Below are 224,040 nucleotides of genomic sequence, written 5' to 3'. Positions count from 1 at the left end.
TTGCGCAGGTAGAAGTCCTGAACCGGGTTGTGCGCCTTGGACAGCGTGAAGGTGCCGCGCGGGCTGTCGATCCTGGCGCCGCCCATGGCCTTGTACAGGTCGGCCTTGCGCGTCATGTCGCCCTTCACCGCGGTCGCGCCGGCCGCCAGCAGCTGCGCGGCATCGTAGCCCTGCACCGCGTACACGTCGGGCTGCAGCTTGTAGGTCTTGGCGTAGTCCAGGCGGAAATTCTTGTCGCGCGCGTTGCTCAGGCCGTCGGCGTAATGCAGCGTGGTCTCCAGGCCCTGCGCGGCGTTGCCCTGCGCCTCGAGCGTACCGTCGGTCAGGAAGCCCGAGCCATACAGCGGAATCTTGTCCTTCAGCCCGGCCGCGGCCCAGTCCTTGACGAACTTGACCGCGCCCCCGCCGGCAAAGAACACGAACACGGCATCGGGCTTGAGCGATGCCACTTCGGTGATCAGCGCCTGGAACTCGACATTGGGGAACGGCAGGCTCAGCTCCTTCACCACCTTGCCGCCCTTGGCCTCGAACGCTTCCTTGAAGCCCTTGACCGACTGCTCGCCGGCAGCGTATTTCCAGGTCAGCGTCACCACCTTCTTCAGGCCGCGTTCGCCCAGCACCTGGCCCATGGCATAGCCCGGCTGCCAGTTCGAGAACGAGGTGCGGAAGATGTTGGGCCCGCACAGCGGTCCGGTGGCCTCGTCGACGCCGGCGTTGGGAATGATCAGCAGCGTGTTGTTTTCCTTGGCCACCTTGACGATGCCCATCTGCACGCCGGAATGCACCGTGCCGACCACCACGTCGACCTGGTCGCGCTTGACCAGCTTGGTGGCATTCTCAGGCGCCTTGGCCGGATCGGACTCGTCGTCGACCTTGAAGTACTCGATCTCGCGCCCGCCCAGCTTGCCGCCCTGCTGCTGCACGTACATGCGGAAGCCGTTTTCGATGGCGTTGCCCAGCGCGGCGTAGGTGCCGGTGTACGGCAGCATGAAGCCGACCTTGATCTTGCCGCCGGCGGGGGCGCCGGTCGCGGGGGCCGCGGTCTGCGCGGACGCGCCGGCCATGGCAAAGACGGTGGCGACGGCAAGGCAGGCAGGCGCAAGCCTGCGCGATGGGAAGCGACGCATGGTGTCTCCTGGTGGTCAAGCCGGTTGGCTCGCTGGACCGTTGCCGGTCACCCCTGCCCTTGCCACGGGCCGCCGGCGCATCTGGCACCGGGAACCCCTGCGCAATCGGCGGGAAGCCGAATTATTTTAGGTTTGAAGTATATGCGTTTATATGCCGAACCGCGGCCAGCGTCAACGGATCTTTTTGGTCGCGATGGGGCGAATGTCCGCATCGCGCGAGTTTAAGCAAGGTGGTCTGGGGGGCATATCGATGGATACCCTCGATCTGCGCCATGGTGCCGTACTCGTCGTCCTCGCCCTGCACCGCCAGCACCGGGCATCGGATGCCGGACAGCAGCGGCCGCAGGTCCCAGGCGCGGAATTCAGGGTCGAGCCAGATATCGTTCCAGCCCCAGAACGCGGAATCGACATCCGCGTGGTGGCGCGCCAGCCGCTCGCGCAGGTCGGTTTCGAGATAGGCCTGGCGCGTCGCCGCGATGCTTTGCACCGACAGGTCTTCGACCACGATATGGGGCGCCAGCACGGTGATGCCCGCCACCGCACGCGCAAAGCTGGCAGCGTGGATCAGCGCGATCGAGCCGCCGTCGCTGTGGCCTAGCAGCCAGGGCGTGCCGTGCGCGCGGCCGGGTCCGATTTCGAGCGCATCGAACAGCGCGGGCAACGCCTCGCGCGCCTGCCGGTGCATGAAATCGGGGCGCCACTTCTGGTCGTGCGGCCGCGGCGTGGAGCGACCGTAGCCGTAGCGGGAAAACACCAGCCCGCGGTAATCGCCGGCCTCGCAGAAGTCCAGCGGAAAGTCGCGCCACATGCTGACCGAGCCCAGGCCCTCGTGCAGGAACACCACCAGCGGGCGCTGCGCGCGCTGCGGGCGCAGCCACTGGTATTCGATCTGGATGCGGCGGTTGTCGAACGGAATCTCGACCAGGCTGCTGGGCATGGACATCTTGTCTGGTTGCATCGGTTAAGGAAGTTCAGCCGCGCGCGGCCTGCTCGCGCTGGCGCAGGCGGAAGCGCTGGATCTTGCCGGTCGCGGTCTTGGGCAGTTCCGGCACGCATTCGATCTGGCGCGGGTACTTGTACGGCGCCAGGCGCGACTTGATGAAGGCCTGCAGTTCCGCCGCCATGCCGTCGTGCCACTGCTGGCCGGGCCGCAGTACCACGAACGCCTTGGGCTTGACCAGTTCGTCGGCGTCCGTCACGCCGATCACCGCTGCTTCCAGCACGGCCGGATGCTGTGCCAGCGCTGCCTCGACCTCGAACGGCGAGACGTAGATGCCGCCGACCTTGAGCATGTCGTCGCTGCGGCCGGCGTAGGTGTAGTAGCCGTCCGCATCGCGCAGATACTTGTCGCCGCTGCGGGTCCAGGCGCCGACAAAGGTCTCGCGGCTCTTGTCGCGGTTGCACCAGTACATCAGCGCGGCGCTCGGGCCCTTGATGTAGAGCTCGCCGATCTCGCCGGCGGCGCACGGCTGGCACTGCTCGTCGAGCAGCCTGATTTCGTAGCCGGGGACCGGCACGCCGGTGGTGCCGTAGCGCACCGCGCCCGGCCGGTTCGACAGGAAGATATGCAGCATCTCGGTGGAGCCGATGCCGTCGAGGATGTCGCAGCCGAAATGCGCCAGGAAGCGTTCGCCGATATCGCGCGGCAGCGCCTCGCCGGCCGAGGTGCATACGCGCAAGGCCACCTGCACTCGCGCCGGCAGCTCGGGCGCGGCCAGCATGCCGGCGAACAGTGTCGGCACGCCGCAGAACAGCGTCGGCTTGTGCTCGCACAGCCGTTTGAACACGGCCGCGGGCGTGGGCCGCTCGGCCATCAGCACGGTGGTGGCGCCGACCGACAGCGGGAAGGTCAGCGCGTTGCCCAGCCCGTAGGCAAAGAACAGCTTGGCCGCGGAGAACACCACGTCGGCCTCGCGAATGCCCAGCACCTGCCGTGCATAGAGGTCGGCGGTATGGAACAGGTTGGCGTGGGTATGCACGGTGCCCTTGGGCCGGCCGGTCGAGCCGGACGAGTAGAGCCAGAACGCCATGTCGTCGGGCCCGGTGCTCGCAGTCGTTGCCGGTGTGCGCATGCGCGCCAGCATCGCGCCGACGCTGCACGACGGTGCGGCGCCGGCGTGCGGTGCGGCCTGGATCACGGTCGGCGACAGCCCGCTCTTGTCGATCGCGGCCTGCATCACCTGCAGCAGCGGCTCGGACACCACCACCGCGCGTGCGCTGCAGTGTTCGAGCATGTAGGCGTAGTCGTCGGCCGTCAGCAGGGTATTGACCGCCACCGGCACCACGCCGGCCAGCAGGCAGCCGAGGAACACCACCGGAAAATCGACCGTATCCAGCGCGCACAGCAACAGGCGCTCTTCCTGGCGCAAGCCGGCCGCGCGCAGCGCGCCGGCGAAGCGGCGGGCCCGCTCGTCGAGCTCGGCGTAGGTCAGCGCGGTGGTGTCGTCGCGATAAGCGGTCTTGGCCCCGCGGCCGGCCGCGAGGTTGCGCGACAGCAGATCGTCGGCGGCGTTATAGCGTGACGGCAGCGCCGCAATGGCACCAGTGGTGCCAGTGGTGCCGGCCGCGGCCGCGGCCGCGGCAAGGGTGGGGGGCGTCATGTCTGCACTCCTCGGGGTCGCGCGCCGCGGCCCGCTACTGCCCCGCGGGCGCGCGCCGGCACCAGGCCAGTCGCTGTTATGGGGACCGGCCGGAATGGAGCCGGAATCCGCTTGTTGATGCATTTTATTTCACATCAACTATTATGCAACCAAGGGAATGCACTATAGGACAGGGGTCGCGGTCGCAGCCGCCTCCGGCACCACTTGGTGCGGCCCCGCTGAACGTATAATGCGCCCCTGCTTTTGCCAGAGCCTTCATTGGCCGCCTCCAACCCCGACCGACACCATGCGCCGCGATTCCGCACCGCTGCCCGCCGCCAGCGCCGCCGAGGCCGACACCCCTGCCGCGCCCGCTGCCAACGCCGAACGCGACCCCTACCTGACCCGGCTGGGCGAGCGCATCCGCTCGCTGCGCGCCTCGCGCGGCATGTCGCGCAAGGACCTGGCGCGCGGCGCGGCCGTGTCCGAACGCTATCTGGCCAATCTGGAAACCGGCACCGGCAATGCCTCGGTGCTGCTGCTGCGGCAGGTGGCGCGCGCGCTCGATGTGCCATTGCCGGTGGTGCTGGCCGAGGTGGACACCCTCAACGGCCAGCAGGCGTCCGAATTCGCGCAGATGGTCCAGTGGCTGGCGCAATTGCCAGCCGGCGACCTTGCGCGGGTACGCGAAGCCTGCCGCCATGCGCTGGCGCCGGAACAGTCCGGCGATGCGCGCCACCGCCGCATCGCGCTGATCGGCCTGCGCGGCGCCGGCAAGTCGACGCTCGGGCGCGCGCTCGCCGCGGTGCGCGACGTGCCCTTCGTCGAACTGAATACCGTGATCGAGCAGGAAGCAGGCGCCAGCCTGTCCGAGATCCACTCCCTGTACGGGCAGGCCGCCTATCGCCGCTACGAAATGCGCGCGCTGGAGCGGACCCTGCGCGAACACGACCGCATGGTGCTGGCCACCCCCGGCAGCCTGGTGTCGGAGCCGGCCACCTTCAACCTGCTGCTGGCGCAGTGCTACACCATCTGGGTGCGCACCTCGCCCGAAGAGCACATGGCGCGCGTGGTGGCCCAGGGCGACATGCGGCCGATGGAAGGCAACCGCGAGGCCATGGCCGACCTGCGCCGTATCCTCGAAGCGCGCGCGCCGCTGTATGACCGGGCCGACCTGTCGATCGACACCAGCGGCCAGGACGCCGCCGCCTCGCTGCAGCAACTGCGAGCCCGGCTGGAGGCCGCGGGCGCCTGAGCTGCCCCGGCGCAGGCCGACAAAGACGTTGCACCACCCGTCTCCATGCACTATATTTCATCAAAAGCCGCAAGGCACGATAGTGCACTCTGGAGACAGCCATGTCCACGCCGGCAATCGCCCCGCAGCACCCCGGCTCGGCCGACGCGCCCGCGCCGGTCACGTTCGAGCGCCACCCCGACCAGTACCGCCACTGGAAGCTGAACTTCAACGGCCCCATCGCCACGCTGGCGATGGACGTCGACGAGGAAGGCGGCCTGCGTCCGGGCTATGCGCTCAAGCTCAATTCATACGACCTCGGCGTCGACATCGAACTGCACGACGCGCTGCAGCGCATCCGCTTCGAGCACCCCGAGGTGCGCACCGTGGTGCTCACCAGCGCACGCGAGCGCATCTTCTGCTCGGGCGCCAATATCTTCATGCTGGGGCAGTCGTCGCACGCGTGGAAGGTCAACTTCTGCAAGTTCACCAACGAGACCCGCAATGCCATCGAGGACGCCAGCCGGCACTCGGGATTGAAGTTCATCGCCGCCTGCAACGGCACTACCGCCGGCGGCGGCTATGAACTGGCGCTGGCATGCGACGAGATCGTGCTGGTCGACGACCGTTCGTCCGCGGTAAGCCTGCCCGAGGTGCCGCTGCTGGGGGTGCTGCCCGGCACCGGCGGGCTTACGCGCGTAACCGACAAGCGCCATGTGCGCCGCGACCACGCCGACATCTTCTGCACCACCACCGAAGGCGTGCGCGGCCAGCGCGCCAGGGACTGGAAGCTGGTCGACGAGGTGGTCAAGCCGGCGCGCTTCGCCGAATACGTGGCCGAGCGCGCCGCGGCGCTGGCAGCGACCAGCGACCGTCCGCAAGGCCACCACGGCATCACCCTGACGCCGCTGTCGCGCACCATCGAGCCGGACGGCTATCGCTACGAGACCGTGCGCGTGCACGTCGACACCGCCGCGCGCAAGGCCACGCTGACCGTGTTCGGCCCCGACAAGCACCAGCCCGCCGACCTGGCCGGCGTGGTCGCGGCGGGCGCGCAATGGTGGCCGCTGAAGATGGCGCGCGAACTCGACGACGCCATCCTGACGTTGCGCACCAACCACCTCGACCTCGGCATCTGGGTCCTGAAGACCGATGGCGACCCCGCCGCGGTGATGGCGGCCGATGCCCTGCTGCAGGCGCACGCCGGCCACTGGTTCGTGCGCGAGACGCTGGGCATGCTGCGCCGCACGCTGGCGCGGCTGGATGTGTCGTCGCGCAGCCTGATCGCGCTGATCGAACCCGATTCCTGCTTTGCCGGCACGCTGCTGGAACTGGCGCTGGCCGCCGACCGCAGCTACATGCTGCACCTGCCCGACGCCCCCGACGACGCGCCGCGCGTGTTCGTCTCGCCGCTCAACTTCGGCCACTACCCCATGCCCAACGGCCACACCCGGCTGGCCGCGCGCTTCTACGGCGACGAGGCCGCGCTGGGCCCGGTGCGCGACCACATCGGCGCGCCGCTGGACGCGCTCAGCGCCGATTCGCTCGGCCTGATCACCGCGGCGCCGGACGATATCGACTGGGAAGACGAGATCCGCATCGCGCTGGAGGAACGCGCCAGCCTGTCGCCGGATGCGCTGACCGGGCTGGAAGCCAACCTGCGCTTCGGCGGCGCCGAGACCATGGAGACCCGCATCTTCGGGCGGCTCACCGCCTGGCAGAACTGGATCTTCCAGCGCCCCAACGCCGTCGGCGAGCACGGCGCGCTGAAGGTCTTCGGCAGCGGCAACAAGGCCCGCTTCGACTGGGATCGCGTCTAGCGCGCCCGCAAGACACAGGAGACCAGGACGTGAGCATCGACTACAGCCAGAAGATCCCCAACAACGTCAACCTGTCCGACGACCGCGCGCTGCAGCGCGCGCTGGAACACTGGCAACCCGCCTTCCTCGACTGGTGGCGCGACATGGGGCCCGATGGCTCGCACGACTTCGAGGTGTACCTGCGCACCGCGGTGTCGGTCGATCAATCGGGCTGGGCGCATTTCGATCACGTCAGGATGCCGGACTACCGCTGGGGCATCTTCCTGCAGCCGGCCGATCCCGAGCGTCGCATCCACTTCGGCGAGCACAAGGGCGAGGCCGCGTGGCAGGAGGTGCCGGGCGAGCACCGTGCCAACCTGCGCCGCATCATCGTGACCCAGGGCGACACCGAACCCGCCTCGGTCGAGCAGCAGCGCCATCTCGGGCTGACCGCGCCGAGCCTGTACGATCTGCGCAACCTGTTCCAGGTCAACGTCGAAGAAGGCCGCCACCTGTGGGCGATGGTGTACCTGCTGCACCGCTATTTCGGCCGCGACGGTCGCGAGGAAGCCGAGGCGCTGCTGGAGCGCCGCTCCGGCGACCAGGACAACCCGCGCATCCTCGGCGCCTTCAACGAACGCACGCCGGACTGGCTGTCGTTCTTCATGTTCACCTATTTCACCGACCGCGACGGCAAGTTCCAGCTGTGCGCGCTGGCCGAGTCCGGCTTCGATCCGCTGGCGCGCACCACGCGCTTCATGCTGACCGAGGAAGCGCACCACATGTTCGTGGGCGAATCGGGCGTATCGCGCGTGATCCAGCGCACCTGCGAGGTCATGCGCGAGCGCGGCATCGACGACCCGGCCGAGGTGCGCGCCGCCGGCGTGATCGACCTGCCGACCATCCAGCGCTACCTGAACTTCCACTACAGCGTCACCATCGACCTGTTCGGCGCCGACCAGTCGTCGAACGCCGCCACCTTCTACAGCGCGGGGCTGAAGGGACGCTTCGAGGAGGGCAAGCGCGCCGACGACCATGTGCTCAAGGGCGAGGTCTACCGCGTGCTGGAGGTGCGCGACGGCCGCCTTGGCGAGCGCGAGGTGCCGATGCTCAACGCCCTCAATGAAGTGCTGCGCGACGACTACATCAAGGACGGCATGGGCGGCGTGGCGCGCTGGAACAAGGTCATCGAAAAGGCCGGCATCCCGTTCCGCCTGAGCGTGCCGCACAAGGCCTTCAATCGCAAGATCGGCACGCTGGCCAACGTCCATGTCTCGCCCGACGGCAGGCTGATATCGGAAGCCGAATGGAAGGCCAGCGAGCGCGACTGGCTGGCGACCGACGAAGACCGCGCCTTCGTCGCCTCGCTGATGGGCCGCGTCACCGAGCCCGGCAAGTACGCCAACTGGATCGCGCCGCCGGCGGTGGGCATCAATCGCCAGCCGATGGATTTCGAATACGTGCGCTTCAACTGAAACCAGATACGCCATGGGCGCCCCCGACATCATCAAGCAGCATCTGATCGATCCGGAAATCTGCATTCGCTGCAACACCTGCGAAGACACCTGCCCGATCGACGCCATCACCCATGACGACCGCAACTACGTGGTCCGGGCCGACGTTTGCAACGGCTGCAACGCCTGCCTGTCGCCCTGCCCGACCGGCGCCATCGACAACTGGCGCACCATGCTGCGCGGCCAGGCCTATTCGATCGACGCACAGCTGCTGTGGGACGAGTTGCCGGCCGAGTTGCCGTTGCCGGAGCTGGACAGCGCGGACCAGGCCGCGCCGGCCACCGCCGGCAGCGGCACCACCACGGCCGACGACGCCGCGATCCAGGCGGTCGAGACCAGCCGCCATACCTCGCCGCGCGCACCGTGGTCGGCCGCCCATCCCTATGTGAACCTGCACGGCGTGCGCGTCCCGGTGACCGCCACCGTGGCCGGCAATTACCGGCTCACCGCCGCGGATGCCTCGAGCGACATCCACCATATCGTGCTGGATCTCGGCACCCACTTTTTCCCGATCCTGGAGGGCCAGTCGATCGGCATCGTGCCACCCGGAACCGATGCCGCCGGCAAGCCGCACTACATCCGCATGTATTCGGTCGCCAGCCCGCGCGACGGCGAGCGCCCGGGCTATAACAACCTCGCGCTGACGGTGAAGCGGGTCGAGCAGGACCACGACGGCAAGGCGGTGCGCGGCGTGGCGTCGAACTACCTGTGCGACCTGGCCAAGGGCGACACGGTGCAGGTGGTGGGCCCGTTCGGCTCGACCTTCCTGATGCCCAACCACGCCGAGGCCAGCGTGATGATGATCTGCACCGGCACCGGGTCGGCACCGATGCGCGCCATGACCGAGCGCATGCGCCGCAACCTGGCGCAATTCAGCGGGCGCCGCCTGCTGTTCTTCGGCGCGCGCAATGCCGCCGAACTGCCCTACTTCGGCCCGCTGCTGAAGCTGCCCAGGGACTTCCTCGACATCCACTTCGCCTTCTCGCGCGACCCGGCCACGCCGCGCCGCTATGTCCAGGACGCGATCCGCGAAGCCGCCGACAGCGTTGCCGCGCTGCTTGGCGACGCCAACGGCCATGTCTATATCTGCGGCCTGAAAGGCATGGAGGAAGGCGTGCTGGCGGCATTTGAAACGGTCTGCGCCGGCGCCGGTCTTAACTGGAAGGCGCTGGAAACCACCATGAAGGCCGAAGGACGGCTGCATATCGAAACCTATTAGCCGCGACCCGGGCAACCGCCCGCGCGGCGCCACGGGTCGGATCTTTTTGGGCAGCCCCTTCCCTTCTGAAATTCATCGCCTATAATCTTTCTGAAGAAACAGGAGCATAGGCGATGCAATCGAGGCGGATTCCCGAAACCGATCCCGCCGGCGGCCCCGACCCCGGCACCACGCTGACCAAGGCGGTCATGCGCGCCGCGGGCTTCCTGGGCATCAGCCAGGCCATGGTGGCAAGCGTGCTGGGCATCAGCACCGCCTCGGTCTCGCGCATGGCGTCGGGCGGCTATGTGCTCGACGCGCACCGCAAGGAGTGGGAGTTCGGCGTCTTGTTCGTGCGCCTGTTCCGCTCGCTCGACGCCATCCTGGGCCACGGCGACCAGGCCCGCCTGTGGCTGACCAACGACAACCTCGCGCTGGGCGGCAAGCCGCTTGAACTGATCCGCACAACCGAAGGTCTGGTCCGTGTCGTTCACTATCTGGACGCCACCCGCGGTCGCATCTGAGCGCCGGCAGTTCGCGCTCACGCTGTGGCGGGCGGTGGAAGCCCAGCATGTGGTCTCCACCATGCCGCTGGTCGACAGCCTGGAGGAACAGGCGGTGCTGGAAGCGGTGCTCGACGCCGGCAAGCCGGCCGTGCCCCTGGAGGCACGCCATCTGCACTATCTGCTGTTCACCCCGTTCCGCTACCCGCCCTCCCCGTGGGGCTCGCGCTTCCGCGCCAGCCAGGACCCGGGCGTGTTCTATGGCGCCAACGAGATCCGCACCGCCTGCGCCGAGCTCGGCTACTGGCGCTGGCGCTTTCTCAACGACAGCCCGGCGCTACCCCGCATCGACGCACGCGCGCAGACGCTGTTCGAAGTGCGGGTCGAGACCTCCGGGGTGGCGCTCGACCAGCCGCCGTTCGACCGCGACCGCGCCGCCTGGACCGATCCGGACAACCACGAACCCTGCCAGGCGTTCGGCCGCATCGTGCGCGAAGCCGGCCTCGGCATGATCCGCTACACCTCGGTGCGCGATCCGCAGCACGGGCCCTGCGGCGCGGTGCTGACGCCGCGCGCGTTCTCGCACCCGACACCGCTCGCCACCACCACGTGGATGCTGACCGTGCGCCGCGACCGCGTGATCTGGCAGCGCGACGACCTGCAGCAGCGCGACAGCTTCGAGTTCGAGGCCGCGCTGTGGCAGCGCACAAGCGATACCCCCGAGGCGCGCTGAACCTCTGCCCCGCCGCGGCGATCTAATCGTTATGGCATGTGGCAATGCGCATCGCCCACGGTTTTGTTAAACAGGTGTTGCATTGCGCAACCAGATGCCATATAATCTTTTCTTCGACGGACGCGGGGTGGAGCAGTTGGCAGCTCGTCGGGCTCATAACCCGAAGGTCGCAGGTTCAAGTCCTGCCCCCGCAACCAACCGCACAGATGCTTATCTGTGACGCCGTCGACGCAGACAAACCCGCCTTCGGCGGGTTTTTTGTTTGGTGCCGCCAACCCGCGTCGCGCGGGTGCCGCTGCGGCATGCCGACCGATGGTGCACCACCGCTCCTACGGCCCGCCGGTGCTCTCGGCGGGGGTGATACACTTTCGCCATTCTCCCGGACGCCCCTCATGAAATTCTGCTCGAACTGTGGCCATGCGGTCGTGTTGCGCGTGCCTGACGGCGACAACCGCCCGCGCAGCGTTTGCGACAACTGCGGCACCATCCACTACGTCAATCCCCGCAACGTGGTCGGCACCATCCCGGTCTGGGAAGACAAGATCCTGCTGTGCAAGCGCGCGATCGAGCCCCGCTACGGCTTCTGGACCCTGCCTGCGGGCTTCATGGAGATCGGCGAGACCACCGCCCAGGCGGCCTCGCGCGAAACCCTGGAAGAAGCCGGCGCGCGCGTGCAGGTGGGCGAGCTGTTCTCGATCCTGAACGTGCCGCATGTGCACCAGGTGCACCTGTTCTACCTCGCCACGCTCGACGACCTCGACATCGCGCCCGGCGAGGAAAGCCTGGAAGTGAAGCTGGTGGCTGAGGCCGATGTGCCCTGGGATGAACTGGCCTTCCCCACCGTGATCCATACCCTGCGCTGCTTCTTTGCCGACCGCACCGCCGGCCGGCTGCAGGACGGCAGCTTCCGGCTGCACAGCCTGGACATCGACAAGCCCATGCGCCCGCTGACCAGCCGGGCCACGGTCACGCCCTGAGCGGCAGGCCTGCCGCGCACCGCCCTCCGGCGCAGTCCGCATGATTGCCTGGCTGGACCCCCAAGATCCGTTTCCCCCGGTCGAGCACGCGCTCGGGCCGGATTCCGAGGCCCCCGGCCTGCTTGCCGCCAGCCGCGAGCTGTCGCCGCAGCGGCTGCTGCTGGCGTATCGCCAGGGCATCTTCCCGTGGTATTCGAGCGGCCAGCCGGTGCTGTGGTGGAGCACCGATCCGCGCATGGTGCTGGCGCCGCCGGCATTGCGCGTCTCGGCCAACCTGCGCAAGACGCTGCGGCGCGTGCTGCGCGATGCCGACTGGGAAATCCGCGTCGACCACGATTTCCTGGCCGTGATGCGCGCCTGCGCGAGCACGCCGCGCGAGGGCCAGGACGGCACCTGGATCACCGATGCCATCGTCGCCGCGTACGGCACCCTGCACCGCAACGGCCTGGCGCACTCGGTCGAGAGCTGGTACCGCGGCGAGCGCGTCGGCGGCCTGTATGGCGTGGCGCTGGGGCGGATGTTCTTTGGCGAATCGATGTTTGCGCACCGCACCGACGCGTCCAAGATCGCGCTGGCGGCGCTGTGCGCGTTCCTCGGCAACCACGGCGTGGCGATGATAGACTGCCAGCAGGAAACCGACCACCTGGCTTCGCTGGGTGCGCGCCCCATCCCCCGCGCCGAATTCGTGGCACATGTGCGCGCGGCAACGGCACAGCCGGCGATCAGTCCGTGGCGGTTCGACAAATCGGTGCTGGAGCGCTGGGCCGGGACACCCGCCGCGCCGGCAGCCTGAATCCCTGGCACGGGTGCCGACGCTGACGCTGCGGACCACCGTGCAAACCGCGCCGTCCCGCCCCGGAGCACCCTGAGTCATGAGCAAGCTGAAGGAACTACCGCTGTCCGCGCTGCAGTTCTATGCCACGGCGCCCTACGCTTGCAGCTATCTCGACGGGCGCATGGCGCGCTCCCAGGTGGCCACGCCGGCGCACCTGATCAATGCCGACGTCTATTCGCGCCTGGTGCGCGCGGGCTTCCGCCGCAGCGGCATCTTCACCTACCGGCCCTATTGCGACGATTGCCACGCCTGCACGCCGTGCCGCGTGCTGGTCGATCAGTTCACCCCGGACCGCTCGCAGCGCCGCGCATGGAACCGCCACCAGCACCTGCAGGCGCTGGTGGCGCCGCTGACCTACGTCGAAGAGCACTATTCGCTGTACCTGCTGTACCAGTCGATGCGCCATGCCGGCGGCGGCATGGACCAGGACAGCCGCGACCAGTACGAGCAGTTCCTGCTGCAGAGCCGCGTCAACTCGCGCCTGGTCGAGTTCCGCGATCCCCCCGGCTCGCCCGAGGCCGGCCGGCTGCGCATGGTCAGCATGATCGACGTGCTCGACGACGGGCTGTCGTCGGTCTACACCTTCTACGATCCGCTCGAACGCAACGCCAGCTACGGCACCTACAACATCCTGTGGCAGATCCGCCAGACCCATGCGCTGGGCCTGCCGCACCTGTACCTGGGCTACTGGATCGCCGACAGCCGCAAGATGGCCTACAAGGCGCGCTTCCGGCCGCTGCAGGTGCTGACCGGCAACCACTGGCACGCGTTCGAGGACGTCGCCGCCGAAGCCCCGGAAGCCGCTGCGCCGGTGCCGCCCGCGACGCAGCCATAGCCCGGCTCGGCCGCGGGCCACCGCCACGGCCGCCCTCGCGGACGGGCCAGCCGCTACAATGCCGCCCTGGTCCCGACTTCCGCGCCGCCCCGGCGGCCGCCTGCCCACGTGCTCAACGCGCTCTACCCCCTGTTTCGCCCCGCCCTGTTCTCGATGGATGCCGAGGACGCCCACCATTTCACGCTGAACAACCTGCTGCGCGCCCACCGCATGGGCCTGGGCGGCTGCATCGGCAATCGCATCGCCGACGACCCGCGCACGGTCATGGGGGTGCGCTTTCCCAACCCGGTCGGCCTGGCCGCCGGGCTGGACAAGGACGGCGCCTATATCGACGGCCTCGCCGCGCTCGGCTTCGGCTTTATCGAGGTGGGCACGGTCACGCCGCGCGCGCAGCCGGGCAACCCGCGCCCGCGCATGTTCCGGCTGCCGCAGGCGGATGCGCTGATCAACCGCATGGGCTTCAACAACGGCGGCGTCGATGCCTTCGTCGCCAATGTGCAGGCGTCGCGCTGGAAGGCCGAGGGCGGCGTGCTGGGGCTGAATATCGGCAAGAACGCCGATACCCCGATCGAGCGCGCCAACGACGACTACCTGTACTGCCTGGAGCGCGTCTATCCGCACGCCAGCTATGTGACGGTCAACATCTCGTCGCCCAACACCAAGAACCTGCGCCAGCTGCAGGGCGCGAGCGAGCTCGACAGCCTGCTGTCGACGCTGAAGGCCGCGCAGCAGCGCCTGGCCGACCAGCACAAGCGCTATGTGCCGCTGGCGCTGAAGATTGCGCCGGATCTCGACGCCGACCAGATCGGCAATATCGGCGACGCGCTGGTGCGCCACCAGATCGATGGCGTGATCGCCACCAACACCACCATCTCGCGCGAGGCGGTCAAGGGCCTGCCGCATGCCGACGAAGCCGGCGGCCTGTCGGGGCGCCCGGTGTTCGAAGCCTCGACCCGCGTGGTGCGCGCGCTGCACGGCGTGGTCGGCGACGCGGTGCCGATCATCGGCGTGGGCGGCATCTTCGGCGGCGCCGACGCGCGCGCCAAGACCGACGCCGGGGCCAGCCTGGTGCAGGTCTACAGCGGCCTGATCTACCGCGGCCCGGCGCTGGTACGCGAGTGCGCCGCCGCGCTGCGCGGCTGAGCCCGACGGGGCCGGCCCAAGGCCCCGATCCTACCCGGGCGATGCGCCACCCGCACCGCCCGGGTCGAGGAAAGCCTCGACACCCTGGTGGCGCGCAATTGCATGAAGATGCGGCCGCCGCAATCAGGGTAATCCACAAGCAAAACCCGGTTCCCGCGCAATAAAATGCGCCTCGATGGCGGATAGCGGGCGTCTGGCAGCATCGGATGCCCCACTTCCGCATGATGACTATCCATTTCGTGCGCGGGAAGTGGTATCCTCGCAGGCTTATCGCTGTCGCATCCGACGCGTCCGCGCACGCTCCCTCCCGCCGCAGGAAGTCGCCGCGCCCGCCCGGACCGGCACCGTGCGCCAGCCGGCGCGCGGGCCAGGACGGCTGACCGAACCATCCGCGGCCGTATCCAATCCAGAACCGAGTTTCGGGGGAGCACACATAATGAAATCCACCAAGGGTCTCGCAGCATCCAAGTCCATCCTGGGCGGCGCCGTGGCGCTGGCACTGCTGTACGGCGGCGCCGTGCAGGCCCAGACCGTCAAGGTGCTGTCGATCGTCGACCATCCCGCGCTGGACGCCATCCGCGACGGCGTGCGCGCAGAGCTGAAGGCGGCCGGCTATGACGCCGACAAGAGCCTGAAGTGGGAATACCAGAGCGCCCAGGGCAACACCGGCACCGCCGCGCAGATCGCGCGCAAGTTCGTCGGCGACAACCCCAACGCCATCGTCGCCATCGCCACGCCGTCGGCGCAGGCCGTGGTGGCCGCCACCAAGACCGTGCCGGTGGTGTACTCGGGCGTGACCGATCCGGTCGCGGCGCAGCTGGTCAAGAGCTGGTCGGCGTCGGGCACCAACGTCACCGGCGTGTCGGACAAGCTGCCGCTGGACAAGCAGGTAGCCCTGATCAAGCGCGTGGTGCCCAAGGCCAAGACCGTGGGCATGGTCTACAACCCGGGTGAAGCCAACTCGGTGGTGGTGGTCAAGGAACTGAGCGCGCTGCTGGCCAAGGAAGGCCTGACGCTCAAGGAAGCCGCCGCGCCGCGCACCGTCGACATCGGCCCGGCCGCCAAGAGCCTGATCGGCAAGGTCGACGTGATCTACACCAACACCGACAACAACGTGGTGTCGGCGTACGAGGCCCTGGTCAAGGTCGCCAACGAATCGAAGATCCCGCTGGTGGCGGCCGATACCGACAGCGTCAAGCGCGGCGCCGTGGCGGCACTTGGCGTCAACTACGGCGACCTGGGCCACCAGACCGGCAAGGTGGTGGTGCGCATCCTGAAGGGCGAGAAGCCGGGCGCGATCGCCTCGCAGACCAGCGACAACCTGGAACTGTTCGTCAACACCGGCGCGGCCGCCAAGCAAGGCGTCACGCTGTCGCCGGAGCTGGTCAAGGAAGCAAAGACCGTCATCAAGTAAGCCCAGCCACGCCCTGCCATGCCGCCGCCGCGAGGCGGCGGATGCGCTGGCCCGGCCTACCCGGCCCGGCCGGAACAGACCAGGGCGAGGCGGCCGGCGGCCCCACCGGGCGTGCCGGGCGCACCGCCCCGAAACCGGCGCCAAGACAGACGCCGGACCCCGCAACAGGATTCCCCCATGTCCCTCTTTTCCCTTCTGGGCGCCCTGGAGATCGGCCTGATCTTCAGCCTGGTGGCGCTCGGGGTGCTGATTTCCTTCCGCATCCTCAATTTTCCCGACCTGACCGTCGACGGCAGCTTCCCGCTGGGCGGCGCCGTGGCCGCGACGTTGATCGCCGCGGGCCAGGACCCGTTCCTGGCGACCGTGGTCGCCATCGCGGCCGGCGCGCTGGCCGGCTGGATCACCGGCTGGCTCAACGTGCGGCTCAAGATCATGGACCTGCTCGCCAGTATCCTGATGATGATCGCGCTGTACTCGGTCAACCTGCGCATCATGGGCCGCCCCAACGTGCCGCTGATCACCGAGCCGACGCTGTTCACCGTGCTGCAGCCGGAGTGGCTGCCCGACTACGTGCTGCGCCCGCTGGTGCTGTTCGTGGTGGTGGTGGTGGCCAAGGTTGGCCTGGACTGGTTCTTCAGCTCGCAGCTGGGCCTGGCGATGCGCGCCACCGGCGCCAACCCGCGCATGGCCCGCGCCCAGGGCATCCCCACCGGCCGCGCCACGCTGGCCGGCATGGCGCTGTCCAACGCGCTGGTGGCGCTGGCCGGCGCGCTGTTCGCGCAGACCCAGGGCGGCTCCGATATCTCGATGGGCATCGGCACCATCGTGATCGGGCTGGCCGCGGTGATCATCGGCGAAACCATCCTGCCGGCACGCCGGCTGATCTGGACCACGCTGGCGGTGGTGCTGGGCGCCATCCTGTACCGCTTCTTCATCGCGCTGGCGCTGAACAGCGACTTCATCGGCCTCAAGGCGCAGGACCTGAACCTGGTCACCGCCGCGCTGGTGACGATCGCGCTGGTGCTGCCGGCGACGCGCAAGAAGCTCTTTGCCCGCAAGAACGGAGGTGCCTGAGATGCTGCGCGCACAAGACCTGAAGCTCACCTTCAACCCGGGCACCCCGATCGAGACCCGCGCACTGCGTGGCCTCAGCCTGGAAATCCCGAGCGGCCAGTTTGTCGCCGTGATCGGCTCCAACGGCGCCGGCAAGTCGACCTTCCTGAATGCGATCAGCGGCGACCAGATGGTCGACTCGGGCCGCATTACCATCGATGACACCGACGTTACGCGCAAGCCTGCGTGGGACCGCGCCCACCTGGTGGCACGCGTGTTCCAGGACCCCATGGCGGGCACCTGCGAAGCGCTGACGATCGAGGAGAACATGGCGCTGGCGATGGCCCGTGGCAGCCGCCGCGGCTTCCGCCCGGCGCTGAACCGCGCCTCGCGCGAGCTGTTCCGCGAGAAGCTGCGCCTGCTCAACCTGGGCCTGGAAAACCGCCTGACCGACCGCATCGGCCTGCTCTCCGGCGGCCAGCGCCAGGCGGTCAGCCTGCTGATGGCCTCGCTGCAGCCGTCGCGCATCCTGCTGCTGGACGAGCACACCGCCGCGCTGGACCCGAAGACCGCCGCGTTCGTGCTGGAGCTGACCGCGCGCATCGTCGAGGAAAGCAAGCTGACGACGATGATGGTGACGCACAGCATGCGCCAGGCGCTCGACTACGGCCAGCGCACGGTGATGCTGCACCAGGGGCAAGTGGTGCTGGATGTCTCGGGCGACAAGCGCAAGGGGCTGGATGTGCCGGACCTGCTGAAGATGTTCGAGCAGACGCGGCATGAGCAGCTGGATGACGATGCGTTGTTGCTGGGGTGACAGCGCGGGCAAGAAAAAATGCGGGGAGCTTCGGCTCCCCGTTTTTTGTTTAGCGCCGATCAGCGGGCGACGGCAACGGGGCGCGCCATGACGCCCAACTGTGCCGACTGTGCGCTCCCGCTCCCGCTTGCATGCCGGCGATAGCCGATGCCGCACCAAGCCTGAAACTCGGCCGGCCCGGATTCGCGACGCCGAGGATAGCGATTGAGTGAGGGGATAAATTGTTCGGCGAGTATGGAGTCGATGACTGATCACGATGCGTTCGCAGCACTGCAAGCCGAGAACGCCCGCCTGATCGGGCTGATGCGATGACGGTATTCGGTGCGAACTGGCCCAATATCGTCGCCGTGCCGATCCGCACCAAGGTCAATGCCTCGGTGCAGATCTTCCATGTGCAGACGGAGCCGCTGTCGCGGCTGTCGCTGGAATTCGTGGAGACGCTGACGGGGACGATGAAGCGTTAGGCCGCGGCGGCGATTGAAGAAGCGGCCGCGGCGAAGCGTGAAGGCCTCAGACCGTCGCCGCCTTGTCCAGCCACCGCGCCAGCTGGTCCGTCACCGCGCTGCTCGAGAACGAGCAGCTGTCCTGCGCAAACACCGCGGACATCTCCAGCCTGCGCAGCAGTTCTTCCATCGCCTGCCCGTAGACAGGCGGCAGCGCCAGCGCGCTGCCGGCATCGCGCCAGGCGCGCACGAGTTCCTGCGCGGGCATCGACCCCGCGACATGCTGGTCCAGCGCGGCGCGCATGCGCGCCAGCGTTTCCGTGTTGGCTGCGCTCATGAACGCGCCCTCCTTTCCTTGTAGAGTTCGCGGAATGTGCGGCCCGACGGCGCCGGCATGTCGCGGGTTTCGGTCCAGCCCTTGCCCGCCAGCGGCAAGCTGGCAATCAGTCCGTTGCTGCCGCCCATGCGGCCCAGCAGCCAGGCACCGATGCGGGCAGTCAGCGCATAGAGTTCGGGCCGCTTGGCCACGTAGCCCCAGGCCTTCAGCGCAAAGCGCTCCTGCCATGGCCGCAGGCCACGTTCCATCTGCTTTTCGCGCAGCTTGCGCAGCAGGTCCGACAACGGAATCGATGCCGGGCAGACGCGATTGCATTCGCCGCACATGGTGGCCGCCTGCGGCAGGTCTAACGTATTGGCCAGACCGACGTAGCTGGGCGTCAGCACGCTGCCCATCGGGCCGGGATAGACCCAGCCATAGGCATGGCCGCCGATCTTCTGGTACACCGGGCAGTGGTTCATGCAGGCGCCGCAGCGGATGCAGCGCAGCATCTCCTGGAAGTCGCCGCCGATCAGTCCGCTGCGGCCGCCATCGACCAGCACGAAATACATATGCTCGGGACCGTCGCGCTCGCCCTCGGCACGCGGCCCGGTCAGCAGCGAAAAGTAGTTGGAAATCGCCTGGCCGGTGGCCGAGCGCGGCAGCAGCCGCATCACCGTCGCCAAGTCTTCCAGCGTCGGCAGCACCTTCTCGATGCCGGTCACCGCCACGTGCACGCGCGGCATCACCGTGCACATGCCTTCATTGCCCTCGTTGGTGACTACCGCCACCGAGCCGGTCTCGGCGATGATGAAGTTGCCGCCGGTGACGCCCATGTCGGCGCTGAGGAATTCCGGGCGCAGCACTTCGCGTGCCTCGCGCGTCATCTCCGGAATCTCGGTCAGCCGCGGCTTGTGGTGGACTTTGGCGAACAGGTCCGCGATCTCGTCCTTGTCCTTGTGTACCACCGGCGCAATGATGTGCGAGGGCGGCTCCGAGTCGTTGATCTGCAGGATGTACTCGCCGAGATCGGTCTCGATGCTCTGCACGCCCATCTCGCCCAGCACCTGGTTCAGGCGCATTTCCTCGGTCACCATCGACTTGCTCTTGATGACCTTCTTCACGCCATGCTTGCGCGCGATCTCGGCGACCAGCCGCGCGGCGTCGGCGGTGGTCTCGGCAAACAGCACGGTGGCGCCGCGGCGGGTCGCGTTCTCTTCAAACGTGGCAAGCCAGACGTCGAGGTTTTCCAGCGCGCGGTTGCGACGCTCTTTCAGGGCCTCGCGCGTGGCGTCGAAATCGATGTCGCGGATCGCCTCGGCGCGCGCCGTGACAAACTTGGTCGAGAGCTTCTTCAGGTTCTGCTGCAGGCGCTGGTCGGCCAGTTTCTGCCCGGCGCGCGCCTTGAATTCCATGCTGTGGACTTGCATCGTGGCGAATTCCTGAGGTGTCTGCGCGGTCAGGCGTCGCCTGCCAGCACCTGCGCGATATGCAGCACGCGGGTGCGGCTGTCGCCGGTGCGGCGCAGGCGGCCTTCGATATTGAGGATGCAGCCCAGGTCGCCCAGCACCACCGCATCGGCGCCGGTGGCCTGGATGTTGGTGCACTTCTCGTCGACGATGGCCGTGGAGATATTGCCGTACTTGATCGAGAAGGTGCCGCCGAAACCGCAGCAGGCCTCGCAGTCCTTCATCTCGGTCAGTTGCACGCCTGGCAGGCGCGACAGCAAGGCGCGCGGCTGCTGCTTGACGCCCAGTTCGCGCAGGCCGGAACACGAATCGTGGTAAGTGATCTGGCCCGAGAACGTCGACGGCAGGGTCTCGACCCGGGCCACGTTGGCGAGGAAGTCGGTCAGCTCGTACACACGTTCGCGCAGGCGCTCGTAGCGGCCGTTCAGTTCGGGATCGTCGCGCAGCAGGTCGGCGTAGTGATGCCGGATCATGCCGCCGCAACTGCCGGACGGCACCACGATGTAGTCGAACATCTCGAACTCGCGCAGGAATTTCTCGGCCAGGTCGCGCGACACCGCACGCTCCCCCGAGTTGTAGGCCGGCTGGCCGCAGCAGGTCTGCGCCTCGGGCACCATGACCTCGCAGCCGGCGGCTTCCAGCAGCTTGAGCACCGAAAAACCGATCTCCGGGCGCATCAGGTCCACCAGGCAGGTGTGGAACAGACCGACTCGCATTGTTGACTTCTCCCAGACCCTGAAACCCCGCAATTATGCGCGCTTGGCGCCGCGGGTGGCGCATAAAGCGTTCATCGGCCTCGTGAATGCGGTGCCATGCACGGCACTTCACGCAGCGACATCACCGGCGGTTTCTTACCGTAATGTCATTTCACCTATTGAAATTTTCACGATGCGAGATAGAATCAGGCAGACGTTTAAAAATGCCGCAAGGCAACATTGCTACTTTTCCCAACCATGTCCGACGCAGACAAGTCACCCGGCAAGACGTCCATCCAGGTCATCGAGCGCATGATGACCCTGCTGGACGCCCTCGCCCAGCATGCCGACCCGGTCAGCCTGAAAGAGCTGTCGCTGGCCACCGGCCTGCATCCTTCCACCGCGCACCGCATCCTCAACGATATGGTGGCCTGCCGCTTTGTCGACCGCTCCGACCCCGGCAGCTACCGGCTCGGCATGCGGCTGCTGGAGCTGGGCAACCTGGTCAAGGCGCGCCTGTCGGTGCGCGACGCGGCACTGGCACCGATGCGCGCGCTGCACCGCGTCACCGGCCAGACCGTCAACCTGTCGGTGCGCCAGGGCGACGAGATCGTCTATATCGAGCGCGCCTACAGCGAGCGCTCGGGCATGCAGGTGGTACGCGCCATCGGCGGCCGCGCCCCGCTGCACCTGACCTCGGTGGGCAAGCTGTTCCTGGCCGCCGACGAGTCGGCGCGCGTGCGCAACTACGCCACCCGCACCGGGCTGGCTGGCCACACCCGCACCTCGATCACCGACCTGGCCAAACTCGAACGCGAACTCAACTGGGTCCGCACCAACGGCTATGCCCGCGACAACGAGGAGCTGGAACTCGGCGTGCGCTGCATCGCCGCCGGCATCTATGACGACTCGCGCCGGCTGGTGGCGGGCCTGTCGCTGTCGGCGCCGGCGGACCGGCTGCAGGACAGCTGGCTGCAGAACCTGAAGGACACCGCGCTGCAGATCTCGCGCGGCATGGGCTACGTGACCGAAGCCGCGGCCTGACGCCACCTGCCGCATTGCCGCCAACGCGCGGGCTGCCAGCGAGGCAGTCCGCGCGTTTTGCTTTTGATACCCCAGATTTTCCGCCCTAACGTTTACCCTATGTTTTCAGATAACCAGCAAACCTTATAATCGACTGCCATGCGAACCCGCACCGTCACCCTTACCGAACAGGTCACGCGCCAGTTGCGCGCCGATATCGAAAGCGGCGCCTACCCCGTCGGCAGCCGCCTGCCGACCGGCCGGCAGCTGGCCGAGCAATACGGCGTCAGCGCCGCCGTGATCCGTGAAGTCACCGAGCACCTGCGTTCGCAGGGCTTTGTCGAATCGCGCCAGGGGGTTGGCTGCACGGTGCGTTCGCGCACCGGCGCCTCCGGCTTCCAGCTGCCGCGCGAGCCCCAGCTCGACGCCGGCGAACTGGCCGACCTGTACGACCTGCGCATCGACCTGGAAGGCGCCGCCGCGGCGCTGGCCGCGGTGCGCCGCACCGATGACGACGTGGCCGCGCTGGCGGCACTGCTGCAGCGCCTGCAGGACCGGCTCTACGACCCGCAGCCGGCTGCCGATCTCGACGCGGCCTTCCATATCGGCATCGCCGCTGCCACCCACAATCCGTACTACCGCCAGCTGCTGCAATACCTGAACCTGCAGCTGCACCAGGCCGTCGCCACCGCGCGTGCCAATACGCTGCGCCAGCCGGGCCTGGCCGAGACCGTGCATGCCGAACACGAGGCCATCGTCGCGGCCATCCGCCGCGGCGACGCCGGCGCGGCGCGCGCGGCGGCGGTGGACCACCTGCAAAGCGCCGCACGCCGCCTCGGGCTTGCGCTACGCGCGCGCGACGACGCAGCGACGGCAGCGAGCGCCGCCAGCCGCGCATCCCTTTCCTGAGACCACACCACCATCATGCAAAACGGATCCTTCGCCCAGCGGCTTACCGAAGCCCTCGGCCCCGACACCGCGCTGACCCACCCCGACGATATCGCGCCGTGGCTGTCCGACTGGCGCGGCATCTACCGTGGCCAGGCCCAGGCGGTGCTGCGGCCCCGTAGCGTCGACGAAGTGTCGCGCGCGCTGGCGCTATGCCAGCAGGCCGCGGTGCCGGTGGTGCCGCGCGGCGGCAATACCGGCCTGTGCGGCGGCGCCACGCCCGACGCGCGCGCGCAGAACGTGGTGCTGAGCCTGGACCGCATGAACGCGGTGCGTTCGCTCGACACCATCGCCAATACCATGGTGGCCGAGGCTGGCTGCATCTTGGGCAACCTGCGCCGCGCGGCCCAGGACGCCAACCGCTTGCTGCCGCTGTCGCTGGCCGCCGAAGACTCGTGCCAGATCGGCGGCAACCTGGCCACCAATGCCGGCGGCGTCAACGTGGTGCGCTATGGCATGACGCGCGAACTGGTGCTGGGGGTCGAAGCGGTGCTGCCCAACGGCGAGGTCTTCCACGGGCTGCGCACGCTGCGCAAGGACAATACCGGCTATGACCTGAAGCAGCTGCTGATCGGCTCCGAAGGCACGCTCGGCGTGATCACCGCGGCGGCGTTGCGCCTGTTCCCGCGCACCGATACGCGCAGCGTGGTGCTGGCGGCAGTGGCCTCGCCCGCGCAGTCGCTGGCGCTCTATGAACTGCTGTTCGAGCAATGCGGCGCACGCCTGCAGGCCTTCGAGTTCTTTACCGGCGCTTGCCTGGACCTGGTGCTCGCCCATGCCGAAGGCGTGCAGGAGCCGTTTGCGCAGCGCTACCCGGCCTACGTGCTGGTGGAACTGGCCGATACCACCGACGAGGCCGCGCTGAACGCGCTGCTGGAACGCGTCATCGGCGAGGCCCTGGAGCGCGAGCTGTGCCTCGATGCCGCAGTCTCCGCTTCGCTCGCGCAGCTGCAGGCGCTATGGAAGCTGCGCGAGGAGATCTCCGAAGCGCAGCGCGCCGACGGTCCGCACCTCAAGCACGACGTGTCGCTGCCGATCGAGCAGATCCCGGCCTTCATGGCATCGATGGAAGCCCGGCTGCGCGCGCTCGATGCCGCGATCCGGCCCTTCGTGTTCGGACACTTCGGCGACGGCAACCTGCACTACAACCTGTCGCGTCCCGCCGGCGCCGCCAGGGACTGGGCGGCCACGCAGGGCGATGCCGTGACCGATGCGGTGCTGGACGAGGTGATGCGCTACGGCGGCAGCATCAGCGCCGAGCATGGCATCGGCCAGCTCAAGCGCCATGCCTTCCTGGCAGTGAAGGATCCGCTGGAATTGCGGCTGATGCGGGAGATCAAGTCGGTGTTCGATCCGGCCGGGATCATGAACCCCGGCAAGCTGCTCTGAGCGCTGCCGCACCAAAGCAAAACGCGCCGCATTGCGGCGCGTTTTTTTTCCGGCCAGGCGTGCGCGCTCAGATGCCGCGCGATTGCTGCGAGGCCAGCACCGCGTGGGCGCTGCCCGGACCCTGCGTCAGGTTCGGCGACGACGGGAAACCGCGCTGCGGCGAGGACGGCGAATGCTCGAGCCAGTCCTTGACGCGGTTCGCATCGGCAAAGCGCGACAGCTTGCCGGCCGAATCCAGGAACACCATCACCACATTGCGTCCGTGCACGCGTGCCTGCATCACCAGGCACTGGCCGGCCTCGGAGATAAAGCCGGTCTTCTGCAGGCCGATCTCCCAGTTGCCGCCGCGCACCAGGCGGTTGGTGCTGACGTAATGCTGGGTGCGGCCGAGCACGTTGACTTCATGCTCGGTCTGGGTCGAGTACTCGCGGATGGTCGGGTTGCGGTAGGCGGCGTTGACCATGCGCACCAGGTCGGTCGCGCTCGACACGTTGCTGCTCGACAGGCCGCTGGAATCGACGAAATGGCTGTCGTTCATGCCGAGCTCGCGCGCCTTGCGGTTCATGGCCTGCACAAAGGCCGGCAGGCCGCCCGGGTAGTGGCGGCCCAGCGCCGAAGCGGCACGGTTCTCGGACGACATCAGCGCCAGCAGCAGCAGTTCCTGGCGCGTCAGCTGCGTGCCGAAGCGCAGGCGCGAGCTGCTGTGCTTCTCGGTGTCGCGGTCTTCCTCGGTGATGGTCAGCACCTCGTCCATCGGCAGGCGCGACTCCATCACCACCAGCGCGGTCATCAGCTTGGTGATCGATGCAATCGGCAGCACGGCGCCGGCATTCTTCTGGAACAGCACCTCGTTGGAGTTCTGGTCCATCACCAGGGCGACGCTGGAGCGCAAAGCCAGCGCATCGTCGGTGTCGCGCAGGCCCATGGCCTCGCCCAGCGACGGCTTGGACGGCGTAAACGCAGCCCGCACCGGGGCCGCGCGCTGCGCTACCACGACGTGGCGCTTGCCCTTCTTCAGCACCACCACCTTGCGCGCGGAGCCTGCTTCGCTCTTCGCGACCCTGGCGTTGCGGGCGCTCTTGGCAACAGGCTTCGAAGCGGTCTTTTTCTCCGTTTTAGCGGATTTTTCCTGCTTTTTGCTTGTTTTTTGCGTGGATGAGGCCTTGGTGGCCGCTTCGGCCACAGGCACCGCGACCATCGACACCGACACCAGTACCGCGGCGGCGACGGCGGACAAAGGTGTGGAGCCGAAGAATCTGGAGAAAATGGAATCAGACCGGAACATGATTCGTTCAGCGCATAGGAATGGCGCTAGTGTAGGAAAGAAAGAAATTGTTAGCAAGATTAAAGACTTACGGACGCTCCTTAAAGTTCGATTCACATACATTTCCACATTGTGGAAAAAGTACGTGATGCGTCACGTCCGCCTTCGAACTCTCATGCGCTCGACCCAAGCGCACTCCGGCTCACCCTTGCTACCCCTTTGCAGCGACGAAGCCAATACGGAAAGTCTCTTGAGATATCGGCGCCCATCGTTACATGTTGAAACAAATTTCACTATGAGAGAAAACGCGCAAACCCGCTGACCGGCTCACGTTCCGTGGTGAGGCGGTTTGCGACAGCCTCCGGATCGGCAAAACCCAGCGACATGCCGCACACCACCATTTCCTCCGGTGGCAGCCGCAAGTGGCTGGCGATGATCTTGTGGAACTGCGTGAACGCCGCCTGCGGGCAGGTATCGAGCCCGCGTGCCCGGGCGGCGACCATGATGCTTTGCAGGAACATGCCGTAGTCGAGCCAGCTGCCCTGCTCCATGATGCGGTCGATGGTAAAGATGATGCCGACCGGCGCATCGAAGAAACGGAAGTTGCGCGCATGCTGTTCGTGCATGCGCGCCTTGTCCTCGCGGCTGATCTCGAGCAGCCCGTACAGGTCCCAGCCCACCTTGCGCCGCCGCGACAGATAAGGGTCGGCCCATTCGCGCGGATAGTACGGGTACTCCTCCCGATACTTGCTGTCGCGCTCGGGATCTTCATAGGCGGTGAGCACATCGGCGCACAGCTTGGCCTTGGCCTCGCCCGACAGCACATAGACGCGCCACGGCTGCGTGTTGGTACCGGACGGCGCGCGGCTGGCCACCGCCAGGATCTCTTCCACGGTGCTGCGCGGCACGGGCGTATCGAGAAAGGCCCGCACCGAACGCCGCGTCAGGATCGCTCGATCCACGCAGTCCACGGCATCCTGCGAGCCGAGTGGCTTCTCGTGGGACATCTTGTTCATCTCCTGTTGCCCCGTCCTATTCCCGCGCGCCCGTCACCGCGCCCGCCGCCGCCAACGGCAGCAGCGCTTCGCGCAACGCGACCGGCAGCGGTACCGGCCGGCGCGTAGCGCGATCGACATAGACGTGGATGAAATGCCCTTGCGCGGCAGCGACTTCGTTGTCGCCGCTGAACAGGCCGACCTCATAGCGCACGCTCGACGTGCCCAGCCTGGCTACGCGTAAACCCGCTACCACGGTCTCGGGAAAGCTGAGCGACGAGAAGTAGTTGCACTGCGTCTCGATCACCAGCCCGATGGTGTCGCCCGACGTAACATCGAGCACGCCTTGCCGGATCAGGTAGGTATTCACCACGGTGTCAAAATAACTGTAGTAGACAACGTTGTTAACGTGGCCATAGACATCGTTGTCCATCCAACGCGTGGTGATCGGCTGGAAGTACGGATAGGCACTGCGCGATTCGGCTTGCGGTTTCATGGGGCGAGAGAGGGACAGAAGCGAGGCAGTACGAAATGCGAATATTCTGAACCAGCGGCCTACGCGATACGAACGCGCGGCCGCTAGCGACGGATGACAAGCGCGACACCCAGCGCGGCCAGCACCATGCCAGCGGCAGCCAGCGGCGGGAAGCGCTCGCCGAACAAGAGCCAGGCCATCACCGCCGTGGTAGGCGGGGTCAGGTACATCAGGCTGGACACCCGGGTGGCCGCACCCTGGCGGATCAGCAGGAACAGCAGCGAGATCGCGCCGATCGACAACGCCACCACCGACCACGCCAGCGCGCCGAGCATGGCGGCAGTCCACTGCACCTCCCGCGTCTCGAACAGGAACATGAACGGCACGCAGGCAAGCGCCGCCGCGGCGAACTGGATCACCGAACCCATACGCAGGTCGAACACCGGGCAGAAATGCCGCTGGTAGACCGTGCCCACGGTGATGCTGAACAACGCACCGCCTGCCAGGGCGAGGCTGGCCGGCGTCAAGCCGCTGGTACCGAGCTTGTTGGCCACCACCAGCGCCACGCCGGCAATGCCCAGCAGCAGGCCCAGCCACTGGCGTGCGCCGATGCGCTCGCCCATGCGCGTGGCGATCAGCGCGGTCAGGATCGGCTGCATGCCGACGATCAGCGCCGATACGCCTGCCGGCATGCCTAGCTTGATCGCGGCCCAGACGCCGCCAAGGTAGCCCGCCTGCAGCAGCAGGCCGGCCACCGCGATATGCCCGACCGCGCGCCAGTCGGTTGCGGTCGATCCCGTCACGCGCGGCAGCGGCACGCGCGCCAGCAGCACGAACGGCACCATCAACACCAGCACGCCGGCAAAGCGCAGGAACAGGAAGGTCATCGGCTCCGCATACGGCATGCCGTATTTGGCGACGATAAAGCCGGTGCTCCAGATCAGCACGAACAGCCACGGCATCGATGCCACCCACAGCGTGGCACGCGGGTTGGCCGCACCGCTGCGGCCCGACTCGATCGCCTCGCTCATGATGCAAGCCGCTCGGCAAGTTGCGCGTACCGGGCGTGATATTGCGCGGCGAGCCGCACCGTCTGCGCATGGACGGCAACGGTGTCTTCGATCTGGTTGCCGTAGCCGCCCGCCATGGTCACCGCTACCGGCAGCCGGCGTGCTTGCGCGGCGTCGAACACCAGGCGGTCACGCCGTGCCAGGCCAGCCATGGTCAGCTTCAACCGCCCGAGCCGGTCGCCCTCGTGCGGGTCCGCGCCCGCCAGGTAAATCAGCAGGTCGGGCTGGAAGCGGCGGAACAGCGTGTCCAGCGCTGTCTGCAACGCCTGCGCGTAGACCTCGTCGTCACAGCCATCCGGCAGGCCGACGTCGAGGTCGCTTGCTTCCTTGCGGAACGGATAGTTCTTCTCGCCATGCAGCGATAGCGTGAATACCGATGAGTCGCCGTGCAGGATCGATGCGGTGCCGTTGCCCTGATGCACGTCAAGGTCGATCACTGCCACGCGGCGCACCGCGCCGTCGCGCTGCAGCACGCGTGCAGCGATCGCGGCATCGTTGAAGACGCAGAAGCCGCCGCCCTTGTCCGCATACGCGTGGTGCGTGCCGCCCGCCAGGTTCACGGCTATGCCTTCACGCAGCGCACTGCGGCAGGCCTCGATGGTGGCGCCCGCCGACCGGCGCGAGCGTTCCACCATCGCTTCGGACCACGGAAAGCCGATCTCGCGCTGGCGCGCCGGGTCGAGCGTGCCGGCCGAGGCCGCCTCTACGTATTCCGCGGTGTGTGCAAGCAGCAGCGCATCGTCGCCGGCACGCGGCGCCTCGGACAGGCGCAGCCCCGGCACCTGGGCCGACACCGCGTCGCGCAGCATGCTGTACTTGCGCATGGGGAAGCGATGTCCTGGCGGCAGCGGCAGCACGAAGTGGTCGGCGTAGAAAGCGAGCATGGAATGAGGCCTGGGCGATCCTGTTCACATCTTGTTGGTGTTTCGGCCTCGGCCGGCCGTACCGGCGCGGGCAGCCTGGCATGGTAGCACCCCTGTCCGGGCATTGCCGGGGGGCCGAGATGGCTACCACGCCACTTGCCGCAAGCACGGCGGAACCGGATTTTGTGCAATGCACAAAATCTCCTTGACATTGATTTGGCTGTCCCTAAAATACGACTTGTTGCGGCGCACAAACGAACAAACAAACGGATTGACGCCCTGACCCACCCACACGCCTGGGCTGGCCGAAACGGCGAAACACCGTCACGGCCCTGACATCTAGGCGGCTTAATTTGCTTGACCTTGAAGTTCACCACTGGAGACCAGCAATGATCCTCACCCCGGAACAAGTCGCAGCAGCACAAAAGGCTAATCTCGAAACGCTGTTCGGCCTGACCACCAAGGCGTTTGAAGGCGTCGAAAAGCTCGTCGAACTGAACCTGCAGGTCGTCAAGACCAGCTTCGCCGAAGGCGTGGACAACGCCAAGAAGGCGCTGTCGGCCAAGGACGCGCAGGAACTGCTGGCGATCCAGGCCGCGGCCGTGCAGCCGGTCGCAGAAAAGACCCTGGCCTACACCCGTCACCTGTACGAAATCGCTTCGGAAACCCAGAGCGAATTCGCCAAGGTGGCCGAGGCCCAGCTGGCCGAAGGCTCGAAGAACGTCCAGGCTCTGGTCGAGAACTTCGCCAAGAACGCCCCGGCCGGTTCGGAATCGACCGTGGCCATCGTGAAGTCGGCAATCTCCGCTGCCAACAACGCCTACGAGTCGGTGCAGAAGGCGACCAAGCAAGCGGTCGAAATCGCTGAAACCAACTTCCAGGCCGCCGCCACGGCTGCCACCAAGGCTGCCCAGCAAGCCAGCGCCACGGCCCGCACGGCCACGGCGAAGAAGGCCGCTGCTGCCTGATAGCCTGCTTTGAAGATGGACCGACCCCGGCCGGTCCGTTGGCAAAGCCCATCGACGCCCCGCGCAGGCGGTGGGCTTTGCCAACGATGAAGGGAGTGCCATGACCGACCGGCCCGGCGCTGCCTTGTCTGCCGATGTCTCCTCGGTACCGCGGTCTCCTTGTCCAAAGGTATCGTTAAACCCGACCTCTACAGGTCGGGTTTTTTTTGATCTCTCCCCAGCCAGCCTTTCCCCCTTTTCCCCTCTCGCTGCAAGCCGCCACGCATTGGCGTTGACAAGTTAAGGCGGTTAATTGCGAAACCGCACTAAACAAAGCCCGCCATCACGGCGGGCCTTGTCATCGCAGCGGACAGCGCCTCAGCGCTTGCGCGGCGGCGGCACGTCGGTACAAGTGCCTTCGTAGATCTCGGCCGCCATGCCGATCGACTCGCCCAGCGTCGGGTGCGGATGGATGGTCTTGCCGATATCCACCGCGTCGGCGCCCATCTCGATCGCCAGACACACTTCGCTGATCAGGTCGCCGGCATGCGTGCCGACGATGCCGCCGCCGATCACGCGGTGCGTTTCCTCGTCGAAGATCAGCTTGGTGAAGCCCTCGTCGCGGCCGTTGGCGATGGCGCGGCCCGAAGCGGCCCACGGGAACACGCCCTTGCTGTACTTGATGCCCTGCGCCTTGCACTCGTCCTCGGTCAGGCCGGCCCAGGCCACTTCCGGATCGGTAAAGGCCACCGACGGGATTTGCTTGGCGTCGAAGTAAGCCTTCTCGCCATGCGCGGCTTCGGCCGCCACGTGCGCTTCGTGCACGGCCTTGTGCGCCAGCATCGGCTGGCCGACGATATCGCCGATCGCGTAGATGTGCGGCACGTTGGTGCGCATCTGCTTGTCGACATCGATAAAGCCGCGCTCGGTCACGGCAACGCCGGCCTTCTCGGCGCTGATGCGCTTGCCGTTGGGCGAGCGGCCCACCGACACCAGCACCAGGTCATAGCGCTGCGGCTCGGCCGGTGCGGCTTCGCCCTCGAAGCTGACGTAGATGCCGTCCGGCTTGGCTTCCACCGCGACCGTCTTGGTGTTCAGCATCACCTTGCCGAAGCGGTCCTTGTTTTTCTTTTCCCAGACCTTGACCAGGTCGCGGTCGGCGCCGTTCATCAGGCCGGGCAGCATTTCGACGACATCGATGTCGGCGCCCAGCGTGCTGTACACCGTGGCCATTTCCAGGCCGATGATGCCGCCGCCGATGACCAGCATCTTGTTGGGCACTTCCGGCAATTCCAGCGCGCCGGTCGAGTCGACGATGCGCGGGTCTTCCGGGATGAAGGGCAGCTTCACCGCCTGGCTGCCGGCGGCGATGATGGCCTTCTCGAAGCGGATCACGGTCTTCTTGCCGGTGCTGCGCTTGCCCTCGCCCTCGGTCAGTTCGACTTCCAGGTGGTGCGGGTCGAGGAAGTTGCCGATACCGCGCACCACCTGAACCTTGCGCGCCTTGGCCATGCCGGCCAGGCCACCGGTCAGCTTGCCCACCACCTGGTTCTTGTAGTGGCGCAGGCCATCCAGGTCGATCTTGGCTTCGCCGAACAGGATGCCGTGGGCGGCCAGCGCCTTGGCCTCGTCGATCACCGCGGCGTTGTGCAGCAGCGCCTTGGACGGGATGCAGCCCACGTTCAGGCAGACCCCGCCGAGCGTGCTGTAGCGTTCCACCAGCACGGTGTTCATGCCCAGGTCGGCGGCGCGGAAGGCGGCCGAGTAGCCGCCAGGGCCGGCACCCAGCACCAGCATCTCGCACTGGATATCGGCACCGCCGGCATGGCTGGCGGCCGCCGGGGCGGGCGCTGCGGCGGGCGCGGGCGCAGGGGCCTGCGCGGGTGCCGGGGCCGGGGCTTGCGCCGGCGCGGCGGCTGCTCCAGCCTGGGCCTCGATGGTGCAGATCACCGCGCCCTGGCCCACCTTGTCGCCGACCTTGACCTTGACGTCGACCACCTTGCCGGCGGCCGACGACGGCACATCCATGCTGGCCTTGTCGGACTCCAGCACGATCAGGGACTGCTCCACCTCGACCGTGTCGCCGGCCTTGACCAGCACCTCGATCACTTCAACCGCGTCGAAATCGCCGATATCCGGCACCTTGACTTCGATCACACTCATATTTGCTCCTCTATGCGCGCCCGCCTCTCGGCTTCAGGGCGCGCCGTCGTTGTTGGTTGCTGCGTCGCCGGCCGCCGGCTCGCCGCCCGCGGCATCGTCGGCGAGTGCCGCCGCGGCGTCTTCCTGGTGCAGCCGCACCGTGTGCATCTCGATCGGTCCCGACGAGCTCTTGTCGAACTCCACGCCGGCATCGACGCCGATGCGCGCGATCTCGCCCGCGCCGAGGTCCGGCCGGTCATAGACCGCATGCATCGCGCCCAGCGCGTAGTTGCGGCCCGAGCCGATGCCCCAGAAGCGGTCGAACGAGAACACCTCGCGGTACGAGTAGACGCCGAAGATGCCCGCCGGATTGGCGATCAGGCATACGATCTGCGACGACTCGTAGGGATCGTCATCGTCTTCCTTGGTGTTGACGAAGTAGTCCGTCTTCAGCTTCTCGTGCACCTTCAGGAAGGTGCGGAACACGTCGTCGCGCGAGCCCAGCCTGCATTCCTCGCCCAGGCCCGCCAGCAGCGTGCGCATGACCGGGAAGTGCGCGGTCGTCCCGGCCAGCGCGATAAAGCCGTCGCCGACCGGAAAGACCTTCTGGTTGCGCTCATACGCGCGCGACAGCCGCGTATCGCCGAAGGTGACCAGCGCGTCCGCCGCGATCGCCACCTCGACGCCCTTCTTGACGACAACACAGGTAGTCATGGCTCGCTCCTATCGTCAGGCTTGGGCGCACACCGGCAATGCCGGTGTGCGCTGCCGAGTTAGAGCAGGATACGGCGGAAGTCCGCCAGCAATTGCGCAAAGTACGTGTTGAAGCGCGCGGCCTCGGCACCGTCGATGACGCGGTGGTCCCACGACAGCGACAGCGGCAGCGTCAGGCGCGGCACGAACTGCTTGCCGTCCCACACCGGTTTCTGGAACGACTTGCACACGCCCATGATGGCCACTTCCGGCGCATTGATGATCGGCGTGAAGTACGTACCGCCCAGGCCGCCCAGCGACGAGATCGAGAAGCAGCCGCCCTGCATCTGGTCCGGCTTGAGCTTGCCGTCGCGCGCCAGCTTGGCCAGCTCGCTCATTTCCTGGCTGATCTCCAGCACGCCCTTCTTGTCGGCGTCCTTGATCACCGGCACGACCAGGCCGTTCGGGGTGTCGGCGGCAAAACCGATGTTGAAGTATTTCTTCAGCACCAGGTTGTCGCCATCGAGCGAGGCATTGAAGTTCGGGAACTTCTTCAGCGCCGCGACCGTGGCCTTGATCATGAAGGCCAGCATGGTCACCTTGATGCCGGACTTCTCGTTTTCCTTGTTCAGCTGCACGCGGAAGGCTTCCAGCTCGGTGATGTCCGCTTCGTCATGGTTGGTGACGTGCGGGATCATGACCCAGTTGCGGTGCAGGTTGGCGCCGGAAATCTTCTTGATGCGCGACAGGGCCTTGCTTTCGACCTCGCCGAAGCGGGTGAAATCGACCTTCGGCCACGGCAGCAGGCCAAGCTCGCCACCGCCGCCGCCAGCCGGGGCGGCCTGGGCCGGCGCGGCGGCCTGGCCGGTCATCACGCCCTTGACGTAGCTCTGCACGTCCTGCTGGGTGATGCGGCCCTTGGGGCCGGTGCCGGCCACGCGCGACACGTCGACGCCCAGCTCGCGCGCGAACTTGCGCACCGAGGGGCTGGCATGGGCGGCCTTGCCGCTTACGCCAGCGACGGCCGGCACGGCGGCAGGCGCTGCTGCCGGAGCGGGGGCAGCCGCGGGCGCGGGCGCCGGGGCGGGCGCGCTCGCTGCGGCCGGGGCCGCCGCGGCAGCCTGAGCCGGTGCGGCGGCCGCGCCGGCGGCGCCTTCCAGGATCAGCAGCAGCGTGCCTTCGGACACATTGTCGCCAACCTTGACCTTGACTTCCCTGACCACGCCGCCCTGCGGCGACGGCACGTCCATGGTGGCCTTGTCGGATTCCAGCGTCACCAGCGCGTCTTCGGCGTTGATGGTGTCGCCCGGCTTGACGTGGACTTCGATGACCGGCACGGCATCGTAGTCGCCGATATCGGGCACCTTGACCTCGACGGTGCCGCCACCGCTGGCGGCAGGCGCAGCCGCGGGAGCAGGTGCCGGCGCGGGAGCGGGCGCAGGTGCCGCGGCGGCAGGCGCCGGAGCGGGCGCGGCGGCGGACGGTGCCGCGGAGGCCTCGTTCGCCGCTTCGAGCATCACCAGCACCGAGCCTTCGGACACGTTGTCGCCCACCTTGATGCGGACGTCCTTGACCACGCCGGCCTGCGGCGAGGGCACGTCCATGGTGGCCTTGTCCGATTCCAGCGTCACCAGCGCGTCTTCCGCGTTGATGCTGTCGCCGGGTTTCACATGCACTTCGATGACGGGGACGGCGTCATAGTCGCCGATATCCGGCACCTTGATTTCAATTGCTTGACTCATTCAGTGTCTCCTGAGCAGGCCGGCACGCGCGACATCCGCAAGCGGCGAGATTACCTTCGCCGCCCGCTTCTGTCACGCCGCCATGCCGCAAGGCGCCATCGGGACTGTGCCGGGGCGCCCGCGGCACGGCGTTGCCGTACTGCGGGGGTGGGTGCAGGCTGCCGGATCAGACCGACATCGGGTTGGGCTTGTTCGGGTCGAGGTTGTACTTCTTGATGGCCTCGGCGACCTTGTCGCGGCCGATCGCGCCTTCGTCGGCCAGCGCCTTGAGCGCGGCCAGCGTGACCCAGTAGCGGTCCACTTCGAAGAAGTGGCGCAGCTTCTCGCGCGTGTCCGAGCGGCCGAAGCCGTCGGTGCCCAGCACCACGTAGCGGCGCGGCACGTACGGACGGATCTGCTCGGCGAAGGTGCGCACGTAGTCGGTCGAGGCAATCACCGGGCCGCGCGCCGACTTCAGCTTCTGCGTGACAAAGGCTTCGCGCTGGGTCTCGGCCGGATGCAGCAGGTTGTAGCGCTCGGCGGCCTGGCCGTCGCGCGCCAGCTCGGTGAAGCTCGGGCAGCCCCACAGGTCGGATTCGACGCCCCAGTCCTTCTTCAGCAGCTCGGCGGCGGCGATCACCTCGCGGAAAATCGTGCCCGAGCCCAGCAGCTGCACGCGCGGCGCGTTGCTGTTCTCGACGCCCTTGCGGAACTGGTACATGCCCTTGACGATGTCCTGCTCTACGCCAGCCGGCATTTCCGGGTGCTCATAGTTCTCGTTCATCACCGTCAGGTAGTAGTAGACGTCTTCCTGCTCGGCGTACATGCGGCGCAGGCCGTCCTGCATGATCACCGCCAGCTCGTACTGGAAGGTCGGGTCGTACGAGATGCAGTTCGGGATGACGGCGTGGAACACGTGCGAATGGCCGTCTTCATGCTGCAGCCCTTCGCCGTTCAGCGTGGTGCGGCCGGCGGTGCCGCCCAGCAGGAAGCCGCGCGAGCGCATGTCGGCGGCGGCCCAGCACAGGTCGCCGATACGCTGGATGCCGAACATCGAGTAGTAGATGTAGAACGGGATCATCTGCACGCCGTGGGTCGAGTACGACGTCGCGGCAGCGATCCAGTCGCACATGGCGCCGGCTTCGTTGATGCCTTCCTGCAGCACCTGGCCAGTCTGCGATTCCTTGTAGAACATCAGCTGGTCATGGTCTTCCGGCACGTATTTCTGGCCTTCCTGGTTCCAGATGCCGACCTGGCGGAACAGGCCTTCCATGCCGAAGGTGCGCGACTCGTCCGGGACGATGGGCACCACGTGCTTGCCGATCTGCTTGTCCTTCAGCAGCGTGTTCAGGATCCGCACGAAGGCCATGGTGGTGGACACTTCGCGGCCTTCGCCGGTGGCCTTGAGCAGCGCTTCGAACGCCTTCAGCTCGGGCACCTGCAGCGCTTCGGCCTTCTGGCGGCGCGCCGGCAGGTAGCCGCCCAGGTTCATGCGCGCCTGGCGCATGTATTCCAGTTCCTTCGAGCCTTCCTCGAAGGTGATGTACGGCACTTCTTCCAGCTTGTCGTCGGCGACCGGGATGTTGAACTGGTCGCGGAACTTGCGGATCGCGTCGACCGGCATCTTCTTCTGCTGGTGCGCGACGTTCATGGCCTGGCCGGCGTCGCCCATGCCATAGCCCTTGATGGTCTTGGCCAGGATCAGCGTGGGCTGGCCCTTGTGCTCGCTGGCGGCCTTGTAGGCGGCGTAGATCTTGTGCGGGTCGTGGCCGCCGCGGTTCAGGCGCCAGATGTCCTCGTCGGACCAGTCGGCGACCATCGCCTTGAGCTCGGGCGTGTTGAAGAAGTGCTCGCGCACGTAGGCGCCGTCCTTGGCCTTCATGGTCTGGTACTCGCCGTCCACGCATTCCATCATGCGCTTCATCAGCAGGCCCTTGGTGTCGCGCGCCAGCAGCGCGTCCCACTTGCTGCCCCACACCACCTTGATCACGTTCCAGCCGGCGCCGCGGAACTCGGACTCCAGTTCCTGGATGATCTTGCCGTTGCCGCGCACCGGGCCGTCCAGGCGCTGCAGATTGCAGTTGATGACGAACACCAGGTTGTCGAGCTTTTCGCGGCCGGCCATGCCGATCGCGCCCAGCGATTCCGGCTCGTCGGTCTCGCCGTCGCCCAGGAAGGCCCAGACCTTGCGGTCGCCGGCCTTGGCCAGGCCGCGGCTGTCCAGGTACTTCATGAAGCGGGCCTGGTAGATGGCCATGATCGGGCCCAGGCCCATCGACACCGTCGGGAACTGCCAGAAGTCCGGCATCAGCCACGGGTGCGGGTACGACGAGATGCCCTTGCCGTCGACTTCCTGGCGGAAGTTATCGAGTTGGTCGGGCGTCAGGCGACCGAGCAGGAAGGCGCGCGAGTACACGCCCGGCGCCGAGTGGCCCTGCACGAAGACCAGGTCGCCGCCGCTCTGCTCCGACGGCGCGCGCCAGAAGTGGTTGTAGCCGACGTCGTACAGCGTGGCCGCCGAGGCAAACGACGAGATATGGCCGCCGACATTGGTGTGCTTGTTGGCGCGCAGCACCATCGCCATGGCGTTCCAGCGGGTGTACGAGCGGATCCGGTGCTCGATGTCCTGGTCGCCGGGGATGCGGGCCTGCTGCTCGACCGGGATGGTGTTGATGTATTGCGTCTCGGCGTGGAACGGCTGGGTCACGCCGTTCACGCGTGCGTATTCGATCTGCTTGTCGATCAGGAAGGCGGCACGCGCCGGGCCTTCCGCGGCCAGCACGCCCTGCAGGGCGTCGAGCCATTCATGGGTTTCCTGGGGATCGGCGTCGTTGGCGCTCGAGGCGCCGAGGATCTGCTCTGGTACGGCGGACATGACTGTCTCCTGGGTGAATTCTTGGCTTCCGCGTCCGCGCTGGCAGCGCCGGACACGACTCAACGTATGACTCGCACCGACTTGCGGAGATCGGCGCCATTGCCGCCTTGCATCGGGGCCGCCGCCGGGAAACCTGTTCCGGTTTCTCCGCGCGGCAGGCGCATGGCTACCGCCCGCATTCTTGGGTCGGACCGATTCTATGGAAGCCCAATGGCGAGCACAAGGGAAATTTTCAAATTGCGATATCGTTTTTTATAATGTGGAATTATGCGGCAGCGCACCAAGAATCACAGCCCAAGCCGCATGCCCCGTGCCTCCATCCTGCCAGCGCCGGCACGCGGCGCCGGGATTTCATTGGCGCTTTCCCCAAGCGACGCACCGCAATAATCTCGGTACACTGGCCGGTCAGCCGTCAATCCCTCCCATGCCGTTTTTCAACCGCCTCGACCGTCTTTTCCGCAGCCTGCGTGCAGCCATGCTTCCCTCCGATGCGTCGGGTACAGCCAAGGCCGCCGGCGGCGAGTCCGCGCATGTCCCGCATGCGCCTTCTCCGGCGGCCGGCCTGGGGCCGATCGAAGCGCTGGGACCGGACGACGGCGTCCCGGTGGCGCCGCCGCGCGGCCTGTGGTGGCTGCGCTGGCGCAACCTGGTCGCCACCAGCTGGTTCATGTTTATCCCGCTGGTTGCCATTGTGCTCTTCACCGTGGCCATGGGCGTGATCCTGTGGTCGCTGCACGAGACCGAACGCCAGCAGCAGCGCGACGCGCTGTACCGCGACGCGGCGTGGGCGCAGCAGCGCGTGCGCCTGTCGCTGCTGAGCAACCAGGACCAGCTGGCCTCGCTCGCGCGCGACATCGCCGCCGCGCAGCTGGAGCAAGGTGCCTACCGCACCGCGGCGCAGGAAATCCTGCGCGAGAACCCCGAGATCGTCTTCATCAACTGGCTCGACGCCACCAAGCGCGGGCGCTGGTCGCTGCCGTCGACTTCCGAATTCGCCAGCCGTCTGCGCGAGAACCAGGACCAGCCGCTCGAGCCCGAAGTGCTCGACACCTTCGACGCCGCGCGCGAGACCCAGCGCGTGGTCTACTCGCGCCCGCTGGTCAACGAGCGCGGCGACAGCTTCATGCTGATGGAAGTGCCGATCGTGCGCGACAACGAGTTCCTCGGCACGCTGGGCGCGCTGTATTCGATCAACGGCATCCTGACCCACCTGCTGCCGCCCGAGCTGACCGAGCGCTACCGCTTCTCGCTGATCGACAAGAACAACCAGACCCGAGCCAGCACCTCGCTGCGGCCGGTGCCGGGCAACGCGCTGTCGTACGAGGTGCTGCTCGACCCGCCGGGCCATTCGCTGTCGCTGCGCGCCGACGCCTACCCGCCGGCATCGAACCTGCCCAACAACATGCTGCTGTGGCTGGTGGTGGGGTTGTCCTGCTTCCTGCTGTGGAGCCTGTGGAGCATGTGGCGGCACACCAGCCGCCGCTCCGAGGCGCAGCGTGCGCTGCTGGCCGAGACCTCGTTCCGGCGCGCGATGGAAAACTCGATGCTGATCGGGCTGCGCGCGCTCGACCTGAACGGCCGCATCACCTACGTCAATCCGGCCTTCTGCCGCATGACCGGCTGGCAGGAGAACGACCTGGTCGGGCGCCTGCCGCCCTTCCCCTACTGGCCGCCCAACGACCAGCAGGAGATGCAGAAGCAGATCGACCTGACGCTGCAGGGCAAGTCGCCCGCCGGCGGCTACGAGATGCGCGTGATGCGCCGCGACGGCAGCAGCTTCTACGCCCGCATGTACGTGTCGCCGCTGGTCGACAGCCGCGGCCGCCATACCGGCTGGATGAGCTCGATGACGGACATCACCGAGCCCAAGCGCGCGCGCGAGGAACTGGCCGCCGCGCACGACCGCTTCACCACCGTGCTGGAAAGCCTTGACGCCGCGGTGTCGGTGCTGGCCACCGACAAGGCCGAGCTGCTGTTCGCCAACCGCTACTACCGCCAGCTGTTCGGCTGGGAGGCCGAGGGCCACGTCAAGCTTGCCGGCGACGAGCTCGACAAGGACCAGGTCTCCAGCGACAACACCGACTATGTCGATGCCTATGCCGGCCTGCCGGCATCGGAGCTGATGCCGTACGCGTCGGATGCGCGCGAGGTGTTCGTGCCCGACATGCAGAAATGGTTCGAAGTGCGCCGCCGCTATATCCAGTGGGTCGACGGCCACCTGGCGCAGATGCAGATCGCCACCGACATCACCGTGCGCAAGGCCGCCGAGGAAATGGCGCGCCAGCATGAAGAGCGCCTGCAGTTCACCAGCCGCCTGACCACCATGGGCGAGATGGCATCGTCGCTGGCGCACGAGCTGAACCAGCCGCTGGCGGCGATCAACAACTACTGCATGGGCGCAGTGGCGCGGCTGCATTCGGGGCGCAGCACGCCCGAGGACCTGATCCCGGTGCTGGAGAAGACCTCGGCGCAGGCGGTCCGGGCCGGCACCATCATCAGCCGCATCCGCGGCTTCGTGAAGCGCAGCCAGCCGCAGCGGCGCGAGGCCGCGCTGCACGACATCGTCGCCGACGCCGTGGGCCTGGCCGACCTGGAAGCCACGCGCCGCCGCGTCACCATCCTGACCCGGCTGCCGGCGCCGCCGCTGACGGTCTATGTCGATCCGGTGCTGATCGAACAGGTGCTGGTGAACCTGCTCAAGAACGCGGTCGAGGCCATGGCCGGGCTGCCGGCGATGCGCGCCGGCGGCGTGGTGCGGCTGCACGCGCGGGTCGAGCCAGGCGAGATCGGCGACAACGTCCATATCGACGTGATCGACCAGGGCCCGGGCGTCGACGAGGCCACCAAGGAGCGGCTGTTCGAGCCGTTCTTCAGCACCAAGTCCGACGGCATGGGCATGGGGCTGAACATCTGCCGCTCGATCATCGAGTCGCACCAGGGCCGGCTGTGGGTCGAGAACAATGTCGACGGCATCGGTTGTACATTCAAGATCATGCTGCCGCTGCAGGCGGCGCCGGCCGAAGCCGTGGCCGAATAAGCAGAGCCCGCGCGCGCGGGCCACGCGCACCCTTGCGCATCATCGGATGCCTGGCGCCGGCGGCGCCGCTTCCCCTCCGACGTGGGGGGCCTGTCTCGCCACAGGGGGCCGCTGCCGGTTACACTTCGCAGCAATGAATTGTTGTCCCGAGGAGACTACATGACCGCAACGCCAAACCCCACGCCCCACCGCGGCGAGACCGTGTTCATCGTCGACGACGATGAAGCCATGCGCGACTCGCTGACCTGGCTGCTGGAGGGCAATGGCTATCAGGTGCGCAGCTTTACCAGCGCCGAGCAGTTCCTCGCCGCCTACGACGCCAGCCAGGTGTCCTGCCTGATCCTGGACGTGCGCATGCCCGGCATGAGCGGGCCCGAGCTGCAGGAGCGCATGCTGGCCGAGCAGATCGACATTCCGATCGTCTTCATCACCGGCCACGGCGACGTGCCGATGGCGGTATCGACGATGAAGCGCGGCGCCATCGACTTTATCGAAAAGCCCTTCGACGAGTCCGAGCTGCGCGCGCTGGTCGAGCGCATGCTGCAGAAGGCCCGCACCGACCACTCGACCGCGCGTGAGCAGCGCGCCGCCAAGGATCTGCTGGGCAAGCTGACCACGCGCGAGCAGCAGGTGCTGGAGCGCATCGTGGCCGGCCGCCTGAACAAGCAGATCGCCGACGACCTGGGCATTTCCATCAAGACCGTGGAGGCGCACCGCGCCAACATTATGGAAAAGCTCAACGTCAACACCGTCGCCGACCTGCTGCGCCTGGCGCTGTCGCGCAACAGCTGAGCGGCTGGCGCCCGCCCCCTTGCACGGTGCGGCCGTGGGCCGCACCTGCGCCCCGCTGCGCCACTTCCCCACGCCACTTCCCCACGCCCTGCCGCCCACCGCTCAGCGCCCGAGGTAATCCTCGTCGCGGAAGGTCACCACCCACTGTGGCCGATAGACCACAAGCACTGCGACCAGCATGCCGGTGAGGAAGGCCTCGCCGAAGGCGAGGATCACGGCCCCGAGCAAGGTGTCGGCAAGGCTCAGTGGCTGTCCCGGCATGGCCAGGTAGCGCCAGGCCGCCTGCGCCGTCCCGGCCCCAAGCGCGGCCAGGCCGGCGGTGAAATACCCGTGCCCCAGGATGAATACGAACGGATGGCGCGGCAGCAGGCGCCGCATCGCCGCCTGCAGGCCCGCCGAGAGCAGCGCCGGCAGCAGCGCCAGCCACACGTAGCGCACCCATAGCGCGGCCCAGTCGAACTGGCTCCAGCCGTGCCCGGCCAGGTACTCCAGCCCCAGCAGCGAGACCACGTCCGCGGCGAACAGCGACAGCAGCGCCAGCGGCAGCCCGAACAGCGTCACCATCAGCGTGGCGCCGAGCAGCTGGATCACCATGCCGCCTGCCAGCGTCGCGCGCACCGTCCACAGCAGCGCGACCAGCAGCATCGCGCCCAGCCAGGCATTCTGCAGCGCATCGCGGCGCAGCAGCCGCCAGGGCCGGCGCGTCAGCGCCCACAGCAGCCCGCACACGGACAGCAGCACCAGCAGCGGATCGGATAGCGTCGAGGCAAGCGCGGTAGGCATGCGGCCGATGCTACCAGTACCTGGCCAGCGCGATGGCTGCCGGCGGTCAAGCTCCGTGCGACAGGGCCCGCGCAACCCTTATAATTCCGCCTTTGGCCCTGCCGCGCGCCTGCGCTGGCCGGCGCCGTCACCTTCTCGCCATCACCCCGTCCTGCCTCCCATGCCTGCCCAACTGATCGACGGCAACGCCCTTGCCAAGCAAATCCGCTCCGAAGCCGCCCAGCGCGCCGCCCGCCTGACCGAACGCGGCCACCAGCCCGGCCTGGCCGTGGTGCTGGTGGGCGAAGACCCGGCCAGCCAGGTCTATGTGCGCAACAAGGTCAAGGCCTGCGAGGACAACGGCTTCCATTCGTCGCTGGACCGCTATCCGGCCGACCTGTCCGAGGCCGACCTGCTGGCCCGCATCGACGCCCTCAACCGCGATCCCCGCATCCACGGCATCCTGGTGCAGCTGCCGCTGCCGAAGCACATTGACAGCCACAAGGTGCTCGAAGCGATCGCCCCGGAAAAGGACGTCGACGGCTTCCACGTGGCCAACGCTGGCGCGCTGATGACCGGCGCCCCGCTGTTCCGCCCGTGCACGCCCTACGGCTGCATGAAGATGCTGGAATCGATCCAGTACCCGCTGCGCGGCGCACGCGCCGTGGTGGTGGGCGCCTCCAATATCGTCGGCAAGCCGATGGCGATGCTGCTGCTGCAGGCCGGCGCCACCGTCACCATCTGCAACAGCAAGACCCGCGATATCGGCGCCCACACCCGTGACGCCGACGTGGTGGTGGCCGCGGTCGGCAAGCGCAACCTGATCACGGCCGACATGGTCAAGCCCGGCGCGGTGGTGATCGATGTCGGCATGAACCGCGATGACCACGGCAAGCTGTGCGGCGATGTCGACTTCGCCGGCGTGCGCGAAGTCGCCGGCTACATCACGCCGGTACCGGGCGGGGTCGGGCCCATGACCATCACCATGCTGCTGATCAACACGCTGGAAGCCGCCGAGCGCGCCGCGGGCTGACCTCCCGCGCTTGCCGCCGGCGCCCGATGCGCCACCCGGGGCACTGGAAAATCCACCGCCCCGGCCCCATCTGCGGGAATATCGCCTGACCAAGACCAGCCAACCGAGCAGCCAACCGAGACCACGCCATGGACCACGCCGCCAACGCTACCAATCCGCTGCTGGACTTTTCCGACCTGCCCCGCTTTGCCGAGATCCGGCCGGAGCACATCAGCCCCGCCCTCGACGTGCTGCTGGAACGCGCGCAACAGGCCGTCGCCCGCGCCCAGGATCCCGCCACGCCCGCCGACTGGGCCAACGCCGTGCAGGCGCTGGAAGCCGCCACCGAGCCGCTGGGCCGCGCCTGGGGCGTGGTCAGCCACCTCAGCGCCGTCGCCGATACGCCCGAGCTGCGCCAGGCGCATGCCGAGAACCTGCCGCGCATGACCGAGTTCTGGTCGTCGCTCGGCCAGAGCCTGGCGCTGTACGACAAATACAAGGCACTGGCGGCCAGCCCCGAGTTCGCCGGCATGAGCGCGGCGCGCCACCAGCTGATCGAGAACGAGCTGCGCGGCTTCCGCCTGGGCGGCGCCGAACTGCCCGAAGACAGGAAGCCCCGCTTTGCCGAGATCCAGGAGCAGCAGGCCCAGCTGTCCAAGGCCTTCTCCGACCACGTGCTCGATGCCACCAACGCCTACGCGCTGATCATCGACGACGAGGCGCGCCTGTCCGGCCTGCCCGACGATGCCCGTGAAGCCGCCCGCCATGCCGCGGAAAAGGATGGCAAGGCCGGCTGGAAGTTCACGCTGCACTTCCCCTCCTACTTCCCCGTGCTGCAGTACGCGGACGACCGCGCGCTGCGCCAGACCCTGTACGAGGCCAACGTCACGCGCGCGTCCGAGCTCGGGCCGCAGCACGGGCAGGGCCAGGCCGACTGGGACAACACCGCCAATATGCGCGAGCAGCTGGCCCTGCGCCGCGAAGAGGCGCAGATGCTGGGCTACCAGTGCTATGGCGAAGTCTCGCTGGTGCCGAAGATGGCCGAATCTCCGGCCGAGGTGCTCAAGTTCCTCGACGAGCTGGCGGTCAAGGCGCGCCCCTATGCCGAACAGGACTGGGCCGAGCTGAAGGCCTTCGCCGCGGCCGAGCTGGGCCTGCCGGAACTGGCGCCATGGGACGTGGCCTATGCCTCGGAGAAGCTGCGCCAGCAGCGCTATGCGTTCTCCGAACACGAGGTCAAGCAGTATTTCCCGGAAGCCAAGGTGCTGGAGGGCCTGTTCGGCGTGGTGCAGAAGCTGTTCTCGGTGAGCATCCAGCCCGAGCAGGCGCAGACCTGGCACCCCGACGCGCGCTTCTTCCGCGTCAGCACCCCCGATGGCACGCTGCTGGCCCAGTTCTACATCGACCTGTACGCGCGCGAAGGCAAGCGCGGCGGCGCGTGGATGGACGACGCCCGCGGGCGCAAGGTGCTCGAGCATGGCGGCGTGCAGACCCCGGTGGCCTACCTGACCTGCAACTTCTCGGCTCCGGTCGGCGACAAGCCCGCGCTGTTCACACACGATGAGGTCATCACCCTGTTCCACGAGTTCGGCCACGGCCTGCACCACATGCTGACGCAGGTGGGCGAACTCGGCGTGTCGGGCATCAACGGCGTGGAGTGGGACGCGGTGGAACTGCCGTCGCAGTTCATGGAGAACTTCTGCTGGGAGTACGAAGTGCTGACCGGCATGACGCAGCATGTCGACACCGGCGAGCCGCTGCCGCGTGCGCTGTTCGACCGCATGCTGGCGGCCAAGAACTTCCAGAACGGCATGATGACGCTGCGCCAGATCGTGTTCTCGTCGTTCGACATGCACCTGCATACCGATTTCGATCCGGCCGGTGCCACCTCGGTGCTGGAGCTGTCGCGCCAGATCAATGACCGCGTGCACGTGGTGCCGCAGCATCCGCTGTCGCGCTGGCCTAACACCTTCAGCCATATCTTCGCCGGCGGCTATGCGGCGGGCTATTACAGCTACAAGTGGGCCGAGGTGCTGTCGGCCGATGTCTACGCGGCGTTCGAAGAGGCCGCGCAGCTGTCGGGCACGGTCCTCGACAGCGAAACCGGCGCGCGCTACCAGCGCGAGATCCTGTCGGTGGGCGGCAGCCGGCCGGCGATGGCCTCGTTCGTGGCGTTCCGCGGCCGCGCGCCGCAGATCGACGCGCTGCTGCGCCACGGCGGGATGGCCGCATGAGCGCGCTGGGACTGCCGGGCCAGGGCCCGCTGCGCATTGCCAGCTGGAACGTCAATTCGCTGAAGGTGCGCCTGCCGCAGGTGCTGCAGTGGCTGGCCGAGCAGGACCAGGCCGGCGCGCCGATCGACGCGCTGTGCCTGCAGGAACTGAAGCTGCCCGACGACAAGTACCCGCTGGCCGAACTGGAAAATGCCGGCTTCCACAGCGTCTACACCGGCCAGAAAACGTACAACGGCGTCGCCATCCTGGCGCGCGACGCGAGCATGCCCGGCCCCGTCGACGTGGTGCGCAACATCCCCGGTTTCGAGGACGCGCAGCAGCGCGTGATCGCCGCGACGTATGGCGACCTGCGCCTGGTCTGCGCCTATTTCCCCAACGGGCAGGCGCCCGACTCGGACAAGTTCGCCTACAAGCTGCAATGGCTCGAAGCGATGACCGCGTGGCTGCGCGAGGAAATGACGCGCCACCCGCGGCTGGCGCTGCTGGGCGACTTCAATATCGCGCCGGAAGACCGCGACGTGCACGATCCGGCCAAGTGGGAAGGCCAGAACCTGGTCTCGCCGCCCGAGCGTGCCGCCTTTGCCGCGCTGCTCGAACTTGGCCTGGCCGATGCGTTCCGCAAGTTCGAGCAACCGGAGAAGGCATTCTCGTGGTGGGACTACCGCATGCTGGCGTTCCGGCGCAATGCCGGCCTGCGCATCGACCATATCCTGCTGTCGCCGGCGCTGACCGAGCAGTGCAGCGCGTGCGTGATCGACCGTGTGCCGCGCACCTGGGAGCAGCCATCCGACCACACCCCGGTGGTGGCGACGCTGCATTGCGGCTGACCCTGCGCGGCGTGCGCGCCTGCCGGCCGCGCTGGGGCATGGCGCCGATTCAGGCAAGCCCGGGCAAGCCCCGCTCGCCGCGCCCGGCCGTGCCCGCTACACTGCGGGCATGAGCCCTCCCAGCCAGGCCATGTTTCGCCATCGCAATCTCCCCCACCTGCTGCTGCAAGCGCGCGAAGCGTTGCTGGCCGGCTTCCGGCCGATCCTGCGGCAGTTCGGCGTGACCGAGCAGCAATGGCGCGTGCTGCGCACGCTCAACGAGCGCGGGGCGATGGAGCCCAACCAGCTCGCCGAGGCATGCCTGATCCTGAGCCCCAGCCTGACGCGCATGCTGGCGGGCATGGAAGACGCCGGGCTGGTGGCACGCACGCGCTCGGCCACCGACCAGCGCCGCCAGCTGGTCAACCTGACCAATGCCGCGCGCGACGTCATCGCGCAGATGGAACCACTGATCGACGCCCGCTACCAGCAGCTCGCGCAGCAGCTGGGGGCCGAGCGCCTGGCCGAGGTCTATCGCGCGCTCGACGCCATGCTGGCGAGCCTGGGCCCGCAGCAGGCCACACCTCAATCCACTGCGCCAGCCCCAGCCGCCTTGCCGCCCTCCGAACGCGGTGGCGAAGCCCGCTAGCCAGCGCCGTTTTCCGCCGATGCCCGCGCCCACCACCGCATCCCTGCTGCCACGCCTGTTCCCCTGGAGCCAGCGCGTCGACCCGACCACGCTGCGCGCCGACCTGGTGGCGGGACTGCTCGGCGCCGTGCTGGTGTTGCCGCAGGGGGTGGCGTTCGCCACGCTCGCCGGCCTGCCGCCGCAGTACGGCATCTACAGCGCGGTGGTGCCGTGCATCGTGGCGGCTCTGTTCGGTTCGAGCTGGCACGTCATGTCAGGACCGACCAACGCCAACTCGCTGGCACTGTTCGCGATGCTGAGCCCGCTCGCGTTCGCGGGCAGCCCGGCCTATATCGGCCTGGCGCTGGCGGTGACCATCGTGGTCGGCGTGATGCAACTCGCGGTGGGCACGCTGCGGCTGGGCTCGCTGGCCAACTTTATTTCGCCGTCGGTGCTGCTCGGCTTTACTTGCGGCGCGGCGACGCTGATCGGCCTGTACGCGCTGAAGGACCTGTTCGGCCTGTCGGTGCCGACCGGCACCAGCGCCTTCGGCGTGCTGCGCCATCTGTTCGAGCATGCCGACGCCATCAACTGGGACGCGGCCATGGTCGGCGCGGTCACGCTGGCGGTGACGCTGCTGTGCAAGCGGCTGTGGCGGCGCCTGCCGTTCATGCTGCTGGGCCTGCTGGCCGGCTATGGCGTGGCGCTGTGGCTGAACCAGTCTGGCGGCCACCACGTCAACGTCGTGGGGCCGATTCCGTCGGCGCTGCCGCACTTCCAGGTGCCGGACGTCGACTGGCGCAAGCTGCCCGACCTGCTGGGCATCGCCGCGGCGCTGACCATCGTCGCGCTGGGCCAGTCGATCTCGATCGCCAAGGCGGTGGCGTTGCGCTCGGGCCAGCATGTCGATGCCAACCGCGAGTTCATCGGCCAGGGCCTGTCGAATATCGCGGGCGGCTTCTTCTCCGGCTATATCTCGTGCGGCTCGCTCAACCGCTCGGTGCCCAACTTCGAGGCCGGCGCGCGCACGCCGCTGGCGAGCGTGTTCTCGGCGCTGTGGCTGGTGGCGCTGGTCGCGGTCAGCGCGCCGCTGCTGGCGCAGATCCCGATGGCGGCGATCGCGGCGATGCTGCTGCTGGTGGCGTGGGGCCTGCTCGACATCGCGCGGCTGCGCCGCATCTTCACGCTAAGCCGCACCGAATTCGCGATCGCCATCGGCACCTTTGCCGCCACGCTGGTGATCCGGCTGGAAATGGCGGTGCTGCTCGGCACCGTGCTGTCGCTGGTGGCTTACCTGTACCGCACCTCGCGGCCCGCGGTGCGCAGCCTGGTGCCGGATGCCGACGATCCCGGCCGGCGCTTCACGCCGCTGGACGAGCTGCGCCGTCCGCAGCCGGAATGTCCGCAGCTCAAGCTGCTGCGCATGGAGGGTGCGATCTACTTCGGCGCGGTGCAATACGTGACCGACCGCCTGCACTGGCTGCGCACCGTCAATCCCGGCCAGACCCACCTGCTGGCGATGACCAAGAGCATGAATTTCATCGACCTCGCCGGGGCGGAAATGTGGGAATACGAGCTGAGCGAGCGCCGCGCGCTCGGCGGCGACCTGTACTTCCACCGGCCGCGCACGCAGGTGCTGCAGACCTGGGCGCAGACCGGCTTTACCGTCAAGCTCGGCGCCGACCATGTGTTCCCGACCAAGCGGCAGGCGCTGCACACCATCATCGGACAACTGTCGCCGGAAGTCTGCGCCCGCTGCACCGTGCGCATCTTCGAGGAATGCGCGTCGCGGCCTGGCGCCACGGCAGCGACGGCCGCGTCCGCGCAGCCATGAGCGCAGCGCCCGCACAGGCGCGCTTCGCCACGGTCACGGCGGAAAAAACGGAAGAAACTGGGGATTGCCTGCGCCGTCGGTGCCGGCTGGCAAGCAAGGCCGGACGGCCTATGCTCTGAACCCTGATGCCAGATGGGCGCCCGCGGCTTGCCTGGGGCGGGCCGGGGCATCCATCTGCATCAGATCGGCGCCACGTGGGCGCGCTTGACGACGATAGGCTGCGGCGCGCCCTGCTCGATCAGCACCACGGCGGCGCGTTCGATGGTTTCGCGGCCGGCGCGGAATGCTTCTTCAAGTGACAGCACCTGGTCGGCGCTGAAACCTTCCCACAGTGCTTCGCGTGTCACCACGCAAGTCACCTTCTCGCCATTGACAAGTGCCTGGAACAACAAGCCTTCGTTATTGATGTCGTAGCGCTCTTGCTCTTGGAATTTGATATCCATCGGTGCAGCCCTCCATATGCAAGTGGAGAAACATCCTAACATGGCTCCGGCAAAATCGTATGGGTAGAACCCTATGCGATAGGGTTCATTCGGAAGACCACCGCGACCGCCGTTCGGTTCCGTCGCACACCCCCTTCGCACGCAGGGCTCGTGCGCGTAGCTTGCCATGGCAATTGCGTCAGGCAATTGACAGCGCCGGAAATCATGCTAGAATCTCGTTCTTCGTTGGGGCGTTAGCTCAGTTGGTAGAGCAGCGGACTCTTAATCCGTAGGTCGAGTGTTCGAGTCACTCACGCCCCACCAGCGAATACAAAAAAGGCCGGAAGCAGCAATGCTTCCGGCCTTTTGCTTTTGGCAACGGCCTTTTGCCCTGGGCGGCCCGGACCGCACCGATCCGTTGCGGCAGAGGCCACTGCCCCCGCCGCAACGGCACTGTGTCACGCGCCAACGCTGGCCCGCTCGAACAGCGTGCGCGCCAGCGCGCGATGGCGCAGCAGCACCGCGGGCAGGTCGGCCGTCAGCAGCTCGCCGTCGCGCACTACTTCCCTGCCATTGATCACGCTGGCCGCGACATTGGCCGGCGTGCAGAACACCAGCGCCGCCACCGGGTCATGGCCGGCGCCGGCAAACCCGACCGACGCCAGGTCGAAGGCGACGAAGTCCGCCGACATGCCCGGCGCCAGCGCGCCGATATCGTCGCGGTTGAGCACGCGCGCGCCACCCAGCGTGGCGATTTCCAGTGCCTCGCGCGCGCTCATCGCGGCCGGACCGTAGCCGACCCGCTGCAGCAGCATCGCCTGGCGCGCCTCGCCAAGCATATGCGCGCCGTCGTTCGACGCGCTGCCGTCCACGCCCAGCCCCACCGGCACGCCCGCATCGCGCATGGCACGCACCGGCGCAATGCCCGATGCCAGCCGCATGTTCGAGCACGGGCAATGCGCCACCCCAGTGCCGGTGCGGGCGAACAGCGCGATGCCCTCGTCGTCCAGCTTGACGCAGTGCGCGTGCCAGACATCGTGGCCGACCCAGCCCAGGTCCTCGGCATACTGCGCCGGCGTCAGGCCGAATTTCTCGCGCGAATAGGCAATGTCGTTGTCGTTCTCGGCCAGGTGCGTATGCAGCGACACGCCGTAGTGGCGCGCCATCACCGCCGATTCGCGCATCAGGTCGCGCGACACCGAGAACGGCGAGCACGGTGCCAGCACCACGCGCAGCATCGCGTGGCGCGCGCTGTCGTGGTACTGCTCCACCAGCCGCTGGCTGTCGCGCAGGATGGCGGCCTCCTCTTCCACCACCACGTCCGGCGGCAGGCCGCCCTTGCTGCGGCCCACGCTCATCGAGCCGCGCGCGGCATGGAAGCGCATGCCCATCTCCTGCGCCGCGGCGATCGAGTCGTCCAGGCGCGAGCCATTGGGAAACAGGTAGAGGTGGTCGCTGGTGGTGGTGCAGCCCGACAGCATCAGCTCGGCCATCGCGGTCTTGGTCGACACCGCGATCATTTCCGGCGTCAGGTGCGACCACAGCATGTACAGGTTGGTCAGCCACGAGAACAGCTCGGCATCCTGCGCCGCCGGCACCGCGCGCGTCAGGCTCTGGTACATGTGGTGGTGCGTGTTGACCAGCCCGGGCGTGACCACGCGGCCGCGCATATCCAGTACCTGCGCGCTGCCGTCGTCCACCATGCGCCGGTATTGCGGCGGCAGCTCCGCGGTGGGGCCGACCCATTGCACCGTGGGGCCTTCGGCGACCAGCGCACCGTCGCGGATCTCGCGGCGCTGGGCGTCCATGGTCACCAGGACGTCGGCATTGAGGGCGATCAGGGTCATGGCGGAATTCCTTCTGTGAGCGGATGGGATTGAGGGCAGATACGATCGCCGCCAGTCTACGGCGGCGCGTTGCCTCTTCCCAAGCACAGAATTCCGAGCAGCCTGTCCACAAAAAGTGGACATCTGCCAGAAGCCCGGCTCAGCGGGCCTGCGCGAACAGCGTCGCCAGCGCGTCGCCGATGCGCTCGGCCATCAGCGCCGCCGCGGCGTTGAGTGGGCCGCCGGCGCGCGCCACCAGTGTCAGCGTCTGGCCCTGCAGGTGGCGGTCGCGCAAGGGCACGTACACCAGCGCCTGGCGCGCACGCTCCTCCATCACGTCGAGCGGGTTCAGCAGGGCAATGCCGGTCCCCAGCAGCACCAGCTGGCGGATCAGCACGGTCGAGGTCGACTCCGCCACCGGCGACACCTCGATCGCATTGCGCGCAAAGGCCGCATCGAGGATGGCGCGGATCGACAACGACGGCGCCGGCAGGATCAGCGGATAGCCGACACATTCGCTTAGCAGCACCGATGGCCGCGCCGCCAGCGCATGGCCGGGCGGCACCACCGCACCGATCTGCCAGTCGCTGCTGGCCAGCGCACGAAAGGCCGGCAGTTCCGGCAGGTCATAGCCCAGGCCCAGGTCGGCATCGCCCTGCTCCACCGCCGCCACGATATCAGCCACCGGCAGGTCATTGACGCGCACCACGATGCCCGGATAGCGCTGGCGGAAGTCATGCACCAGCGACGGCATCAGCGAGCCCGCCAGGCCTGCCGTCACCGCCAGCGTGACCTCGCCCCGGCGCGCGCCCTTGAAGTCCTCGATGCGCTCGCGCAGCGCGTCGTGCTCGCGCAGCGTCTGGCGGACATGGGCCAGCACCATCTCGCCCAGCGGCGTCAGCCGCAGGCGCTTGTTGATGCGCTCGAACAACGGCGCGCCCAGTTCGGCCTCCAGATCCAGGATCTGCCGGTTGACCGCGGTCGGCGCCACATGCAGGTGCTCGGCCGCCTTGCGGATGGAACCGCGGCGAACGACCTCGTCGAGATAGCGTAGGACTCTGGCGTGCATGGATCTGGCAAACAGGTGGATGCGATGCCGGCGCGGAGGCGCATGATGGCGGCCTGGCATTGTAGCGGTCAGGCTTCGCAAAAAATGCCGCAAAGGCTATTGCGCCGCATCCGATACCTTGCTACAATCTTTTTCTTCGTTGGGGCGTTAGCTCAGTTGGTAGAGCAGCGGACTCTTAATCCGTAGGTCGAGTGTTCGAGTCACTCACGCCCCACCAGCGAATTCAGAAAAGCCGGAAGCCTTGCTTCCGGCTTTTTGCTTTGGCGCTGCCTTAACGCTTGCCTCTCCATCCCGGCCACGCGCGCGATCGGCAACACGGCCCGATTCTTGATACGCGGGTTCTCACCAATTCCCCTGCAGGCGCTTTCCCGGTTGAATCGCTCCGGCGCCATTGTGGAACATAGTTCCGTATCGCGGAACTATCGCAAAGGCGCCGGCCGTACCGCATCCCGGCACGGCCCGGTCATGCCAGCCCGGAAAAACCTGACCGCGCGGACGCCGGATCCGTAGCCGATCCGCGGACACGCCTGCAGCCCGGCTGGCGAATCAGTGAAAGAAGAATGGAGGCCCTCCTTGAAAGCAGTCCTTAACGCCGGCGCAGCCGCATGCATCGCGGCCCTCGGCCTGGCCCACGCCGGCCTGGCGCACGCCCAGTCCTACCCTGCCAAGCCGATCCGCCTGATCGTGCCGTTCGCGGCCGGCGGCACCACCGATATCGTGGCGCGCGCGGTGTCCGACGGCCTGGGCCGTGAACTGGGCCAGCCGGTGGTGGTGGAGAACCGCGGCGGCGGCGGCGGCGCCATCGGTGCCGACGCGCTCGCCAAGTCCGCGCCGGACGGCTACACGCTGGGCATCGCCACGGTCAGCACCATGGCGACCAACCCGGCCACCAACCCGAAGAACCCGTACGATCCGCTCAAGGACTTCGCGCCGATCACCAACCTGGTCAACGTGCCCAACGTGCTGACGGTGAATCCGAAGGTCCCGGCCAAGACCCTGAAGGAATTCGTGGCGATGCTGAAGGCCAACCCGGGCAAATACAGCTATGCCTCGGCCGGCAAGGGCAGCATCTCGCACCTGGACGGGGAACTGTTCAAGGACATCACCCAGACCGACATGGTCCACATCCCGTACCGCGGATCGGGCCCGGCGCTGAACGACACGCTGGCGGGCCAGGTCAACGCGCAATTCGACAACCTGCCGTCGTCGATGCCGCATATCCAGGCCGGCAAGCTGCGCGCGCTGGCGGTGGCAGCGCCCAAGCGCGTCGAGGGCCTGCCCGACGTGCCGACGTTTGCCGAAGCCGGCATGAAGGACATGAACAACATGGCCTGGTACGGCCTGGTGGCCCCGGCCGGCACGCCGGCGGCGATCATCACGCGCGTGCATGACGCGGCGGTCAAGGCGCTGCAAGACCCCAACGTCAAGCGCCGCCTGGCTGACAGCGGGGCCTACACCGATGGCAACACCCCGGCGCAGTACGCCGCCCAGATCAAGCGCGAACTGGACCTGCGCAAAAAGATCGCGCGCGACCAGAACATCACGCTGGAATAAGCCGGCCTGGCGGCATCAGCCGCCTCCGGACCGTGAAAACCGGCTGCCGCGGCAGCCGGTTTTTTTATGGACGGCGCCCGAAAAGGCGCCGCGCACTACTCAGAGTCTTCCTATTTCCGCCGCATTTGATCCCGCACAGCACGCCAGCTCCGCCGGTAACGTTCAATACGTGTAGAAGAAACTTTCACTTTGCGGACACGCGCCGACTCGGTACATTTACCGGGTGCTCCGCAACACCGCGCCGGCATTCGACCGGCCAACGTCCGGCCCCAAAACCGGTTTCGCGCAGGCGCTGCGCGACCGTCATTCGCGAGGATAGCAAGATGCTGAAGAAGACCCTGATCGTTGCAGCCCTGGCCGCGCTCGGCGCGACCCAGGCGTATGCGCAGAAAAACTACACCGAAGGCGGCGATCTCTACAGCGGCAGCCACACCAAGAAGGCCGGGCCGAACCAGAGTGCGGCCAAGTCCGGCAAGTTCGACCCGTACACCGACGGCGCCAAACAATCGACCAAGTCGGAGCTGAACAGCTCCGGCAAGAAGTTCGATCCGAACACCGATGGCGCCAAGGCCGGCAAGTACGACCCGTACACCGACGGCGCCAAGGCGGGCAAGACCGATCCCTACACCGACGGCGCCAAGGCGCCCGCCAGCCAGGGCACCAAGGCGCAGTAACCCGCCTTCGTCCAGGCAGACAAACAGCCCGCACGTGCGGGCTGTTTTGTTTCAGGGGTGGCCCGGGCTCAGGCGGCCAGCGCCGGTGCCGGCCGCACCGGCTGCATGGTGCCGCGGTCGCGGAACGCGGCATGCCAGGACAGCGCCTCTTCCACCAGGTGCGGGGTCTGGCCGCCATGGGCGCAGGCACGGCGGAAGTAATCGCCCAGCAGGTCGCGGTATTGCGGATCGGCGCAGTTGGCGATGACGGTGCGGGCGCGTTCGCGCGGCGCCAGGCCGCGCAGATCGGCCAGGCCGTGCTCGGTGACGATGATGTCGACATCGTGCTCGGTATGGTCGACGTGCGCCACCATCGGCACGATGCTGGAGATATCGCCACCCTTGGCCACCGACTTGGTCACGAACACCGACAGGTGCGCATTGCGGGCAAAGTCACCCGAGCCGCCGATGCCGTTCATCATGTGCGTGCCGCCCACATGGGTCGAGTTGACGTTGCCGTAGATATCGCACTCGAGCGCCGTGTTGATGGTGATCAGCCCCAGCCGGCGCAGGATCTCCGGATGGTTGCTGATTTCCTGCGGCCGCAGCAGCAGGCGCGAGCGGTAACGGTCCAGGTTCGACAGGAAGCGCTGGTACACCGCGCGCGTCAGCGTCACCGACGAGGCCGAGGCAAAGGCCAGGCGCCCCGCATCCAGCAGCTCGATGGTGCTGTCCTGCAGCACTTCGGAATACATCTGCAGCTCGCGAAACGGCGACTCGACCATCCCGTGCAGCACCGCGTTGGCAATGGTGCCGATGCCGGCCTGCAGCGGCTGCAGCGACGGCGACAGCCGCCCGGCGCGCACTTCGCGCAGCAGGAATTCATTGAGATGACCGGCGATCTGGCTGGTGCCGGCATCCGGCGGCAGCGCGTTGGACGGGCTGTCGTCCTTGGCGGTGATGACAATGGCCGCGATCTTCTCGGGATCGATCGGGATATACGGCAGGCCGATGCGCTGCGCGGGCGCGATCAGCGGGATCGGCTGGCGGTACGGACGCTGCACCGGGAAATAGATGTCGTGCAGTCCTTCCAGCTCCAGCGGCATGTTCAGGTTGATCTCGACGATCACCTTGCGCGCCAGCATGGCGAAACTGGCCGAGTTGCCCACCGAGGTGCTGGGGATGATGCCGCCCTGCTCGGTGATTGCCACCGCTTCCACCACCGCGACGTCCACCGGCGCAATCTGGCCCGAGCGCAGCTGCTCGACGGTCTCGGACAGATGCTGGTCGATGAACATGACTTCGCCCGCATTGATCTTGCGGCGCAGCGTGGGATCGGACTGGAACGGCAGGCGGCGCGCGATCACGTCGGCCTCCGCCAGCACCCGGTCGATGTCGTTGCCGAGCGAGGCGCCGGTCATCAGCGTGATGCGCAGCGGCTCGGTGGCGGCGCGACGGGCGAGCGCGAACGGCACTTCCTTGCAGTCGCCCGCGCGCGTGAATCCGCTCATGCCTACCGTCATGCCGTCGCGGATCAGCGCGGCGGCTTCGTCGGCCGAGACCACCTTGTCATGCAGCCTGGCCAGGCGAATGCGTTCCTTGTACATCCTTGATCTCCGTTCTGACGGCCGGCCCGTGCCTGCGCCGTTTGCCCCGTGCTGGCCTGGCGGCTGGTTGCGGGGTCTCCGGCAGGCAGTGTAGCCAGCCCCGCCTATTCCAGCGATGATTTAAAGTCATTCATTCAAGTCGCTTTTTTCATAATCCTGCAAATGACGCGCAGCAGTCGGCACTAGTGCGCGGTACCGGCTCAGGACATTCCCGCAGTTGTCACAAATCCGGCAAAAGTTTCTGTTAGTCTCGCCGTTCGGTCGACCCAGCCCGCCCCAGAGGCTGCGGCGGCCGTGCCGCCCGGGCCGGCCATGCTCCGGCCCCTTGCACCCCTGCGGGTGCCTGTGCATTGCGGTGGCGGCAAAACACAACAGGAGACGCCATTCATGCAGCCAAGACCCCTCGAACCCAGCGAGCCGGTTGTCCTTGCCCTGATTGACGCAGTCACCGCCTGGCAAGGTGCGTTGGACCAGACCCTGCGCGCCTCGGGCCTTAGCTATTCCCAGTGGCTGCTGCTGCGGGCCATCCGCCAGGGTGCCTTCAAGCGCGGCTTGCCGCTGACCGGTCCGATGCCGCTCGAAGCCGCACAATCGGAGACCATGCTCGACGAACTGCGCCGCGACGGCTGGATCGAATACACAGCGACGGTGGCACCCCGCATCGCCGAAGGCGCCACGGCGCGGGTGCAACGTACCGCGCAGGCGCTGAGCGCGCTGCACAGCGTCTCGGTCGCGGCCTTTAATTCGCAGGAGCGTGCCGCGCTGGGCAGCCTGCTGGACCGGATGAAATCCACGCTGGACGGCCACACTTCACGCCAGGTCAGGGCCGCCTCCGAGGCCCCCCGGCAGGAACGGCACAGCCAGCATAGCCAGCCGCTGCCCTGCCCGGGCCTGCCGCCGGTCGCGCACCGTCCGTCTTCCTGCCCCAGCCTCGCCACGCGCTTCTGAGCGCTGCCCGGGTCCCGCGGCTCGCCGCCGGGACCCGTCCGTGCCCCTCCCTCGCCATCGCCAGTACCCGCCACTTTGTTGCGCCGGGTACTCGGATTTTTCCTAAAGTATGAGCATGCCCCGGCACATGCCCCGGCGGCCCATCGACACCGCGAGGAGGGGAACATGCCGCAGGAGAACGAAGACAAGGTCGCGCACCTGCTGGACCAACTGGCCAACTTCGCGCGCGGGCGGCTGCCGGCGGCGATGTTCAGCGTGGTCGAGCCCTTCCTGCTGCATTACTACGACCAGGCCGATGCCGAAGACCTGTTGCGGCGCGAAGTGGCCGACCTGTACGGCGCCGTGATGGCGCACTGGCAGACGGCGCAGAAGTTCACCCCCGGCAGCGCCCGCATCCGCGTCTACAACCCCAACCTGGAAGAGCACGGCTGGCACTCCGACCACACCGTGGTCGAGATCGTCAACGACGACATGCCGTTCCTGGTCGACTCCGTGACCATGGAGATCAACCGCCAGGGCCTGGCGCTGCATTCGGCCATCCATCCGGTGTTCCGGGTCTGGCGCGGCGGCACCGGCATCGAGCGGATCGCCCCTGCCGGGGCCGGCGAGGGTGGCGACAATTCGCGCCTGGAGTCCTTCATCCATTTCGAGATCGACCGCACCGGCGAGGCATCGCGCCTCGACGCCTTGCGCAACGGCATCTCGCAAGTGCTGGTCGACGTGCGCGCCGCGGTGGAAGACTGGCCGAAGATGTGCGACATCACGCGCGCCACCATCGGCGTGATGGCGCAGGCACCGGACGCGGCTTCAGCGGAGAGCGTTGAGGCGCGCGCCTTCCTGGAATGGATGATGGACGACCATTTCTCGTTCCTGGGACAGCGGGACTACCAGCTGGTGGCGCGCGACGGACGCTACTTCCTGCGCGGCGTGGCGGGCTCGGGCGCCGGCATCCTGCGCGAAAGCCTGCGCGAACCCGATGCCGAAGACCTGACCCCGCTGCCCGCGGCGGCCACCGCGATCATCGAAGGCAGCTCGCCGATCTTCCTGACCAAGGCCAATTCGCGCGCCACCGTGCACCGGCCCGGCTATCTCGACTACGTCGGCGTCAAGCTGCTCGACGAAAACGGACAGCTGTTCGGCGAGCGGCGCTTCGTCGGCCTCTACACCTCGACCGCCTACATGGCGCCGATCGCCGACATCCCGCTGGTGCGGCGCAAGTGCGCCAACATCCTGGCACGCGCCGGCTTCCTCGCCAAGGGCCACCTGTACAAGTCGCTGGTCACGATCCTGGAGCAATATCCGCGCGACGAACTGTTCCAGGCGACCGAGGACGAGTTGTTCGACATCACCACCGGCATCCTGCGGCTGCAGGAACACCAGCGCACGCGGCTGTTCGTGCGGCGCGACCGCTTCGATCGCTTTGTCTCGTGCCTGGTGTTCGTGCCGCGCGACAAGTACAACACCGACCTGCGCCAGAAAATCCAGAAGCTGCTGACCGCGGCCTTCCACGGCACCAGCTGCGAGTTCACGCCGCTGCTGTCGGAATCGCCGCTGGCGCGCATCCAGCTGACCGTGCGCGGCGAGCCCGGCACCATGCCCAAGGTCGACACACAGGAGCTGGAAGCGCGCATCGTGCATGCCAGCCGCCGCTGGCAGGACGACCTCGCCGAAGCGCTGCACGAAAGCCATGGCGAAGAGCAAGGCAACAGGCTGCTGCAGCGCTATGGCGGCTCGTTTCCCGCCGGCTATCGCGAAGACTATCCGGCGCGCACCGCGGTGCGCGATATCGAGCTGATGGAGCACGCGGTGCGCGGCAACGGCATGGCGATGAACCTGTACCGCCCGATCGAGGCCGCGCCGGGTGCGTTCCGTTTCAAGGTGTACCGCGCCGGCGAACCGATCGCGCTGTCGCTGAGCCTGCCGATGCTGGAGCACCTGGGCGTGCGCGTCGATGAAGAGCGCCCTTACCTGATCGAGCCCGACAGCGGCGCGCCGCTATGGGTGCACGACTTCGGGCTCGAAATCGCCGATGGCAGCAGCGCCGCGGAGTTCGACATCGCGCGCGTCAAGGCGCTGTTCGAGGATGCCTTTGCGCGCGCATGGCACGGCGAGATCGAGAACGACGACCTCAACCGCCTGGTGCTGCGCGCCGAACTCGCCGCGCGCGACGTCACCATCCTGCGCGCCTACGCGCGCTACCTGCGGCAGGTGGGCTCCACCTTCAGCGATGCCTATATCGAACGCGCGCTGACCGGCAACGCCGCCATTGCCGCAATGCTGGTGGCGCTGTTCGTGGCGCGCTTCGACACCTTCAGCCAGGTCGCCGCCGACACCGCGCGCCAGGCGCGCTGCGACAAGCTGCTGGCCGATATCGGCACGGCGCTGGACAAGGTACCCAACCTCGATGAAGACCGTATCCTGCGGCTCTTCCTCGGCGTGATCAACGCCACCGTGCGCACCAACTATTTCCACCGTGGCGAGGACGGCCAGCCGCGCCCCTACCTGTCGTTCAAGTTCAATCCCGCGCTGGTGCCAGGCTTGCCGGAGCCGCGCCCGATGTTCGAGATCTGGGTCTACTCGCCGCGAGTGGAGGGGGTGCACCTGCGCGGCGGGCGCGTGGCCCGCGGCGGCCTGCGCTGGTCGGACCGGCGCGAGGACTTCCGCACCGAAGTGCTGGGCCTGATGAAGGCGCAGATGGTCAAGAACACGGTGATCGTGCCGGTCGGCTCCAAGGGCGGCTTCGTGGTCAAGCGCCCGCCGCCGCCCACCGACCGCGACGCCTTCCTGCGCGAAGGCATCGCCTGCTACCAGACCTTCCTGCGCGGCCTGCTGGACCTGACCGACAACCTCGTCGGCGGCGAGCTGGTGCCGCCACCCGACGTGGTGCGCCACGACGACAACGACCCCTACCTGGTGGTGGCCGCGGACAAGGGCACGGCCACGTTCTCGGACTTCGCCAATGCGATCTCGGGCGAGTACGGGTTCTGGCTGGGCGATGCCTTCGCCTCCGGCGGCTCGGTCGGCTATGACCACAAGAAGATGGGGATCACCGCTCGCGGCGCCTGGGAATCGGTCAAGCGGCATTTCCGCGAGATGGGCGTCGACATCCAGTCCACGGAATTCACCGTCGCCGGCATCGGCGACATGTCGGGCGACGTGTTCGGCAACGGCATGCTGCTGTCGCCGCATATCCGCCTGGTGGCCGCGTTCGACCACCGCCACGTCTTCCTCGACCCCGATCCGGACCCGGCGCGCAGCCTGCAGGAACGCGCGCGGCTGTTCGGGCTGCCGCGCTCGAGCTGGGCCGACTACGACGCCACGCTGATTTCCGCGGGCGGCGGCATCTATCCGCGCACGGCCAAGACCATCCCGCTGTCGCCGCAGGTGCAGGCGGTGCTCGGCATCACCGCGAGCGCGCTGTCGCCAGCCGAACTGATCCACGCCATCCTGATGGCGCCGGTGGACCTGCTCTACAACGGCGGCATCGGCACCTACGTCAAGTCGAGCCAGGAGACGCACCTGCAGGCGGGCGATCGCACCAACGATTCGGTGCGCGTCAATGGCAGCGAACTGCGCTGCAAGGTGGTCGGCGAAGGCGGCAACCTCGGCTTTACGCAACTGGGCCGCATCGAGTTCGCGCGCAAGGGCGGCCGCATCAATACCGATGCCATCGACAACTCTGCCGGCGTCGACTGCTCCGACCACGAGGTCAACATCAAGATCCTGCTGGGACTGGTGGTCGCCGACGGCGAGATGACCGAAAAGCAGCGCAACAAGCTGCTGGCCGAGATGACCGACGAAGTCGGCCTGCTGGTGCTGCAGGACAACTACTACCAGACCCAGGCGCTATCGGTCGCCGGCCGCAGCAGCGGCGCGCTGCTCGACGGCGAGGCGCGCCTGGTGCGCTGGCTGGAACGCGCCGGGCGGCTGAACCGCGCGCTCGAATTCCTGCCGTCGGACGAGGACATTGCCGAGCGCAAGCTGGCCGGCGAAGGCCTGACCTCGCCCGAGCGCGCCGTGCTGCTCGCCTACAGCAAGATGTGGCTGTACGACGAACTGCTGGGCTCGGACGTGCCGGAAGACGTCCTGGTTGCCGGCCTGCTCGCGGATTACTTCCCGGTGCCGCTGCGCCAGCGCTACGGCGACGCCATGCAGCGCCATCCGTTGCGGCGCGAGATCCTGTCCACACACCTGACCAATATGCTGGTCAACCGCATCGGCGCCACCTTCGTGCACCGGATCATGGAAGAAACCGATGCGCGACCCGCCGATATCGTGCGCGCCTGCCTGATCGCGCGCGACGTGTTCGGCCTGACCGCGCTGTGGCAGGAGATCGACGCGCTCGACAATCGCGTCGCCGACGCCGAACAGGCGCGCATGTTCGGGTCGGTGGCGCTGCTGCTGGAGCGCGCTTGCCTGTGGTTCATCCGCTATCTGCGCAGCGGCAGCAGCGCCACCGAAGACCTGGCGCGTTTTGCGCAGGCGGCACAGTGGCTGGCGCCCCGCTTGCCGCAACTATTGCCGCAGGCCGATGCCACGGCGTTGACCGAGCATACGCGTGCGCTGATCGAGGCGGGGGTGGGCGAGACGCTGGCCGCGCGCGTGGCCGGCAGCGAGATCTCCGCCGCGGCGCTCGACATCGCCGAAGTGGCCGCGGCGTGCGAGCGCAGCCTGGAGCTGGTGGCCGGGGTCTACTTCGCGCTGGACAGCCACCTGAGCTTCAGCTGGCTGCGCGACCGCGCGCTGGCGCTGCCATCGGACACCCACTGGGACTTGCTGGCACGCACTACCACGCTCGATGATCTGGGACGGCTCAAGCGCGCGCTGACGGTCAGCGTGCTGTCTCAAGCGGGAGATCAGGCCTCGCCGGAAGCGATGATCGACGCCTGGCGCGCCAGCCGCCATGGCGCGCTCGAACGCTTTACGCGCATGCTGGCGGACCAGCGCGCCTCCGGCGCGGCGGGACTGTCGATGCTGTCGGTCGCGGTGCGCGAGATCGGCATGCTGGAGCGAAGCTAGCCGCCCCGGCTGCCTGCCGGCTTACTCGTCGGTGTCAGGGTCAGGATCAGCGCCGAGGTCCGCATCGGCGTCGGCGCTGCGCGGGCGCAGCTCGAGCCCGAGCAGGATCAGCAGCTCGAACGCATCGGACAGCAAGTGCTTCTGCCGCGGCAACAGGCTGGCGTACGGCATGTCGTAGATCGACTGATGCGCCGCGCGCTCGCCCTTCAGGCCACGGTCGCGCGCGATGTCCGACAGCAGCGCGGCAAAGCCGGACAGGTCCTGCGCCGCCAGCGCCGAGTTCAACACCTTCGCGATAACTTCGGGCGAAGCGTTGGCCCAGCCCATGCGCTCGGCATTGGAAGCGGGGTCGTTGGGAAGGTCGGCAAAGTCCATGTTGTGTTTAACGGTCCTGCCTAAACTAGCTTAAGCCGCCAACGATGTGAATTTGACCCCACACAGGTGGGGTGACATGGCCTGCCACCGGTGCCGGTCAGCGCGATGCGGGCTTGGCGCGGCCCTGGGCCGGTGCCTTCCGCGCTACCTTCGCCGGCGCCTTCGGCCCTGCTTCGGCGCGCCGCTTCGCCGGTGCCTGTTGCGCGGCGCCGGCGGGTACCTGGCGATAGGTCGTGCTGCCATCCTTGGCCGTGCGCGCCACGACATGGTTGCGCGCGCCACACTGCGGGCAGCGGAACACCAGTCCCTGCCCTTCATCGCGGATCTGCACCTCGTCCGGCTCCCAGCTGGCGCCACAAGCCTGGTTCCCACAAACAAACATGAATTCTCCTGGAGGATCGTGCCGATCGACTGTCGGCACGGACGCGATTATCAGGCCTGTCGCGCGCCAGCGGGTCGATTTGTCGCCGATTGCGCCGGTCGGCCGGGATGGCCCCGCGCTTCAACCATTGCGCTGCACCCATTGCTGTGCCCACGCAATCGCCGCTGCCCGCGCCTCGTCCGGCGTGGCATGGGTGATCGGCGGCGCCCCGCCTTCCAGCACCACCGCGCCCGATTCCCAGATATCGCACAGCGCCTTGAACCGCCCCATGCCGAGCGCATGGCAGAACACGTGGATGACGAAGCCGCGGTACTCGACCACGTCAGTGGCGGCATCGGTCAGCACCTGGTCCGCGGTGACATCGGCAGGCAGCAGTGGCGCATCGGACTGACGCGGTTCGCGCTGACCAGCGGCCGTGCGCGCCGACTGCGCCCACCGCGCCAACGCGCCCCCGGCCGCGGCGCCAAGCAGCACGCCAAGGCCGAACCAGCAGGCTTTGCTTCCGCTTCCAGCCATGGCATCTCCTGTAGCGACCCGGCGGTCGCGGCAAGACAGCGTCGTGAGGACTGTCACCGGTTTCAGGTTATACCAGGCAGCGCCAACGCACCGCCGCCCCATCGCCCGAAATTGAGAATCGGGAGGATGACCGAACGGCATGCCGCAGCTATACTGTACATTCATACAGTATCAGGACACTGCCATGCCCTTGTACCAGTCCGATTCCATTCTGCTCGAAGCCCATTACTTCGGCGACGACACCGAATCCGTACGCCTGCGCTGCGGCAGCGTCTGCGTCAACGCCGGCGCCATCGTGGTCGACGGCATCGAGCCGCGCCAGCTGCAATCGCTGCGCTGGACGCCGGACTTCCTGTCGTTCGAGTCGCAAGGCATGCGCCACCGCTACCCGGTGAGCCGCCCGGCGCTGGTCGGTCCCGCGCAGGCGCGCTTCGCCCTGCTCTAAGCTACGCCCTCCGATTCCACCGATGCGCCGCGCGCCATGCCCCCATGCCAGACCTGAGCCCGACCGCCCGCCAGCTGATCCACGCACTCGACCTGCGGCCGCATCCGGAAGGCGGCTACTACCGAGAAACCTATCGCAGCGAGGAGCGCGTCGCATGCCAGGACGGACGCACGCGCGAGGCCTGCACCGCCATCCACTACATGCTTTGCGGCAACGACTATTCGGCCTGGCATCGCATCCGCTCCGACGAACTGTGGCACTACCACGCCGGCTCCCCGCTGGACGTGCACCGCATCGTCGACGGCACCATCGTCACGCAGCGCCTGGGCGACCCGCTGCGGCATCCCGGCGCCGCGTTCCAGGCGCTGGTGCCGGGTGGCCAGTGGTTTGCCGCCGAACGCGCGGACGCTGGCGACCCCGAGGACTTTGCGCTGGTCGGCTGCACCGTCGCGCCGGCCTTCCAGTTCAGCGAATTCGAACTGGCCAGCGCGGCGACGCTTGCCGGACTCGTGCGCGGACATGACATGCGGTGGCAGCAACTGCTCCGATAGCGCCGCACAAAAAAACAGCCCGCCGCGGCGGGGTGCGGGCGGGCTGGTGAGTACAGCCCATCCAGTCTATGTGCACCTGCGTCGGCGCCATGCCCCGAGCATCCCGGTATCCGGGCGCTTTTTCTGATTTCCGGCCCGAGGGGTCACATGGCTAATGCCGCTACCGACAACTGCGCCGCAAAAGACACCGGCGCTGTCAGACGGTCACCGATACCGTCCGCGGGAAGCAGCGTGGAGACTAGGGCATCTTCCACCACGGAGGTGCGCCATGCCGGCCAAGAACATCCACGTCGTACCGCTCGACAACGGCTGGGCCATTGAATCCGAAGACGGCGCGGGCGGGCGCCAACTTTACGCGACGCAGGAAGACGCGATCGCCGCGGGCACCGAGAAAGCCCGGCAACTCCATGCAGAACTGCTCGTCCACGGCCGTGACGGCCGCATCCGGATGCGCAACAGCTTTGGCAACGACCCTCGCGATATCCAGGGCTGAACAGTTCACAGCGCGTCAGCCGCCGCTGGCGCGCTGCCCTTCCACACGCGCGCGCGTCGCGTAATAAGCAAGCACCAGCGATGCAGTCAGCGCCAGGCCGGCGACTGCCAAGGCGATGCATGTGGTGCCGACGATCCCGTTGCCCTTGTCGCTCATTGCTGCCTCCGTCGCGATGAAGTCCACTGTGCCACCACTATAGGTGCAACGGGCTGAATCGAAAAACGGCCATGGCTGCGCTCACGCGGAGACCACACTCGTTGCAGGCGCGAAGTAGCACGCGTTTGCCACCGGGACACGGAAATAAAAAAACCCGCTTGGCGATTTACCAAGCGGGTTTTTTTGTCTGGTCGGGGCGAGAGGATTTGAACCTCCGACCACCTGCACCCCATGCAGGTACGCTACCAGGCTGCGCTACGCCCCGAAGCAAAAGATTATAACAGAAGCATTTCTCGTATGACTAGCTCCTGACGTGGAAATTATCCGTCCTTCGCGATCTCGCGCAGCTGCGCCAGCAGGTGCTGCACGTCGACAAGGGCAGTGCGCAGGCCGGCGATGTCGACCGACAATGCCGGCGCTTTTTCCCCGCCGGCTTCCATCGATTCCTGCGTTGCCGGGGCCGCGCTGTGATGACGCCCTTCGTCGAGGCGGTTGCGCGCGCCGTTGATGGTAAAGCCCTGCTCGTAAAGCAGCTCGCGGATGCGGCGGATCAGCAGGACTTCATGATGCTGGTAGTAGCGGCGGTTGCCGCGGCGCTTGACCGGCTTGAGCTGCGTGAACTCCTGTTCCCAGTAGCGCAGCACATGCGGCTTGACGGCGCAAAGCTCGCTCACCTCACCGATGGTGAAGTAGCGCTTGGCCGGGATCGGCGGCAACGCGATGCGGTCGCTGGGTTTGTCCGACATGCAGTGTGTAGACGAGCGTCAGGCCATGCCGGCCAGGTGGTTGGCGCGCGTCACGCGCGCGCCCAGAAGAATACCGATGCCGGCCTCGGGAAGCAATCCGCCGTTCGGGTGACGGGTCAGCCGGCGATGCCGGCGCGTTCTTCGACCAGGCCCTTGAGCTTCTGGCTGGCGTGGAACGTCACCACGCGGCGCGCGGTGATAGGGATGACTTCGCCGGTCTTGGGATTGCGGCCGGGCCGCTGCGGCTTGTCGCGCAACTGGAAGTTGCCGAAACCGGAAAGCTTGACGCTGTCGCCCTGCTCCAGCGCTTCGCGGATGACATCGAAGAAGGCCTCGACCATGTCCTTCGACTCACGCTTGTTCAGGCCCACCTGGTCGAACAGCATCTCGGCAAGCTCGGCCTTGGTCAGCGTGGGAACTTCGGTCGCGCGGGCGTCCGGCATTGCCTCGTCAAGGGAGGATGCCTGCCGGTCGCTCATCTCACCCAGTGCTGCAGCGGTCATGGAATTCGCGTCTCGATCATTCATGTCGATCGCTCGAGTGTCTGTCTGGCGATCCGCCCGGGGCAAGCCCGGGCGCCCTTTTTTATGGTGCTCCGTCGGTGCTGCCGACGAATCAGCCGCGCAACCGCGCCTGGAAGGCTTCGGCCACCGCGTCGACCATGCAGCGCACCGCGCTGTCGACGGTTTCGTCCTGTAGGGTCGACCCAGTATCTTGCAAGGTCACCCGGAACGCAAGGCTTTTCTCGTCCGCGCCAATGGCCGTGGAAGCGCCCTTGGGACGGAACTCGTCGAACAGCGCCAGGCCCTGGCAGAAGCGGCCGTAACCCTGTTTTTCCAGGGCCGCGCGCATGGTGTCGAGCAGGTCCTGCACGCGTACCGATTGCTTCACGACCACGGCCAGGTCACGCACGGCCGCGGGGAACTTGGAGATCTCGGTGTACGCTGGCAGGCCGGTAGCGCGCAGCGCGTCGAGCCGCAGCTCGAACAGCACCGGCGCATGCGCCAGCTCATATTCCTGCAGCCAGCGCGGATGCAGTTCGCCGACCACGCCCACCGGCTCGCCGTCGAGCAGCACGCGCGCGGCGCGGCCCGGATGCAGCGCGGGATGCGAGACCGGCTCGAAGCGCGGCACGCGCGGATGGAACAGCGCCTCGACATCGCCCTTCACATCGAAGAAGTCGACATTGCGCGTGGCGACGCCCCACTGCTCTTCGAACGCCGGGCCGTAGGCGATGCCCGCAGCCATCATCGGCTGGTCATAGCCGGCCACGGTCAGCCCGCCGTCCTTGACGCCGGCGTCGCGATGGAACACACGGCCCACCTCGAACAGGCGCACGCGCGCGGCCTTGCGATTGAGGTTGTAGCGCACCTTGTCGACCAGCCCGCCGATCAGCGTCGAGCGCATCACCGCCAGCTGGCTGGCGATCGGGTTGAGCAGGCGGATCGGCTGATCGTTGGCGGCGAAGTCGCGCTCCCACTTCTCTTCGACGAAGGCGAAGTTGATCACTTCCTGGTAGTCGCGCGCCGCCACGGCGTGGCGCACCACGTGGGTCGAGCGGCTGGCTTCGTTGGTCGGGCGCATTTCGCTTTCGGCGACCGGCGGGCGCGCCGGGATGCGCTCGAAGCCGTAGATGCGCGCGACTTCCTCGATCAGGTCTTCTTCGATCTCGATGTCGAAGCGGTAGCTCGGCGGCGTGACCTCGAACACCTCGCCTTCGGCGCCCTGCGCACGCGTGAACGGCAGCTGCAGACGCTGGAACACATCGGCGATGGCCGCCGGCGACAGCTCGATGCCGAGCACGCGCTCGGCGCGCGCCACGCGCAGGCTGACCGGTTTGCGCACCGGCAGGTTGACCACGTGGTCGTCCACCGGGCCGGCCTGGCCGCCGCAGATCGCGAGGATCAGCGCGGTGATGCGCTCGATATGCTCGACCGTGGTGGCGTAGTCAACGCCGCGCTCGAAACGATGTCCGGCGTCGGTCGAGAAGTTGTAGCGGCGGCTGCGGCCCTGGATCGCAGCCGGCCACCAGAATGCGGCCTCGAGGTAGATGTCGGTGGTGTCGAGCGTGACCGCGGTGCTGTCGCCGCCCATGATGCCGGCCAGGCTCTCGATCTCCTTGTCGTCGGCGATCACGCCGACCTGCTCGTCGACCTCGATGGTGTTGCCGTTCAGCAGCTTGATCTGCTCGCCCTTGCGGCCCCAGCGCACGTCCAGGCCACCATGGATCTTGTGCAGGTCGAACACGTGCGACGGACGGCCCAGCTCCAGCATCACGTAGTTGGAGATATCGACCAGCGCCGACACGCTGCGCTGGCCCGAGCGCTCCAGCCGCTGCACCATCCACAGCGGCGTGGCGGCACGCGCGTTGACGCCGCGGATGATGCGCCCGGAAAAGCGGCCGCACAGGTCGGGGGCCGATACCTTGACCGGCAGCTTGTCCTGGATCGTCACCGGCACCGGCTGCATGTCGGGCAGGTTCAGCGCGGCGCCGGTCAGCGCCGACACCTCGCGCGCCACGCCGTGGATCGACAGGCAGTCGGCCTTGTTCGGCGTCAGCTTGATGACGAAGACCTGGTCGTCCAGGTCCAGGTACTGGCGAATGCACTGGCCGACCGGTGCGTCTTCCGGCAGCACCATCAGGCCGCCGTGGTCTTCCGACAGCTTCAGTTCGCGCGCCGAGCACAGCATGCCGTAGCTGTCGACACCACGCAGCTTGCCGACCTTGATCTCGAACGGCTTGCCGCCGTCCTCTGCCGGCGGCAGCGCGGCCCCGACCAGTGCGCACGGCACCTTGATGCCGGGCTTGACGTTGGGCGCGCCGCACACGATCTGCAGGGTTCCACCGGTGCCGGCATCGACCTGGCACACGTTGAGGCGGTCGGCGTTGGGATGGCGCTCGGTCGACAGCACGTGCGCAACCACCACCTTGTCGAACGGCGGCGCGACCGGGCCCACCTCTTCCACTTCCAGGCCGGCCATGGTCAGGCTGTGCGACAGTGCGTCGGTGGAGATCTTTTCAGGGTTGGCGAAGGTGCGAAGCCAGGATTCCGAGAATTGCATGGCGCTTCTGATCCGGTAAGTATTCGGTGTAGTCGGTGACGAGTTTTGACGATGCGCCGCTCAGGCGAACTGGCGCAGGAAGCGCACATCGCCCTCGAAGAACAGGCGCAGGTCGTTGATGCCATAGCGCAGCATGGTCAGGCGCTCGAGGCCGGAGCCGAACGCGAAACCGATATAGCGCTCGGGATCGAGGCCCATGTTGCGCAGCACGTTCGGATGCACCTGGCCCGAACCGGAGATTTCCAGCCACTTGCCATTGCCGAAGGCCATGTCGATTTCCGCCGACGGCTCGGTGAACGGGAAGTACGACGGACGGAAGCGCACCTGGATGTCATCGCGCTCGAAGAACTTGCGCAGGAAATCGGTGTACACGCCCTTCAGGTCGGCAAAGCTGACGTCCTCGCCGATCCACAGGCCTTCGACCTGGTTGAACATCGGCGAGTGCGTGGCGTCGCTGTCGACGCGGTAGGTACGGCCCGGGCAGATCACCTTGATCGGCGGCATCGCCTTGCCCGCGTACTTTTCCACGTGCATCTTGGCGTAGCGCACCTGCATCGGGCTGGTGTGCGTGCGCAGCAGCAGGAGCTTGTCGTCGCTGTCGCGGCCGTCGACGTAGAACGTGTCCTGCATCGAACGCGCCGGATGGTTGTCCGGGTTGTTCAGCGCGGTGAAGTTCATCCAGTCGGTTTCGATCTCGGGGCCGTCGGCCACGTCGAAGCCGATCGAGCCGAAGATCTGCTCGACGCGCTCCCAGGTGCGCATCACCGGATGCAGGCTGCCGCGCGCCACCGCGCGGCCCGGCAGCGTGACGTCGATGGCCTCGGCGGCCAGGCGCGCGTTCATCAGCGCATCGGCCAGCGCCTGGCGGCGCGCCTGCAGCGCGGCTTCCACCTGCTGCTTGACCTGGTTGATGCGCGCGCCCTCGCTCTTGCGGGTCTCCGGGTCGAGCTTGCCGAGGCCCTTGAGCAGTTCGGTCAGCGCGCCGGTCTTGCCCAGGAAGCGGGCCTTTTCGTTTTCCAGCGTGGCGTTGTCATTGGCGGCGGCGAAAGCGGCCTGGGCGTCAGCGACGATTTGGTCCAGATCCTGAGACATGGCGGCGGTCGTGGAGTGTTCTGGCGTCGGCGGAACCCTGTCGCGAAACAAGGCCGGCCCGACGTGGGTTGGCACTTCGTGCGGTATGCGTTTCCGGATGCAGTCTCGTCAAGCAACGCAAAACGGCATCCGGAACCGCAAATAAAAACGGGGCTCGATGAGGAGCCCCGTTTCAGCAGACCTTGCGGTCAGCGGTCGACCTTGCGGTCGGTGCTTGCCCGGCAGCGCTTGCGCGCTACCGGAGCCGGCATCAGGCAACGGTGGCTTTCACCTGGTTGACGATGGCGGCAAAGGCAGGCTTGTCGTGAATAGCCATGTCCGACAGCACCTTGCGGTCCAGTTCAATCGAGGCCTTCTTCAGACCGTTCATGAACACGCTGTAGGTCATGCCATGCTCACGCGTCGCGGCATTGATACGCGCAATCCACAGAGCGCGGAACACGCGCTTCTTGTTGCGGCGATCGCGGTACGCGTACTGGCCAGCACGCATGACCGCCTGCTTGGCGATGCGATAGACATTATTGCGACGGCCGCGGTAACCCTTGGCAGCGTCGATAACCTTCTTGTGACGGGCCCGTGCAGTGACCCCACGCTTTACTCGAGGCATGTAATTCTCCTTTCGTTGTCGTCAGGGGTTATGCGTAAGGCATCATCGCGCGCACCGACTTCAGATTCGTCTCATGGACGTCCTGAGTACCGCGCAGTTGACGCTTGTTCTTGGTGGTCTTCTTGGTCAGGATGTGACGCTTGAAGGCCTGGCCACGCTTGAACGAACCGTTCGGACGGGCAGTAAAGCGCTTGGAAGCGCTTTTCTTCGTCTTCATCTTCGGCATGAAAAACTCCAGCTCATATGACATGCATGCAGGTGGACGGCTTACGCCGACGCTTGCAAGACCCGCATCCACTTGTTGTTGCACGATGGTCCTTGCGGACCCCGCGCGACTTCCGCACGAAGCAGCGCCGGGATGACTGGCATCCCGGCCGCCGCACCGCGCAGGAATTACTTCTTCTTCTTGGGGGCGAGCACCATCACCATCTGGCGCCCTTCCATCTTCGGCATCTGCTCGACCTGGCCGATCTCTTCCAGGTCCGCCTTCAGGCGTTCGAGCATGCGCGCGCCGATTTCCTGGTGGGCCATCTCGCGACCACGGAACCGCAGCGTGATCTTGGTCTTGTCGCCATCTTCCAGGAAGCGCTTCAGGTTGCGCAGCTTGACGTTGTAGTCGCCATCATCCGTACCCGGCCGGAACTTGACTTCCTTGACCTGGATGATCTTCTGCTTCAGCTTGGCCTCGTGGGCGCGCTTGGCTTCCTCGTACTTGAACTTCCCGTAATCCATGATCCGGGCGACGGGCGGAGTCGCGTTGGGGGCGATCTCCACCAGGTCCAAGTCCTTGTCCTCAGCCAGCCGCAGAGCGTCCATGAACTTGACGATGCCGAGCTGCTCGTTATCAACCCCTACCAGGCGCAGTTCAGGCGCGCTGATTTCCCGGTTGATGCGATGACCTTTGTCCGTAGCGATGTTGCGTTACCTCAAGAAGACAAAAAAACAAGCCGTGCTCACCACCCTCAGGCTTTGCTGGCGACGTCGTGTTGCAGACGCTCAGCAAACGCGGAGACAGGCATCACACCCAGATCCACGTTGCCACGGGCACGCACGGCCACTTGATTGGCATCCCGCTCCTTGTCACCCACTACCAGCAGGTAGGGGACCTTTTGAAGCGAATGCTCGCGGATTTTATACGTAATTTTCTCGTTACGCAAATCGGCCTTGGCCCTAAACCCTTGTTTTTGCAGCAATTGCACGACGCTTTCGGCGTATTCTGCCTGCGAATCCGCAATATTCATCACCACCACCTGGTCCGGGGCCAGCCAGGCCGGCAGCGCACCGGCGTGGTTTTCCAGCAGGATGCCCAGGAAGCGCTCGAACGAGCCCAGGATGGCGCGATGGAGCATCACCGGGCGCTTGCGCGAGTTGTCCTCGGAGACGTACTCGGCATCCAGGCGCTCGGGCAGTACCAGGTCCAGTTGCAGCGTGCCGCACTGCCACGAGCGGCCGATCGCGTCCTTGATGTGGTATTCCACCTTCGGGCCGTAGAAGGCGCCCTCGCCGGGCAGCTCCTCCCAATCCACGCCGCAGGCGCGCAGCGCCAGGCGCAGGCCTTCCTCGGCATGGTCCCAGATCTCGTCCGAGCCGGCGCGCTGGTCCGGGCGCAGCGACAGCTTGACCTTCACATCCTTGAAGCCGAAGTCGTCATAGACCGAGAACGCCAGTTCGTTGAAGGCCTTGGCCTCGGCGACGATCTGCTCTTCCGTGCAGAAGATATGCGCATCGTCCTGCACAAAGCCGCGCACGCGCATCAGCCCGTGCAGCGCGCCGGACGGCTCGTTGCGATGGCAGGCACCGAACTCGGCCAGGCGCAGCGGCAGGTCGCGGTACGAGCGCAGGCCGTGGTTGAAGATCTGCACATGGCCCGGGCAATTCATCGGCTTGATCGCGTAGTCGCGCTTCTCCGACTCCGTGACGAACATGTTCTCCTTGTAGTTCTGCCAGTGGCCTGACTTCTCCCACAGCGAACGATCCATCACCTGGGGCGTGCGCACCTCGTCATAGCCGGCTTCCGTCAGGCGGCCGCGCATGTACTGCTCGACGGCCTGCCACACCTGCCAGCCCTTGGGGTGCCAGAACACCATGCCGGGCGCCTCTTCCTGCAGGTGGAACAGGTCCAGCGTCTTGCCCAGCTTGCGGTGGTCGCGCTTCTCGGCCTCTTCCAGCATGTGCAGGTAGGCTTCCTGGTCTTCCTTCTTCGCCCATGCCGTGCCGTAGATGCGCTGGAGCATCTCGTTATTGGCATCGCCGCGCCAGTAGGCGCCGGCCACCTTCATCAGCTTGAAGACCTTGAGCTTGCCCGTCGACGGCACGTGCGGCCCGCGGCACAGGTCGACGAAATTGCCTTCGCGGTACAGGCCGATTTCCTGGTCGGCCGGAATCGAGCCGATGATCTCGGCCTTGTACTTCTCGCCCATCGACTCGAACAGCGCCACCGCCTCATCGCGGTTCCACACTTCGCGCGTGACTTTTTCGTCCTTGCGGGCCAACTCCGTCATCTTCTTCTCGATGGCGGCGAGGTCTTCCGGCGTGAAGGGGCGCTTGTAGGCGAAGTCGTAGTAGAAGCCGTTCTCGATCACCGGCCCGATCGTCACCTGCGCGTCCGGGTACAGCTCCTTGACGGCATAGGCCAGCAAGTGCGCCGTGGAGTGGCGGATCACATCGACGCCGTCGGCATCCTTGTCCGTGACGATGGCCAGTTCCGCATCGCGCCCGATCCTGTAGCTGGTGTCGACCAGTTGGCCATCCACCTTGCCGGCCAGCGCGGCCTTGGCCAGGCCGGCGCCGATGCTCTGCGCCACTTCGGCAACCGTCACCGGGCCGGGAAACTCGCGGCGGGACCCGTCCGGCAGCGTGATTGCGATCATTTCGACTCTCCAGGTTCCGCCGGCGGCGCCTTGCACCTCGCCTGAGCGGATCAAACTGCATCTTGTGGCACCGGCCCGCATGCCTGCGCGCTGGCGATCTGTTCTTGGCTGCCCCGCCCTGCCGCGCGGGAAGGCGGCAGCTTATCAGGGCTGCTGGCAAGCGACGGACGAAAAAAAACGCGGCCAAGGCCGCGTTTCTCTTTGTCAAACCCGATCCAACCGGGCCGAAGGCGCACCTCGACTACTGTCGCTTGCCAGCGGTAGTAGTTCGCGGTGTCATAACCATGATGCGCTTCCGTTCCGTATGGGGTTGAATCGGACTTGCTTTACTTCTTTCTACTGCAATTCGTTGGTAGGCTCGATTGGACTCGAACCAACGACCCCCACCATGTCAAGGTGGTGCTCTAACCAGCTGAGCTACGAGCCTAGCGAAGCCGCAAGTATAGCATCACTTTCTTTTCGCCTGCAACACCCCCTGGACTTCCTCGATCAGCAGCAGCGCCCGCTGCAGCTGCGTGGCCTCGGAGACCTCGGCGGTGAACTGCATGCGCGCCACGCCCTTGCTGGACAGCGTCTTGACCCCGGTGACGTTGATCTTCTCGCGCGACAGCACTTCGGAGATGTCGCGCAGCAAGCCTTGCCGGTCGATGGCCTCGACCTGGATATCGACCGGATAGACCGCGGCGTGGCTTTTCTTGCCCCACTCGGTCTGGATCACCCGCTCCGGCGCGCGCGCCGACAGTTGCTGGAAGGTATGGCAGTTGCGGCGATGGATCGACACCCCGCGCCCGCGCGTGACAAAGCCGACGATCTCGTCGGGCGGCGCCGGCTTGCAGCAGCGCGACATCTGCGTCATCAGCGAATCGACGCCCACCACCAGCACGCCGCTCTTGGCGCCGCGCGCCACGCTGGTGGCGCGGCTCTTCTTGGTGACGGCGTCTTCCTCGCTCAGCGGCGCCTGGACCTCACCCTCGGGGTGGCGCAGCGCGTGCTCCACATGGCGCAGGCTGAACTCGTCCTTGGCCACCGCGGCGAACAGTTCGTCGGGGGTCTTGAAGCCCAGCCGCGTCGCCAGGTCTTCCAGCTTGACCGCGGTCTTGCCTTCGCGCTGCAGCGTCTTGTCGATCAGCGCGCGGCCCTGAGCGATGGTTTCCTGCGAGTCCAACGCGTTGAACCACGCGCGCACCTTGGCGCGCGCGCGGCTGCTGGCGAGGTAGCCGAGGTCGGCATTCAGCCAGTCGCGCGACGGCCCGCCCTGCTTGACCGCGATGATCTCGACGGTCTGGCCGTTCTTGAGCGGCGTGTTCAGCGGCACCATGGTGCCGTCCACGCGCGCGCCGCGGCAGCGGTGGCCGAGGTCGCTGTGCAGGTAGTAGGCGAAATCCACCGCGGTCGCGCCCTGCGGCAGCGCCACCACGCGCGCCTGCGGCGTCAGCACGTAGATGTGGTCGTCGATCGCGGCGTGCTTGATCTGTTCCCACGATTCGTCGTGCGCCACGCTGTGGTCGGCATCGTCCTTCCACGCCAGCAGCTGGCGCAGCCAGGCGATCTTTTCGTCGTAGCGCTCGCTGGCGGAGAACTGCCCGGCATAGCCGCGGCTGCCCGCCTCCTTGTAGCGCCAGTGCGCCGCCACGCCGTATTCGGCGAAGTGGTGCATCTCGTGGGTGCGGATCTGCACCTCGAAGGCGCGCCCGTCGTCGCCGATCACCACCGTGTGCAGCGACTTGTAGCCGTTGGCCTTGGGCCGCGAGATGTAGTCGTCGAACTCGCGCGGGATCGGCTGCCAGATATGGTGGACGATGCCGAGCACCGTGTAGCAGTCCTTGATATCGTCGACGATCACGCGGAAGGCGCGCACATCGTACAGGTCGGCAAAATCAAGCTCCTTGCCGCGCATCTTCTTCCAGATGCTGTAGATGTGCTTGGGCCGGCCGCTTACCTCGGCGCGGATGCCGGCGGTGGCCAGTTCGGACTGCAGCCGCGCGATCGCGCCGGCGATATAGCCTTCGCGCTCGATGCGCTTTTCATCCAGCAGCCTGGCGATGCGCTTGTAGGTATCGGGCTGCTCGAAGCGGAACGCCAGGTCTTCCAGTTCCCACTTCATCTGCCAGATGCCCAGGCGGTTGGCCAGCGGCGCGTAGATGTCGAGCGTTTCGCGCGCCACGCCGGGCAGCGGCGACTGCTTGGTTTCAGCCAGCCAGCGCAGCGTCTGCAGCCGCGAGGCCAGCCGCACCAGCACCACGCGGATGTCCTGCGCAAACGCCAGCAACATCTTGCGCAGCGCCTCGACCTGCTCGTGGCGCGCCTGGGCTTCGTTCTTCGACGGCGCGGCCGACTCCACCTCAGGGCGATTGCCGGCGATGGCGCCGATGCGCAGCAGCTGCCGCACGCCGTTGACCAGCCGCGCCACTTCCTCGCCGAAGCGCGGCTCGATCTCGGCCTCGGTCTCGGGCACGAATGCCGCCAGCCCGAACAGGCACGCTGCCGCGCGCGCGGAATCGTCCACGCGCAGGCCGTCGAGGATGCGCAGCATCCCCTGCGCGTGCGACTGCACGTTCTCGCCGGTGGGCAGCGCCACGCCGGCGCCGTGCTCGCGCACGTACGCCAGTGCGCGCTCGACCAGCTCGGTATCCGGAATGCCCGCGACCCGGCCAGCCAGGTCGGTCGACGTCACCATGTCACAGCGCCTGCATCAGTTGAGCGCAGCGGTCACCACCACTTCGATCAGGTAATCGGGATTGGCCAGGCGGGCTTCGACGGTGGCGCGCGGCGGCGTGTTGCCTTGCGGCACCCAGGCATCCCAGACCTCGTTCATCTCGCCGATCAAATCGATGTTGGTCAGGAAGATCTGGCACGACAGGATGCGGGTCTTGTCGCTGCCGGCCTCGGCCAGCAGGCGGTCGATATGGCCCAGCACCTCGCGCGTCTGGCCGCGGATGTCGGCCTTGGGATCGACCTCGGGCACCTGGCCAGCCAGGTACACCACGCCGTTGTAGACCGCGTATTCGGACAAGCGCTTGCCGACGTGGGCGCGCTTCAGTTCAGGAAGACTCATGGCAATGCGTAACTCGATAAAAACAGCCGGATGGCAACCTGGCCGCAACAGGGCGCGCTCAGGCGCCGGTAAAGAACTGGCGCACGATCGCGATCTGCGCCGGATCGACAAAGGTGGGGGCGTGACCCACATCGGGCACTTCCACCGAACTCACATGCCTGCCGCGCGCCACCATCTCGGCCACGGTCTCGCGCAGCAGCAGGTCGGACTGCGCGCCGCGCACCACCAGCACCGGGGCCTCGATGGCTTCGAAGCTGCGCCACAGCGCGGCTTCGCCGGCGGCGATGGCCTCGGGCGTGGATTTGCGGAACGGCACCGCCAGCTGCGGATCGTAATGCAAGCCCCATTCCAGGCCGTCGGCGCCCTGCACCGGCTTCAGGATGGCGGCGTTGAGCTCGCGCCACTGCTCGGCGCTGTGGCGCCCGAACGAGGCGCTGATGGTCTGCAGGTACGCCAGCCCTTCCTCGAAGGTCTTGAAGCGCACCGGCAGGCCCAGGTAGGCACCGATGCGCTCGACCGCCGAGGGAGCGATGCGGGGACCGACGTCATTGAGCAGCAGCTTGCGCACCGGCGACTTCGGCAGGCCGGCAAGGCCCATGCCGATCAGGCCGCCCATCGAGGTGCCGAACCAGTCCACCTGCTCGACGTTGAGCCGCGCGATCAGCGTGACCATGTCGGACACGTACTGCGGCACGATGTAGCTGTCCGGATTGGCCAGCCATTCCGAGCGGCCGCGTCCGGCCACGTCTGGGCATACCACGCGATAGTCACCGCACAGCGCGCTGGCGACGGCGTCGAAGTCGCGCCCGGTGCGCGTCAGGCCGTGCGCGCACACCAGCACGCGCGGATTGGCGGGGTCGCCCCACTCGTGGTAGGCCATGCGGTGCAGGCCCGCGGGACTGATGCACTGGACGAAACCGAGACGCGGACTGGCAGACATCTGGACTCCCTGGCAAACCGGACGCAAGGCGCCAGCAGGCGCCGCGGCCGGAAGTTGAGCAAAGCTGGATTGTACGCCGCAGCGGGTACAATGCCACAGCACAGTGTCCGCGCCCCGCGCGCGGGGCGCGCACCGCCACGGCGCGCGCCGCCCATCCGGCGGCTGTCCTGTCGTGGCGTTCCCTTTCTCTCGACGGAGGCTTACATGCTCAACGGCAAGACCGCCCTGGTGACTGGCTCGACCAGCGGCATCGGGCTCGGCATCGCAAAGGCGCTGGCGGCGCAGGGCGCCCACATCATCGTCAACGGCTTTGGTGACGCGGACGCCGCAAAGAGCGAGATCGCGCAGGCCGGCCAGGGGATCCGCGTCGGCTATCACGGCGCCGACATGAGCAAGGCGGCCGAGATCGAAGACATGATGCGCTACGCCCAGGCCGACTTCGGCGGCGCCGACATCCTGGTCAACAATGCTGGCATCCAGCACGTCGCGGCCATCGAGGACTTCCCGCCCGAGCGCTGGGACGCGATCATCGCCATCAACCTTACCTCGGCCTTCCATACCACGCGCCTGGCGCTGCCGGGCATGAAGCAGAAGAACTGGGGGCGCATCATCAATGTCGCCTCGACCCACGGTCTGGTGGCATCGGCGCAGAAATCGGCCTATGTGGCGGCCAAGCACGGCATCGTCGGCTTCACCAAGGTCACAGCGCTGGAAACCGCGCAGACCGGCGTGACCGCCAACGCGATCTGCCCGGGCTGGGTGCTGACGCCGCTGGTGCAGAAGCAGGTCGAAGCCCGCGCGCAGAAGGAAGGCATCCCGGTCGAGCAGGCCAAGCGCGAGCTGGTGCTGGAGAAGCAGCCCTCGGGTCAGTTCGTGACGCCCGACGAGCTGGGCGCGCTGGCCGTGTTCCTGTCGTCCGAAGCCGCCCGCCAGGTGCGCGGCGCGATCTGGAACATGGATGGCGGTTGGGTGGCGCAGTAAGGTGCCGCATCCGGGCGCCACAAAGGAGCAAGAAGCCATGATGCAACGACGACGTTTCCTCGGGACCCTGGGCGCGCTCGCGCTCGGCACGCTCGCCGTGGGCGTGCTTGGACCCGCGGCGGATGCGTTCGCGCAGGCGAAGCCGCTGGCCATCGACGTCTACAAGAGCCCGCTGTGCGGCTGCTGCGAGGAATGGGTCAAGCACCTGCGCGCCAACGGCTTCACCGTGACGGTGCACGACGTCGAGGATACCGGCGAATACCGCAAGCGCTTCGGCATGCCGGAGCGCTTCGGCTCCTGCCACACCGGCCATATCGCCGGCTATGCGATCGAGGGCCACGTGCCCGCCGCCGATATCCGCAAACTGCTGGCCGCCAAACCCAGGGCGGTCGGGCTGGCGGTGCCGGGCATGCCGGTCGGCTCGCCGGGCATGGAACAGGGACCGCGCAAGGATCCCTTCGACGTGCTGCTGGTCAAGGCCGACGGCGCCGCCTCGGTGTTCAGCCGCCACAACAAGCCGGCGGCCTGACGTGCCGCCGCGCCGGATGCGCCGCGGCGCATCCGGCCATGCCCTACTCCCCTGCCAGGCGCCGCAGCGCCGACTCGACCTCCCGCCACACCGCCTCGGTCTCGCCCTCGGTGCATTCGCCGTGCTGGCGCTTGACCGCGCCCAGCCGGTTCAGCACCAGGTGCTGGTCCGGCACCACGCCCGCGTTGGCCAGGCACGCCTGCACGCAAGCCAGCGGGCACCCGTCCAGCGCCAGGATCGGCCGGCCCGATCGCGCCACCCGCGTCAGCGCCGGCACGCCGCCGCCCACCCCGCTGATGCACGACATCTCCGCGCGGCCGCCGCGGTCCAGCCGCACCGCGCAGGCATTGGCCAGCTGCGCCACGCTGGAGCAGCCGGAGCAGGCGTAGACCAGTGGCAGGGATCGGGTGGGGGAAGCGGGCATCGCGCACCTTCCATCAAATCGGTTCATCGCAGGGGGCAACGCCCCTACGGAAAGCGGCCAGCTTAGTGGCAAGGCCAGTAGCCCGGCCATTCGCCGAAAGAGCTAGCAGCCTCGTTCACACGACATAGGTCGAAGCACCATCCGCCCCCTGTGACGGACTGAAGCCTGACTCAAATCAAGTCTTGCGTTTCCGGCGGCGCTGGTTTATACCCGTTCAGGTATATTGCCTGGATGCCAGCCAAGGAAAAACCACTCTTCTGGATCGGGAGCAGCAAGAAGGACCTGACGGCGCTTCCGCTCGACGTGCGGAGGTTTTTCGGCCATGCCCTGCATTTTGCCCAGCGTGGAGAGCGACATGATGCGGCGAAGACTCTAAAAGGTTTTGGCAGCGCCGGGGTGCTCGAAATACTCGAGGACGACAATGCCGGCACGTACCGCGCCGTCTATACCGCGAAATTTGCTGAAGCGGTGTTCGTCCTTCACTGCTTCCAGAAGAAGAGCAAACGCGGCATTGCCACGCCGAAGGCAGACATCGAAATCATTGGCGCCAGGCTGAAGGTCGCCGAAGCGCTGGCATGGGAGTTACGACATGGCAAAACGCAGGATTGACGGCATCGAGGTCGAGGCCAGCTCCGGCAACGTGTTTGCCGACCTGGGCGTCCCGGAGGCCGACAAGCTCCGGATCAAGTCCGGACTGGCCATCGAGATCACGCGAGCCGTACGCAGCCTTGGCCTGACACAGGAAGAAGCGGCCCACCGCATGGGCATCCCGCAACCGAAGGTCTCCGGACTGCTTCGCGGCGACTTCGCCAACCTGTCGGAGCGCAAGCTGATGGACTGCCTGAACCGGCTTGGGTACGACATCGAAATCACGGTCAGCCCCGCGCCGGAGCCGATCGGCCACCTCACGCTCAAAGTAGCCTGAAAACAAGAACCCCCTGCAAGCGCATAGCTTGCAGGGGGTTGCTGATGTCGGCGTGCGCCCGAACCTGCTTACAGCAGCGGCGCCCCCGTCTTCGCCTGGATTTCCTCGCGGCTGACGCCCGGCGCGGTCTCCACCAGCTTGAGGCCGTCCGCGGTCACGTCGATCACGCCCAGGTCGGTGATGATGCGGTTGACCACGCCCACGCCGGTCAGCGGCAGGTTGCACTGCTTCAGGATCTTGAGGTCCTCGGTGCCGTCCTTTTTCTTGGCGGTGTGTTCCATCAGCACCACCACGCGGCCGACGCCTGCGACCAGGTCCATCGCGCCGCCCATGCCCTTGACCATCTTGCCGGGGATCATCCAGTTGGCCAGGTCGCCCTTCTCGCTGACCTGCATCGCGCCCAGGATGGCCAGGTTGATGTGGCCGCCGCGGATCATCGCGAACGAGTCGGCCGACGAGAAGATCGACGAGCCCGGCAGCGTGGTCACGGTCTGCTTGCCGGCATTGATCATGTCGGCGTCGACCTCGGCTTCGGTCGGGAACGGGCCGATGCCGAGCAGGCCGTTCTCGGATTGCAGCCACACTTCCATGCCTTCCGGCACCCAGTTGGCGACCAGAGTCGGCAGCCCGATGCCCAGGTTGACGTAGAAACCGTCCTGCAGCTCGGCCGCGGCGCGCGCGGCCATTTCGTCACGTGTCCATGCCATGATGGGTCTCCTTAGCTGGCCGCGCGCACGGTGCGCTGCTCGATGCGTTTCTCGGGGTTGGCGTTGAGCACCAGGCGCTGCACGAAGATGCCGGCCAGGTGGATCTCGTCCGGATCAAGCTCGCCGGTCTCGACGATCTGCTCGACCTCGGCCACGGTGACCTTGCCCGCCATGGCGCACATCGGGTTGAAGTTGCGCGCGGTGCGGCGGAACACCAGGTTGCCGGCCTTGTCGGCCTTCCAGGCCTTGACCAGCGCGACGTCGGCGGTCAGCGAACGCTCCATCACGTACTTTTCGCCGTCGAATTCGCGGATTTCCTTGCCTTCCGCGACGATGGTGCCGACACCGGTCTTGGTGAAGAAGGCCGGGATGCCCGAGCCGCCGGCGCGCAGTTTTTCGGCCAGCGTGCCCTGCGGGGTGAATTCCAGCTCCAGTTCGCCGGCCAGGTACTGGCGCTCGAACTCCTTGTTCTCGCCCACGTAGGACGAAATCATCTTCTTGATCTGGCGCGTGGCCAGCAGCAGGCCCAGGCCGAAGCCGTCGACGCCGGCGTTGTTGGAGATGCAGGTCAGCTGCTTGGCGCCGCTGTCGCGCAGCGCGCCGATCAGCGCCTCGGGGATGCCGCACAGGCCGAAACCGCCCACGGCGATCGTCTGGCCGTCGCGGACGACGCCTGCAAGCGCTTCTGCGGCGCTGGCGTAGACCTTGTTCATGCTTCGCTCCTTCCTCGGTAGTCCCTGTCGATCTCCCCGCCGGCGGGTAGTGCGGCGGGCGACGCAAGGAAATTGTAACGGTACAATCGGCAACGGGCGGTCGGCCGTCGCCGTAACGCGTCCGACCGACAGCATACGCAAGCACAGCCGGCTACGCCATTACGTAAAAATACATAAGCAGATGCCCGCCATCGACTACCAGACCGCCTTCCAGCTCGCCCCCGTGGGCCTGGTGCTGTCACGCGAGCGCGTGATCGAGGATTGCAACGAAGAGGTCTGCCGCATCTTCGGCACCACGCGCGAGGCCCTGCTGGGCCAGTCGTTCCAGGTGCTCTACCCCACCGCCGACGAGTTCGAGCGCACCGGCGCGCGCATCGCGCCGATCATGGGCAAGCGGGGCATGTATTCGGACGAGCGCATCATGAAGCGCGCCGGCGGGGAGCTGTTCTGGTGCCACGTCACCGGCCGCGCGCTGGACCGGGCGCAGCCGCTCGGCGCCGGCATCTGGACCTTCGAGGACTTGTCGCAAAAGCGCCAGGTCACCGCCGAACTGACCGCGCGCGAACGCGAGATCGCGGCGCAGCTGGTGGAAGGCAAGACCAGCAAGCAGATCGGCAAGCTGCTGGCGATCAGCCCGCGCACGGTCGATATCTATCGGGCGCGGCTGATGAAGAAGTATGGGGCGAGTACGTCGGTGGATCTGGTGCAGCGGCTGGTGGCTCACTGACACTGAAAAACAATCACCCTTCGATGATCGCCCGAATCTCCGCCGGCACCGGCACCGATTTCTCCGCCGCATAATCGCACCACACCACCTTGGCGCCCCCCTCGGCCCACACCACCTCCGGCAGGTCGGTGCGCCGGATTTCCATGCGCGTCTCGAAGCTGGTGCGCCCCAGCTGTCCCGCATACACGCGGCATTCGATCTGGCCCGGATAGCGCAGCTGCTTCAGGAAGGTCATATGCGCGTTGATGATGACCGGCCCCTGCCCGTTCGCATCCTTGCCGCCGCGGCCCAGCGACGCGAACCACTCGATGCGCGCCTGCTCCAGGTACTGGAAATAGACGGTGTTGTTGACATGGCCCATCGCATCCATGTCGCCCCACCGGATCGGCATGACCACCGTGTAGACGTGTTTCATCGAAGCCTCCAATGCAACAGGCCCGCCGACACTGGCGGGCCTGCTTCATGACTTAGCGCTTGGCAATCGCGCCTTCCGCCTTGGTGACAAGGTCGGCGCCGATCTGCTTCTTCCACTTGTCGTAGACCTTGGCGGTCGCCTTGCGGAAGGCGTCGTGCTCGGCCGGCGTCAGGTGCGTGACCTTGACGCCGTGGGCTTCCATCTCCTTCCACGCGGGCGCACCGGCCTCGGCCAGGCCCTTGCGGGCCAGCGCGATTTCCTGCTTGCCGGCGTCGATGGCGGCCTGCTTGACGATCTCGCGGTCGGCCGGGGTCCAGCTTTCCCAGATCTGCTTGTTGACCACGAAGATCAGCGGGTCAGCCACGTAGCCCCAGGTGGTCACGAACTTCTGGCCCACTGTGTACAGCTTGGCAGCGGCGAACACCGATTGCGGGTTCTCCTGCCCGTCGACCGCGCCCGAGGCCATCGCCGGCTGCGCGTCGGCCCAGCTCATCTGGGTCGGGTTGGCGCCGAGCGCGTTGAAGGTCTCGATATACAGCGGCGAGCCGACCACGCGCAGCTTCAGGCCCTTGAGGTCTTCCGGCTTGCGCAGCTCGCGCTTGGAGTTCGACACCTCGCGGAAGCCGTTCTCGCCCCAGGCCAGCGGCACCACGCCGGCCTTCTCCAGCGTGGCGAAGATCGACTTGCCGACCTCGCCCTGCGTCAGCGCGTCCAGTGCCTTGTAGTCGGGCATCAGGAACGGCAGCGAGAACAGGTTCAGTTCCTTGACCTGCGGCGACCAGTTGATGGTCGAGCCCACCGCCATGTCGATCACGCCCTGGCGGATCGCCGAGAACTCGCGGGTCTGGTCGCCGGCCACCAGCGAGGTGCCCGGGTACAGCTTGATGTTGATGCGGCCGTTGGTGCGCTGCTTGACCAGGTCGACCCAGATCTCGCCGCCCTTGCCCCACGGGAAGGCCGGGCCGAGCACCAGCGACATCTTGTACTCGGACTTGTAGGTCTGGGCCATCGCACCGGCGGGCGCGAAGGCGGAAGCGGCCAGGGCGGCGGCCGTGGCGAGCATCAGGGCACGACGTTTCATTTCATCTCCTCAGGGGAAAAGCGTCAGGTTCTTGTTGGTGAATGCAAAATCAAGACAACAGCGATCAATAGCCAAGGTACTCCGGCAACCACGTCGCCAGCGGCGGATAGGCCAGCACCATCAGCATGGCGACAAACATCGCCAGCAGCATCCAGATCACCCAGGGCACGGTTTCCTCCATGCGCACGCGCGCGATCCGGCACGACACCATCAGGTTCACGGCCAGCGGCGGCGTGAACTGGCCCAGCGCCACCTTCAGCGTCAGCACCACGCCGAACCACACCGGGTTCCACTGGAAGGCATTGGCGATCGGCAGCAGCAGCGGCACGAAGATCAGGAAGATCGAGATGCCGTCGAGGAACATGCCCACCGTCATCAGCAGCAGCACGATCAGCGCCAGCACGCCGTACTCGCCCAGCCCGGAGGTGGCGATCGCCTGCGCCAGCGGGTCGATCACGCCGAGCGTCGACAGCGCATAGGCGAAGATGCCGGCCAGCGCCACCACCAGCAGGATCACCGCCGAGGTTTCGGCCGCCTCCTGGAAGATCGTGAACAGGTCGCGCATGCCGATGCTGCGGTACACCACCATGCCGACGAAGAGACCATAGACCACCGCCACCACGGCGGCCTCGGTCGGCGTGAACCAGCCGGCGCGCATGCCGCCCAGGATCAGGAACGGCGCCACCAGGCCCCACGCGGCCTCGCGCAGGCTCTTCCAGAACGGCGGGCGCGGCAGCGCGGCTTCGGCGGCGCCCATGTTGTGCTTGCGCGCCAGCCACACCGCCGGCACGATCAGCGCGATGCCCGCGAGCACGCCCGGGATCATGCCGGCCGCGAACAGCGCCGGCACCGATGCGCCCGGCACCAGCACGCTGTAGATGATGAACGCCACCGACGGCGGGATCAGGATGTCGGTCGCGGCCGCCGCGCCGACCACCGCGGCGCTGTACGAGCCGGGATAGCCCGCGCGCGACATCGCCGCGATCATCACGCCGCCGACCGCGGCCGCGTTGGCCGGGCCCGAACCGGAAATGCCGCCGAGGAACATCGCCACCAGGATCGCCACCAGCGGCAGCATGCCCGGACCGCGGCCGACGACGGCGATGGCAAAGGTCACCAGCCGCTGGGCCACGCCGGAGCGGTCGAAGATCGAGCCCACCAGCACGAACATCGGGATCGCCAGCAGCGGATACTTGGCCAGCCCCGCATAGAAGTTCTGCGGCACGGCCAGCAGGCCGAACATCTGCGTGTCGAGATTGGACAGGCCGATCGCGACCAGGCCGCCCAGGCCCAGCGACACGCCGATGGGCACGCCCAGCAGCATCAGGCCGATGAAGACCACGAACAGGATGATGGCAACCAGCGTCATTTCGCACGCTCCGTCGCCGACCGGCTCTGTTCATGCAGTGCCTTGAGCGCGCGCACGTTGCGCGCCATCAGCGCCAGCGCGCGCAGCGCAATGCCCGCCGACAGCACCGGCAGCCAGATCGAGTACCACCAGCTTGGCACGCCGATGCCGGGCGAGGTCTCGCCGAAGGTATATTCGTCCCAGGTGATGCGCGCACCCAGCACCGCCAGCGCGATAAACATCACCGCCACCGCCAGCGCCGACAGGACCGCCAGCCTGCGCTGCCGTGCCGCGCTGCCGCGCTCGAAGAAGAACTCGATGCGGATATTGCGGTCGCGCGCCACCGCCGCGCTGCCGGCCACCAGCGCCAGCACGATCATCAGGAACACCGAGAATTCCTCGGTCCAGGCGAACGACTCGTCGGTGAAATAGCGGACCACCACGTTGGCGAAGGTGATGCCGACCAGCAGCACCATCACGATCACGCCAATCCAGTCCTCGATGCGGGGCGATACCCGGAATTCAGCGTCCTGCGCTTCGTCGGCGGCCTGCGGGATCACCGCGGAATCGACGACGTGTTGCGGCACGGCGTTGCGCCGTGCCTCTGGTTGTTGCTCCATCTCCCCGGCCTCCGGTCCAGGGCCGCTCGGGCCATGCGGCCACCGCGGCGTTCTCGCTTTGTATGTAAAGACTTAATCTGCAGACATGGCGGATTATGCCAAGACTGGCCTGCCACGCACGAAATTTCTGAAGTTTGACGCGTACTGACGACGGCGCGCCCAAGGGGACCGGATAAGCCCAGGGTTGGCGCTCGGGCATCTCGCGGCGCTTTTGGCGCGTGGGCGGGATGCGGGGGACTGCGCCCCCGGTGTCAGCGCGCGGGCGCTCAGACCATGCCGTCGTCGGCGGTGATGACGGCGCCGTTGATGAACTGCGACTGGTCCGAGGCCAGCAGCAGCAACAGGCCGTCGAGGTCTTCCGGCTTGCCCAGGCGCTTGCGCGGCAGCATCTGGATCAGCTTCTGCCCGGCGTCGGAATCCCAATGGTGGTGGTTGATATCGGTGTCGATATAGCCCGGGCAGATGGCGTTGGAATTAATGCCATGGCGGGCCCATTCCAGCGCCATGGCCTTGGTCATGTGCACCACCGCCGCCTTGCTCATGCAATAGACGCCGATCTGCGACAGCACCTTCAGCCCGGCCACCGATGCGATATTGACGATGCGCGCCTGCGGCAGCGGGCTGCCGTTGCGCTCGGCGCCCTTGGCGCGCGCGATCATGCGCTTGGCGACTTCCTGCGCGACGAAAAACGCGCCGCGGGTGTTGGTGTCGAAGACGAAGTCAAAGTCTTCCGGGGCCACGTCGGTCAGCTTCTGCGTGGTTGACACGCCGGAGTTGTTGACCAGGATATCGATGGCGCCGGCTTCGGTCTCGGCGTGCGCCACCGCGGCGCGGATGCTGTCCGGGTCGGTCACGTCCAGGCGCACCACGTGCGCGCTGCCGCCCTCGGCCTCGATCGCGGCGCGCAGTTCCTTGAGCCGCTCGGTGCGGCGCGAGGCCAGCACCACCTTGGCGCCGGCGGCGGCCAGCACCGTGGCGAACCGCGAGCCCAGCCCGCTCGAGGCGCCGGTCACCAGCGCCACCTTGCCTTCCAGATTGATCGACAAACCCATGATTACCTCTTGTGCGGGAGCCCCTCAGCCCTCATCAGGAGCAGAAGGCAGCATATCAAAAAAAAGAACGACCGTTCCAAAAAAATCCTTGCCTGTGGGTGGCGAGTCCCGGACAATGCCGGAGATTCTAAGAACTTGGCCCGCAAAGGGAAAGAGGGAAAACGCGCGATCCGGCCACCTTCGGACGCCGTTCCAGCGCTGTCTGATCGCCGTTCGATGGCGAAATGGCGCCGATTCACCGCCGCGTCCGCGCGGCTCCCCCTGGCAGCCCCGCGCCGCGCCCGGGCCCGGTTCTCAGCACAACGATCACCGCATTTCCCACAATTGCCAGCTAGCAGCAAAGAAACAGAGGGTTAGAGACAAATGGATCAGCAACAGCTCCTGGAGCAGTTCGGCCCGCGCGAAGCCATGGAATACGACGTGGTCATCGTCGGCGGCGGCCCCGCCGGCCTGGCCACGGCCATCCGCCTGAAGCAACTCGCGCAGGAGAAAGGCGCCGACGTCAACGTGTGCGTGCTGGAAAAGGGCTCCGAGCCCGGCGCCCACATCCTGTCGGGCGCCATCATGGACCCGCGCGCCCTGAACGAGCTGATCCCGAACTGGAAGGAGCTGGGCGCGCCGCTGAACCAGGCCGTGACCGAGGACAAGTTCCTGTTCCTGAACGAGACCGGCTCCAAGGGCACGCCGCCGGCGCTGCTGCCCGAGTGCTTCCACAACGAAGGCAACTACATCGTCAGCCTGTCGAACGTGGTGCGCTGGCTGGGCCAGCAGGCCGAGGCGCTGGGCGTCGAGATCTTCCCTGGCTTCCCGGCCGCCGAGGTGCTGTACAACGAAGACGGCTCGGTCAAGGGCGTGGCCACCGGCAACATGGGCATCAACAAGGAAGGCGAGCCCACCGACAACTTCCAGCTCGGCATGGAGCTGCATGCCAGGTACACGATCTTCGCCGAAGGCGCGCGCGGCCACCTGGGCAGGCAGCTGATCGCCAAGTTCGGCCTCGACGCCGGCAAGGACCCGCAGAGCTACGGCATCGGCCTGAAGGAGCTGTGGGAAATCGACCCGGCCAGGCACAAGCCCGGCCTGGTGGTGCACACCGCTGGCTGGCCACTGGACCCGGCCACCTACGGCGGCTCGTTCCTGTACCACATGGAAGACAACAAGGTCGCGGTCGGCTTTGTGGTCGGGCTGGACTACACCAACCCGTGGCTATCGCCGTTCGAGGAATTCCAGCGCTTCAAGACCCATCCGGAAATCCGCCAGTACTTCGAAGGCGGCAAGCGCCTGTCGTACGGTGCGCGCGCCATCACCGCGGGCGGCCTGCTGTCGCTGCCCAAGACCGTGTTCCCGGGCGGCGCGCTGGTCGGCTGCGATGCCGGCTACCTGAACGCCTCGCGCATCAAGGGCAGCCATGCCGCGATCAAGACCGGCATGCTCGCCGCCGAGGCCGCCTACGACGCGCTGCAGGCCGGCCGCCAGCACGACGAGCTGAGCGCCTACCCGGCCGCGTTCGAGCAGAGCTGGCTGTACAAGGAACTGCTGCAGGCCAAGAACTTCAAGCAGTGGTTCAAGAAGGGCCGCACCACCGCGACGCTGATGACCGGCATCGAGCAATGGCTGCTGCCCAAGCTGGGCATCCGCAACCCGCCCTGGACCATCCACCGCGCCAAGCCGGACCACGTGTACCTGAAGCCGGCGGCCGAATGCCAGAAGATCGAGTATCCGAAGCCGGACGGCAAGCTGACCTTCGACCGCCTCAGCTCGGTGTTCATCAGCAACACCAACCATGAGGAAAACCAGCCGGCGCACCTGACGCTGAAGGACGCCAGCGTGCCGGTCGACATCAACCTGAACAAGTACGCGGGCCCCGAGTCGCGCTACTGCCCGGCGGGCGTGTATGAGTTCGTGCAGGACGAAACCTCGGGCAAGGAGCGCCTGCAGATCAACGCGCAGAACTGCGTGCACTGCAAGACCTGCGATATCAAGGACCCGACCCAGAACATCGTCTGGGTGACGCCGGAAGGTGGCGGCGGTCCGAACTACGTCGGCATGTAAGCCGGCCGCGCAAGCGCGCTGGCAATCGAAAACGGCACCGTATTTTCCGGTGCCGTTTTTCTTTTTATGCGACCGCGGAGGCGTTAGCGTGCCTGCCGCCCCGCTGCCATCGCCTGGTCGACTACCTCCGCCTGCAGCGCCTCGCTCGGATTGTCGAAGGCCTGCCTGCGCAGCGTGTCCAGTTGCTGCCGCCGATCCTGCTCCGACAGCCCCGAAAACGCCTCGATCTGCGCGCGGCGCGCGGCGTAGTCGTGGTAGCGCTGCTGCCATGACTGCTCGGCCTGCGCCTGCTGCTGGTAGCGCTGCGCCACCTCGGGGCCGTAGGCCTGTGCCAGCGCGGCACCGATGTCCTGTGTGGTGCGCCCAGCCGCCTGCAGGTCGGAGATGGTCTGGCTGATGGCCTGCGGGCGCGCGCTGGCTTCACGCGCGGCACGCAAGGGCTCTGGCAGCTTGGCGTCGAGCTCGGCCAGCCGCTGCCGCCGCTGCGCGTCGTCCAGGCCCGCCTGCGACACGACCTCCAGCCGGGCCAGCATGGCCTCGTCATAGGCCTGCTCGTCGCCGAACCAGGCCTGCGCCACCTCGGGCAGCCAGCGCTGGCGCGCCGCGTTGCGCTGCGCCAGCAGCGCGCGCAGCTGCTGCACCTGCTGTGCATCCAGCTTGCCGTCCGCATCCGCGAGCGGCTTGTGCGCGGCCTCGGGCTGGATCTCGGCCAGGCAGGCCACATAGCGGCGCCACAGCTGCCACGCCTGCCCGGCCGCGGGCTGGTGCACATGGCGGCGGATATCGTCATGCACCAGCGCATCGAGCGCATCGATGCCGCCGGCGTCGTGGCGCGCGCTCAGGAAATAATCGAAATAGGTGCGCAGCGCGCGCGTCAGCCGCAGCGTGCCCGCGCCATCGGCCTCGGGGCCTGCGGGCATCTCCACGCCGGCGAGCGATGGCCAGGTGGCGGCGCCAGCGGGCGCCGCATCTGCCGATGGCGCAAGCGGACCCGCGGCGATTGCCACCGCCGCCTGCCGCGGCACCGGTACCTGAGCCGGCGGCATGGTCAGCCAGTACACTGCAGCGGCCGCGGCGCCGGCCGGCAGCAAGGCCAGCCATAACCGCGGCGCACGCTCAGAGCTGGTCATTGCGCAGCCGATTGGCGTGGTTCAGGATGATCGCGCGCGGATCGGCATCCTGGTACAGGCCGGCCATCTGGTTGACCTCGTCGAGATGGTTCCAGTAGTAGCCGGTGGCCAGCACCCTGCCCCACTTGCTGCTGCACACCGAGACCAGGCCGTCATTGGCACCGGCGCCCTTCAGCGCCATCAGCCCCGCCGAGGTCGACATCATGACCGTGGACGGGTCCAGCAGGTTGGAACGCAGCAGGCTGAGCGGGCCGCCCTGCCCGGTCCAGGAATACGCGGCCTGGGTATGGGTGACGAGGTTGCCCGCGGCGTCGCGCGCCTGGCGCTGCTCGGACACGGCGCCGGGGCTGTCGCAGTCCGCGCCCAGTGCGGATTGCGTGCCCGGCATCAGCGTGGCATCGAGCCGCGCATTCTGCTCGGCGGCACCGCGCGTGGTCAGGCTCTTGAGCGAGGCCAGCGCATCCTGGTCCAGCGCCTGCCCGTTGCTGATGCCGTTGAACCAGCCGACCGTGTCGAACACGCCCTGGATGATGCTGACCAGTACCGGGCCAGCGATGGGGATGGCGCCAATGCCGTTGATCAGGTCGAGCACGGTATCGGCCACTTCGCTGCCGCGGTGCGGGCTGCCGATGGTGGTCACCGACGCCACGTCCTGCGGCGACATCGCCGCCAGCATGCGCGAGGTGGGCCCGCCCTGGCTATGTCCGATCAGGTTGACCTTGTCGGCGCCGCTCTCCAGCTTGACCGCGCGCACATAGGCCTGCAGCGCCAGCGCACGCTCGGCATCGCTGTTGAACGACGGCACCGTCGCCACATAGACCTGCGCGCCATGGGAACGCAGCACTTCGGGGATGCCATACCAGTAGTCGAGCACGCCGGCCATTTTCGCCGCACCGGTCAGGCCGTGGACCAGCACGATCGGGTAGCGCGTCTTCGCGTAGTCGCCATTGACGGTGACCGCGGCGACGGGTGTCGGCTGCGCCAGCATGGCTGCGGCGGCCAGCGCCGCGGCGGTGCCTGCCAGCCTGCGCCGGGATTTGCGGGACTGCTGCTGCGTGCGCGCTACGGGCGTGCGTTGCCCGCACGCGTGGTGTTCGCCGTGCTCCATCTGGTCTCCTCGGTGGTGGGTCTTTTTATGCTGGAAGCAGTAAAGGCGGCCCGATCCGTGGAGACAATCAAAACATTAGCGGATTCCCTCTAAACGGCTGCTACCGCGGCGGGTTGCACCGGCATGCGGGTGCTCGAAAGCAGCTGTTCGTAGATGTAGCACTGCAGCAGCGTCAGTTCGCGCTCGGCCAGCACGTCGAAGGCCACGCCGAAGGCGGGAAAGTCGGCATCGTCGCCGGCGGCCCCGGCTGGCGCCATGCGGACCCAGCCATCGATCACCACCTCGCTGTCCAGCGACGCTGTACGCAGGTTGAAGCGCAGGCGCACCCGGCTGCCTGGCGCCGGGGCCGGCGCCGTGGTCTGCACCAATGCGCCACCGGTGCTGAGGTCGGACAACAGCGACAGGCGCGCCACACCGCGGTCGATGCCGTCGTCATCGGCCGGTTCGGTCAGGTAAGCGGCCAGGCGGGTCGGTACGCGCGCCGCCTTGCGCACCGGCGTCGCGTGCTGCTGCACTGGCGCGGACAGCACCAGGTAGCGGAACGGGCTGCGGCACACGGCGGTGATGGTCGAGGTAAAGCTGTGGATGGCCTGCCCGGAGAAGCCGCGCAGCACTACGCCATCGCCGGCCTGCAATGGCAGGTCGCGCCCTCCCAGCTGCGGCCAGGTGATAAAGAGGCCCTGCTCGATAAAGCCGATCAGTCGGCTCGCGGCCGGGCGCGCGGCCTCGCCGTCGAGCTTGACATGCAGCAGCGTGCCGACCTGCAGGCCGAGCGGCCCGCTGGCGGGGCGCAGTTCGTCGGCGGCCTCGTCGCCGGCATCGTCGCGGCAGACCGTGCCGTGGTGGAACACCAGCGCCAGGTCGCGCGCATCGGGAATGATGTTGCCGCTGCCGAGCACCAGGTTGCCTTCGCCATCGAGCAATGACCAGGGCAGCGGGTGGCCGACGGGGAGATCGTTAGGGGTGAGCTGGATCATGGCGGTTTGCAGTTGGCCCCGGCGTGGGCGTGCTGGGAAGCGACGAGCCCTGGGCGGAACTGACGCACGGACTCCGCCACCTGTATTGGGCTTCTATCGGCGCCAGCGCGGCGAAATTTAGTCCGGGGCGATGGAGGTCGAGGTCGCATGTGTAGCATCGGCTACCTCCGGCAAGCTTGACGCGCCGCAAAGTTGCGGCCAGAATCCGAAAAAGCTGTCAGACAGCCTGACACATTGAGCGCCATGACTACCCTCCTGCCCCGCCCGGCTTCGCTTGCCACCCGTATCGCGCAGACCCTGCATGACGACATCCTTGCCGGCCGCTACGGCGCGGGCGCGCGCCTGCCGGCCGAGTCCGCGCTGGCCGATGCCTTCGGCGTCAGCCGCCCGATCGTGCGCGAGGCCATTGCCCAGCTGAAGGCCGACGGCGTGCTGGTGACGCGCAAGGGCTCTGGCGCCTATGTCTCCGAGACCCCGGGCGGCCAGGCCTGGCGGGTGGCCGGCGCGCCCGATGGCGGCCCCACGCTGGCACAGCTGTTCGAGCTGCGCCGGGTGGTGGAAACCGCCTGCGCGGAAATGGCGGCGCAGCGGCGCACCGCGGCCGACGTCGAGGCCATCCGGGCCGCACTGGCGGCGATGCAGGCGCAGGCCGACGGGCGCGGCGACATGGCCAGCGCCGCCGCGGCCGACATGGCGTTCCACCACGCCATTGCCGAAGCCGCGCACAACCCCTGCTTTACCGGCCTGACGGATTTCGTCGGCCAGCAGATGCTGGCCGCGCGCCAGCGCGCGTGGGAGAACACCGCGCGGCTGAGCAGCGCCACTGGCGCGCCGCGCGCGGCTGACCATGAGCATGCCGCGCTGGCCAAAGCCATTGCCGCCGGCGACGCCACGGCCGCGCGCAAAGCCGCGCAGCAGCACCTGGCGGCCGCCGCCGCGCGCCTGGGCCTGCCCGCCTGAAGCCAAATATATCGAGACCCCTGAAGCAAGGAACAACCATGGACACAGTGGATTGCGTCGTGATCGGCGCCGGCGTGGTGGGACTGGCGGTCGCGCGCGCGCTGGCGCTGCAAGGCCGCGAAGTGATCATCCTGGAAGCCGAGAACGCCTTCGGCACCATCACCAGCGCGCGCAACAGCGAGGTCATCCATGCCGGCATCTACTATCCGGCCGGCTCGCTCAAGGCGCAGCTGTGCGTGCGCGGCAAGGCCATGCTGTACGACTATTGCGCCAGCCGCCACGTGCCGCACCAGCGCTGCGGCAAGCTGATCGTCGCCACCAGCGCGGCCCAGGTGGCGACGCTCGAAGGCATCCGTGCCAGGGCGGCCGCCAATGGCGTGGACGACCTGCGCCTGATCGATCGTAGCGAGGCGCAGGCGCTGGAGCCGCAGCTGCAGTGCCATGCGGCGCTGCTGTCGCCATCGACCGGCATCGTCGACAGCCATGGCCTGATGACGGCGCTGCTGGGCGATGCGGAAAACGCGGGCGCGATGCTGGCGGTACAGTCGCCGGTGCTGGGCGGCGCGGTCACGCCGGACGGCATCCGGGTGGAGGTCGGCGCGGAAGGCGGCAGCGCCACCACGCTGCTGGCGCGCACGGTGGTGAATTCAGCCGGGCTGACGGCACCGGAACTGGCACGCCGCATCGACGGCATGCCCGAATCCCACATCCCCCCGCAGTACTACGCCAAGGGCTGCTATTTCACGCTGGCCGGCCGCGCGCCGTTCTCACGGCTGATCTACCCCGTGCCCGAGGCGGCAGGACTTGGCGTGCACCTGACCATCGACCTGGGCGGCCAGGCGCGCTTCGGCCCCAATGTTCGCTGGATCGACGAGATCGAATACGGCGTCGACGCGGCGGACGCCGACGCGTTCTATGACGAGGTGCGCCGCTACTGGCCGGGCCTGGCCGACGGCGCGCTGCAGCCTGGCTATGCCGGCATCCGCCCCAAGATCAGCGGCCCGCATGAAGCCGCGGCGGACTTCCGCATCGACGGCCCCGCCGTGCACGGCGTGCCGGGGCTGGTTCACCTGTTCGGCATCGAATCGCCGGGGCTGACCTCGTCGCTGGCGATTGCCGAGCGGGTCTGCGCGGCGCTGGACTGAAGCGCGCCGTCCCCTTCCGCGCGAAAGCTCATCACGGCGCAGAAGGCCCCCGCCGCCGCGGCCACGGCGGCGAGTCCGAAGGTATGCGCCGGCGCCAGCGCGTTCCAGGTCCAGCCCATCGCCAGCCCGCCCAGCGTGCCGCCCACGCCGTAGGAGATGCCGGTGTACAGCGCCTGCCCGCGCCCCTGCAGCGGTCCGGCAAACCACGCCTGCAGTCGCTTCAGGCTGGCGCTGTGGTGGGCGGCGAAGGTGGCTGCGTGCAGCACCTGCACCAGCGCCATCAGCCACGCGAACTGCGCCAGGTAGCCGGTCAGCCCGAAGCGCAGCGCGGCCAGCACGAAGGTGCCCGCCAGGATGGTGCGCAGCGCGTAGCGCGCGAACAGCACGCCCTGGTAGTAGAAGAAGACAATCTCGGCGACCACGCCGATGGTCCACATCACGCCGATCGCGAACTTGCTGTAGCCCAGCGTCTCCAGCCACAGCGAGTAGAACACGTAGAGCGCCGCGTGCGCGAACATCATCAGGAAGGCCGACGCCAGGAACCAGGCCACGTCCGGGCGGCGCAGCAGCGGCAAGGCGCGCGGTGGCGTCGTGCGCGGGCCCTCGTCGGCGGCGTCGCGCATGGTCAGCACCACCCCGGCCAGGATTGCCAGCAGCGCGCTCGCCACCCACGGGAACGCGCGCATGCCGACCGCCTCGAACAGCGCCCCGCCGGCCAGCACCGCGCCGATAAAGCCGAGTGAGCCGAACATGCGGATGCGGCCGTAGCTGTGGTCGAAGGCGCCGTAACGGCGCAGCGTGGAAATGGTCAGCGCATCGCCCAGCGGCGACATCGCGCTGGTCAGGAGGCTCAGCGTCAGCATCATCGCCATCATGCCGCCGTAGCTGCCGACGCCAGGCAGCAGCAGGAACGCCAGCAGCGAAGTGAACGCGCTGACGCGCAGGATGCGCACGCGCGTGTGCATCATGTCGGAGAGCCAGCCCCACAGGTAGGGCCCGGCGATGCGGCTGACCTGGAAGCTTGCCATCAGCACGCCGATCTGCACCGGGTCGAAGCCGCGGTCGGCGAAGTACAGGCTGACGTAGGGCGAGATCAGGCCGACGTAGCCGTAATAGCCCAGGTAAAAGAGCCCGAAGCGGGCATGGTCGGGGCCGTCGGCCCCGCTTTGGCCGCCCGCACGCTGCGGCGTCAAGTCAGCGGGTCTGGCCGGCCTGCGCGGGGATGCGCGGCGTTTCGACGCGAACGTCGCCGCACTGCGCGCGGTGGCGCAGCGCGTGGTCGACCAGCACCAGCGCCAGCATGGCCTCGGCGATCGGCGTGGCGCGGATGCCCACGCATGGGTCGTGGCGGCCGAAGGTCTCGACGGTGGCGGCGTTGCCGGCCTTGTCGATCGATTCGCGCGGGGTGCGGATCGAAGAGGTCGGCTTGATCGCCAGCGACACGGTGATGTCCTGCCCGGTGGAGATGCCGCCCAGCACGCCGCCGGCGTTGTTGGTGCGGAAGCCCGCGGCGGTCAGCTCGTCGCCATGCACGCTGCCGCGCTGCGCGACGCTGTCGAAGCCGGCGCCGATCTCGACGCCCTTGACCGCGTTGATGCCCATCATGGCGTGCGCGATATCGGCATCGAGCTTGTCGAACAGCGGCTCGCCCAGCCCCACGGGCACGTGGCTGGCCACCACCTCGATGCGCGCGCCGACCGAGTCGCCGTCGCGGCGCAGCGCGTCCATATACGTTTCCAGCTCAGGGATGATGTCGGCGTTGGCGGCGAAGAACGGGTTCTCCGGCACGTGCGACCAGTCGGTGAACGGCACCGCGATTTCGCCCAGCTGCGACATATAGCCCCGGATCTCGGTGCCGTACTGCTCGCGCAGCCATTTCTTGGCCACCGCGCCCGCCGCCACCACCGGCGCGGTCAGGCGCGCCGACGAGCGGCCGCCGCCGCGATGGTCGCGGATGCCGTACTTCTGCCAGTAGGTGTAGTCGGCATGGCCCGGGCGGAAGGTCTCGACGATATTGCCGTAGTCCTTGCTGCGCTGGTCGGTGTTGCGGATCAGCAGGCAGATCGGGGTGCCGGTGGTCTTGCCCTCGAACACGCCGGACAGGATCTCGACCTGGTCCGGTTCCTTGCGCTGGGTGACGTGGCGTGAGGTGCCGGGCTTGCGGCGGTCCAGGTCGCCCTGGATGTCGGCCTCGGTCAGCGCCAGGCCCGGCGGGCAGCCGTCCACCACCGCGCCGATGGCGGGCCCGTGCGATTCGCCGAAGGTGGTGACAGTGAAAAGCAGGCCAAGGGTGTTGCCGGACATGATGGAAACCGCACAGGAATTGGGGACGGCCTCCATTGTAAGGCCAATGGCGATGCCCGGGCGGCCCCTGGCGGTGCGGAAACGCTCAGGCGGCCACGCCCTGCGGCACCGGCGCGGCGGCCAGTTCCGGATAGAACTCGGCGCGCATCCGCGCCATATAGGCCACCAGGTTGGCATGCCCCTCGGCCGCGGTGCGGATGGGGGTGTCGAATACGGGGCACAGCAGGCTGCCGGCAAAGGCAAAGAGCGTCGCATCCGCCCCGCACGGCCGGTCGCCCATCAGGTAGCGCTTGTCGCCCAGGATGTCGGCGATCGAGGCCACGCCCTTGCTGGCCAGCGCCACCAGCTCTTCCTCGCTATGCCGGCCCAGGCCCTGCCCCCACAGCGTCTTGCGCACCTTGTAGCGCACCAGCCGCTCGGCCAGGCCGCGTACCGGCGCCGGCACGCTGCGGAAGAACTGGGCCGGGCCCTTGTCGAAATTGGCCTGGTCCAGCCAGCGCACCCGCGCCACCGCCCAGTAGAGATGGTCCTCCATCAGCTTCTCGGCGGCCCAGGCAATGCCGCGCTCGGCCGGGCTCAGGCCCTCGTCGAAATCGATGTGGTAGGTCTTCTCGATATGCCAGCGGATCATGGTGGAATCGGCCACGATCCGGCCCATGTCGTCCAGGTACGGCAGCTTGCCCTTGGGCGCGCGCCGCAGGCTGCCGGGGCGCGCGTGGTATGGCAGGCCGGCCAGCTTGAGCAGCATCTCGGCCTTGGTAACGAAGGGGCTGGCATCGGGCAGCCCGAAGGCGGGGCCGAAGGTGTAGAGCGTGATCATCGTCGGTCGGGTTCCGCGTGGGAGCACATGGGTTCAGCGCCAGTCGCCGCGCAGGGCCTGCACCATCTGCTGCAGCCCTTCCGGGGTGGCCGACTCCGGCGGCACCGGCTCGCCCACCACCAGCTCGAGCCGATTCAAAATGCCGCGCCGGAACGGCCGCGACATCGCCGGCGCTCCCTTGCGCGAGAAGAAGCTGCCCCACAGTCCGCGCAGCGCCATCGGCACCACCGGCACCGGGGTGCGTCGGATGATCTGCTGCACGCCCTGCTTGAACGGATTGATGTCGCCGGTGGCGGTGATCTTGCCTTCGGGGAAGATGCAGACCAGGTCGCCGTCTTCCAGCGCCCGCGCCACGGTGTCGTAGGCACGCCGCAGCATCTCGGGGTCCTGGTGCGCCGGCGCGATCGGGATCGCCCGTGCCTGGCGGAAGAACCACGACAGCAGCGGCACCTTGAAGATGTTGTGGTCCATCAGGAAGCGCACCGGGCGCGGGCTGCATGCCATCAGCACCACCGCATCGGCAAAGCTGACGTGGTTGCACACCAGCACCGCCGGACCGTCCGCGGGGATGCGCTCGGCGTTGATGCGGCGCAGGCGATAGAGGGTATGGACCAGGATCCACGCGATAAAGCGCAGCAGGAATTCCGGCACCAGCGAGTAGATATAGACCGCCACCACCGCATTGAGCAGCCCGACCACCAGGAACAGCTGCGGGATGGTGTAGCCCGCCTGGGTCAGCGCCACGCCCAGCAGCGAGGCCGCGATCATGAAGAAGCTGTTCAGGATGTTGTTGGCGGCGATGATGCGGGCGCGGTGCGTGGGCGCGCTGCGGCTCTGGATCAGCGCGTACAGCGGCACGCTGTAGAAGCCGCCGAACATCGCCAGCAAAAACAGGTCGGCCAGCACGCGCCAGTGGTGCGGCGCGGCCAGGAAGGCGCCGACGCCGCTCAGCGCGGCCGGCGCCTGCCCCTGGCTGGCAAAGTACAGGTCGACCGCGAACACGGTCATGCCGATCGAGCCGAACGGCACCAGGCCGATCTCGACATGGCGTCCCGACAGGCGCTCGCACAGCAGCGAACCGGTGCCGATGCCCAGCGAGAACACCGCCAGCAGCAGCGTCACCACGTTCTGGTCGCCGCCCAGCACATCCTTGGCGTAGCTGAAGAACGAGGTCAGGAAGGTCGCGCCGAGGAACCACAGCCATGAAATGCCGAGCAGGCTCAGGAACACGGTGCGGTTGCCGCGCGCCAGCACCAGGTTGCGCCAGGTCTCGGAAAACGGGTTCCAGTTGATGCGCAGGTCCGGCTGCGGCGCCGGCGACGCCGGGATGCGGCCAGCCACCAGCCGCCCGGCCACGGCGATGATCACGCAGGCCGCGCCCACGTACAGCGGCCCGACCATGGCGCCGCCCTGTTGCAGCCCGGCCAGCTCGCCGCCGATCAGCGTGCCGATCAGGATCGCGACGAAGGTGCCCATCTCGACCAGCCCGTTGCCGCCGACCAGTTCGCTCTCGTCCAGGTGCTGCGGCAGGTAGGCAAACTTGACCGGCCCGAACAGCGTGGAATGCAGCCCCATCAGGAAGGTGCCGGCGTACAGCAGCGGCGCGCTGTGCCAGGCAAAGCCGGCCAGGCCCAGCACCATGATGGCGATTTCCAGCGACTTGACCAGCCGGATCAGCCGCGACTTCTCCAGCTTGTCGGCGATCTGCCCGCTGGTGGCCGAGAACAGCACGAACGGCGCGATAAAGATGGCCGAGATCAGGAACGCCGCGCTGCGCGCGTCGACGCCCTCGAACAGCGCCGTGTGGTAGGTCACCAGCGAGGTGAAGGCGACCTTGAACACGTTGTCGTTCATCGCCCCCAGGAACTGGGTCCAGAAGAACGGCGCGAAACGGCGCAGGCCGAGTAGTCGGAACTGGCTGTGTTGGCTCATGAATGGGCCGGTCGGTCGGGCGACCGCCAACGGAGTGGGAACGCCGGCTAGTGTGCCGCAGCCGCGGCCTGTCCGCCACCTTGCCGCGGTCCGGCGGCGCCGACCGAGGGCATTTTCACCGGCGGGGTCAGCCGGCGCGGCCCGGCGCCATCACTCGGCGCGCTCCTCCGGCCAGTCGCGGATATACGCCTTGAGCATCTTGTTCTCGAAGCTCTGGTCCTCGACCACGGCCTTGGCGACGTCGTAGAACGAGATCACGCCCATCAGCGTACGGTTGTCGAGCACGGGCAGGTAGCGGGTGTGACGCTCCAGCATCATCCGGCGAACCTCGTTGACGTCGGTTTCCATGGTGCAGGTCAGCGGCGCATCGTCCATCACCTTGCGGATGCTGCTGGTACCGACGTTGCCATTGTTGCGAGCCAGCGTCTCGATGATCTCGCGGAAGGTCAGCATGCCGACCAGGTCGCCGTACTCCATCACCACCAGCGAGCCGATATCGTGCTCGGCCATGGTGTGCACGGCGACCAGCAAGGAGGTGTCAGGCGTCACGGTGTAGAGCGTATTGCCCTTGATCTGGAGGATGTCGCTGACTTTCATGGTGGTCTCCGCTGCCTGCGCTCACACTGAGCTGAAACTGAGGGTATCGCGCCGGCCGTGGCACCGGGGGCGATACCGGTCGCATTGTTATCTGTCTATGGGTGTGCGGGCACCGTGTGCCCGTTGGCCGATGCTAGCCCAAACCCGCCGCCAAAGTAAAGCGGGAGGCCGGTTTGCGGTCCGCCGGCGCGCGTGGGCCGGCGCACGATGCTACGATGCTGGCCGGAGACAACTCAAGGCCGACCGACCATGTCCGGAACCCGCTTCGACACGCTGGCGCTGCACGCCGGCGCCGCGCCCGACCCCGCCACCGGGGCCCGCGCCACCCCCATCCACCTGACCACGTCCTTCGTGTTCCGCGACAGCGAGCACGCCGCGTCGCTGTTCAACATGGAACGCGCGGGGCACGTCTACTCGCGCATTTCCAACCCCACCGTGGCGGTGCTCGAGGAACGCATCGCCGCGCTCGAGAACGGCGCCGGCGCCATCGCCACGGCCTCGGGCCAGGCCGCGCTGCACCTGGCGGTAGCCACGCTGATGGGCGCGGGCTCGCATATCGTGGCTTCGTCGGCGCTGTACGGCGGCTCGCACAACCTGCTGCACTACACGCTGCGCCGCTTCGGCATCGAGACCACCTTCGTCAAGGCGCGCGACATCGACGCCTGGCGCGCTGCCATCCGCCCCGAGACCCGGCTGCTGTTCGGCGAGACGCTGGGCAACCCCGGGCTGGACGTGCTCGACATCCCGACCCTGGCGCAACTGGGCCAGGACCACGGCATCCCGCTGCTGGTGGATTCCACCTTCACCACGCCCTACCTGCTGCGCCCGTTCGATCATGGGGCCGGCCTGCTCTACCACTCGGCGACGAAGTTCCTGGGCGGCCACGGCACCACCATCGGCGGCGTGCTGGCCGAGGGCGGCACCTTCGATTTCGAGGCTTCGGGGCGCTTTCCGGAGCTGTCCGAGCCCTACGAGGGCTTCCACAACATGGTGTTCACCGAGGAAAGCACGGTCGCGCCGTTCCTGCTGCGCGCGCGCCGCGAGGGCCTGCGCGATTTCGGCGCCTGCATGAACCCGATGGCGGCATGGCAGCTGCTGCAGGGCGTGGAGACGCTGCCGCTGCGCATGAGCCGCCATGTCGACAACACCCGCAAGGTGGTGCAGTTCCTGGTCTCGCACCCGATGGTGGAGTCGGTGTCTTACCCGGAACTGGAATCCCACCCCGACTACGAACTGGCCAAGCGCCTGCTGCCACGCGGTTGCGGCGCGGTGTTCAGCTTCAACCTGAAGGGCAACCGCCTGGCCGGCCAGCGCTTTATCGAAAGCCTGTCGCTGTTCTCGCACCTGGCCAATGTCGGCGACGCGCGCTCGCTGGTGATCCACCCCGCGTCGACCACGCACTTCCGCATGGACGCGGCCGCGCTGCAGTCGGCCGGCATCACCGAGGGCACGATCCGGCTGTCGATCGGGCTGGAAGACCCGGATGACCTGATCGACGACCTCAAGCGCGGGCTGAAAGCGGCCGAGAAGGCGATGAGCGGCAAGGGAGGGCAAGCCTGATGGAACTGAACCTTGCCGGCCAGCCGGCCTACGCCTATACCGGCGGCAAACCGTTCGATCCCGCCCTGCCCTGCGCGGTCTTCGTCCACGGCGCGCAGAACGACCACAGTGTCTGGGCGCTGCAGACGCGCTGGTTCGCCAACCATGGCTTCTCGGTGCTGGCGGTGGACCTGCCCGGCCACAACCGCAGCCAGGGCGCGCCGCTGGCCACGGTCGAGGCCATGGCGGACTGGGTCATGGCGCTGGTGGCCGCCGCCGGCGTTGCGGCGCCGGCCTTCGTGTTCGGCCACAGCATGGGCTCGCTGATCGCGCTGGAATGCGCGGCGCGCCATCCGCAGGCGGTGCGCGGCATCGGCCTGCTGGCCACGGCGTATCCGATGAAGGTCTCGGACGCGCTGCTGGACGCCTCGCTCAACCGCGAGGGCGATGCCATCGCCATGGTCAACACCTGGTCGCATTCAAGCCTCGCCAACAAGCCGTCGTCGCCGGGCCCCGGCGCGTGGATGCATGGCGGGAGCCAGCGGCTGATGGAACGGGTGTCGCGCAACAACCCGCAGGCGCATGTCTTCCACAATGATTTCTCGGCCTGCAACGCGTATGCCCACGGCGAGGAGGCTGCCGCGGCGGCGACCTGCCCGGCGCTGTTCATCACCGGCAGCAAGGACATGATGACCTCGCCCAAGGCGGCCCAGGCACTGGCCGGCAAGATGCGCAGCGCGAGCGTGGTGACGGTGCCGTGCGGCCATGCGCTGATGGGCGAGCGTCCGGATGAAGTGCTGGATGCGCTGGCGGCGTTTGCGCGCAAGGTGGTGGCGGCGGGCTGACGCTGGTCCCGACGGCCGGCCACGCCGGCGGCCGTCCCCCCTGCATCGCGGCGCGGAAGGTCTACACTGCAGCAAACAAGACCTGCCGGAGACAGCCATGGCCCACGCCCGCGCACGCGAGTTCGAGAATTTCGCGGCCTTCTATCCCTACTACCTGAGCGAACATCAGAACCGTACCTGCAGGCGGCTGCATTTTGCCGGGTCGACGGTGGCGCTGCTGTGCCTGGTGGCGCTGGTCGTGACCGGCAACCTCTGGTGGCTGCTCGCCGCGGTGGTGGCGGGCTATGCGTTTGCCTGGGTCGGGCACTTTGGCTTCGAGAAGAATCGGCCGGCTACGTTTCGGCATCCTATCTATAGCCTGATGGGGGATTGGGTGATGTATTTTGATATCTGGCGGGGGAGGATTCCGTTTTGAAAGGGGGGACGGGGCTTGGCGCTTATTTGGGATGGTGGTTGGGGGTGACATGCTGTCGGCCCGTTGAAGCGTCGCGGGGGCTGTCGGTGACATGCTGTCGGCTTTTGGGCCGCCTGGTTCCGCCCTGCTGGGCGGGTCACTTTTTGGCCGAGCGCCAAAAAGTAACCAAAAAACGCGTTGATTGCCCTGCGGGCGGCATGTCTTATCGTAGTGTGCCTGGGGGTTTTCGTACGGGGCTGGGCTTCCTCGCATAGCGGGACTGCCTGCCGCAGGGGTGCACCACGGTAGCAGGGGCGTTGAAGTGTTGGTTGAACGAGCCCAGAGCGCGGAGTGGTCCCTGCTGCCGGCCTTACCGCAGGAACGCCTACGGCTGCGCTGCGCGCCGGCCCTCTCGCGCGGCGTGGGCCCTGGGCACGGAACGCGTCGCTGCGCTCGCTTGGCGCTGCCGGTCTGTGGCCCGGGCTGAGAATCGTACAGCGCCTGCGACTGCGTTCGCGCAACCGCCAAATGACCGTCACCACAATTGAGCCTGCGCAGCAGCCGCAGGCGTCCCCGCGATACGGCCGGCAGCAGGCTGCCTACACCCTCATTGGGATTGTCCAATAGTGGGTGATCGAAGGCACCGCCCCTGACTCACATAGCGTAGCAGGGCCGAACGGGCAACCACGCCCAAACGGAAAGCACCGCCGCTCGAGCCACCAACGCCGTGAAATTGATTGCCAGCCGCATAGGCGACGCGCTTTTTGGTTACTTTTTGGCGCTCGGCCAAAAAGTGACCCGCCCAGCAGGGCGGAACCAGGCGGCCCAAAAGCCGACACCATGTCACCAACAGCGACCACCCTAAATAACGCCAACGTCGAACGAGAAACAGATCCCCAGCTACGCCAGCGAAACAGCCCACGCCCGTCAAGAACGAGTCCCGCCCAATCAAGCCCCAGCCAGCAAACCAGCTAATCAAAAATCAAACCTGCCCATGCCACCCCGGCGGCACCACCTCCAGCGCACGCCGCGGGCGCTGCCCGTCGCCATCGCCGGCCGTCGGCGGCAAATCCACCGGCTGCTGCCGGAACACCGCCTCCAGCGTCTGGTCCAGCTGCGGATTGTCCAGGATCGACTTGAGCGCATCCGCCCCGCGCAGATGCTGCGCCAGCGCCGTGCGCGGCAGCCGCGGCAGGTTCAGCACCAGCCGGTCGTGCAGCGTGCGCAGCGTCACCTGCGACGGGTCGCACAGCAGCGCCCAGTGGGCCTGGCCACGCTCCTGCTGCAGGCGGCCGACCAGGTGCATGGCCTTGAGCTTGTCCAGCAGGCTGGACAGGTAGTCCGCCTCGACTCGCAGCTTGCGGCTCAGGTCCAGTTCGCCGACGCTGCGCGGCACTTCGTCGCGGGCGCGGTAGAGCAGCAGCAGCACGCCCAGCGCGTCGAAGAACTCGCTGCCGGCAAAGCTGCGGCGGCGCCAGTAGCCCTGCCGGATCACCGGCAGGTTGGCGGCGATGGTGGCGCCCAGCAGGGTCACCAGCCAGCTCAGGTAGATCCATAGCAGGAACAGCGGCAGCGCGGCGAAGGTGCCGTAGACCGCGGTGTAGGCCGGGATCTCGGTGATGAAATAGCCGAAGCCGCGCTTGGCGAACTCGAACGCCACCGCCGCGACCAGCCCTGCCACGATGGCATCGCGCCACTCGACATAGGCGTTGGGCACCGCCGTGTACAGGAAGGCAAAGGCCAGCGCCGACAGCAGCACCGGCGCCGCGCCCACCAGCAGCCCCAGCCCCACCGGCATGGTGCCGACATAGCCGGCCGAGATCGAGATCAGATAGGAACTGATCGACAGGCTCGCGCCGATCAGCACCGGGCCGAAGGTCAGCACCGCCCAGAACACCAGCACCCGCTGCGCCAGCGGGCGGCGCTGCTTGACTCGCCAGATCGCGTTGAGCGCGTCTTCCACGGTCAGCATGGTCAGCACCGAGGTCACCATCAGCCCGCCCAGGCCCATCGCGGTCAGCCCGCGCGCGCTCTTGGCGAACATGCCGAGATAGCGCTGGATCGATTCGCTGACGTTGCCCGGGATCAGGTTCTGGAACAGGAACGCCTCGATGGCGTTGCGGAAGTCGCGGAACACCGGGAACGCGGCCAGCAGCGCGAAGGCCACGGTCAGCACCGGCACCACCGCCAGCACGGTGGTGAAGGTCAGGCTGGCCGAGACCTGCGGCAGCCGGTCTTCGGCGGCGCGGCGCAGCGCATAGCGCGCCAGGGCACGCACCTTTTGCAGGTTCCATTCCCGGCGCAGGCGGGCGACGCGGGCTCCAATCATGCGCAAGCAACCTCCTGGATCTGGTGTGTCGGATCGTCTGTCGAATTCAAGGATGGCCCCGTTGCGCGTGCGGCGCGTGGCCTTCGGGAGATGGCGCGGGGGGCGCATCTATAATACGCGCATTGTTGCCGGCATCCTCGCGCATCACCCCTTCGCTGTCCCTTCACCGCCGGCCGTCCCGCTCCATGACCGAGATCCTCGTCCTGTACTACAGCCGCTACGGCAGCACCCGCAAGCTTGCCGAACTGATCGCCACCGGCATCGACAGCGTCCCCGGCGCCCAGGCCCGCCTGCGCACGGTGCCGCCGGTTTCCACCGTGTGCGAGGCCACCGCGCCGGACATCCCCGCCGACGGCCCGCCCTATGCCGAGCTGCGCGACCTGGAGGAATGCGCCGGGCTGGCGCTGGGCAGCCCCACCCGCTTCGGCAACATGGCCGCGCCGGTGAAATACTTCCTCGACGGCACCGTGGCCCAGTGGCTGTCGGGCGCGCTCGCCGGCAAGCCCGCCTGCGTGTTCACCGCCACTGGCAGCCTGCATGGCGGGCAGGAGACCACGCTGGTGTCGATGATGCTGCCGCTGCTGCACCATGGCATGCTGATCCTGGGCCTGCCCTATTCCGAAAAGGGCCTGATGACGACGGCCTCGGGCGGCACACCTTATGGCCCCAGCCACCATGCCCACGGCGACAACCGCGGCCCTGTCACCGAAGACGAATCGGCGCTGGCCCTGGCCATGGGCCGCCGGCTGGCGCAGACCGCGCTGCGCCTGGCCGGAGCGCAGGCATGACCCCCGCCGCGGACAACGACCAGGCCCTGCACAGCCCGTGGCTGTACCGGCTCAGCGTGGGCAGCCTGCTGGCGCTGCTGGCGCTGTGCATTGCCTGGGAATGGTTCCTGGCGCCGCTGCGGCCGGGCGGCTCGTGGCTGATCCTGAAGTTCCTGCCGCTGCTGCTGCCGCTGCGCGGCGTGCTCACGCGCAACCGCTACACCATGCAGTGGTCGTCGATGCTGATCCTGCTGTTCTTCACCGAGGGCATCGTGCGCGCCACCAGCGACCGCGCGCCCTCGTCCACGCTGGCGTGGGTCGAGGTGGCGCTGACGCTGGTGTTCTTCACCAGCACCATCCTCTACCTGCGGCCGTACAAGCGCCGCGCCCGCGCCGCCGCCAAGGCCGCGGCGCGCAAGTCCTGAATCGCGTCCACCCATCGCCATGACCTCGCCTCAAGACTCCTTCCTGGCACTGTGCCGCGCCGCGCTGGGCCCGCAGCACGTGCTGACCGACGCGGCCGACCAGGCGCCCTACCTGACCGACTGGCGCAAGCGCTATCGCGGCGAGGCGCTGGCAGTGCTGCGCCCCGGCACCACCGCGGAAGTCGCCGAGGTGGTCCATGCCTGCCATGCGCACCGGATCGCCGTGGTGCCGCAGGGCGGCAACACCGGCCTGTGCGGCGGCGCCACGCCGGTGGCGGGCGCGCCGCAGGTGGTGATCTCGCTGCAGCGGCTCAACCGCATCCGCCAGGTCGATCCGCTCAACAACACCATCACGGTCGAGGCCGGCGTGGTGCTGCAGCAGCTGCAGGAGGTGGCGCGCGAGCACGGCCGGCTGTTTCCGCTAAGCCTGGCGGCCGAGGGCAGCTGCACCATCGGCGGCAACCTGTCGACCAATGCCGGCGGCACCGCGGTGCTGCGCTACGGCAACACGCGCGAACTGTGCCTGGGACTGGAAGTGGTGACGCCCTCCGGCGAAACCTGGCACGGGCTGCGCGGCCTGCGCAAGGACAACACCGGCTATGACCTGCGCGACCTGTTTATCGGCGCCGAAGGCACGCTCGGCATCATCACCGCCGCGGTAATGAAGCTGTTCCCGCTGCCGCGCGCGTCGGTCACGGCGCTGGCCGCGGTGCAGAGCCCGCGCGCCGCGCTGGCGCTGCTGGCCATCGCCCAGTCGCACGCCGGCGCCATGCTGACCGGCTTCGAGCTGATGTCGGCGCTCAGCATGACGCTGGTGACGCGGCACTTCCCGCAGCTGCGCTATCCGTTCGCCGACATGCATCCGCAGCTGGTGCTGCTGGAGCTGTCCGACAGCGAAAGCGAAGCCCATGCGCGCGGTATCTTCGAGACCATGATGTCGGCCGCGTTCGACGCCGGCGTGGTCGCCGACGCGGTGGTGGCGGAGTCGGTGCAGCAGTCGCGCGACTTCTGGAACCTGCGCGAGCATATTCCGCTGGCGCAGGTGGAAGACGGCAAGAACATCAAGCACGATATCGCCGTGCCGGTCTCGCGCGTCGCGGACTTTATCGAGTGCACCGACGCGCTGCTGCAGAACGCCTTTCCCGGCGCGCGCATGGTCACCTTCGGCCATCTCGGCGACGGCAACCTGCACTACAACGTGGCGCCGCCGGAGGGCGTCGATCACGATGACTTCCTGGCGCACCAGGACCAGGTCAACCGCATCGTGCACGACAGCGTGCGCTCGCATAACGGCTCGATCTCGGCCGAGCACGGCCTGGGCCAGCTCAAGCGCGAGGAGAACCGGCATTACAAGAGCGAGGTCGAGCTCGCCATGATGCGGGCGATCAAGGGCGCGCTCGATCCGCTCGGGCTGATGAACCCCGGCAAGGTGGTGTGAGCGCGCCTGCGCTCAGCGGCGCAGCTCGGTGTGGCGCAGTTCGGTCTGGCGCAGTTCGGTCTGGATATAGGCCGCCACGTGCTCGAGCAGCTCGTCGAGATGCCCGCGCAGCACGGCAAAGCCCGCATGCTGCCCCAGCGTGGCCTCATCCATGTACAGCGCCCGGTTGATCTCGATCTGCAGGCTGTGGCGCCGCTGCGCCGGATCGGCATAGGCGCGGATCAGTTGCGCGCCCTTGTACGGCCAGTTGATGGCCACATGGTAGCCCAGGCTGCGCAGGCACTCTGACACCAGCTCAAGGAACGCCGCCGAGCAAGTCGCGCCGTCGCCGTTGCTGACGACGAAATCGGGCCGTGCCGCGCCGTTGTCGACGTTCATCGCATTGCCGCGCGACTTCATCGAATGGCAGTCGAGATGCCACACCGCGCCGCAGCGCGCATGGTGCTGCGCCAGCAGTCCGGACAGTGCCGCGTGGTACGGGTCGTAGTAGGTCTTGAGCAGGTATTCCGCCATATGCGGCGACAGGGTCGCGGCATAGACCGGCACGCCGGGCAGCGCCAGCCGGCGCAGCACGCCCATGCCGCGGCCGGACTTGTCGCTGGGGCGCACGTCATAAGGCATGGCGCCGTCGATCAGGTCGGGATCGATATCGTCGCGGGCGCGGTTGACGTCGACCAGCCAGCGCGGGAAGTCCGCGCACAGCAAGGTGCCGCCCACCCGCGGCGCATGCGCGAAAAGCTGGTCGACATAGGCGTCCCAGCCCGTCAGCAAGGCTTCGGGCGGCGCCGCCAGCGGCAGGGTCTCGGCATGCAGCAGGCCGCTGTGCGGGGAATCCACCACCAGCGGCAGCGCCGCCCCGGCCGGTTCAGTCAGCGAATACGGAAGCGTCATGGTCAGAATTTGTGCTGGATGCCGACGCCCACCGTGGTCACGGTGTCGCCGGACTTGTGCGAGTTGGGATCCTCGCGGTCGAAGAAGACATAGGGCATGGTGCGCTTGCTCAGGCTGTAGCCGTAGCCGGCCTGCACCTTGCTGAGCCGGCCCTGCGGGTCGCGCTGCACCGCGCGCTGCATGTAGTTGACGGTGAGCTTGTGCGCGCCGTACGGCACCGAGAAGCCGACCAGCCAGTACGGCACGTCGGTACGCGTAGTCGCGGTGCCGGCGTAGCGGTCGCGCCCGACGATGCCGTAGAGGTTGACCACGGAGAAGTCGTACGAAGCCACCGCCTGCACCTTGTCGCGGAAATCGTTGGCCACCAGGCCGCCGCTCTTGGCATCGCGCGAATAGCCCAGGCCTGCGGAGAACTTGCCGGCGGCGTAGTTCAGGCCCAGGTCGAACTGGCGGAAATCGTCCTCCGCCTGCACCGGCGGCCGGGTATTGGGCGTGGTCGAATCCGGCCCCGCCAGGTTCATGCGCGCCCGCAGCGAGAAGCCACCGAAGCTCGGCGTCATATACCCCAGCGCATTCGACACGCGGTTGCGCGCATTCAGCACCTTGGTGCCGATCGCTGTGGCGCCCGCATCGTGGATGGCGAAGTCGACGTTCTGCGTCACCTGCGAATAGATCGGCGAACCCACGATCGTCGCCGAATCCAGCCGGCCCAGCGCGATCGCGCCAAAGCCGCCCTGCAGGCCGACGAAGGCATGGCGGAACTGCGGGTTGGTGGCGACGCCGTCGTCGGCGCCGAAACCCTGCTCCAGGCCGAACGCCGCGCGCAGGCCGCCGCCCAGCTCTTCGCTGCCGCGCAGGCCCCAGCGCGAGGCGTTGTCCGCCATCTGCGTGCCCCGGCCCTTGGGCCCCTTCTGGTATTCGATGTCGGTGTCGATGCGGCCATACAGCGTCACCGTTGCGTCGGCCGCGGCCGACAGCAGCGCCAGCGCGCTGCCGAGGCAGGCGCGTGCGAGTGCGCGCCGGGTGTGGATACCGTTCATGCTGTTGCTCCCCTGTCGTGGTCTGTCATGCAAGAAATCCCCCCTCTGTGGTCCAACTGCCGCGTGTTGCGCCCGCGCAGCGCGCACGCACCCGCCCATCCCGCGCGGGCGGGATGGAACCATTCGATCGGGAACGTAAGCGGGCCGCGCCGGGCGGCGGCTATCTAGTCATTCAGGTGACAGGCGGACAGGCGTCCGCCGATATCGCGCAGCAGCGGCACCTGCGTCGTGCAGCGCGCGCTCGCGTGCGGGCAGCGCGGATGGAAGGCGCAGCCACCGGGCGGCGCCAGCGGGCTGGGCAGTTCGCCGCGGATGGGCTGGTGCGCGGGCGGACTGGCGCCCAGGCGCGGCGCGTCGGCCAGCAACGCGCGCGTATAGGGATGGTTGGGCGCGGCGAACACCTCGCGCGCGGGGCCGCTTTCGACGATGCGGCCCAGGTACATGATCACCACGCGATCCGACATATGCTCCACCACCGCCAGGTTGTGGCTGATGAAGACATAGGTCAGCGCGTGCTCGCGCCGCAGCTGCATGAACAGGTTGATGATCTGCGCCTGCACCGAGACATCGAGCGCCGACACGGCCTCGTCGCAGATCAGCAGGCGCGGACGCAGCGCCAGCGCGCGCGCGATCGCCACGCGCTGGCGCTGTCCGCCGGAGAACTCGTGCGGATAGCGCTCGGCATAGCCGCGATCGAGCCCCACCTGCTGCAGCAGCTCGCCGGCGGCGGCGGCGGCGCGCGAGCGCTTGACCAGGCCGTGGTAGACCGCGCCTTCGGTAATGGCCTGGCCGATGCGAAGGCGCGGGTTCAGCGACGCATAGGGATTCTGGAACACCATCTGCACCGCGCGGTGATAAGCGGCCGAAGCGAGATCGGCGCGCTGGCCTTGCCATGCGATCTCGCCGCCGGTCCGCGGCAGCAGGCCGGCCAGCATGCGCCCCAGCGTGGACTTGCCGCAGCCGGACTCGCCCACCACGCCGAGCACCTCGCCCTGGCGCACCTGCAGCGAGACATCGTTGACGGCATGCACCGCCTGCGCCGGCTTGCCGGCCATGCGCGCGAGCAGGCCGGGCTTGAGCAGAAAGCGTTTCTGCAGGTTGTGCGCTTCGAGCATGACCGTCATGCCGCCTCCAGGGGATAAAAGCAGCGCAGCGTGCGGCCGCGCACAGTGGTTTCGACAGGGACCTGGGCGCACGCCGGGCGCGCGCGCGGGCAGCGCGGCGCGAAGGCGCAGCCCGGCGGCAGCGCCGCCAGTGCCGGTGCCGCGCCCGGGATCGCGCGCAGGGTGGCGCCGCGCATCGCCGGCGTCGGCAGCGAATCGAGCAGGCCGCGCGTGTACGGATGCAGCGGCCGTTTGATCAGTTCGTCGACCGGCCCCTGCTCCACCACGCGGCCCGCGTACATCACGCAGACACGGTCGACCAGGTCCTTGACCACGGCAAGGTCGTGGCTGATCCAGATCGCCGCGGCGCCGGTCGCGCGCACCAGCTGCTTCATCTCGTAGAGGATCTGCGCCTGGATGGTGACGTCGAGCGCGGTGGTGGGCTCGTCGGCGATGATCAGGTCGGGCCGGTTGATCAGCGCGTTGGCGATCGCCACGCGCTGGCGCATGCCGCCGGACAATTCGTGCGGATAGGCGCGCATGCGCTCCCGCGGCGCCGGGATGCCGACCCGCGCCAGCGCATCGACCGCCTGCGCATGGGCCTGCGCGCGGGTACGGCGGTGATGCACCAGCACGGTCTCGGCGAGCTGGTCGCCCACGCGCATCACCGGATTGAGCGACATCATCGGGTCCTGGAACACCATCGCGATGCGGTCGCCGCGCAGGGCCTGCCACTGGCGCGGCGAGCACGCCAGCAGCTCCTGCCCCTTGAAGCGGACCGAGCCGCCGGTGACGCGACCGGGCGGGTCCAGCAGGTTCATCAGCGAGAACGCCGTCACCGACTTGCCCGAGCCGGACTCGCCCACGATGCCCAGGATCTCGCCCGGCTCCAGCGTGAACGACACGCCGTCGACCGCCTTCACCGTCCCGTGCGCGAACGCGAAGCTGGTGCTCAGGCCGGAAACTTCCAGTAGTGCCATGCCGGGCTCCTTATGCTTCCAGCCGCGGGTTGAGCACGCGGCGCAGGCGGTCGCCCACCAGGTTGATCGAGCCGATCAGCAGCACCAGCGCCACGCCCGGAAACACGCTGATCCAGTACTTGTTCGACAGCATGTATTCGAAGCCGTTGGCGATCAGCATGCCCAGCGACGGCTGCGTGCGCGGCAGGCCGATGCCGAGGAAGCTCATGGTGGCCTCGAGCGTGATCGCATGCGCGATCTGCAGCGTGCCGGTCACCACCAGCGGCGCCATGCAGTTGGGCAGGATATGGCGGAACATCACGCGCAGCGCCGGCAGCCCCTGGCCCAGCGCGGCCTCGACATATTCCTTGCGTCGCTCCACCTGCGCCGCGCCGCGCACGGTGCGGGCAAAATAGGCCCATTGCACGATCACCAGCGCCAGCAGGGTCTTGTCGACGCCCTGCCCCAGCACCGCCAGCAGGATCAGCGCCACCAGCACCGCCGGCAGGCTCAGCTGCAGGTCGACCACGCGCATGATGGCGGCATCGACCACGCCGCCGAAGTAGGCCGCGGCCAGCCCGACTGCGCTGCCCACCATCAGCGCCACCACCGCGCTGATCACGCCCACGCCCACGCTGATGCGGATGCCGTAGAAGATGGCGCTGAGCAGGTCGCGCCCGGCGCCGTCGGTGCCGAGCCAGTAGTGCGCCTGGCCTTCATAGCCCGTGCTGCCAGGCCGCAGCTCGGAATCGATCACCGACACCGTGGCAAGGTCATAGGGGTTCTGCGGGCTGAGCGCATGGGCCAGCACGGCCACCAGCAGCAGCACCAGCAGCAAGGCCAGCGCGGCGGCGCAGACGCGGTTGGCGCAGAAGCGCCGCAGCAGCGAAGGGCGTGCCGGCGGCGCGGCGGCTGGCGCCGGCGGGGCCGCGGCCGGCGCCGGGAGCGCGGGAACGGCATCATCGTTTTCGGATAGAGGCAGGGACATCGGTTCAGTCTCGGTCTTCGGTTTCAGTCTTCGATAGCGGGGGAACGAACGCGGCGGGAGCTAGGCGGCCTTGTGCCGCAGGCGCGGGTCGAGCACCACGTACAGCAGGTCGACCACCAGGTTCAGCACCACGAACAGCAGCAACGTCACCAGCAGGTACGCCACCACCACCGGGCGATCCAGCGCCAGCACGGAATCGATGATCAGCTTGCCCATGCCGGGCCACGAGAACACCGACTCGGTCACCACCGAGAAGGCGATCAGGTGGCCGAACTCCAGCCCGACCACGGTCACGATCGGGATCAGCACATTGGGCACCACGTGGCGCAGAACCAGCCGCGCCCCGCCCACGCCCTTGGCGCGGGCAAATTTGATGTACTCCTGCCCCGCCACCTCGCGCGTGCCGGCCTCGGTCAGCCGCGCCACCAGCGAGATCTTGAACAGCGACAGGGTCAACGCCGGCAGCAGCAGGAAGCGGATGCCCTCCCAGCTGGTCACCGACAGCGGCATGCCCAGCACCGTGCTGACCGGCCCGCGCCCGCCCGACGGCAGCCAGCCCAGGTTCACCGAGAACACCAGGATGCCGATCATGCCGATCCAGAAAGTGGGCATGATCACGCCGCCGAGCGAGGCCGCCATCAGCATCCGCGCCAGCCGGCTGTGCGGCTTCAGGCCGGCGTAGACGCCCATCGGGATGCCGATGCCGAGCGACAGCAGCAGCGCCGTCACCGCCAGTTCCAGCGTGGCCGGCACGCGGCTGACGATCAACTCGATCGCGGGCCGGTTGTAGACGAACGAGTCGCCGAGGTCGCCGTGCAGCGCGCCCTTGAGGAAGCGCAGGTACTGCTGCGGCACGGGCAGGTCCAGGCCGAGCGCGTGGCGCGCCTCGGTGATCTCCTGCTCGGTGGCGGTGGGGCTGACCAGCAGGTGCACCGGGTCGCCGATCAGGTTGACCGCGCAGAACGTCAGCACCGACATGATCCAGAGCACCGCGATGCTCTGCAGCAGCCGTTTGAGTAGGGTTTCAAGCATGGTAGGAAGCCGGTGGTAGGCGGATACGGAGTGGCACGTCAGCGTTGCGGCACGGCCGGCGGTGCCGGGCGGATATTGCCGGCATAGGTGAAGCCGTCGCTGCGCGGCTGCACCACAAGCCCGTCGCGATAGGCCCAGGCGGCGCGCAGGTGATGCAGCGGGACGATACCGGCGTCGGACGCCAGGCGCTCCGCCGCGCCCTGCTGCGCCAGTTCGCGCGGGGCCGGCGCCATGGTGCGCATGGCCTGCGCGATCAGTTCGTCGACGGCGGCGTTGGCATAGCCGCTGCGGTTGTTGGCGCCCAGGCCGGCGGCCTTGTCCTGCGCATGCGCCACCGCCACCAGCGGCTCGAGCGAATCGCCGCTGACCGCGCCGATGCCGAGCAGGAAGGCGCTGAACTCCGGCTTGCCGCCGGCGCCGCCCGAGGTGGCGCGGGTGATATAGACCGAATACGGCAGCGTGCGCACCTCGGTGCGGATGCCGGCGCGGGTCAGCATCTGCCCGACCGCCTCGCAGGTCTTGGCGTCGTTCAGGTAGCGGTCGTTGGGGCAATGCAGCGTCAGGCGGAAGCCCTGCGGATAGCCGGCCTGCGCCAGCAGCCAGCGCGCCCGCTCCACGTCGGCGCGCGGCGCCGGCACCGCCGGGGCGAAGCCGAAGAAGCCCTGCGGCACCATCTGACCGGCCGGCACGGAATCGCCCTTGGTCACGCGCGCCGCGATCAGGTCGCGGTCGATCGCCAGGCTGATCGCCTGCCGCACCCGCACGTCGCGCAACGGGTTGGCCGCCAGCGGCTGACCCGCGTGGTCCTGCACATAGGGCGAGACCGCGCGAGCCTGGTCCAGTTGCAGGTAGTTCAGCATGTACGAGGTGGCGGCGACGGTGCGGATGCGGCCGTTGGTGCGCGCAAAGGCCTCGGCAATGCTGGCCGACGAGGCGTCGATCACGTCCACCAGACCGGACAGCAGCGCCGAGGCCCGCGCCGGCTCCTTCGGGATGAACTGGAATACCACCCGCTGCCACGGCTGCGGCCCGCCCCAGTAGCCCGGATTGCGCGACAGCGTCAGCTGCTGGCCATGCTCCCACGCCACCAGCCGGTACGGGCCGGTGCCGATGGCGGCGCCGCCGTGCGCGAAATCGGCCTCGCGCACGCCGGGGCCGAGCGAGCGCGGCAGCATCGCCACCATGCCAAGGTTCTGCGGCAGCACCGGGTTGGGCGAACGGGTGCGCACGCGCAACGTCAGCGGCCCGGTGACCTCGACCGCCGCCACCGACTTCAGGTAGGTGCGGAAGGTGCGCGCGCCCGGCAGCTTCATCGCGCGCTCGATCGAGTAGCGCGCATCGTCGGCGGTAAATGGTTCGCCATTGCTGAAGCGCACGTCGGGACGCAGCTGGAACTCCCAGGTGCGGTCGTCCAGCTGGCGCCAGCCAGTGGCCAGCTGCGGCACCGGGCGCAGCGCGTTGTCCAGGCCGACCAGGGTTTCGTAGACATGGCCCCACAGGTTGCGTCCGGCGGCGTCGAGCACATGGGGATCGGCAGCGCTGATCTCGGCCTTGTAGCCGATGCGCAGGTCGGCGGCCCGCGCGGTGTTCGCGCCAGCGATCAGCGCCGTGGCGGCCAGTGCGACGGCGGCAAGGCGCGCCCGCAAGGAAACGGCTGGGTTGGGCATGGTGGGGTGGTTCGCTTCCCGATACATTGTTTCATTCAGTGATACCGTGTATCGAAGGATAAGACATCAACATGGGTCCCGATAAGCAGGGTTTACCCCCGAGCCGTGCATCGGGCCCAAAAAAAACGGCGCCGAAGCGCCGTTTGGGACGGGAAGTGCGCGGGACGTGGCCGCGCGGTACCGGGTTCAGCCGCCCGCGTAGCCGAGTGCCCGCGACAGGTTGGCGGCCTCCGCCACCACCATCGCCACATGGCTGTCCAGCGCCTGCTGCGTGGTGCGACTGGCCGGGCTGGCAATGCTCAGCGACGCCACCGCGGCGCCGCTGTGGTCGCGCAGCGGCGCCGCGGCAGAGACGGCGTCGGCATCGCGCTCGCCCACCGAGACCGCATAGCCGGCGGCACGGATCGCCGCCAGTTCGTCGCGCAGCGCCTGCGGCTCGATGATGGTTTTCGCGGTGAAGCGCTCCAGCGGTTGCGCCAGCACCGCCTCTGCCACCTCGGGTGCGGCGAATGCCAGCAGCAGCTTGCCGGAGGCCCCCACATGCAGCGGCCGCCGGTTGCCGATCTCGGTATGCACGCGCACCGATTGCGTCGACTCGTGCCGCGCCACGCAGACCGACTCGAGCCCGTCGCGCACGCGCACGATCACGTTTTCGCCGCAGGCCGCGCCGATCGCCGCCAGCCGCGGGCCCACCAGCTTGACCAGGTCGAACTGTTCGCGCGCGGCATTGCCGACCAGCAGCGCGTTGTAGCTGAGCTTGTAGACCGCCGCCGGCGACTCGCGTGCGATCAGGCCGCGGTGCTCGAGCGTGGTCAGCAAGCGGAACGCGCGCGCCTTGGTCAGTCCGGCGCGCCGTGCCAGTTCGGTCACGCCCAGCGATGGGTGCTCAGCCACCAGCATCAGCAGGCCCAGGGCCTCATCCACCGCTTCAACGATGTAGGTCATCGATCCTTTTGGTTCAGACTCAGAAATATCCAGCGCAGATTGTAGCGGTCGCCGCAATCGTTCGCGCGCCAAGTGCGTCGCGCCAGGCTTGGATGGCCGCGTCCCCGCCCGCACCGAATACACCCTTCGGCAGTTCCGAATACAAGGCAGCGGGCAAGCTACGCAATACTCTCGGGATCGCCGTGCCAGCATTGCGCCCGCACCGCCCCCGCTGGCACCACCTGACGCACCGAAGGAGAACAGATGAGCATCAACGGCAAGGCCTACATCGTCGGGGCCTACGAGCACCCGACCCGCAAGGCACCTGACAAGACCGTGGCGCAACTGCATGCCGAGAGCGCCAAGGGCGCGCTGCAGGACGCCGGCCTGACGCTGGCCGACGTCGACGGCTATTTCTGCGCCGGCGACGCGCCCGGGCTGGGCGCGGTCAACATGGTCGACTACCTCGGCCTGAAGGTGCGCCATGTCGATTCCACCGATACCGGCGGTTCGGCCTACCTGGTCCATGTCTCGCACGCCGCGCAGGCGATCGCCGCCGGCAAGTGCAACGTCGCGCTGATCACGCTGGCGGGCCGCCCGCGCTCGGAAGGCTCCACCGGCACGCAGGCGCGCAACTGGGGCGCCAACCTGCCCGACCTGCCGTTCGAAAGCCCGTTCAGCCCGGTCACCGTCAACCTGTACGCGATGGCGGCGATGCGCCATATGCACGAGTACGGCACCACCGCCGAGCAGCTGGCCTGGGTCAAGGTGGCGGCGTCGCACCACGCGCAGCACAACCCCCACGCCATGCTGCGCGACGTGGTCACGGTCGAAGACGTGCTGAATTCGCCGATGATCTCGGATCCGCTGCACAAGCTGGACTGCTGCGTGGTCTCGGACGGCGGCGGCGCACTGGTGGTGGCGCGACCGGAGATCGCCGCCACGCTGCGGCGGCCCAGGGTGAAGATCCGCGGCGCCGGCGAATACATCAAGGGCCAGCTCGGCGGCGAAGTCGACCTGACCTGGTCGGGCGCGCGCTTCTCGGGCGCCACTGCGTTTGCCGAAGCCGGCGTGACCCCGGCCGACATCAAGTACGCGTCGATCTACGACAGCTTCACCATCACCGTGCTGATGCAGCTGGAAGACCTGGGCTTCTGCAAGAAGGGCGAAGGCGGCAGGTTCGTCGCCGACGGCAACCTGATCTCCGGCGTCGGCAAGCTGCCGTTCAATACCGATGGCGGCGGCCTGTGCAACAACCATCCGGCCAACCGCGGCGGCATCACCAAGGTGATCGAGGCCGTGCGCCAGCTGCGCGGCGAGGCCCACCCCGCGGTGCAGGTCGCCAATTGCGACCTCGCGCTGGCGCAGGGCACCGGCGGCTACCTGGGCTCGCGCCACGGCAGCGCCACCCTGATCCTCGAACGTGAATAAAGCGCGGGAGCACTGACATGACGACCCCCCACATCCCCGCCGTCTACAAGGCGCCCGACGAACAACCCGACAACCTGCCGTTCTGGCAGGCCGCGCGCGAAGGCCAACTGCTGGTCAAGGTCTGCGACGACTGCGGCAAGCCCCACTGGTATCCGCGCGTGCTGTGCCCGTTCTGCATGGGCACCACCTCGTGGAAGCCGGCCAGCGGCCGCGGCACCATCTACACCTACAGCGTGACGCGCCGCGCCGGCCCCAACCCGTTCTGCATCGCCTACGTCAAGCTGGACGAAGGCGTGACCATGATGACCCATATCGTCGACTGCGATCTCGACACGGTGCGGATCGGCCAGAAGGTGCAGGTCAAATTCTCGCCCAGCGACGGCGGCGCGCCGGTGCCGACCTTCACGCTCGCCTGAGCCGGCGTGGTCGGTAGCGGGCATTGCGCCCGCCGCCTGCCACAGCCCGCTTGCTGCGAATTTCTACTGCCGCCCCGCGGCCATGCTGCCGAAGCGGCCGCTGCTGAAGTCGCGGAACGCCTCGGCGATCTCCGCCTCGGTGTTCATCACGAACGGGCCGTGGCCGACGATGGGCTCGTCGATCGGCTCGCCGCTGAGCAGCAGCACCATGGCATCGGTGCCGGCCTCGATGCTGACCGCATCGCCGGCGCCATCCAGCACCACCATCTCGGCATCGCGCACGGTGGCCTCGGCGTTGACCGTGACCTTGCCGCGCAGCACCACCAGCGCGGTATGCCAGCCCTCGGGCAGCGCCAGGCGCGGACTGGCGCCCTGGTTCAGGCGCATGTCCCACACGTGCATCGGCGTAAAGGTGCGCGCCGGGCCGCGCTTGCCTTCGTACTCGCCGGCGATCACGCGTACCGTGCCGGCGCCGTCCGGCATCGGCACCGCCGGGATATCGCGGTCGACGATGGCCTGGTAGCCCGGCGCGGCCATCTTGTCGCGCGCTGGCAGGTTGACCCACAGCTGCACCATCTCCAGCGCGCCGCCGCTTTGCGTAAACGCGGGCGAGTGGAACTCTTCATGCAGGATGCCGGCGCCCGCCGTCATCCATTGCACGTCGCCCGGACCGATGACCCCGCCCTGCCCGGTCGAGTCGCGATGCGCGACCTCGCCCTTGTAGACGATGGTCACGGTCTCGAAGCCGCGGTGCGGATGCTGGCCCACGCCGCGCGGACGCTGCGTCGGCGTGAAATCGGCCGGGCCGGCGTAGTCCAAAAGCAGGAACGGGCTCAGCTGTTTGCCGTGGCTGGTGTACGAGAACATCGAGCGCACCGGGAAACCATCCCCGACCCAGTGCGGACGCGGTGCGCTGTAGACACCCAGAATGCGCTTCATGTCGATCTCCGAGAGTGCCGGCCAGGCGGGGCCGGCAATGATCCATGAAGCGATGATAGGTGCCGCGGCCGGTGCGCGGTAGACGGCCCGATTGCGATGCAGCGTCCTGCCGCTGGAACGATGCCGCCAGCAATCAGAAGCGGTAGCGCACGTATCCCATGCTGAAGTTGGTGCCTGGATTCGGGTCCTTGATCCCGCCGTTGGACAGGTGCTGGAAGCGGTAGCCGATGGTCAGCCGCTGCGCCTTGCCGAAGGCGACGCCCACGCCGATCATGTCGGAAAACTGGAAGGCCGAGCCCATGCGATGGCCGCCGGCGATTTCGGTGTGGCTCAGCACGCGCAGGCCTACCGAGGCCTCGACGAACGGCGTGACATGGTCACCCGCATAGCTGAGACGGAAGATCGGCGACACGCCGAACTCCATCAACTGGCTCGACGGCCGCGACGACAGCGCACGCCAGTTGGCAACATTGACCTCCCCGTCCAGCGCCAGCGCCAGCCGGCTCGACAGCTGCCACTGCACGATCTCGTCCCAGCGCGCCGACACTTCGTATTTCTCCACGCCGTGCCGGTTGTCGCGCCCATAGCCCGCCTGCATCGAGAATCCCGCCGCGCCGGCGGCGGACGGCAGCGCCAGCAGGGCGGCCGTAATCGACACCAGAGCCGCGCGCGGCAGCCCCCCTGACAATGTGTTTTTCTTCACTGACATCCGTATCTGTCGGGCAGCGCCTGCGAGATCGACGCGCCACCGCTTTGCTTTGATCACGGCTCGACACGATAGCAGCGCTTCGACGTTGCAGAAGCCCGTTCCAGGCAAACACAGTGTTCCAAAGCCGGAACAATGTTTCGGGGCGTGCTACGAAGGGGAGGCATGGCCGCCCGGCTGCAGCGTCATTCAGACAAAAAAACCCCGGCAAGACCGAGATCTTCCGGGGTGCCATGGATGGCCCGCACAGGCGCGGCGGGCCGCGCCGGCTGTCAGTCCTTCAGTTCCACCAGCAGGTCCTTCGCCGCCACCCGATCGCCCGCCTTCACATGCACCGCCGCGATCTCGCAATCGCGGTCCGCTGCGATATGGGTCTCCATCTTCATCGCCTCCAGCGCCAGCAGCGTGGTGCCCGCGGCCACGCGCTGGCCGGGCTGCACCGCCACCGTCACGATCGAGCCCGGCATCGGCGCGGCAACATGCAGCGGGTTGTCCGGCTCGGCCACCGCCCGGCCCTGGCGCGCGGCCGCGGCCTGCGCGGTGCTGCGCTGTTCGACCAGCGTGGTGCGCGACTGCCCGTTCAGCTCGAACTGGACCTTGATCTTGCCTTCGTCGGCATCGGGATGGGTGCCCTGCAGCGACACCAGCAGGGTCTTGCCGGGCTCGATGTCGATCGCCACCTCTTCCTGCGGCTGCAGGCCGTACAGGTAGGCCGGCGTGGGCACCACCGAGGTATCGCTGTACTGGCGCACATGCGCGTGGTACTCGGCGGCCTGCTTGGGATACATCAGGTACGAGGCCAGCTGGCGGTCGTCGAGCGGCTGCTCGCACGCCGCCGCGCCCGCGGCGCGGGCCGCGTCGAGGTCGACCGGTGCGATCTGGTCGCCGGGCCGGTACGGCGCCGGCGGCTCGCCGCGCAGCACCTTGCGCGACAGCGCCGCCGGGAAGCCGTCGGGCGGGAAGCCCAGCTCGCCCCGGAACAGCGACACCACCGATTCCGGGAAGGCGATCTCCTTGCCCGGGTCGCACACGTCCGCCGCGCTCAGGTCGTTGGCCACCATCATCAGCGCCAGGTCGCCAACCACCTTGGAGGTCGGCGTGACCTTGACGATGTCGCCGAACATCTGGTTGACCTCGGCGTAGGCGCGCGAGACCTCGGTCCAGCGGTGCTCGATGCCAAGCGAGCGCGCCTGCTCGCGCAGGTTGGTGTACTGCCCGCCCGGCATCTCGTGGCGGTACACGTCGGCGGTGCCGGCGCGGATCTCGGATTCGAACGGCGCGTAGTAGCGGCGCACCCCTTCCCAATACATCGATGCCTCGTGCAGGCGCTCCAGGTTCAGGCCCGGATCGCGCTCGCTGCCGGCCAGTGCCGCGGCGATGCTCGACAGGTTGGGTTGCGAGGTCAGCCCGCTCATCGCGTCGAGCGCGCCGTCGACCGCGTCGCAGCCGGCCTCGATCGCGGCCAGCGCCGACGCGGCCGAGATGCCGCTGGTGTCGTGCGTATGGAAGTGCACCGGCAGCCCGGTCTCTTCCTTGAGCGCCCTGACCAGCGCCGCGGCCGCCTGCGGCCGGCAGATGCCGGCCATGTCCTTGATGCCCAGCACATGCACGCCGGCCTGCTGCAGCTCGCGCGCGATGCCGACGTAGTACTTCAGGTCGTACTTGGAGCGCTTGGGGTCGAACAGGTCACCGGTATAGCAGATCGCGCCCTCGCACAGCGCGCCGCTTTCACCGACGGCATCGATCGCCACGCGCATATTGCGCACCCAGTTGAGCGAATCGAATACGCGGAACACGTCCACGCCGGCGCTGGCCGCCTGGCGCACGAAGAAGCGCACCACGTTGTCGGCATAGTTGGTGTAGCCGACCGCGTTGGAGCCGCGCAGCAGCATCTGGAACAGCACGTTGGGCACGCGCTCGCGCAACTGCTCCAGGCGCTGCCACGGGTCTTCCTTGAGAAAGCGCAGCGCCACGTCGAAGGTGGCGCCGCCCCAGCACTCCAGCGAGAACAGCTGCGACAGCTCGCGCGCATAGAACGGCGCGATCGGCAGCATGTCGGCGCTGCGCATGCGCGTGGCGAACAGCGACTGGTGCGCGTCGCGCATGGTGGTGTCGGTCAGCAGCACCGGCTTCTGCTCCAGCATCCAGCGCGAGAACTTCTCCGCGCCCAGTTCGCGCAGCCGGTCGCGCGTGCCGTACGGCAGCGCGGCGCTGGTGTCGATCGCCGGCAGCACCGGCGCGGGCAGCGGCAGCGACGGCAGCGCGCGGCCGCTCATCTCGGGATGGCCGTTGACGCTGACTTCGCCCAGGTAGCGCAGCAGCTTGGTGGCGCGGTCCTGGCGTTTGGCAAAAGCCAGAAGCTCCGGAGTCTTGTCGATAAAGCGCGTGGTGACGTCGCCCGAACGGAACGCGGGATGGTTGATGACGTTCTCGAGGAACTGCAGGTTGGACGCGACGCCGCGGATGCGGAACTCGCGCAGCGCACGATCCATGCGCCGCATCGATTCCGGCGCGGTCGGCGCCCAGGTGGTGACCTTGACCAGCAGCGAATCGTAGTACGGCGTGATCACCGCGCCGCCATAGGCGGTGCCCGCATCGAGGCGCACGCCGAAGCCCGCCGCGCTGCGATATGCGGTGAGGCGGCCGTAGTCCGGCAGGAAACCGTTTTCCGGGTCCTCGGTGGTGATCCGGCACTGCAGCGCATGGCCGTTAAGGGCGATGTCCTGCTGCACCGGCACGCCCGCGGCGCGCACCACGATCCTGCCGTCGGCATCGCGCGTGTTCTCGGTCATGCCGATATGACCGCCCTCGGTGATGCGGATCTGCGCCTTGACGATATCGATGCCGGTGACCATCTCGGTGACGGTGTGCTCGACCTGGATGCGCGGATTGACTTCGATGAAGTAGAACTGGCCGGAGTCGGCATCCATCAGGAACTCGACCGTGCCGGCGTGGGTATAGCCGACCGCGCGCATCAGCCGCAGCGCCGACTCGCACAGCGCGCCGCGCCCGGCAGCGTCGAGATACGGCGCCGGCGCGCGCTCGACCACCTTCTGGTTGCGCCGCTGCACGGTGCAGTCGCGCTCGTACAGGTGCACCAGGTTGCCATGCGTGTCGCCCAGCACCTGCACTTCGACGTGGCGCGCATTGCGCACCAGCTTCTCGACATAGACCTCGTCGTTGCCGAATGCCGCGAGCGCCTCGCGCCGCGCCGCGGCCAGCGCGCCCTCCAGGTCCTGCTCGCTTTCGAGCACGCGCATGCCGCGCCCCCCGCCGCCCCAGCTCGCCTTCAGCATCAGCGGATAGCCGATGCCGGCGGCCAGGCGCTTGCACGCCTCCAGGTCATGCGGCAATGGATCGGTGGCCGGCATTACCGGCACGCCCGCGGCGATCGCCGCGTTGCGCGCCGCGACCTTGTTGCCGAGCTTGCGCATCACCTCCGGCAACGGGCCGATCCAGCGGATGCCGGCATCGATCACGGCCTGCGCGAACTCCGGGTTCTCCGACAGGAAGCCATAGCCCGGATGGATCGCGTCGACCCCGGCCTGCCGCGCAATGCGCAGGATGTCGTCGATATCGAGATAAGCCGCCAGCGGCTTCTTGCCCTCGCCGACCAGATAGCTCTCGTCGGCCTTGAAGCGATGCAGCGCGAGGCGGTCTTCCTTCGAATAGATCGCCACCGTGCGGACGTTCATCTCGGCGGCCGCGCGCATCACGCGGATGGCGATCTCGGAGCGGTTGGCAATCAGCAGGGATTGGATCGGGCGGTAGTCCATGGCGGCAAGAAAATAGCCCTCCGTGCGCGGTGGCCACGGAAAGTCGGGTGATGGGGAATGGCGGATCACAGGCGGCAACCAGCATGCGCCTGCATCCTGGTGGGCGCAAGAAACGAGCCACCGACGCTCTTGTTGATTTACAAAAGGATTTTCAGCGCCGCCACGCCGGCCTGGAATTCAAAACTGAAATTCCCACGCCGTTTTCATGCGAATTCCAGCTATCGCCCCGCGCTGGCCTTGTCCACCTGCAGGGCGAATTCGATGCACTCCGCGCTCGGCCCCGTCCACTGGCCAAACCCGATCCAGCCATGCCCCCTCAGCGTGACCTCGTCGCGGCGCAAAATGAATGGCTCGGCGCCATCCATGCTGACGTGGGTGCCGTTCGAGCTCCTGTCGATCAGTACATAGCGGCCGGCGCGCGGCTCGGCCATGGCCTGGAACCGCGACGCCAGGCGGTCCGACACCACGATGGTCATGCCGGCGTCACGCCCGATGGTGACCGGCGCCGAGACCGCGTTCATCTCGACCACGGTGTCCCGGTAGCGCAAGGTGAGGAAAGCGGCATGCGACAGCGGCTCCTTGAACCCCGCGATCAGGGTCAGGTCGGTGGCCTGCTGCCAGATCGCCTCGTACAACTCGACCGGCTGCGCCCTGCCGCGCACGTGGATCGGGTACAGGTAGCGCGTCATCTGGCGCAGCGGCGCGGGCAGGTCCGCCACCGCGTCCTTGCTGGTGATGATCTGGCCGCGCGCGGCGAGCCCGGACAGCCGCGCGGCCAGGTTCACGGCATCGCCGAAGACATCGCCGGACGCGTCGAACAGGATCGGGCCATGGTGGAAGCCGATGTGGGACGACATGGTGAAGCCGGCCACGGGCGGCAGTTCCGCAACGGCCCGCTGTATGTCCAATGCCGCCTGCAACGCCTGCTCTGCGCAGGGGAACAGCACCATGACCTCGTCGCCGATGGTCTTGATGAGCCGGCCTTGCGCGGCCTCGGAACAGGATTTCATCGCAGCGATGCAACGGGCGACCGCGGCAAGGGCGGCGGCGTTGCCCGCGCGCTCATAGAGCCGCGTACTGCCGCTGACATCCGCGAACAGTACCGAACCCTCCGACGCCTGGTGCAGCAGTTCCCGGTCCATGTGCATCCTGATCCGTCCCGCCATCGCGGTGAGGCGACCCGGCCAGCTGCCGGCGCCACGCCTCCGCATGCAGGGAATTCTGGCACCGGCAAAGCCGATGCTCAATATGAATCTGGAGCACGCCGGACGAGGAAGTAAAGGAGAATCGGCGCACGCATCGGGGGAGCGGCGCAAGGCCACGCGAACGGATTGCCGATGGGGTGGGATGCGCCCTGCGGGGCGCCAGAAAAAACAAAACCCCGGAAGACCGCGATCTTCCGGGGTTCCGCCGCCAAGGACGGTTGTCATTGGCGGAGACGGAGGGATTCGAACCCTCGATCCAGGTTTTGGCCCGGATGCTCCCTTAGCAGGGGAGTGCCTTCGACCTCTCGGCCACGTCTCCCAAACTTGCGTTGTGTGAGGGAGCCACACAACGAAGCGCGTATTCTAGCGATGCCGCCGGGGTTGGTCAATGAAAAATCGATGACTCAACACAAATTTTGCGGCCTCGCCAGAAAAGCTTACGAACGGATCACGCCTGTTCCAGTTCGAAGGCCTTGTGCAGCGCGCGCACGGCCAGCTCCATGTACTTCTCGTCGATCAGCACCGAGATCTTGATTTCCGAGGTGGAGATCATCTGGATGTTGATGCCCTCTTCCGACAGCGTGCGGAACATCTTGCTGGCGATGCCGACGTGCGAGCGCATGCCCACGCCCACCACCGACACCTTCGACACCTTGGGGTCGCCCGACACGCTGCCGGCGCCGATGTGCGCCTTCACGCCATCGTTCAGGATGGCCAGCGCGCGCTGGTACTCGCCACGCGGCACGGTGAAGGTGAAGTCGGTCTTGCCGTCGACGGACTGGTTCTGGATGATCATGTCGACGTCGATGTTGGCGTCGGCGACCGGGCCCAGGATCTGGTAGGCGATGCCGGGCTTGTCGGGCACGCCCAGGACGGTGATCTTGGCTTCGTCGCGGGCAAAGGCGATGCCGGAGATGACAGCGGCTTCCATGGTGGAGTCTTCTTCCTCAAAAGTGATCAGCGTGCCCGAGTGCATTTCCTGCTCGAGCGGCATAAGCGGGTCGGTCAGCGACGACAGCACGCGGGTCTTGACGCGGTACTTGCCGGCAAACTCCACCGAGCGGATCTGCAGCACCTTGGAGCCCAGGCTGGCCATTTCCAGCATTTCCTCGAAGGTGATCTGGTCCAGGCGGCGGGCGTCCTCGACCACGCGCGGATCGGTGGTGTAGACGCCGTCGACGTCGGTGTAGATCAGGCACTCATCGGCCTCGATCGCGGCGGCGATGGCCACGGCCGAGGTGTCCGAGCCGCCGCGGCCGAGCGTGGTGATGTTGCCGTCGTCGTCGATGCCCTGGAAGCCGGTGATCACGACCACGCGGCCGGCGTCGAGGTCGGCCAGGATGCGCTCGTCGTCGATCGATTCGATGCGGGCCTTGGTGTAGGACGAATCGGTCTTCACCGGAACCTGCCAGCCGGTGTAGCTGACGGCGTCGATGTCCTCGCCGTGCAGGGCGATCGCCAGCAGCGCCACGCTGGCCTGTTCGCCGGTGGAGGCGAGCATGTCCAGTTCACGCGGAGCGGGCTGGGGCGAAATTTCCTTGGCGAGTCCCAGCAGGCGATTGGTCTCGCCCGACATGGCCGAAGGCACCACGACTACGCGGTGACCGGCGCGGTGCCACTTGGCCACGCGCTTGGCGACATTCTTGATGCGTTCCGTGGAACCCATCGAAGTGCCGCCGTATTTGTGAACGATGAGAGCCATCTTCTTGTCGACGCCAGCGATTGTGCAAAGCCCTTGAAAATACACGAAGCGGGCCGGTCAGGCAAGGCGCACGGGGACTATCTGCGCCAGGCCGGATGTGATGCCGACGGCTGGCGAACGCCATCGAACCACCGTTCGGCAAGGTCAGCGCGGTGGCATTGCCAGCGTCGGCGCCTGCGGATGCCACGCCACGCGCCAGCGCGGCGCCGGCGCTGCGTCGGGCCAGCGTCGATGCATGCCCAGCCCGGCGGCCAGCACCAGCGTGTCGCCGGCCCACAGCAGCGGCAGCCAGGCCCTGCGCCAGGCCGGGATGCCGGCCTCCTGGCAGGCCTGCTTCAGCGCCCGGGCGGGGCCGCCGGGGCGCAGCACGATACGTTCGCCGCCGCTGCGCGCGGCCAGGCGCAAGGGCTGGCGCAGCACCGCTTCGGGCACGCCGAAGGTGTCGTCGCGAAAGAAATGGAGTTCGCCGCGCCAGGCGGGCACGACGATGCGGGCCTCGCCGCGCCAGTCCAGCAGTACGGGCTCTGGCACCTGCGCCGGCGGCGGCACGCAGGCCAGCACGCGCTCACGGAAACGGCGCAGCACCAGGCCCTCATGCGCGATGGCGGGCTCGCCGCCGGCGTGCGCGACCAGTTGCCCGCGCATCGCCGCCAGCCGCGCGGTGGACGGGGCGCGCACGCCGAGGTCGCGCAGCCACAGGCGCAGCACCGCATCGGCCTGCGCGCCCGGCAACGCGCGCAGGCCCGGCAGGTCGAGTTCAGACAGCGTGTCGGCGTCGCGGCCAGACCGCACCAGCGTGGCCAGCGTGGCGGCAGCCATCTGGTCGATCAGCGCGCCGGCCTGCGCAAAATGCGCGGCGGCCTGCACCACGTTGACCGCCAGCGCCGGAAACGCCGCCTGCAGCGCCGGCAGTTGCTGGCGCAAGGCGTTGCGCGTGTAGCGGCCGTCGGCATTGGACGGGTCGTCGATCCACTGCAGCGCGTTGGCGGCACAGTATTGCTCGATGCCGGCGCGCGGCACGTCCAGCCACGGACGCAGCAGCATCACGCCGCTGTGCGGATCCAGCGGGCGCATTGCCGGCATTCCGGCCATGCCGGCCACGCCGGCGCCGCGGAACAGCCGCAGCAGCACGGTCTCGACCTGGTCGTCCTGGTGGTGGGCAAACAGCAGCAGGCGCGCGCCGCTGTCGGCGCACATCGCCGCCAGCGCGGCATAGCGCGCGCGCCGCGCGGCGGCTTCCACGCCCTCGCCCGCCGCCGGCCGCACCGACACGCTCCGCACGAAATAGCCGACCTGCCACTGCGCGCACAGCGCGGCGCAGAAGCGGTCCCAGTCGTCGGCCTCGGCCTGCAGGCCGTGATGGACATGCAGCGCCACCACGCGCGCGCCATCGCCCGCCTGCGCCACCGCCGCGCGCGCGGCATGCAGCAGTGCGACCGAGTCGCGCCCGCCCGACAGCGCCACCGCGACCGTCGACGGCGCCGCGGTGGCACCGCCAGAAACAACAAAGGCCGCACCGGCCTGCAGGGCCTGTGCGACCTTGTCGGTCAGCCGGGCGGACGGGTCAGTCCTGGGCGCCGGTTTCCTTGAACTTGCCATAGGCCAGCAGGCGCTCGTAGCGGCGTGCCTGCAATTCCTTCACGCTGATGCCCTGGAACTGGCGCAGCGACTCGGCCAGCGAGCGCTTGAGCATCGCCGCCATGCCCTTGTAGTCGCGGTGCGCGCCGCCCAGCGGCTCGCTCACGATCTTGTCGATCAGGCCCAGCGCCTTCAGGCGGTGCGCCGTCAGGCCCAGCGCCTCGGCGGCTTCAGGAGCCTTCTCGGCGGTCTTCCACAGGATCGAGGCGCAGCCTTCCGGCGAGATCACGGCGTAGGTGGCGAACTGCAGCATCTGCACCACGTCGCCCACGGCAATCGCCAGCGCGCCGCCCGAACCGCCTTCGCCGATGATGGTGGCGATCAGCGGCACCTTCAGGCCTGCCATCACGTACAGGTTATGGCCGATGGCCTCGGACTGGCCGCGCTCTTCGGCGTCGATGCCGGGGAATGCGCCCGGGGTGTCGACGAAGGTGAAGATCGGCAGCCCGAACTTGTCTGCCAGCTCCATCAGGCGCTTGGCCTTGCGGTAGCCCTCGGGCTTGGGCATGCCGAAATTGCGCATGGCGCGCTCTTTCGTGTCACGGCCCTTCTGGTGCCCGATCACCATGCACGACTGGCCATTGAAGCGCGCCAGGCCGCCGATGATCGACAGGTCGTCGGCGAAGGTGCGGTCGCCGTGCAGTTCGTGGAAATCGGTGAAGATCTCGCGCACGTAGTCCAGCGTATAGGGACGCTGGGGGTGGCGGGCGATTTGCGCAACCTGCCACGGGGTCAGGTTGGCATAGATGTCCTTGGTCAGCTGCTGGCTCTTGCCGGCCAGCCGCGAAATCTCTTCGGAAATATCGACAGCCGAATCGTCCTGCACGAAGCGCAGTTCTTCGATCTTTGCCTCGAGTTCGGCAATGGGCTGCTCAAAATCCAGGAAGGTGGTTTTCATAAAATCACACGTACCTGTCTGTGAAGGGGCGCATTCTACCGGAAATTGGCCGCTATCTTAGCGCCTGCCGGATAGCCTGCAATGCACCTGGAGTTAATTTTTATTGCCGCAATGGCTAATACGTCACTGGCAAGGGGTCGAGGCTGCGCCACATATACCAGGTCGCCACGGTGCGCCACGGCTCCCAGTTGGCCGCCACCTCGCGCGCCTCGCTGCGCGTCACCGGCTCGCCGCTGAAATAGTTGGTGGAGATGGCGTTGATCAGGCCGACGTCGTCGAGCGGCAGCACATTGGGCCGCATCAGGTTGAACATCAGGAACATCTCGGCGGTCCAGCGGCCGATGCCGCGGATCTGCGTCAACTCGGCGATGACGGCCTCGTCGTCCATCTGCGCCCACTGCGCGACATGCACCGTGCCGGCCTTGAAGTGCCCGGCCAGGTCGATCAGGTATTCCGCCTTGCGCTTGGACACGCCGCAGCCCGCCAGCTTCTCGGGGCCCGCGCGCAGGAACTGCGCCGGCGCCAGCCGCGGGCACACCGCGTGCAGGCGCTCCCACACCGACTGCGCGGCCTTGACCGAGATCTGCTGGCCCACCACCGCGCGCGCCAGCGTGACGAACGGGTCGCCGCGCGAGACCAGGTGCGCGGGACCGTAGGTCGGGATCATCTTGCGCAGGATGCGGTCGCGCTTCATCAGGTCCGCGCACGCCTCGTCCCAGTATGCAGGGCGCACGGCATCGGCGACGGTCTCGACCGGCAGCGGCACCGCCTGGGCTTCCGGCAGCACGACCTTGGCGTTGCGCGCGGCCTTTGCCGCGGAGCGCGTGGCGTCCTTGCTGGTGTCCTTGCCATCCGGCAGCGGCGCCTCCCTGGCGCCGGCCTTGCCCGGGCGCGGGCCGGCCGCCTTCGCCCGGCCCGCGGTGGCGGGCGGCGTGGCGGCAGCGGGCTTGCGCGCGGCAGCGTTCAAGCACGCCTCCACTCGGTGGCACCGCCCGGCTTGTCTTCCAGCACGATGCCCCCTTCCAGCAGCTGCGCGCGGATGCGGTCCGCCTCGGCGAAGTTGCGCTCGGCCTTGGCGGCCTTGCGCGCCGCAATCAGCGTTTCGATCTCGTCCGGCGACGGGCCGTCGGCGGACTTGCCGCCCTGCAGGAAGGTGTGCGGATCGCGCTCGAGCAGCCCCAGCGTGCCGGCCAGCCCCTTGAGCTGGCGCGCGGCCGCGGTGGAGCCGGTGCGGTTGATCTCGCTGGCCAGGTCGAACAGCACCGACATCGCGATCGGCGTGTTGAAGTCGTCGCCCATGGCCTCGGCAAAGCGCTTCGCGTGCGGCTCGTCCCAGTCCACCGCGCAGCCGCCCGGCTGGCTGTCCTTGAGCGCCGTGTACAGGCGCGTCAGCGCGTGGCGCGCATCGTCCAGGTGCGCGTCGCTGTAGTTCAGCGGGCTGCGGTAGTGCGCGCGCAGGATGAAGAAGCGCACGACCTCGGCGTCGTACGCCTTCAGCACCTCGCGGATGGTGAAAAAATTGCCAAGCGACTTGGACATTTTCTCGTCGTTGATGCGCACGAAGCCGTTGTGCATCCACAGGTTGACGAAGGGCTTGCCGCTGGCGCCTTCGGACTGCGCGATCTCGTTCTCGTGGTGCGGGAACTGCAGGTCTGCCCCGCCGCCATGGATGTCGAAATGCTCGCCCAGCAGCGCGCAGCTCATCGCAGAGCATTCAATATGCCAGCCCGGGCGGCCGGCGCCCCACTTCGAATCCCACTTGCTCTCGGGCGGCTCGCTGGCCTTGGCGGATTTCCACAGCACGAAGTCGAGCGGGTCCTGCTTGGCATCGTTGGCGCTGACACGCTCGCCGGCGCGCAGGTCTTCCAGCGACTTGCCGGACAGCTTGCCGTAGCCGTCGAACTTGCGCACCGAGTAGTTCACGTCGCCGTCGCTGGCCTGGTAGGCCAGGCCCTTCGCCTCGAGCTTGCCGATCATGTCGAGCATCTGCGGCACGTAGTCGGTGGCGCGCGGCTCGTAGTCGGGACGGATCACGCCCAGCGCGGCGGCATCCTCGTGCATGTACTGGATGAAGCGCGTGGTCAGCTCGCCGATGGTCTCGCCGTTCTCGACCGCGCGGCGGATGATCTTGTCGTCGATATCGGTGATGTTCTGCACATACGTCACCTCGTATCCGGCGGCGCGCAGCCACCGGTGCACCATGTCGAACACCACCATCACGCGCGCGTGGCCGACGTGACAATAGTCGTACACGGTCATGCCGCACACATACATGCGGACCTTGCCGGGTTCGATTGGCACGAATGGCTGCTTCTCACGCGCGAGCGTGTTGTAGATGTTGAGGGGCTGCATGAAACGAAGTGAGTGGTGAGAGGAGTCTGCCGGTTCCACACGGCAGGCAGCGCGAACGCCGCTGCTGGCGCAATGCCGTCGCGCCCCATATCTTACCGGAAGGCGGTGCGCGAGTCGGACCCGCGGCCCGGCCGGCCGGCGCGCATGCACGTGCGCACGCACGTCGTGCATGAACACCGCACGCCTGGCCGCCGCGGCATCGCCTTCGTGCCGCACTTGCCGCTTTGCTAGAATGCCGCGGAGTATAACGGACCCGTCCTCAATGAGCCTGCCGCTGCCCTCCCCGTTTTCTGCCGTCTCCGCTACGCGCACGCGCCGGCGCGGATCCCGCACCGTCCTGCCGCTGCTGGCCCTGGCCGCGGCGCTGGCAGGCCCTGCGTCCGCGCAGAACGGCCCGCTCTCGCTGGCGGTGCCGACCTCGCCGGTCGGCGGCATCCAGTCGACCGACCCTGGCATGGGCGAGGCCCAGCAAGCCGCCAACGCGCGCCGCTACGAGGACGCCATCAAGGGCTTCGACCGCGTGCTGGCCACCAACCCGCGCAATGCGCAGGCACGCTTCCAGCGCGCCTGGGCACTGGCCCAGGCGGGCCGCGAAGACGAGGCGATCCAGGCCTTCAGCGAGATGGCGCAGGACTTTCCCGAACTGCCCGAGCCGCACAACAACCTGGCGCTGCTCTATGCCAAGCGCGGCGACCTGAAGCGCGCCGAAGCCGAATTGCTGCTGGCCACCGAGGTCAAGCCCGCCTTCGCGGTCGGCTACACCAATCTGGGCGACGTCTACCGCCGCCTGGCCGAGCAGGCCTACACCGAAGCGCTGCGCCGCAATCCCGGCGATGCCCGCGCCAGTGCGGGCCTGCGCCAGCTGGCGCCGGCTTCCGCCGTGGCAGCGCCACCGAAGCCGGCCGCACCCGCGGCCACCGGCCGCAAGGCGGCGCCGGGCGGGCGCCAGTCGCCGGCCAGCGCCCCCGCGGCCAACTGACAGCATTCATCCGCAGGCCCGGCGCGGCATGCCCGGGCCGTGTCCATCCCGACTTACCGGAGTTCCCTTCATGATCCGTTCCCGTCGCATCGTCATTGCCGGCCTGGCCGCAGGCGCCCTCGCGCTGTCTTCGTTCAGCGCGCTGGCCCAGCAGAAGGCCGCCGAGCGCGTCCAGTTCGTCACCAGCGCCGGCAAGTTCACGGTCGAGCTTTATCCCGAGGCCGCGCCCAAGACCGTCGCGAACTTCCTGGAATATGTGAAGAGCGGCTTCTACAGTGGCACCATCTTCCACCGCGTGATCAACGGCTTCATGGTGCAGGGCGGCGGCTTCGACCGCGACATGAAGGAAAAGCCCACGCGCGCGCCGATCCCGCTGGAAGCCCGCAGCGGCCTGAAGAACAAGGCCGGCACGGTTGCCATGGCGCGCACCAGCAACCCGGATTCGGCCACCGCGCAGTTCTTCGTCAATGTGGTGGATAATCCGAATCTCGACTACCCGCAGCCGGACGGCAATGGCTATGCCGTCTTCGGCAAGGTGGTGGAAGGCATGGACACGATCGACAAGATCAAGGCCGTGCCGACCACGGCCTACGGCCCGATGCGCAACGTGCCGGCCGCGCCGATCGTGATCGAGTCGGCCACCGTCGTCAAATAATTACCGAACAGAGGAAACCGCCATGTCCAAGGTACAGCTGCAGACCAACAAGGGTGTCATCACCCTGGAACTCGACGCCGAGAAGGCCCCGAAAACGGTTGAGAACTTCCTGTCGTATGTCCGCAAGGGCCACTACGACAACACCATCTTCCACCGCGTGATCAAGAACTTCATGATCCAGGGCGGCGGCTTCGAGCCCGGCATGAAGCAGAAGGACACCGACGCCCCGATCGAGAACGAAGCCGGCAACGGCCTGAAGAACGACCGCTACACCGTGGCCATGGCGCGCACCAATGCGCCGCACTCGGCCACCGCGCAGTTCTTCATCAACGTGGTCGACAACGACTTCCTCAACTTCTCGTCGCCCACCCCGCAGGGCTTCGGCTATGCCGTGTTCGGCAAGGTCGTCGACGGCACCGACGTGGTCGAGCAGATCAAGGGTGTGCGCACCGGCAGCTCGGGCTTCCACCAGGACGTGCCGCTGGAAGACGTCGTGATCGAGAAGGCCGTCGTCGTCGAGTAAGCCGATGCCTGCCGATTGCGGTACCGTGCGCGCGCGCGTGCCGGCCTGCGTGCCGGCCTTCTTCTCCCGACACCACGCATGACCGCAATCTCCCACACGCCGGTGGCCGGTCCCCTCGAGGTACAGGCGCCGGCGTGGTTCATTTCAGACCTGCATCTGACGCCCGGCATGCCGCGCACGCTGGCAGCCTTCGAGCGCACGCTCGAGCGCGCCGCCGCGCAGGCGCGCGCGCTGTTCATCCTGGGCGACTTCTTTGAATTCTGGGTCGGCGACGAAGAAACCGAGGCGCCGTTCGCGCAACGCGTGGCGCTGGCGCTACGCGCGCTGGCCGCGCACGGCGTCGCGGTGTACCTGATGCACGGCAACCGCGACTTCCTGCTGGGCCGGCGCTTCGCCGGCGCCGCCGGCGCCACGCTGCTGCCCGACCCCACCGTGATCCACTGCGCCGGCCAGCGCGTGGTGCTGAGCCACGGCGACATGCTGTGCATCGACGACGCACGCTACAACCGGTTTCGCCACTGGACCCGCAAGCGCTGGGTGCAGCGCGTGTTCCTGGCGCTGCCGCTGCGCGCGCGCCTGGCGGTGGCCCGCAAGCTGCGCGCCGACAGCGAAGGCAACCGCGCCAGGCAACGTGAGGCTGGTGTCGCGGCACCGGCGGTCTATGGCGATGTGGCGCCCGCGGCGGCGGCGCAATTGCTCGGCGCCGCCGGCGCATCGCTGCTGGTCCATGGCCACACCCATCGCCCCGCACGCCATGAAGACGGCGCAGGCGTGCGCTGGGTGCTGACCGACTGGGACCTGGATGGCGCGCATCCGCGCGCGGCGGTGCTGCAGCTGGACCGAGACGGCTTCCGTCTGCTGCCGCAGACCGACTGACCGGCGCCGCGGGCGAGCGGCGCCGCCCATGCCTGCACGCCGTTACTTCATCAGCTTGCGCAGTTCGCTGGCATCGAACGGGTCGTTCGGGGTGTTCTCCAGGTGTTCGCCAAGCCGGTCGAGCGCGGCCAGCACGGCCTCGATGCGGTCATGCTGGACCGCGGCATTGTCGATCAGGCTCTTGAGCGCCAGCGACACCGGGTCGTCCGCGTTGGGCGTGATGCCGTAGGCCGAAAACTCCTGCCTCGCGCCCTGCTGCACCGACGGCGCATCCGGCAGGATGATGCGGGCCGGAATGCCCACCGCGGTCGCCCCTGGCGGCACCGGCTTGAGCACCACCGCATTGGAGCCCACGCGCGCGCCGTCGCCCACCACGAATCCGCCCAGCACCTTGGCGCCCGCGCTGACCACCACGCCGACACCGAGGGTCGGATGCCGCTTCTGGCCCTTGTACAGCGACGTGCCGCCCAGCGTCACGCCCTGGTAGATGGTGCAGTCGTCGCCGATCTGCGCGGTCTCGCCGATGACCACGCCCATGCCGTGGTCGATGAACACGCGCCGGCCCAGCGTCGCCGCCGGATGGATCTCGATGCCGGTGAAAAAGCGCGACCAGTGCGAAATCCAGCGGCCCAGCCAGTGCCAGCCCGCGCGCCAGCACGCATGCGCCAGCCGGTGCAGCAGCACCGCGTGCAGGCCCGGATAGCAGGTCAGGACTTCCAGGCGGCTGCGCGCGGCGGGATCGCGCAGCATGATCGTGTCGATATCTTCCTTCAGGCGAGAGAACATCTTGGTCGTGTCGTGGTGCCGCGCCGTGCGCCACGACACGCGGGCCAGGGCCCGGGGCGGGGTCGCCGGCGCGGTCGGGGGCCGGTGAAGAGGATCAGGAGTGTAAGGGATTTGCCGGCCCGCCTTGCGGCGCCGGCGTTTGGCCCCTGATCCGCCAGGGACATTGCTGCGATGCTGCGATCAACATCGACCGGGCCTGCGCCCACCCGCGGCGGCAGGACGCCCGGCCACGCCGCCTCGGCATGCACCGGCCTGGTCCCACATCGCATCGCTACGGGTTGCTGCCACAGTCCTTTGCTCCTGTCACCGGTCGGCCTGCGGGCCGGACTGGTTCTGCGCGGCAATCAGCATGTGCTTGGCGATGCCGCGCAGGATGTTCACTTCCTCGCGCTCGAGGCCGCTGCGCGCCAGCAGGCGGCGCAGCCGGGTCATCAGCTTGCGCGGATTGGACGGATCGAGAAATCCGATCGCCTCCAGCCCGGTCTGCAGGTGGCCGAACATGGCCTCGACCTGTTCCGCCGTGGCCGGCTCGCCAGCATAGCCGATATTGGCGCCCGCGTCCGGGGCCGCCTCCAGCAGCGCCAGCCGCATCTCGTAGGCGACCAGCTGCACCGCCTGCGCCAGGTTCAGCGAGGCATAGGCGGGATTGGCGGGGATATGGGTCACGGCGTTGCAGCGCTCCACCACCTCGTTGGGCAGGCCATAACGCTCGTTGCCGAACACGAACGCCACGTCGCCGCTGCCGGACAGGGTCTGGCGCGCCCGCGCGGCGGCGGCGCGCGGCAGCAGCCGCGGCGGTCCGAACTCGCGCTGGCGCGCGGTCATGGCGACGGTCAACGCGGCCCCGGCCAGGGCCGCATCGACGTGGTCGACGATCACGGCGGCGGCCAGCACGTCGTCGGCGCCGCTGGCCATGGCCACGGCATCGGGATGCCGCAGCACCTCGGGCTCGCGCGGCGAGACCAGCACCAGGCTGCCGAAGCCCATGGTCTTGATCGCCCGCGCCACCGAGCCGACGTTGCCGGGATGGCTGGTTTCGACCAGCACGAAGCGCACGCGGCCGAAGGCATCCCCGCCTGACGTGGGGGTGGCGGGCTGGCTCGTATCAATTGCCGGGTTCATATACAATTCGGGGTTCTTCTTTGGCGCGGCGCCAGGTTTATGCATGCGCGCGAGACGTTCGCGACACATTTATTTGCGAAGCGTCCTGCAGCAAGGCCGGCGACGCCCCACGTTCTTCTACAATCCGTTGTGTTGTCAGCTGCCCATGAGCGGGGAGCGGCGCTTTGGCGCCCCGCCGCGCGGTCGTGGCCGGCCTGGAGAGATTCATGCATCCGATGCTCAATATCGCCATCAAGGCGGCCCGCAAGGCGGGATCCATCATCAACCGCGCGTCGCTCGACGTCGATCTGGTGCGCGTCTCGCGCAAGCAACACAACGATTTCGTTACCGAGGTCGACCGCGCCGCCGAAGCCGCGATCATCGAGATCCTGCGCACGGCCTACCCGGAACACGGCATTCTAGCGGAAGAATCCGGCCAGTCCTGGACCGAAGAAGAAGCCACCCATGAGTACACCTGGGTCATCGACCCGCTCGACGGCACCACCAACTTCATCCACGGCTTCCCGCAATACGCGGTTTCGATCGCCCAGCTGCACCGCGGCACGCCGGTGCAGGCGGTGGTCTACGACCCGACCCGCGACGAGCTGTTCACCGCCTCCAAGGGTGCCGGCGCCTTCCTCAACAACCGCCGCATCCGCGTCACCCGCCGCGACAAGCTGGCCGACTGCCTGATCGGCACCGGCTTCCCCTTCCGCGACCTGGAAGGCGTGGAGGAATACCTCGAGATCTTCGCGCTGATGACGCGCAGCTGCGCCGGCCTGCGCCGCCCGGGCGCCGCCGCGCTGGACCTGGCCTACGTCGCCTGCGGCCGCCTCGACGGCTTCTTCGAGCGCGGCCTGCAGCCGTGGGACATGGCCGCCGGCATGCTGCTGATCACCGAGTCGGGCGGCCTGGTAGGCAACTACGCCGGCGAGCCGCGCCAGCTGGAACAAGGCGAAGTGCTGGCCGGCAACCCCAAGGCCTTTGCCCAGATGGTGCGCCTGCTGTCGCCGTACTCGCTGGACAACGCCAAGCCCACCGCCGCCTGACCCCTGCAGATGGCCTGAGCGGCCATGCAAGCACGCCCGCCGCACCCCGGCGGGCGTTTGTTTTTTTGGGGCCGCACGCCGGTGCGCCCCGCGTGCGGCTTCGTCTCATACCCCGGCGAGCCATGATCCTGGTCAAGGCCGCGCCGCCCTGCGCTCACCAGAATGAATCCATGCGCCACGCCATGTGCGCGCGGATCCAGCCACAGGAGAGCCAGCATGTTTCCCGAGTACCGCGAACAGATCACCGCCCTCAAAACGCAGGACGCCCGCTTTGCGCGGCTGTTCCACCGCCACAATACGCTCGACCAGGAAATCCATAACATGGAGGCGGGCCTGGTGCCGGCGTCCACCTTCGAGATCGAGCGGCTGAAAAAGGAGAAGCTGCTGCTCAAGGACCAGCTCTACCAGATCCTGCGCCGCACCACCGCCTGACCGGAGGCGCGCAGATGACCGATCGCGACACCCTCCCCACCCGCATCCCCACCCGTACCCCCACCACCACACGGCCGCGCGCCACCGCCAGGGGCGATGTGCTGCCCACCCGTTCGGCGCTGTCGGCGCAGCGCAATGAAGTCGACAGCGCCGTCGAAGCCGCGGTGCAACTCGCGGCAAGCGGCATGCAGGACATCCTCGCCAGCCAGGCCGGCGATGGCGCCGGCATGCTGGGCGCCGTCCGCACCCTGCTCGACGGCCTGGCGCCGGACGAGGCCGCGCAACTGCGCAGCCTCATTCTCGAGGGCGACCCCGCCGCCTGGCAGGCCGGCCGCCAGCGCCACCCGGACGATGAGCTGTCCGCCGGCTGGCGCGAAGGCGCGTACCCGTACCAGAACCTGATGTCGCGGCGCGGTTACGAGAAGCAGAAGTACCGCCTGCAGGTCGAACTGCTCAAGTTCCAGGCCTGGGTGCGCGAGACCGGCCAGCGCGTGGTGATCCTGTTCGAAGGCCGCGACGCCGCCGGCAAGGGCGGCACCATCAAACGCTTCATGGAACACATGAACCCGCGCGGCGCCCGTGTGGTGGCCCTGGAAAAGCCCACCGAGGCCGAGCGCGGGCAATGGTATTTCCAGCGCTACGTGCAGCACCTGCCGTCTGCCGGCGAGATCGTGCTGTTCGACCGTTCCTGGTACAACCGCGCCGGCGTCGAACACGTGATGGGCTTCTGCTCGACCCGCGAATACCAGGACTTCCTGCAGCAGGCGCCCGACTTCGAGCGGCACCTGGTGCGCAGCGGCATCCACCTGTTCAAGTTCTGGTTCTCGGTCAGCCAGAAGGAGCAGCTCCGACGCTTTCGCGAGCGCGAGATCCATCCGCTCAAGCAATGGAAGCTCAGCCCGGTCGACGTTGCCTCGCTCGACAAATGGGACGACTACACCCGTGCCAAGGAAGCCATGTTCGCGCATACCGATACCGCCGATGCGCCATGGACGGTGATCCGCTCCGATTGCAAGAAGCGCGCGCGGCTCAATGCGCTGCGCTACATCCTGTCGCGCTTCCCCTATGCCAACCGCGACACCACCGCCATCGGCCAGCCGGATCCGCTGATCGTCGGGCGCGCGCTGGCCAACTGAGCGCGGCAAGACCGGGCTCCGCCCTCGTGTGCCCGGCTCGCGCCATTCGCTTCACACAACAACTGAAAAAGGACCCCATGTTCAAGCACATCCTGCTCCCCGTCGACGGCTCGGAGCTGTCGCACCAGGCCGTCTCCGCCGGCATCCAGTTCGCCCGCGCCGCCGGGGCACGGCTCACGCCCTACATGTGCGTGGAGAGCTATCCCTATGTGCTGACCAGCGACAGCTCGCACGAAAAGCGGGACGCCTACCAGCAGCGCGTCGAAGCCGAGGCGCGCCAGGAACTGGCCAAGGTCGAGTCCGCGGCCGCGCTGGCCGGCGTGCCGTGCAGCGGCCACGTCTCCAGCGCTTCGGCGCCGTACCAGGGCATCATCCATGCCGCCCGGGACCTGGGCTGCGATGTCATCTTCATGGCCTCGCACGGCCGCCGCGGACTCAGCGGCCTGCTGCTCGGCAGCGAAACGCAGAAAGTGCTGACCCATAGCAACATCCCGGTGCTGGTGTTCCGCTGATCCTGCACCCGCGCAGCGCGGCTGCGCCGCTTCGGCGGCAGCACCGTGCTGTACCATATCGCCCATATTCGAAAACGCCCCTTCGTGCCGCGGCCACAGGCCGCCGGAGCAGCGCCCGGCCCGCCCCCGCGGGGGCGCTTTTCTTGGCACGCAAGGTGCGTTCGGCGCGGATCGGGCGGCACGACGCAGGCCCACCGCCAGACAGGCTAAATGGCAATGGGATTGCAGAAGAAAACCGACCCTGAACAGGCACAGGCAGACGCCGCAGGCAGCCGCCACACGCCCATGATGCAGCAATATTTGCGCATCAAGGCGGACCACCCCGACACCCTGCTGTTCTACCGCATGGGTGACTTCTATGAACTTTTCCATGACGATGCCGAGAAGGCCGCGCGCCTGCTCGACATCACGCTGACCGCGCGCGGCGCGTCGAATGGCGTGCCGATCCGCATGGCCGGTATCCCCTTCCATTCGGCCGACCAGTATCTGGCACGGTTGGTAAAGCTGGGCGAGTCGGTGGCGATCTGCGAGCAGATCGGCGACCCCGCCACCAGCAAGGGGCCGGTGGAGCGCAAGGTGGTGCGCATCGTCACCCCCGGCACGCTGACCGATGCCGCGCTGCTGCCCGACAAGGCCGATACCTTCCTGATGGCCGTGCACCAGCAGACCACGCGCCGCGGCGTCAGCAAGACCGGCCTGGCGTGGCTGAACCTGGCCAGCGGCGAGCTGCGCCTGATGGAATGCGAAGCGGCGCTGCTGGGCCGCGAGCTGGAGCGCATTCGCCCGGCCGAGCTTTTGTATGCGGATGGCATTGACCTGCCCGCACTGGCTTGCGCACGAACCCGCCTGCCGGAATGGCATTTCGACCAGGACGCCGGCACGCGCCGGCTGCGCGAGCAGTTGGGCGTGGCCAGCCTGGAACCGTTCGGCTGCGCCGGTCTGGGGGCCGCGCTGGGCGCGGCGGGCGCGCTGCTGAACTACGCCGCCACCACCCAAGGGCAGTCGCTGCGCCATGTGCAGGGCGTGAAGGTCGAGCGCGAATCGGAGTACGTCGGCCTGGATTCCGCCACCCGGCGTAACCTGGAACTGACCGAAACGCTGCGCGGCGGCGAGTCGCCGACGCTGTTCTCTCTGCTGGACACCTGCTGCACCGCCATGGGCAGCCGCGCGCTGCGCCACTGGCTGCACCACCCGCTGCGCGACCCGGCCGTGCCGCAGGCGCGCCAGCAGGCCATCGGCGTGCTGATCGACCAGGGCACCGACGCGCTGCGCGGGGCGCTGCGCCGGCTGGCCGACGTCGAGCGCATCACCTCGCGGCTGGCGCTGCTCAATGCGCGCCCGCGCGACCTGTCGTCGCTGCGCGACACGCTGCGCGCGCTGCCCGAGGTGCAGGCCTGCCTGCGCGACGACCAGGGCAGCATGCTGCTGGCGCAGACCCTGCAGGACCTGGCCGTGCCGCAGGACTGCCTGGACCTGCTGGTGCGCGCCGTGGCCGAAGAGCCCGCCACCGTGGTGCGCGACGGCGGCGTGATCGCGCGCGGCTTCGATGCCGAGCTCGACGAGCTGCGCGATATTTCCGAAAATTGCGGCCAGTTCCTGATCGACCTGGAAGCGCGCGAGCGCGCCCGCACCGGCATTGCCAACCTGCGCGTCGAGTTCAACCGCGTGCATGGCTTCTATATCGAGGTCACCAACGGCCAGGCCGACAAGGTGCCCGACGACTACCGGCGCCGCCAGACCCTGAAGAACGCCGAGCGCTACATCACGCCCGAACTCAAGGCCTTCGAGGACAAGGCCCTGTCGGCGCAGGACCGCGCCCTGGCGCGCGAAAAGCAGCTCTACGAGGGCCTGCTGCAGGCACTGCTGCCGCATATCGCCGAGCTGCAGCGCGTGGCCGCCGCGCTGGCGCGGCTGGACGTGCTGGCGGCCCTGGCCGAGCGCGCGCAGACGCTGGACTGGTCGGCGCCGGAGCGCGTCGCCGAAAACGTGGTCGATATCGTGCAGGGCCGGCACCCGGTGGTCGAAGGCCAGCTCGCGGCGGAGTCGGTGGCGTTCATCGCCAACGACTGCCAGCTCAACGAGGCGCGCAAGCTGTTGCTGATCACCGGCCCCAACATGGGCGGTAAATCGACCTTCATGCGCCAGACCGCGCTGATCGTGCTGCTGGCCTGCGTCGGCGCATATGTGCCGGCGCGGCGGGCGGCGATCGGACCGATCGACCGCATCTTTACCCGCATCGGTGCCGCCGACGACCTGGCCGGCGGGCGCTCGACCTTCATGGTCGAAATGACCGAAGCCGCTGGCATCCTGCATCACGCCACCCCGGCATCGCTGGTGCTGATGGACGAGATCGGCCGCGGCACCTCGACCTTCGACGGCCTGGCGCTGGCCTGGGCGATCGCGCGCCACCTGCTGTCGCACAACCGCAGCCATACCCTGTTCGCCACGCATTACTTCGAACTGACGCAGCTGCCGCAGGAGTTTCCGCAGGCGGCCAACGTGCACCTGTCGGCGGTCGAGCATGGTGACGGCATCGTGTTCCTGCACGCGGTGCAGGACGGCCCGGCCAGCCAGAGCTACGGCCTGCAGGTGGCGCAACTGGCGGGCGTGCCGCAGCCGGTAATCCGCGCCGCGCGCAAGCACCTGGCCTGGCTGGAGCAGCAATCCGCCGACGCTACGCCTACGCCGCAGCTCGACCTGTTCGCCGCGCCGCCGACGCCGGACGGCGACGACGCCTGGGATGACGACGCTGCCGCCACGGCCGCCTCCGCCCCCGCGCTGGCGCCCGAGCAGGCAGCCGTGATCGACGCGCTGGCCGATATGGATCCGGACACGCTGACGCCGCGCGCGGCGCTTGAGGCGCTATACCGGCTCAAGGCGCTGGCGGGCGAGGCGGTCGATACGGCATGAAGGCGCTGCCCCGGGGCCTGCCGAGCCTGCTGCTGCCATGGCTGTGCCTGGCCGCCATGGCGGCGGCCGCGCCGCACGCGCTGGCGGCGCGGGCGCCGGCCAAGCCGCAGGTGGTGCGAGTTGCGCTGATCGCCGACCTGCCGCAATGGCCCGCCGCGGAAGCCAGCCTGGCGACGCTGCTCGACCACTTCGCCGAGCGCAAGCTGAACCTTGTGATCCACGCCGGCGGCATCAAGGGCGATACGGAGTCATGCAGCGACGCCGTGCTCGGCAGCCGCCAGCAGCTGCTGAGCCAGTCGCCGCTGCCGCTGATCTACGTGCCGGGCGAAACCGACTGGTCCGAATGCAGGCTGCCGGTCAATGGCAGCTTCGACCCGGTCGAGCGGCTGAGCCGGCTGCGCGAACTGTTCTTTCCGGAAGACGCCACGCTCGGACGGCAGACGCGGCCGCTGGTGCGGCAATCGGACCAGGCGCTGTTCCGCAGCTTTCGCGAGAACATGCGCATCAGTGTCGGCGACGTGCTGATCGTCGGCCTGAACGTGCCGGGCGACAACAACCACTACCGCGACGAAGGCGGCCGCAACAGCGAATTCGAGGACCGGCGCGAAGCCAACCGGCAGTGGCTGGCGCGGGCGTTCTCGGTGGCGCGCCAGCGCGACCTTAACGGCATCGTCGTGGTCGCCCATGCCGATCCGCATTTCGCCAACGGCTGGGAGAAGAAAGGACGGCCCACGCTGCTCGACGGCTTCATGCGCCATCGCACGCGCGATGGCTACCTGGAATTCAAGCGGCAGCTGCGCGACCTGAGCGCGCGCTTCAACGGCCACGTGTTGCTGGTGCACGCCGCCGGCAGCGGCGCCGACAGCGGCTTCGGCATCGACAAGCCGCTTCGCGACGCGGCCGGCAAGGTGATGCAGAACTTCACGCGCGTGTCGCTGCCGGCCAGCTCGATTTCGCAATGGGCCGAGTTGGTGATCACGCCCGCCGCGGCGTCGCCGTTCGCGGTGGTGCTGAAGGACGCCCCGGCACCGAACTGACGCGCGCGCCAAAGCAAAGAAGCCGGCAACGGCCGGCTTCCTGGTGACAGCACTGCAAGCGAAAGCTCAGTGCAGCGTGCGCGGGGTATCGTCGTCCTCGTCTTCGTCCACCACTTCAACGCCCGAGGCGCCGTGGGCGTGGCCATGCTCGACTTCCTCGGCGGTGGCTTCGCGCACTTCCGAAACCTTCAGCCAGAAGCGCAGCGCCATGCCGGCCAGCGGGTGGTTGCCGTCCAGCACGACCTTGTCCTCGGCCACGTCGGTCACGGTGTAGATGACGGAGTCTTCTTCGTCGCCGTCCTCGGGCATGCCTTCGAACTGCATGCCGACTTCGAGCGGCTCGGGGAAGCGGTTGCGCGGCTCGACCTTCACCAGGTCGGCATCGTAGTCGCCGAACGCGTCTTCCGGCTCCAGCTGCAACTGGGTCTCGAAGCCGGTGTCATGGCCGTCGAGCGCTTCCTCGATCTTGGGGAACGTGCCATCATAGCCGCCGTGCAAATAGACCATGGCTTCATCTGACTCCTCGATCAGATTGCCTTGCGCGTCCGATAGCTTGTACATCACGGACACCACCGTGTTCTTAGCGATTTTCAATTCTTGACTCCATGAACGATTCCGCATTATACGCGCAGGCCCTGCCCCCTGGCCCCGTCGATCCAGACACTCCGCTCGACCTGCTTGGTGGCATGACGCCTGCTGCATTCATGCGGGATGTCTGGCATCGCAAGCCCTTGCTCATTCGACAGGCGGTGCCGGGAATTGTGCCGCCGGTGTCGCGCGATGCGCTTTTCGATCTCGCCGATCGCGACGATGTCGAATCGCGCCTGGTGACGCACTTCCGCAACCGCTGGAAGCTCGCGCATGGTCCATTTGCGCGCGAAAACCTGCCCGGCGTCAAGACCCGCCAGTGGACGCTGCTGGTGCAGGGCGTCAACCTGCACGATGCCGCCGCGGCGGAACTGATGGGCCGCTTCCGCTTCGTGCCCGATGCGCGCCTCGACGACGTGATGATCAGCTACGCCACCGATGGCGGCGGCGTGGGCCCGCACTTCGACTCGTATGACGTGTTCCTGCTGCAAGTCTCGGGCCGACGCCGCTGGCGCATTTCGTCACAGACCAGCCTCGAGCTGATCCCCGAGATGCCGCTGAAGATTCTTGCCGACTTCAGCGCGGAACAGGAATGGGTACTGGAACCGGGCGACATGCTGTACCTGCCGCCGCAATATGCGCACGATGGTATTGCCGAAGGCGAATGCATGACCTGCTCGATCGGTTTCCGCGCACCCGCCTATCGCGAATTGGCCGGACACTTCCTGGCATGGCTGTCGGAAACGGTGGAAGACAACGAGGATCTCGGCGGCCGTTATGCCGATGCCGGCGAGCGCGCCGCGGCCCGTCCCGCGCAATTGCCGGCGGGCATGGCCAAGGCGGTGGCGGAACGGCTCAAGGCACTCCAATGGAACAGCCAGATGGTGTCGGAATTCCTTGGCAGCCATCTGTCCGAGCCCAAACCTGGCGTTGAATTTGCAGAGATCGCTGACATGCCGTTGCGCCGTTATGCGACACTGGCGTCCCGGCATGGGGTGGTGCTGGCGCCGGCATCGATTGCGCTTTACGACCGGGCCAATTTCTTCCTGAACGGAGAAGCCTATGAGCCGCCGGCCGAATTGATGCCGTGGCTGAAGAAGTTGGCCGATAATCGGCAGCTTAGTGCGCAGGAGGTCGAGAACTGTGCCGATCTGCCCGATTTGATGGAAACCTTCCATCACTGGACCCTGGAAGGATGGTTGCAATTGGGGCCGCGGCTGTAATAATGCGTAACATTGCGAATCAGCAAATTTCGGCGCTACACAAGCCGGGAAAACGCGGATATAATCGTTGGCTGGCTAGTACTGTGGACCACTGCATATGTCGGCACCCGGGAGGGCCTAATTTTGCAGTTCAAGAGCGATAATTACCGGTAATTATTCATCGCCTGTTTTTCGTTATTACAAGTTAAAGGACGAACAATGAAGAAGTCTCTCCTGATCGCATCGCTGCTGGCCGCTGTTGCTCTCGCTGCTTGCGGCAAGAAGGAAGAAGCTGCCGCCCCGGCCGCTGACACGGCTGCTCCGGCTGCTACCGCTCCTGCTGCTGAAGCTTCGGCTCCGGCTGCTGAAGCCCCGGTCGCTCCGGCTGCTGACGCTTCGGCCCCGGCTGCTGACGCCTCGGCTCCGGCTGCTGACGCTTCGGCTCCGGCCGCCAAGCAGTAATCGGTTTCTGACCGATAAAAAAACCGGCCTTCGGGCCGGTTTTTGTTTTTGGGGCGCGCCCTCGCGCGGTCCCTGCAGCCACGGACCTCAGGCCCGCACCGCCTGCCACGCCAGGCCTTCGTCCTGGTCCGCCACCAGCACTTCGCTCGGCCTGGCGCCCAGCGCCGCCGCCAGCGCACCGGTGGCCAGTTCACGCGTGTTGTTCTGCTTGCTCAGGTGGGCCGCCACCACGCGGTTCAGGCCGTCATGGGCCACCTGCGCCAGGATGCTGGCCGCGACTTCATTGGCCAGGTGGCCGAAGTCGCCGCCGATGCGCCGCTTGAGCGAGGCCGGATAGACCGAATTGCGCAGCAGCTCGCGGTCATGGTTGCATTCGAGCACCAGCGCATCGACGCCCGCCAGGCGCGCGGTCACGTAAGGCGTTTCCATGCCCGCATCGGTTAGCACACCAAGCCGTGCCTGCCCGTCCGACAGCACGAACTGCACCGGCTCGCGCGCGTCGTGCGGCACGGTGTAGGGCAGCACCTGCAGGCCGCCGATGGCGAAGCCATGGTCGGCACAGCAGACCCGCACGTCGGCCACGTCGGCGCCGCGCAGGTGCGAGGTGGCCAGCCAGGTGCCGTGGCTGGCATAGACCGTCAGGCGATGGCGCGCGGCAAAGGCATAGGCCGAACCGACATGGTCGCCATGCTCATGCGTGACCAGCACGGCGTCGAGCTGGTCCGGCGTGACGCCCAGGCGCTCCAGGCGCCGGGCGGTCTCGCGGATGCCGAAGCCGCAATCCAGCAGCACGCGGGTGGTGGTGGTGTCTTCGCGGGATTCGATCAGCAGCGAGTTGCCCTCGCTGCCGCTGCCGAGGAAGGCGAAGCGCATCATGGCCGCGCCCTCCCCGCCAGGCACCGGCCGGGACGGCCGGCTGGCAAGCCAGCACTCATGCGCCGGCTCAGTGCAGTTGCTCGTCGAGCAGCGACAGGATGCGCTTGCCGACTTCGCCGTTCTCCGGCTGGCCAGCATCGTTGAGCACCGTCACCAGCGTGCCGCTGCCCGTGCCCTTGAGCGAGACGCGGTACTTCTTGGCGGTCTTGGGATCGTCCGGCTTGGTGAACAGCTTGGAGAAGAAGCCGCGGTTGTCGACCGTGTTGCGCGGGTCGACATAGCGCACGTAATACAGCCCTTGCGCGCGATCGCGATCTTCGACGGTGAAGTTGACGCGGTCCAGCGACAGCCCCACCGAGCGCCAGGCACGGTCGAATGGCTCGGGCAGTTGCAGCGCCGGGGCGCCATTGACCTGGGCCAGGTACGACTTGTTCGGCGTGGCACCGTCGGCGCCGGCAGCGGCACCCGCGGCGGCCGTGGTGCTGGCGGCAGCGCCCGCCGCCGCGGCGGTATTGCCGGCCGGCGTCGGGCTCTTGGCCATGCGGTCGGCCTGCTCCTTCTGCACGCCCAGGCGCTGGGCCAGGCGCGACAGGAACTCGGCTTCCAGCTCGGGATCGGCCGGGCGCGGGGTCCACACCGTGCTCGACTTGTCGATGCCGGTCAGCTGTTCCTGAGCGCCACGGTGGCTGATGAAGACTTCCAGCGTGCCGTTCTGCGCGCGCTCGACGCGGGTGCGGAACTTGTCGCGCTCGGAGGTGGAGTACAGGCCGTCGAACACCTTGCCGATGGTATTGCGGATGATGTCCTGCGGGATCTTGGCGCGGTTCTCGGCCCAGTCGGTTTCCATGATGCCGGTCTCGGGCGAGTCCTGCACCAGCAGGAAACCGCTTTCCTGCCAGAAGCCGCGCAGTTGCTGCCACAGCTGGTCGCCGCGCATGCCGTTGCTGATCACCAGCCAGCGCTGGTTGCCGTCGCGCTCCATGCGGATGCCCTGCGCCGACGGCAGCACGTTCTCGGTCGGCGATTGCTCGCGCACCTTGGTGGCCTGGCTGTACGTCGACAGCGTCGAGGTGCCGTTGGCATCGGGTACCGAATAGCGCCGGTCGCCTTCCAGCTTGGTCAGGTCGGGCGGCACGTCGAGCGTGGGCGTGCGCTTCGAGGCCGACGACTTGTAGTCGATCTTGTCGGGCTGCATGGCCTCGTTGAGGCTGCTGCAGCCGGTCAGCACACCGGCAGCAAGCACGGGCACAACCAGGGCGGCGCGGCGGACTTGCGTCGCGCCGCGGCGGTTAAGCTTCAGTTTCATTGACACGCAATCCTAGTAGATAAGGCGGACAGCAGGACGCCGCGGAAAATCAGGCCAGCAGGCCGGCGGCGGCCAGTGCCTTGCGTACGTAGTCGTGGTTGCTCTCGGACAGCGGGGTCAGCGGCAGGCGGATACCGCCTGCCATCTTGCCCATCTGCTGGAGCGCCCACTTCACCGGGATCGGATTGGCTTCGATGAACATGGCCTGGTTCAGCCCGATCAGTTCCATATGCAGGCGGCGCGCGGTCACGACGTCGCCCTTCAGTGCCGCCGCGCACATCTCGTGCATCTTGCGCGGCGCCACGTTCGCGGTCACCGAGATATTGCCGTGGCCGCCCAGCAGGATCAGCGCCACCGCGGTGGGATCGTCGCCGCTGTAGATGGCGAAGCCTTCCGGTGCGCCCTTGATCAGCTGCGCGGCACGGTCGATGTTGCCGGTCGCTTCCTTGACGCCGACGATGCCCGGCACCTGCGCCAGGCGCAGGATGGTCTCGTTGTTCATGTCCGCGACCGTGCGGCCGGGGACGTTGTACAGCAGCACCGGCAGGTCCACCGCCTCGGCGATGGTGCGGAAATGCCGGTACATGCCTTCCTGGGTCGGCTTGTTGTAGTACGGCACGACCTGCAGCGAGGCATCGGCCCCCACCTTCTTGGCGAAGGCGGTCAGCTCGATGGCTTCCTTGGTGGAATTGCCGCCGGTCCCCGCGATGATCGGGATGCGCTTGCCGGCCTGTTCGACGGCAACGCGGATCAGTTCGCAGTGCTCCTCGACGGTCACCGTCGGGGACTCGCCGGTGGTGCCCACGATCACGATGGCGTCGGTGCCTTCGGCAACGTGCCAGTCGACCAGTGCGCGCAGGGCCGGGAAGTCCAGGCTGCCGTCCTCTTGCATCGGGGTGACGATGGCAACGATGCTGCCGGTAATCTGTGTCATAACGTTAGGGAATTCGGGATGCGAATAACGGGATTGTACCGGAACCGCAGGCCGCTTCGACCGCTGCCCGGACAGGGGTTGATACCAACTGTTTCAACGCGTGCGGCGCCGTTTGCGCCGACAGCGCGACGCGCCGCTCAGGGATCGAGCCGGTAGCGTGGCGGCGCGGCCGCACCGGCCGCCGGCGCCGCCTCGCGCACCGCACATAGGCGCTGGACGAAGGCTGTTTTCGGCACTTCGACCACGCCATCCTCGTACGCCACCACGCGCAACCCATGCGCGTGCGCGACCTCGAGCAGCTCGCCCGGGCGCAGCAGGAAATCCGAGCGCGACGGCTTGCCCACGGTCTCGTTGCCGGCGGCGAAGGTTTCGTAGATCCAGTACCCGCCCGGCGCCAGCGCAGCCGCCAGGTGCGGCCACAGCGGCCGGTGCAGGTAGTTGGTGACGACAATGGCGTCGAACGGCGCCTCCTCGGACAGCGGCCAGCCGCCCTGCTCCAGGTCGGCCACGCGCCCGGTCACGCCCGCAGGCAGGCCGGCGATGGCGTCGGCATCGCGGTCGACCGCCAGCACCCGGTGGCCGCGCGCGGCCAGCCAGGCGCCATGGCGGCCGCCGCCGCAGGCCAGGTCCAGCACCCGCGCGCCCGGGCGCAGCAGATGGGCCCAGCGCGTGACCCAGGCGGAGGGCGCGGCAATGCCGGCGTGCGACAGCGTCATGGCAGCCCCCGTCAATTGAGCAGCAGCACGATCGGGCGCAGCAGCAGCTCGATCAGGGACATCAGCACATTGACCACCGGCGTCATCCAGATGGTGGTGATCACCCCCGCGGCCACCAGCGCCAGCACCACGAAAATGCCATAGGGCTCGATGCGCGACACCGCGCGCGCAATGCCTTGCGGCAGCAGCGCGGTCAGCACCCGGCCGCCATCCAGCGGCGGCACCGGGAACAGGTTGAAGGCCGCCACCACCAGGTTGACGCGCACGCCGGCAAGTGCCATCTCGCCGAAAAACGGCTCGCGCACGCCGCCCCAGGTCAGGCCGATCGCCAGCAGCACCCAGACGAAGGCCTGCACCACGTTGCTGGCCGGGCCCGCCAGCGCCACCCACATGCCATGCCAGCGCGGGTTGCGCAGGCGCTCGAACACCACCGGCACCGGCTTGGCGTAGCCGAACACGAACTGGCCGCTGGTCATGATGTACAGCAGCAGCGGCACGGCAATGGTGCCGATCGGGTCGATATGGCGAATCGGGTTCAGGCTGACGCGCCCGAGGGCATAGGCGGTGCTGTCGCCGAACAGCTTGGCCACGTAGCCGTGCGAAGCCTCATGCAGCGTGATGGCGAACAGCACCGGCAGGGCATAGACCGCGAAGGTCTGGATAAGGGAGGAATCCATGAGCGCTATTGTAGCGGCCCGCCGGCGCCCGGGCGCACGCTGATGCACCCGCCCGAAGGCGCGGCGGCGCCGCGGGTCAGAGGCCGAAGCGGGCGATGTCGCCGCGGCCGGCGCGGACCAGTTCGGGCTCGCCGCCGGTCAGGTCGATCACCGTGGTCGGCTGCGCGGGGGCCGGCCCGCCGTCCACGACCAGGTCGAGCTGTTTTTCCAGCCGCGCCCGGATCTGTGCCGGATCGTTGAGCGGTGCTTCGTCGCCCGGCAGCTGCAGCGTCGCCGAGATCAGCGGCTCGCCGGTTTCGCCCAGCAGCGCCAGCGGGATGGCATGCTCGGGCACGCGCACGCCGATAGTCTTGCGCGCCGGGTGCGACAGCCGCCGTGGCACCTCTTTGGTCGCCTCCAGGATGAACACGTACGGGCCCGGCGTGGCGCCCTTGAGCCAGCGGTACTGGCGGTTGTCGACGCGGGCAAAGTTGCCGAGCTCGGACAGGTCGCGGCACATCAGCGTCAGGTGGTGGCGGTCGTCGATGCCGCGCAGCCGGCGCAGGCGCTCGACCGCGGCCTTGTCGTCGAGCCGGCACGCCAGCGCATAGCTGGAGTCGGTCGGCAGCGCCACCAGCCCGCCCTTCTGCAGGATCTGGGCGGCCTGCTTGAGCAGGCGCGACTGCGGGTTGAGCGGATGGATCTCGAAGTACTGGGACATGGGCCAGGGAGCGGAGTCGGATGGAATGGAGCGGCATCCGGGGGCTGGCCCCGGCCAGGCGGGGCGCCTACCAGTCGTGCCAGACCGGCGTGACCGTGGACGGCAGCGGCGGCAGCGTGCCGAGTTCCACCCGGCCCTCGCCGGGCCCGTGGAAGTCCGTCCCGCGCGAAGCGAGCAAGCCGTAGCGCCGCGCCACCTCGGCGTAGCGGCGGTACTGGTCGGGCGTATGGCTGCCGGTCACCACCTCGACCGCGCCGCCGCCCAGTGCCGTGAATTCATCGAACAGCGCGTCGTGCTGGGTGTCGGTGTAGTGGTAGCGGCCCGGGTGCGCCATCACCGCGATGCCGCCGGCGGTGCGGATCCAGCCCACCGCTTCGGCCAGGCTGGCCCAGCGGTGGCCGACATAGCCGGGACGGCCCTCGGACAGGTACTCGCTGAAGACATCGCCGATGCTGGCGCAGCGGCCCTGGTCGACCAGCCAGCGCGCGAAATGCGTGCGCGAGATCAGGTCCGGGTTGCCCACGTACTGCAGGGCCCCTTCATAGGCACCGTCGATGCCCACCCTGGCCAGCGCATCGGCGATATCGCGCGCGCGGCGTGCGCGACCCGAGCGGGTCTCGGTCAGGCCATCGATCAGTTCCGGGCAGAACGGGTCGATCTGCAGGCCGACGATATGCACGGTCTGCCCGGCCCAGGTCACCGAGATCTCGACGCCCGGCACATAGCGCATGCCGAATTCCTCGGCGGCGGCGCGTGCCTCGGCCTGCCCGCCCAGCTCGTCGTGGTCGGTCAGCGCCCAGAACGCAACCCCCGCGTCGCGGGCGATCTGCGCCACGGCGCGCGGCGCAAGCGTGCCGTCGGAAACGGTGGAATGGCAATGCAGGTCGGCATTGATGGCGTGGGCGTTTTGCATGTCGCAATTCTACTCCCGTCGCCCCTGGGCTGCGCGGCGGCACCGCCCCCGGGCCGGCCGGGCAAAGCCATGCCGGCAACGCTGGCGTCGGCGGAAAGGCGGCGGCTGCGGGGTATAGTCGGGCTTTGCATCGTCGATTCGCGGGCACCTGGCGTGCCTGCCATGCCCCATGTCCACCGCTACCCCAGCCACCGCTCCCGCCACCGCCCCGGTCACCAGCACCGATGTCCTGATCGTCGGTGCCGGCCCGGTCGGCCTGTTCGCCGCGTTCCAGGCCGGCGTGCTCGGCCTTAAATGTGAACTGATCGATGTGCTCGACCGCGCCGGCGGCCAGTGCACCGAGCTGTATCCGGAAAAACCGATCTACGACATTCCCGCCGTGCCGGGATGCCTGGCACAGGACCTGGTGGACCGGCTGCTGGAGCAATGCGCCCCGTTCGACTTCCCGATGCACTTCGGCCAGCGCGCCGAAAGCGTCGCCGAAATCCCGGCGCCGGCAGCGCCGGAAGGCCATGCCGGGCACGAGCGCCTGCTGGTGACGACCGACGGCGGCAAGCGCTTCGATGTCGCCGCGGTGCTGGTCTGCGCCGGCGCGGGCGCGTTCGCGCCGCAGCGGGTGTCGCTGCCCGAGGCGCCGGCGCTGGAAGGCCGCCACGTGCACTACGCGGTGCGCGATGTCTCGCACTTCGCCGGCAAGCGCGTGATCGTCGCCGGCGGCGGCGACTCGGCGCTGGACTGGGCGCTGGCACTGCGCAAGGTCGCCGCGCGCGTGACGCTGCTGCATCGGCGCGAGGGCTTTCGCGCCGCCGACGGCTCGGTCGCGGAGATGCGCCGCGCCGTGGCCGAGGGCGAGATGGACTTCGTGGTCGGCATGCTGGGCGCACTGCGCACCGAGGGTCCGGACGGCGGCCTCAGCGAAGTCGAAATCCGTACCCGCGACGGCAGCACCGCGCTGCCCGCCGAGGAACTGGTGGCGCTGTACGGGCTGGTGTCCGAGCCCGGCCCGATCGCGCAGTGGGATATGGATATGCGCGCCGGCCGCATCCTGGTCGACACCACCACTTACGAAAGCTCGCGCCGCGGCATCTTCGCCGCCGGCGATATCGCGTTCTATCCCAACAAGCAGAAGCTGATCCTGTCGGGATTCCACGAGGCCGCGCTGGCGCTACGCAAGGCTTACCACTACGCGTTCCCGGAAAAGGCGCTGGTGCACGTGCACACCAGCAACAACGCCGCGCTGAAGGAAAAGCTCACCCACGCCTGAAGCCTGCACTGCCGCAGGCGCGGATATTACCGGCCCACACAGAACGATTCCACCAGTTCCGCCACGGCAGCGGGCTGGTCGTGGTGCAGCATGTGGCCGGCGTCCTCCACCACCGCCTCGCGGAAGTCGCGGAAGGCGCGGAAGCGCTGCTTGAAATCATCGATGGCCTGCTTGTGGGCAATATGGCGCAGCGTCTCCGAATCGCGCGCCTCCACGTGCAGCACCGGCGCGGCGACCTGCTCCCATACCGCCATCACTTCATCGAGCCGGTACAGCATCGGGTTGACCAGCTTGTGCGCGGGATCGCCCAGGATCTCCCAGCGGCCCTCGGCGTTGCGGCGCGACCAGTGCGCGGCCAGGAACGCGGCGCGCTCGTCCGGCAGGCGCGGGTTGGTCTTCTGCAGGCGTGCGGCCACGCCGTCGAGGCTGTCATAGGTCTTCAGCTCGGCGCCGGCGCGCACTTCGTCGAGCCAGCGCGCGTAGCGCCGGGGCGCATGCTCGGGCCGCGTCGCGGTCATGCCGAAGCCCTCCAGGTCCACCACGCGGCGCACGCGCTGCGGGCGGATGCCGGCATACAGGCAGATCACGTTGGCGCCCATGCTGTGGCCGACCAGGTCGACCTGTCCCTCCGGCGCATAGTGGTCGAGCAGTGCCTCCAGGTCGGCGAGGTAGTCGGCAAACCAGTACGACTGCGTGCCGGGGTAGCGCGTGGGCCAGTCGGTCGCGCCAAACCCGCGCCAGTCGGGCGCGATCACGTGCCAGTCGCCGCGCAGGTGGTCGACCAGGAACTGGAACGACGCGGCCACGTCCATCCACCCATGCAGCATGAACAGCTTGCGCGCGCCCGGCGTGCCCCAGTGGCGCACGTGGTAGCGCAGCCCGCGCACCGTGATAAATTCAGACCGCGAGGTTTCCTTGATTGTCATTGTCTCCACCCTTGCGTCGGGATCCTGCCCGCCGCGGGGGTTGGCGGGGAAGCCGCGACAAAATAGAACGATCGTTCGCTTGTGCGCATTATAGCGGCAGCGGCCGCCAGCGCCGCTCGCCGTTGGCCGCGAGGCGGACCCCAACGGAGACCCTGAATGGCCGCAGCTGCCTTGCCGGCAAGCCGGCGCGACGATTACCGCGCCCTGTACGAATCGTTCCGCTGGGAGATTCCGGCGCAGTTCAACATCGCCGAAGCCTGCTGCGGCCGCTGGGCCCGCGACCCGGCCACCATGGACCGCATCGCGGTCTATACCGAACACGAGGACGGCCGCCGCAACGCGCACAGCTTTGCCTATATCCAGGCCGAGGCCAACCGGCTGTCGGCGGCGCTGCGCGCGCTCGGCGTGGCGCGCGGCGACCGCGTCGCGATCGTGATGCCGCAGCGCATCGAGACCGTGATCGCGCATATGGCGATCTACCAGCTGGGCGCCATCGCCATGCCGCTGTCGATGCTGTTCGGGCCGGAGGCGCTGGCCTACCGCATCGCGCACAGCGAAGCCGGCGTGGCCATCGCCGACGAGACCTCGATCGACAACCTGCTGGCGGCGCGCCCCGAATGCCCGACGCTGGCCACCGTGATCGCCGCCGGCGACGGCCGCGGCCGCGGCGACCAGGACTGGGACCTGCTGCTCGCGGCGCAGCTGCCGACCTTCGTCGCCGAGCAGACCAAGGCCGACGAAGCCGCGGTACTGATCTACACCAGCGGCACCACCGGGCCGCCCAAGGGCGCGCTGATCCCGCACCGCGCGCTGATCGGCAACCTGACCGGCTTTGTCTGCTCGCAGAACTGGTATCCGCAGCACGACGACGTGTTCTGGAGCCCGGCCGACTGGGCCTGGACCGGCGGCCTGTGGGACGCGCTGATGCCGGCGCTGTATTTCGGCAAGCCGATCGTCGGCTACCAGGGCCGCTTCTCCGCCGAGCGCGCCTTCGAACTGCTGGAGCGCTATGCCGTCACCAATACCTTCCTGTTCCCGACCGCGCTCAAGCAGATGATGAAGGCCTGCCCCGAGCCGCGCCGGCACTACGACATCCGGCTGCGCGCGCTGATGAGCGCCGGCGAGGCCGTGGGCGAGACCGTGTTCGACTGGTGCCGCGACGCGCTCGGCGTGCTGGTCAACGAGATGTTCGGCCAGACCGAGATCAACTACATCGTCGGCAACTGCACCGCGCAGAACGACGACGAACGGCTGGGCTGGCCGGCCCGCCCGGGTTCGATGGGACGGCCCTACCCCGGCCACCGCGTGCAGGTGATCGACGACGAAGGCCGTCCCTGCGCGCCGGGCGAGGACGGCGAGGTCGCGGTGTGCGCCACCGACAGCGCCGGACATCCGGACCCGGTGTTTTTCCTCGGCTACTGGAAGAACGACGCCGCCACCGCGGCCAAGTACACCGAGCGCGACGGCCTGCGCTGGTGCCGCACCGGCGACCTGGCGCGCGTCGATGCCGACGGCTACCTGTGGTACCAGGGGCGCGCCGACGATGTGTTCAAGTCCTCTGGCTACCGCATCGGGCCGAGCGAGATCGAGAACTGCCTGCTCAAGCATCCCGCGGTGTCCAACTGCGCCGTGGTGCCCTCGCCCGATCCCGAGCGCGGCGCGGTGGTCAAGGCCTTTGTGGTGCTCACGCCATCGGTGGCGCGTTCGTTCGACGGGGACGCAGCGCTGGTTGCGGAACTGCAGGCCCATGTACGCGGCCAGCTGGCGCCGTACGAATACCCCAAGGCGATCGAATTCATCGACCAGCTGCCAATGACCACCACGGGCAAGATCCAGCGGCGGGTGTTGCGGCTGCTGGAAGAGGAGCGCGCTGGCAAGCGCGCCTAGCCGCTAGGGACTGCCCTGGTCAGCGGGAAAGACTCGCGCGCACAGAAAATCGACCAGCGCCCGCACCTTGGGCGAGGGATGCCTGCTCGCCGGCCAGAGCACGTGAAAGGCCCTGGCCGGCCCCACATGGCCAGCCAGTACCTGGCACAGGCTGCCATCGGCCAGTTGCCCGCGGATGGCGAAATCCGGCAGGCAGGCAATGCCCAGGCCGCGCAGCGCAAAACACAAGCGCGTCTCGATGTTGTTGCAGATCATCGATGCCGGCAGCGCCAGCTCGGGCTCGCCTGGCGCGCGCCGCAGCGGCCAGGCCTCGAGCTTGCCCGTGTGGGGAAAACGGTAATGGAGGCAGGCATGGCTGGCCAGGTCGGCAGGCACCTTCGGCGTGCCACGCTGCGCCAGGTACTCGGGCGATGCCACCAGCATCGCCTGGAACGCACCCAGCCTGCGCGCCGACAGGCGTGAGTCGGCGGGCTCGCCGGTCCGGACCACGGCATCGAAGCCCTCCTCGATGACATCCACCAGTTGGTCGGTGAAATCCAGGTCCAGCGCGATGTCCGGATACGCGCGCATGAAATCGCCCAGCACGGGCAGGACCAGCGAACTGACCAGCGGCAGGCTCACCCGCAGACGGCCGCGCGGCGCCGCGGTGGCTTCGGCCAGCTCCAGCTCCGCCGCTTCGATCTCGGCCAGCACGCGGCGGCTGCGCTCCAGGAACAGCGCGCCTTCGGCGGTCAGCGCGACGCTGCGCGTGCTGCGGTGGAACAGCCGTACGCCGAGCCGTTGTTCCAGCCGCGCGACGCTCTTGCCGACGGCAGAGGCCGACACCCCCAGCAAGCGCCCCGCCGCGACAAAACTGCGGGTCTCGGCCACCTGCACAAACACTGCGAAGCCACTGAGGCTGTCCATGATGCCCCCGATTGCGGACACAAAGTTCCGGAGAAAAAGGAACTGTAGCCCACTTTTTCTTTAATGACAGGGTCCTTATCGTGAGCGGGTCGCTCATTGAACAAGGATCTCGCCGTGTCCCTCCCCGCGATTGCACCGCGCCCAGTTGTGTCCCATGTATCCCCCCTGAATGAGCGCATCGACGCCGTGGTCCGGCAGGCGCTGGAACAACGGCGACTGGTCGGCGCCGTCGTGCTGGTCAGCCGTGACGGCGAACTGGTCCACCAGCAGGCGGCGGGCCTGGCCGATCGCGAAAGCGGACAGCCGATGCGCGGCGATGCCGTCTTCCGGCTGGCTTCGGTAAGCAAGCCGATCATCTCCGTGGCGGCAATGGTGCTGTTGGCACAAGGCCGTCTTGATCTTGACCAGGATATCGACCGTTGGCTGCCAGAATTCCGCCCGCGCCTGGCCGATGGCCGACCGGCGCGTATCACCGCGCGGCAGCTGCTCAGCCATACCGCGGGGCTGGGCTATCGCTTCTTCGAGTCCGGCGCAGACGGACCCTATGCCCGCGCCGGCGTCTCCGACGGCATGGACGACACCGCCATCAGCCTGGCCGAGAACCTGCGGCGCATCGCCAGCGTGCCCTTGCTGTACCAACCGGGCAGCGCATGGGGCTACTCGCTCGCGACCGACGTGCTGGGCGCGCTGATCGAGCGCGTCCATGGCGCGCCGCTCGACACCGCCGTGCGGCAGCTGGTCACCGGCCCGCTGGGCATGACCGACACCGGCTTCGTGGCACGCGATGCGCGCCGCGTGCCGACCCCGTACGTGAACGACAACCCGCACCCGCACCGCCTGCGCGAAGGCGAACTCGTGCCCGTGATCGCAGGCACGGTTGGCATTCCCTACAGCCCCTCCCGCGTCTTCAATGCGCGGGCCTTCCCGTCCGGCGGCGCCGGCATGGCGGGCACGGCGCAAGACTTCCTGCGCCTGCTGGAGACCTTGCGCCAGGGCGGCGGCACGTTGCTGCCCGGTTCGCTGGTCGAGGACATGGCGCGCGACCAGACCGGCGGCCTGGACCTGCCCGATGCGCCGGGAACCGGCTTCGGACTGGGCTTCTCGGTGCTGCGCGATCCGCGCCGGGCGGGTTCCCCGGAATCCGCCGGCACCTGGCGCTGGGGCGGGGCCTACGGCCACGCCTGGTTCGTCGACCGCAGCCAGGGACTGAGCGTGGTGGCGTTCACCAACACGCTGTACGAAGGCATGTCCGGCCGCTTTGTCACCGACCTGCGCGACGCGGTCTACGGTGTCGCCCCCGCTGCCGCGTAACCATCCACGCAACGCATCCACCATGACCACAGCCACCAACACGCTTGCAAACGATGCACAGCAGGGCGCGCAGCCTGCGCGGCTGCCGCTTCCGGCACTGCTTGCGTTTGCCGTCGCAGGCTTCATCACCGTCCTGACCGAGGCCTTGCCGGCAGGACTGCTGCCGCAGATCGGCGCGGGCCTTGCCATCTCCGAGCCGCTTGCCGGCCAGCTCGTCACGATCTACGCCTTCGGTTCACTGGTGGCCGCCATGCCGCTGACGGCGGCCACGCAAGGGCTGCGGCGACGGCCGCTGCTACTGCTTGCGATCGCGGGCTTTGCCGTCGCCAACGCCGTGACGGCCTGGTCCGGCGACTATGTCCTGACGATGGCTGCGCGCTTTCTTGCGGGGGTCTCGGCCGGCCTGCTGTGGGCGCTGCTGGCCGGCTATGCCGCGCGCATGGTTCCCGATCACATGAAGGGCCGCGCCATTGCCGTCGCCATGGTTGGCATACCCCTGGCCTTGTCGCTGGGTGTGCCATCCGGGACCTTCCTCGGTGCCATCATGGGCTGGCGGGCATGCTTCGGCATCATCAGCGCGATGACGTTGGGCCTGATTGCCTGGGTGCTGGCCAGCGTGCCGGATTTTGCCGGCCAGCCTGCCGGCCAGCGGCTGCCGCTCCGGCGCGTGTTCACGCTGCCGGGCGTACGTCCCGTGCTGTTCGTGACGCTCAGCTTCGTGCTGGCGCACAACGTCCTCTACACCTATATCGCGCCGTTCCTGCGCGCGGCAAACGCCGGGGCACGGCTGGATCTTGTCCTGTTCGTATTCGGCGTGGCCTCGCTCGGTGGCATCTGGATCACCGGCGTGCTGATCGACAAGTGGCTGCGGCGGCTGACGCTGGCCAGCACGCTGTTGTTCGGGCTTGCGGTGCTGGCGCTTGGGGCCGGCGGCGGGCACCCGGCCGTGGTCTATGCCGCGGCCGCGATCTGGGGCCTGGGCTTCGGCGGCGTCTCCACGCTGTTCCAGACGGCGCTGGCGGCGACCGCCGGCAAATCCTCGGACGTGGCGCAGTCGATGCTGGTCACGGCCTGGAACATCGCCATCGCCGGCGGCGGTGTCATCGGGGGGCTGCTACTCGATGGCTTCGGCATCGGCGCATTCCCGCCCGTGCTGGCTGCCCTGCTCGCCGCAACCTGGCTGGTGGTCTGGTCAGCGCGCAAGCATGGTTTCCCGTCGCAGCGCTGAATAGGTGGACGGCAGGCCTAGCCGGCGGCTGCCTCCAGCCACGCCAGCTCGTCCTCGTCAAAACCCGCGGCGCGGCGCGCCTCGAGGTTGAACGGGCCGCGCAGCTTCGGCGCACGGTACTGCTCGGCCAGTTGCGCATAAGTGGCCACGGGATCCAGCCCGCGCTGCGCGCACAGCCACCGGTACCAATGATTGCCGATGGCGACATGGCCGACCTCGTCGCGCAGGATGATGTCGATGATGGCCGCGGCGGCATGGTCGCCGGCGCCGGCCAGCCGCGCGCGCACCGGCGGCGACGCGTCGAGCCCGCGCGCCTCGAGCGTGCGCGGCACCAGCGCCATGCGCGCCAGTACGTCGCCGGCGGTCTTGTCGGTCATCTCCCACAGGCTGTTGTGGGCCGGGAAATCGCCGTAGGCGGCGCCGAGCGTGGCGAGATGGTCGGCCAGCAGCGTGAAGTGGTACGCCTCTTCATCGGCCACGCGCAGCCAGTCGCGGTAATACGCGGGCGGCATGCCGGCAAAGCGCCAGGCCGCGTCCAGCGCCAGGTTGATGGCATTGAACTCGATATGGCACAGCGCGTGGATCATCGCCGCGCGTCCGGCCGGGGTCTGCAGCGAGCGGCGCCGCTCGACGTGCTGGGGCGCCACCAGGGCCGGCCGCGCCGGTCGGCCAGGGATCGCGTGGGTGGCCCCGGCATGGATCGCCTCGCCCGCTTCCAGGGCGGCATCGGGCAACGTCATCACATGGCGATAAAGTGCGCGCGCCGCCACGGCCTTGTCGCGCGGATCCGTCAGGCACAGCACCGCCAGAGCTTGCCGGCGTGGTGAAGAAGACGGGTCAGGCGGCGCGGGGTCGGGTGTTTTTTCTGGCATGGGCGTAAAATCCGGGTCTGCCGCCATTGTAGGGCCTGGCCGGCGCCCGCCTCCCGCACCAGCGGCGAAGCCCAGGGCGCCGCTCCGTTTCCCGGCGCCGGCCCTTTAAAGTCCGGCGGCAACCCCCACTTCAACAAAAGCCATTCGTGCAGGAGACCTCATGGCGCTTTACCAGCTCGGCGACGTCAAGCCCAGTATCGACAGCGATGCCTACGTGGCCCCCGAAGCCACCATCATCGGCAACGTGACCCTCAAGTCCCGCGCCAGCGCCTGGCCCGGTGTCGTGATCCGCGGCGACAACGAGCCGATCGTGGTCGGCGCGGACACCAATATCCAGGAGGGTTCGGTGCTGCATACCGACCCGGGCTGCCCCCTCACCCTGGGCGACAAGGTCTCGATCGGCCACCAGGCCATGCTGCACGGCTGCACCGTGGGCGAAGGCTCGCTGATCGGGATCCAGGCCGTGGTGCTGAATCGTGCCGTGATCGGCAAGGAATGCCTGGTGGGCGCCGGCGCCGTGGTGACCGAAGGCAAGGTGTTCCCGGACCGCTCGCTGATCCTGGGCGCGCCGGCCAAGGTGGTGCGCCAGCTCACCGATGCAGACGTCGCCAACCTGTATCGCAACGCCGAGACCTACGCCACGCGGCAGGCCCTGTACAAGCAACAGCTCAAGCGGATCGGCTGACGACCGCCGAGCCTCTACCGAAACCCGACCGATTATTGTGACCGATACCACCACCCCCGACACCCTGCAGAAGTTCCTGTTCGACGCGGCCCCCGTGCGCGGCGAGCTGGTGCGCATGGAAGCCACCTGGCAAGAAGTGCTCGGCCGCCACAGCTACCCTGCCCCGGTGCGCCGGCTGCTGGGCGAGATGATGGCCGCCGCGGCGCTGCTGTCGGCCAACCTGAAGTTCAACGGGGCGCTGGTGATGCAGCTGCACGGCGACGGCCCGGTGCGCATGCTGGTGGTGGAATGCCTGTCCGATCTGTCGATGCGCGCCACCGCCAAGCTGGCCGAGGGCGCGCAGCTGGCCGACGATGCCACGCTGGCGCAGATGGTTAACGCCCACGGCCACGGCCGCTTTGCCATCACGCTGGACCCGAAGGACAAGCTGCCGGGCCAGCAGCCCTACCAGGGCATCGTGCCGCTGGCCGACGCCCACGGCCCGCTGGGCTCGATCAGCGCCGTGCTGGAGCACTACATGCAGGCCTCCGAGCAGCTCGACACGCGCCTGTGGCTGGCCGCCGACGACCATGTCGCCGCCGGCATGCTGCTGCAGAAGCTGCCGGCCTACGGCGGCACCGCCGAAGTCGGCGAGACCGGCGCGCCGCTGGCCAGCCATGCCAGGGCGCAGGACCTCGACACCTGGGACCGCGCGGTGCAGCTCGGCACCACGCTGAAGGCCGAAGAACTGCTGGCCGAGACGCCCGACACGCTGCTGCGCCGCCTGTTCTGGGAAGACCTGCAGGACACCGGCCTGCGGGTGTTTGAGCCGCTGACGCCGCATTTTTACTGCAGCTGCTCGCGCCCGAAGGTGGCCGGCATGCTGCAGTCGCTGGGCCAGGCCGAGATCGAAAGCATCATCGCCGAGCGCGGCCATGTCGAGATCCACTGCGATTTCTGCGGCCAGCGCTATGAGTTCGACCCGGTCGACTGCGCGCAGCTGTTCTCGCCCACGCCGGTCGCCACTGGCGCCGGCGCCGGCGCAAGCCAGCACCACTGATCCGCGCCCGGGCAGCGCCTGCGTGCGCTGCCGCACCAGAGCGGGCGATGCGGCCACCCGGCGGGCGGCGCAGCGGAAACATCGGCCCTGGCGCCGGGTCCAACGGCTGTACGATGGCAGCATGCCGCTGCCGAACCGCGAGCCCGAGAACCGCCATGTCCGCCCGAGCCAACCCTCCCCTGCCTGTCCCTGCATCGCGTACCCGTCATCCGCGGCGGGGCGCGGCCGCCTGCGCCGCGCTCGGCGCGCTGCTGCTGGCTGCCGGTTGCGTGCAGATCCCGCGCGATGCCAATGGTTCACCGCCTACCGCGCGGCTGGCACCCAACGCGTTACCGCCGGCACCGCTGAGCGCCGAAGACAGGCAGAAACTCGACGAGCTGAACCAGCAGGTGCTGCGCGACCAGGCCGCCGCGATCGCGCTGGACCAGCAGGCCGCGGCCGCGCGCGCGGCCTATGCCTATCCCAACACCAGCTGGAACCTGTTTTACGGCGGATGGGGTGGCGGCCACTGGGGCGGCGGCGTCAGCGTCGGCATGCCCGGCTGGGGCTGGGGCGGCTATCCGTACGGCTGGTGGTGAAGGAGCTGCGGCCGGCTTGAGGCAAGTTGAAGCAAGCCGCGGGCAGTCACGGTGAACGGCTTAGTGGCCGCCCCGGCCGGCGACCGAATTCGGCGGCGGCGGCAACGGCGGCGTGGCGCTGACCTTGGGCGCCGGCGCGACGAACTGCACGAAGACCTCGCCTTCGCGCACCATGCCCAGCTCATAGCGGGCGCGTTCCTCAATGGCGCCGGTGCCGTCCTGCAGGTCGGCGACTTCGCCTTCCAGCTTGGCGTTGCGCAGCTTGAGCGTCTGGTTGCGGGTACCCTGCTCGGTCAGCTGGCGGTTCAGGTCCCACACGCGCAGCCAGCCGCCCTTGCCAAGCCAGAGCGGATACTGGATGGCAAGCAGCAGCACGAACAACAGCAGCGAAATCAGGCGCATGAAAGATGGCGGACAGGAATTTCCGCACAATGATCTGCGAACTCCGCCTGGAAGGCAATTGCCAGGCAGATTTCGATACAAAAACGGCGGCGGCCGGGTAGTCCCGGCCGCCGCCATGCCATTCGCCCGCGGCCGCTCCCGCTGGCGCGGGAACGACGCGGCAAACCTCAGCGCAGGTTGTAGAACGCGCCCTTGCCCGGGTAGCTGGCGATATCGCCCAGGTCTTCCTCGATGCGCAGCAGCTGGTTGTACTTGGCCATGCGGTCCGAGCGCGACAGCGAGCCGGTCTTGATCTGCCCGGCGTTGGTGCCCACGGCGATGTCGGCGATGGTGCTGTCCTCGGTTTCGCCCGAGCGGTGCGAGATCACGGCGGTGTAGCCGGCGCGCTTGGCCATCTCGATGGCGGCGAAGGTCTCGGTCAGGGTGCCGATCTGGTTGATCTTGATCAGGATCGAGTTGCCGATGCCCTTCTCGATGCCTTCCTTCAGGATCTTGGTGTTGGTGACGAACAGGTCGTCGCCGACCAGCTGCACGCGCGAGCCGAGCTTGTCGGTCAGGGTCTTCCAGCCGTCCCAGTCGCCTTCGGCCATGCCGTCCTCGATCGACACGATCGGGAACTTGTCGCACAGGTTGGCCAGGTAGTCGGCGAACTGCGTCGAGCTCAGCTTCAGGCCTTCGCCTTCCAGCTGGTACACGGCTTCGCCTTCGTGATAGAACTCGCTGGCGGCGCAGTCCAGCGCCAGCAGCACGTCCTCGCCGGCGCGGTAGCCGGCCTTCTCGATGGCCTGCACGATGGTGTTCAGGCACTCCTCGTTGGACGAGAAGTTCGGGGCGAAGCCGCCTTCGTCGCCCACCGCGGTGGACATGCCCTTGTCGGCCAGGATCTTCTTCAGCGCGTGGAAAATCTCGGCGCCGCAGCGCAGCGCTTCGCGGAAGCTGGTCTGCGACACCGGCATGACCATGAATTCCTGGATGTCCAGGCTGTTGTTGGCATGCGCGCCGCCGTTGACGATGTTCATCATCGGCACCGGCAGCTGCATTGCGCCCGAACCGCCGAAGTAGCGGTACAGCGGCAGGCCGGCTTCTTCAGCGGCTGCCTTGGCGACAGCCATCGACACCGCCAGCATGGCGTTGGCGCCCAGGCGGCCCTTGTTCTCGGTGCCGTCGAGGTCGATCAGGGTGCGGTCCAGGAAGGCCTGCTCGGAGGCGTCCAGGCCCATGATGGCTTCGGAGATCTCGGTGTTGATATGCTCGACCGCCTTCAGCACGCCCTTGCCCAGGTAGCGGCCCTTGTCGCCGTCGCGCAGCTCGATGGCTTCGCGCGAACCGGTCGACGCGCCCGACGGCACCGCGGCGCGGCCCATCACGCCGGATTCCAGCAGCACGTCGCACTCGACGGTGGGATTGCCGCGCGAGTCGAGAACCTCGCGACCGATGATATCTACGATTGCACTCATGAATTCCTCTCTGACTGTTGATTCTTGCTGCTGCTGATCACTTCAACCTGCGCGCGTGTCAGGCGCATGTCATGGGCGCAAGCGCTGCGCCATGACGGCTGCCTGGCGCCTGCCGGCTCAGGCGGCGCCTTCGACCACGATCATATTCATCTTCGCCGCATGCTCGCGCGACTTGCGCGCGGCGCGGTAGGCCTCGCCATCGTGGAAGGCCTTGGCGGCGTCATAGCTGGGGAATTTCAGCACCACCACGCGCGTCGGCGCCCAGTCGCCCTCGAGCGGCTCGGTCTTGCCGCCGCGCACCAGCACCTCGGCGCCATGGATCTGCATGGCCTTGCTCGAAAGCACCTTGTATTCCTCGTACTGCTGGGGGTCGGTCACGTCGACGTAGGCGATGATAAAGCCCGCGGCCATGGGGAATCTCCCGATTTTTTGTATTGTCTTTCGATATGGTTTGTCACCGCCGGCATCCGCGACCGGCGCGGCGGCGACAAACGGGACGGGCTCAGGCGCAGGCCGGCCAGCCGAAGTTGTCTTCCAGGAAGCCGGCGCGCTTGACCAGCGTGTCGAGCTCCTTGAGCACGGACAGCAGCTCCTTCATGCGCGACAGCGGCACCGCGTTGGGGCCATCGGACATGGCCTTGCTCGGGTCCGGATGCGTCTCCATGAACAGGCCAGCCACGCCGGTGGCGACCGCCGCACGCGACAGCACCGGCACGAACTCGCGCTGGCCGCCCGAGCTGGTGCCCTGGCCGCCCGGCAGCTGCACCGAGTGGGTGGCGTCGAACACCACCGGGGCGCCGGTCTCGCGCATGATCGCCAGCGAGCGCATGTCGGACACCAGGTTGTTGTAGCCGAACGAGACGCCACGCTCGCAGGCCATGAAGACGTCGTCGGGCAGACCGGCTTCGCGCGCGGCATCGCGCGCCTTGTCGATCACGTTCTTCATGTCGTGCGGCGCCAGGAACTGGCCCTTCTTGATATTCACCGGCTTGCCGCTCTGCGCGCAGGCACGGATGAAATCGGTCTGGCGGCACAGGAACGCGGGCGTCTGCAGCACGTCGACCACGGCGGCGACGGGCTTGATCTCGTCGATCTCATGGATGTCGGTCAGCACCGGCACGCCGATCTCGCGCTTGACGTGGGCCAGGATCTCGAGGCCCTTCTCCATGCCAAGGCCGCGGAACGACTTGCCGGAAGAGCGGTTGGCCTTGTCGAACGACGACTTGTAGATGAACGGGATGCCGAGCTCGGTGGTGATGGCCTTGAGCTCGCCCGCGGTATCCAGCGCCATCTGCTCGGACTCGATCACGCACGGACCGGCGATCAGGAAGAAAGGCTGGTCGAGGCCGGCCTCGAATCCACAGAGTTTCATGACTGTCTCTCCTGCTTGCGCCGGGCCTTACGCGCCCTTGCGCTGCTGGCTGGCCAGCGCGGCTTCGACGTAGGCCTTGAACAGCGGATGGCCGTCGCGCGGGGTCGAGGTGAATTCCGGGTGGAACTGCACGCCGACGAACCACGGGTGCATCGACTCGGGCAGTTCCATCATCTCGGGCAGGTTCTCGGTCGGCGTGCGCGCCGAGATCACCATGCCGGCCTTTTCCAGCGTCGGCACGTAGTGGTTGTTGACCTCGTAGCGGTGGCGGTGGCGCTCGTTGACCTCGGCGCCATAGATGGCGCGGGCCTTGGTGCCTTCCTTGACCGGCACGCGCTGCGCGCCCAGGCGCATGGTGCCGCCCAGGTCGGAATCGGCCGAGCGCTGCTCGACCTTGCCTTCGCGGTCGACCCACTCGGTGATCAGCGCGACCACCGGGTGCTCGGTTTCGAGGTTGAATTCGGTCGAGTTGGCATCGGCCATGCCGGCCAGGTGGCGCGCAAACTCGATCACCGCCAGCTGCATGCCCAGGCAGATGCCCAGGTAAGGGATCTTGTTCTCGCGGGCGTACTGGATCGCGCGGATCTTGCCTTCGGTGCCGCGCTTGCCGAAGCCGCCCGGCACCAGGATCGCGTCGAGCGGGGCCAGCACTTCGAGGTGGCCCGATTCCAGTTCCTCGGAATCGATGTACTCGATGTTGACGCGCGTGGCGGTGTGCATGCCGGCGTGGCGCAGCGCCTCGATCAGCGACTTGTACGACTCGGTCAGGTCGACGTACTTGCCGACCATGCCGATGGTGATTTCGTGCTCGGGATTTTCCTGGGCGTTGACCAGCTTCTGCCACATCGACAGGTCGGCCGGCTTGGGATCCAGGCGCAACTCCTCGCAGATCAGCCGGTCCAGGCCCTGCTCGTTGAGCATCTGCGGGATCTTGTAGATGCTGTCCGCATCCCACACCGAGATCACGGCATCCTGCGGGATATTGGCGAACAGCGAGATCTTGGCGCGCTCGTCGTCCGGGATCGGGCGGTCGGCACGGCACAGCAGCGCGGTCGGCGAGATGCCGATTTCGCGCAGCTTCTGCACCGAGTGCTGGGTCGGCTTGGTCTTCAGCTCGCCGGCGCTGGCAATGAACGGCACCAGCGTCAGGTGCACGAAGGCGCAGTGGTTGCGGCCCATGCGCAGGCTCATCTGGCGCGCGGCTTCCAGGAACGGCAGCGACTCGATGTCACCCACGGTGCCGCCGATTTCCACCAGCGCCACGTCGGCCTTGCCGTCGTGCGACGCGGCCGCGCCCTTCTCGACGAAGGCCTGGATCTCGTTGGTGATATGCGGGATCACCTGCACGGTCTTGCCCAGGTATTCGCCGCGGCGCTCCTTGCGGATCACCGATTCGTAGATCTGGCCGGTGGTGAAGTTGTTCGACTTGCGCATCTTGGCCGAGACGAAACGCTCGTAGTGGCCGAGATCGAGGTCGGTTTCCGCACCGTCTTCCGTGACAAACACCTCGCCATGCTGGAAAGGGCTCATCGTGCCGGGATCGACGTTGATGTAGGGATCGAGCTTGAGGAGGGTGACTTTGAGGCCGCGCGACTCAAGAATGGCCGCGAGCGAGGCAGCAGCGATGCCCTTGCCGAGAGAAGAGACGACGCCACCGGTGACGAAGACGAATTTGGTCATAAACCGAGCTTGCCGGGGAAATCGGGATTATACATGAGAGCCCGTTCCCCGCCGACCCGGAAATTGTGACAGCAGCCTGTCTCCGGCGTGCCGATTTCCAAGGCGCGGGCGCGCTGCGGCGCATGCGACGCACGCCGGCTCAGCGCCCCTGCTCGCGCATCGCGCCGATCAGTTCGCGCACCAGTTGCGCGGTCTGCCCGGGCCGCTCCATCGGGTACAGGTGGCCGCCTTCGATAAAGCGCAGGTTGGGCCCGACCAGCCGGCGCGTCGCTCCCAGGCCGCACTGGCGCACCTCGCGCGAGCGCGTGCCGGCGACAAAACCGACCGGCACCGGCGCGCCGCGCGCGACCTTGCGCCCGAGGCTGGTCGGCAGCGTGCGGTAGATCCAGTATTCGACCTCGCGGTCGAAGCGCAGCCGGCGCTCGTTGTCCTTGCCGGTGGGCTCGGTGCCGTGGATGGCGTAGTCGCGCAGCACCTCGTGGTCCCATACGGCGAAGTTGGGCTTGGCGCGGAAGTGTTCCCACACCGCCTCGGCGTCCGGCCAGTGCGTGCGCCGGTTCCTGGTCACCGCCGCCGGGCCCGGCTTTTCATCGATGCCCAGCATCTGGGCGGTCTTCAGCAGGGACGCGCGCCAGCCGGCGATGATCGGCGAGTCCAGCATGACCACGCCGCGCACCCGGTCCGGCCGGCGCAGCGCCGCCATCAGCGACAGGAAGCCGCCCAGCGAATGGCCCACCAGCCACACCGGCTCGCGGTACTGGCGGTCGATGTCGCCCAGCAACTCTTCCACCAGGTGCGGCCAGCCGCGTGTCACCGGGAATTCCGGCTTGTGCCCGTAGCGGTCCACGGCGCGGAACTCGAACTCGCCGTCCAGTTCGCCGAACAGCTTGCGATAGGTCGTCACCGGAAAGCCGTTGGCGTGGGAGAAATGGATGATCTCGCGCATGCCTGCCGCCCTCAGTCCGGCTTGCGCGGATGCACGCGCCGGGCCCGCACCGGCTGGGCCCAGCGGTCGGCCTCGCCGGAGCGCGCCAGCGAGAATTCCGCGGGCGCGGCCGGATCCCATTCCGGGTTGTGGATCTCGCCGAAGACCTGGCGCAGGCGATGGCCCCAGGTGTCGCGGATCATGCGGAAATAGGCGTTGCGCTCGTCGATGTTGACGAAGCGGGTCACCTGCAGCGAATCCGCCTCATAGACCAGCAGGTCCAGCGGCAGGCCCACCGAGATATTCGACTTCAGCGTCGAGTCCATCGAAATCAGCGCGCACTTGGCCCCTTCGGCCAGCGGCAGCGACGGGTGCACGACGCGGTCGACGATGGGCTTGCCGTACTTGGCCTCGCCGATCTGGAAGTAGCAGTTCTCGGGCGTGGCCTCGACGAAGTTGCCGGCCGCGTAGACATTGAACAGCCGCACCCGCTCGCCGCGCACCTGGCCGCCGAAGACCAGGCTGACATTGAACTCTATGCCGGCGTCGCGCAGCGCGTGGGCGTCGCGCCGGTGCACCTGGCGCACCGCCTCGCCGACGATCGAGGCGGCCTCGAACATGTCGCGCGCGGTCCATAGCGAACGCTTCTCGTCATGGTCCTCGATCAGGATCTGGCGCACCGACTGGCTGATGGCCAGGTTGCCGGCGGTCATCAGCACCATCACCCGGTCGCCGGGCTCCTCGAACACCGTCATCTTGCGCGCGGTGGATATGGCGTCTACTCCGGCATTGGTGCGGGAGTCGGACAGGAATACCAGGCCGGCATCCAGCCGCATGGCTACACAATACGTCATGATTTGTCTTGGTGTTCTTGGTGGCGGCCGGCATGGACCGGCAGTGGCCTGCATCACTCTGGATTCTAGCGCCCGTGCACCGGCACGGCGCCGCGTCTGGAAGCAAGCACCTAATCAGGTCGAAAGTGGCGTGATTGTTACATTGACTTCCAGCGTCTCGCCGGCGCCGCCGTCCAGGATGCCCCGCACTGGTGCCGCCGACGCGTAATCGCGCCCCACCGCCAGCCGGATATGGCGCTCGTCGGTCAGGCAGCCGTGCGTGATGTCGATGCTGCACCAGATTTCGCCGGCCGGGTCCAGGCACACGTCGGCCCAGGCGTGGCTGGCCAGTTCGGTGGCGGCCGGGTCGTAGAAATATCCGCTGACATAGCGCGCCGGAATGCCCAGCGCCCGGCACGCCGCCACCATCACCTGCGCCTGGTCCTGGCACACCCCGCTGCCCAGCGCGAAAGCCTCCGCCGCTGAAGTGCCGACATCGGTGGTGTTGGGCTTGTAGCGCACGCGCTCGCCGATGCCAAGCGCCAGCGCCAGCAGCGCATCGATGTCGTGCCCCGCCGCCAGGAACGGCGCGGCAAACGCCCGCATCGGCGCCGGCGCCGTGGTCAGCGGCGTGCTGCCGAGGAAGTACAGCGGCGAGACCCGCGCCTCACCGTCCGGCGGCGCATCGCAGAACGCATGGTGGCCGTCGCGGTCGAGCTCGCCGTGCGGCGGCAGCACTTCGACCTCGCCGCTGGCCTCGATGGCGATGGTGCTGGCGGGCCCGGCCACCGTGAAGTTGTGCACGATGTTGCCGAAGCCGTCGCGCGCCGCCGACGGGTTGCCGGGCGTCGACAGCTGCCAGTAGTCAACGGTCTGCAGCGGACCCGAGCGCGGCTGCAGCCGCACTTCGTGCACGCTGCGCCGCACCGGTTCGGTGTAGCGGTAGACGGTATGGTGGTGGATCTTGTATTTCACGGTATCAGGGCGCGGCGGCACGGGGGCTTGCCGGCTGCCCGGCTCAGGCCGCCTGCAGCGGCACCAGGAAGTCCCGGCTGATGCCGTTGCCGAGATCGCCGATGCGCTCCAGGAAGCTGGTCAGGTACGCATGCAGGCCGACGGCAAAGATATCGTCGATGCGCGCGTACTTCAGGTCGGCGTGGAGTTTACCAGCCTGGCGCTCGGTTTCCGCCGAATGCTGGTTGCGCACCGTATGCAGGATGGCCACCACCTCGTCCATGCTCGACACCAGCGAGCGCGGCATGTCGGGGCGCAGGATCAGCAGTTCGGCCACGCGCTGCGGCGTGATGACCGCGCGGTAGACCTTGCGGTAGACCTCGAAGCCCGACACCGAGCGCAGGATCGCCGCCCAGTGGTAGAAATCGTTGTGGGCGCCCGGGTCGGGATTGGCCTGGGCCTGCCCGCCATTCCCCCCCTCTGCGCCCTCCGCGCCGGACGACGCCTGGAACTTGACGTCGAGGATGCGCGCGGTATTGTCGGCGCGCTCCAGGAAAGTGCCCAGCCGCATGAAATGGAAGGCATCATCCTTGAGCATGGTGCCGAACTGCACCCCGCGCGCCAGGTGCGAGCGGAACTTGACCCATTCGAAGAAGCGCGCCGGATCTTCCTTGAGCACACCGTCGGCAATCAGGCGCTGCACCTCCAGCCAGGTGGTGTTGACGGTCTCCCAGACCTCGGTGGTGAGCGAGCCGCGCACCGCGCGCGCGTTCTCGCGCGCCGCGCGCAGGCAGCTCATGATCGACGAGGCATTGGTCATGTCGCGCACCATGAAATCGATCACATCGTCGCGAGACAGCAGGCCGTACTTGTGGTCGAAGACGTCGGTCAGCTCCGAGATATCGAGCATGGCCCACCAGCCCTGCTCGGCCACCTCGGCCGATTGCGGCAGCAGCGAGGTCTGGTAGTTGACGTCGAGCATGCGCGCGGTGTTCTCCGCGCGCTCGGTGTAGCGGGCCATCCAGAACAGGTGGTCGGCGGTGCGGCTCAGCATGCGGGCTCTCCCGAATCGGCGTTCATCGTTCCAGCACCCAGGTGTCCTTGGTGCCGCCACCCTGCGAGGAATTCACCACCAGCGAGCCCTCGCGCAGCGCCACGCGCGTCAGCCCGCCCGGTACCATGCGCACCTCCTTGCCCGACAGCACGAACGGGCGCAGGTCGATATGGCGCGGCGCGATGCCGGCCTCGACATAGGTCGGGCAGGTCGACAGCGCCAGCGTGGGCTGCGCGATGTACTGCTCCGGCCTGGAGCGGACCACCTCGCGGAAGGCATCGATCTCGGCGCGCGCCGCCGCCGGGCCGACCAGCATGCCGTAGCCACCGGCCCCGTGGGTTTCCTTGACCACCAGTTCGGCCATATGGTCCAGCACGTACTGCAGGTCCTCGGCGCGCCGGCACATGTAGGTCGGCACGTTGCTCAGGATGGCCTCTTCGCCCAGGTAGAAGCGGATCATGTCCGGCACATAAGGATAGATCGACTTGTCGTCGGCCACGCCGGTGCCGATCGCATTGCAGATGGTCACGTTGCCGGCGCGGTAGACCGACAGCAGCCCCGCGGCGCCGAGCGCGGAATCGGGGCGGAACGCAAGCGGGTCGAGGAAATCGTCGTCGACGCGCCGGTAGATCACGTCGATGCGCTGCGGACCCTGCGTGGTGCGCATGAACAGGTGGTTGTCCTCGACGAAGAGATCGCTGCCTTCGACCAGCTCCACCCCCATCTGCTGCGCCAGGAAGGCGTGCTCGAAGTACGCCGAGTTGTACATGCCCGGCGTCAGCACCACCACGGTGGGATCGGCGATCGCCTGCGGCGAGACCCCGCGCAGCATGTCGAGCAGCAGGTCGGGGTAGTGCGCCACCGGCGCCACGCGGTTGCGCGCGAACAGGTCCGGGAACAAACGCATCATCATCTTGCGGTTCTCGAGCATGTACGACACGCCCGACGGCACCCGCAGGTTGTCTTCCAGCACGTAGAACTCGCCCTCGCCGGCGCGCACCACGTCGATGCCGGCGACATGCGCATAGACGTCATGCGGCACGCTGACGCCGAGCATCTCGGGCCGGTACTGGGCGTTGTTGTAGATCTGGTCGGGCGGAATCACGCCGGCGCGGATGATGTCCTGGCCGTGGTAGATGTCGTGGATGAAGCGGTTCAGCGCGGCCACGCGCTGGCGCAGGCCTTTTTCCAGCAGCGCCCATTCGCTCGCGGGGAAAATGCGCGGGACCACGTCGAACGGAATGGTGCGCTCGGTACCGCTGTTGGCTTCGTCCTTGTCGCCGTAGACGGCGAAGGTGATGCCCACGCGCCGGAACACCAGGTCGGCCTCGGCGCGCTTGTTGGCCATGGTGCTTTCGGTCTGGCGCGCCAGCCATTCGGCGAAATGCCGGTAGTGCGGGCGGACCGCCCCCTCAGGCAAGGTCTGTCCCGCGTGGATCAGCGCTGGCGCACTGTTGTCGCGCCAGTCCAGCATCTCGTCGAAATACCGCGCCGCCATGATGGCCGCTCCTCCATGTCGCGGGCGCCGCTGCCGGCCGCCCTGGTTGCCCTGGCTGTCCTGCCCTGCCGCGCGGCCGCGCCGGTTGGCGCAAGCCGCGGTGATGCCGTCGAGTCACTGGCCCTTCCAGCATACCCGTGCCGGCGAAAGCCGCAAGGCGGCCGGCGGGCCGCCCGTGCCACCGCAGCCGCGCCGCCCGGACACCGAAGCGAAGCTAGCAAGATGCCTGCCAGCGCACGCAAAAAACGGCCGCCGGTGAGGCCGGCGGCCGTGGTTGCGATCCATGGAAAGTCGGGAAGTCCGCCCGGGACCATGCCCCTCCGGGCACGGGGCAGCGGTCAGCGCGGCGCGCTGGCGTCCTGCCGCACGGTGGCGCGCAGGATGGTGTCGACCAGCGCTTCCGGTGGCTGGCGGATGTCGAGGGCCAGCGCGTCGCCGGGCACTTCCAGCGTATCGAACTGGCTTTGCAGCAGCTCCGGATTGAAGAAATGCTCGGTGCGCGCGGACAGGCGCTGGCCGATCAGCGCGGCATCCCCCTTCATGAACACGAAGGTCACGCCGCCATCGGGCGGGGTCAGCCGGTCGCGGTAAGCCTGGCGCAGCGCCGAGCAGGTGAACACATGGGTGCGGCCTTCGGCCCGGGCAGTGTCGATGGCCGCGCGCATTGCCGCCAGCCAGGGCCAGCGGTCATCGTCGGTCAGCGGGATGCCGGCGTGCATCTTGGCCTTGTTGGCGTCGCTGTGGAAGTCGTCGGCGTCATGGAAGCCGCAGCCCAGCCGCTGCGCCAGCAACTGGCCGACCGTGGTCTTGCCGCTGCCGGAAACGCCCATCAGGATATAGATCATGTCTGCTCCGTCGGTCTTGGTATCGGATGGTGTTGCCATCCTTGTCGGTTGCCTGCCTGTCCTGGTCCGGTTATTGTGCGACGGATCGCAGCTCGGCGGTACGGCCGTCGGCGCCGGCGGCGTCGGCATCCAGTTCGGACAGGTCGAGTGCGCTGCCGCCCTCTTCCGCGATCCGTGCGTGGCGCCGGAACAGGCCGAACAGGCCGCGCCCCAGGCTGAACTGCGCGAACCGGTCGGCAGGCGCGAGTACCGGCGCCCGCGCCGCGAATTCGGCCTCGTCGCCCAGCCATTGCAGCGTGCCGGCGACAGCGTCGACCCGGATGCGGTCTCCGTCACGCACGCGCGCCAGCGCGCCGCCGGCCAGCGCCTCGGGGCCGACGTGGATCACCGCCGGCACCTTGCCCGAAGCACCGGACATGCGGCCGTCGGTCACCAGCGCCACCTTGTGGCCGGCGTCCTGCAGTGCGCCCAGCACGGGTGTCAACCGGTGCAGTTCCGGCATGCCGTTGGCATTCGGCCCCTGGAAACGCACCACCGCCACCAGGTCGCCGCCCAGTTCGCCAGCGTCGAACGCCGCCTGCAGCGCCTCCTGCGAATCGAACACCCGCACCGGGGCTTCGACCACGCGGTGCTCGGGCGCCACGGCCGAGACCTTGATCACGCCGCGGCCCAGGTTGCCCTGCATCAGCCGCAGGCCGCCCTCGGCGGAGAACGGCGCGCCCGCAGTCGCCAGCACCTGCGGGTCGCCGCTCTTTGCGGCGCCGTCGCGCCAGTGCAGCACGCCGTCCGTCATCACCGGCTCCTGCGCGTAACGGGCCAGGCCCGGGCCGGCCACGGTCTGCACGTCCTCGTGCAGCAGCCCGGCCTGCAGCAGCTCGCGGATCACGAAGCCGGCCCCGCCGGCGGCATGGAAATGGTTCACATCGGCCGAGCCATTGGGATAGACGCGCGCCAGCAGCGGCGTGATGCGCGACAGCAGGTCGAAATCATTCCAGTCGATGACGATGCCGGCGGCGCGCGCGATCGCCACCAGGTGGATGGTGTGGTTGGTGGAGCCGCCGGTGGCCAGCAGGCCGACCATGGCGTTGGCGATGGCACGTTCGTCGACGATGCGCGCCAGCGGCAGGTAGCTGTCGCCGCGCGCGCGCAGCGCAATCGCGCGCTGTGCGGCCGCGGCCGTCAGCGCATCGCGCAGGCCGCTGTCCGGATGGACGAAGGCCGCGCCCGGCAGGTGCAGCCCCATCACTTCCATCAGAAACTGGTTGCTGTTGGCGGTGCCGTAGAAGGTGCAGGTGCCGGCGCCGTGATAGGCCTGGCATTCGGCCTCCAGCAAGGCCTCGCGCCCCACCTGGCCGGTGGCGTAGAGCTGGCGCACGCGCGCCTTCTCCTTGTTGGGCAGCCCGCTGGCCATCGGGCCCGCGGGCACGAACACCATCGGCAGGTGGCCGAATTGCAGCGCGCCCATCAGCAGCCCCGGCACGATCTTGTCGCACACGCCCAGCATCAGCGCCGCATCGAAGGTGTTGTGCGACAGCGCCACCGCGGTGCCCATGGCAATCGCATCGCGCGAGAACAGCGACAGCTCCATGCCGGCGTTGCCTTGCGTGATGCCGTCGCACATCGCCGGCACGCCGCCCGCCACCTGCGCCACCGCGCCGACCGCGCGCGCGGCCTCGCGGATCACGGCGGGATAGCGCTCGTAGGGCTGGTGCGCCGACAGCATGTCGTTGTACGCGGTGACGATGCCCAGGTTGGGCGCATGCTCGACGCGCAGCTTCAGCTTGTCGCTGGCCGGCAGCGCGGCAAAGCCGTGCGCCAGGTTGGCGCAGGACATGCCGCGCAGCGGCCCCAGTTCCGCCTGCGCGCGCTCGCAGCGCGCAAGGTAGGCGGCACGGCTGGCGCGGCTGCGCGCAACGATGCGGTCGGTAACGGCCTGAAGCTCGGCATGGACGGCAGAAGGCATGGCGTGACGGTCCTTGTGGGCGGAATGAGGCATGGCGATTCGGCGCGCCACGGCGCCGAATCCTGTAGATTTTCTACAATTCGGGCGCCATTATACCCAGCGCCCGCCGCTCGTCATTACGACCACGCAGAAAAATCGCGCAGAAAATGCCGGAGTCAGGGCAAACCCCAAGCGCCAGCCCCGCCGCATTTCGGGCAAGATGCGGCGCCAATCATTGTAGAATCTCTACATATCCTTTCCACGCCGACACTGCCTTCATGCGCGACCGCATCCTTGCCGTCTACGACACCCTTCGTCCTTCAGAACGCCGCCTGGCCGACTATGTCGCCCGCCACGGCGCCGCCGTGATCCGGCTGTCGATGCCGGAACTGGCCGAGCGCGCCGGCGTGTCGCAACCCACCATCGCGCGCTTCTGCGCGGCGCTGGGCTACGATGGCTTCCGCGAATTCAAGCTGCAGTTCGCGCAGAACGTCGGTGGCGGCACGCCCTTCGTGCACCAGGATGTGGCCGCCGACGACCGTCCGGCGGACATCGCCGGCAAGGTGTTCGACCGCACCATTGCCACGCTGATGAGCGTGCGCAACGCCCTGTCGGCCGACCAGATCGAGCATGGCATCCGGCTGCTCGCCGGCGCGCGCCGCATCGAGTTCTACGGCTGCGGCAACTCCGGCATCGTCGCGCTCGACCTGCAGCACAAGTTCTTCCGCCTGGGCATGCCGACCGTCGCCTATGCCGACCCGCACGTGTTCAGCATGTCGGCGGCGCTGCTGGGCCCCGGCGACGTGGCCGTGCTGGTCTCCAACAGCGGCCGCACCTGGGACATGCTGACCGCCGCCACGCTGGCACGCAGCAGCGGCGCCGGCCTGCTGGCGCTGACCCACAGCGGCTCGCCGCTGGCCCGGCTGGCCGATGTCTGCGTGTTCTCCGACGTCGAGGAAGACAGCGAGGTCTACACGCCGATGACCTCGCGCATCAGCCACCTGGTGCTGGGCGACGTGCTCGCCGCCGGCGTCGCGCTGGCGCGCGCGGACACCGTCGCGCCGCGCCTGCAGCGCGCCAAGGCGCATCTGCGCGAGCGGCGCATCGCCGGGGCCGAGCCGGCGCCGGCACGCAGCCGGGGCCGCGCCGTGGCGGCAGAGCCGGCCACGCCGTCTACGTCCACCAAGCCCGCACCGCCCGCCGCACGCCCCAGCCGCCGTAAGGCCGGCTGACCGCCCGCGACACCCGCGCACCCTAGCGCGGCGCCGGCGGCCGTTCCCGCCAGTAGCGCGGCTCCGCGTGCCGGAACATCGACAGCGTGTAACCCGCGCGTGCCGTGTTCATGGTCACCGCGCCGGTTTCGTCGGTGCGATAGCGCAGGATGCCCCCGCGGCCAAAGCGCTCCCAGACTTCGGCGTTCGGATGGCGATAGCGGTTGCCATAGCCCAGCTGGAACACCGCGGCCGCGGGCCCGACCGCCTCGATCCAGTCCGTGCCCGAAGACGTGCCGCTGCCGTGATGCGCCACCACCAGCACGTCGGCGCGCAAGGCCCCGGCCGGCAAGCGCCCGATCAATGCACGCTCCTGCGCCAGGCCGATATCGCCGGTCAGCAGCAGGCTGTGCGCGGCGGTGTCCACGCGCAGCACGCAACTGCGCGCGTTGCTGGGGATGGCGGCCTGCTGCGACTGTTCAGCCAGCGGGTGCAGCACGGCAAAGCGCACGCCGTCCCACTCCCATTGCTGTTCCGCGGCGCAGGGGCGCCATTGGCCTCCATAATGCGGCGCCTCCAGCAGCGGGTGGCCGGCAGGCGCACCGGTGCTGCGCGCCACCACGGCCACTGTCCCCGCAATGTCCGCCACGCCGCCGGCATGATCGAGGTCTTCATGGCTGACCATCAGGTGATCGAGTTGCGACACGCCCTCGGCGCGCAGTACCGGCACCACCACCTGCGCGCCCGCGCTGGAGCCCGAGGCATAGCCCGGCCCGGTGTCGTACAGCAGCGCGTGCGAGCGCGTGCGCACCAGCACCGCGGTGCCCTGCCCGACGTCGAACATCACCGCACGGAACTGGCCGTCGGCAACCGGCGGACCGCGCGCCAGCAGCAGCGGCAGCATCAGCAGCGCGCCATGCCAGCGCAGGCGCGCCGCAGCCACGGGCGCCACCAGCAGCGCCACGCCAAGCGCAGCCAGCAGCAGCGCCACCGGCCCCGCGCTGGCCGCCTCCCACATCGCCCCGGGCAGCATGGAAAACCATTGCAGCACGGCAGCCAGTCCCTGCATGGCAAAGTGGGCGGCCGCCATCACCGGCACGGCCAGCCACAGCGGCAGCGCGGCGCCCAGCAGCGCCAGCGGCGTCACCAGCAGGCTGACCACAGGGATTGCCACCGCATTGGCAAACGGCGACACCACCGAGACCTGGCCGAACAGCAACAGCGTCAGCGGCACCAGCCCGATGGTCACGGCCCATTGGGTGCGCGCGCCCGCGGCAAGCGCGGCCCGCAGCCGTTGCCAACGCCCTGCGGTCGCGGCGTCCCGTCCCGGCCGCGCAGCGAAGAAGATCACCGCGACGGCACCGAAGGACAACCAGAAGCCGGGCAGCATCACGGCCCACGGATCCAGCAGCAACGCCACCAGCGCCGCCCACGCCAGCACGATCGACGCCGGCGGCGCGCGTGCCCCCCACACCGCGACCGCCGCGACGCAAAGCATGGCGACGGTGCGCAGCGCCGGGATCTGCATGCCGGCCAGCATGCCGTAACCCAGCGCGGTGGCCACCGCGACCACCAGCGCGGCTTGCCGGGCCGGCAGCCACAATGGCAGTGGCCGGCGCAGCCAGCGGCCGCAGCCGAACGAATGGCGCCACAGCAGTCCGGTGAGCGACGCCGCCATGCCGGCCACCATGGTGATATGCAGTCCCGAAATGGCCACCAGGTGGCTCACGCCCGTGCGCCGGAACAGCTGCCAGTCGTCCGCCTCGATGCCGCGCTGGTCGCCGATCACCAGCGCGACCAGCACCGCGCCGAAGCGCGCCCCGGCCGGCAGCGCGGCGCGCAGGTGAGCGCGCACGGCGGCACGCCAGGCTTCGATGCGCCAGGCCAGCCGCTCCGAGGCGGCATCCTGCGGCGCACCCTGGGCGCGCCGCACGTAGCCGGTCGCGCCATAGCCCTGCGCCAGCAGCCAGTAGGCGTAATCGAAGCCAAACGGATTGGCGAGCCCGCGCGGCCGCCGCAGGCGCAGGGTCAGCGTAAAGCGTTGTCCCGGGCTTAACTCGAGCGGCGCGTCGCGCCAGTTGAGGATGACCCGGCCCGGCAGCGGCTGGTCCGGCCCCGCGGACTGCTCGACGGTGAACGCGAAGCGTGTGCCGGTGGGAGATCGAGTGGGAAGCCCCGAGACCACCCCGCGCACGTTAAGGTCGCGCGCCTCCAGCCCCACGGGCAGCCATTCGCGCAGGCGCAGTTCGGCGCGCCACGCGGCCCAGCAGTACGCCATGGCAAAGGCCAGCGCGGCCAGCGCCAGGCCTTGCAGCATGGCAGGCAGACGCCTGCCCCACAGGGCCATGCCGATGGCGCACAAGGCCAGCAGCGCGGCGCCCAGGCGCAGGCCGTGCGCCTGCGGCAGCGTCGACTGCTGCTGCAGGGCCCAGCACCCGGCCACGAATGCCCCCACAAAGCGACGCACGGCACCTCCTCCGATGATCTTGCATTACCGGAGTTGTACCCGCGCGCAGGCGCGGCGAGCTTGTCAGCCTGTCAAGAAGGCGTGGAAGTTGTGTGACCGCCAGCAAGCGGAGGCGCCATGGTGTCCGCAAACGCCGCCAGACGCGGCAGCGCCGCCACGGCATTGCGCCAGGTCGCCTGCGCCAGCGTGAGGGCGTCGATGCCGCGCAGTTCCGCCATCACGCGCGCCACGCCGGCGACCTCCGCCGGCGTGTTGCGCGCCTTGTGCTGTTCGCCGAACTGGTCGTCCGACAGCCATGCCGGCGCGATGTCCGGTGCATCGGTTTCCAGCACCAGCGCCTCCAGCGGCAGCTCCGTCGCCAGCCGGCGGATCTGGCGCGCGCGGCTGAAGGTGACATTGCCGCCGAAGCCCAGCTTCAGGCCCTGCTCGACGAAGCGCCGCGCCTGTTCGTGGCTGCCGTTGAAGGCATGGGCGATGCCGCGTTTGACGCCGAGCTTGCGCAGCTGCGCGCCGACCTGGTCCTGCGACTTGCGCACGTGCAGCAGCACCGGCAGGTCGAACTCGCGTGCGATCTTCAGCTGTTCGGCGTAAAGCCAGGTCTGGTGATCCGCCTCCAGCCCCGCGACGAAGAAGTCGAGCCCGATTTCGCCGATGCCGACGAAGCGCGGGTCGTCCATGCTGGCGGCCACCTGGCGCCGCAGCGTGTCCAGCTCGGGCTGGCCCGCGCCGGGCGAGCACAGCGGGTGGATGCCCAGCGCGTAGACGCAGCGTGCATCGCGATGCGCCAGCGCGCGCACGGCGTCGAAGTTCCACGCGGCCACCGCCGGCACCACGATGCCGCGCACGCCGGCGGCCTCGGCCGCGTCGGCGACCTGCTCGCGGTCCGGGTCGAACTCGCCGGCGTCGAGGTGGCAATGGGTGTCGATCCACATGGGCGCGGCCGCTTCAGCGTTCCTGGTGCAGGTGGCCGTCGCGCAGCCTCAGCACGCGGTCGCAGCGCCCGGCCAAGTCCAGGTCGTGGGTGACGATGACGAAGCTGGTGCCGAGCGTGCGCGACAGTTCCAGCATCAGGTCATAGACGCCGCCGGCGGTGTGGTCGTCGAGATTGCCAGTGGGCTCGTCGGCCAGCACGCAGGCCGGCTGGCCCACCAGCGCGCGCGCAATGGCGACGCGCTGGCGCTCGCCGCCGGACAGCTCGCCCGGCCGGTGCCGCGAGCGCCCGCCCAGCCCGACGCGCTCCAGCATCGCCTGGGCGACCTCGCGCGCGGCGTGCTGGGTCAGGCCGCGGATGCGCAGCGGCATCGCCACGTTGTCGAGCGCGGTGAATTCCGGCAGCAGGTGGTGGAACTGGTAGACAAAGCCCAGCGAGCGGTTGCGCACCACGTTGCGCTCGCGCTCGCGCAGCGCCGTGAAGGGCTTGCCGAGCAGCGCGACGCGGCCCGAATCGGGCTCGTCGAGCCCGCCCAGCACATGCAGCAACGTGCTCTTGCCCGAGCCCGAGGCGCCCACGATGGCCACCTTCTCGCCGGCGTTGACGCGCACGTCGACGCCGCGCAGCACGTCGACGTCGAGCTCGCCCTGGCGGAAGCGCTTGGTCAGGCCCTCGGCCACCAGCACCGGCGCACCGGTGCGCGGCAGGCCCGGCGCGGGCGTGGAAGTATCGGCTTGCAGCACGGCTTCACTCATAGCGCAGCGCCTCCGCGGGGTTGACGCGGGCGGCGCGCCAGCTGGGATAGAGCGTGGCCAGCGTGGCCAGCACGAAAGAAATGATGCCGATGGTGGCGATGTCGTTCACGCGGGGATCGGAAGGCAGTTGGCTGATGAAATAGATGTCGCGCGGCAGGAACTGCACGTGCAGCAGCCGCTCGATGAAGGGCACGATCACGTCGATATTGGTGGCGATCAGCGTGCCGCCGGCCACGCCCAGCAGCGTGCCGATAAAGCCGATGGCGACGCCCTGCACGATGAAGATCTTCATGATCGAGCCCGGCTGCGCGCCCATGGTGCGCAGGATGGCGATATCGGCCTGCTTGTCGGTGACGGTCATCACCAGCGTCGACACCAGGTTGAACGCGGCCACCGCGATGATCAGCGTCAGGATGATGAACATCATCCGCTTCTCGGTCTGCACCGCGGCAAACCAGTTGCGGTTCTGCTTCGACCAGTCGCGCAGGTAAAGCTCGCCCGACATGGTGCCGGCCAGCTCCTGCGCCACCAGCGGCGCGCGCTGCATGTCCTGCAGCTTCAGGCGCACCCCGGTGGGACCGCTCAGGCGGAACAGGGTCTCGGCGTCCCGCAGGTTGACCAGCGCCAGCGCGCTGTCGAACTCGAAATGTCCGGATGAAAACACGCCCACCACGGTGAACTGCTTGAGCCGCGGCAGCACGCCCGCAGGCGTGATGGTGCCCTGCGGCGCCAGCAGCGTGACCTTGTCGCCGACCTGGACGCCCATGGCATTGGCCAGCTCGTTGCCCAGCGCGATGCCGAAGCTGCCCGGCACCAGCGCGGCCATGCTGCCGGCGCGGAACTGGCTGCCGATCTCCGACACCTTGGGTTCCTGCGACGGCTCCACGCCGCGCAGCAGCACGCCGCGCACGGCATCGTCGCGGGTCAGCATGGCCTGCGCCGCCACATAGGGGGCGGCACCGACCACCTCCTTGTTCTGCAGCGCCTCGGCCGCGGTCTTCTGCCAGTCCGGCAGCGCCGACGGGCCGATCACCTCGATATGCGCCAGCACCGACAGCATGCGGTCGCGCACTTCCTTCTGGAACCCGTTCATCACCGACAGCACCACGATCAGCGCGGCCACGCCGAGCGCGATGCCCAGCATCGAGATCATCGAGATAAACGAAATGAAGGTGTTGCGGCTGGCGCGCTTGCTTGCGCGGGTATATCGCCAGCCGATCTGCCACTCGTAGGGAAATTTCAAGAGGATTCCTGTTGTTTCGGAAAAGCGCCAGTGCCCGTCGGGGCGCCGCCGGCGGCACGCACGGCAGCCGTGGCGGGCGACGCCGCGGTCACGCCGCGGTCGGGTCGCGGTGGGCTCCGGGACTGGCGCGAGCCAGCCGGGAGTTTACAATCTCGCCACCATGATGACGCACCTGACCCTGATTGTGCCCTTTTCCGTCCCGCCCGGCGCCGGCGACGACGGCCGCGACGATGTTGTCCCCGGCGCGCTGCTGCGGCAATTGGAGCTGCCGGCGCTCGGAAAGTTGCTGACCCGGGCCGCGCCCGGCCCGCGTGAGCGGCACGACGACCCTTTCCTGCGCAGCCTGCCGCAGGAGCGCTGGCTGGCCGGCAAGGCCGGACTGGACACGGTGCGGGTGCCGCTGGCGCCCTATATGCGGCTGGCCGACAACGGCGGCGCCGCCACCGGCGCCCCTGCGGGCACCCCAGCCGCCGCCGACGGCCAATCCTGGGCCTGCCTGCAGCCGGTGCACATCCATGCCGCGCGCGATCACCTGGTGCTGATGCCGCCGGGCCAGCTCGGCCTGCGGCCGCAGGAAGCCAGCGCGCTGCGCGAGGCCATCGACGCGCTGCTGCAGGAGTCCGGCATCGCGCTGGAGACGCCCTGCCCGCAGCGCTGGTACCTGCCCGAGGCCGTGTTCGGCCCGCTCGAGGCCACCACGCCGCTGCGCGCCGCGGGCCGCAATATCGACATCTGGATGCAGGCCGGCGAGCGCGCGCGCGACTGGCGCCGGCTGCAGAACGAAATCCAGATGACGTGGTTCGACCACCGCGTCAACCAGGCGCGCGAAGCCGCCGGCGAGGTGCCGGTCAACTCGGTCTGGCTGTACGGCGGCGGCGCGCTGCAGCCGGTGCCGCGGCTGGCCGATACGGTGCTGAGCGGCGACCCGTTCCTGAGCGGCCTGGCGCTGGCAGGCGGCAGCCGCGTGCTGCCGGTGCCGGCTGGCCTGGCCGGCGCGGCCGCGCTCGAAGGCACGGTGCTGGCGATGCTCGACAGCGCCACCGAAGCGCATATCGCCGAGGACTGGGGCCTGTGGCTGGACCGCATGCACGCGCTCGATGCCGACTGGTTCGGTCCGGCGCTGGAGGCGCTGGCGGCCGGCAATATCGGCGCCATCACGCTGGTGCTGGGCGGCGAGAACCACTTCGCCGAGTTCACCGTGCGGCGCGCCGACCTGCGCAAGTTCTGGCGCGGCATGGGCCAGCGCGGCGACTGGCGCGCGCTGCTGTCCGACCTCGCCCTTGCCGCCTGAAGCCATCGCTCCCGACACCCCACTGCCGCCCCGCCCATGACCCGGATCGCCATCCGCCAATATTCCCCCGAACACGCCAGCGCGCTGGCCGCCACCGGCCTGCACCCGACCCTGGCACGCATCCTGGCCGCGCGCGGCGTGGCCCGCGCCACGGAACTGGCCACTGACCTGCCCGAACTGGTGCCGCCCGCGGCCATGAAGGGCATCGACCACGCCGCGGCCTACCTGGCCGACGCCATCGCCGCCGGCAAGCGCCTGCTGATCGTCGCCGACTATGACTGCGACGGCGCCACCGCCTGCGCGGTGGGCGTGCGCGGGCTGCGCATGCTGGGCGCGCGGGTGGAGTACATCGTGCCCAACCGCTTCGAGTACGGCTATGGCCTGACGCCGGAGATCGTGGCGCTGGCGGCCAGGCAGAATCCGGATGTGATCGTCACGGTGGACAACGGCATCGCCAGCGTCGACGGCGTGGCCGCGGCCAATGCGCTGGGCATCGACGTGGTGGTGACCGACCACCATCTGCCCGGCTCGGAGTTGCCGCAGGCCGCGGTCATCGTCAACCCGAACCAGCCGGGCTGCGAATTCCCCAGCAAGAACCTGGCGGGCGTGGGCGTGATGTTCTACGTGCTGCTGGCGCTGCGCGCCGAGCTGCGCCGCCGCGGCGTCTACACCCCGCAGACCCAGCCGCCGCTGCAGACGCTGCTGGACCTGGTGGCACTGGGCACCGTGGCCGATGTGGTCAAGCTGGACACCAACAACCGCATCCTGGTGGCGCAGGGCCTGCGCCGCATGCGCGCCGGCCGGATGCAGCCCGGCGTGGCCGCGCTGTTCCGTGCCGCCGGCCGCGAGGCCGCGCGCGCCAATACCTTCGATCTTGGCTTCGGCCTGGGGCCGCGCCTGAATGCGGCCGGCCGGCTGGCCGACATGTCGCTGGGCATCGAATGCCTGCTGACCGACGATGCCAACCGCGCCTGGGAAATCGCCCAGGAGCTGGACAGCATGAACCGCGAGCGGCGCGACATCGAGGCCGGCATGCAGCAGGAAGCGCTGCGGATCCTGGAGCAGCCCATGGCCGGACTGGCCGGCGCGGATGCCTCGCGCTATACCGTCAGCGTGTTCAACGATACCTGGCACCAGGGCGTGATCGGGATCGTGGCCTCGCGGCTCAAGGACAAGTTCCACCGCCCCACCATTACCTTCGCGCCGGGCGACGACACCACCGTCAAGGGTTCGGGCCGCTCGATCCCGGGCTTCCACCTGCGCGATGCGCTCGACCTGGTGTCCAAGCGCCACCCCGGCATGCTGCTCAAGTTCGGCGGCCACGCCATGGCGGCGGGACTGACCGTGCGGGCCGAACGCTTTGCCGAGTTCCAGGAGGCCTTCGAGGCGGTCGGGCGCGAATGGCTGACCGACGACCAGCTGGCGCGCGTGATCGAGACCGATGGCGATATCGAAGACCAGTGCTTCAGCCCGGAGTTCGTCACCCTGCTGGAACAGCAGGTGTGGGGCCAGGGCTTCCCGGCGCCGACCTTCTGCGGCGAGTTCGACGTGCTGCGCCAGAGCGTGCTCAAGGGCAAGCACCTGAAGCTGCAGCTGGGCCGGGGCAGCCAGCGCTTCGACGCGATCTGGTTCAACCATGCCGACTCGCTCGGCGCCAGCGCGCAGGTGGCGTACCGGCTCGACAACAACACCTTCAACGGCGTCACCCGCGTACAGCTGGTGATCGAGCACGCGCAGTAGCGTGCCCTGGGCGCGGCGCGCCCGGCTCAGCCGCGCGACGGCAGGTAGCTGGCCGGATTCACCGGCTTGCCGTTGCCGCGCACCTCGAAGTGCAGCTCGCTCGGGCTCGCGCCCATGCGGCCCACGTCCTGCCCCGCCGACACCTGCGCGCCCTCGCTGACCAGCGGCTGGTCGAGGTTGCCGTACACGGTGAGCCAGTCGTCGTTGTGCTTGACGATCACCAGCATGCCGTAGCCGCGCAGGTTGCCGACGTGGATGGCGCGGCCGGCGGCGGCGGCGCGCACCGTGCCGTGGGCCGGCACGGCAATGCTCAGGCCCTTGCTGGCGGGCGGGGAGAAGCCCGCCGTGACGCGACCGTCGGCCGGCCATTGCAAGCGGATGCTGCTGGCCGGCGGCCGGGATGCCGCGGCACTGTCGGCGCGCGGCGTATCGGTCACGGCCTGCCCGGTGCCGCTCGACGCGGTTGCGCTGCCGGCCGCGGCGCCCGGCGGACGCACGCGGATCAGCTGGCCCACCTCGATCTGGCTGGGGCTGGTGATATCGCTGTTCCAGCGGGTCAGGTCGCGCACGCTGCGGTGGTGCTTGCGCGCGATCGAATACAGCGTGTCGCCGCGCTCGACGCGGTAGTAGCCGTCCGGCACGGGCCCGCCCGTGGTGCCGCAGCCGGCCGTGATCGCCGCCGTCGCGGCCGCCAGCAGCAGGCCCAGCGTACGGCGCCGGCCTGGCTCGATGTCATGTCTGGTTTTCGTCATGCGTCCTGTTCTTGGTCTGTGCCGGGGGCGGCTTGCGACCCGTATTATCGCCGCGCGCGCCGCCCGGCACCGCCGGATAGACCGCGCCGGCGCCGTTGCGTTCGGTTCGGGGCGCCGCCGTGACGGCCCGCAAGCCCCGATTTGCCGCGCCGATCCGCTATAATTCGAGGTTTTCGAAGCGCAGGAACATCATGGAAGCAGAACGCCTCAACGCCATCTCCGGTGCCGTCTCCGATCTCCGTTCCCGGACGGAAGATCTACGGGGGTATCTTTGACTACGATGTCAAAGTAGGAAGGCTGGACGAAGTCAACGGCCTGCTGGAAGACCCCGACGTCTGGAACAACCCCAAGCGGGCCCAGGACCTCGGCAAGGAAAAGAAGATGCTCGAGGGCGTGGTCGGCGTCCTGGGCAAGCTCACCGATGACCTCGTCGGTGCGGAAGAGCTGTTCGAGCTCGCCAAGGAAGAAGGCGACGACGACACCCTCGAATCGATCGAGACCGACGTCAAGGGCTTCGAGGCGGTGGTGGCCGACATGGAATTCCGCCGCATGTTCGCCGGCGAGATGGACCAGGCCAACGCCTTCATCGACATCCAGGCCGGCGCCGGCGGCACCGAAGCGTGCGACTGGGCCTCGATGCTGCTGCGCCAGTACCTGAAGTACTGCGAGCGCAAGGGCTTCAAGGCCGAGGTGCTGGAAGAGTCCGAAGGCGACGTGGCCGGCATCAAGAGCGCGACCATCAAGATCGAGGGCGAGTACGCCTTCGGCTACCTGCGTACCGAGACCGGCGTGCACCGCCTGGTGCGCAAGTCGCCGTTCGATTCGTCGGGCGGGCGCCATACCTCGTTCTCGTCGGTGTTCGTCTACCCGGAGGTGGACGATTCGTTCGAGGTCGAGATTAACCCGGCGGACCTGCGCGTGGATACCTACCGCGCTTCGGGCGCGGGCGGCCAGCACATCAACAAGACCGATTCGGCGGTGCGGATCACGCATATCCCGACCGGGATCGTGGTGCAGTGCCAGAACGACCGCTCGCAGCACCGCAACCGCGCCGAGGCCATGTCGATGCTGAAGTCGCGCCTGTACGAGCACGAGATGCGCAAGCGCCAGGCCGAGGCCGACAAGCTCGAGGCCGGCAAGACCGACGTGGGCTGGGGCCACCAGATCCGCTCCTACGTGCTGGACCAGAGCCGCATCAAGGACCTGCGCACCAACGTGGAAATGTCCAACACCCAGAAGGTGCTGGACGGCGACCTGGACCCGTTCATCGAGGCCAGCCTCAAGCAGGGACTCTGAGACCGCACCCGCCGCCGGCCGGCGGCGGCACAGCAACCCATCCATCGCTGTACCGCCGCCCGCGCCTTGCCGGCACGACGGCCTTTCCGACCGGGGCACCATGAGCGAAGCCAATCACCTGTACATCATCACCGGCGCCTCGCGCGGGCTGGGCGCGGCACTGACCAACGCCCTGCTGGTGCCGGGCAACCGCCTGATCTGCGTCGCGCGCAGCCGCAACACCGAGCTGGAGCGCATCGCCACGCTCAGCGGCGTGCCGGTGGCCTGGCACCTGCAGGACCTGTCGCAGGCCGGCCCTGCCGCCACCTGGCTCGCCAGCGTGCTCGACACGCTCGACCTGCCGCCGACCAGCGCCACGCTGATCCTGAACGCCGGCGTGGTCGAGCCGATCGGGCCGGTCGCGGCGCTTCAGGAAAAATCGCTGGTGCCGCACCTGCTGACCAACCTGGCGGCGCCGATGACCATGACCGCGGCGTTCCTGGAGCGCACCGAGAAGTTCGGCTGCCCCCGCAAGGTGCTGGCGATCTCCTCCGGCGCGGCACGGCGCCCGATCGAAGGCTGGAGCGCCTATTGCGCCGGCAAGGCCGGGCTCGACATGTTCATGCGCTCGGTCAACGCCGAATACGCACAGGCCGAGGCGCCGCGCACCGTGCGCGCGGTGGCGCTGGCGCCGGGCGTGATCGATACCGGCATGCAGGCCACCATCCGCAATGCCGATTTTGCCCAGGTGCAGCGCTTCCGCGAGCTCAAGGCCAACCAGCAGCTCGCCTCGGCCGAGGAAACCGCGGGCCGCATCGTCGCTTACCTGCACCGCCCGGATTTCGGCAGCACCGAGCTGGACGATCTCCGCAACTACTGAAGCCATACTGAACCCGCGCGCGGCACCGCGCGCGACCGACACGACATCATGACCGAACCGAACCGCGCCCAGGCCCCGGCGCAGAACAAGGCCGCCGCCGACACGCCCGCCGTCGACGAAAACAAGATCATCGCGGAGCGGCGCGAGAAACTGGCCGCGCTGCGCCAGCAAGGCGTGGCCTTCCCCAACGATTTCCGCCCCACCCACCAGGCCGCCGCGCTGCAGGCGCAGTACGCCGACACCGAACAGGCCACGCTCGAGGCCGCGCCGGTCGAGGTTGCCATCGCCGGCCGCATGATGCTCAAGCGCGTGATGGGCAAGGCCAGCTTCGCCACCGTGCAGGACGGCAGCGGCCAGATCCAGTTCTACATCACCCGCGACAAGGTCGGCGAAGAGGTCTACGCCGCGTTCAAGCACTGGGACCTGGGCGACATCATCAGCGCCCGCGGCGAGCTGTTCCGCACCAACAAGGGCGAACTGTCGGTGCAGGTGCGCGAGCTGCGCCTGCTGTCCAAGTCGCTGCGCCCGCTGCCGGACAAGTTCCACGGCCTGGCCGACCAGGAAATGAAGTACCGCCAGCGCTATGTCGACCTGATCGTGTCGCCGGAAACGCGCAACACCTTCCGCGCCCGTACCGACGCGATCTCGTCGCTGCGCCGCCATATGGCCGACGCCGGCTTCATGGAAGTGGAAACGCCGATGCTGCACCCGATCCCGGGCGGCGCCGCGGCCAAGCCGTTCATCACGCACCACAACGCGCTGGACATGCAGATGTTCCTGCGCATCGCGCCCGAGCTGTACCTGAAGCGTCTGATCGTCGGCGGCTTCGAGCGCGTGTTCGAGATCAACCGCAACTTCCGCAACGAGGGGGTGAGCCCGCGCCACAACCCCGAGTTCACCATGATGGAGTTCTACGCGGCCTACACCGACTACCGCTGGCTGATGGACTTCACCGAAGACCTGATCCGCAAGGCCGCGATCGACGCGCGCGGCAGCGCCGTGCTGACGTACCAGGACCGGGAGCTGGACCTGTCCAAGCCGTTCCACCGCCTGACCATCTGCCAGGCGATCCAGAAGTTCGCGCCGCAGTACACCGACGCGCAGCTCGGCGATGCCGAATTCCTGCGCACCGAACTGAAGAAGTTCGGCGTCAACACCAACGCGCCGCAGTTCCTCAATGCCGGGCTGGGCACGCTGCAGCTGGTGCTGTTCGAGGAAACCGCCGAGAGCCAGCTGTGGGAGCCGACCTTTATCGTCGACTACCCGGTCGAGGTCTCGCCGCTGGCGCGTGCCTCGGACACGGTGCCGGGCATCACCGAGCGTTTCGAGCTGTTTATCACCGGGCGCGAGATTGCCAACGGCTTCTCCGAGCTGAACGACGCCGAAGACCAGGCCGACCGCTTCCGCAAGCAGGTCGAGCAGAAGGACGCCGGCGATGAGGAAGCGATGTACTTCGACGCCGACTATATCCGCGCGCTGGAATACGGCATGCCCCCGACGGGCGGCTGCGGCATCGGCATCGACCGCCTGGTGATGCTGCTGACGGATAGCCCGAATATCCGTGACGTGATTTTGTTCCCGCACCTGCGCAAGGAAGACTGAGGCACTGCAACGTCGCTGGTTTGATCCCCTCTCCTGCTTGCGGGAGAGGGAGCAAACCAGCAGGCGACCAGGGCCGTGTAGCAGCTCCAAAACAAAAAGGCCGGCATCAAGCCGGCCTTTTTGTTTCTTCCTAATATTAGGATTTCATTCCGCTTCCTCGATCCACGCCTGCTGGATCGCCTCCAGGATCTTCTCGCCCGAGCGCGCCGGATCGTCGGCAAAGCCGTCGAGTTCCAGCACCCAGCGGCGCAGGTCGGTAAAGCGCACGCCGGCCGGGTCGACCTCCGGGAACTTGTCGTACAGCGCTTCGGCGATGGCGTAGGTATCGGTCCACTTCATGGGCTTGTTCTCCGCTGGGGTCTGTGCCGGCCGCTCAGTGGCCTTCCTTGGCGTGGTTGATGGTGTACTTGGGAATCTCGACGGTCAGGTCTTCCTCGTCGACGATGGCCTGGCACGACAGGCGCGAATTGGGCTCCAGGCCCCAGGCCTTGTCGAGCAGGTCCTCTTCCTTCTCTTCCGCCTCGTTGAGCGAGTCGAAGCCTTCGCGCACGATCACATGGCAAGTGGTGCAGGCACAGGATTTCTCGCACGCGTGCTCGAGATCGATACCGTGGGAAAGCAGGGAGTCGAGGACGCTGACGCCCTTCTCGGCTTCGATCACCTTCCCTTCCGGGCAGTATTCGACGTGGGGCAAAACAATGATCTGTGGCATGTCGTTTCCTGGGTTCTGTAGTGCGGTGCAGGCGCGGTGATCAGCCCAGCTCCTGTACCTTGCGCCCCGCCAGTGCGCTCTTGATCGAGCGGTCCATGCGGCGGGCGGCGAATTCGTCGGTGCCGTGCGACAGTTTTTCCACCGTGGCGCGGATCGCCAGGTGGTCTTCACCCCGGGCGATGTCGCGCACGCCGGCGATCAGCGCTTCGACCTGTGCGCGCTCCTCGGCCGACAGCAGGTCGCCATCGGTCTGCAGCGCACGCTCGGTGGCCTCGACCAGCCGGTCGGCCTCGACCCGTTCCTCCGCCAGCGCGCGGCTCTTCATGTCGTGCTCGGCCTCGCGGAAGCTGTCCTGCAGCATGCGTGCGATATCGTCGTCGGCCAGGCCGTACGACGGCTTGACCGTGACCGAGGCTTCCACGCCCGAATGCGTCTCGCGCGCGGTCACGGACAGCAGCCCGTCGGCATCCACCTGGTAGGTCACGCGGATGCGCGCCGCGCCGGCCACCATCGGCGGGATACCGCGCAGCTCGAAGCGCGCCAGCGAACGGCAGTCGCTGGCCAGCTCGCGCTCGCCCTGCAGCACGTGGATCGCCATCGCGGTCTGGCCGTCCTTGAAGGTGGTGAACTCCTGCGCGCGCGCCACCGGGATGGTGCTGTTGCGCGGGATGATCTTCTCGACCAGGCCGCCCATGGTCTCGACGCCCAGCGACAGCGGGATCACGTCGAGCAGCAGCCAGTCTTCCCCCGGGGCATGGTTGCCGGCCAGCAGGTTGGCCTGCATGGCGGCGCCCAGCGCCACCACGCGGTCCGGATCGAGGTTGGTGAGCGGGGTCTGGCCGAAGAAATCGCCGACCGCCTTGCGGATCGACGGCATGCGCGTGGCGCCGCCGACCAGCACCACGCCCTTGACCTCGTCGGCGCCCACGCCGGCATCGCGCAGCGCCTTGCGCACCGGCGCCAGCGTCTTCTGCACCAGGTGGGCGGTGATCTGCTCGAAGGTTTCGTCGGTCAGCGTCAGGTGCACGATCTCGCCGGACTCCAGCACCGCGTCAATCACCGTGCTGTCGGCTTCCGACAGCGCCTCCTTGGCCGCACGCGCGCGCACCATCAGCAGGCGCATGTCCTGCGCCGACAGCGGCTGCAGGTTGGCCTGCTCGACAATCCAGCATAGCAGGCGCTGGTCGAAGTCGTCGCCGCCCAGCGCCGAATCGCCGCCGGTGGCCAGCACTTCGAACACGCCCTGGGTGAGCTTGAGCACCGAGATATCGAAGGTACCGCCGCCGAGGTCATACACGGCATAGATACCTTCGGCGGCGTTGTCGAGGCCGTAGGCAATGGCCGCGGCGGTGGGCTCGTTGAGCAGGCGCAGCACTTCCAGGCCGGCCAGGCGCGCGGCGTCCTTGGTCGCCTGGCGCTGGGCCTCGTCGAAATACGCCGGCACCGTGATGACGGCGCCGACCAGGTCGTCGCCCAGGCTGTCTTCGGCGCGCTGGCGCAGCGTGGCCAGGATCTCGGCCGAGATCTCCACCGGGCTCTTCACGCCGGCCGCGGTCTTGATCTGCACCATGCCGGGCGCATCGACGAAGTCGTACGGGCTGTGCTCGATATTGGCCACGTCGCGCAGGCCGCGGCCCATGAAGCGCTTGACCGAGACGATGGTGTTCTTGGGGTCGCGCACCGCTTCGTCCTGGGCCCGGTAGCCGATATGCGCGGTACGGTCAGGCAGGTAGCGCACCACCGAGGGCAGCAGCGCGCGGCCGCGCTCGTCGGCCAGCACTTCGGGAATGCTGCTGCGCACCGCGGCCACCAGCGAGTTGGTGGTGCCGAGGTCGATGCCGACCGCCAGGCGGCGTTGGTGGGGCGCCGGCGACATGCCGGGTTCGGAAATCTGGAGCAGTGCCATGGTAATTCTTCGCTGTCTTGTACGGCAGGGGAAACCGCCATGCGGGGCGGCATGGGCGCGGTTCTCAGGCCGGGCGCCATTGTGTCATGGCCCCGGCGATCTTGCCGGTCAGTCTTCCAGCCGGTCGATGGCCTCGCTGGTATCGTGCTCGATCTTCTCGATAAACATCAGTTGCCGCACCGCGCCGCCGGCCGAGTCGTTGTCGCCGGCATCGAGCAGCGCGCCCAATGCCGCGTGACGCTCGCGCTTCTCCTGGCGCAGCTCGCGCAGCAATGCATCGAGGCGGTCCACGTCGCGCGCTTCCACCGCGTCCTGCAGCGCTTCGCGCCATTCCATCTGCTGCATCAGGAACGCGGGCGACATGGCGGTGTTGTTCTCCGCCTGCACGTCGATGCCGCGCAGCTTGAGCAGGTAGGTCGCGCGCCGCAGCGGCTGGCGCAGGGTGCGGTAGGCTTCGTTGGCATGCGCGGCCCACTGCATCGCCACGCGGCGCTCGGCATCGCCGGCCTTGGCGAAGCGGTCCGGATGCGCCTGCGACTGTACGGTGCGGTAGGCTGCGTCCAGCGCGGCCTCGTCGACGCCGTACTGCACCGGCAGGCCGAACAGCGCAAAAAAATCGTCTTTCAACTGCTTCCCCAAGAAAAAAGAGCGGCCGCGCCGCCCTTCGTCCGTACTGCCGCCGCTACCGCGCGGGCTGGCTGGCCCACTCGGCCGGCGGCTCGTTGCGGTCGCACTTCAGGCAGTTCACCCGCGTGCCGATCATGGCGGCGCGGCCCGCCTCGCTCTGCGTCCACGGCCGCGACTGCCACGGCGGGTCGTGCCGCACATGCTGGCCATGGCCGCAGTCGAGTTCGGCCACCCAGTGGCCTTCCTCGTCCCGGCGGAAGCCGACGATGCTGCGCTCCACCGGACCCGCCGGCGTCAGCCTGCGCTGGCGTAGGTCAGACCGTGAACGACTCGCCGCAGCCGCACTCGTCCTTGACGTTGGGATTGTTGAAGCGGAAGCCTTCGTTCAACCCTTCGCGCGCGTAGTCGAGTTCGGTGCCGTCGATATACGGCAGGCTCTTCGCGTCGACGATGACCTTGATCCCGTGCGATTCGAACACGTTGTCTTCCGGCAGCAGTTCGTCGACGTATTCCAGCTTGTAGGCCAGGCCCGAGCAGCCGGTGGTCTTCACGCCCAGGCGCAGGCCCACGCCCTTGCCGCGGCGTTCCAGGTAGCGCGCCACATGCTTGGCGGCCTTCTCGGTCATGGTGATCATCGTTGCGTTCCTTCGTCGGTGCCGTGCTCAGTGCGACAGGTCAGGCGGCCTTCTGCTCGGCGCCGTGTTTCTTCTTGTAGTCTTCGACGGCGGCCTTGATCGCGTCTTCGGCCAGGATCGAGCAGTGGATCTTCACCGGCGGCAGCGCCAGTTCCTCGGCGATCTGGGTGTTCTTGATCTCCAGCGCCTGGTCCACGGTCTTGCCCTTGACCCACTCGGTCACCAGCGACGACGAGGCGATGGCCGAGCCGCAGCCGTAGGTCTTGAACTTGGCGTCTTCGATCACGCCAGCCTCGTTGACCTTGATCTGCAGCTTCATCACGTCGCCGCAAGCCGGGGCGCCGACCATGCCGGTGCCGACCGCGTCGTCGTTCTTGTCGAACGAACCGACGTTGCGGGGGTTTTCATAGTGGTCGAGAACCTTCGTGCTGTATGACATTTGGCTTACCTCTTGCGTATCTTTTACGGGGGTCTTGCTGTTATTTTGGCGGGATCCCGCGGGTGCTCAGGCGCTCAGTGCGCGGCCCACTGGATCGAATTCAGGTCGACGCCGTCCTTGAACATTTCCCACAGCGGCGACAGGTCGCGCAGCTTGCCGATCTTGCTCTTGAGCAGCTCGACGGTGTAGTCGATTTCCTGCTCGGTGGTGAAGCGGCCGACCGTGAAACGGATCGAGCTGTGCGCCAGCTCATCATTGCGGCCCAGCGCGCGCAGCACATACGACGGCTCCAGCGAGGCCGAGGTGCAGGCCGAGCCCGACGACACCGCCACGTCCTTGATCGCCATGATCAGCGACTCGCCTTCGACGAAGTTGAAGCTGACGTTCAGGTTGTGCGGCACGCGATGCTCCAGGTCACCGTTCAGGTAGACCTCTTCCATGTCCGACAGGCCGTTCCACAGGCGGTCGCGCAGCATGCGGATGCGCTCGTTTTCGGTTGCCATCTCTTCGCGGGCGATGCGGAAGGCTTCGCCCATGCCGACGATCTGGTGCGTGGCCAGCGTGCCCGAGCGCATGCCGCGCTCGTGGCCGCCGCCGTGCATCTGCGCCTCGATGCGCACGCGCGGCTTGCGGCGCACGTAGAGCGCGCCGATGCCCTTGGGGCCGTAGGTCTTGTGGGCCGAGAACGACATCAAATCGCACTTCAGCTGGTTCAGGTCGATCACCACCTTGCCGGTCGCCTGCGCGGCGTCGCAATGGAAGATAATGCCCTTCTCGCGGCAGATCTCGCCGATCTGCTCCACATCCTGGATCACGCCGATCTCGTTGTTGACCAGCATCACCGACACCAGGATGGTGTCCGGGCGCAGCGCCTGCTTGAACACCTCCATGTCGAGCAGGCCGTTGTCCTTCACGTCCAGGTAGGTCACTTCAAAGCCCTGGCGCTCCAGCTCGCGCGTGGTGTCGAGCACGGCCTTGTGCTCGGTCTTCACGGTGATGATGTGCTTGCCCTTGCCCGAATAGAAGTTCGCGGCGCCCTTGATCGCCAGGTTGTCCGATTCGGTCGCCCCCGAGGTCCACACGATCTCGCGCGGGTCGGCGCCGACCAGTGCGGCCACCTGCTCGCGCGCCTCTTCCACCGCGCGCTCCGCGTCCCAGCCGTACGCATGGCTGCGCGAGGCGGGATTGCCGAACTGCTCGCGCAGGTACGGAATCATCTTGTCCGCCACGCGCGGGTCCACCGGCGTGGTGGCCGAGTAATCCATGTAGATGGGGAAATGTGGGGTGCTCATCGTTATGACTGCCTTGTAAGGGACCGCTGATCGCTGTGTTGCTGTCTTGCCGGCGCGCTCAGGACTGCGCCAGGCTGAAAACTGAATTCACCATTCTGGCCCGGACCGGCTTTTCCTGCTTGTCGGCCTTGCCGCGCGCTGCGGCGACCGGCTGCGCGGCGTCTTCGCGCATGTCGTGCAGCACGGCGGGCTGGCGCTCGCGCTGCTGGTCCACCAGGTTCTTGAGGGAAACGGAATCGAGGTACTCGACCATCTTCTGGTTCAGCGTGGCCCACAGTTCGTGGGTCATGCAGCGCCCCGAGCCGTCATCTCCGTTACAATTGCCCTTGCCGCCGCACTGGGTGGCATCCAGCGGCTCGTCCACGGCGATGATGATGTCCGCCACGGTGACGTCCTCGGCCTTGCGCGCCAGGCTGTAGCCGCCGCCCGGGCCGCGCACGCTTTCGACGATCTCGTGCCGGCGCAGCTTGCCGAACAGCTGCTCCAGGTACGACAGCGAGATCTTCTGCCGCTGGCTGATGCCGGCGAGCGTGACCGGTCCCTGGTCCTGGCGCATGGCCAGGTCGATCATCGCAGTGACCGCGAAGCGGCCTTTGGTGGTCAGTCTCATGGTGCAGGGCTCTGGGGTGAAGCGTGGGGGTGAAGCGAATACTTGATCGTTTCCGTCAAGTATAAAGGTACCCGACTAATTCAGTCAACTACCCCTGCCGCACCGCACCACCGCCCTCCTCAGGCCTGGCGCCCGCCTGCGGCCGCGTGCGCGGGTGCCGCGCGCGGCGGCACCAGCAGCGACAACGGCTGCTTCAGGATGCGCCGCCGCACGGCCGCGCTCAGCTCGGCGCGATCGATGCGCCGCAAATTGCGTGACCGCAGCGCCATATTGAATGCGAGCGCAAAGCTGACCGCCACGTTCAGCATGCCCATCAGCGCAATGCCCGCCACCGCCAGCCACAGCGCGGGCATGCGCAGCGCATCCCACCCCAGCACGCCGATCGCCGCGCCCACCGACCCGGTCGACAGCGTCACATGGCGCACTTCCATATGCGGGCCGAAGAAACTCAGGATCTCCGGCCCCAGCCCCAGCAGCAGCCCCAGCGACACGTTGGCGACGATGCCCGACAGGTTGCGTTTCCAGAAGTCCGCCACCCGGGTGGCGCCGCGTGCGCCCAGCACATACTGCAAGCGCCGGTGGTAAGCCATCACGTCGTGCACGCGGTGCAGCGCGAACCAGTTGTCCGCCCAGCCCGCGAACAGGCTCGACAGCCACAGCAGCACGCCGGTGAAGGCCGCATACAGCGGCGTCGGTCCCAGGATCGAAAAGGACTCGATGGTGGCGATCGCCTTGGCCGGCGTGATCAGGTTGGCACCCAGCAACCTGTGCGCCAGCCACTGCACGCCCAGCGCCACCGGGAACACCACCGCCAGGTTGCCGGCAATGGCCGCCGCGTTGGAGCGGATCATGGCGACGGTGTCGTCGACAAAGATCTCGCGCCCCTCCGGCCGCCCCGCGTTATCGAGCCGGTGCGCCAGCGCGGGCCCGGTCATGGCCGGCTGCTTGGTCGCCAGCGTGAAGTGGGCGAAATGGATGGCGAGGAAGCTGCCGGCATAGTTGAGCGAGGCCAGCACGCCTTCGCTGAACTTGTCCAGGTGCAGCCCGTAGATCAGGAACTTGAGGTACACCGTGGCCACCGAAACCAGGCCGCCGCCCGCCGCGGCGCGCACCAGCTCGGCATATTCGCGGCGGTCGCGCGTGATGTAGTGTTCGCCGGTCTCGGCCGAGCGCTCCACCACCTTGCGCGCCAGCTGCGCGAACGAGGTCCCCGCCAGATGCGCAATGCTGCGCCGCGCCTGGGTCGAGCGGATCAGCTCGGCCACCAGGTGCGCCGGCATGCCGGGACGGCCGGGCTCGACCCACGCCGCCAGCAGCAGCTCGATGCGGCTGAGCTGCACCTTCATGCGCTCGATCTGGAACACCACCTCGACCGACACGCCGTTTTCCTCCAGGTCCTCGTACACCTGGCGCGCGGCGGCGTGGCAGCCGTCGAGCAGCGCGCGGAAGTAGTTCAGGCGATGGCCGAAGCTGTTGTCGTCGCGGCGCAGGCCGTCCTCGCGCAAGGCCTGGATGGCCTCGTCCAGGCGAAAAAACGGGGTGTCCTCGACACGCCCCGCCAGCCGCGAGCGTATCGCCTGGCTCAGCCCGGTGGCGCGCACCTGGCTGATCAGCACCGCGATGCTGGTGGCCAGGGTCTGGCCCAACGCCTCGCGATAGCGCGCCAGGCCCGCTTCCTCGCCGTCGGCGCGGCCGCTTTCGAGCACGCGCGCCAGCCGCGCCATCAGCGCATCGTCGATGGCCTCGACCCAGTCTGCGTCCTCGTCGCCGACGAACACCAGCGCAAACAGCGCCGCCATGTCGCTGCGGTTCGGCGGCGGCGGCAAGAAGCGGCTCTGGAGCCGGCTCACCATCTCGCTGACGAAGCCGGGATGCTGTGCCACGCCGGTATCGCAGAACAGGCCGGTGGGGTCGTTCTCGCGCAGCAGGCTGCGCACCGTCTGCGCAAAGCGCGCGGCCCAGTCCGGGTGCCGCTCCAGCACCTGCAGCAGGTAGCGCAGGCGCACGTGCTCCGGATGGCGGCGCGGCGCGCCGTCTTCCTGGCTGTCGGCATCGGCGCCAAGGCCGCCGTCGCGACGGATCCAGAAGGCCAGTTCGATCAGCCAGCCGTTGCGCTCGGCCAGCGGTGCCTGCGGATCGGCCGCACTCAGGATGGCGTCGAGCTGCAGGCTGGCATTGCGCGACTCGCGCCATTTGCGGAACAGTTTGCGAAGCATGGATTTTCGTCGGGAGCGGGCCGCCGGCCGCGGGCGCAGGACGCCGCGGCGGGGCCGGGAAAGACTGCGCAGCGGGCCGGCTCAGCCGGCCGGCTGCAGACGCTGGCGCAACTCGGCCACCAGGCCGTCGCAGGCATCTTCGATATAGTCGAGCACGCGCTCGAAGCCATCGCCTTCGCCGTAATACGGGTCCGGCACCTCGTCGGCATCGTGGCGGGTGGCGAAGCTCATCAGCAGCCGCACCTTGTCGCCGGCATCCGGGCGCAGCCGCAGCAGGCCGGCCAGGTTCTCGCGGTCCATCGCCAGGATCAGGTCGAAGCGGTCGAAGTCCGGCACGCCGACCTTGCGCGCGCGCAGCGCCGACAGGTCATAGCCGCGCTGCAGCGCATGGCGCTGGGTGCGTGGATCGGGGGCGCGGCCGAGGTGGTATTCATGCGTGCCCGCCGAATCCAGCTCCACCAGCGACGCCAGCCCGGCGGCGTCGAGCTTGGCGCGCAGCACGCCCTCCGCCGTGGGGGAACGGCAGATATTCCCCATGCAACACATCAGGATGGCATATGGCTTCATCGGATCAAGGCTTGGCAAGATGGCATGGAGGCGCGATTCTACCTGCCGCCCTTGCCGCCGGCCCGGCGTGTCGCAGCGCTGGGCGGCGCGCGGCGCTAGGCGAGCTGCTTGGCCAGCCGTTCGCCGTGCGCAAACCCGGCCACTTGCGCGGCCTCGGCCGACTTGTAGTGGTCGGTGATGCGCGAGCTGTCGGTCAGCGTGCCGGCGGCCCGGATGTTGGTGCCGGGGCGGCAGACGCGCACCGTGTACGACCATTCGCTCTGTGAACGCTGCCTGACCTGCACTTGCACTTCGTGGGTCTCATAGACCTTCTTCTTCCATTCGCCGATGTCGGTCATTGTGGTTTCTCCACGGGAAATGGGGGTACCCGCCGGCGCGCTAGCTGACCTCGCCCGCGTCGATCGCACGCATGGCGCCGGCCTCCGCCATGGCGATGGCGGCCTCAGGGGTGGGCGCGTCGCCGGCGATTGCCTCGAAGCTCGGGCCGGTCGGTTCGCCGAACGCGTCGGCGATGCGCATCTGCGCGGCAAAGCCGCCGGCGGCATTCGGGACCGCCGTGACCACCACCGCGTAGCCGCCGTATTCAAACTGGCGTTCCATCGTGCCTCCTTCGCAGCGGTCCGTGGCCCTGCCCCGCGCTGGCGCCGCCGAGGATTTCACTATAGGCGACGCGCGCCCGGCGTTGCGGCGTATCAGGCAGGCGGCAGCGCGCCCTCGCCGCTCGCGCCGAACACCTGCGCCTTGAGCTTGGCCAGCTGGTCGCGCACCTGCGCCGCCTGTTCGAACTCCAGGTTGCGCGCATGCTCGAGCATGAGCTTCTCCAGCCGCTTGATCTCCTTGGAGACCTGTTTTTCGCTCATCTCCTCATAGCGCGCCTGCTCCTGCGCCGCCTGCAGCTCGGCCCGGGCGTCGCTGACGTTGTAGACGCCGTCGATAATGTCCTTGATGCGCTTGACCACGCCGCGCGGCGTGATGCCGTTGGCTTCGTTGAAGGCGATCTGCTTGGCACGGCGGCGCTCGGTCTCGTCGATGGCCTTCTTCATCGAGTCGGTCATGCGGTCCGCGTACAGGATGGCGGTGCCGTTGACGTTGCGCGCAGCGCGGCCGATGGTCTGGATCAGCGAGCGCTCGGCGCGCAGGAAGCCTTCCTTGTCCGCGTCGAGGATCGCCACCAGCGAGACCTCGGGGATGTCCAGCCCCTCGCGCAGCAGGTTGATGCCGACCAGCACGTCGAAGGTGCCCAGGCGCAGGTCGCGGATGATCTCGACGCGCTCGACGGTGTCGATATCCGAGTGCAGGTAGCGCACCTTGACGCCGTTCTCGGTCAGGAACTCGGTCAGCTGCTCGGCCATGCGCTTGGTCAGCGTGGTCACCAGCACGCGTTCGCCGGCGCCGACGCGTGCGTGGATCTCGGACAGCAGGTCATCCACCTGCGTGGTCGCGGGGCGCACCATGATGACCGGGTCGACCAGGCCGGTCGGGCGAACCACCTGCTCCACCACCTGGCCGGCGTGCTCCCGCTCGAACTGCGCCGGCGTGGCCGTGACGAACATCACCTGGCGCATCTTGCGCTCGAACTCGTCGAACTTGAGCGGCCGGTTGTCCAGCGCCGACGGCAGCCGGAAGCCGTACTCCACCAGCGTGGTCTTGCGCGCGCGGTCGCCGTTGTACATGCCGTTGAGCTGGCCGATCAGCACGTGCGATTCGTCCAGGAACATCAGGGCGTCGGGCGGCAGGTAGTCGACCAGCGTCGGCGGCGGGTCGCCGGGACGCGCGCCGGAGAGGTGCCGCGAATAGTTCTCGATGCCCTTGCAGAAGCCCAGCTCGGACAGCATCTCGAGGTCGAAGCGGGTGCGCTGCTCGAGCCGCTGCGCTTCCACCAGGCGGTTTTCCTTGTGGAAGAACTCGAGCCGCTCGCGCAGTTCGTCCTTGATCGCCTCGATCGCGCGCAGCACGGTCTCGCGCGGGGTCACGTAGTGGCTCGACGGGTAGACCGTGAAGCGCGGGATCTTCTGCCGCACCCGCCCCGTCAGCGGATCGAAGAAATGCAGCGACTCGACTTCGTCGTCGAACATCTCCAGCCGCACCGCCATTTCGGCATGCTCCGCCGGGAAGATGTCGATGGTGTCGCCGCGCACGCGGAAGGTGCCGCGCTGGAAGTCGGTCTCGTTGCGGGTGTACTGCATCGCGATCAGGCGCGCGATCACGTCGCGCTGGCTGATCTTGTCGCCGGCCCGCAGCGTCAGGATCATCTGGTGGTATTCGGTCGGGTTGCCGATCCCGTAGATCGCCGACACGGTCGCGACGATGACGGTGTCGCGGCGCTCCAGCAGGCTCTTGGTCGCCGACAGCCGCATCTGCTCGATATGCTCGTTGATCGACGAGTCCTTCTCGATAAACAGGTCGCGCTGCGGGACGTAGGCCTCGGGCTGGTAGTAGTCGTAGTAGCTGACGAAGTACTCGACGGCATTGCGCGGGAAGAATTCGCGGAATTCCGCGTAGAGCTGCGCCGCCAGCGTCTTGTTGGGCGCGAACACGATGGCCGGCCGTCCCATGCGCGCGATCACGTTCGCCATGGTGAAGGTCTTGCCCGAACCGGTGACGCCCAGCAGGGTCTGGAACGACAGGCCGTCTTCCACCCCCTCCACCAGCTGCCGGATTGCCTCGGGCTGGTCGCCGGCGGGCGGGAACGGCTGGTACAGCTGGAACGGGGAACCGGGAAATGTGACGAATTTGTCTTCGTCCAGGGCCGGCGCGGCTTCGGCAAGGTTCGTCATAGGGGCGTGACTAGGGAAATACCTGAGGAAAACGGGCGGATTACGCTAGAATCTTGGGGTTGTCAGCCCCCGCTTCAAGCCAAGAAGAGCGCGGCCGGGCCTGCCAGCCTCCAGCGCAGTACGGAGCATTCTACGCCTTCCGTTTTTCACATAGCCGACCACGAGATTCCAAATGAGTTTGTTTTCTGCCGTCGAGATGGCCCCGCGCGACCCGATCCTGGGCCTCAACGAAGCCTTCAATGCCGACACCCGCGCGACCAAGGTCAACCTGGGCGTTGGCGTGTACTTCACCGACGAAGGGAAAATCCCCCTGCTGCGCGCCGTCCAGGAGGCAGAAAAAGCCCGTCTGACCACCGCCACCCCGCGCGGCTACCTGCCGATCGAAGGCATCGCGGCCTATGACCAGGCGGTGCAGACGCTGCTGTTGGGCAAGGAATCGCCGCTGATCACGGAAGGCCGCGTGGTGACGGCTCAGGCACTTGGCGGCACCGGCGCGCTGAAGATCGGCGCCGACTTCCTGAAACGCCTGTACCCGGACGCCAAGGTCGCCATCAGCGACCCGAGCTGGGAAAACCACCGCGCGCTGTTCGAATCCGCCGGCTTCCCGGTGGTCAACTACGCCTACTACGACGCCCCGAGCCACGGCCTGAACTTCGCCGGCATGGTGGAATCGCTGAAGTCGTTCCCCGCCAACACCATCGTCGTGCTGCACGCCTGCTGCCACAACCCGACCGGCGTCGACCTGTCGCCCGAGCAGTGGCAGCAGGTGGTGGAACTGGTCAAGGAACGCAACCTGATCCCCTTCCTGGACATGGCCTACCAGGGCTTTGCCGACGGCATCGATGCCGACGGTGCCGCGGTGCGCCTGTTTGCCGATTCCGGCCTGCCGTTCTTCGTGTCGAGCTCGTTCTCGAAGAGCTTCTCGCTGTATGGCGAACGCGTCGGCGCGCTGTCGATCGTCACCACCGGCAAGGAAGAAGCGCAGCGCGTGATGTCGCAGGTCAAGCGCGTGATCCGCACCAACTATTCCAACCCGCCGACCCACGGCGGCACCGTGGTCGCGACCGTGCTGAACAGCCCGGAACTGCGCGCCATGTGGGAAGAAGAACTGGCCGAAATGCGCGACCGCATCAAGCTGATGCGCCATGCGCTGGTCGACAAGCTGGCCGCCAAGGGCGTGCCGGGCGACTTCTCCTTCGTCAAGGCCCAGCGCGGCATGTTCTCGTACTCGGGACTGACCTCGGCCCAGGTGGACCGCCTGCGCAACGAGCACGGCATCTACGCCGTCAGCACCGGCCGCATCTGCGTTGCGGCGCTGAACAGCCGCAACATCGATGCGGTGGTCGACGCGATCGCGGCCGTGATGTAACACCGTTGCCAGTTGCCGCGCCGCAACGGACGGCAACTGGCGTGGGCATCACAAAACCGTAGAAAAAAAGCGGCTTCGGCCGCTTTTTGCATTTGTTTGCGATGTTGTAGGAGGTTGTCAGCGAAAAATCAGGCCAATGCCTTATTGTGTTCCGCGCATAGGGAAGTACTTTAAGGTATATGCTGCAAAGCAAGATCGTTAGCACGGTCGTTCGATTCAGGCATAATCGGCGCCACACGATCCCAGGTGTATTGTCAGTACATTGTTACTTGGTGGTACGCATCCTCAGTAAGACCAGGCAGAAACGGCATGCTCTATCAATTGCATGAGTTCCAGCGCTCGATCCTGCACCCGCTGACCGCGTGGGCCCAGGCGACCGCCAAGACCTTCACCAACCCCCTCAGCCCGATGTCGCTGGTACCTGGCGCGCCCCGCCTGGCCGCCGGCTACGAACTGCTGTACCGGCTTGGCAAGGAATACGAAAAACCGGCGTTCGATATCAAGTCGGTGCGCTCCAACGGGCGCGACATCCCCATCGTCGAACAGACCGTGCTGGAAAAGCCCTTCTGCAAGCTGCTGCGCTTCAAGCGCTATGCCGACGATCCGGAAACCATCAAGCTGCTCAAGGACGAGCCGGTGGTGCTGGTGGCCGCGCCGTTGTCGGGCCACCACGCCACGCTGCTGCGCGACACGGTGCGCACGCTGTTGCAGGACCACAAGGTCTACGTCACCGACTGGATCGATGCGCGCATGGTGCCGGTCGAGGACGGCGCCTTCCACCTGTCGGACTACATCTACTACATCCAGGAATTCATCCGCCATATCGGCGCCGAGAACCTGCACGTGATCTCGGTATGCCAGCCCACGGTACCGGTGCTGGCGGCGATTTCGCTGATGGCGTCCGCCGGCGAGAAGACGCCGCGCACCATGACCATGATGGGCGGCCCGATCGACGCCCGCAAAAGCCCGACCGCGGTCAACTCGCTGGCGACCAACAAGTCCTACGAGTGGTTCGAGAACAACGTCATCTACACCGTGCCGGCCAACTACCCCGGCCACGGCCGCCGCGTCTACCCGGGCTTCCTGCAGCATGCCGGCTTTGTCGCGATGAACCCGGACCGGCACCTGTCCTCGCACTATGACTACTACCTGAGCCTGGTCGAGGGCGATGCCGACGACGCCGAGGCGCACGTGCGCTTCTACGACGAATACAACGCGGTGCTCGACATGGCCGCCGAGTATTACCTCGACACCATCCGCGAGGTGTTCCAGGAATTCCGCCTGGCCAACGGCACCTGGGCCATCGACGGCAAGCCCGTGCGCCCGCAGGACATCAAGAGCACGGCGCTGATGACCATCGAGGGCGAGCTCGACGACATCTCCGGCGCAGGCCAGACCGCCGCCGCGCACGACCTGTGCGCCGGCATCCCGAAAAACCGCAAGCAGCACCTGAACGCCGAGCGTTGCGGCCACTACGGGATCTTCTCGGGCCGGCGCTGGCGCGAGGACATCTACCCGCAGCTGCGCGACTTTATCCGCAAGTACCACCAGGCCCCGGTGGCCGTGGCCAGCAAGTAAAAAACGCCCGCGCAAGCGGGCGTTACTGTCTGGGCGGCGCCGCCGGCGCCTCAGGGCTTCTTCAGGTAGCTCAGCAGCATGTCCGTGTGCAGTTCGGCAAAGCGCTCGTGCTCCTGCTGCGATGCCACGTCGCGGCCGATCACGGCGCTGATGGTGTAGCGGTTCGACAGCACGTAGTAGCCCAGCGCGGAAATCGTCAGGTAGAACTGCGGCACGTCGATATGGTCGCGGAACAATCCCTGCTGCTGGCCGCGCCGGATCACGTCGGCAAGCACGTCGACCACCGGGTTGATCAGCTGCTGCAGCTGCGCGGACTTCTTCAGGTGGCGCGCCTCGTGCAGGTTCTCGCTGTTGACCAGGCGGATGAATTCGGGGTGCTCGTAGTACCAGTCCCAGACGAAGCGGGCCAGCGTGCGCACGCCCTCGACGGGGTCTTCGTCGACCAGGTGCAGTTGCTCTTCGGCGGCGCGGAAGTTTGCGTATTGCTTCTCGAGCACCGCCAGGAACAGGCCCTCCTTGCTGCCGTAGTAGTAATACAGCATGCGCTCGTTGGTCTCCGCGCGCCGGGCAATCTGGTCGACGCGGGCGCCGGCCAGACCACCCTTGGCGAATTCCTCGGTGGCCGCAGCGAGGATGCGTCGGCGCGTCCCTTCCGGGTCGCGTTTGGTCTTGGGCTCTGTTGACATGGGGTGTGGTCGATCGTTGCGCGGATTATGGCACAGGCCGGAATGCGGCAATCCGGCCGCGCGACGCGCATCATCGCCGTTTCTGTCCGCCGGCGAAATCGGGGATAATCCTTGCGGCGCGAAAACCGCAGGGTCCGCAGAGACCCCGGTGCCGCAGGGGCCGCCAGCACATTGTCCGCCCCCGCAAGGCCGCCGTTATGTCGCCAACCGCTCACAGCATTGCGCAAATATCGTGCTTTGCCCGTGGCCGCGCCGCGCTGGTGCGGCTGCCGGTGTGGCTGCTGGCGCGCTATTTTGACCCTGCTCTTGTCCCCTGAATTGCTGTCCGTTGTCGTGAATCCCGCCGTCAAGTCCCTCGCCGACCGTCTCGAGGCGCTGCTGCCGCAGACCCAGTGCACCAAGTGCGGCTTCAGCGGCTGCCGCCCCTACGCCGAGGCCATGGCCAGCGGCGAGGCTGCCTGCAACCGTTGCCCGCCGGGCGGCGCGCAGGGGATCGCGCGCCTGGCCGCGCTGCTGGGCACCGAGCCCCTGCCGCTCGATCCCGAACGCGGCACCGAGCAGCCGCGCGCCGTCGCCCGCATCGATGAGAGCCTTTGCATCGGCTGCACCCTTTGCATCCAGGCCTGCCCGGTCGACGCCATCGCCGGCGCCGCCAAGCAGATGCATACCGTGATCCCCGAGCTGTGCACCGGTTGCGACCTGTGCGTGCCGCCCTGCCCGGTCGACTGCATCGACATGGTCCCCGTCACCGGCACGCGCACCGGCTGGGACGCGTGGTCGCAGGCGCAGGCCGATGCCGCGCAGGCGCGCTACCTGGCGCGCAACGCGCGGCTGGTGCGCGAGCGCGAGGAAAACGATGCGCGCCTGGCCGCCAAGGCCGCCGCCAAGCTCGCCGCGGTGCAGGCCGAAGCGCCCGAGAACGACGCCGAGCGCGCCGCGCAGGAACGCAAGCGCGCCATCATCCAGGCCGCGATCGAACGCGCGCGGCAGAAGCAGCAGGCCGCGCGGCCGCGCAATACCGACAACGTGTCGGCCGCGGTGCAGGCGCAGATCGATGCCGCCGAAGCGCGGCGCGCGCGCGCCGGGCTGACACCGCGGGAGGAAGATCCCCATCCCGCGCACGACCCGGCCAACGACCCGAAGAAAGAATCATGAACGCTGCCAAGTGCCGTGCCATCTTCGAGACGCTGCGCGAAGTCAATCCGGCTCCGACCACGGAACTGGAGTACAGCTCGCCGTTCGAGCTGCTGATCGCCGTGCTGCTGTCGGCGCAGGCCACCGACGTTGGCGTGAACAAGGCCACGCGCCGCCTGTTCCCGGTCGCGCATACGCCGCGGCAGATGCTGGAGCTGGGCGAAGCCGGCCTGAGCGAATACATCAAGACCATCGGCCTGTACAAGACCAAGGCCAGGCATGTGATCGAGACCTGCCGCATCCTGGTCGAACGCCATGGCGGCAAGGTGCCGGCAGAGCGTGAAGCGCTGGAAGCGCTGCCGGGCGTGGGCCGCAAGACCGCCAACGTGGTGCTCAACACCGCGTTCGGCCAGCCCACCATCGCGGTCGACACGCATATCTTCCGCGTCTCCAACCGCACCGGCCTGGCGCCGGGCAAGAACGTCGACATCGTCGAGCAGAAGCTGCTCAAGTGCGTGCCGCATGAATTCCTGCACGACGCCCATCACTGGCTGATCCTGCACGGCCGCTACGTGTGCAAGGCGCGCAAGCCGGAATGCTGGCACTGCGCGATCGAAACGCTGTGCGAGTTCAGGGAGAAAACCCCGGCGCCGCAGCTGTAGCCGCGGCCGGCTCGGGCGCTGGCTCGGGCTCGGGCTCGTGCGCCAGCACCAGCGCCAGCTGCAGCGCGGTGCGCGCGACCACGTCGACATCGGGGCTGTAGCCGTGGCGGATCCAGCGCACGGCAAGGTGGACCACGCCGCCCGCCACGCCCGCCGTCAGCAGTGGATCACGCTCGCGTCCCGGCGGCAGCAGCGCCTGCGCCAGCAGCCCGCCAAATTCATCCAGCGAATCGGCCAGCGCGCCGTCGACCAGCTTGCTGACGCCACGGATTTCCACCAGGAACACCCGCGCCGAGCGCGGTTCGCGCTGCAGCGCGCCGAAATAGGCGCGCAACATCGCCAGCGCCCGTTGCGCGCCGTCGTGGCCGGCGGCCTCGCCCGCCTGCACCAGGGTGTGCAGCAAGCGATGGGTCACCGTTTGAAACGATGCCAGCAGCAAGGCCTCGCTGTTGGCGAATGACTCGTAGAAATAGCGCTCGGTCAGGCCCGCGGCCTCGCACACGGCCTTGACCGTGGCGTTCTGGTAACCGCGCTCGCCGTAGACCTGCACGGCCGCGGCAATCAGTTGCGCGCGGCGCTGGGCACGGCGCTCTTCGGCTTCGGCGCCACGATAGCGGCGCGTGGGAGTCAGCTCGGGGGTCATGCGCGCCATTATGGCATTCCCTATGGTCAGAAAACTTGCCTGGTCGCTTCTGACAATCTATGTTGTCAGAAGTGTCACTGACCGGATGCCTGCCATGCGCGATGCCAGTTCCGATGACGCAGTTCTCGAGGTGCTGATCGTGGGCGCCGGCCTGTCCGGCATCGGCGCGGCGCGCCAGCTGCAACGGCGCTGCCCCGGCAAGCGCTACGCCATCCTCGAGGCGCGCGACGCCATCGGCGGCACCTGGGACCTGTTCCGCTACCCCGGCATCCGCTCGGACTCGGACATGTACACGCTGGGCTACCGCTTCAAGCCCTGGCGCGGCGCCAGGGCCATCGCCGACGGCCCGTCGATCCGCGCCTATATCCGCGAGACCGCCGCGGAAGCCGGCATCACGCGCCAGATCCGCTTCGGCCACCGCGTGGTCGGCGCGGCATGGGACAGCGCCGACGCGTGCTGGACCGTCGAAGCCGAACGCGGCGCCGACGGCAGCCGGGTGCGCGTGCGTGCGCGCCTGCTCTATGTCTGCGCCGGCTACTACAGCTATGCCGAGGGGCATCGTCCCGCGTTCGACGGCGACGACCGTTTTCGCGGCCGCATCGTGCACCCGCAGTTCTGGGACGAGTCGCTCGACTACGCCGGCAAGCGCGTGGTGGTGATCGGCAGCGGCGCCACCGCGGTCACGCTGGTGCCGGCGATGGCCGCCCGCGCGGCGCACGTGACCATGCTGCAGCGCTCGCCCACTTATATCGTGACGCGCCCCGGGGAGGACGCCATTGCGCGCACCCTGCGGCGCGTGCTGCCGGAGCGGCTGGCCTACACCGCCACACGCTGGAAGAACGTGCTGCTCGGCATGACCTTCTTCCAGCTGGCACGGCGCCGGCCGGAACGCGTCAAGGCGCGCCTGGTCGGCATGGCCGCGGCGCAGTTGCCGGCGGACTTCGACGTGGCGACGCATTTCACGCCGCGCTACAAGCCCTGGGACCAGCGCCTGTGCCTGGTACCCGACGGCGACCTGTTCCGCGCCCTGCGCGAGGGCCGCGCCTCGGTGGTGACCGACACCATCAAGCGCTTCACCGAACATGGCATCGAGCTGGCCAGCGGCAAGTCGCTCGACGCCGATATCGTGGTGACGGCCACCGGGCTGAAGCTGAACATGCTGGGCGACATTGCGCTCACGGTCGACGGCCAGCCGCGCCGCCCCGCCGAATGCCTGGCCTACAAGGGCATGATGCTCAGCGACGTGCCCAACCTGGTGCTGGCATTCGGCTACACCAATGCCTCGTGGACGCTCAAGGCCGACCTGACCGCCGAGTACGTCTGCCGCCTGCTGCGCCACATGGACCGCCATGGCCACCGCATCGCCGTGCCGCGCGCGCCCGCGGCGGTGCAGCCGACGCCGTTCCTGGACTTCACCTCGGGCTATGTGCAGCGCGCCGCCGGCGTGCTGCCGCGCCAGGGCGACCGCAAGCCGTGGCGTGTGCACCAGAACTACCTGAAAGACCTGCTGACGATACGGTATGGACGCATCGCCGATGGCGTGCTGCAGTTCGGCGCGCCACCGGCGCTGCGCGAGCCGCGCAACGCGCCGGAGGCAACGGGCGCCAGCACGGTTGCTGCCGTCGCCGCGCGCGAGGTGCAGCCATGACTGTTGCGCTGATCGTCCTGGCCGTGCTGCTGGCGCTGATTCTGCTGTCCGGCGCCGCGCTATGGCTGTACACCTGGCGTACCGCACGCCGCATCGAAGCCGCGATGCCGCCGCCGGGCCGCTTTGTCGACGTGCCCGGCGCGCGGCTGCATGTGGTGGAGCGCGGGCAAGGCCCGGCGCTGCTGCTGGTGCATGGCCTGTCGGGCCAGCTCGAGAACTTCGGCTACGGCATGATCGCGCCGCTGGCCGAGAGCTTCCGCGTCATCGCTGTCGACCGCCCCGGCGCCGGCCATTCCACCCGTACGCCCGGCAGCGCCGCCGACCTGCCCGCGCAGGCCGACGCGCTGGCCGCGCTGTGCGACAAGCTGGGCCTGGAACGTCCGCTGGTGGTAGGCCATTCGCTGGGCGGCGCGATTGCGCTGGCGCTGGCGATCCGGCACCCGGAACGGGTCGGCGGCCTTGCCCTGATCGCGCCGCTGACACATCCGCCCAGGGAGATCTCGCCGGTGTTCCGGGCCATGACCGTGCCGCGCGCATGGCAACGCCGGCTGCTGGCGTGGACCCTGGTGGTGCCGATGTCGATCCGCCATCGCGCCGAGGTCATGGACATCGTGTTCGGCCCCGACCCGGTGCCGGACGACTTCCCGACCCGCGGCGGCGGCCTGCTGGCCCTGCGCCCGCGCCATTTCCTGGCGGCGTCGGAAGACCTGCTCGGCGCCGCGCAGAGCCTGCCAGCGCTGCTGCGCCACTACGGCATGCTGCGCGCGCCGGTCAGCGTGCTGTACGGCCGCGACGACCGCATCCTCGACTTCGCCGAGCATGGCGAAGCGCTGGTGGCCAAGGTGCCGGGCGCCACGCTGACCCTGGTCAGCGGCGGGCATATGCTGCCGGTGACCGCCATCGACACCAGCGTCGATTTCGTGCGCACCGCCGCCGCGCGGATGCAGTTGTCCGCGCCGCGGCCGGCACAGGCCGCTTGACCCAAGGAGACCACCCATGGCCACCACGACCGGTTCCAACCCCTACAAGCAGGATCTGTTCGCCGCATTGCGCGCCGTGCGCAAGCTGATGGCGGACGGCAACGACACCGAGCAGGTATTCCGCATCATGCGCGCGCTCAACGGCCCGTCGATGCCGCGCAACTTCAGCCGCCTGCTGGCCACGCACGACGGGCGCCGCATGGTCTACCAGCGCATCGAACTGGCCGAGCGCCTGTCCGATCCCGCCTACGTGGCCGGCTTCGCGCCGGGCACGGTCGGCGCGGCCTATCGCGCCTTCCTCGAACCGACCGGATACAGCGCGAACGGCCTGGCCAAAGTGTCGAACCTCGACCAGGAACCGGTGCTCGAAGACGCCTACCTGTGGTTCGGCCGGCGCACGCGCGACATCCACGACATCTGGCATGTGCTGACCGGCTACCGCGCCGACGAAAGCCTGGGCGAAGCCGCGCTGGTGGCCTTCAGCTATGCGCAGACCGGCGGACGGGGCTGGGCCTTCATCGCCATCGCGGCGTCGCTGAAGAGCCTGCGCGTGAGCGGCAGCCTGGCCTTTGCGCGCGCCGTGCTGGAGGGCTACCGGCTGGGCCGCCGCGCCGGCTGGCTGCTGGGCGAGGATTACGAGAAGCTGCTGCACGAACCGATCGACGCGGCGCGCGCACGGCTTGGGATCGGCCAGGCGCGCCGCTACCTGGCCTGCAATCCGATGCAGCAATGGACCGCCTGATCCACGCGCCAGGCAAGGCCTGAAAAAAAAGCGACCACGCGGGTCGCTTTTTTGTTTGCCGGTAACGGGCGGGTTCAGACGATGCGGCAGGCTTCGTCGAACGACAGGCGCGGGCCGCGCGGATACAGCTTGTCGGCGACGCCATAGCCCAGGTTGCACAGGAAGTTGACCTGCCACTTGCCGTCCGGGAAGAACGCCGCGTTGACCTTGTCGGCGTCGAAGCCGCCCATCGGGCCGCAGTCCAGGCCCAGCGCGCGCGCCGCGAGAATGAAGTAGCCGCCCTGCAGCGAGCTGTTCATCAGCGCGTCGCGGGCGATCTTGGCATCGTTGCCGGCGTACCAGGAGCGGGCGTCGGCATGCGGGAACAGCTTGGGCAACTGGTCGTGGAAGGCGGTGTCGAAGGCGACGATGGCGGTCACCGGCGCCGAGCGCGTCTTGTCGACGTTGCCGGCCGAGACGCAGTCGACCAGGCGCGCCTTCTCGGCGGCGCTCTTGACGAACACGATGCGCGCGGGGCTGCTGTTGGCAGCGGTCGGGCCGAACTTCATCGCTTCATAGACCTGGTGCAGCACGGCGTCGTCCACATGGCGGTCCTGCCACACGTTGTGCGTGCGGGCTTCGGTGAACAGTTGCGCCAGGGCGGCGTGGTCGATCTGGGACATGCGCGTCCTTTCTGTACGGGAGGTAAGAGAAGGCGCGATTGTACCCAAGCGCCGGCGCGCCTCACGACAGCGCCTTTGAGCAACCCGTTCAATTCCCTTGGATGTCGGCGCGCGCCGGGGCGGGTGCGCTGCCGCGGCGGGTCAGCCACAGCACGCCCGCCAGGATCAGGCCCCCGCCCAGCGCCTGCGCCGCGCCGATCTGCTCGCCCAGCAGCAGGGCCGCCAGCACCACGGTGACCACCGGCTCCAGCGTCGACAGCATCGACGCCTGCGCCGCGCCCAGCCGCTGCAGCCCGGCAAAGAAGGTCAGGATCGCCAGCACGGTCGACAGCAGCGCGATCCCCGCCAGCGCCAGCCAGCCGCCGGCATCGGCCGGAAACTGCGGCGGCGTCCCCGCGCCGGCGCGCAGCACGCCGACAGCGCCGTAGACCAGCGCCGCCGCGGTGCAGATCACGGTAGTGGTGGCGATCGGGTTGACGCCGGCGGTCAGGCGCGCGCCGACGATGATGTAGACGGAGTAGATCACCGCCGCCGCCAGCCCCAGCGCGATTCCGAGCGGCGAGCCCGCGCCGCCGCCGACGGTCAGCCCGGCGCCCACCGAGCACAGCACCAGCGCCACCACCGCGGCGGTGGTCAGCCGCTCCTTCAGGAAGATGGCCGCGAGGATGGTCACGAACAGCGGATACAGGTACAGCAGCAGCGCCACCAGGCTGGCCTGCGCATGGTTGAGCGCGCTGAAGAAGCAGAACGACTGGCCGACATAGCCGATGCCCCCCATCGCCGCCAGCGCCAGCACGCGCCGCCACGGCGGCAGCGCGATGCCGCACGTGCGCATCACCCACGCCAGCGCCGCCGCGGCCAGCAGGAAGCGCACCAGCAGCAGGCCGTACACGTCCGCGCCCGCGGCGTAGGCAAAGCGCGCGAAGATGGCCATGGCGCCGAAGGCGCTGGCCGAGACCGCGATCAGCAGCACGCCGGCCAGCTTGTCGCGGGCAGCGGTCGGGGCGGTGGGGGCGGAAGCGCTCATCGGGCAGGCAGGAAGTCGGCGATCCCGCATTCTACTTGGGACCATCGCCGCCATTTCGACCACCGTCGGGCCGCCGGCAAGGGTCGCCCCCGTCGTCTACAATGGCGCCACCATGTTCAATCCCTCACGAGAAGAAGTCCGCCGGTTCTTCTGCGATGCCTGGCAGAAGCAGATCGCAGGCGGCGTGCTGACCCCGCTGGAAGCCATTGCCGTCGACTGGATCGGCGAGCACCCGGAATACCAGGACCTGCTGCGCGACACCGAAGGCGCGCTGGCGCAGGACTACACCCCCGAGCAAGGCCAGACCAATCCCTTCCTGCACCTGGCGATGCACCTGTCGATTTCGGAGCAGGTCTCGGTCGACCAGCCGCGCGGCATCCGCCAGGCCTACGAGGCGCTCGCGCGCCGGCTCGATTCCCCGCACCAAGCCCAGCACCAGGTGATGGAATGCCTGGGCGAGATGCTGTGGCAGGCCCAGCGCACCGGCCAGCCGCCGGACGGCGACCACTACGTCGACTGCGTCAGGCGCCGCGCCAACCGCTGACAGCGCGCGCCGGTACGCGCAAAAAGTGCAGCGTACAATTCCTCACAAGCCGTTGCGGGCGGGCGTGGTAGGCTTTGGGCTCCGTATTTCCCCTAGTTACGTTGCCATCACCCGGCAACGTCGCGCATCTTCATGCCCCCTACTGCCCTTTTCTCGCGGCAGCGTCTGGCGCCAGCCAGCCGTGCCGTCGCCCCCCTCTGCCTGTCGCTGATGCTGGCCTGGCCGTTGGCCGGCCATGCCGGCGTGGCGCTGCTGCAGCCGCCGCGCGTGATCGACGGCAACCAGCCGCTGACGCTGACCCTGGTGGTGTCGGCCGACAACACCACGCGCCGCTACCGTATTCCCGACACACTCGAAGTGACCGCCTCCGGCGAGATGCAGGCGCCGGTGCGGCTGGTGCTGTGGCGCGAAGTCTCCGGCCCCGCCGTGGTCAACCTGCGCCGTGGCGAGCATCGCGCCATCCACTACACGGTGGCGCTGCCGCCGGTGCTGCGCGGCCAGGTGCGGCTGGATGCCACCGGCATCGACGCCGCGCCGGTGCTGGTCACGCTGAACCGGCTGCCGCAGCCGGGCGAGGCGGCCACGTCGACGCCGCCGGTGGCCAGCCAGGCGCCGGCCGCGGTTGCCGACAGCCCCGACTCCGCGGACGGCGCGCCCGTGCCGGTGACCGGAGTCACCACGGCCCAGGCCGCGGCCCCCGCCCCGGCCGACCTGCGCGACAGCGCCCGGCTGTCGTTTCACGACCCGATGTACTTCATGGTCGGGGCGAACGATGGCGCCAACGCCAAGTTCCAGTTCAGCTTCAAGTACCGCATTTTCGAGGGCGAGGATCCGGCCTCGAAGCGCCTGTTCGACAACCTCTACTTCAGCTACACCCAGTTCTCGCTGTGGGACCTGAGCGAAGATTCGGCGCCGTTCCGCGACACCAACTACCGGCCCAGCCTGTTCTACTACCTGTCGGATACCGGCGTGCGCAACAACGTGATCAGCCGGCTGTCGCTGGCCGCCGGCCTGGAGCATGAATCCAACGGCCGCAACGGCGCGGACTCGCGCAGCATCAACACGGTGTTCGTCAAGCCCACCTTCTATTTCGGCGACCAGAACGACTGGCACTGGCGCGTGGCGCCCAAGCTCTACGCTTATGTGGAAAAGGCCGACAACCCGGACATCGCCCACTACCGCGGCTACATGGACCTCGGCATCGCCTACGGGCGGCCGGACTCATGGGAGTTCTCGGCGACGCTGCGCAAGGGCACGCGCAAGTGGTACGGCAGCGTCGACGCGCAGCTGACCTACCCGATGGCGCGGCTGATCCCCGGCACGGCCGGCTACCTGATGGCGGGATATTTCGTCGGCTATGGCGAGAGCCTGCTGGACTACAACCACAAGCTGCCGTGGCAGTTCCGCATCGGCTATGCGCTGACGCGCTGAAGCCGGGACCGTCGCTAGCCCGCCAGCGGCTTGCCGCTGGCCTTCAGGCGCGCATTGGCCACGGCCGCGGCAAACTGCCCGTGGCCGTGCCAGCCGGTGGCCCGGCCCAGCTTCTTGCCGTTCTGGAAGAACATGAACACCGGGATGCCGTGCAGGCCGAAGCGCCGCCCCAGTTCCGGGTGCGCATAGACGTTGGCGTGCAGCCAGTGCAGTTCCAGCGCGCGCACCGGCCCGGGATTGGCCAGCATCGCCTTCTTGGCCATTTCGCAGTTGAAGCAGTCCACGCCCCAGAAGAACACGCACACCAGCGCGTCGCCGGCCGCGGCGATGGCGCCGTCGATGGTGGCATCGTCGACCTCGCGCATGGCAAAGGCGTCAAAGGCGCGGTGGTCCAGATGCGGGGCCGCGGACGGATCCGGCGCGCCGGCTTGCGGTTCGGTGCTCATGGTTCGCTCCTGATGCGGCTTCTGCCAATGACGAACGCCCGGGCCGGGTGGCACCGGGCGTCGGGCCGTGACAGGACGGCAGGGGCGGCGGCTTACTTCGGCGCCGCCACCGTGACCAGCGCCGGGCGCAGCACGCGGTCGGCAATGGTGTAGCCGCGCTGGAGCACGGTCACCACGGTATTGGGCTCCTGCTCCGCCGGCACCATCGAGATAGCCTGGTGGCGGTGCGGGTCGAACTTCTCGCCCACCGGGTTGAGCTCGACGATCTTGCCGCGCTCGAAGGCGGCGGCCAGCTGGCGCGCGGTCAGTTCCACGCCTTCGCGCAGCTTGGCGATGTCGCCGGAGCCGTCGGCCAGCGCGGCCTGCAGGCTGTCCATGACCGGCAGCAGGTTGTCGGCAAAGTTCTCGATGGCGAACTTGTGCGCCTTGGCGACATCTTCCTGGGCCCGGCGGCGGATGTTCTCGCCTTCGGCCACGGCGCGCATGTACAGGTCGTAATTCTCGCTGGCCTTGGCTTCCAGGGCGGCCAGCTGGGCCGCCACGTCGTCCGCGGCGGCAGCCGCAGTGTCGGGCGCGCCGGTCTCCGGGCTGGCGGTGGCGGTGCTGGCCGCCTCTTCGCCCGCAGGCGTCGCAGTCTGGTTGGATGGCGTCTGCTTCTGGTCTTCCATGTCGATCCGTATCAATGCAGTGTCGCGGCCCGCCGTGGGGCTGGCCGCGGGTGGTAAATCGGCGTGTGTCCGATGCAGGTGGTGGCAGCTCGCCGCATTTCAAGAGTGGCGCCGACGCGACGCCGAAACACACGGTTACAAAGCCCGGCCCGTTGCAATCGACGCCTTATTGCTTTGCGCCAATGCCCTCACTAAGATTCCTAGTAAGAAAAATGACAAAAATGTCGAGGGCCCAGGAGATGGTTCATTTTTGTGCCGCTTCCGAAAGGTTGGCCATGCATAAGCTCCCAGTCGTGACGGTGTGCCTCGTGGCCGCACTGGCGGTCATGACCGCCTTTATCTGCCTGTCCGGCGCCTTTACTCCGCGCGATACGGAGTATGGCAGCGGCAAGGCGGTGTTCAAGCACTACATCGTTCCCTTCGTCAGCCAGGAAGTCGCGCAGGAATAACCCGCCCCACCTGGCGATCCATCGCGCGGCGGCACCGGCAACGGTGCCGCCGCGCTGCCATCTCAGCCGTTGAAGTCGTCGATGCGGCGGCGGTCGCGCTTGGTCGGGCGCCCCTGGATCTGCGCGGACGGTTCGGGCTGCAGGCGCCGGCGCTCGGCGTCGGCGGCCCGGCGCGACTGGCTCTCGGCACTTTCCTGGTACAGCGTCTGCGCCACCGGCGCCGGCCCGCGCGCCGCGGCGATGCCCTTCACTTCGAGCTCCCAGCGCTGCTGGTGTGCCTCCAGCGCAACCTTGTCGCCGGGCTTGACCTCGCGTGAGTTCTTGCACAGCTGGCCGTTGACCGTCACCTTGCCGCGCTCCACCGCTTCTGCCGCGAGCGAGCGGGTCTTGAAGAAACGCGCGCACCACAGCCATTTGTCGATGCGCTGGCGCGCATCCGCCTCGAAATCTACGTTCATGCCGCCGCTCCCCGCGCCTGCGCACGCGTGCGCCGCGCCTCCACTTCATGCGCATGCGGCGTGGCCAGCGGCCAGCCCTGCAGGTGCTGCAGCGCGATCTCCGCCATCGCCGCGACCCACGGCGCGGCATCGTTCATGCATGGAATGAAATGGAAGTCCTTGCCGCCCGCGACCTTGAACTCAGTCTGGCCTTCCATGGCGATTTCTTCCAGCGTTTCGATGCAGTCCGCCGGAAAGCCCGGGCAGAACACGTCGACGCGCCCGGCGCCGACCTTGCCCAGCTCCGCCAGCGTCGGCGCCGTATAGGGCTGCAGCCACTCGGCCTTGCCGAAGCGCGACTGGAACGTCACCTGGTACTGCCCCGCTTGCAGGCCCAGCGCCTCGCCCAGCAGGCGGCCGGTCTTCAGGCACTCGCAGTGGTACGGATCGCCCAGTTCCAGCGTGCGCCGCGGCACGCCGTGGAACGACAGGATCAGCTTGTCGCCCTGGCCGAAATCCGGCATGCCGTGCCGGCTCCAGTAGGCGGCGACCTGCTGCTGCAGCGCGGAGATATACGCGGGATGGTCATGGAAATGCTTGATCAGCCGCAGTTCCGGCTGGTTGCGCCACTGGCCCAGCACCCGGAACACCTCGTCGAAGGCGGTGGCCGTAGTGGTGCCCGAGTACTGCGGATACATCGGCAGCACCAGCACCTGCTCGCAGCCCTGGCGGCGCAGCGCTTCCATCACCGAGGCGATCGACGGGTTGCCGTAGCGCATCGCGCACGCCACCGTCACGTCGTGGCCGTTCTGGTGCAGCAGCCGCTGCAGCGCGTGCGCCTGGCGCTCGCTGTAGACCAGCAGCGGCGAGCCCGTCATATGGGCCTCGCGCAGCCAGATCGATTCGTACTTGAGCGCCGACGCGCGCGAGCGCAGCGGCAGGATCACGCCGTACAGCAGCGGCAGCCAGGCCGCGCGCGGGATCTCGACCACGCGCGGATCGGACAGGAATTGCTTCAGGTAGCGCCCCACCGCCTTGGGCGTGGGGGCATCGGGGGTGCCGAGGTTGACCAGCAGGATCGCCGTGCGCGGCGCCTGGCCGTGCTGGTAGGCCGGTTCGGGAGAAAACGTCATGTCGCTTGCGGGTTGGCGCGATGCCGGGATGGGGCGGGGGCGGCGCACCGGCGCCGGGCCCGCGCGGCGGGAATGGGAGAGCCGCGGGTCAGACCGGAACGCCGGACCACTAGTTCTGGCTCAGCGCGCTCGACAGCAACCGCGCGGTAATGTCGACGATCGGGATCACGCGCTCGTAAGCCATGCGCGTGGGGCCAATCACCCCCAAGGTGCCGACGATCTGCCCGTCGACCTCGTACGGCGCGGTGATGACCGCCATGTCTTCGATCGGCACCAGTTGGCTTTCGCCGCCGATGAAGATCTGCACGCCCTGCGCATGGCTGGACACGTCCAGCAGCTGCAGCAGGCTGGTCTTGTGCTCGAACACGTCGAACAGGCGCCGCAGCTTGTCCATGCTCGAGGCCAGGTCGTCGACTTCGAGCAGCTTGCGCTCGCCGCTGATATAGACGTGGTCGTCGTCCTCGTCCTCGGCGGCGCTGCCGGCCTCGACCGCGGCCTGCATCAGCTGCGACATGTCGCGGCGCAGGTCCTGCAGCTCGAGCCGCAGGTGGCTGCGCACGGTGTCGAAGCTCATGCCGGCATAGTGCGAGTTGAAGAAATTGGCCGCCTCGATCAATTGCGCCGGCGTGTAGGGGAGTTCGGTCTGGATGATGCGGTTCTGCACGTCGCCCTCGGGGCTGACGATGATCAGCAGGATGCGCTTGTCCGACAGCCGCATGAACTCGATCTGCCGGAACGCCTGCGCGCGGCGCGGCGTCATCACCACGCCGGCAAAGTGCGACAGGTTGGACAGCGTGCGCGCCGCCGCCGTGATCATGCGCTGCGGCCCCAGTTGCTGGCCGCCCAGCTGGTCCTGGATCTGCCCGGTCAGCTCGGCCAGGTCCGCGTTGCGCTCGAGCGGCTTGGCGGTCAGCATCGAATCGACGAACAGCCGGTAGCCGCGCGGCGTCGGGATGCGGCCGGCCGAGGTGTGCGGGCTGGCGATAAAACCCATTTCCTCGAGATCGGACATCACATTGCGTATCGTCGCCGGCGACAGGTCCAGCCCCGAGTACTTGGACAGGGTGCGGGAACCGACCGGCTGGCCTTCGGCAATGTAGCGCTCGATCAGGGTCTTGAGCAGCGTTTTGGAACGTTCATCCATGATGCCCCGATTTTACGCAAGTTTTGGACCTTCTGGCGGACCGGCCCGATGTGCCGCGGGATGGGCCGCCAGCGCCTGCTGACAACCGTCACGGCGGTATGGTCTAATCCCGGCATGTCCGCCCCACCCAAAGCCAGCGCCGTGCGCACTCCATTCAAGACCGTCGCCCTGGTGGGCAGGTACTCCACCGCCGGCATCGAAGGGCCGCTGGAAGAGATCGCCTCCTATATCCTGCGCAACGGCCAGGATGTGGTGTTCGAGCGCGAGACCGCGCTGGCCACCGGGCTGACCGCCTACCCCGCCCTGTCCGCCGAAGAGATCGGCACGCAGGCCGACGTCGCCGTGGTGCTGGGTGGCGACGGCACGCTGCTGGGCATTGCGCGCCAGCTTGCCGGCTATGACGTGCCCCTGATCGGCGTGAACCACGGGCGGCTCGGCTTCATGACCGATATTGCGCTGGAAGACGCGCACACCGTGCTGCCCGACATGCTCGACGGCCGCTACGAGTCCGAGACCCGGCTTCTGCTGGCCTCGCGCGTGGTGCGCGACGACATGGACATCTTCTCGGCGCTGGCGCTGAACGATGTGGTGGTGAACCGCTCCGGCATCTCCGGCATGGTCGAGCTGGCGGTTTCGGTCGACGGCCACTTCATGTACAACCAGCGTTCCGACGGCCTGATCGTGTCGACCGCCACCGGCTCCACCGCCTACGCGCTGTCGGCCGGCGGCCCGATCCTGCATCCCACGCTGTCGGGCGTGGTGCTGGTACCGATCGCCCCGCACGCGCTGTCGAACCGGCCGATCGTGTTGCCGCACGACGCCGAGGTCACGATCGAGGTGGCGAGCGCGCGCGACGCCAGCGTCAACTTCGACATGCAGTCGCTGACCTCGCTGCTGCCGGGCGACCGCATCGTGGTGCGGCGCTCGCAGAAGACCATCAACCTGCTGCACCCGGTGGGCTACAACTACTACGCCACACTGCGCAAGAAGCTGCACTGGCACGAATACCCGTCCGAAGACAACCGCCTCTGAGCGCCATCCAGCCGCCCCTCAGCCCGAGCCCGACCCGTCATCGGACCGACCACCCTTCCCCGCCACGATGCTGCGCAGCCTGTCCATCCGTGATTTCGTCATCGTCGACACCCTCGACCTGGACTTCGCCTCCGGCTTTACCGTGTTCACCGGCGAGACCGGCGCCGGCAAGTCGATCCTGATCGATGCCCTGGCGCTGGTGCTGGGCGAGCGCGCCGATGCCGGCGTGGTGCGCGAAGGCGCGCCGCGCGCCAGCGTCAGCGCCACCTTCTCGACCCATCCCGCGCTCGATGCGTGGCTGGCCGAGCGCGAGCTCAACAGCGAAGAAGACGGCGGCGTGCCGACCGTGCTGCTGCGCCGCACCGTCGATGCCGGCGGCCGCAGCAAGGCCTTTATCAACGGCGCCGCCGCGACCCTGGCACAGCTGCGCGAAGTGGGCGACCAGCTGGTCGACATCCATGGCCAGCACGCGCATCAGCAACTGCTGCGCCCGGATGCGCAGCGGCTGCTGTTCGACGCCCACGCCGGCCTGACGCAGCAGGCCGCCGCGGTGGCCGAGGCCTGGCGCGCCTGGCGTGCCTGCGTGCGCCAGCGCGAAGCGGTCGAGCACCAGTCGCGCGAGATGCAGCTCGAGCGCGAACGGCTCGAATGGCAGGTGGGGGAACTGGACAAGCTCAACCCGCAGCCGGGCGAATGGGACGAGATCCAGTCGGAGTACAACCGGCTCTCGCACGCCGCCGGCCTGATCGACGGCAGCCGCGCCGCGCTCGACGCACTGTCCGAGGCCGACGGCTCGGTGCTGTCGGCGCTCAACGGCATCGTGCACCGGCTGCAGCAGCTGGCCGATGTCGACGCCGCGCTGCGCGACGTGCTGGCCGCGCTGGAGCCGGCGCAGCTGCAGGCCGAGGAAGCCGCGCATTCGCTGACGCGCTATGTCGACCGGCTCGAGCTCGATCCCGAGCGGCTGCAGGCGGTGGAAGAGCGCATGCAGGCGCTGCACGCCACCGCGCGCAAGTACCGCCTGCCGCCCGAGCAGCTCGCCGATGAACTGGTCGCGCGCCGCCAGCAGCTCGACGACCTGCAGGCCGCGCAGGACCTGAACAAGGTGATGGCGCGCGAGGCCGCGGCCAAGGCCGCCTACCTGACGCTGGCGCAGCATCTCAGCCATGCCCGCAAGCAAGCCGCGCAGGCGCTGTCCGGCGCGGTCACCGACGCCATGCAGGGCCTGTCGATGGCCGGCGGCAGCTTTGTCGCGGCGCTCAATGCGCTTGACGAAGGCCAGAGCTACGGCCTGGAGCAGGTCGAGTTCCTGGTGGCCGGCCACGCCGGCGTCAGCGCGCGCCCGCTCGCCCGGGTCGCCTCAGGCGGCGAACTCGCGCGCATCAGCCTGGCGATCTCGGTGATCACCAGCGAAGCCTCGCCCACGCCCACGCTGATCTTTGACGAGGTCGACACCGGCATCGGCGGCGCGGTCGCCGAGGTGGTCGGCCGGCGCCTGCAGGAACTCGGCCGCGCGCGCCAGGTGCTGTGCGTGACCCACCTGCCGCAAGTGGCGGCGCAGGCCGGCACCCATCTGCTGGTCAGCAAGGAAACCACGGCCGAAGCCGACGCGTCGGTGACGCGCTCGCGCATCCGCGTGCTCGACCCGGCCGGACGCGTGGTCGAGACCGCGCGCATGCTGGGCGGCGCCACCGTCACCGCCACGACGCTGCAACATGCCGAGGAGATGCTGGCGCAGGGCATGACCGACAGCGGCGCCGGCCAGCCCGCGCGCGCGGGCAAGGACGGCAAGCGCGGCCGCCGCGCCGCCGCCGGCTAAGGTTCGCGCCACATTGAGCGGCCTTGCGTGGCACCGCGCCAATTTATTTATCGACAGGAGCTTTCCCCATGACCCGCCCAGCGCCGCCCACCGACCACCGCCCGCGCGCCTCGCGGCGCGCGGTGCTGGCCCTTGCCACCGCCGCGTCGGCCGCACTGCTGGCACTGTCCGCCTGCCAGGCCCAGCACAAGGCTTCGGCGCCGCCGCCGGGCAGCATCAGCGACGACCGTGCGCTTGGCGACATCATGGTCCGCTTCAAGCCGCCCGCGGTGGACCTGTCCGAAGACGCCGGCAAGCTGCTGGCCGAGATCAAGGGCCCGATCCGCTACGTGGTCAAGCGGCCGATGTCCGGCGGAGTGTGGCTGGTCACGGCGATCTCGCCGTCGGCGGACGCCACCCTCGACCAGGCCGTCGACACGCTGCGCGCCACGCCGCGCATCGAGACCGCCGAACCGGACCGGCTGCTCAAGCCCAGCCGCAGCATGCCCACCAGCCGCGACATGCCGGCGCGCTAGCACGTGCCGAATCTGTACGGAACGCCGCATTAACGAACGCGGACGATCCCAAAGCCGGCCTTGCACAACCCGGCGGGATCGTATTCGCTACATAACATGCCCACGCGCCGGCCCGGCCCGAGCGCGCTACGCCCCAGGGAGGAGAAATCCATGCCGCATTCCGCGCTGTCCGTGTTCCGCCGCAGCTTCGCGGCCCGCCGCTGGCGGGCCATCGCCCTGGCCACCGCCGCAGCATGCGGCGCGCTCCCGACCGGCACGGCGCTTGCAGCCGGCGCGCAGTCCGCGCCGGCCTACACCGGCCACATCATCGTGCGCTGGCGCGACGGCACTACCGCGGTCGATGGCAGCGGCGCCGTCAAGTCGCCGGCTGCTGCCGAAGCCCTCAAGCAGCTGAGCGAACGCACCGGCATCGCGCTGTCGGCACGCCGGGCCATGGGCGGCAACCTGCAGCTGCTGCAGGTGGCCGACGCCGATGCCGCCGATCCCGAAGCGGCGGCGGCGCGACTGCGCCAGGACCCGCGCGTGGCCGATGCCGTGCCCGACCGCTGGCTGCGGCTGCACGACACCCTGCCCGACGATCCCGAGTTCCAGGTCAACCAGCCGTACCTGAAGGGCACCGGCACCGCAGTCGGCGGCGTCAACCTGCCGCGCGCGTGGGACCGCACCGGCGGCAGCAGCGGCATGGTGGTGGCGGTGGTGGACACCGGCATCCTGCCCCATCCCGACCTGCAGGGACGGCTGCTGTCCGGCTTCGACTTCATCAGCACCACCACGGTTTCCAATGACGGCGACGGCCGCGACGGCGACCCGACCGATGCCGGCGACAACCTGCCAGCCGGCTTCACCTGCCCGGGCAGCAGCACGCCAACGCCCGCTCCTACCAACAACAGCTGGCATGGCACGCGCGTGGCCGGCGTGCTGGGGGCGCTGACCAATAACTCGCGCGATATCGCGGGGGTCGACTGGAATGCGCGCATCCTGCCGGTGCGGGTGTCGGGACGCTGCGGCGCGCTGCTGTCCGACACCGTCGACGGCATGCGCTGGGCCGGCGGCCTGCCGGTGCCGAACGTGCCGGACAACCCGAACCCGGCGCGCGTGGTCAATATCAGCCTGGGCGGCGGCACCTGCAGCGGCATCGAGCAGCAGGCCGTCAACGACCTGAATGCGCGCGGCGTGGTGGTGGTGGCCGCGGCCGGCAACAACCGCGGTGCGGTCGAGGCGCCGGCCGACTGCAGCGGCGTGATCGCGGTCACCGCGCACGCCAACGGCGGCGAGAACGCCAGCTATGCCAACGTCGGCCCGCAGGTGGCGATCAGCGCGCCGGGCGGCGGCTGCGGCAACTCGCAGGTGGTCGACGGTCGCTGCACGGTCACGCCTTCGGTGATCCGCACGCTCAGCAACGACGGCAAGACGACGCTGGGCAACTACGTGGTGGCGTCGTCGGCGGGCACCAGTTTCGCCGTGCCGATGGTCTCGGGCGTGGTGTCGATGATGTTCACGCTCAATGGCTCGCTGACGCCGGCGCAGGTCACCGCGGCGCTGAAGAGTTCGGCGCGCCCGCATCCCTCCGGCACGTTCTGCACCACCAACCCGGGTGTGTGCGGCGCGGGGCTGCTCGATGCCGACGGCGCGCTGCTGGCCGCGCTGGGCATGCCGCCGGCGCAGGCCGCGCCGGCACCGGCCGCGGATGGCGGCGGTGGCGGCGGCGCGGTGCCGCTGTGGAGCGCGCTGCTGCTCGCCCTGGCGGGACTGACCGGCTTCGCACTGCGCCGCCGCGGCTAGCGGCAGCGGTGGGGCTCAGGCGGCGGCGCCGCTATCGCCCGCCGGCCGCCGCGCCAGCCACCACTCCTGCAACGCCCAGCACAGCAGGCCGGCCACGGCGCCGGCCGCGTGCGCCACTCGCACCACGCCGAAGCCCCACGCCGGATCGAACACCACCGGCGCCAGCCACGACTGTTCCACCCAGACCTTGGCCAGCACGCCCAGGCACAGCAGCACGCCGGTGATGCGCGCCAGGCCCGGCGCGCGCAGCAGCCCCAGCGCGCCCCACAGCGCCAGCCCGTGCAGCGCGCCCGAGAGCCCGCCGTACCAGGCAATCGCCGGCACGCGCAGCAGCACCAGCTGCACCGCGATGCCGCACGCCACCAGCACCAGCAACAGGCTGCGCACCCGCGCCACGCGCGCGCAGATCGCCAGCACGCCGGTGGCGGCGAGCATGTCGGCCAGCCAGTGATGGCCGTCGAGGTGCACCCACATCGCCGTGGCCAGGCGCCACCACTGCCCGTCCACCCGCACCGCGTCGCGCAGGTACAGGCCCTGCGCATGCCACCACGGCAAGAAGGTGAACGCCGCCGACAGCGCCCATACCAGCGCCACTCCCGCCAGCAGCCCCGGCCACGATGCGCCGGGCGGCGCCGGCGGCCCCGCGGCCTCAGCCCTCACCGAACACGGCCCGCCACAGCGTGCCCACCGCCGCGACCTGCGCGGCCATCGACGCCGGCGCCACGCGCGCATGGACCTGGCCGTCGAGGCGCAGCTGGTGCTGGCGCGCGCGGAACAGCCGGTAGGCGTCGCCCACCGCCAGCGCCAGCTTGGCATCGATCAGGCCCAGCTCGCCGGCTTCGCGCAGCAGCGCGATGTTGCCGGCATTGCGCGTCAGCTGCGGATGGGCGCGGCTATGCAGCAGCACCAGGTACTGCACCGTGAATTCGATATCGACCATGCCGCCGCGATCGTGCTTCAGGTCGAACAGGTCGGTGGGGTTGGGATGGCCTTCGGCAACCTTGCGGCGCATCTGCGCG

210 protein-coding genes, 6 tRNA genes and 1 pseudogene (2 of these 217 running past the window's edge) are annotated in these 224,040 nt (G+C 68.1%); 90 read left to right on the top strand and 127 right to left on the bottom strand.

Annotation, left to right across the window (positions count from 1 at the left end; translation table 11 throughout):
- The 3 genes from U9J39_RS07755 to U9J39_RS07745 all read right to left on the bottom strand — a co-directional run.
- Positions 1-1,127, bottom strand: partial view of an ABC transporter substrate-binding protein gene (locus tag U9J39_RS07755; RefSeq protein ID WP_115709118.1) — the 5' portion only. Its footprint begins 79 nt before the window's first position; only the first 1,127 of its 1,206 coding nucleotides appear in the window; the start codon lies at positions 1,125-1,127; its stop codon lies beyond the left edge, outside the window.
- A gap of 121 nt (positions 1,128-1,248) precedes the next feature.
- The gene (locus U9J39_RS07750; RefSeq protein WP_240987708.1) at positions 1,249-2,064 is read right to left on the bottom strand and encodes an alpha/beta fold hydrolase; all 816 of its coding nucleotides are present in this window, start codon (positions 2,062-2,064) and stop codon (positions 1,249-1,251) included.
- 34 nt (positions 2,065-2,098) lie between these two features.
- Complete coding sequence (locus U9J39_RS07745) at positions 2,099-3,727, bottom strand: benzoate-CoA ligase family protein (protein ID WP_326346858.1); 1,629 nt, start codon at positions 3,725-3,727, stop codon at positions 2,099-2,101.
- A gap of 286 nt (positions 3,728-4,013) precedes the next feature.
- Here U9J39_RS07745 and U9J39_RS07740 point away from each other — a divergent pair, with 286 nt between their 5' ends.
- From U9J39_RS07740 to U9J39_RS07670, 15 genes and pseudogenes are all read left to right on the top strand, one after another.
- Positions 4,014-4,961 carry a helix-turn-helix transcriptional regulator gene (locus U9J39_RS07740; RefSeq protein ID WP_116378528.1) on the top strand — a complete coding sequence of 316 codons (948 nt, stop codon included), beginning with the start codon at positions 4,014-4,016 and terminating at the stop codon, positions 4,959-4,961.
- Positions 4,962-5,062: 101 nt separating this feature from the next.
- On the top strand, positions 5,063-6,760 hold the full coding sequence (boxC, locus tag U9J39_RS07735; protein ID WP_326346857.1) for a 2,3-epoxybenzoyl-CoA dihydrolase: 1,698 nt from the start codon (positions 5,063-5,065) through the stop codon (positions 6,758-6,760).
- Positions 6,761-6,789: 29 nt separating this feature from the next.
- On the top strand, positions 6,790-8,214 hold the full coding sequence (boxB, locus tag U9J39_RS07730; protein ID WP_326346856.1) for a benzoyl-CoA 2,3-epoxidase subunit BoxB: 1,425 nt from the start codon (positions 6,790-6,792) through the stop codon (positions 8,212-8,214).
- Between the two features lie 13 nt (positions 8,215-8,227).
- On the top strand, positions 8,228-9,472 hold the full coding sequence (gene boxA, locus U9J39_RS07725) for a benzoyl-CoA 2,3-epoxidase subunit BoxA (RefSeq protein ID WP_116312430.1): 1,245 nt from the start codon (positions 8,228-8,230) through the stop codon (positions 9,470-9,472).
- A 113-nt stretch (positions 9,473-9,585) separates the two neighbouring features.
- Complete coding sequence (locus tag U9J39_RS07720) at positions 9,586-9,975, top strand: MbcA/ParS/Xre antitoxin family protein (protein ID WP_012352603.1); 390 nt, start codon at positions 9,586-9,588, stop codon at positions 9,973-9,975.
- Positions 9,935-10,687, top strand: coding sequence for an RES family NAD+ phosphorylase (locus U9J39_RS07715; RefSeq protein ID WP_115709104.1), 753 nt, complete (start codon positions 9,935-9,937; stop codon positions 10,685-10,687). Before U9J39_RS07720 ends, U9J39_RS07715 begins: the two co-directional genes overlap by 41 nt.
- A 121-nt stretch (positions 10,688-10,808) precedes the next feature.
- Positions 10,809-10,884: transfer RNA gene (locus U9J39_RS07710), tRNA-Met, on the top strand.
- Between the two features lie 195 nt (positions 10,885-11,079).
- Positions 11,080-11,664, top strand: coding sequence for an NUDIX hydrolase (locus U9J39_RS07705; RefSeq protein ID WP_115709102.1), 585 nt, complete (start codon positions 11,080-11,082; stop codon positions 11,662-11,664).
- 40 nt (positions 11,665-11,704) lie between these two features.
- The gene (gene aat, locus U9J39_RS07700; protein WP_116312428.1) at positions 11,705-12,457 is read left to right on the top strand and encodes a leucyl/phenylalanyl-tRNA--protein transferase; all 753 of its coding nucleotides are present in this window, start codon (positions 11,705-11,707) and stop codon (positions 12,455-12,457) included.
- 79 nt (positions 12,458-12,536) lie between these two features.
- Positions 12,537-13,334: an arginyltransferase gene (locus U9J39_RS07695; RefSeq protein ID WP_115709098.1), complete on the top strand. Its 798-nt coding sequence runs from the start codon at positions 12,537-12,539 to the stop codon at positions 13,332-13,334.
- 108 nt (positions 13,335-13,442) lie between these two features.
- Entirely contained in the window at positions 13,443-14,477 is a 1,035-nt protein-coding gene (locus U9J39_RS07690; RefSeq protein WP_326346855.1) for a quinone-dependent dihydroorotate dehydrogenase, read from the top strand.
- 436 nt (positions 14,478-14,913) lie between these two features.
- Positions 14,914-15,891, top strand: a complete 978-nt coding sequence (locus U9J39_RS07685) for an ABC transporter substrate-binding protein (protein ID WP_092313453.1) — start codon at positions 14,914-14,916, stop codon at positions 15,889-15,891.
- A gap of 177 nt (positions 15,892-16,068) precedes the next feature.
- Positions 16,069-16,965: an ABC transporter permease gene (locus tag U9J39_RS07680; protein WP_012352597.1), complete on the top strand. Its 897-nt coding sequence runs from the start codon at positions 16,069-16,071 to the stop codon at positions 16,963-16,965.
- Between the two features lies 1 nt (position 16,966).
- Complete coding sequence (locus U9J39_RS07675; RefSeq protein ID WP_012352596.1) at positions 16,967-17,761, top strand: ABC transporter ATP-binding protein; 795 nt, start codon at positions 16,967-16,969, stop codon at positions 17,759-17,761.
- A gap of 302 nt (positions 17,762-18,063) precedes the next feature.
- Positions 18,064-18,225: pseudogene (locus tag U9J39_RS07670) on the top strand (LysR family transcriptional regulator); the annotation flags it as partial.
- 46 nt (positions 18,226-18,271) lie between these two features.
- On the opposite strand, the gene U9J39_RS07665 reads toward U9J39_RS07670, so the two are convergent.
- From U9J39_RS07665 to U9J39_RS07655, 3 genes are read right to left on the bottom strand one after another with little or no spacing between them, the layout of a single operon-like run.
- Complete coding sequence (locus tag U9J39_RS07665; protein WP_326346854.1) at positions 18,272-18,541, bottom strand: hypothetical protein; 270 nt, start codon at positions 18,539-18,541, stop codon at positions 18,272-18,274.
- Positions 18,538-19,950, bottom strand: a complete 1,413-nt coding sequence (locus U9J39_RS07660; RefSeq protein WP_116312426.1) for a LutB/LldF family L-lactate oxidation iron-sulfur protein — start codon at positions 19,948-19,950, stop codon at positions 18,538-18,540. The genes U9J39_RS07665 and U9J39_RS07660 overlap by 4 nt, the downstream gene beginning before the upstream one ends.
- A 29-nt stretch (positions 19,951-19,979) precedes the next feature.
- Complete coding sequence (locus U9J39_RS07655) at positions 19,980-20,705, bottom strand: (Fe-S)-binding protein (protein WP_326346853.1); 726 nt, start codon at positions 20,703-20,705, stop codon at positions 19,980-19,982.
- Between the two features lie 237 nt (positions 20,706-20,942).
- On the opposite strand from U9J39_RS07655, the gene U9J39_RS07650 reads away from it, so the two are divergent.
- From U9J39_RS07650 to U9J39_RS07640, 3 genes are all read left to right on the top strand, one after another.
- A complete protein-coding gene (locus U9J39_RS07650; protein WP_012352591.1) occupies positions 20,943-21,728 on the top strand; it encodes an IclR family transcriptional regulator in 786 nt (261 codons plus the stop codon).
- A gap of 138 nt (positions 21,729-21,866) precedes the next feature.
- Entirely contained in the window at positions 21,867-22,616 is a 750-nt protein-coding gene (locus tag U9J39_RS07645; RefSeq protein ID WP_326346852.1) for a FadR/GntR family transcriptional regulator, read from the top strand.
- 15 nt (positions 22,617-22,631) lie between these two features.
- The gene (locus U9J39_RS07640; RefSeq protein ID WP_326346851.1) at positions 22,632-24,044 is read left to right on the top strand and encodes an FAD-binding oxidoreductase; all 1,413 of its coding nucleotides are present in this window, start codon (positions 22,632-22,634) and stop codon (positions 24,042-24,044) included.
- 67 nt (positions 24,045-24,111) lie between these two features.
- Here U9J39_RS07640 and pbpG read toward each other — a convergent pair whose 3' ends face one another.
- The 5 genes from pbpG to U9J39_RS07615 all read right to left on the bottom strand — a co-directional run bounded on the left by pbpG (position 24,112) and on the right by U9J39_RS07615 (position 28,732).
- Positions 24,112-25,329, bottom strand: coding sequence for a D-alanyl-D-alanine endopeptidase (gene pbpG, locus U9J39_RS07635; RefSeq protein ID WP_326346850.1), 1,218 nt, complete (start codon positions 25,327-25,329; stop codon positions 24,112-24,114).
- Between the two features lie 272 nt (positions 25,330-25,601).
- Complete coding sequence (locus U9J39_RS07630; RefSeq protein WP_442784891.1) at positions 25,602-26,324, bottom strand: nitroreductase; 723 nt, start codon at positions 26,322-26,324, stop codon at positions 25,602-25,604.
- Between the two features lie 16 nt (positions 26,325-26,340).
- Positions 26,341-26,799: an acyl-CoA thioesterase gene (locus U9J39_RS07625; RefSeq protein WP_326346848.1), complete on the bottom strand. Its 459-nt coding sequence runs from the start codon at positions 26,797-26,799 to the stop codon at positions 26,341-26,343.
- 83 nt (positions 26,800-26,882) lie between these two features.
- The gene (locus U9J39_RS07620; RefSeq protein WP_116312422.1) at positions 26,883-27,809 is read right to left on the bottom strand and encodes a DMT family transporter; all 927 of its coding nucleotides are present in this window, start codon (positions 27,807-27,809) and stop codon (positions 26,883-26,885) included.
- On the bottom strand, positions 27,806-28,732 hold the full coding sequence (locus tag U9J39_RS07615) for a histone deacetylase family protein (protein ID WP_116312421.1): 927 nt from the start codon (positions 28,730-28,732) through the stop codon (positions 27,806-27,808). The genes U9J39_RS07620 and U9J39_RS07615 overlap by 4 nt, the downstream gene beginning before the upstream one ends.
- Before the next feature lie 368 nt (positions 28,733-29,100).
- Between U9J39_RS07615 and phaP1 the strand changes: the two genes are divergently transcribed.
- Positions 29,101-29,679, top strand: a complete 579-nt coding sequence (gene phaP1 / locus U9J39_RS07610; protein ID WP_115680014.1) for a TIGR01841 family phasin PhaP1 — start codon at positions 29,101-29,103, stop codon at positions 29,677-29,679.
- A gap of 357 nt (positions 29,680-30,036) precedes the next feature.
- Here phaP1 and lpdA read toward each other — a convergent pair whose 3' ends face one another.
- The 4 genes from lpdA to aceE form a co-directional block, all read right to left on the bottom strand.
- The gene (gene lpdA / locus U9J39_RS07605; protein WP_326346847.1) at positions 30,037-31,821 is read right to left on the bottom strand and encodes a dihydrolipoyl dehydrogenase; all 1,785 of its coding nucleotides are present in this window, start codon (positions 31,819-31,821) and stop codon (positions 30,037-30,039) included.
- Positions 31,822-31,854: 33 nt separating this feature from the next.
- Positions 31,855-32,514 carry an MFS transporter gene (locus U9J39_RS07600; protein WP_116312419.1) on the bottom strand — a complete coding sequence of 220 codons (660 nt, stop codon included), beginning with the start codon at positions 32,512-32,514 and terminating at the stop codon, positions 31,855-31,857.
- Positions 32,515-32,573: 59 nt separating this feature from the next.
- The gene (aceF, locus tag U9J39_RS07595) at positions 32,574-34,235 is read right to left on the bottom strand and encodes a dihydrolipoyllysine-residue acetyltransferase (RefSeq protein WP_115709079.1); all 1,662 of its coding nucleotides are present in this window, start codon (positions 34,233-34,235) and stop codon (positions 32,574-32,576) included.
- 166 nt (positions 34,236-34,401) lie between these two features.
- On the bottom strand, positions 34,402-37,089 hold the full coding sequence (aceE, locus tag U9J39_RS07590; RefSeq protein ID WP_111519763.1) for a pyruvate dehydrogenase (acetyl-transferring), homodimeric type: 2,688 nt from the start codon (positions 37,087-37,089) through the stop codon (positions 34,402-34,404).
- Between the two features lie 424 nt (positions 37,090-37,513).
- Between aceE and U9J39_RS07585 the strand changes: the two genes are divergently transcribed.
- Positions 37,514-40,126 carry a PAS domain S-box protein gene (locus tag U9J39_RS07585; RefSeq protein WP_116378516.1) on the top strand — a complete coding sequence of 871 codons (2,613 nt, stop codon included), beginning with the start codon at positions 37,514-37,516 and terminating at the stop codon, positions 40,124-40,126.
- Positions 40,127-40,285: 159 nt separating this feature from the next.
- On the top strand, positions 40,286-40,918 hold the full coding sequence (locus U9J39_RS07580; RefSeq protein ID WP_012352577.1) for a response regulator transcription factor: 633 nt from the start codon (positions 40,286-40,288) through the stop codon (positions 40,916-40,918).
- A 102-nt stretch (positions 40,919-41,020) separates the two neighbouring features.
- Here the strand turns inward: U9J39_RS07580 and U9J39_RS07575 are convergent, their stop codons facing one another.
- Entirely contained in the window at positions 41,021-41,701 is a 681-nt protein-coding gene (locus tag U9J39_RS07575; protein ID WP_115680009.1) for a hypothetical protein, read from the bottom strand.
- A 160-nt stretch (positions 41,702-41,861) separates the two neighbouring features.
- On the opposite strand from U9J39_RS07575, the gene folD reads away from it, so the two are divergent.
- From folD to U9J39_RS07550, 5 genes are all read left to right on the top strand, one after another.
- Entirely contained in the window at positions 41,862-42,713 is an 852-nt protein-coding gene (folD, locus tag U9J39_RS07570; RefSeq protein WP_115680008.1) for a bifunctional methylenetetrahydrofolate dehydrogenase/methenyltetrahydrofolate cyclohydrolase FolD, read from the top strand.
- A gap of 128 nt (positions 42,714-42,841) precedes the next feature.
- Positions 42,842-44,926, top strand: coding sequence for a M3 family metallopeptidase (locus tag U9J39_RS07565; protein WP_116312416.1), 2,085 nt, complete (start codon positions 42,842-42,844; stop codon positions 44,924-44,926).
- Positions 44,923-45,753: an exodeoxyribonuclease III gene (xth, locus tag U9J39_RS07560; protein ID WP_172581734.1), complete on the top strand. Its 831-nt coding sequence runs from the start codon at positions 44,923-44,925 to the stop codon at positions 45,751-45,753. Before U9J39_RS07565 ends, xth begins: the two co-directional genes overlap by 4 nt.
- A 109-nt stretch (positions 45,754-45,862) precedes the next feature.
- A complete protein-coding gene (gene hpaR, locus U9J39_RS07555) occupies positions 45,863-46,381 on the top strand; it encodes a homoprotocatechuate degradation operon regulator HpaR (protein ID WP_326346846.1) in 519 nt (172 codons plus the stop codon).
- Between the two features lie 19 nt (positions 46,382-46,400).
- Entirely contained in the window at positions 46,401-48,194 is a 1,794-nt protein-coding gene (locus U9J39_RS07550) for a SulP family inorganic anion transporter (protein ID WP_326346845.1), read from the top strand.
- 179 nt (positions 48,195-48,373) lie between these two features.
- Here the strand turns inward: U9J39_RS07550 and U9J39_RS07545 are convergent, their stop codons facing one another.
- Complete coding sequence (locus U9J39_RS07545; RefSeq protein WP_018006788.1) at positions 48,374-48,637, bottom strand: DUF1488 domain-containing protein; 264 nt, start codon at positions 48,635-48,637, stop codon at positions 48,374-48,376.
- A gap of 227 nt (positions 48,638-48,864) precedes the next feature.
- On the opposite strand from U9J39_RS07545, the gene U9J39_RS07540 reads away from it, so the two are divergent.
- A tRNA-Lys gene (locus tag U9J39_RS07540) sits at positions 48,865-48,940 on the top strand.
- 134 nt (positions 48,941-49,074) lie between these two features.
- On the opposite strand, the gene U9J39_RS07535 is transcribed toward U9J39_RS07540, so the two are convergent.
- Both U9J39_RS07535 and U9J39_RS07530 read right to left on the bottom strand, forming a co-directional pair.
- Complete coding sequence (locus U9J39_RS07535) at positions 49,075-50,463, bottom strand: 8-oxoguanine deaminase (protein WP_326346844.1); 1,389 nt, start codon at positions 50,461-50,463, stop codon at positions 49,075-49,077.
- Between the two features lie 139 nt (positions 50,464-50,602).
- Entirely contained in the window at positions 50,603-51,511 is a 909-nt protein-coding gene (locus tag U9J39_RS07530) for a LysR substrate-binding domain-containing protein (RefSeq protein WP_116312412.1), read from the bottom strand.
- A 141-nt stretch (positions 51,512-51,652) separates the two neighbouring features.
- Between U9J39_RS07530 and U9J39_RS07525 the strand changes: the two genes are divergently transcribed.
- The 3 genes from U9J39_RS07525 (at position 51,653) to U9J39_RS07515 (ending at position 53,739) form a co-directional block, all read left to right on the top strand.
- A tRNA-Lys gene (locus U9J39_RS07525) sits at positions 51,653-51,728 on the top strand.
- Between the two features lie 356 nt (positions 51,729-52,084).
- Positions 52,085-53,065, top strand: coding sequence for a tripartite tricarboxylate transporter substrate binding protein BugE (locus tag U9J39_RS07520; RefSeq protein ID WP_012352566.1), 981 nt, complete (start codon positions 52,085-52,087; stop codon positions 53,063-53,065).
- 323 nt (positions 53,066-53,388) lie between these two features.
- Positions 53,389-53,739, top strand: coding sequence for a hypothetical protein (locus U9J39_RS07515; protein WP_115709063.1), 351 nt, complete (start codon positions 53,389-53,391; stop codon positions 53,737-53,739).
- Positions 53,740-53,807: 68 nt separating this feature from the next.
- Here the strand turns inward: U9J39_RS07515 and U9J39_RS07510 are convergent, their stop codons facing one another.
- The gene (locus U9J39_RS07510) at positions 53,808-55,325 is read right to left on the bottom strand and encodes an acetyl-CoA hydrolase/transferase family protein (RefSeq protein ID WP_115709061.1); all 1,518 of its coding nucleotides are present in this window, start codon (positions 55,323-55,325) and stop codon (positions 53,808-53,810) included.
- A 387-nt stretch (positions 55,326-55,712) separates the two neighbouring features.
- Here U9J39_RS07510 and U9J39_RS07505 point away from each other — a divergent pair, with 387 nt between their 5' ends.
- Positions 55,713-56,273 carry a MarR family transcriptional regulator gene (locus tag U9J39_RS07505; RefSeq protein ID WP_326346843.1) on the top strand — a complete coding sequence of 187 codons (561 nt, stop codon included), beginning with the start codon at positions 55,713-55,715 and terminating at the stop codon, positions 56,271-56,273.
- A gap of 165 nt (positions 56,274-56,438) precedes the next feature.
- Entirely contained in the window at positions 56,439-61,292 is a 4,854-nt protein-coding gene (locus tag U9J39_RS07500; RefSeq protein WP_326346842.1) for an NAD-glutamate dehydrogenase, read from the top strand.
- A 21-nt stretch (positions 61,293-61,313) separates the two neighbouring features.
- On the opposite strand, the gene U9J39_RS07495 is transcribed toward U9J39_RS07500, so the two are convergent.
- The 3 genes from U9J39_RS07495 to U9J39_RS07485 form a co-directional block, all read right to left on the bottom strand.
- Positions 61,314-61,667: a hypothetical protein gene (locus U9J39_RS07495; RefSeq protein ID WP_115679999.1), complete on the bottom strand. Its 354-nt coding sequence runs from the start codon at positions 61,665-61,667 to the stop codon at positions 61,314-61,316.
- A gap of 97 nt (positions 61,668-61,764) precedes the next feature.
- Positions 61,765-62,049 (bottom strand): hypothetical protein, encoded by a 285-nt coding sequence (locus tag U9J39_RS07490; RefSeq protein ID WP_115709055.1) that lies wholly within the window; start codon positions 62,047-62,049, stop codon positions 61,765-61,767.
- A 120-nt stretch (positions 62,050-62,169) separates the two neighbouring features.
- A complete protein-coding gene (locus tag U9J39_RS07485) occupies positions 62,170-62,565 on the bottom strand; it encodes a hypothetical protein (RefSeq protein ID WP_115709053.1) in 396 nt (131 codons plus the stop codon).
- A 184-nt stretch (positions 62,566-62,749) separates the two neighbouring features.
- Between U9J39_RS07485 and U9J39_RS07480 the strand changes: the two genes are divergently transcribed.
- The 3 genes from U9J39_RS07480 (at position 62,750) to U9J39_RS07470 (ending at position 64,054) form a co-directional block, all read left to right on the top strand.
- Positions 62,750-63,010, top strand: coding sequence for a hypothetical protein (locus tag U9J39_RS07480; protein WP_111519746.1), 261 nt, complete (start codon positions 62,750-62,752; stop codon positions 63,008-63,010).
- A gap of 44 nt (positions 63,011-63,054) precedes the next feature.
- Complete coding sequence (locus tag U9J39_RS07475) at positions 63,055-63,561, top strand: cupin domain-containing protein (RefSeq protein WP_326346841.1); 507 nt, start codon at positions 63,055-63,057, stop codon at positions 63,559-63,561.
- A 268-nt stretch (positions 63,562-63,829) separates the two neighbouring features.
- Positions 63,830-64,054: a DUF2188 domain-containing protein gene (locus U9J39_RS07470; RefSeq protein WP_092313567.1), complete on the top strand. Its 225-nt coding sequence runs from the start codon at positions 63,830-63,832 to the stop codon at positions 64,052-64,054.
- Positions 64,055-64,069: 15 nt separating this feature from the next.
- Here the strand turns inward: U9J39_RS07470 and U9J39_RS07465 are convergent, their stop codons facing one another.
- The 14 genes from U9J39_RS07465 to U9J39_RS07400 all read right to left on the bottom strand — a co-directional run bounded on the left by U9J39_RS07465 (position 64,070) and on the right by U9J39_RS07400 (position 76,583).
- A complete protein-coding gene (locus U9J39_RS07465; RefSeq protein ID WP_154676077.1) occupies positions 64,070-64,210 on the bottom strand; it encodes a hypothetical protein in 141 nt (46 codons plus the stop codon).
- Positions 64,211-64,398: 188 nt separating this feature from the next.
- Positions 64,399-64,475, bottom strand: a tRNA-Pro gene (locus U9J39_RS07460).
- Between the two features lie 55 nt (positions 64,476-64,530).
- Positions 64,531-64,956 carry a MerR family transcriptional regulator gene (locus U9J39_RS07455; protein ID WP_326346840.1) on the bottom strand — a complete coding sequence of 142 codons (426 nt, stop codon included), beginning with the start codon at positions 64,954-64,956 and terminating at the stop codon, positions 64,531-64,533.
- A gap of 116 nt (positions 64,957-65,072) precedes the next feature.
- Positions 65,073-65,483, bottom strand: coding sequence for an integration host factor subunit alpha (locus tag U9J39_RS07450; protein ID WP_111519743.1), 411 nt, complete (start codon positions 65,481-65,483; stop codon positions 65,073-65,075).
- Between the two features lie 88 nt (positions 65,484-65,571).
- On the bottom strand, positions 65,572-68,019 hold the full coding sequence (gene pheT, locus U9J39_RS07445; RefSeq protein ID WP_326346839.1) for a phenylalanine--tRNA ligase subunit beta: 2,448 nt from the start codon (positions 68,017-68,019) through the stop codon (positions 65,572-65,574).
- A gap of 60 nt (positions 68,020-68,079) precedes the next feature.
- Positions 68,080-69,111, bottom strand: coding sequence for a phenylalanine--tRNA ligase subunit alpha (gene pheS / locus U9J39_RS07440; RefSeq protein ID WP_029047729.1), 1,032 nt, complete (start codon positions 69,109-69,111; stop codon positions 68,080-68,082).
- A 250-nt stretch (positions 69,112-69,361) separates the two neighbouring features.
- On the bottom strand, positions 69,362-69,718 hold the full coding sequence (gene rplT / locus U9J39_RS07435; protein ID WP_008650487.1) for a 50S ribosomal protein L20: 357 nt from the start codon (positions 69,716-69,718) through the stop codon (positions 69,362-69,364).
- A gap of 28 nt (positions 69,719-69,746) precedes the next feature.
- Complete coding sequence (gene rpmI / locus U9J39_RS07430; RefSeq protein WP_006575466.1) at positions 69,747-69,944, bottom strand: 50S ribosomal protein L35; 198 nt, start codon at positions 69,942-69,944, stop codon at positions 69,747-69,749.
- A gap of 167 nt (positions 69,945-70,111) precedes the next feature.
- Positions 70,112-70,633 carry a translation initiation factor IF-3 gene (gene infC, locus U9J39_RS07425; protein WP_081479471.1) on the bottom strand — a complete coding sequence of 174 codons (522 nt, stop codon included), beginning with the start codon at positions 70,631-70,633 and terminating at the stop codon, positions 70,112-70,114.
- A gap of 47 nt (positions 70,634-70,680) precedes the next feature.
- Entirely contained in the window at positions 70,681-72,588 is a 1,908-nt protein-coding gene (gene thrS / locus U9J39_RS07420) for a threonine--tRNA ligase (RefSeq protein ID WP_115709045.1), read from the bottom strand.
- A 350-nt stretch (positions 72,589-72,938) separates the two neighbouring features.
- Positions 72,939-73,015, bottom strand: a tRNA-Val gene (locus U9J39_RS07415).
- Positions 73,016-73,036: 21 nt separating this feature from the next.
- Positions 73,037-75,265, bottom strand: a complete 2,229-nt coding sequence (locus tag U9J39_RS07410) for a RelA/SpoT family protein (protein ID WP_115709043.1) — start codon at positions 75,263-75,265, stop codon at positions 73,037-73,039.
- Positions 75,266-75,280: 15 nt separating this feature from the next.
- A complete protein-coding gene (locus U9J39_RS07405) occupies positions 75,281-75,643 on the bottom strand; it encodes a RidA family protein (protein ID WP_012352549.1) in 363 nt (120 codons plus the stop codon).
- Between the two features lie 58 nt (positions 75,644-75,701).
- Positions 75,702-76,583 carry an alpha/beta fold hydrolase gene (locus U9J39_RS07400; protein WP_326346838.1) on the bottom strand — a complete coding sequence of 294 codons (882 nt, stop codon included), beginning with the start codon at positions 76,581-76,583 and terminating at the stop codon, positions 75,702-75,704.
- 204 nt (positions 76,584-76,787) lie between these two features.
- On the opposite strand from U9J39_RS07400, the gene U9J39_RS07395 reads away from it, so the two are divergent.
- Together U9J39_RS07395 and U9J39_RS07390 are read left to right on the top strand one after the other, a co-directional pair.
- Positions 76,788-77,564: a 3-hydroxybutyrate dehydrogenase gene (locus U9J39_RS07395; protein ID WP_115679988.1), complete on the top strand. Its 777-nt coding sequence runs from the start codon at positions 76,788-76,790 to the stop codon at positions 77,562-77,564.
- 37 nt (positions 77,565-77,601) lie between these two features.
- Positions 77,602-78,093 carry a DUF411 domain-containing protein gene (locus U9J39_RS07390; RefSeq protein WP_326346837.1) on the top strand — a complete coding sequence of 164 codons (492 nt, stop codon included), beginning with the start codon at positions 77,602-77,604 and terminating at the stop codon, positions 78,091-78,093.
- Between the two features lie 43 nt (positions 78,094-78,136).
- Here U9J39_RS07390 and U9J39_RS07385 read toward each other — a convergent pair whose 3' ends face one another.
- Positions 78,137-78,517 carry a putative zinc-binding protein gene (locus U9J39_RS07385; protein WP_116312406.1) on the bottom strand — a complete coding sequence of 127 codons (381 nt, stop codon included), beginning with the start codon at positions 78,515-78,517 and terminating at the stop codon, positions 78,137-78,139.
- Positions 78,518-78,748: 231 nt separating this feature from the next.
- Here U9J39_RS07385 and U9J39_RS07380 point away from each other — a divergent pair, with 231 nt between their 5' ends.
- The gene (locus U9J39_RS07380) at positions 78,749-79,126 is read left to right on the top strand and encodes a type II toxin-antitoxin system RelE/ParE family toxin (RefSeq protein WP_326346836.1); all 378 of its coding nucleotides are present in this window, start codon (positions 78,749-78,751) and stop codon (positions 79,124-79,126) included.
- Positions 79,107-79,442 (top strand): helix-turn-helix domain-containing protein, encoded by a 336-nt coding sequence (locus U9J39_RS07375; protein ID WP_115679984.1) that lies wholly within the window; start codon positions 79,107-79,109, stop codon positions 79,440-79,442. Before U9J39_RS07380 ends, U9J39_RS07375 begins: the two co-directional genes overlap by 20 nt.
- A gap of 68 nt (positions 79,443-79,510) precedes the next feature.
- On the opposite strand, the gene U9J39_RS07370 is transcribed toward U9J39_RS07375, so the two are convergent.
- Positions 79,511-80,149 carry a CoA transferase subunit B gene (locus U9J39_RS07370; RefSeq protein ID WP_018006816.1) on the bottom strand — a complete coding sequence of 213 codons (639 nt, stop codon included), beginning with the start codon at positions 80,147-80,149 and terminating at the stop codon, positions 79,511-79,513.
- Positions 80,150-80,160: 11 nt separating this feature from the next.
- Positions 80,161-80,862, bottom strand: a complete 702-nt coding sequence (locus U9J39_RS07365; protein WP_012352543.1) for a CoA transferase subunit A — start codon at positions 80,860-80,862, stop codon at positions 80,161-80,163.
- Between the two features lie 181 nt (positions 80,863-81,043).
- Between U9J39_RS07365 and U9J39_RS07360 the strand changes: the two genes are divergently transcribed.
- Positions 81,044-81,589 carry a PAS and helix-turn-helix domain-containing protein gene (locus tag U9J39_RS07360; RefSeq protein ID WP_092313615.1) on the top strand — a complete coding sequence of 182 codons (546 nt, stop codon included), beginning with the start codon at positions 81,044-81,046 and terminating at the stop codon, positions 81,587-81,589.
- A gap of 13 nt (positions 81,590-81,602) precedes the next feature.
- On the opposite strand, the gene U9J39_RS07355 is transcribed toward U9J39_RS07360, so the two are convergent.
- From U9J39_RS07355 to U9J39_RS07335, 5 genes are all read right to left on the bottom strand, one after another.
- A complete protein-coding gene (locus U9J39_RS07355; protein WP_115679983.1) occupies positions 81,603-82,004 on the bottom strand; it encodes an acyl-CoA thioesterase in 402 nt (133 codons plus the stop codon).
- Positions 82,005-82,056: 52 nt separating this feature from the next.
- Positions 82,057-83,085, bottom strand: a complete 1,029-nt coding sequence (locus U9J39_RS07350) for a DctP family TRAP transporter solute-binding subunit (RefSeq protein ID WP_326346835.1) — start codon at positions 83,083-83,085, stop codon at positions 82,057-82,059.
- A 64-nt stretch (positions 83,086-83,149) separates the two neighbouring features.
- Positions 83,150-84,454 (bottom strand): TRAP transporter large permease, encoded by a 1,305-nt coding sequence (locus U9J39_RS07345; protein WP_172581733.1) that lies wholly within the window; start codon positions 84,452-84,454, stop codon positions 83,150-83,152.
- On the bottom strand, positions 84,451-85,053 hold the full coding sequence (locus U9J39_RS07340) for a TRAP transporter small permease (protein ID WP_115709034.1): 603 nt from the start codon (positions 85,051-85,053) through the stop codon (positions 84,451-84,453). The genes U9J39_RS07345 and U9J39_RS07340 overlap by 4 nt, the downstream gene beginning before the upstream one ends.
- 266 nt (positions 85,054-85,319) lie before the next feature.
- On the bottom strand, positions 85,320-86,105 hold the full coding sequence (locus U9J39_RS07335; RefSeq protein WP_041232111.1) for an SDR family oxidoreductase: 786 nt from the start codon (positions 86,103-86,105) through the stop codon (positions 85,320-85,322).
- 363 nt (positions 86,106-86,468) lie between these two features.
- Here U9J39_RS07335 and U9J39_RS07330 point away from each other — a divergent pair, with 363 nt between their 5' ends.
- Complete coding sequence (locus U9J39_RS07330) at positions 86,469-88,157, top strand: electron transfer flavoprotein-ubiquinone oxidoreductase (RefSeq protein ID WP_115709032.1); 1,689 nt, start codon at positions 86,469-86,471, stop codon at positions 88,155-88,157.
- A gap of 83 nt (positions 88,158-88,240) precedes the next feature.
- On the opposite strand, the gene U9J39_RS07325 is transcribed toward U9J39_RS07330, so the two are convergent.
- The 3 genes from U9J39_RS07325 to U9J39_RS07315 all read right to left on the bottom strand — a co-directional run bounded on the left by U9J39_RS07325 (position 88,241) and on the right by U9J39_RS07315 (position 91,372).
- Positions 88,241-89,287: a lipase secretion chaperone gene (locus U9J39_RS07325; protein WP_326346834.1), complete on the bottom strand. Its 1,047-nt coding sequence runs from the start codon at positions 89,285-89,287 to the stop codon at positions 88,241-88,243.
- Complete coding sequence (locus tag U9J39_RS07320) at positions 89,274-90,395, bottom strand: esterase/lipase family protein (protein WP_326346833.1); 1,122 nt, start codon at positions 90,393-90,395, stop codon at positions 89,274-89,276. The genes U9J39_RS07325 and U9J39_RS07320 overlap by 14 nt, the downstream gene beginning before the upstream one ends.
- 89 nt (positions 90,396-90,484) lie before the next feature.
- On the bottom strand, positions 90,485-91,372 hold the full coding sequence (locus U9J39_RS07315; protein WP_115709026.1) for a flagellar brake protein: 888 nt from the start codon (positions 91,370-91,372) through the stop codon (positions 90,485-90,487).
- Between the two features lie 243 nt (positions 91,373-91,615).
- Between U9J39_RS07315 and U9J39_RS07310 the strand changes: the two genes are divergently transcribed.
- Together U9J39_RS07310 and U9J39_RS07305 are read left to right on the top strand one after the other, a co-directional pair.
- Positions 91,616-92,332 carry a FadR/GntR family transcriptional regulator gene (locus U9J39_RS07310; RefSeq protein ID WP_115679976.1) on the top strand — a complete coding sequence of 239 codons (717 nt, stop codon included), beginning with the start codon at positions 91,616-91,618 and terminating at the stop codon, positions 92,330-92,332.
- A gap of 38 nt (positions 92,333-92,370) precedes the next feature.
- Positions 92,371-93,477, top strand: coding sequence for an NAD(P)/FAD-dependent oxidoreductase (locus U9J39_RS07305; RefSeq protein ID WP_326346832.1), 1,107 nt, complete (start codon positions 92,371-92,373; stop codon positions 93,475-93,477).
- On the opposite strand, the gene U9J39_RS07300 is transcribed toward U9J39_RS07305, so the two are convergent.
- The 5 genes from U9J39_RS07300 to U9J39_RS07280 all read right to left on the bottom strand — a co-directional run bounded on the left by U9J39_RS07300 (position 93,399) and on the right by U9J39_RS07280 (position 99,130).
- Entirely contained in the window at positions 93,399-94,670 is a 1,272-nt protein-coding gene (locus U9J39_RS07300) for an MFS transporter (protein ID WP_115709022.1), read from the bottom strand. The two genes, U9J39_RS07305 and U9J39_RS07300, sit on opposite strands and share 79 nt — an antisense overlap.
- Before the next feature lies 1 nt (position 94,671).
- A complete protein-coding gene (gene aroC / locus U9J39_RS07295) occupies positions 94,672-95,781 on the bottom strand; it encodes a chorismate synthase (RefSeq protein WP_115709020.1) in 1,110 nt (369 codons plus the stop codon).
- A gap of 85 nt (positions 95,782-95,866) precedes the next feature.
- Positions 95,867-96,601: a glutathione S-transferase C-terminal domain-containing protein gene (locus tag U9J39_RS07290; RefSeq protein ID WP_326346831.1), complete on the bottom strand. Its 735-nt coding sequence runs from the start codon at positions 96,599-96,601 to the stop codon at positions 95,867-95,869.
- 33 nt (positions 96,602-96,634) lie between these two features.
- A complete protein-coding gene (locus U9J39_RS07285; protein ID WP_115709018.1) occupies positions 96,635-98,533 on the bottom strand; it encodes an MFS transporter in 1,899 nt (632 codons plus the stop codon).
- A gap of 150 nt (positions 98,534-98,683) precedes the next feature.
- Positions 98,684-99,130, bottom strand: a complete 447-nt coding sequence (locus U9J39_RS07280; RefSeq protein WP_012352517.1) for a CBS domain-containing protein — start codon at positions 99,128-99,130, stop codon at positions 98,684-98,686.
- Positions 99,131-99,379: 249 nt separating this feature from the next.
- Between U9J39_RS07280 and U9J39_RS07275 the strand changes: the two genes are divergently transcribed.
- From U9J39_RS07275 to U9J39_RS07265, 3 genes are all read left to right on the top strand, one after another.
- Positions 99,380-100,690, top strand: a complete 1,311-nt coding sequence (locus tag U9J39_RS07275; protein WP_116312401.1) for an O-acetylhomoserine aminocarboxypropyltransferase — start codon at positions 99,380-99,382, stop codon at positions 100,688-100,690.
- A complete protein-coding gene (locus U9J39_RS07270; RefSeq protein ID WP_326346830.1) occupies positions 100,690-101,514 on the top strand; it encodes an alpha/beta fold hydrolase in 825 nt (274 codons plus the stop codon). Before U9J39_RS07275 ends, U9J39_RS07270 begins: the two co-directional genes overlap by 1 nt.
- Before the next feature lie 97 nt (positions 101,515-101,611).
- The gene (locus tag U9J39_RS07265) at positions 101,612-101,929 is read left to right on the top strand and encodes an Mpo1-like protein (RefSeq protein WP_326346829.1); all 318 of its coding nucleotides are present in this window, start codon (positions 101,612-101,614) and stop codon (positions 101,927-101,929) included.
- A 961-nt stretch (positions 101,930-102,890) separates the two neighbouring features.
- Here U9J39_RS07265 and U9J39_RS07260 read toward each other — a convergent pair.
- Positions 102,891-104,237, bottom strand: a complete 1,347-nt coding sequence (locus U9J39_RS07260; RefSeq protein ID WP_115679967.1) for a YihY family inner membrane protein — start codon at positions 104,235-104,237, stop codon at positions 102,891-102,893.
- A 185-nt stretch (positions 104,238-104,422) separates the two neighbouring features.
- On the opposite strand from U9J39_RS07260, the gene wrbA reads away from it, so the two are divergent.
- The 3 genes from wrbA to U9J39_RS07245 are packed head-to-tail and all read left to right on the top strand — an operon-like array spanning position 104,423 to position 106,867.
- Positions 104,423-105,025: an NAD(P)H:quinone oxidoreductase gene (wrbA, locus tag U9J39_RS07255; protein ID WP_326346828.1), complete on the top strand. Its 603-nt coding sequence runs from the start codon at positions 104,423-104,425 to the stop codon at positions 105,023-105,025.
- Positions 105,022-105,429 carry a DUF2069 domain-containing protein gene (locus U9J39_RS07250; protein WP_115709011.1) on the top strand — a complete coding sequence of 136 codons (408 nt, stop codon included), beginning with the start codon at positions 105,022-105,024 and terminating at the stop codon, positions 105,427-105,429. Before wrbA ends, U9J39_RS07250 begins: the two co-directional genes overlap by 4 nt.
- A gap of 19 nt (positions 105,430-105,448) precedes the next feature.
- Complete coding sequence (locus U9J39_RS07245) at positions 105,449-106,867, top strand: FAD-binding oxidoreductase (RefSeq protein WP_115709009.1); 1,419 nt, start codon at positions 105,449-105,451, stop codon at positions 106,865-106,867.
- A gap of 12 nt (positions 106,868-106,879) precedes the next feature.
- Here U9J39_RS07245 and U9J39_RS07240 read toward each other — a convergent pair whose 3' ends face one another.
- The 8 genes from U9J39_RS07240 to U9J39_RS07205 form a co-directional block, all read right to left on the bottom strand.
- Entirely contained in the window at positions 106,880-107,758 is an 879-nt protein-coding gene (locus tag U9J39_RS07240; RefSeq protein WP_326346827.1) for an N-formylglutamate amidohydrolase, read from the bottom strand.
- A 2-nt stretch (positions 107,759-107,760) separates the two neighbouring features.
- Positions 107,761-108,798 carry a porin gene (locus U9J39_RS07235; RefSeq protein ID WP_326346826.1) on the bottom strand — a complete coding sequence of 346 codons (1,038 nt, stop codon included), beginning with the start codon at positions 108,796-108,798 and terminating at the stop codon, positions 107,761-107,763.
- A gap of 164 nt (positions 108,799-108,962) precedes the next feature.
- Positions 108,963-109,922, bottom strand: coding sequence for an ABC transporter ATP-binding protein (locus tag U9J39_RS07230; protein ID WP_116312397.1), 960 nt, complete (start codon positions 109,920-109,922; stop codon positions 108,963-108,965).
- Positions 109,919-110,881, bottom strand: coding sequence for an ABC transporter ATP-binding protein (locus U9J39_RS07225; RefSeq protein ID WP_326346825.1), 963 nt, complete (start codon positions 110,879-110,881; stop codon positions 109,919-109,921). Before U9J39_RS07225 ends, U9J39_RS07230 begins: the two co-directional genes overlap by 4 nt.
- Positions 110,882-110,891: 10 nt before the next feature.
- Positions 110,892-111,848, bottom strand: a complete 957-nt coding sequence (locus U9J39_RS07220) for an ABC transporter permease (RefSeq protein WP_326346824.1) — start codon at positions 111,846-111,848, stop codon at positions 110,892-110,894.
- A 60-nt stretch (positions 111,849-111,908) separates the two neighbouring features.
- Positions 111,909-112,880, bottom strand: a complete 972-nt coding sequence (locus U9J39_RS07215) for an ABC transporter permease (RefSeq protein WP_115708997.1) — start codon at positions 112,878-112,880, stop codon at positions 111,909-111,911.
- 38 nt (positions 112,881-112,918) lie between these two features.
- Positions 112,919-114,547 carry an ABC transporter substrate-binding protein gene (locus U9J39_RS07210; protein WP_326346823.1) on the bottom strand — a complete coding sequence of 543 codons (1,629 nt, stop codon included), beginning with the start codon at positions 114,545-114,547 and terminating at the stop codon, positions 112,919-112,921.
- Positions 114,548-114,733: 186 nt separating this feature from the next.
- Positions 114,734-115,492 (bottom strand): IclR family transcriptional regulator, encoded by a 759-nt coding sequence (locus tag U9J39_RS07205; RefSeq protein ID WP_115708994.1) that lies wholly within the window; start codon positions 115,490-115,492, stop codon positions 114,734-114,736.
- Between the two features lie 243 nt (positions 115,493-115,735).
- Between U9J39_RS07205 and U9J39_RS07200 the strand changes: the two genes are divergently transcribed.
- Positions 115,736-116,902: a thiolase domain-containing protein gene (locus U9J39_RS07200; protein ID WP_115708992.1), complete on the top strand. Its 1,167-nt coding sequence runs from the start codon at positions 115,736-115,738 to the stop codon at positions 116,900-116,902.
- A gap of 17 nt (positions 116,903-116,919) precedes the next feature.
- Positions 116,920-117,318 carry a Zn-ribbon domain-containing OB-fold protein gene (locus U9J39_RS07195; RefSeq protein ID WP_012352500.1) on the top strand — a complete coding sequence of 133 codons (399 nt, stop codon included), beginning with the start codon at positions 116,920-116,922 and terminating at the stop codon, positions 117,316-117,318.
- A gap of 63 nt (positions 117,319-117,381) precedes the next feature.
- Here U9J39_RS07195 and U9J39_RS07190 read toward each other — a convergent pair whose 3' ends face one another.
- The 10 genes from U9J39_RS07190 to cysS all read right to left on the bottom strand — a co-directional run bounded on the left by U9J39_RS07190 (position 117,382) and on the right by cysS (position 130,534).
- Positions 117,382-118,257, bottom strand: coding sequence for a pirin family protein (locus U9J39_RS07190; RefSeq protein WP_116312393.1), 876 nt, complete (start codon positions 118,255-118,257; stop codon positions 117,382-117,384).
- Positions 118,258-118,390: 133 nt separating this feature from the next.
- On the bottom strand, positions 118,391-118,966 hold the full coding sequence (locus tag U9J39_RS07185) for an acyloxyacyl hydrolase (protein WP_326346822.1): 576 nt from the start codon (positions 118,964-118,966) through the stop codon (positions 118,391-118,393).
- A gap of 269 nt (positions 118,967-119,235) precedes the next feature.
- A complete protein-coding gene (locus tag U9J39_RS07180) occupies positions 119,236-122,739 on the bottom strand; it encodes a pyruvate carboxylase (RefSeq protein ID WP_116312392.1) in 3,504 nt (1,167 codons plus the stop codon).
- Between the two features lie 218 nt (positions 122,740-122,957).
- Positions 122,958-123,887 (bottom strand): adenylate/guanylate cyclase domain-containing protein, encoded by a 930-nt coding sequence (locus U9J39_RS07175; RefSeq protein WP_115711616.1) that lies wholly within the window; start codon positions 123,885-123,887, stop codon positions 122,958-122,960.
- 282 nt (positions 123,888-124,169) lie between these two features.
- A tRNA-Ser gene (locus U9J39_RS07170) sits at positions 124,170-124,263 on the bottom strand.
- A gap of 129 nt (positions 124,264-124,392) precedes the next feature.
- Positions 124,393-125,646, bottom strand: coding sequence for an aspartate kinase (locus tag U9J39_RS07165; RefSeq protein WP_115708984.1), 1,254 nt, complete (start codon positions 125,644-125,646; stop codon positions 124,393-124,395).
- 144 nt (positions 125,647-125,790) lie between these two features.
- Positions 125,791-127,245, bottom strand: coding sequence for a tRNA lysidine(34) synthetase TilS (gene tilS / locus U9J39_RS07160; protein ID WP_414247912.1), 1,455 nt, complete (start codon positions 127,243-127,245; stop codon positions 125,791-125,793).
- The gene (locus tag U9J39_RS07155; protein WP_115708980.1) at positions 127,211-128,182 is read right to left on the bottom strand and encodes an acetyl-CoA carboxylase carboxyltransferase subunit alpha; all 972 of its coding nucleotides are present in this window, start codon (positions 128,180-128,182) and stop codon (positions 127,211-127,213) included. The genes tilS and U9J39_RS07155 overlap by 35 nt, the downstream gene beginning before the upstream one ends.
- 115 nt (positions 128,183-128,297) lie before the next feature.
- On the bottom strand, positions 128,298-129,149 hold the full coding sequence (locus U9J39_RS07150) for a DNA-3-methyladenine glycosylase family protein (RefSeq protein ID WP_115708978.1): 852 nt from the start codon (positions 129,147-129,149) through the stop codon (positions 128,298-128,300).
- Complete coding sequence (gene cysS, locus U9J39_RS07145) at positions 129,146-130,534, bottom strand: cysteine--tRNA ligase (RefSeq protein ID WP_115708976.1); 1,389 nt, start codon at positions 130,532-130,534, stop codon at positions 129,146-129,148. The genes U9J39_RS07150 and cysS overlap by 4 nt, the downstream gene beginning before the upstream one ends.
- Positions 130,535-130,796: 262 nt before the next feature.
- Between cysS and U9J39_RS07140 the strand changes: the two genes are divergently transcribed.
- The 4 genes from U9J39_RS07140 to U9J39_RS07125 all read left to right on the top strand — a co-directional run bounded on the left by U9J39_RS07140 (position 130,797) and on the right by U9J39_RS07125 (position 133,567).
- Positions 130,797-131,513 carry a tetratricopeptide repeat protein gene (locus U9J39_RS07140; RefSeq protein WP_115708974.1) on the top strand — a complete coding sequence of 239 codons (717 nt, stop codon included), beginning with the start codon at positions 130,797-130,799 and terminating at the stop codon, positions 131,511-131,513.
- Between the two features lie 70 nt (positions 131,514-131,583).
- Positions 131,584-132,168: a peptidylprolyl isomerase gene (locus tag U9J39_RS07135; RefSeq protein WP_115679947.1), complete on the top strand. Its 585-nt coding sequence runs from the start codon at positions 131,584-131,586 to the stop codon at positions 132,166-132,168.
- Between the two features lie 22 nt (positions 132,169-132,190).
- Positions 132,191-132,691, top strand: coding sequence for a peptidylprolyl isomerase (locus U9J39_RS07130; RefSeq protein WP_012352488.1), 501 nt, complete (start codon positions 132,191-132,193; stop codon positions 132,689-132,691).
- 78 nt (positions 132,692-132,769) lie between these two features.
- Positions 132,770-133,567, top strand: coding sequence for a UDP-2,3-diacylglucosamine diphosphatase (locus U9J39_RS07125; RefSeq protein ID WP_326346821.1), 798 nt, complete (start codon positions 132,770-132,772; stop codon positions 133,565-133,567).
- 42 nt (positions 133,568-133,609) lie between these two features.
- On the opposite strand, the gene cysE is transcribed toward U9J39_RS07125, so the two are convergent.
- Complete coding sequence (gene cysE, locus U9J39_RS07120; RefSeq protein ID WP_115711614.1) at positions 133,610-134,353, bottom strand: serine O-acetyltransferase; 744 nt, start codon at positions 134,351-134,353, stop codon at positions 133,610-133,612.
- 303 nt (positions 134,354-134,656) lie between these two features.
- Positions 134,657-135,475: an RNA methyltransferase gene (locus U9J39_RS07115; RefSeq protein WP_442784890.1), complete on the bottom strand. Its 819-nt coding sequence runs from the start codon at positions 135,473-135,475 to the stop codon at positions 134,657-134,659.
- 206 nt (positions 135,476-135,681) lie between these two features.
- Between U9J39_RS07115 and U9J39_RS07110 the strand changes: the two genes are divergently transcribed.
- The 6 genes from U9J39_RS07110 to U9J39_RS07085 all read left to right on the top strand — a co-directional run bounded on the left by U9J39_RS07110 (position 135,682) and on the right by U9J39_RS07085 (position 142,530).
- The gene (locus tag U9J39_RS07110; RefSeq protein WP_116312388.1) at positions 135,682-136,503 is read left to right on the top strand and encodes an inositol monophosphatase family protein; all 822 of its coding nucleotides are present in this window, start codon (positions 135,682-135,684) and stop codon (positions 136,501-136,503) included.
- A 216-nt stretch (positions 136,504-136,719) separates the two neighbouring features.
- Positions 136,720-136,935, top strand: a complete 216-nt coding sequence (locus U9J39_RS07105) for a YdcH family protein (RefSeq protein ID WP_115708966.1) — start codon at positions 136,720-136,722, stop codon at positions 136,933-136,935.
- A gap of 14 nt (positions 136,936-136,949) precedes the next feature.
- Entirely contained in the window at positions 136,950-138,071 is a 1,122-nt protein-coding gene (gene ppk2 / locus U9J39_RS07100) for a polyphosphate kinase 2 (RefSeq protein ID WP_326346819.1), read from the top strand.
- A gap of 77 nt (positions 138,072-138,148) precedes the next feature.
- Complete coding sequence (locus U9J39_RS07095; RefSeq protein WP_326346818.1) at positions 138,149-138,583, top strand: universal stress protein; 435 nt, start codon at positions 138,149-138,151, stop codon at positions 138,581-138,583.
- A 216-nt stretch (positions 138,584-138,799) separates the two neighbouring features.
- On the top strand, positions 138,800-141,493 hold the full coding sequence (mutS, locus tag U9J39_RS07090) for a DNA mismatch repair protein MutS (RefSeq protein ID WP_326346863.1): 2,694 nt from the start codon (positions 138,800-138,802) through the stop codon (positions 141,491-141,493).
- Complete coding sequence (locus U9J39_RS07085) at positions 141,490-142,530, top strand: hypothetical protein (RefSeq protein ID WP_116312385.1); 1,041 nt, start codon at positions 141,490-141,492, stop codon at positions 142,528-142,530. The genes mutS and U9J39_RS07085 overlap by 4 nt, the downstream gene beginning before the upstream one ends.
- 66 nt (positions 142,531-142,596) lie before the next feature.
- On the opposite strand, the gene U9J39_RS07080 is transcribed toward U9J39_RS07085, so the two are convergent.
- Positions 142,597-143,124 carry an FKBP-type peptidyl-prolyl cis-trans isomerase gene (locus U9J39_RS07080; protein ID WP_025582242.1) on the bottom strand — a complete coding sequence of 176 codons (528 nt, stop codon included), beginning with the start codon at positions 143,122-143,124 and terminating at the stop codon, positions 142,597-142,599.
- An 11-nt stretch (positions 143,125-143,135) separates the two neighbouring features.
- Between U9J39_RS07080 and U9J39_RS07075 the strand changes: the two genes are divergently transcribed.
- On the top strand, positions 143,136-144,341 hold the full coding sequence (locus tag U9J39_RS07075) for a cupin domain-containing protein (RefSeq protein WP_198035966.1): 1,206 nt from the start codon (positions 143,136-143,138) through the stop codon (positions 144,339-144,341).
- Between the two features lie 198 nt (positions 144,342-144,539).
- Complete coding sequence (locus U9J39_RS07070) at positions 144,540-144,782, top strand: hypothetical protein (protein WP_092313758.1); 243 nt, start codon at positions 144,540-144,542, stop codon at positions 144,780-144,782.
- A gap of 87 nt (positions 144,783-144,869) precedes the next feature.
- Here U9J39_RS07070 and U9J39_RS07065 read toward each other — a convergent pair whose 3' ends face one another.
- The 7 genes from U9J39_RS07065 to U9J39_RS07035 form a co-directional block, all read right to left on the bottom strand.
- On the bottom strand, positions 144,870-145,658 hold the full coding sequence (locus tag U9J39_RS07065; protein ID WP_115708956.1) for an MBL fold metallo-hydrolase: 789 nt from the start codon (positions 145,656-145,658) through the stop codon (positions 144,870-144,872).
- Positions 145,659-145,725: 67 nt separating this feature from the next.
- Entirely contained in the window at positions 145,726-146,964 is a 1,239-nt protein-coding gene (bamC, locus tag U9J39_RS07060; RefSeq protein ID WP_115708954.1) for an outer membrane protein assembly factor BamC, read from the bottom strand.
- Positions 146,965-147,013: 49 nt separating this feature from the next.
- The gene (dapA, locus tag U9J39_RS07055) at positions 147,014-147,898 is read right to left on the bottom strand and encodes a 4-hydroxy-tetrahydrodipicolinate synthase (protein WP_115708953.1); all 885 of its coding nucleotides are present in this window, start codon (positions 147,896-147,898) and stop codon (positions 147,014-147,016) included.
- 137 nt (positions 147,899-148,035) lie between these two features.
- Positions 148,036-148,614: a class I SAM-dependent methyltransferase gene (locus tag U9J39_RS07050; RefSeq protein WP_326346817.1), complete on the bottom strand. Its 579-nt coding sequence runs from the start codon at positions 148,612-148,614 to the stop codon at positions 148,036-148,038.
- Between the two features lie 11 nt (positions 148,615-148,625).
- Positions 148,626-149,291 (bottom strand): site-2 protease family protein, encoded by a 666-nt coding sequence (locus tag U9J39_RS07045; RefSeq protein ID WP_012352471.1) that lies wholly within the window; start codon positions 149,289-149,291, stop codon positions 148,626-148,628.
- A gap of 76 nt (positions 149,292-149,367) precedes the next feature.
- Complete coding sequence (locus U9J39_RS07040; RefSeq protein ID WP_012352470.1) at positions 149,368-149,991, bottom strand: L-threonylcarbamoyladenylate synthase; 624 nt, start codon at positions 149,989-149,991, stop codon at positions 149,368-149,370.
- Between the two features lie 67 nt (positions 149,992-150,058).
- Complete coding sequence (locus U9J39_RS07035; protein WP_326346816.1) at positions 150,059-150,904, bottom strand: 3',5'-nucleoside bisphosphate phosphatase; 846 nt, start codon at positions 150,902-150,904, stop codon at positions 150,059-150,061.
- Positions 150,905-151,073: 169 nt separating this feature from the next.
- Here U9J39_RS07035 and U9J39_RS07030 point away from each other — a divergent pair, with 169 nt between their 5' ends.
- Positions 151,074-152,168 carry an NAD(P)/FAD-dependent oxidoreductase gene (locus U9J39_RS07030; RefSeq protein ID WP_116312382.1) on the top strand — a complete coding sequence of 365 codons (1,095 nt, stop codon included), beginning with the start codon at positions 151,074-151,076 and terminating at the stop codon, positions 152,166-152,168.
- Between the two features lie 26 nt (positions 152,169-152,194).
- On the opposite strand, the gene U9J39_RS07025 is transcribed toward U9J39_RS07030, so the two are convergent.
- Complete coding sequence (locus U9J39_RS07025; protein ID WP_115679931.1) at positions 152,195-153,094, bottom strand: alpha/beta fold hydrolase; 900 nt, start codon at positions 153,092-153,094, stop codon at positions 152,195-152,197.
- A 156-nt stretch (positions 153,095-153,250) separates the two neighbouring features.
- Between U9J39_RS07025 and U9J39_RS07020 the strand changes: the two genes are divergently transcribed.
- Entirely contained in the window at positions 153,251-154,981 is a 1,731-nt protein-coding gene (locus tag U9J39_RS07020; protein ID WP_326346815.1) for an acyl-CoA synthetase, read from the top strand.
- A gap of 3 nt (positions 154,982-154,984) precedes the next feature.
- Here the strand turns inward: U9J39_RS07020 and U9J39_RS07015 are convergent, their stop codons facing one another.
- Positions 154,985-155,887, bottom strand: a complete 903-nt coding sequence (locus U9J39_RS07015; RefSeq protein WP_326346814.1) for a LysR family transcriptional regulator — start codon at positions 155,885-155,887, stop codon at positions 154,985-154,987.
- A gap of 114 nt (positions 155,888-156,001) precedes the next feature.
- Here U9J39_RS07015 and U9J39_RS07010 point away from each other — a divergent pair, with 114 nt between their 5' ends.
- A complete protein-coding gene (locus U9J39_RS07010; protein ID WP_326346813.1) occupies positions 156,002-157,198 on the top strand; it encodes a serine hydrolase domain-containing protein in 1,197 nt (398 codons plus the stop codon).
- A gap of 22 nt (positions 157,199-157,220) precedes the next feature.
- Positions 157,221-158,426 carry an MFS transporter gene (locus tag U9J39_RS07005; RefSeq protein ID WP_326346812.1) on the top strand — a complete coding sequence of 402 codons (1,206 nt, stop codon included), beginning with the start codon at positions 157,221-157,223 and terminating at the stop codon, positions 158,424-158,426.
- 17 nt (positions 158,427-158,443) lie between these two features.
- Here the strand turns inward: U9J39_RS07005 and U9J39_RS07000 are convergent, their stop codons facing one another.
- Complete coding sequence (locus U9J39_RS07000; protein ID WP_442784889.1) at positions 158,444-159,325, bottom strand: ferritin-like domain-containing protein; 882 nt, start codon at positions 159,323-159,325, stop codon at positions 158,444-158,446.
- Between the two features lie 133 nt (positions 159,326-159,458).
- Here U9J39_RS07000 and U9J39_RS06995 point away from each other — a divergent pair, with 133 nt between their 5' ends.
- The 3 genes from U9J39_RS06995 (at position 159,459) to U9J39_RS06985 (ending at position 161,600) form a co-directional block, all read left to right on the top strand.
- On the top strand, positions 159,459-159,983 hold the full coding sequence (locus U9J39_RS06995; RefSeq protein ID WP_115679927.1) for a gamma carbonic anhydrase family protein: 525 nt from the start codon (positions 159,459-159,461) through the stop codon (positions 159,981-159,983).
- Between the two features lie 37 nt (positions 159,984-160,020).
- A complete protein-coding gene (hslO, locus tag U9J39_RS06990; protein WP_326346810.1) occupies positions 160,021-161,022 on the top strand; it encodes an Hsp33 family molecular chaperone HslO in 1,002 nt (333 codons plus the stop codon).
- 155 nt (positions 161,023-161,177) lie between these two features.
- A complete protein-coding gene (locus tag U9J39_RS06985; protein WP_115679925.1) occupies positions 161,178-161,600 on the top strand; it encodes a hypothetical protein in 423 nt (140 codons plus the stop codon).
- A 60-nt stretch (positions 161,601-161,660) separates the two neighbouring features.
- On the opposite strand, the gene ftsB is transcribed toward U9J39_RS06985, so the two are convergent.
- The 12 genes from ftsB to edd all read right to left on the bottom strand — a co-directional run bounded on the left by ftsB (position 161,661) and on the right by edd (position 174,583).
- Entirely contained in the window at positions 161,661-162,002 is a 342-nt protein-coding gene (ftsB, locus tag U9J39_RS06980) for a cell division protein FtsB (RefSeq protein ID WP_018006885.1), read from the bottom strand.
- Between the two features lie 167 nt (positions 162,003-162,169).
- Positions 162,170-163,459 (bottom strand): phosphopyruvate hydratase, encoded by a 1,290-nt coding sequence (gene eno / locus U9J39_RS06975; protein WP_115679924.1) that lies wholly within the window; start codon positions 163,457-163,459, stop codon positions 162,170-162,172.
- Between the two features lie 117 nt (positions 163,460-163,576).
- Complete coding sequence (locus U9J39_RS06970; RefSeq protein ID WP_062798027.1) at positions 163,577-163,870, bottom strand: DUF1330 domain-containing protein; 294 nt, start codon at positions 163,868-163,870, stop codon at positions 163,577-163,579.
- 91 nt (positions 163,871-163,961) lie between these two features.
- Entirely contained in the window at positions 163,962-164,831 is an 870-nt protein-coding gene (gene kdsA, locus U9J39_RS06965; protein ID WP_111519668.1) for a 3-deoxy-8-phosphooctulonate synthase, read from the bottom strand.
- 27 nt (positions 164,832-164,858) lie between these two features.
- Positions 164,859-166,511, bottom strand: coding sequence for a CTP synthase (locus U9J39_RS06960; protein ID WP_115708937.1), 1,653 nt, complete (start codon positions 166,509-166,511; stop codon positions 164,859-164,861).
- Between the two features lie 139 nt (positions 166,512-166,650).
- Positions 166,651-167,457 carry an alpha/beta fold hydrolase gene (locus tag U9J39_RS06955; protein ID WP_326346809.1) on the bottom strand — a complete coding sequence of 269 codons (807 nt, stop codon included), beginning with the start codon at positions 167,455-167,457 and terminating at the stop codon, positions 166,651-166,653.
- A gap of 11 nt (positions 167,458-167,468) precedes the next feature.
- The gene (locus U9J39_RS06950; RefSeq protein ID WP_115708933.1) at positions 167,469-168,290 is read right to left on the bottom strand and encodes a peptidase; all 822 of its coding nucleotides are present in this window, start codon (positions 168,288-168,290) and stop codon (positions 167,469-167,471) included.
- Between the two features lie 114 nt (positions 168,291-168,404).
- The gene (locus U9J39_RS06945; protein WP_172581730.1) at positions 168,405-169,244 is read right to left on the bottom strand and encodes a transglutaminase family protein; all 840 of its coding nucleotides are present in this window, start codon (positions 169,242-169,244) and stop codon (positions 168,405-168,407) included.
- Positions 169,245-169,287: 43 nt separating this feature from the next.
- Complete coding sequence (locus U9J39_RS06940) at positions 169,288-170,277, bottom strand: alpha-E domain-containing protein (RefSeq protein WP_115708929.1); 990 nt, start codon at positions 170,275-170,277, stop codon at positions 169,288-169,290.
- Positions 170,278-170,299: 22 nt separating this feature from the next.
- Positions 170,300-171,775 carry a circularly permuted type 2 ATP-grasp protein gene (locus U9J39_RS06935; RefSeq protein WP_326346808.1) on the bottom strand — a complete coding sequence of 492 codons (1,476 nt, stop codon included), beginning with the start codon at positions 171,773-171,775 and terminating at the stop codon, positions 170,300-170,302.
- Between the two features lie 338 nt (positions 171,776-172,113).
- Positions 172,114-172,620: a gluconokinase gene (locus U9J39_RS06930; protein WP_115679918.1), complete on the bottom strand. Its 507-nt coding sequence runs from the start codon at positions 172,618-172,620 to the stop codon at positions 172,114-172,116.
- Between the two features lie 70 nt (positions 172,621-172,690).
- Positions 172,691-174,583, bottom strand: a complete 1,893-nt coding sequence (gene edd / locus U9J39_RS06925; protein ID WP_326346807.1) for a phosphogluconate dehydratase — start codon at positions 174,581-174,583, stop codon at positions 172,691-172,693.
- A 257-nt stretch (positions 174,584-174,840) separates the two neighbouring features.
- Here edd and U9J39_RS06920 point away from each other — a divergent pair, with 257 nt between their 5' ends.
- The gene (locus tag U9J39_RS06920) at positions 174,841-175,794 is read left to right on the top strand and encodes a MurR/RpiR family transcriptional regulator (RefSeq protein WP_326346806.1); all 954 of its coding nucleotides are present in this window, start codon (positions 174,841-174,843) and stop codon (positions 175,792-175,794) included.
- Between the two features lie 22 nt (positions 175,795-175,816).
- Here U9J39_RS06920 and U9J39_RS06915 read toward each other — a convergent pair whose 3' ends face one another.
- From U9J39_RS06915 to U9J39_RS06900, 4 genes are all read right to left on the bottom strand, one after another.
- Positions 175,817-178,240: a DNA internalization-related competence protein ComEC/Rec2 gene (locus U9J39_RS06915; protein ID WP_115708919.1), complete on the bottom strand. Its 2,424-nt coding sequence runs from the start codon at positions 178,238-178,240 to the stop codon at positions 175,817-175,819.
- Positions 178,241-178,311: 71 nt separating this feature from the next.
- Positions 178,312-179,172 carry a TatD family hydrolase gene (locus U9J39_RS06910; protein WP_326346805.1) on the bottom strand — a complete coding sequence of 287 codons (861 nt, stop codon included), beginning with the start codon at positions 179,170-179,172 and terminating at the stop codon, positions 178,312-178,314.
- A 13-nt stretch (positions 179,173-179,185) separates the two neighbouring features.
- Positions 179,186-179,926: a lipoprotein-releasing ABC transporter ATP-binding protein LolD gene (gene lolD / locus U9J39_RS06905; RefSeq protein ID WP_115708915.1), complete on the bottom strand. Its 741-nt coding sequence runs from the start codon at positions 179,924-179,926 to the stop codon at positions 179,186-179,188.
- Positions 179,919-181,169: a lipoprotein-releasing ABC transporter permease subunit gene (locus U9J39_RS06900; RefSeq protein WP_116312371.1), complete on the bottom strand. Its 1,251-nt coding sequence runs from the start codon at positions 181,167-181,169 to the stop codon at positions 179,919-179,921. The genes lolD and U9J39_RS06900 overlap by 8 nt, the downstream gene beginning before the upstream one ends.
- 160 nt (positions 181,170-181,329) lie before the next feature.
- Between U9J39_RS06900 and U9J39_RS06895 the strand changes: the two genes are divergently transcribed.
- Positions 181,330-182,460, top strand: a complete 1,131-nt coding sequence (locus U9J39_RS06895) for a hypothetical protein (RefSeq protein ID WP_326346804.1) — start codon at positions 181,330-181,332, stop codon at positions 182,458-182,460.
- Between the two features lie 36 nt (positions 182,461-182,496).
- Positions 182,497-184,200, top strand: coding sequence for a single-stranded-DNA-specific exonuclease RecJ (gene recJ / locus U9J39_RS06890; RefSeq protein WP_326346803.1), 1,704 nt, complete (start codon positions 182,497-182,499; stop codon positions 184,198-184,200).
- A gap of 26 nt (positions 184,201-184,226) precedes the next feature.
- Here recJ and U9J39_RS06885 read toward each other — a convergent pair whose 3' ends face one another.
- Positions 184,227-184,952, bottom strand: a complete 726-nt coding sequence (locus tag U9J39_RS06885; protein WP_326346802.1) for a peptidoglycan DD-metalloendopeptidase family protein — start codon at positions 184,950-184,952, stop codon at positions 184,227-184,229.
- Positions 184,953-185,143: 191 nt separating this feature from the next.
- Here U9J39_RS06885 and prfB point away from each other — a divergent pair.
- From prfB to lysS, 3 genes are all read left to right on the top strand, one after another.
- Positions 185,144-186,248 (top strand): peptide chain release factor 2 gene (gene prfB / locus U9J39_RS06880; protein ID WP_326346801.1). Its coding sequence is split into 2 segments (ribosomal slippage): positions 185,144-185,224 and positions 185,226-186,248, totalling 1,104 coding nucleotides; the frame shifts between segments, so codons are not numbered across the junction.
- A 100-nt stretch (positions 186,249-186,348) separates the two neighbouring features.
- Positions 186,349-187,107: an SDR family oxidoreductase gene (locus U9J39_RS06875; protein ID WP_115679909.1), complete on the top strand. Its 759-nt coding sequence runs from the start codon at positions 186,349-186,351 to the stop codon at positions 187,105-187,107.
- A 48-nt stretch (positions 187,108-187,155) separates the two neighbouring features.
- Positions 187,156-188,709 (top strand): lysine--tRNA ligase, encoded by a 1,554-nt coding sequence (gene lysS / locus U9J39_RS06870; protein ID WP_111519650.1) that lies wholly within the window; start codon positions 187,156-187,158, stop codon positions 188,707-188,709.
- 144 nt (positions 188,710-188,853) lie between these two features.
- Here the strand turns inward: lysS and iscX are convergent, their stop codons facing one another.
- The 14 genes from iscX to uvrB all read right to left on the bottom strand — a co-directional run bounded on the left by iscX (position 188,854) and on the right by uvrB (position 200,490).
- Positions 188,854-189,048, bottom strand: coding sequence for a Fe-S cluster assembly protein IscX (iscX, locus tag U9J39_RS06865; protein WP_012352438.1), 195 nt, complete (start codon positions 189,046-189,048; stop codon positions 188,854-188,856).
- A gap of 34 nt (positions 189,049-189,082) precedes the next feature.
- Positions 189,083-189,421 carry an ISC system 2Fe-2S type ferredoxin gene (gene fdx, locus U9J39_RS06860; protein ID WP_025582290.1) on the bottom strand — a complete coding sequence of 113 codons (339 nt, stop codon included), beginning with the start codon at positions 189,419-189,421 and terminating at the stop codon, positions 189,083-189,085.
- Between the two features lie 40 nt (positions 189,422-189,461).
- Positions 189,462-191,327 (bottom strand): Fe-S protein assembly chaperone HscA, encoded by a 1,866-nt coding sequence (gene hscA / locus U9J39_RS06855; protein ID WP_326346800.1) that lies wholly within the window; start codon positions 191,325-191,327, stop codon positions 189,462-189,464.
- 108 nt (positions 191,328-191,435) lie between these two features.
- A complete protein-coding gene (gene hscB, locus U9J39_RS06850) occupies positions 191,436-191,954 on the bottom strand; it encodes a Fe-S protein assembly co-chaperone HscB (RefSeq protein WP_115679905.1) in 519 nt (172 codons plus the stop codon).
- 55 nt (positions 191,955-192,009) lie between these two features.
- On the bottom strand, positions 192,010-192,234 hold the full coding sequence (locus U9J39_RS06845) for a DUF3565 domain-containing protein (protein ID WP_111519645.1): 225 nt from the start codon (positions 192,232-192,234) through the stop codon (positions 192,010-192,012).
- 34 nt (positions 192,235-192,268) lie between these two features.
- Positions 192,269-192,589, bottom strand: a complete 321-nt coding sequence (iscA, locus tag U9J39_RS06840) for an iron-sulfur cluster assembly protein IscA (protein WP_012352433.1) — start codon at positions 192,587-192,589, stop codon at positions 192,269-192,271.
- 40 nt (positions 192,590-192,629) lie between these two features.
- Positions 192,630-193,028, bottom strand: a complete 399-nt coding sequence (gene iscU / locus U9J39_RS06835) for a Fe-S cluster assembly scaffold IscU (protein WP_010809025.1) — start codon at positions 193,026-193,028, stop codon at positions 192,630-192,632.
- A 74-nt stretch (positions 193,029-193,102) separates the two neighbouring features.
- Positions 193,103-194,326 (bottom strand): IscS subfamily cysteine desulfurase, encoded by a 1,224-nt coding sequence (locus U9J39_RS06830; RefSeq protein WP_269462417.1) that lies wholly within the window; start codon positions 194,324-194,326, stop codon positions 193,103-193,105.
- Positions 194,327-194,378: 52 nt separating this feature from the next.
- Positions 194,379-194,930, bottom strand: coding sequence for a Fe-S cluster assembly transcriptional regulator IscR (iscR, locus tag U9J39_RS06825; RefSeq protein ID WP_012352431.1), 552 nt, complete (start codon positions 194,928-194,930; stop codon positions 194,379-194,381).
- A 119-nt stretch (positions 194,931-195,049) separates the two neighbouring features.
- The gene (locus U9J39_RS06820; RefSeq protein WP_326346799.1) at positions 195,050-197,146 is read right to left on the bottom strand and encodes a site-specific recombinase; all 2,097 of its coding nucleotides are present in this window, start codon (positions 197,144-197,146) and stop codon (positions 195,050-195,052) included.
- Positions 197,147-197,227: 81 nt separating this feature from the next.
- Entirely contained in the window at positions 197,228-197,713 is a 486-nt protein-coding gene (locus tag U9J39_RS06815) for a low molecular weight protein-tyrosine-phosphatase (RefSeq protein ID WP_326346798.1), read from the bottom strand.
- A gap of 95 nt (positions 197,714-197,808) precedes the next feature.
- A complete protein-coding gene (locus tag U9J39_RS06810) occupies positions 197,809-198,051 on the bottom strand; it encodes a hypothetical protein (protein ID WP_062797958.1) in 243 nt (80 codons plus the stop codon).
- Positions 198,052-198,091: 40 nt separating this feature from the next.
- A complete protein-coding gene (locus tag U9J39_RS06805; RefSeq protein ID WP_115679900.1) occupies positions 198,092-198,313 on the bottom strand; it encodes a hypothetical protein in 222 nt (73 codons plus the stop codon).
- A gap of 92 nt (positions 198,314-198,405) precedes the next feature.
- Complete coding sequence (gene uvrB / locus U9J39_RS06800; RefSeq protein ID WP_115708899.1) at positions 198,406-200,490, bottom strand: excinuclease ABC subunit UvrB; 2,085 nt, start codon at positions 200,488-200,490, stop codon at positions 198,406-198,408.
- A gap of 172 nt (positions 200,491-200,662) precedes the next feature.
- Between uvrB and U9J39_RS06795 the strand changes: the two genes are divergently transcribed.
- Together U9J39_RS06795 and U9J39_RS06790 are read left to right on the top strand one after the other, a co-directional pair.
- Positions 200,663-201,859 (top strand): amino acid aminotransferase, encoded by a 1,197-nt coding sequence (locus U9J39_RS06795; RefSeq protein ID WP_326346797.1) that lies wholly within the window; start codon positions 200,663-200,665, stop codon positions 201,857-201,859.
- Positions 201,860-202,168: 309 nt separating this feature from the next.
- Positions 202,169-203,437, top strand: coding sequence for a polyhydroxyalkanoate depolymerase (locus U9J39_RS06790; RefSeq protein WP_115708897.1), 1,269 nt, complete (start codon positions 202,169-202,171; stop codon positions 203,435-203,437).
- Between the two features lie 50 nt (positions 203,438-203,487).
- On the opposite strand, the gene U9J39_RS06785 is transcribed toward U9J39_RS06790, so the two are convergent.
- Entirely contained in the window at positions 203,488-204,123 is a 636-nt protein-coding gene (locus U9J39_RS06785; RefSeq protein ID WP_018006923.1) for a TetR family transcriptional regulator, read from the bottom strand.
- 333 nt (positions 204,124-204,456) lie between these two features.
- Here U9J39_RS06785 and rsxB point away from each other — a divergent pair, with 333 nt between their 5' ends.
- On the top strand, positions 204,457-205,278 hold the full coding sequence (gene rsxB / locus U9J39_RS06780; protein WP_326346796.1) for an electron transport complex subunit RsxB: 822 nt from the start codon (positions 204,457-204,459) through the stop codon (positions 205,276-205,278).
- The gene (gene nth, locus U9J39_RS06775) at positions 205,275-205,919 is read left to right on the top strand and encodes an endonuclease III (protein ID WP_092313897.1); all 645 of its coding nucleotides are present in this window, start codon (positions 205,275-205,277) and stop codon (positions 205,917-205,919) included. The genes rsxB and nth overlap by 4 nt, the downstream gene beginning before the upstream one ends.
- Here nth and U9J39_RS06770 read toward each other — a convergent pair.
- A complete protein-coding gene (locus U9J39_RS06770; RefSeq protein WP_326346795.1) occupies positions 205,888-206,571 on the bottom strand; it encodes a TetR/AcrR family transcriptional regulator in 684 nt (227 codons plus the stop codon). The genes nth and U9J39_RS06770 overlap by 32 nt on opposite strands.
- An 85-nt stretch (positions 206,572-206,656) precedes the next feature.
- Here U9J39_RS06770 and U9J39_RS06765 point away from each other — a divergent pair, with 85 nt between their 5' ends.
- Genes U9J39_RS06765 through U9J39_RS06755 form a run of 3 tightly spaced genes read left to right on the top strand, consistent with a single transcriptional unit; the run spans position 206,657 to position 209,932 of the window.
- A complete protein-coding gene (locus U9J39_RS06765) occupies positions 206,657-208,210 on the top strand; it encodes a flavin-containing monooxygenase (protein WP_326346794.1) in 1,554 nt (517 codons plus the stop codon).
- Positions 208,207-209,190, top strand: a complete 984-nt coding sequence (locus tag U9J39_RS06760) for an alpha/beta fold hydrolase (RefSeq protein ID WP_326346793.1) — start codon at positions 208,207-208,209, stop codon at positions 209,188-209,190. Before U9J39_RS06765 ends, U9J39_RS06760 begins: the two co-directional genes overlap by 4 nt.
- A 16-nt stretch (positions 209,191-209,206) precedes the next feature.
- The gene (locus U9J39_RS06755; protein ID WP_326346792.1) at positions 209,207-209,932 is read left to right on the top strand and encodes a Coq4 family protein; all 726 of its coding nucleotides are present in this window, start codon (positions 209,207-209,209) and stop codon (positions 209,930-209,932) included.
- Positions 209,933-210,006: 74 nt separating this feature from the next.
- Here the strand turns inward: U9J39_RS06755 and U9J39_RS06750 are convergent, their stop codons facing one another.
- Both U9J39_RS06750 and U9J39_RS06745 read right to left on the bottom strand, forming a co-directional pair.
- Positions 210,007-210,594: a malonic semialdehyde reductase gene (locus U9J39_RS06750; RefSeq protein ID WP_115708887.1), complete on the bottom strand. Its 588-nt coding sequence runs from the start codon at positions 210,592-210,594 to the stop codon at positions 210,007-210,009.
- 88 nt (positions 210,595-210,682) lie between these two features.
- The gene (locus U9J39_RS06745; RefSeq protein WP_326346791.1) at positions 210,683-211,621 is read right to left on the bottom strand and encodes a DMT family transporter; all 939 of its coding nucleotides are present in this window, start codon (positions 211,619-211,621) and stop codon (positions 210,683-210,685) included.
- Positions 211,622-211,733: 112 nt separating this feature from the next.
- On the opposite strand from U9J39_RS06745, the gene U9J39_RS06740 reads away from it, so the two are divergent.
- The gene (locus U9J39_RS06740) at positions 211,734-212,165 is read left to right on the top strand and encodes a DUF1841 family protein (protein WP_116312360.1); all 432 of its coding nucleotides are present in this window, start codon (positions 211,734-211,736) and stop codon (positions 212,163-212,165) included.
- 132 nt (positions 212,166-212,297) lie between these two features.
- On the top strand, positions 212,298-213,596 hold the full coding sequence (locus U9J39_RS06735) for a phospholipase A (protein ID WP_115708882.1): 1,299 nt from the start codon (positions 212,298-212,300) through the stop codon (positions 213,594-213,596).
- Positions 213,597-213,610: 14 nt separating this feature from the next.
- Here the strand turns inward: U9J39_RS06735 and U9J39_RS06730 are convergent, their stop codons facing one another.
- On the bottom strand, positions 213,611-214,042 hold the full coding sequence (locus U9J39_RS06730; RefSeq protein WP_116312359.1) for a thioredoxin family protein: 432 nt from the start codon (positions 214,040-214,042) through the stop codon (positions 213,611-213,613).
- A gap of 92 nt (positions 214,043-214,134) precedes the next feature.
- Positions 214,135-214,710: a nucleotide exchange factor GrpE gene (gene grpE / locus U9J39_RS06725; RefSeq protein WP_115708880.1), complete on the bottom strand. Its 576-nt coding sequence runs from the start codon at positions 214,708-214,710 to the stop codon at positions 214,135-214,137.
- Between the two features lie 275 nt (positions 214,711-214,985).
- On the opposite strand from grpE, the gene U9J39_RS06720 reads away from it, so the two are divergent.
- Entirely contained in the window at positions 214,986-215,159 is a 174-nt protein-coding gene (locus U9J39_RS06720) for a hypothetical protein (RefSeq protein WP_172581729.1), read from the top strand.
- Positions 215,160-215,221: 62 nt separating this feature from the next.
- Here the strand turns inward: U9J39_RS06720 and U9J39_RS06715 are convergent, their stop codons facing one another.
- The 3 genes from U9J39_RS06715 to hrcA form a co-directional block, all read right to left on the bottom strand.
- Positions 215,222-215,617 carry an RNA-binding S4 domain-containing protein gene (locus tag U9J39_RS06715; RefSeq protein ID WP_018006937.1) on the bottom strand — a complete coding sequence of 132 codons (396 nt, stop codon included), beginning with the start codon at positions 215,615-215,617 and terminating at the stop codon, positions 215,222-215,224.
- A complete protein-coding gene (gene hemH, locus U9J39_RS06710) occupies positions 215,614-216,729 on the bottom strand; it encodes a ferrochelatase (protein ID WP_326346790.1) in 1,116 nt (371 codons plus the stop codon). Before hemH ends, U9J39_RS06715 begins: the two co-directional genes overlap by 4 nt.
- A 109-nt stretch (positions 216,730-216,838) precedes the next feature.
- The gene (hrcA, locus tag U9J39_RS06705) at positions 216,839-217,873 is read right to left on the bottom strand and encodes a heat-inducible transcriptional repressor HrcA (RefSeq protein ID WP_018006939.1); all 1,035 of its coding nucleotides are present in this window, start codon (positions 217,871-217,873) and stop codon (positions 216,839-216,841) included.
- Between the two features lie 114 nt (positions 217,874-217,987).
- On the opposite strand from hrcA, the gene U9J39_RS06700 reads away from it, so the two are divergent.
- From U9J39_RS06700 to mprA, 4 genes are all read left to right on the top strand, one after another.
- Entirely contained in the window at positions 217,988-218,905 is a 918-nt protein-coding gene (locus tag U9J39_RS06700; RefSeq protein ID WP_115681429.1) for an NAD kinase, read from the top strand.
- A 67-nt stretch (positions 218,906-218,972) separates the two neighbouring features.
- Positions 218,973-220,724, top strand: a complete 1,752-nt coding sequence (gene recN, locus U9J39_RS06695; protein WP_116312357.1) for a DNA repair protein RecN — start codon at positions 218,973-218,975, stop codon at positions 220,722-220,724.
- Positions 220,725-220,792: 68 nt separating this feature from the next.
- A complete protein-coding gene (locus U9J39_RS06690; RefSeq protein ID WP_115708874.1) occupies positions 220,793-221,239 on the top strand; it encodes a hypothetical protein in 447 nt (148 codons plus the stop codon).
- A gap of 150 nt (positions 221,240-221,389) precedes the next feature.
- The gene (gene mprA / locus U9J39_RS06685) at positions 221,390-223,021 is read left to right on the top strand and encodes an MprA protease, GlyGly-CTERM protein-sorting domain-containing form (RefSeq protein WP_326346789.1); all 1,632 of its coding nucleotides are present in this window, start codon (positions 221,390-221,392) and stop codon (positions 223,019-223,021) included.
- A gap of 15 nt (positions 223,022-223,036) precedes the next feature.
- Here mprA and rrtA read toward each other — a convergent pair whose 3' ends face one another.
- Positions 223,037-223,681: a rhombosortase gene (gene rrtA / locus U9J39_RS06680; protein WP_326346788.1), complete on the bottom strand. Its 645-nt coding sequence runs from the start codon at positions 223,679-223,681 to the stop codon at positions 223,037-223,039.
- A protein-coding gene (gene glnE / locus U9J39_RS06675; RefSeq protein WP_326346787.1) for a bifunctional [glutamate--ammonia ligase]-adenylyl-L-tyrosine phosphorylase/[glutamate--ammonia-ligase] adenylyltransferase crosses the window boundary here: on the bottom strand, positions 223,671-224,040 show its final stretch. The gene runs 2,621 nt beyond the window's last position; only the last 370 of its 2,991 coding nucleotides appear in the window; its start codon lies beyond the right edge, outside the window — the gene reads right to left on this strand; the stop codon is at positions 223,671-223,673. The genes rrtA and glnE overlap by 11 nt, the downstream gene beginning before the upstream one ends.

The organism is Cupriavidus sp. SS-3 (genome assembly GCF_035818815.1).
GTDB classification, from domain to species: domain Bacteria; phylum Pseudomonadota; class Gammaproteobacteria; order Burkholderiales; family Burkholderiaceae; genus Cupriavidus; species Cupriavidus taiwanensis_C.
Note: the sequence above shows the minus strand (reverse complement) of the source record. Positions and strands in the feature narration are given on the sequence as shown.

What these genes read in the sequence shown, in the direction of transcription:
- kdsA (WP_111519668.1), bottom strand. Translation starts at nt 164,831, where the DNA reads ATGAAACTCTGTGGATTCGAGGCCGGCCTCGACCAGCCTTTCTTCCTG.
- U9J39_RS06935 (WP_326346808.1), bottom strand. Translation starts at nt 171,775, where the DNA reads ATGGCGGCGCGGTATTTCGACGAGATGCTGGACTGGCGCGACAACAGT.
- U9J39_RS07025 (WP_115679931.1), bottom strand. Translation starts at nt 153,094, where the DNA reads ATGACAATCAAGGAAACCTCGCGGTCTGAATTTATCACGGTGCGCGGG.
- U9J39_RS06950 (WP_115708933.1), bottom strand. Translation starts at nt 168,290, where the DNA reads ATGACGTATTGTGTAGCCATGCGGCTGGATGCCGGCCTGGTATTCCTG.
- iscA (WP_012352433.1), bottom strand. Translation starts at nt 192,589, where the DNA reads ATGATCACCATGACCGAGAAGGCCGCCAAGCATGTGGCGCGCTACCTG.
- U9J39_RS07285 (WP_115709018.1), bottom strand. Translation starts at nt 98,533, where the DNA reads ATGAGCCAACACAGCCAGTTCCGACTACTCGGCCTGCGCCGTTTCGCG.
- U9J39_RS07035 (WP_326346816.1), bottom strand. Translation starts at nt 150,904, where the DNA reads ATGCAAAACGCCCACGCCATCAATGCCGACCTGCATTGCCATTCCACC.
- U9J39_RS07135 (WP_115679947.1), top strand. Translation starts at nt 131,584, where the DNA reads ATGATCCGTTCCCGTCGCATCGTCATTGCCGGCCTGGCCGCAGGCGCC.
- U9J39_RS07095 (WP_326346818.1), top strand. Translation starts at nt 138,149, where the DNA reads ATGTTCAAGCACATCCTGCTCCCCGTCGACGGCTCGGAGCTGTCGCAC.
- U9J39_RS07535 (WP_326346844.1), bottom strand. Translation starts at nt 50,463, where the DNA reads ATGACCCTGATCGCCCTCAATGCCGACGTCCTGGTGACCATGGACGCC.
- U9J39_RS07360 (WP_092313615.1), top strand. Translation starts at nt 81,044, where the DNA reads ATGCCCGCCATCGACTACCAGACCGCCTTCCAGCTCGCCCCCGTGGGC.
- U9J39_RS07335 (WP_041232111.1), bottom strand. Translation starts at nt 86,105, where the DNA reads ATGGGTTTGTCGATCAATCTGGAAGGCAAGGTGGCGCTGGTGACCGGC.
- U9J39_RS07310 (WP_115679976.1), top strand. Translation starts at nt 91,616, where the DNA reads ATGACTACCCTCCTGCCCCGCCCGGCTTCGCTTGCCACCCGTATCGCG.
- rpmI (WP_006575466.1), bottom strand. Translation starts at nt 69,944, where the DNA reads ATGCCGAAGATGAAGACGAAGAAAAGCGCTTCCAAGCGCTTTACTGCC.
- aat (WP_116312428.1), top strand. Translation starts at nt 11,705, where the DNA reads ATGATTGCCTGGCTGGACCCCCAAGATCCGTTTCCCCCGGTCGAGCAC.
- U9J39_RS07210 (WP_326346823.1), bottom strand. Translation starts at nt 114,547, where the DNA reads ATGCCCAACCCAGCCGTTTCCTTGCGGGCGCGCCTTGCCGCCGTCGCA.
- U9J39_RS06760 (WP_326346793.1), top strand. Translation starts at nt 208,207, where the DNA reads ATGACTGTTGCGCTGATCGTCCTGGCCGTGCTGCTGGCGCTGATTCTG.
- U9J39_RS07070 (WP_092313758.1), top strand. Translation starts at nt 144,540, where the DNA reads ATGAAGAAGTCTCTCCTGATCGCATCGCTGCTGGCCGCTGTTGCTCTC.
- U9J39_RS07225 (WP_326346825.1), bottom strand. Translation starts at nt 110,881, where the DNA reads ATGGCACTACTGGAAGTTTCCGGCCTGAGCACCAGCTTCGCGTTCGCG.
- U9J39_RS06985 (WP_115679925.1), top strand. Translation starts at nt 161,178, where the DNA reads ATGTCCGCCCGAGCCAACCCTCCCCTGCCTGTCCCTGCATCGCGTACC.
- U9J39_RS07705 (WP_115709102.1), top strand. Translation starts at nt 11,080, where the DNA reads ATGAAATTCTGCTCGAACTGTGGCCATGCGGTCGTGTTGCGCGTGCCT.
- hrcA (WP_018006939.1), bottom strand. Translation starts at nt 217,873, where the DNA reads ATGGATGAACGTTCCAAAACGCTGCTCAAGACCCTGATCGAGCGCTAC.
- U9J39_RS07380 (WP_326346836.1), top strand. Translation starts at nt 78,749, where the DNA reads ATGCCAGCCAAGGAAAAACCACTCTTCTGGATCGGGAGCAGCAAGAAG.
- U9J39_RS06785 (WP_018006923.1), bottom strand. Translation starts at nt 204,123, where the DNA reads ATGTCAACAGAGCCCAAGACCAAACGCGACCCGGAAGGGACGCGCCGA.
- U9J39_RS06810 (WP_062797958.1), bottom strand. Translation starts at nt 198,051, where the DNA reads ATGACCGACATCGGCGAATGGAAGAAGAAGGTCTATGAGACCCACGAA.
- U9J39_RS07085 (WP_116312385.1), top strand. Translation starts at nt 141,490, where the DNA reads ATGAAGGCGCTGCCCCGGGGCCTGCCGAGCCTGCTGCTGCCATGGCTG.
- U9J39_RS07375 (WP_115679984.1), top strand. Translation starts at nt 79,107, where the DNA reads ATGGCAAAACGCAGGATTGACGGCATCGAGGTCGAGGCCAGCTCCGGC.
- U9J39_RS07450 (WP_111519743.1), bottom strand. Translation starts at nt 65,483, where the DNA reads ATGAATGATCGAGACGCGAATTCCATGACCGCTGCAGCACTGGGTGAG.
- iscU (WP_010809025.1), bottom strand. Translation starts at nt 193,028, where the DNA reads ATGTCATACAGCACGAAGGTTCTCGACCACTATGAAAACCCCCGCAAC.
- iscR (WP_012352431.1), bottom strand. Translation starts at nt 194,930, where the DNA reads ATGAGACTGACCACCAAAGGCCGCTTCGCGGTCACTGCGATGATCGAC.
- phaP1 (WP_115680014.1), top strand. Translation starts at nt 29,101, where the DNA reads ATGATCCTCACCCCGGAACAAGTCGCAGCAGCACAAAAGGCTAATCTC.
- U9J39_RS07215 (WP_115708997.1), bottom strand. Translation starts at nt 112,880, where the DNA reads ATGCTTGAAACCCTACTCAAACGGCTGCTGCAGAGCATCGCGGTGCTC.
- U9J39_RS07110 (WP_116312388.1), top strand. Translation starts at nt 135,682, where the DNA reads ATGCATCCGATGCTCAATATCGCCATCAAGGCGGCCCGCAAGGCGGGA.
- mutS (WP_326346863.1), top strand. Translation starts at nt 138,800, where the DNA reads ATGGGATTGCAGAAGAAAACCGACCCTGAACAGGCACAGGCAGACGCC.
- folD (WP_115680008.1), top strand. Translation starts at nt 41,862, where the DNA reads ATGCCTGCCCAACTGATCGACGGCAACGCCCTTGCCAAGCAAATCCGC.
- U9J39_RS06815 (WP_326346798.1), bottom strand. Translation starts at nt 197,713, where the DNA reads ATGAAGCCATATGCCATCCTGATGTGTTGCATGGGGAATATCTGCCGT.
- U9J39_RS07345 (WP_172581733.1), bottom strand. Translation starts at nt 84,454, where the DNA reads ATGACGCTGGTTGCCATCATCCTGTTCGTGGTCTTCATCGGCCTGATG.
- U9J39_RS06690 (WP_115708874.1), top strand. Translation starts at nt 220,793, where the DNA reads ATGACCCGCCCAGCGCCGCCCACCGACCACCGCCCGCGCGCCTCGCGG.
- U9J39_RS07685 (WP_092313453.1), top strand. Translation starts at nt 14,914, where the DNA reads ATGAAATCCACCAAGGGTCTCGCAGCATCCAAGTCCATCCTGGGCGGC.
- pheT (WP_326346839.1), bottom strand. Translation starts at nt 68,019, where the DNA reads ATGCAATTCTCGGAATCCTGGCTTCGCACCTTCGCCAACCCTGAAAAG.
- uvrB (WP_115708899.1), bottom strand. Translation starts at nt 200,490, where the DNA reads ATGACGAACCTTGCCGAAGCCGCGCCGGCCCTGGACGAAGACAAATTC.
- U9J39_RS07480 (WP_111519746.1), top strand. Translation starts at nt 62,750, where the DNA reads ATGCCCTTGTACCAGTCCGATTCCATTCTGCTCGAAGCCCATTACTTC.
- U9J39_RS07695 (WP_115709098.1), top strand. Translation starts at nt 12,537, where the DNA reads ATGAGCAAGCTGAAGGAACTACCGCTGTCCGCGCTGCAGTTCTATGCC.
- boxA (WP_116312430.1), top strand. Translation starts at nt 8,228, where the DNA reads ATGGGCGCCCCCGACATCATCAAGCAGCATCTGATCGATCCGGAAATC.
- U9J39_RS07005 (WP_326346812.1), top strand. Translation starts at nt 157,221, where the DNA reads ATGACCACAGCCACCAACACGCTTGCAAACGATGCACAGCAGGGCGCG.
- U9J39_RS07405 (WP_012352549.1), bottom strand. Translation starts at nt 75,643, where the DNA reads ATGAGTCTTCCTGAACTGAAGCGCGCCCACGTCGGCAAGCGCTTGTCC.
- iscX (WP_012352438.1), bottom strand. Translation starts at nt 189,048, where the DNA reads ATGAAGTGGACCGATACCTACGCCATCGCCGAAGCGCTGTACGACAAG.
- U9J39_RS06875 (WP_115679909.1), top strand. Translation starts at nt 186,349, where the DNA reads ATGAGCGAAGCCAATCACCTGTACATCATCACCGGCGCCTCGCGCGGG.
- U9J39_RS07140 (WP_115708974.1), top strand. Translation starts at nt 130,797, where the DNA reads ATGAGCCTGCCGCTGCCCTCCCCGTTTTCTGCCGTCTCCGCTACGCGC.
- fdx (WP_025582290.1), bottom strand. Translation starts at nt 189,421, where the DNA reads ATGCCACAGATCATTGTTTTGCCCCACGTCGAATACTGCCCGGAAGGG.
- U9J39_RS06770 (WP_326346795.1), bottom strand. Translation starts at nt 206,571, where the DNA reads ATGGCGCGCATGACCCCCGAGCTGACTCCCACGCGCCGCTATCGTGGC.
- U9J39_RS07130 (WP_012352488.1), top strand. Translation starts at nt 132,191, where the DNA reads ATGTCCAAGGTACAGCTGCAGACCAACAAGGGTGTCATCACCCTGGAA.
- U9J39_RS06700 (WP_115681429.1), top strand. Translation starts at nt 217,988, where the DNA reads ATGTCCGCCCCACCCAAAGCCAGCGCCGTGCGCACTCCATTCAAGACC.
- U9J39_RS07195 (WP_012352500.1), top strand. Translation starts at nt 116,920, where the DNA reads ATGACGACCCCCCACATCCCCGCCGTCTACAAGGCGCCCGACGAACAA.
- U9J39_RS07660 (WP_116312426.1), bottom strand. Translation starts at nt 19,950, where the DNA reads ATGCAAGTCCACAGCATGGAATTCAAGGCGCGCGCCGGGCAGAAACTG.
- U9J39_RS07185 (WP_326346822.1), bottom strand. Translation starts at nt 118,966, where the DNA reads ATGTCAGTGAAGAAAAACACATTGTCAGGGGGGCTGCCGCGCGCGGCT.
- U9J39_RS07600 (WP_116312419.1), bottom strand. Translation starts at nt 32,514, where the DNA reads ATGACTACCTGTGTTGTCGTCAAGAAGGGCGTCGAGGTGGCGATCGCG.
- pheS (WP_029047729.1), bottom strand. Translation starts at nt 69,111, where the DNA reads ATGTCTCAGGATCTGGACCAAATCGTCGCTGACGCCCAGGCCGCTTTC.
- U9J39_RS07585 (WP_116378516.1), top strand. Translation starts at nt 37,514, where the DNA reads ATGCCGTTTTTCAACCGCCTCGACCGTCTTTTCCGCAGCCTGCGTGCA.
- U9J39_RS07620 (WP_116312422.1), bottom strand. Translation starts at nt 27,809, where the DNA reads ATGAGCGAGGCGATCGAGTCGGGCCGCAGCGGTGCGGCCAACCCGCGT.
- U9J39_RS06790 (WP_115708897.1), top strand. Translation starts at nt 202,169, where the DNA reads ATGCTCTATCAATTGCATGAGTTCCAGCGCTCGATCCTGCACCCGCTG.
- U9J39_RS07410 (WP_115709043.1), bottom strand. Translation starts at nt 75,265, where the DNA reads ATGGTGACGTCGACCGACCTGGCTGGCCGGGTCGCGGGCATTCCGGAT.
- hpaR (WP_326346846.1), top strand. Translation starts at nt 45,863, where the DNA reads ATGAGCCCTCCCAGCCAGGCCATGTTTCGCCATCGCAATCTCCCCCAC.
- U9J39_RS07485 (WP_115709053.1), bottom strand. Translation starts at nt 62,565, where the DNA reads ATGGCTGGAAGCGGAAGCAAAGCCTGCTGGTTCGGCCTTGGCGTGCTG.
- tilS (WP_414247912.1), bottom strand. Translation starts at nt 127,245, where the DNA reads ATGGCAAGTTCAAGGAAACCGGCGCCCAGGACTGACCCGTCCGCCCGG.
- U9J39_RS07165 (WP_115708984.1), bottom strand. Translation starts at nt 125,646, where the DNA reads ATGGCTCTCATCGTTCACAAATACGGCGGCACTTCGATGGGTTCCACG.
- U9J39_RS07105 (WP_115708966.1), top strand. Translation starts at nt 136,720, where the DNA reads ATGTTTCCCGAGTACCGCGAACAGATCACCGCCCTCAAAACGCAGGAC.
- rplT (WP_008650487.1), bottom strand. Translation starts at nt 69,718, where the DNA reads ATGCCTCGAGTAAAGCGTGGGGTCACTGCACGGGCCCGTCACAAGAAG.
- U9J39_RS06910 (WP_326346805.1), bottom strand. Translation starts at nt 179,172, where the DNA reads ATGTGGATCGACACCCATTGCCACCTCGACGCCGGCGAGTTCGACCCG.
- pbpG (WP_326346850.1), bottom strand. Translation starts at nt 25,329, where the DNA reads ATGTTCCGGTCTGATTCCATTTTCTCCAGATTCTTCGGCTCCACACCT.
- U9J39_RS07505 (WP_326346843.1), top strand. Translation starts at nt 55,713, where the DNA reads ATGCAGCCAAGACCCCTCGAACCCAGCGAGCCGGTTGTCCTTGCCCTG.
- U9J39_RS07750 (WP_240987708.1), bottom strand. Translation starts at nt 2,064, where the DNA reads ATGCCCAGCAGCCTGGTCGAGATTCCGTTCGACAACCGCCGCATCCAG.
- U9J39_RS07245 (WP_115709009.1), top strand. Translation starts at nt 105,449, where the DNA reads ATGACCTCGCCTCAAGACTCCTTCCTGGCACTGTGCCGCGCCGCGCTG.
- U9J39_RS07340 (WP_115709034.1), bottom strand. Translation starts at nt 85,053, where the DNA reads ATGGAGCAACAACCAGAGGCACGGCGCAACGCCGTGCCGCAACACGTC.
- U9J39_RS06930 (WP_115679918.1), bottom strand. Translation starts at nt 172,620, where the DNA reads ATGATCTATATCCTGATGGGCGTTTCCGGCAGCGGCAAGACCACGGTC.
- U9J39_RS07205 (WP_115708994.1), bottom strand. Translation starts at nt 115,492, where the DNA reads ATGACCTACATCGTTGAAGCGGTGGATGAGGCCCTGGGCCTGCTGATG.
- hemH (WP_326346790.1), bottom strand. Translation starts at nt 216,729, where the DNA reads ATGACGTTTTCTCCCGAACCGGCCTACCAGCACGGCCAGGCGCCGCGC.
- U9J39_RS06885 (WP_326346802.1), bottom strand. Translation starts at nt 184,952, where the DNA reads ATGACGAAAACCAGACATGACATCGAGCCAGGCCGGCGCCGTACGCTG.
- U9J39_RS07000 (WP_442784889.1), bottom strand. Translation starts at nt 159,325, where the DNA reads ATGGCGGCAGACCCGGATTTTACGCCCATGCCAGAAAAAACACCCGAC.
- U9J39_RS07640 (WP_326346851.1), top strand. Translation starts at nt 22,632, where the DNA reads ATGCAAAACGGATCCTTCGCCCAGCGGCTTACCGAAGCCCTCGGCCCC.
- U9J39_RS06750 (WP_115708887.1), bottom strand. Translation starts at nt 210,594, where the DNA reads ATGTCCCAGATCGACCACGCCGCCCTGGCGCAACTGTTCACCGAAGCC.
- U9J39_RS07320 (WP_326346833.1), bottom strand. Translation starts at nt 90,395, where the DNA reads ATGGAGCACGGCGAACACCACGCGTGCGGGCAACGCACGCCCGTAGCG.
- U9J39_RS07325 (WP_326346834.1), bottom strand. Translation starts at nt 89,287, where the DNA reads ATGACCAGCTCTGAGCGTGCGCCGCGGTTATGGCTGGCCTTGCTGCCG.
- wrbA (WP_326346828.1), top strand. Translation starts at nt 104,423, where the DNA reads ATGACCGAGATCCTCGTCCTGTACTACAGCCGCTACGGCAGCACCCGC.
- cysS (WP_115708976.1), bottom strand. Translation starts at nt 130,534, where the DNA reads ATGCAGCCCCTCAACATCTACAACACGCTCGCGCGTGAGAAGCAGCCA.
- U9J39_RS07490 (WP_115709055.1), bottom strand. Translation starts at nt 62,049, where the DNA reads ATGTTTGTTTGTGGGAACCAGGCTTGTGGCGCCAGCTGGGAGCCGGAC.
- U9J39_RS07030 (WP_116312382.1), top strand. Translation starts at nt 151,074, where the DNA reads ATGTCCACCGCTACCCCAGCCACCGCTCCCGCCACCGCCCCGGTCACC.
- U9J39_RS06740 (WP_116312360.1), top strand. Translation starts at nt 211,734, where the DNA reads ATGTTCAATCCCTCACGAGAAGAAGTCCGCCGGTTCTTCTGCGATGCC.
- U9J39_RS07315 (WP_115709026.1), bottom strand. Translation starts at nt 91,372, where the DNA reads ATGATCCAGCTCACCCCTAACGATCTCCCCGTCGGCCACCCGCTGCCC.
- U9J39_RS06765 (WP_326346794.1), top strand. Translation starts at nt 206,657, where the DNA reads ATGCGCGATGCCAGTTCCGATGACGCAGTTCTCGAGGTGCTGATCGTG.
- aroC (WP_115709020.1), bottom strand. Translation starts at nt 95,781, where the DNA reads ATGTCCGGCAACACCCTTGGCCTGCTTTTCACTGTCACCACCTTCGGC.
- lpdA (WP_326346847.1), bottom strand. Translation starts at nt 31,821, where the DNA reads ATGAGTGTGATCGAAGTCAAGGTGCCGGATATCGGCGATTTCGACGCG.
- U9J39_RS07615 (WP_116312421.1), bottom strand. Translation starts at nt 28,732, where the DNA reads ATGCTCGCTTTCTACGCCGACCACTTCGTGCTGCCGCTGCCGCCAGGA.
- U9J39_RS07175 (WP_115711616.1), bottom strand. Translation starts at nt 123,887, where the DNA reads ATGCACATGGACCGGGAACTGCTGCACCAGGCGTCGGAGGGTTCGGTA.
- U9J39_RS07675 (WP_012352596.1), top strand. Translation starts at nt 16,967, where the DNA reads ATGCTGCGCGCACAAGACCTGAAGCTCACCTTCAACCCGGGCACCCCG.
- U9J39_RS07510 (WP_115709061.1), bottom strand. Translation starts at nt 55,325, where the DNA reads ATGTACAAGGAACGCATTCGCCTGGCCAGGCTGCATGACAAGGTGGTC.
- U9J39_RS07530 (WP_116312412.1), bottom strand. Translation starts at nt 51,511, where the DNA reads ATGCACGCCAGAGTCCTACGCTATCTCGACGAGGTCGTTCGCCGCGGT.
- U9J39_RS07350 (WP_326346835.1), bottom strand. Translation starts at nt 83,085, where the DNA reads ATGAAACGTCGTGCCCTGATGCTCGCCACGGCCGCCGCCCTGGCCGCT.
- U9J39_RS07265 (WP_326346829.1), top strand. Translation starts at nt 101,612, where the DNA reads ATGGCCCACGCCCGCGCACGCGAGTTCGAGAATTTCGCGGCCTTCTAT.
- U9J39_RS07630 (WP_442784891.1), bottom strand. Translation starts at nt 26,324, where the DNA reads ATGAACAAGATGTCCCACGAGAAGCCACTCGGCTCGCAGGATGCCGTG.
- U9J39_RS07275 (WP_116312401.1), top strand. Translation starts at nt 99,380, where the DNA reads ATGTCCGGAACCCGCTTCGACACGCTGGCGCTGCACGCCGGCGCCGCG.
- thrS (WP_115709045.1), bottom strand. Translation starts at nt 72,588, where the DNA reads ATGATCGCAATCACGCTGCCGGACGGGTCCCGCCGCGAGTTTCCCGGC.
- mprA (WP_326346789.1), top strand. Translation starts at nt 221,390, where the DNA reads ATGCCGCATTCCGCGCTGTCCGTGTTCCGCCGCAGCTTCGCGGCCCGC.
- U9J39_RS07305 (WP_326346832.1), top strand. Translation starts at nt 92,371, where the DNA reads ATGGACACAGTGGATTGCGTCGTGATCGGCGCCGGCGTGGTGGGACTG.
- U9J39_RS07645 (WP_326346852.1), top strand. Translation starts at nt 21,867, where the DNA reads ATGCGAACCCGCACCGTCACCCTTACCGAACAGGTCACGCGCCAGTTG.
- U9J39_RS06715 (WP_018006937.1), bottom strand. Translation starts at nt 215,617, where the DNA reads ATGAACGTAGATTTCGAGGCGGATGCGCGCCAGCGCATCGACAAATGG.
- recJ (WP_326346803.1), top strand. Translation starts at nt 182,497, where the DNA reads ATGACCCGGATCGCCATCCGCCAATATTCCCCCGAACACGCCAGCGCG.
- eno (WP_115679924.1), bottom strand. Translation starts at nt 163,459, where the DNA reads ATGAGTGCAATCGTAGATATCATCGGTCGCGAGGTTCTCGACTCGCGC.
- U9J39_RS06730 (WP_116312359.1), bottom strand. Translation starts at nt 214,042, where the DNA reads ATGAGCACCGAACCGCAAGCCGGCGCGCCGGATCCGTCCGCGGCCCCG.
- U9J39_RS07650 (WP_012352591.1), top strand. Translation starts at nt 20,943, where the DNA reads ATGTCCGACGCAGACAAGTCACCCGGCAAGACGTCCATCCAGGTCATC.
- U9J39_RS07475 (WP_326346841.1), top strand. Translation starts at nt 63,055, where the DNA reads ATGCCAGACCTGAGCCCGACCGCCCGCCAGCTGATCCACGCACTCGAC.
- lolD (WP_115708915.1), bottom strand. Translation starts at nt 179,926, where the DNA reads ATGAGTGAAGCCGTGCTGCAAGCCGATACTTCCACGCCCGCGCCGGGC.
- U9J39_RS07470 (WP_092313567.1), top strand. Translation starts at nt 63,830, where the DNA reads ATGCCGGCCAAGAACATCCACGTCGTACCGCTCGACAACGGCTGGGCC.
- edd (WP_326346807.1), bottom strand. Translation starts at nt 174,583, where the DNA reads ATGCCTTCTGCCGTCCATGCCGAGCTTCAGGCCGTTACCGACCGCATC.
- bamC (WP_115708954.1), bottom strand. Translation starts at nt 146,964, where the DNA reads ATGAAACTGAAGCTTAACCGCCGCGGCGCGACGCAAGTCCGCCGCGCC.
- U9J39_RS06955 (WP_326346809.1), bottom strand. Translation starts at nt 167,457, where the DNA reads ATGCGCGAGATCATCCATTTCTCCCACGCCAACGGCTTTCCGGTGACG.
- U9J39_RS06795 (WP_326346797.1), top strand. Translation starts at nt 200,663, where the DNA reads ATGAGTTTGTTTTCTGCCGTCGAGATGGCCCCGCGCGACCCGATCCTG.
- U9J39_RS07280 (WP_012352517.1), bottom strand. Translation starts at nt 99,130, where the DNA reads ATGAAAGTCAGCGACATCCTCCAGATCAAGGGCAATACGCTCTACACC.
- U9J39_RS06820 (WP_326346799.1), bottom strand. Translation starts at nt 197,146, where the DNA reads ATGCTTCGCAAACTGTTCCGCAAATGGCGCGAGTCGCGCAATGCCAGC.
- U9J39_RS06755 (WP_326346792.1), top strand. Translation starts at nt 209,207, where the DNA reads ATGGCCACCACGACCGGTTCCAACCCCTACAAGCAGGATCTGTTCGCC.
- U9J39_RS07015 (WP_326346814.1), bottom strand. Translation starts at nt 155,887, where the DNA reads ATGGACAGCCTCAGTGGCTTCGCAGTGTTTGTGCAGGTGGCCGAGACC.
- U9J39_RS07115 (WP_442784890.1), bottom strand. Translation starts at nt 135,475, where the DNA reads ATGAACCCGGCAATTGATACGAGCCAGCCCGCCACCCCCACGTCAGGC.
- U9J39_RS07655 (WP_326346853.1), bottom strand. Translation starts at nt 20,705, where the DNA reads ATGCGAGTCGGTCTGTTCCACACCTGCCTGGTGGACCTGATGCGCCCG.
- U9J39_RS07180 (WP_116312392.1), bottom strand. Translation starts at nt 122,739, where the DNA reads ATGGACTACCGCCCGATCCAATCCCTGCTGATTGCCAACCGCTCCGAG.
- U9J39_RS07395 (WP_115679988.1), top strand. Translation starts at nt 76,788, where the DNA reads ATGCTCAACGGCAAGACCGCCCTGGTGACTGGCTCGACCAGCGGCATC.
- U9J39_RS07500 (WP_326346842.1), top strand. Translation starts at nt 56,439, where the DNA reads ATGCCGCAGGAGAACGAAGACAAGGTCGCGCACCTGCTGGACCAACTG.
- U9J39_RS06920 (WP_326346806.1), top strand. Translation starts at nt 174,841, where the DNA reads ATGCGCGACCGCATCCTTGCCGTCTACGACACCCTTCGTCCTTCAGAA.
- U9J39_RS07230 (WP_116312397.1), bottom strand. Translation starts at nt 109,922, where the DNA reads ATGACGGTCATGCTCGAAGCGCACAACCTGCAGAAACGCTTTCTGCTC.
- U9J39_RS07740 (WP_116378528.1), top strand. Translation starts at nt 4,014, where the DNA reads ATGCGCCGCGATTCCGCACCGCTGCCCGCCGCCAGCGCCGCCGAGGCC.
- nth (WP_092313897.1), top strand. Translation starts at nt 205,275, where the DNA reads ATGAACGCTGCCAAGTGCCGTGCCATCTTCGAGACGCTGCGCGAAGTC.
- U9J39_RS07270 (WP_326346830.1), top strand. Translation starts at nt 100,690, where the DNA reads ATGGAACTGAACCTTGCCGGCCAGCCGGCCTACGCCTATACCGGCGGC.
- U9J39_RS06735 (WP_115708882.1), top strand. Translation starts at nt 212,298, where the DNA reads ATGCCCCCTACTGCCCTTTTCTCGCGGCAGCGTCTGGCGCCAGCCAGC.
- U9J39_RS06805 (WP_115679900.1), bottom strand. Translation starts at nt 198,313, where the DNA reads ATGGAACGCCAGTTTGAATACGGCGGCTACGCGGTGGTGGTCACGGCG.
- U9J39_RS07455 (WP_326346840.1), bottom strand. Translation starts at nt 64,956, where the DNA reads ATGTCGGACAAACCCAGCGACCGCATCGCGTTGCCGCCGATCCCGGCC.
- U9J39_RS07020 (WP_326346815.1), top strand. Translation starts at nt 153,251, where the DNA reads ATGGCCGCAGCTGCCTTGCCGGCAAGCCGGCGCGACGATTACCGCGCC.
- U9J39_RS07665 (WP_326346854.1), bottom strand. Translation starts at nt 18,541, where the DNA reads ATGAGCGCAGCCAACACGGAAACGCTGGCGCGCATGCGCGCCGCGCTG.
- U9J39_RS07125 (WP_326346821.1), top strand. Translation starts at nt 132,770, where the DNA reads ATGACCGCAATCTCCCACACGCCGGTGGCCGGTCCCCTCGAGGTACAG.
- U9J39_RS07220 (WP_326346824.1), bottom strand. Translation starts at nt 111,848, where the DNA reads ATGTCCCTGCCTCTATCCGAAAACGATGATGCCGTTCCCGCGCTCCCG.
- U9J39_RS06720 (WP_172581729.1), top strand. Translation starts at nt 214,986, where the DNA reads ATGCATAAGCTCCCAGTCGTGACGGTGTGCCTCGTGGCCGCACTGGCG.
- U9J39_RS07045 (WP_012352471.1), bottom strand. Translation starts at nt 149,291, where the DNA reads ATGGATTCCTCCCTTATCCAGACCTTCGCGGTCTATGCCCTGCCGGTG.
- U9J39_RS07155 (WP_115708980.1), bottom strand. Translation starts at nt 128,182, where the DNA reads ATGAAAACCACCTTCCTGGATTTTGAGCAGCCCATTGCCGAACTCGAG.
- U9J39_RS07365 (WP_012352543.1), bottom strand. Translation starts at nt 80,862, where the DNA reads ATGAACAAGGTCTACGCCAGCGCCGCAGAAGCGCTTGCAGGCGTCGTC.
- U9J39_RS07240 (WP_326346827.1), bottom strand. Translation starts at nt 107,758, where the DNA reads ATGACGCTTCCGTATTCGCTGACTGAACCGGCCGGGGCGGCGCTGCCG.
- U9J39_RS07260 (WP_115679967.1), bottom strand. Translation starts at nt 104,237, where the DNA reads ATGATTGGAGCCCGCGTCGCCCGCCTGCGCCGGGAATGGAACCTGCAA.
- U9J39_RS07235 (WP_326346826.1), bottom strand. Translation starts at nt 108,798, where the DNA reads ATGAACGGTATCCACACCCGGCGCGCACTCGCACGCGCCTGCCTCGGC.
- U9J39_RS07680 (WP_012352597.1), top strand. Translation starts at nt 16,069, where the DNA reads ATGTCCCTCTTTTCCCTTCTGGGCGCCCTGGAGATCGGCCTGATCTTC.
- recN (WP_116312357.1), top strand. Translation starts at nt 218,973, where the DNA reads ATGCTGCGCAGCCTGTCCATCCGTGATTTCGTCATCGTCGACACCCTC.
- U9J39_RS07390 (WP_326346837.1), top strand. Translation starts at nt 77,602, where the DNA reads ATGATGCAACGACGACGTTTCCTCGGGACCCTGGGCGCGCTCGCGCTC.
- U9J39_RS07200 (WP_115708992.1), top strand. Translation starts at nt 115,736, where the DNA reads ATGAGCATCAACGGCAAGGCCTACATCGTCGGGGCCTACGAGCACCCG.
- U9J39_RS07330 (WP_115709032.1), top strand. Translation starts at nt 86,469, where the DNA reads ATGGATCAGCAACAGCTCCTGGAGCAGTTCGGCCCGCGCGAAGCCATG.
- U9J39_RS07370 (WP_018006816.1), bottom strand. Translation starts at nt 80,149, where the DNA reads ATGGCATGGACACGTGACGAAATGGCCGCGCGCGCCGCGGCCGAGCTG.
- U9J39_RS07250 (WP_115709011.1), top strand. Translation starts at nt 105,022, where the DNA reads ATGACCCCCGCCGCGGACAACGACCAGGCCCTGCACAGCCCGTGGCTG.
- hscA (WP_326346800.1), bottom strand. Translation starts at nt 191,327, where the DNA reads ATGGCACTGCTCCAGATTTCCGAACCCGGCATGTCGCCGGCGCCCCAC.
- U9J39_RS07580 (WP_012352577.1), top strand. Translation starts at nt 40,286, where the DNA reads ATGACCGCAACGCCAAACCCCACGCCCCACCGCGGCGAGACCGTGTTC.
- U9J39_RS06745 (WP_326346791.1), bottom strand. Translation starts at nt 211,621, where the DNA reads ATGAGCGCTTCCGCCCCCACCGCCCCGACCGCTGCCCGCGACAAGCTG.
- U9J39_RS07075 (WP_198035966.1), top strand. Translation starts at nt 143,136, where the DNA reads ATGAACGATTCCGCATTATACGCGCAGGCCCTGCCCCCTGGCCCCGTC.
- U9J39_RS07745 (WP_326346858.1), bottom strand. Translation starts at nt 3,727, where the DNA reads ATGACGCCCCCCACCCTTGCCGCGGCCGCGGCCGCGGCCGGCACCACT.
- xth (WP_172581734.1), top strand. Translation starts at nt 44,923, where the DNA reads ATGAGCGCGCTGGGACTGCCGGGCCAGGGCCCGCTGCGCATTGCCAGC.
- grpE (WP_115708880.1), bottom strand. Translation starts at nt 214,710, where the DNA reads ATGGAAGACCAGAAGCAGACGCCATCCAACCAGACTGCGACGCCTGCG.
- U9J39_RS07495 (WP_115679999.1), bottom strand. Translation starts at nt 61,667, where the DNA reads ATGGACTTTGCCGACCTTCCCAACGACCCCGCTTCCAATGCCGAGCGC.
- U9J39_RS07050 (WP_326346817.1), bottom strand. Translation starts at nt 148,614, where the DNA reads ATGACGCTGTCGCACGCCGGCATTGCCGCGCCCTCCGCCTGGGTCACG.
- U9J39_RS07040 (WP_012352470.1), bottom strand. Translation starts at nt 149,991, where the DNA reads ATGTCCCAGTACTTCGAGATCCATCCGCTCAACCCGCAGTCGCGCCTG.
- U9J39_RS07355 (WP_115679983.1), bottom strand. Translation starts at nt 82,004, where the DNA reads ATGAAACACGTCTACACGGTGGTCATGCCGATCCGGTGGGGCGACATG.
- cysE (WP_115711614.1), bottom strand. Translation starts at nt 134,353, where the DNA reads ATGTTCTCTCGCCTGAAGGAAGATATCGACACGATCATGCTGCGCGAT.
- lysS (WP_111519650.1), top strand. Translation starts at nt 187,156, where the DNA reads ATGACCGAACCGAACCGCGCCCAGGCCCCGGCGCAGAACAAGGCCGCC.
- U9J39_RS06960 (WP_115708937.1), bottom strand. Translation starts at nt 166,511, where the DNA reads ATGACCAAATTCGTCTTCGTCACCGGTGGCGTCGTCTCTTCTCTCGGC.
- ppk2 (WP_326346819.1), top strand. Translation starts at nt 136,950, where the DNA reads ATGACCGATCGCGACACCCTCCCCACCCGCATCCCCACCCGTACCCCC.
- U9J39_RS07720 (WP_012352603.1), top strand. Translation starts at nt 9,586, where the DNA reads ATGCAATCGAGGCGGATTCCCGAAACCGATCCCGCCGGCGGCCCCGAC.
- U9J39_RS07290 (WP_326346831.1), bottom strand. Translation starts at nt 96,601, where the DNA reads ATGATCACGCTCTACACCTTCGGCCCCGCCTTCGGGCTGCCCGATGCC.
- U9J39_RS07545 (WP_018006788.1), bottom strand. Translation starts at nt 48,637, where the DNA reads ATGGATATCAAATTCCAAGAGCAAGAGCGCTACGACATCAATAACGAA.
- boxC (WP_326346857.1), top strand. Translation starts at nt 5,063, where the DNA reads ATGTCCACGCCGGCAATCGCCCCGCAGCACCCCGGCTCGGCCGACGCG.
- U9J39_RS07575 (WP_115680009.1), bottom strand. Translation starts at nt 41,701, where the DNA reads ATGCCTACCGCGCTTGCCTCGACGCTATCCGATCCGCTGCTGGTGCTG.
- U9J39_RS07465 (WP_154676077.1), bottom strand. Translation starts at nt 64,210, where the DNA reads ATGAGCGACAAGGGCAACGGGATCGTCGGCACCACATGCATCGCCTTG.
- U9J39_RS07385 (WP_116312406.1), bottom strand. Translation starts at nt 78,517, where the DNA reads ATGCCCGCTTCCCCCACCCGATCCCTGCCACTGGTCTACGCCTGCTCC.
- U9J39_RS06970 (WP_062798027.1), bottom strand. Translation starts at nt 163,870, where the DNA reads ATGGCCGCGGGCTTTATCATCGCCTACGTCGACGTGACCGACCCCCAG.
- U9J39_RS07515 (WP_115709063.1), top strand. Translation starts at nt 53,389, where the DNA reads ATGCTGAAGAAGACCCTGATCGTTGCAGCCCTGGCCGCGCTCGGCGCG.
- aceE (WP_111519763.1), bottom strand. Translation starts at nt 37,089, where the DNA reads ATGTCCGCCGTACCAGAGCAGATCCTCGGCGCCTCGAGCGCCAACGAC.
- U9J39_RS06895 (WP_326346804.1), top strand. Translation starts at nt 181,330, where the DNA reads ATGATGACGCACCTGACCCTGATTGTGCCCTTTTCCGTCCCGCCCGGC.
- U9J39_RS07550 (WP_326346845.1), top strand. Translation starts at nt 46,401, where the DNA reads ATGCCCGCGCCCACCACCGCATCCCTGCTGCCACGCCTGTTCCCCTGG.
- U9J39_RS06995 (WP_115679927.1), top strand. Translation starts at nt 159,459, where the DNA reads ATGGCGCTTTACCAGCTCGGCGACGTCAAGCCCAGTATCGACAGCGAT.
- U9J39_RS07565 (WP_116312416.1), top strand. Translation starts at nt 42,842, where the DNA reads ATGGACCACGCCGCCAACGCTACCAATCCGCTGCTGGACTTTTCCGAC.
- U9J39_RS07065 (WP_115708956.1), bottom strand. Translation starts at nt 145,658, where the DNA reads ATGATGCGCTTCGCCTTCCTCGGCAGCGGCAGCGAGGGCAACTCGCTG.
- U9J39_RS07625 (WP_326346848.1), bottom strand. Translation starts at nt 26,799, where the DNA reads ATGAAACCGCAAGCCGAATCGCGCAGTGCCTATCCGTACTTCCAGCCG.
- ftsB (WP_018006885.1), bottom strand. Translation starts at nt 162,002, where the DNA reads ATGCGCCTGATTTCGCTGCTGTTGTTCGTGCTGCTGCTTGCCATCCAG.
- aceF (WP_115709079.1), bottom strand. Translation starts at nt 34,235, where the DNA reads ATGAGTCAAGCAATTGAAATCAAGGTGCCGGATATCGGCGACTATGAC.
- U9J39_RS06940 (WP_115708929.1), bottom strand. Translation starts at nt 170,277, where the DNA reads ATGCTGAGCCGCACCGCCGACCACCTGTTCTGGATGGCCCGCTACACC.
- dapA (WP_115708953.1), bottom strand. Translation starts at nt 147,898, where the DNA reads ATGACACAGATTACCGGCAGCATCGTTGCCATCGTCACCCCGATGCAA.
- U9J39_RS07400 (WP_326346838.1), bottom strand. Translation starts at nt 76,583, where the DNA reads ATGTCTGCCAGTCCGCGTCTCGGTTTCGTCCAGTGCATCAGTCCCGCG.
- U9J39_RS07190 (WP_116312393.1), bottom strand. Translation starts at nt 118,257, where the DNA reads ATGAAGCGCATTCTGGGTGTCTACAGCGCACCGCGTCCGCACTGGGTC.